206 protein-coding genes, 4 tRNA genes, 1 other RNA gene, 3 pseudogenes and 1 riboswitch (2 of these 215 running past the window's edge) are annotated in these 228,145 nt (G+C 71.8%); of the genes and pseudogenes, 118 read left to right on the top strand and 96 right to left on the bottom strand.

The window, feature by feature from the left end; translation table 11 throughout:
• Positions 1-454, bottom strand: partial view of a multidrug effflux MFS transporter gene (locus CPH93_RS24880; RefSeq protein ID WP_096215583.1) — the beginning only. It extends 863 nt beyond the left edge of the window; only the first 454 of its 1,317 coding nucleotides appear in the window; the start codon lies at positions 452-454; its stop codon lies beyond the left edge, outside the window.
• A gap of 431 nt (positions 455-885) precedes the next feature.
• Between CPH93_RS24880 and CPH93_RS24875 the strand changes: the two genes are divergently transcribed.
• The 3 genes from CPH93_RS24875 to CPH93_RS24860 all read left to right on the top strand — a co-directional run bounded on the left by CPH93_RS24875 (position 886) and on the right by CPH93_RS24860 (position 4,123).
• The gene (locus CPH93_RS24875; RefSeq protein ID WP_096214129.1) at positions 886-1,896 is read left to right on the top strand and encodes a DUF4429 domain-containing protein; all 1,011 of its coding nucleotides are present in this window, start codon (positions 886-888) and stop codon (positions 1,894-1,896) included.
• A 52-nt stretch (positions 1,897-1,948) separates the two neighbouring features.
• Positions 1,949-2,884: an SDR family oxidoreductase gene (locus tag CPH93_RS24865; RefSeq protein ID WP_231976951.1), complete on the top strand. Its 936-nt coding sequence runs from the start codon at positions 1,949-1,951 to the stop codon at positions 2,882-2,884.
• A gap of 210 nt (positions 2,885-3,094) precedes the next feature.
• Positions 3,095-4,123, top strand: coding sequence for a trypsin-like serine peptidase (locus CPH93_RS24860; RefSeq protein WP_231976950.1), 1,029 nt, complete (start codon positions 3,095-3,097; stop codon positions 4,121-4,123).
• A gap of 167 nt (positions 4,124-4,290) precedes the next feature.
• On the opposite strand, the gene CPH93_RS24855 is transcribed toward CPH93_RS24860, so the two are convergent.
• The 5 genes and pseudogenes from CPH93_RS24855 to CPH93_RS24830 form a co-directional block, all read right to left on the bottom strand.
• Positions 4,291-5,868 (bottom strand): S53 family peptidase, encoded by a 1,578-nt coding sequence (locus tag CPH93_RS24855; protein ID WP_096214126.1) that lies wholly within the window; start codon positions 5,866-5,868, stop codon positions 4,291-4,293.
• A gap of 553 nt (positions 5,869-6,421) precedes the next feature.
• Positions 6,422-6,901, bottom strand: a pseudogene (locus tag CPH93_RS24845) (DUF7873 family protein); the annotation flags it as partial.
• Between the two features lie 32 nt (positions 6,902-6,933).
• The gene (locus CPH93_RS24840) at positions 6,934-7,350 is read right to left on the bottom strand and encodes a CBS domain-containing protein (RefSeq protein ID WP_093482894.1); all 417 of its coding nucleotides are present in this window, start codon (positions 7,348-7,350) and stop codon (positions 6,934-6,936) included.
• 157 nt (positions 7,351-7,507) lie between these two features.
• Positions 7,508-7,918, bottom strand: a pseudogene (locus CPH93_RS24835) (CBS domain-containing protein); the annotation flags it as partial.
• A gap of 164 nt (positions 7,919-8,082) precedes the next feature.
• A complete protein-coding gene (locus CPH93_RS24830) occupies positions 8,083-8,409 on the bottom strand; it encodes a plasmid stabilization protein (protein WP_093482896.1) in 327 nt (108 codons plus the stop codon).
• A gap of 323 nt (positions 8,410-8,732) precedes the next feature.
• Between CPH93_RS24830 and CPH93_RS24825 the strand changes: the two genes are divergently transcribed.
• The 6 genes from CPH93_RS24825 (at position 8,733) to CPH93_RS24800 (ending at position 14,801) form a co-directional block, all read left to right on the top strand.
• Positions 8,733-9,407: a UdgX family uracil-DNA binding protein gene (locus CPH93_RS24825; RefSeq protein WP_096214125.1), complete on the top strand. Its 675-nt coding sequence runs from the start codon at positions 8,733-8,735 to the stop codon at positions 9,405-9,407.
• A gap of 304 nt (positions 9,408-9,711) precedes the next feature.
• A complete protein-coding gene (locus tag CPH93_RS24820) occupies positions 9,712-10,602 on the top strand; it encodes an SDR family oxidoreductase (protein ID WP_096214124.1) in 891 nt (296 codons plus the stop codon).
• Between the two features lie 140 nt (positions 10,603-10,742).
• Complete coding sequence (locus tag CPH93_RS24815; protein ID WP_231976949.1) at positions 10,743-11,057, top strand: DUF6479 family protein; 315 nt, start codon at positions 10,743-10,745, stop codon at positions 11,055-11,057.
• A 47-nt stretch (positions 11,058-11,104) separates the two neighbouring features.
• Positions 11,105-11,617 carry a DUF6328 family protein gene (locus CPH93_RS24810; protein ID WP_096214122.1) on the top strand — a complete coding sequence of 171 codons (513 nt, stop codon included), beginning with the start codon at positions 11,105-11,107 and terminating at the stop codon, positions 11,615-11,617.
• Positions 11,618-11,800: 183 nt separating this feature from the next.
• Positions 11,801-12,205, top strand: coding sequence for a hypothetical protein (locus CPH93_RS24805; protein WP_443031402.1), 405 nt, complete (start codon positions 11,801-11,803; stop codon positions 12,203-12,205).
• A gap of 148 nt (positions 12,206-12,353) precedes the next feature.
• Positions 12,354-14,801, top strand: a complete 2,448-nt coding sequence (locus CPH93_RS24800; protein ID WP_096214121.1) for a molybdopterin oxidoreductase family protein — start codon at positions 12,354-12,356, stop codon at positions 14,799-14,801.
• Between the two features lie 452 nt (positions 14,802-15,253).
• Here CPH93_RS24800 and CPH93_RS24795 read toward each other — a convergent pair whose 3' ends face one another.
• Positions 15,254-15,865 carry a DUF6879 family protein gene (locus CPH93_RS24795; protein WP_096214120.1) on the bottom strand — a complete coding sequence of 204 codons (612 nt, stop codon included), beginning with the start codon at positions 15,863-15,865 and terminating at the stop codon, positions 15,254-15,256.
• A complete protein-coding gene (locus CPH93_RS36935) occupies positions 15,858-16,127 on the bottom strand; it encodes a hypothetical protein (RefSeq protein WP_078568756.1) in 270 nt (89 codons plus the stop codon). The genes CPH93_RS24795 and CPH93_RS36935 overlap by 8 nt, the downstream gene beginning before the upstream one ends.
• 268 nt (positions 16,128-16,395) lie before the next feature.
• Here CPH93_RS36935 and CPH93_RS24785 point away from each other — a divergent pair, with 268 nt between their 5' ends.
• Entirely contained in the window at positions 16,396-16,800 is a 405-nt protein-coding gene (locus CPH93_RS24785) for a hypothetical protein (RefSeq protein ID WP_096214119.1), read from the top strand.
• Between the two features lie 8 nt (positions 16,801-16,808).
• Positions 16,809-18,935 (top strand): tetratricopeptide repeat protein, encoded by a 2,127-nt coding sequence (locus CPH93_RS24780; protein WP_096214118.1) that lies wholly within the window; start codon positions 16,809-16,811, stop codon positions 18,933-18,935.
• Positions 18,936-19,058: 123 nt separating this feature from the next.
• Here CPH93_RS24780 and CPH93_RS24775 read toward each other — a convergent pair whose 3' ends face one another.
• Together CPH93_RS24775 and CPH93_RS37330 are read right to left on the bottom strand one after the other, a co-directional pair.
• The gene (locus tag CPH93_RS24775) at positions 19,059-19,748 is read right to left on the bottom strand and encodes a DUF429 domain-containing protein (RefSeq protein ID WP_096214117.1); all 690 of its coding nucleotides are present in this window, start codon (positions 19,746-19,748) and stop codon (positions 19,059-19,061) included.
• A gap of 1 nt (position 19,749) precedes the next feature.
• Positions 19,750-19,881: a hypothetical protein gene (locus tag CPH93_RS37330; RefSeq protein ID WP_269460120.1), complete on the bottom strand. Its 132-nt coding sequence runs from the start codon at positions 19,879-19,881 to the stop codon at positions 19,750-19,752.
• A gap of 275 nt (positions 19,882-20,156) precedes the next feature.
• Between CPH93_RS37330 and CPH93_RS24765 the strand changes: the two genes are divergently transcribed.
• Positions 20,157-20,714 (top strand): TIR domain-containing protein, encoded by a 558-nt coding sequence (locus CPH93_RS24765; RefSeq protein WP_096214115.1) that lies wholly within the window; start codon positions 20,157-20,159, stop codon positions 20,712-20,714.
• Positions 20,715-20,806: 92 nt separating this feature from the next.
• Here CPH93_RS24765 and rnpB read toward each other — a convergent pair.
• Positions 20,807-21,207, bottom strand: an RNA gene (gene rnpB / locus CPH93_RS24760) — RNase P RNA component class A.
• Between the two features lie 133 nt (positions 21,208-21,340).
• Between rnpB and CPH93_RS24755 the strand changes: the two genes are divergently transcribed.
• Positions 21,341-22,153 (top strand): MerR family transcriptional regulator, encoded by an 813-nt coding sequence (locus CPH93_RS24755; protein WP_096214114.1) that lies wholly within the window; start codon positions 21,341-21,343, stop codon positions 22,151-22,153.
• Positions 22,150-22,803 (top strand): hypothetical protein, encoded by a 654-nt coding sequence (locus CPH93_RS24750; RefSeq protein ID WP_096214113.1) that lies wholly within the window; start codon positions 22,150-22,152, stop codon positions 22,801-22,803. Before CPH93_RS24755 ends, CPH93_RS24750 begins: the two co-directional genes overlap by 4 nt.
• Before the next feature lie 12 nt (positions 22,804-22,815).
• Here the strand turns inward: CPH93_RS24750 and CPH93_RS24745 are convergent, their stop codons facing one another.
• Positions 22,816-24,327, bottom strand: a complete 1,512-nt coding sequence (locus tag CPH93_RS24745; protein ID WP_159395050.1) for an RNB domain-containing ribonuclease — start codon at positions 24,325-24,327, stop codon at positions 22,816-22,818.
• A 180-nt stretch (positions 24,328-24,507) separates the two neighbouring features.
• On the opposite strand from CPH93_RS24745, the gene yaaA reads away from it, so the two are divergent.
• On the top strand, positions 24,508-25,305 hold the full coding sequence (gene yaaA / locus CPH93_RS24740) for a peroxide stress protein YaaA (protein WP_096214112.1): 798 nt from the start codon (positions 24,508-24,510) through the stop codon (positions 25,303-25,305).
• Between the two features lie 158 nt (positions 25,306-25,463).
• Positions 25,464-26,117, top strand: a complete 654-nt coding sequence (gene eda / locus CPH93_RS24735) for a bifunctional 4-hydroxy-2-oxoglutarate aldolase/2-dehydro-3-deoxy-phosphogluconate aldolase (RefSeq protein WP_096215579.1) — start codon at positions 25,464-25,466, stop codon at positions 26,115-26,117.
• A 188-nt stretch (positions 26,118-26,305) separates the two neighbouring features.
• Here eda and CPH93_RS24730 read toward each other — a convergent pair whose 3' ends face one another.
• Genes CPH93_RS24730 through CPH93_RS24720 form a run of 3 tightly spaced genes read right to left on the bottom strand, consistent with a single transcriptional unit; the run spans position 26,306 to position 29,106 of the window.
• The gene (locus CPH93_RS24730; protein ID WP_096214111.1) at positions 26,306-27,487 is read right to left on the bottom strand and encodes a bifunctional RNase H/acid phosphatase; all 1,182 of its coding nucleotides are present in this window, start codon (positions 27,485-27,487) and stop codon (positions 26,306-26,308) included.
• A 3-nt stretch (positions 27,488-27,490) separates the two neighbouring features.
• Positions 27,491-28,234, bottom strand: coding sequence for a zinc ribbon domain-containing protein (locus CPH93_RS24725; RefSeq protein WP_186831796.1), 744 nt, complete (start codon positions 28,232-28,234; stop codon positions 27,491-27,493).
• Positions 28,231-29,106, bottom strand: coding sequence for a Nif3-like dinuclear metal center hexameric protein (locus CPH93_RS24720; protein WP_173909876.1), 876 nt, complete (start codon positions 29,104-29,106; stop codon positions 28,231-28,233). The genes CPH93_RS24725 and CPH93_RS24720 overlap by 4 nt, the downstream gene beginning before the upstream one ends.
• 254 nt (positions 29,107-29,360) lie before the next feature.
• Here CPH93_RS24720 and CPH93_RS37630 point away from each other — a divergent pair, with 254 nt between their 5' ends.
• Together CPH93_RS37630 and CPH93_RS36275 are read left to right on the top strand one after the other, a co-directional pair.
• Positions 29,361-31,208 (top strand): hypothetical protein, encoded by a 1,848-nt coding sequence (locus CPH93_RS37630; RefSeq protein WP_096214110.1) that lies wholly within the window; start codon positions 29,361-29,363, stop codon positions 31,206-31,208.
• A gap of 159 nt (positions 31,209-31,367) precedes the next feature.
• Positions 31,368-31,535, top strand: coding sequence for a hypothetical protein (locus CPH93_RS36275; RefSeq protein ID WP_173909875.1), 168 nt, complete (start codon positions 31,368-31,370; stop codon positions 31,533-31,535).
• A 108-nt stretch (positions 31,536-31,643) separates the two neighbouring features.
• On the opposite strand, the gene CPH93_RS24710 is transcribed toward CPH93_RS36275, so the two are convergent.
• The 3 genes from CPH93_RS24710 to CPH93_RS24700 are packed head-to-tail and all read right to left on the bottom strand — an operon-like array spanning position 31,644 to position 34,605.
• Positions 31,644-32,585 carry a 3-oxoacyl-ACP reductase gene (locus CPH93_RS24710; RefSeq protein ID WP_096214109.1) on the bottom strand — a complete coding sequence of 314 codons (942 nt, stop codon included), beginning with the start codon at positions 32,583-32,585 and terminating at the stop codon, positions 31,644-31,646.
• 32 nt (positions 32,586-32,617) lie between these two features.
• On the bottom strand, positions 32,618-33,694 hold the full coding sequence (locus tag CPH93_RS24705; protein WP_096214108.1) for a Zn-dependent alcohol dehydrogenase: 1,077 nt from the start codon (positions 33,692-33,694) through the stop codon (positions 32,618-32,620).
• 35 nt (positions 33,695-33,729) lie between these two features.
• A complete protein-coding gene (locus tag CPH93_RS24700) occupies positions 33,730-34,605 on the bottom strand; it encodes a MaoC/PaaZ C-terminal domain-containing protein (RefSeq protein WP_096214107.1) in 876 nt (291 codons plus the stop codon).
• 411 nt (positions 34,606-35,016) lie between these two features.
• Between CPH93_RS24700 and CPH93_RS24695 the strand changes: the two genes are divergently transcribed.
• The 4 genes from CPH93_RS24695 (at position 35,017) to CPH93_RS24680 (ending at position 38,912) form a co-directional block, all read left to right on the top strand.
• Positions 35,017-36,024: an ABC transporter ATP-binding protein gene (locus CPH93_RS24695; protein ID WP_231976948.1), complete on the top strand. Its 1,008-nt coding sequence runs from the start codon at positions 35,017-35,019 to the stop codon at positions 36,022-36,024.
• Positions 36,024-36,752 carry an ABC transporter permease gene (locus CPH93_RS24690; RefSeq protein WP_093488619.1) on the top strand — a complete coding sequence of 243 codons (729 nt, stop codon included), beginning with the start codon at positions 36,024-36,026 and terminating at the stop codon, positions 36,750-36,752. The genes CPH93_RS24695 and CPH93_RS24690 overlap by 1 nt, the downstream gene beginning before the upstream one ends.
• 6 nt (positions 36,753-36,758) lie before the next feature.
• Positions 36,759-38,141 carry a sensor histidine kinase gene (locus CPH93_RS24685; RefSeq protein ID WP_096214105.1) on the top strand — a complete coding sequence of 461 codons (1,383 nt, stop codon included), beginning with the start codon at positions 36,759-36,761 and terminating at the stop codon, positions 38,139-38,141.
• A gap of 132 nt (positions 38,142-38,273) precedes the next feature.
• Positions 38,274-38,912 carry a response regulator transcription factor gene (locus CPH93_RS24680; protein WP_051006926.1) on the top strand — a complete coding sequence of 213 codons (639 nt, stop codon included), beginning with the start codon at positions 38,274-38,276 and terminating at the stop codon, positions 38,910-38,912.
• Positions 38,913-39,021: 109 nt separating this feature from the next.
• Here CPH93_RS24680 and CPH93_RS24675 read toward each other — a convergent pair whose 3' ends face one another.
• The 3 genes from CPH93_RS24675 to CPH93_RS24665 form a co-directional block, all read right to left on the bottom strand.
• Complete coding sequence (locus CPH93_RS24675) at positions 39,022-40,467, bottom strand: MFS transporter (RefSeq protein WP_096214104.1); 1,446 nt, start codon at positions 40,465-40,467, stop codon at positions 39,022-39,024.
• Positions 40,468-40,796: 329 nt separating this feature from the next.
• Positions 40,797-41,990 carry a lipid-transfer protein gene (locus CPH93_RS24670; protein WP_096214103.1) on the bottom strand — a complete coding sequence of 398 codons (1,194 nt, stop codon included), beginning with the start codon at positions 41,988-41,990 and terminating at the stop codon, positions 40,797-40,799.
• A 33-nt stretch (positions 41,991-42,023) separates the two neighbouring features.
• Entirely contained in the window at positions 42,024-44,207 is a 2,184-nt protein-coding gene (locus CPH93_RS24665; RefSeq protein WP_096214102.1) for an acyl-CoA dehydrogenase, read from the bottom strand.
• Between the two features lie 412 nt (positions 44,208-44,619).
• Here CPH93_RS24665 and CPH93_RS24660 point away from each other — a divergent pair, with 412 nt between their 5' ends.
• The 8 genes from CPH93_RS24660 to CPH93_RS24625 all read left to right on the top strand — a co-directional run bounded on the left by CPH93_RS24660 (position 44,620) and on the right by CPH93_RS24625 (position 52,138).
• Positions 44,620-44,793: a hypothetical protein gene (locus CPH93_RS24660; protein WP_197708712.1), complete on the top strand. Its 174-nt coding sequence runs from the start codon at positions 44,620-44,622 to the stop codon at positions 44,791-44,793.
• A 429-nt stretch (positions 44,794-45,222) separates the two neighbouring features.
• Positions 45,223-46,089: a helix-turn-helix transcriptional regulator gene (locus tag CPH93_RS24655; RefSeq protein WP_096214101.1), complete on the top strand. Its 867-nt coding sequence runs from the start codon at positions 45,223-45,225 to the stop codon at positions 46,087-46,089.
• 44 nt (positions 46,090-46,133) lie between these two features.
• Complete coding sequence (locus CPH93_RS24650; RefSeq protein WP_096214100.1) at positions 46,134-47,138, top strand: quinone oxidoreductase family protein; 1,005 nt, start codon at positions 46,134-46,136, stop codon at positions 47,136-47,138.
• 681 nt (positions 47,139-47,819) lie between these two features.
• A complete protein-coding gene (locus tag CPH93_RS24645; RefSeq protein WP_093482920.1) occupies positions 47,820-48,479 on the top strand; it encodes a class I SAM-dependent methyltransferase in 660 nt (219 codons plus the stop codon).
• 19 nt (positions 48,480-48,498) lie between these two features.
• Positions 48,499-49,416 carry an N-acetylmuramoyl-L-alanine amidase gene (locus CPH93_RS24640; protein WP_093648873.1) on the top strand — a complete coding sequence of 306 codons (918 nt, stop codon included), beginning with the start codon at positions 48,499-48,501 and terminating at the stop codon, positions 49,414-49,416.
• A gap of 197 nt (positions 49,417-49,613) precedes the next feature.
• Positions 49,614-50,429: a DUF5336 domain-containing protein gene (locus CPH93_RS24635; RefSeq protein ID WP_096214099.1), complete on the top strand. Its 816-nt coding sequence runs from the start codon at positions 49,614-49,616 to the stop codon at positions 50,427-50,429.
• Between the two features lie 210 nt (positions 50,430-50,639).
• Positions 50,640-50,945 carry a hypothetical protein gene (locus tag CPH93_RS24630; protein WP_159395049.1) on the top strand — a complete coding sequence of 102 codons (306 nt, stop codon included), beginning with the start codon at positions 50,640-50,642 and terminating at the stop codon, positions 50,943-50,945.
• A gap of 182 nt (positions 50,946-51,127) precedes the next feature.
• Positions 51,128-52,138, top strand: a complete 1,011-nt coding sequence (locus CPH93_RS24625; RefSeq protein ID WP_093482924.1) for an LLM class F420-dependent oxidoreductase — start codon at positions 51,128-51,130, stop codon at positions 52,136-52,138.
• A gap of 15 nt (positions 52,139-52,153) precedes the next feature.
• On the opposite strand, the gene CPH93_RS24620 is transcribed toward CPH93_RS24625, so the two are convergent.
• The 4 genes from CPH93_RS24620 to CPH93_RS24605 form a co-directional block, all read right to left on the bottom strand.
• Positions 52,154-52,957, bottom strand: coding sequence for a maleylpyruvate isomerase family mycothiol-dependent enzyme (locus tag CPH93_RS24620; RefSeq protein WP_096214098.1), 804 nt, complete (start codon positions 52,955-52,957; stop codon positions 52,154-52,156).
• 101 nt (positions 52,958-53,058) lie between these two features.
• Positions 53,059-54,129, bottom strand: a complete 1,071-nt coding sequence (locus CPH93_RS24615) for a prenyltransferase (protein WP_096214097.1) — start codon at positions 54,127-54,129, stop codon at positions 53,059-53,061.
• The gene (locus CPH93_RS24610; RefSeq protein WP_096214096.1) at positions 54,126-55,022 is read right to left on the bottom strand and encodes a class I SAM-dependent methyltransferase; all 897 of its coding nucleotides are present in this window, start codon (positions 55,020-55,022) and stop codon (positions 54,126-54,128) included. Before CPH93_RS24610 ends, CPH93_RS24615 begins: the two co-directional genes overlap by 4 nt.
• Positions 55,023-55,145: 123 nt before the next feature.
• Positions 55,146-56,555 (bottom strand): glycosyltransferase family 4 protein, encoded by a 1,410-nt coding sequence (locus tag CPH93_RS24605; RefSeq protein ID WP_096214095.1) that lies wholly within the window; start codon positions 56,553-56,555, stop codon positions 55,146-55,148.
• 239 nt (positions 56,556-56,794) lie between these two features.
• Between CPH93_RS24605 and CPH93_RS24600 the strand changes: the two genes are divergently transcribed.
• Positions 56,795-57,466, top strand: a complete 672-nt coding sequence (locus tag CPH93_RS24600; protein WP_096214094.1) for a TetR family transcriptional regulator — start codon at positions 56,795-56,797, stop codon at positions 57,464-57,466.
• Positions 57,467-57,523: 57 nt separating this feature from the next.
• Here the strand turns inward: CPH93_RS24600 and CPH93_RS24595 are convergent, their stop codons facing one another.
• The 4 genes from CPH93_RS24595 to CPH93_RS24580 all read right to left on the bottom strand — a co-directional run bounded on the left by CPH93_RS24595 (position 57,524) and on the right by CPH93_RS24580 (position 62,310).
• Complete coding sequence (locus tag CPH93_RS24595; RefSeq protein ID WP_096214093.1) at positions 57,524-59,122, bottom strand: Rieske 2Fe-2S domain-containing protein; 1,599 nt, start codon at positions 59,120-59,122, stop codon at positions 57,524-57,526.
• A 62-nt stretch (positions 59,123-59,184) separates the two neighbouring features.
• Positions 59,185-60,339: a UDP-N-acetylglucosamine--N-acetylmuramyl-(pentapeptide) pyrophosphoryl-undecaprenol N-acetylglucosamine transferase gene (locus CPH93_RS24590; protein WP_093648874.1), complete on the bottom strand. Its 1,155-nt coding sequence runs from the start codon at positions 60,337-60,339 to the stop codon at positions 59,185-59,187.
• Positions 60,340-60,625: 286 nt separating this feature from the next.
• Positions 60,626-60,859: a ferredoxin gene (locus CPH93_RS24585; protein ID WP_096214092.1), complete on the bottom strand. Its 234-nt coding sequence runs from the start codon at positions 60,857-60,859 to the stop codon at positions 60,626-60,628.
• Complete coding sequence (locus tag CPH93_RS24580; protein WP_096214091.1) at positions 60,859-62,310, bottom strand: aldehyde dehydrogenase; 1,452 nt, start codon at positions 62,308-62,310, stop codon at positions 60,859-60,861. The genes CPH93_RS24585 and CPH93_RS24580 overlap by 1 nt, the downstream gene beginning before the upstream one ends.
• Positions 62,311-62,510: 200 nt before the next feature.
• Between CPH93_RS24580 and CPH93_RS24575 the strand changes: the two genes are divergently transcribed.
• The 6 genes from CPH93_RS24575 to CPH93_RS24550 all read left to right on the top strand — a co-directional run bounded on the left by CPH93_RS24575 (position 62,511) and on the right by CPH93_RS24550 (position 69,691).
• Positions 62,511-63,572, top strand: a complete 1,062-nt coding sequence (locus CPH93_RS24575; protein WP_096214090.1) for an MBL fold metallo-hydrolase — start codon at positions 62,511-62,513, stop codon at positions 63,570-63,572.
• Positions 63,573-64,010: 438 nt separating this feature from the next.
• The gene (locus CPH93_RS24570; RefSeq protein WP_096214089.1) at positions 64,011-65,324 is read left to right on the top strand and encodes a prenyltransferase/squalene oxidase repeat-containing protein; all 1,314 of its coding nucleotides are present in this window, start codon (positions 64,011-64,013) and stop codon (positions 65,322-65,324) included.
• Positions 65,324-65,977, top strand: coding sequence for an SCO2322 family protein (locus tag CPH93_RS24565; protein WP_096214088.1), 654 nt, complete (start codon positions 65,324-65,326; stop codon positions 65,975-65,977). The genes CPH93_RS24570 and CPH93_RS24565 overlap by 1 nt, the downstream gene beginning before the upstream one ends.
• Positions 65,974-67,134: a CbiQ family ECF transporter T component gene (locus tag CPH93_RS24560; RefSeq protein WP_096215578.1), complete on the top strand. Its 1,161-nt coding sequence runs from the start codon at positions 65,974-65,976 to the stop codon at positions 67,132-67,134. The genes CPH93_RS24565 and CPH93_RS24560 overlap by 4 nt, the downstream gene beginning before the upstream one ends.
• Entirely contained in the window at positions 67,131-68,813 is a 1,683-nt protein-coding gene (locus CPH93_RS24555; RefSeq protein ID WP_096214087.1) for an ABC transporter ATP-binding protein, read from the top strand. The genes CPH93_RS24560 and CPH93_RS24555 overlap by 4 nt, the downstream gene beginning before the upstream one ends.
• Positions 68,810-69,691, top strand: coding sequence for an ECF transporter S component (locus CPH93_RS24550; protein ID WP_096214086.1), 882 nt, complete (start codon positions 68,810-68,812; stop codon positions 69,689-69,691). The genes CPH93_RS24555 and CPH93_RS24550 overlap by 4 nt, the downstream gene beginning before the upstream one ends.
• Before the next feature lie 41 nt (positions 69,692-69,732).
• Here the strand turns inward: CPH93_RS24550 and CPH93_RS24545 are convergent, their stop codons facing one another.
• Positions 69,733-70,902 carry a steroid 3-ketoacyl-CoA thiolase gene (locus tag CPH93_RS24545; RefSeq protein ID WP_093482939.1) on the bottom strand — a complete coding sequence of 390 codons (1,170 nt, stop codon included), beginning with the start codon at positions 70,900-70,902 and terminating at the stop codon, positions 69,733-69,735.
• Between the two features lie 240 nt (positions 70,903-71,142).
• Between CPH93_RS24545 and CPH93_RS24540 the strand changes: the two genes are divergently transcribed.
• From CPH93_RS24540 to CPH93_RS24525, 4 genes are all read left to right on the top strand, one after another.
• Positions 71,143-72,375 carry a cytochrome P450 gene (locus CPH93_RS24540; RefSeq protein ID WP_096215577.1) on the top strand — a complete coding sequence of 411 codons (1,233 nt, stop codon included), beginning with the start codon at positions 71,143-71,145 and terminating at the stop codon, positions 72,373-72,375.
• A 402-nt stretch (positions 72,376-72,777) separates the two neighbouring features.
• The gene (locus CPH93_RS24535) at positions 72,778-73,398 is read left to right on the top strand and encodes a DUF6230 family protein (RefSeq protein ID WP_093482940.1); all 621 of its coding nucleotides are present in this window, start codon (positions 72,778-72,780) and stop codon (positions 73,396-73,398) included.
• A complete protein-coding gene (locus CPH93_RS24530; RefSeq protein WP_096214085.1) occupies positions 73,389-73,817 on the top strand; it encodes a DUF6114 domain-containing protein in 429 nt (142 codons plus the stop codon). The genes CPH93_RS24535 and CPH93_RS24530 overlap by 10 nt, the downstream gene beginning before the upstream one ends.
• 152 nt (positions 73,818-73,969) lie before the next feature.
• Positions 73,970-74,668, top strand: coding sequence for a hypothetical protein (locus tag CPH93_RS24525; RefSeq protein ID WP_096214084.1), 699 nt, complete (start codon positions 73,970-73,972; stop codon positions 74,666-74,668).
• An 85-nt stretch (positions 74,669-74,753) separates the two neighbouring features.
• Here the strand turns inward: CPH93_RS24525 and CPH93_RS24520 are convergent, their stop codons facing one another.
• Entirely contained in the window at positions 74,754-75,107 is a 354-nt protein-coding gene (locus CPH93_RS24520; protein WP_093482943.1) for a hypothetical protein, read from the bottom strand.
• 98 nt (positions 75,108-75,205) lie between these two features.
• Positions 75,206-76,852 carry an aa3-type cytochrome oxidase subunit I gene (ctaD, locus tag CPH93_RS24515; RefSeq protein ID WP_093482944.1) on the bottom strand — a complete coding sequence of 549 codons (1,647 nt, stop codon included), beginning with the start codon at positions 76,850-76,852 and terminating at the stop codon, positions 75,206-75,208.
• Positions 76,853-76,977: 125 nt separating this feature from the next.
• On the opposite strand from ctaD, the gene CPH93_RS24510 reads away from it, so the two are divergent.
• From CPH93_RS24510 to CPH93_RS24485, 7 genes are all read left to right on the top strand, one after another.
• On the top strand, positions 76,978-77,634 hold the full coding sequence (locus tag CPH93_RS24510) for an RNA polymerase sigma factor (RefSeq protein WP_096214083.1): 657 nt from the start codon (positions 76,978-76,980) through the stop codon (positions 77,632-77,634).
• Complete coding sequence (locus tag CPH93_RS24505) at positions 77,627-78,658, top strand: CU044_5270 family protein (protein WP_096214082.1); 1,032 nt, start codon at positions 77,627-77,629, stop codon at positions 78,656-78,658. The genes CPH93_RS24510 and CPH93_RS24505 overlap by 8 nt, the downstream gene beginning before the upstream one ends.
• Positions 78,659-78,701: 43 nt before the next feature.
• Positions 78,702-79,961, top strand: coding sequence for a hypothetical protein (locus CPH93_RS24500; protein ID WP_159395048.1), 1,260 nt, complete (start codon positions 78,702-78,704; stop codon positions 79,959-79,961).
• A 176-nt stretch (positions 79,962-80,137) separates the two neighbouring features.
• Positions 80,138-80,272 carry a hypothetical protein gene (locus CPH93_RS37325; RefSeq protein ID WP_269460119.1) on the top strand — a complete coding sequence of 45 codons (135 nt, stop codon included), beginning with the start codon at positions 80,138-80,140 and terminating at the stop codon, positions 80,270-80,272.
• A 334-nt stretch (positions 80,273-80,606) separates the two neighbouring features.
• A complete protein-coding gene (proP, locus tag CPH93_RS24495; RefSeq protein ID WP_096214080.1) occupies positions 80,607-82,118 on the top strand; it encodes a glycine betaine/L-proline transporter ProP in 1,512 nt (503 codons plus the stop codon).
• Positions 82,119-82,339: 221 nt separating this feature from the next.
• Entirely contained in the window at positions 82,340-82,897 is a 558-nt protein-coding gene (locus tag CPH93_RS24490; RefSeq protein WP_096214079.1) for a hypothetical protein, read from the top strand.
• 262 nt (positions 82,898-83,159) lie between these two features.
• Positions 83,160-83,477, top strand: coding sequence for an antibiotic biosynthesis monooxygenase family protein (locus CPH93_RS24485; protein WP_093648879.1), 318 nt, complete (start codon positions 83,160-83,162; stop codon positions 83,475-83,477).
• 201 nt (positions 83,478-83,678) lie between these two features.
• Here the strand turns inward: CPH93_RS24485 and CPH93_RS24480 are convergent, their stop codons facing one another.
• From CPH93_RS24480 to CPH93_RS24470, 3 genes are read right to left on the bottom strand one after another with little or no spacing between them, the layout of a single operon-like run.
• Positions 83,679-84,116: a hypothetical protein gene (locus CPH93_RS24480; protein ID WP_231976946.1), complete on the bottom strand. Its 438-nt coding sequence runs from the start codon at positions 84,114-84,116 to the stop codon at positions 83,679-83,681.
• Entirely contained in the window at positions 84,098-87,919 is a 3,822-nt protein-coding gene (locus CPH93_RS24475) for a DUF6531 domain-containing protein (protein ID WP_096214078.1), read from the bottom strand. Before CPH93_RS24475 ends, CPH93_RS24480 begins: the two co-directional genes overlap by 19 nt.
• Positions 87,916-88,644, bottom strand: coding sequence for a WXG100-like domain-containing protein (locus CPH93_RS24470; RefSeq protein WP_096215576.1), 729 nt, complete (start codon positions 88,642-88,644; stop codon positions 87,916-87,918). The genes CPH93_RS24475 and CPH93_RS24470 overlap by 4 nt, the downstream gene beginning before the upstream one ends.
• A gap of 224 nt (positions 88,645-88,868) precedes the next feature.
• On the opposite strand from CPH93_RS24470, the gene CPH93_RS24465 reads away from it, so the two are divergent.
• Positions 88,869-89,432 (top strand): GNAT family N-acetyltransferase, encoded by a 564-nt coding sequence (locus tag CPH93_RS24465; RefSeq protein ID WP_093648882.1) that lies wholly within the window; start codon positions 88,869-88,871, stop codon positions 89,430-89,432.
• A gap of 97 nt (positions 89,433-89,529) precedes the next feature.
• Here the strand turns inward: CPH93_RS24465 and CPH93_RS24460 are convergent, their stop codons facing one another.
• Positions 89,530-91,713, bottom strand: a complete 2,184-nt coding sequence (locus tag CPH93_RS24460) for an MDR family MFS transporter (protein WP_269460165.1) — start codon at positions 91,711-91,713, stop codon at positions 89,530-89,532.
• A gap of 142 nt (positions 91,714-91,855) precedes the next feature.
• Between CPH93_RS24460 and CPH93_RS24455 the strand changes: the two genes are divergently transcribed.
• Both CPH93_RS24455 and CPH93_RS24450 read left to right on the top strand, forming a co-directional pair.
• Positions 91,856-92,947, top strand: coding sequence for a peptidoglycan-binding domain-containing protein (locus CPH93_RS24455; RefSeq protein ID WP_231976945.1), 1,092 nt, complete (start codon positions 91,856-91,858; stop codon positions 92,945-92,947).
• Between the two features lie 183 nt (positions 92,948-93,130).
• On the top strand, positions 93,131-93,793 hold the full coding sequence (locus CPH93_RS24450; protein ID WP_096214076.1) for an HAD-IA family hydrolase: 663 nt from the start codon (positions 93,131-93,133) through the stop codon (positions 93,791-93,793).
• 52 nt (positions 93,794-93,845) lie between these two features.
• Here CPH93_RS24450 and CPH93_RS24445 read toward each other — a convergent pair whose 3' ends face one another.
• Positions 93,846-94,427 (bottom strand): TMEM165/GDT1 family protein, encoded by a 582-nt coding sequence (locus CPH93_RS24445; RefSeq protein ID WP_093482952.1) that lies wholly within the window; start codon positions 94,425-94,427, stop codon positions 93,846-93,848.
• Positions 94,428-94,654: 227 nt separating this feature from the next.
• Entirely contained in the window at positions 94,655-95,413 is a 759-nt protein-coding gene (locus CPH93_RS24440; RefSeq protein ID WP_096215574.1) for an ABC transporter permease, read from the bottom strand.
• 206 nt (positions 95,414-95,619) lie between these two features.
• Between CPH93_RS24440 and CPH93_RS24435 the strand changes: the two genes are divergently transcribed.
• The 7 genes from CPH93_RS24435 to CPH93_RS24405 all read left to right on the top strand — a co-directional run bounded on the left by CPH93_RS24435 (position 95,620) and on the right by CPH93_RS24405 (position 104,055).
• Positions 95,620-96,264, top strand: coding sequence for an HNH endonuclease family protein (locus tag CPH93_RS24435; protein ID WP_093482953.1), 645 nt, complete (start codon positions 95,620-95,622; stop codon positions 96,262-96,264).
• A 113-nt stretch (positions 96,265-96,377) separates the two neighbouring features.
• Complete coding sequence (locus tag CPH93_RS24430) at positions 96,378-98,099, top strand: alkaline phosphatase D family protein (RefSeq protein WP_093648884.1); 1,722 nt, start codon at positions 96,378-96,380, stop codon at positions 98,097-98,099.
• Between the two features lie 194 nt (positions 98,100-98,293).
• Positions 98,294-100,264, top strand: a complete 1,971-nt coding sequence (locus tag CPH93_RS24425; protein WP_096214075.1) for an FAD/NAD(P)-binding protein — start codon at positions 98,294-98,296, stop codon at positions 100,262-100,264.
• 79 nt (positions 100,265-100,343) lie between these two features.
• Entirely contained in the window at positions 100,344-100,805 is a 462-nt protein-coding gene (locus CPH93_RS24420) for a DoxX family protein (RefSeq protein ID WP_096214074.1), read from the top strand.
• A gap of 218 nt (positions 100,806-101,023) precedes the next feature.
• Positions 101,024-101,677, top strand: coding sequence for a DedA family protein (locus tag CPH93_RS24415; protein WP_173909874.1), 654 nt, complete (start codon positions 101,024-101,026; stop codon positions 101,675-101,677).
• Positions 101,678-101,912: 235 nt separating this feature from the next.
• Positions 101,913-103,109 (top strand): methyltransferase, encoded by a 1,197-nt coding sequence (locus CPH93_RS24410; protein WP_096214073.1) that lies wholly within the window; start codon positions 101,913-101,915, stop codon positions 103,107-103,109.
• Between the two features lie 289 nt (positions 103,110-103,398).
• Positions 103,399-104,055, top strand: a complete 657-nt coding sequence (locus CPH93_RS24405) for a nucleoside/nucleotide kinase family protein (protein ID WP_096214072.1) — start codon at positions 103,399-103,401, stop codon at positions 104,053-104,055.
• Here the strand turns inward: CPH93_RS24405 and CPH93_RS24400 are convergent.
• Complete coding sequence (locus CPH93_RS24400; protein ID WP_096214071.1) at positions 104,018-104,479, bottom strand: hypothetical protein; 462 nt, start codon at positions 104,477-104,479, stop codon at positions 104,018-104,020. The genes CPH93_RS24405 and CPH93_RS24400 overlap by 38 nt on opposite strands.
• Positions 104,480-104,622: 143 nt before the next feature.
• Here CPH93_RS24400 and CPH93_RS24395 point away from each other — a divergent pair, with 143 nt between their 5' ends.
• The 3 genes from CPH93_RS24395 to CPH93_RS24385 all read left to right on the top strand — a co-directional run bounded on the left by CPH93_RS24395 (position 104,623) and on the right by CPH93_RS24385 (position 107,643).
• Positions 104,623-105,255, top strand: a complete 633-nt coding sequence (locus CPH93_RS24395) for a MarR family winged helix-turn-helix transcriptional regulator (RefSeq protein WP_231976944.1) — start codon at positions 104,623-104,625, stop codon at positions 105,253-105,255.
• On the top strand, positions 105,252-106,100 hold the full coding sequence (locus CPH93_RS24390; protein WP_096214070.1) for an alpha/beta fold hydrolase: 849 nt from the start codon (positions 105,252-105,254) through the stop codon (positions 106,098-106,100). Before CPH93_RS24395 ends, CPH93_RS24390 begins: the two co-directional genes overlap by 4 nt.
• Positions 106,101-106,179: 79 nt before the next feature.
• A riboswitch (cobalamin riboswitch) is annotated at positions 106,180-106,394 on the top strand.
• A 31-nt stretch (positions 106,395-106,425) separates the two neighbouring features.
• Positions 106,426-107,643, top strand: coding sequence for a HoxN/HupN/NixA family nickel/cobalt transporter (locus CPH93_RS24385; protein WP_231977473.1), 1,218 nt, complete (start codon positions 106,426-106,428; stop codon positions 107,641-107,643).
• Positions 107,644-107,667: 24 nt separating this feature from the next.
• Here CPH93_RS24385 and CPH93_RS24380 read toward each other — a convergent pair whose 3' ends face one another.
• From CPH93_RS24380 to CPH93_RS24350, 7 genes are all read right to left on the bottom strand, one after another.
• Complete coding sequence (locus tag CPH93_RS24380; RefSeq protein ID WP_093482963.1) at positions 107,668-108,168, bottom strand: VOC family protein; 501 nt, start codon at positions 108,166-108,168, stop codon at positions 107,668-107,670.
• Positions 108,169-108,398: 230 nt separating this feature from the next.
• The gene (locus tag CPH93_RS24375; protein ID WP_093648889.1) at positions 108,399-108,950 is read right to left on the bottom strand and encodes a DoxX family protein; all 552 of its coding nucleotides are present in this window, start codon (positions 108,948-108,950) and stop codon (positions 108,399-108,401) included.
• 162 nt (positions 108,951-109,112) lie between these two features.
• On the bottom strand, positions 109,113-109,898 hold the full coding sequence (locus tag CPH93_RS24370; protein ID WP_096214069.1) for an enoyl-CoA hydratase/isomerase family protein: 786 nt from the start codon (positions 109,896-109,898) through the stop codon (positions 109,113-109,115).
• Positions 109,895-111,121 (bottom strand): CaiB/BaiF CoA transferase family protein, encoded by a 1,227-nt coding sequence (locus tag CPH93_RS24365; protein WP_096214068.1) that lies wholly within the window; start codon positions 111,119-111,121, stop codon positions 109,895-109,897. The genes CPH93_RS24370 and CPH93_RS24365 overlap by 4 nt, the downstream gene beginning before the upstream one ends.
• A 6-nt stretch (positions 111,122-111,127) precedes the next feature.
• Complete coding sequence (locus CPH93_RS24360; RefSeq protein WP_093482967.1) at positions 111,128-112,540, bottom strand: M20/M25/M40 family metallo-hydrolase; 1,413 nt, start codon at positions 112,538-112,540, stop codon at positions 111,128-111,130.
• 102 nt (positions 112,541-112,642) lie between these two features.
• Positions 112,643-113,947 carry an MFS transporter gene (locus CPH93_RS24355; protein ID WP_231976943.1) on the bottom strand — a complete coding sequence of 435 codons (1,305 nt, stop codon included), beginning with the start codon at positions 113,945-113,947 and terminating at the stop codon, positions 112,643-112,645.
• 191 nt (positions 113,948-114,138) lie between these two features.
• Positions 114,139-114,585, bottom strand: a complete 447-nt coding sequence (locus CPH93_RS24350) for an ATP-binding protein (protein WP_331716958.1) — start codon at positions 114,583-114,585, stop codon at positions 114,139-114,141.
• Between the two features lie 239 nt (positions 114,586-114,824).
• On the opposite strand from CPH93_RS24350, the gene CPH93_RS24345 reads away from it, so the two are divergent.
• Positions 114,825-115,724, top strand: a complete 900-nt coding sequence (locus CPH93_RS24345) for a LysR family transcriptional regulator (protein ID WP_093482969.1) — start codon at positions 114,825-114,827, stop codon at positions 115,722-115,724.
• Positions 115,725-115,823: 99 nt separating this feature from the next.
• Here CPH93_RS24345 and CPH93_RS36455 read toward each other — a convergent pair whose 3' ends face one another.
• Positions 115,824-117,239, bottom strand: a complete 1,416-nt coding sequence (locus CPH93_RS36455; RefSeq protein WP_096214067.1) for a protein kinase domain-containing protein — start codon at positions 117,237-117,239, stop codon at positions 115,824-115,826.
• 231 nt (positions 117,240-117,470) lie between these two features.
• On the opposite strand from CPH93_RS36455, the gene CPH93_RS24335 reads away from it, so the two are divergent.
• Positions 117,471-118,262: a bestrophin-like domain gene (locus CPH93_RS24335; protein ID WP_231976942.1), complete on the top strand. Its 792-nt coding sequence runs from the start codon at positions 117,471-117,473 to the stop codon at positions 118,260-118,262.
• A gap of 179 nt (positions 118,263-118,441) precedes the next feature.
• On the opposite strand, the gene CPH93_RS24330 is transcribed toward CPH93_RS24335, so the two are convergent.
• Positions 118,442-118,513, bottom strand: a tRNA-Val gene (locus CPH93_RS24330).
• Positions 118,514-118,732: 219 nt separating this feature from the next.
• On the opposite strand from CPH93_RS24330, the gene CPH93_RS24325 reads away from it, so the two are divergent.
• The 8 genes from CPH93_RS24325 (at position 118,733) to CPH93_RS24290 (ending at position 125,766) form a co-directional block, all read left to right on the top strand.
• A complete protein-coding gene (locus CPH93_RS24325; protein ID WP_173910012.1) occupies positions 118,733-120,040 on the top strand; it encodes a hypothetical protein in 1,308 nt (435 codons plus the stop codon).
• A gap of 195 nt (positions 120,041-120,235) precedes the next feature.
• Positions 120,236-120,997: a DUF4383 domain-containing protein gene (locus CPH93_RS24320; protein ID WP_231976941.1), complete on the top strand. Its 762-nt coding sequence runs from the start codon at positions 120,236-120,238 to the stop codon at positions 120,995-120,997.
• 22 nt (positions 120,998-121,019) lie between these two features.
• Positions 121,020-121,724 (top strand): FadR/GntR family transcriptional regulator, encoded by a 705-nt coding sequence (locus CPH93_RS24315; RefSeq protein ID WP_096214065.1) that lies wholly within the window; start codon positions 121,020-121,022, stop codon positions 121,722-121,724.
• 176 nt (positions 121,725-121,900) lie between these two features.
• A complete protein-coding gene (gene dgoD / locus CPH93_RS24310; RefSeq protein WP_096214064.1) occupies positions 121,901-123,046 on the top strand; it encodes a galactonate dehydratase in 1,146 nt (381 codons plus the stop codon).
• A gap of 130 nt (positions 123,047-123,176) precedes the next feature.
• A complete protein-coding gene (locus CPH93_RS24305) occupies positions 123,177-123,797 on the top strand; it encodes a bifunctional 4-hydroxy-2-oxoglutarate aldolase/2-dehydro-3-deoxy-phosphogluconate aldolase (protein ID WP_096214063.1) in 621 nt (206 codons plus the stop codon).
• Positions 123,794-124,825: a sugar kinase gene (locus tag CPH93_RS24300; protein WP_096214062.1), complete on the top strand. Its 1,032-nt coding sequence runs from the start codon at positions 123,794-123,796 to the stop codon at positions 124,823-124,825. Before CPH93_RS24305 ends, CPH93_RS24300 begins: the two co-directional genes overlap by 4 nt.
• Before the next feature lie 25 nt (positions 124,826-124,850).
• Positions 124,851-125,072, top strand: a complete 222-nt coding sequence (locus CPH93_RS24295) for an FmdB family zinc ribbon protein (RefSeq protein ID WP_093482977.1) — start codon at positions 124,851-124,853, stop codon at positions 125,070-125,072.
• 160 nt (positions 125,073-125,232) lie between these two features.
• On the top strand, positions 125,233-125,766 hold the full coding sequence (locus tag CPH93_RS24290; RefSeq protein ID WP_331716957.1) for an SLATT domain-containing protein: 534 nt from the start codon (positions 125,233-125,235) through the stop codon (positions 125,764-125,766).
• A 63-nt stretch (positions 125,767-125,829) separates the two neighbouring features.
• On the opposite strand, the gene CPH93_RS24285 is transcribed toward CPH93_RS24290, so the two are convergent.
• From CPH93_RS24285 to CPH93_RS24270, 4 genes are all read right to left on the bottom strand, one after another.
• Complete coding sequence (locus CPH93_RS24285; RefSeq protein ID WP_173910010.1) at positions 125,830-126,453, bottom strand: O-methyltransferase; 624 nt, start codon at positions 126,451-126,453, stop codon at positions 125,830-125,832.
• 107 nt (positions 126,454-126,560) lie between these two features.
• Positions 126,561-127,400 carry an HAD family hydrolase gene (locus CPH93_RS24280; RefSeq protein ID WP_096214061.1) on the bottom strand — a complete coding sequence of 280 codons (840 nt, stop codon included), beginning with the start codon at positions 127,398-127,400 and terminating at the stop codon, positions 126,561-126,563.
• Positions 127,400-129,973, bottom strand: coding sequence for a phosphoribosyltransferase (locus tag CPH93_RS24275; RefSeq protein ID WP_096214060.1), 2,574 nt, complete (start codon positions 129,971-129,973; stop codon positions 127,400-127,402). The genes CPH93_RS24280 and CPH93_RS24275 overlap by 1 nt, the downstream gene beginning before the upstream one ends.
• Positions 129,970-131,142, bottom strand: a complete 1,173-nt coding sequence (locus tag CPH93_RS24270) for an HpcH/HpaI aldolase/citrate lyase family protein (protein ID WP_096214059.1) — start codon at positions 131,140-131,142, stop codon at positions 129,970-129,972. The genes CPH93_RS24275 and CPH93_RS24270 overlap by 4 nt, the downstream gene beginning before the upstream one ends.
• A 218-nt stretch (positions 131,143-131,360) precedes the next feature.
• Between CPH93_RS24270 and CPH93_RS24265 the strand changes: the two genes are divergently transcribed.
• A complete protein-coding gene (locus tag CPH93_RS24265) occupies positions 131,361-132,479 on the top strand; it encodes a TerD family protein (protein ID WP_096214058.1) in 1,119 nt (372 codons plus the stop codon).
• A 74-nt stretch (positions 132,480-132,553) separates the two neighbouring features.
• Here the strand turns inward: CPH93_RS24265 and CPH93_RS24260 are convergent, their stop codons facing one another.
• The 6 genes from CPH93_RS24260 to CPH93_RS24235 all read right to left on the bottom strand — a co-directional run bounded on the left by CPH93_RS24260 (position 132,554) and on the right by CPH93_RS24235 (position 137,124).
• On the bottom strand, positions 132,554-133,297 hold the full coding sequence (locus CPH93_RS24260) for a TerD family protein (protein WP_040900801.1): 744 nt from the start codon (positions 133,295-133,297) through the stop codon (positions 132,554-132,556).
• 97 nt (positions 133,298-133,394) lie between these two features.
• Positions 133,395-134,522, bottom strand: coding sequence for a DUF475 domain-containing protein (locus CPH93_RS24255; RefSeq protein ID WP_093482983.1), 1,128 nt, complete (start codon positions 134,520-134,522; stop codon positions 133,395-133,397).
• A 51-nt stretch (positions 134,523-134,573) separates the two neighbouring features.
• On the bottom strand, positions 134,574-135,149 hold the full coding sequence (locus CPH93_RS24250) for a TerD family protein (RefSeq protein ID WP_093482984.1): 576 nt from the start codon (positions 135,147-135,149) through the stop codon (positions 134,574-134,576).
• A 191-nt stretch (positions 135,150-135,340) separates the two neighbouring features.
• On the bottom strand, positions 135,341-135,916 hold the full coding sequence (locus CPH93_RS24245) for a TerD family protein (RefSeq protein WP_006605845.1): 576 nt from the start codon (positions 135,914-135,916) through the stop codon (positions 135,341-135,343).
• A gap of 168 nt (positions 135,917-136,084) precedes the next feature.
• The gene (locus CPH93_RS24240) at positions 136,085-136,543 is read right to left on the bottom strand and encodes a peroxiredoxin (RefSeq protein WP_006605844.1); all 459 of its coding nucleotides are present in this window, start codon (positions 136,541-136,543) and stop codon (positions 136,085-136,087) included.
• Between the two features lie 149 nt (positions 136,544-136,692).
• A complete protein-coding gene (locus CPH93_RS24235; protein ID WP_093482985.1) occupies positions 136,693-137,124 on the bottom strand; it encodes a DUF3052 domain-containing protein in 432 nt (143 codons plus the stop codon).
• Between the two features lie 514 nt (positions 137,125-137,638).
• On the opposite strand from CPH93_RS24235, the gene aceE reads away from it, so the two are divergent.
• On the top strand, positions 137,639-140,371 hold the full coding sequence (gene aceE / locus CPH93_RS24230) for a pyruvate dehydrogenase (acetyl-transferring), homodimeric type (RefSeq protein WP_093482986.1): 2,733 nt from the start codon (positions 137,639-137,641) through the stop codon (positions 140,369-140,371).
• Positions 140,372-140,505: 134 nt separating this feature from the next.
• Here aceE and CPH93_RS24225 read toward each other — a convergent pair whose 3' ends face one another.
• Positions 140,506-140,949, bottom strand: a complete 444-nt coding sequence (locus CPH93_RS24225) for a peptidase inhibitor family I36 protein (protein ID WP_096214057.1) — start codon at positions 140,947-140,949, stop codon at positions 140,506-140,508.
• A 609-nt stretch (positions 140,950-141,558) separates the two neighbouring features.
• On the bottom strand, positions 141,559-143,160 hold the full coding sequence (locus CPH93_RS24220; protein WP_096214056.1) for an MFS transporter: 1,602 nt from the start codon (positions 143,158-143,160) through the stop codon (positions 141,559-141,561).
• A 115-nt stretch (positions 143,161-143,275) separates the two neighbouring features.
• Here CPH93_RS24220 and CPH93_RS24215 point away from each other — a divergent pair, with 115 nt between their 5' ends.
• From CPH93_RS24215 to CPH93_RS24185, 7 genes are all read left to right on the top strand, one after another.
• Positions 143,276-143,938: a TetR family transcriptional regulator gene (locus CPH93_RS24215; RefSeq protein WP_096214055.1), complete on the top strand. Its 663-nt coding sequence runs from the start codon at positions 143,276-143,278 to the stop codon at positions 143,936-143,938.
• Between the two features lie 320 nt (positions 143,939-144,258).
• Positions 144,259-145,470: an alpha/beta hydrolase gene (locus CPH93_RS24210; RefSeq protein WP_093482990.1), complete on the top strand. Its 1,212-nt coding sequence runs from the start codon at positions 144,259-144,261 to the stop codon at positions 145,468-145,470.
• A gap of 207 nt (positions 145,471-145,677) precedes the next feature.
• The gene (locus CPH93_RS24205; protein WP_093482991.1) at positions 145,678-146,559 is read left to right on the top strand and encodes a DUF4429 domain-containing protein; all 882 of its coding nucleotides are present in this window, start codon (positions 145,678-145,680) and stop codon (positions 146,557-146,559) included.
• A 139-nt stretch (positions 146,560-146,698) separates the two neighbouring features.
• Positions 146,699-148,117, top strand: coding sequence for a sensor histidine kinase (locus tag CPH93_RS24200; protein WP_096214054.1), 1,419 nt, complete (start codon positions 146,699-146,701; stop codon positions 148,115-148,117).
• Positions 148,114-148,794, top strand: coding sequence for a response regulator (locus CPH93_RS24195; protein WP_096214053.1), 681 nt, complete (start codon positions 148,114-148,116; stop codon positions 148,792-148,794). The genes CPH93_RS24200 and CPH93_RS24195 overlap by 4 nt, the downstream gene beginning before the upstream one ends.
• Positions 148,795-148,949: 155 nt before the next feature.
• Positions 148,950-150,116, top strand: coding sequence for an alpha/beta hydrolase (locus CPH93_RS24190; RefSeq protein ID WP_096214052.1), 1,167 nt, complete (start codon positions 148,950-148,952; stop codon positions 150,114-150,116).
• 113 nt (positions 150,117-150,229) lie between these two features.
• The gene (locus CPH93_RS24185) at positions 150,230-151,468 is read left to right on the top strand and encodes an acyltransferase family protein (RefSeq protein ID WP_096214051.1); all 1,239 of its coding nucleotides are present in this window, start codon (positions 150,230-150,232) and stop codon (positions 151,466-151,468) included.
• A 48-nt stretch (positions 151,469-151,516) separates the two neighbouring features.
• On the opposite strand, the gene CPH93_RS24180 is transcribed toward CPH93_RS24185, so the two are convergent.
• Together CPH93_RS24180 and CPH93_RS24175 are read right to left on the bottom strand one after the other, a co-directional pair.
• Positions 151,517-152,533, bottom strand: a complete 1,017-nt coding sequence (locus CPH93_RS24180; protein ID WP_093482996.1) for an aldo/keto reductase — start codon at positions 152,531-152,533, stop codon at positions 151,517-151,519.
• Positions 152,534-152,540: 7 nt separating this feature from the next.
• Positions 152,541-153,029 (bottom strand): MerR family transcriptional regulator, encoded by a 489-nt coding sequence (locus CPH93_RS24175; protein WP_006605831.1) that lies wholly within the window; start codon positions 153,027-153,029, stop codon positions 152,541-152,543.
• A gap of 185 nt (positions 153,030-153,214) precedes the next feature.
• On the opposite strand from CPH93_RS24175, the gene CPH93_RS24170 reads away from it, so the two are divergent.
• Positions 153,215-154,036, top strand: a complete 822-nt coding sequence (locus CPH93_RS24170; RefSeq protein ID WP_096214050.1) for a serine hydrolase domain-containing protein — start codon at positions 153,215-153,217, stop codon at positions 154,034-154,036.
• A gap of 25 nt (positions 154,037-154,061) precedes the next feature.
• On the opposite strand, the gene CPH93_RS24165 is transcribed toward CPH93_RS24170, so the two are convergent.
• The gene (locus CPH93_RS24165; protein ID WP_006605829.1) at positions 154,062-154,733 is read right to left on the bottom strand and encodes a pirin family protein; all 672 of its coding nucleotides are present in this window, start codon (positions 154,731-154,733) and stop codon (positions 154,062-154,064) included.
• A 57-nt stretch (positions 154,734-154,790) separates the two neighbouring features.
• On the opposite strand from CPH93_RS24165, the gene CPH93_RS24160 reads away from it, so the two are divergent.
• The 5 genes from CPH93_RS24160 to fabF all read left to right on the top strand — a co-directional run bounded on the left by CPH93_RS24160 (position 154,791) and on the right by fabF (position 159,787).
• Positions 154,791-155,975, top strand: coding sequence for a PucR family transcriptional regulator (locus CPH93_RS24160; protein ID WP_093482999.1), 1,185 nt, complete (start codon positions 154,791-154,793; stop codon positions 155,973-155,975).
• Positions 155,976-156,064: 89 nt separating this feature from the next.
• A complete protein-coding gene (locus CPH93_RS24155) occupies positions 156,065-157,030 on the top strand; it encodes an ACP S-malonyltransferase (protein WP_093483000.1) in 966 nt (321 codons plus the stop codon).
• A 13-nt stretch (positions 157,031-157,043) separates the two neighbouring features.
• Positions 157,044-158,090, top strand: a complete 1,047-nt coding sequence (locus tag CPH93_RS24150) for a ketoacyl-ACP synthase III (protein WP_006605826.1) — start codon at positions 157,044-157,046, stop codon at positions 158,088-158,090.
• Positions 158,091-158,195: 105 nt separating this feature from the next.
• Positions 158,196-158,444: an acyl carrier protein gene (locus CPH93_RS24145; RefSeq protein ID WP_006605825.1), complete on the top strand. Its 249-nt coding sequence runs from the start codon at positions 158,196-158,198 to the stop codon at positions 158,442-158,444.
• 77 nt (positions 158,445-158,521) lie between these two features.
• Complete coding sequence (fabF, locus tag CPH93_RS24140; protein WP_096214049.1) at positions 158,522-159,787, top strand: beta-ketoacyl-ACP synthase II; 1,266 nt, start codon at positions 158,522-158,524, stop codon at positions 159,785-159,787.
• A 73-nt stretch (positions 159,788-159,860) separates the two neighbouring features.
• Here the strand turns inward: fabF and CPH93_RS24135 are convergent, their stop codons facing one another.
• Entirely contained in the window at positions 159,861-160,751 is an 891-nt protein-coding gene (locus tag CPH93_RS24135) for an NAD(P)-dependent oxidoreductase (protein ID WP_093483002.1), read from the bottom strand.
• Positions 160,752-160,853: 102 nt separating this feature from the next.
• Positions 160,854-161,348 carry a DUF3145 domain-containing protein gene (locus tag CPH93_RS24130; RefSeq protein ID WP_093483003.1) on the bottom strand — a complete coding sequence of 165 codons (495 nt, stop codon included), beginning with the start codon at positions 161,346-161,348 and terminating at the stop codon, positions 160,854-160,856.
• 321 nt (positions 161,349-161,669) lie between these two features.
• Here CPH93_RS24130 and CPH93_RS24125 point away from each other — a divergent pair, with 321 nt between their 5' ends.
• The 3 genes from CPH93_RS24125 (at position 161,670) to CPH93_RS24115 (ending at position 164,531) form a co-directional block, all read left to right on the top strand.
• Positions 161,670-162,596, top strand: a complete 927-nt coding sequence (locus CPH93_RS24125) for a GDSL-type esterase/lipase family protein (protein ID WP_096214048.1) — start codon at positions 161,670-161,672, stop codon at positions 162,594-162,596.
• A 57-nt stretch (positions 162,597-162,653) separates the two neighbouring features.
• Entirely contained in the window at positions 162,654-163,700 is a 1,047-nt protein-coding gene (locus CPH93_RS24120) for an aldose epimerase family protein (RefSeq protein WP_096214047.1), read from the top strand.
• 129 nt (positions 163,701-163,829) lie between these two features.
• A complete protein-coding gene (locus tag CPH93_RS24115) occupies positions 163,830-164,531 on the top strand; it encodes a DUF4097 family beta strand repeat-containing protein (RefSeq protein WP_096214046.1) in 702 nt (233 codons plus the stop codon).
• Between the two features lie 64 nt (positions 164,532-164,595).
• Here CPH93_RS24115 and CPH93_RS24110 read toward each other — a convergent pair whose 3' ends face one another.
• Positions 164,596-167,169, bottom strand: coding sequence for a beta-glucosidase family protein (locus CPH93_RS24110; protein WP_096214045.1), 2,574 nt, complete (start codon positions 167,167-167,169; stop codon positions 164,596-164,598).
• A gap of 187 nt (positions 167,170-167,356) precedes the next feature.
• On the opposite strand from CPH93_RS24110, the gene CPH93_RS24105 reads away from it, so the two are divergent.
• Entirely contained in the window at positions 167,357-168,043 is a 687-nt protein-coding gene (locus tag CPH93_RS24105; RefSeq protein ID WP_267895756.1) for a TetR/AcrR family transcriptional regulator, read from the top strand.
• A 65-nt stretch (positions 168,044-168,108) separates the two neighbouring features.
• Here the strand turns inward: CPH93_RS24105 and CPH93_RS24100 are convergent, their stop codons facing one another.
• The gene (locus CPH93_RS24100) at positions 168,109-168,546 is read right to left on the bottom strand and encodes a VOC family protein (protein ID WP_096214044.1); all 438 of its coding nucleotides are present in this window, start codon (positions 168,544-168,546) and stop codon (positions 168,109-168,111) included.
• Between the two features lie 261 nt (positions 168,547-168,807).
• On the opposite strand from CPH93_RS24100, the gene CPH93_RS24095 reads away from it, so the two are divergent.
• Positions 168,808-170,082, top strand: a complete 1,275-nt coding sequence (locus CPH93_RS24095; RefSeq protein ID WP_096214043.1) for a pyroglutamyl peptidase — start codon at positions 168,808-168,810, stop codon at positions 170,080-170,082.
• 73 nt (positions 170,083-170,155) lie between these two features.
• Positions 170,156-171,550, top strand: a complete 1,395-nt coding sequence (locus CPH93_RS24090; RefSeq protein WP_096214042.1) for a nitrilase-related carbon-nitrogen hydrolase — start codon at positions 170,156-170,158, stop codon at positions 171,548-171,550.
• Between the two features lie 103 nt (positions 171,551-171,653).
• Here CPH93_RS24090 and CPH93_RS24085 read toward each other — a convergent pair whose 3' ends face one another.
• From CPH93_RS24085 to CPH93_RS24055, 7 genes and pseudogenes are all read right to left on the bottom strand, one after another.
• Entirely contained in the window at positions 171,654-172,580 is a 927-nt protein-coding gene (locus CPH93_RS24085) for a ribokinase (protein WP_096214041.1), read from the bottom strand.
• Positions 172,581-172,664: 84 nt separating this feature from the next.
• Positions 172,665-174,553: pseudogene (locus CPH93_RS37625) on the bottom strand (ABC transporter permease/substrate-binding protein).
• Between the two features lie 127 nt (positions 174,554-174,680).
• On the bottom strand, positions 174,681-176,393 hold the full coding sequence (locus CPH93_RS24070; RefSeq protein WP_096215569.1) for a sugar ABC transporter ATP-binding protein: 1,713 nt from the start codon (positions 176,391-176,393) through the stop codon (positions 174,681-174,683).
• Between the two features lie 274 nt (positions 176,394-176,667).
• A complete protein-coding gene (locus tag CPH93_RS24065) occupies positions 176,668-177,669 on the bottom strand; it encodes a LacI family DNA-binding transcriptional regulator (RefSeq protein WP_096214039.1) in 1,002 nt (333 codons plus the stop codon).
• Positions 177,670-177,956: 287 nt separating this feature from the next.
• Positions 177,957-178,082 carry a hypothetical protein gene (locus CPH93_RS37320; protein ID WP_256331947.1) on the bottom strand — a complete coding sequence of 42 codons (126 nt, stop codon included), beginning with the start codon at positions 178,080-178,082 and terminating at the stop codon, positions 177,957-177,959.
• Positions 178,083-178,385: 303 nt separating this feature from the next.
• Positions 178,386-178,814, bottom strand: a complete 429-nt coding sequence (locus CPH93_RS24060) for an organic hydroperoxide resistance protein (RefSeq protein WP_093483015.1) — start codon at positions 178,812-178,814, stop codon at positions 178,386-178,388.
• Positions 178,815-179,179: 365 nt separating this feature from the next.
• The gene (locus CPH93_RS24055; RefSeq protein ID WP_096214038.1) at positions 179,180-180,199 is read right to left on the bottom strand and encodes an NADP-dependent oxidoreductase; all 1,020 of its coding nucleotides are present in this window, start codon (positions 180,197-180,199) and stop codon (positions 179,180-179,182) included.
• A gap of 88 nt (positions 180,200-180,287) precedes the next feature.
• Between CPH93_RS24055 and CPH93_RS24050 the strand changes: the two genes are divergently transcribed.
• Positions 180,288-180,719: a MarR family winged helix-turn-helix transcriptional regulator gene (locus CPH93_RS24050; protein ID WP_093488641.1), complete on the top strand. Its 432-nt coding sequence runs from the start codon at positions 180,288-180,290 to the stop codon at positions 180,717-180,719.
• A gap of 207 nt (positions 180,720-180,926) precedes the next feature.
• Here CPH93_RS24050 and CPH93_RS24045 read toward each other — a convergent pair whose 3' ends face one another.
• Positions 180,927-182,597 carry an MFS transporter gene (locus CPH93_RS24045; RefSeq protein ID WP_096214037.1) on the bottom strand — a complete coding sequence of 557 codons (1,671 nt, stop codon included), beginning with the start codon at positions 182,595-182,597 and terminating at the stop codon, positions 180,927-180,929.
• A 170-nt stretch (positions 182,598-182,767) separates the two neighbouring features.
• On the opposite strand from CPH93_RS24045, the gene CPH93_RS24040 reads away from it, so the two are divergent.
• The 3 genes from CPH93_RS24040 (at position 182,768) to CPH93_RS24030 (ending at position 185,735) form a co-directional block, all read left to right on the top strand.
• A complete protein-coding gene (locus CPH93_RS24040) occupies positions 182,768-183,727 on the top strand; it encodes a TetR/AcrR family transcriptional regulator C-terminal domain-containing protein (RefSeq protein WP_096214036.1) in 960 nt (319 codons plus the stop codon).
• A 179-nt stretch (positions 183,728-183,906) separates the two neighbouring features.
• The gene (locus CPH93_RS24035; protein ID WP_093483019.1) at positions 183,907-184,518 is read left to right on the top strand and encodes a hypothetical protein; all 612 of its coding nucleotides are present in this window, start codon (positions 183,907-183,909) and stop codon (positions 184,516-184,518) included.
• A gap of 185 nt (positions 184,519-184,703) precedes the next feature.
• Positions 184,704-185,735, top strand: a complete 1,032-nt coding sequence (locus tag CPH93_RS24030; RefSeq protein WP_006605802.1) for a rod shape-determining protein — start codon at positions 184,704-184,706, stop codon at positions 185,733-185,735.
• A gap of 82 nt (positions 185,736-185,817) precedes the next feature.
• On the opposite strand, the gene CPH93_RS24025 is transcribed toward CPH93_RS24030, so the two are convergent.
• From CPH93_RS24025 to CPH93_RS24015, 3 genes are all read right to left on the bottom strand, one after another.
• Positions 185,818-186,414, bottom strand: coding sequence for a histidine phosphatase family protein (locus CPH93_RS24025; RefSeq protein WP_093483020.1), 597 nt, complete (start codon positions 186,412-186,414; stop codon positions 185,818-185,820).
• Complete coding sequence (gene trxA, locus CPH93_RS24020) at positions 186,411-186,818, bottom strand: thioredoxin (protein WP_006605800.1); 408 nt, start codon at positions 186,816-186,818, stop codon at positions 186,411-186,413. Before trxA ends, CPH93_RS24025 begins: the two co-directional genes overlap by 4 nt.
• Before the next feature lie 328 nt (positions 186,819-187,146).
• Complete coding sequence (locus CPH93_RS24015) at positions 187,147-187,509, bottom strand: cupin domain-containing protein (protein WP_093488643.1); 363 nt, start codon at positions 187,507-187,509, stop codon at positions 187,147-187,149.
• Between the two features lie 220 nt (positions 187,510-187,729).
• Here CPH93_RS24015 and CPH93_RS24010 point away from each other — a divergent pair, with 220 nt between their 5' ends.
• The gene (locus CPH93_RS24010; protein WP_096214035.1) at positions 187,730-188,605 is read left to right on the top strand and encodes a glycosyltransferase family 2 protein; all 876 of its coding nucleotides are present in this window, start codon (positions 187,730-187,732) and stop codon (positions 188,603-188,605) included.
• 298 nt (positions 188,606-188,903) lie between these two features.
• Here the strand turns inward: CPH93_RS24010 and CPH93_RS24005 are convergent.
• The 3 genes from CPH93_RS24005 to CPH93_RS23995 form a co-directional block, all read right to left on the bottom strand.
• Positions 188,904-188,977, bottom strand: a tRNA-Ile gene (locus tag CPH93_RS24005).
• A 179-nt stretch (positions 188,978-189,156) separates the two neighbouring features.
• Positions 189,157-189,229: transfer RNA gene (locus CPH93_RS24000), tRNA-Asn, on the bottom strand.
• Between the two features lie 5 nt (positions 189,230-189,234).
• Positions 189,235-189,307, bottom strand: a tRNA-Asn gene (locus tag CPH93_RS23995).
• 223 nt (positions 189,308-189,530) lie between these two features.
• Between CPH93_RS23995 and CPH93_RS23990 the strand changes: the two genes are divergently transcribed.
• Complete coding sequence (locus CPH93_RS23990) at positions 189,531-189,830, top strand: hypothetical protein (RefSeq protein ID WP_006605790.1); 300 nt, start codon at positions 189,531-189,533, stop codon at positions 189,828-189,830.
• 88 nt (positions 189,831-189,918) lie between these two features.
• The gene (locus CPH93_RS23985) at positions 189,919-191,400 is read left to right on the top strand and encodes an FGGY family carbohydrate kinase (protein WP_173909873.1); all 1,482 of its coding nucleotides are present in this window, start codon (positions 189,919-189,921) and stop codon (positions 191,398-191,400) included.
• A gap of 62 nt (positions 191,401-191,462) precedes the next feature.
• Here the strand turns inward: CPH93_RS23985 and CPH93_RS23980 are convergent, their stop codons facing one another.
• From CPH93_RS23980 to CPH93_RS23945, 8 genes are all read right to left on the bottom strand, one after another.
• The gene (locus CPH93_RS23980; RefSeq protein ID WP_096214034.1) at positions 191,463-192,683 is read right to left on the bottom strand and encodes a sigma-70 family RNA polymerase sigma factor; all 1,221 of its coding nucleotides are present in this window, start codon (positions 192,681-192,683) and stop codon (positions 191,463-191,465) included.
• Positions 192,684-192,807: 124 nt separating this feature from the next.
• The gene (dnaG, locus tag CPH93_RS23975) at positions 192,808-194,724 is read right to left on the bottom strand and encodes a DNA primase (RefSeq protein ID WP_093483096.1); all 1,917 of its coding nucleotides are present in this window, start codon (positions 194,722-194,724) and stop codon (positions 192,808-192,810) included.
• Positions 194,725-194,847: 123 nt separating this feature from the next.
• Entirely contained in the window at positions 194,848-195,858 is a 1,011-nt protein-coding gene (locus CPH93_RS23970; RefSeq protein ID WP_096214033.1) for a threo-3-hydroxy-L-aspartate ammonia-lyase, read from the bottom strand.
• Positions 195,859-195,867: 9 nt separating this feature from the next.
• Complete coding sequence (locus CPH93_RS23965; RefSeq protein WP_093483098.1) at positions 195,868-197,142, bottom strand: NAD(P)/FAD-dependent oxidoreductase; 1,275 nt, start codon at positions 197,140-197,142, stop codon at positions 195,868-195,870.
• 250 nt (positions 197,143-197,392) lie between these two features.
• Positions 197,393-198,706, bottom strand: a complete 1,314-nt coding sequence (locus CPH93_RS23960) for a deoxyguanosinetriphosphate triphosphohydrolase (protein ID WP_006605784.1) — start codon at positions 198,704-198,706, stop codon at positions 197,393-197,395.
• Positions 198,703-199,674 (bottom strand): sirohydrochlorin chelatase, encoded by a 972-nt coding sequence (locus tag CPH93_RS23955; protein WP_231976939.1) that lies wholly within the window; start codon positions 199,672-199,674, stop codon positions 198,703-198,705. The genes CPH93_RS23960 and CPH93_RS23955 overlap by 4 nt, the downstream gene beginning before the upstream one ends.
• A gap of 159 nt (positions 199,675-199,833) precedes the next feature.
• Entirely contained in the window at positions 199,834-200,847 is a 1,014-nt protein-coding gene (locus CPH93_RS23950) for an adenosine deaminase (protein ID WP_093483099.1), read from the bottom strand.
• Between the two features lie 71 nt (positions 200,848-200,918).
• Positions 200,919-201,413 carry a gamma-glutamylcyclotransferase family protein gene (locus tag CPH93_RS23945; protein WP_093483100.1) on the bottom strand — a complete coding sequence of 165 codons (495 nt, stop codon included), beginning with the start codon at positions 201,411-201,413 and terminating at the stop codon, positions 200,919-200,921.
• 149 nt (positions 201,414-201,562) lie between these two features.
• On the opposite strand from CPH93_RS23945, the gene CPH93_RS23940 reads away from it, so the two are divergent.
• Positions 201,563-202,264: a SanA/YdcF family protein gene (locus CPH93_RS23940; RefSeq protein WP_093483101.1), complete on the top strand. Its 702-nt coding sequence runs from the start codon at positions 201,563-201,565 to the stop codon at positions 202,262-202,264.
• A 199-nt stretch (positions 202,265-202,463) separates the two neighbouring features.
• On the opposite strand, the gene CPH93_RS23935 is transcribed toward CPH93_RS23940, so the two are convergent.
• Positions 202,464-203,432, bottom strand: coding sequence for a trypsin-like serine peptidase (locus CPH93_RS23935; RefSeq protein ID WP_096214032.1), 969 nt, complete (start codon positions 203,430-203,432; stop codon positions 202,464-202,466).
• Positions 203,433-203,463: 31 nt separating this feature from the next.
• A complete protein-coding gene (gene cutA, locus CPH93_RS23930) occupies positions 203,464-203,829 on the bottom strand; it encodes a divalent-cation tolerance protein CutA (protein ID WP_006605778.1) in 366 nt (121 codons plus the stop codon).
• Positions 203,830-204,097: 268 nt separating this feature from the next.
• On the opposite strand from cutA, the gene CPH93_RS23925 reads away from it, so the two are divergent.
• Together CPH93_RS23925 and CPH93_RS23920 are read left to right on the top strand one after the other, a co-directional pair.
• A complete protein-coding gene (locus CPH93_RS23925) occupies positions 204,098-204,472 on the top strand; it encodes a cupin (RefSeq protein ID WP_096215568.1) in 375 nt (124 codons plus the stop codon).
• A gap of 82 nt (positions 204,473-204,554) precedes the next feature.
• The gene (locus CPH93_RS23920; RefSeq protein ID WP_096215567.1) at positions 204,555-205,373 is read left to right on the top strand and encodes a class I SAM-dependent methyltransferase; all 819 of its coding nucleotides are present in this window, start codon (positions 204,555-204,557) and stop codon (positions 205,371-205,373) included.
• Positions 205,374-205,410: 37 nt separating this feature from the next.
• On the opposite strand, the gene CPH93_RS23915 is transcribed toward CPH93_RS23920, so the two are convergent.
• Entirely contained in the window at positions 205,411-206,199 is a 789-nt protein-coding gene (locus CPH93_RS23915; RefSeq protein WP_093483103.1) for a sulfite exporter TauE/SafE family protein, read from the bottom strand.
• A 479-nt stretch (positions 206,200-206,678) separates the two neighbouring features.
• On the bottom strand, positions 206,679-207,440 hold the full coding sequence (locus CPH93_RS36925; protein WP_231976937.1) for an Ig-like domain repeat protein: 762 nt from the start codon (positions 207,438-207,440) through the stop codon (positions 206,679-206,681).
• Here CPH93_RS36925 and CPH93_RS36920 point away from each other — a divergent pair.
• From CPH93_RS36920 to CPH93_RS23905, 3 genes are all read left to right on the top strand, one after another.
• Positions 207,433-208,002 (top strand): hypothetical protein, encoded by a 570-nt coding sequence (locus CPH93_RS36920; RefSeq protein WP_231976936.1) that lies wholly within the window; start codon positions 207,433-207,435, stop codon positions 208,000-208,002. The genes CPH93_RS36925 and CPH93_RS36920 overlap by 8 nt on opposite strands.
• Positions 208,003-208,256: 254 nt before the next feature.
• Positions 208,257-208,415 (top strand): DUF7196 family protein, encoded by a 159-nt coding sequence (locus CPH93_RS36270; protein ID WP_173909872.1) that lies wholly within the window; start codon positions 208,257-208,259, stop codon positions 208,413-208,415.
• 148 nt (positions 208,416-208,563) lie between these two features.
• A complete protein-coding gene (locus tag CPH93_RS23905) occupies positions 208,564-208,851 on the top strand; it encodes a hypothetical protein (protein ID WP_088797547.1) in 288 nt (95 codons plus the stop codon).
• Here the strand turns inward: CPH93_RS23905 and CPH93_RS23900 are convergent.
• Positions 208,815-209,135, bottom strand: a complete 321-nt coding sequence (locus CPH93_RS23900) for a hypothetical protein (RefSeq protein WP_093483106.1) — start codon at positions 209,133-209,135, stop codon at positions 208,815-208,817. The genes CPH93_RS23905 and CPH93_RS23900 overlap by 37 nt on opposite strands.
• Before the next feature lie 149 nt (positions 209,136-209,284).
• Between CPH93_RS23900 and CPH93_RS23895 the strand changes: the two genes are divergently transcribed.
• The 3 genes from CPH93_RS23895 to CPH93_RS23885 all read left to right on the top strand — a co-directional run bounded on the left by CPH93_RS23895 (position 209,285) and on the right by CPH93_RS23885 (position 211,426).
• Positions 209,285-210,121 (top strand): helix-turn-helix domain-containing protein, encoded by an 837-nt coding sequence (locus CPH93_RS23895; RefSeq protein WP_093483107.1) that lies wholly within the window; start codon positions 209,285-209,287, stop codon positions 210,119-210,121.
• A complete protein-coding gene (locus CPH93_RS23890; RefSeq protein WP_096214030.1) occupies positions 210,118-210,405 on the top strand; it encodes a DUF397 domain-containing protein in 288 nt (95 codons plus the stop codon). Before CPH93_RS23895 ends, CPH93_RS23890 begins: the two co-directional genes overlap by 4 nt.
• 61 nt (positions 210,406-210,466) lie before the next feature.
• Positions 210,467-211,426 carry an NAD-dependent epimerase/dehydratase family protein gene (locus CPH93_RS23885; RefSeq protein ID WP_096214029.1) on the top strand — a complete coding sequence of 320 codons (960 nt, stop codon included), beginning with the start codon at positions 210,467-210,469 and terminating at the stop codon, positions 211,424-211,426.
• Between the two features lie 48 nt (positions 211,427-211,474).
• On the opposite strand, the gene CPH93_RS23880 is transcribed toward CPH93_RS23885, so the two are convergent.
• Complete coding sequence (locus tag CPH93_RS23880) at positions 211,475-212,494, bottom strand: SHOCT domain-containing protein (protein ID WP_096214028.1); 1,020 nt, start codon at positions 212,492-212,494, stop codon at positions 211,475-211,477.
• A 179-nt stretch (positions 212,495-212,673) separates the two neighbouring features.
• Here CPH93_RS23880 and CPH93_RS23875 point away from each other — a divergent pair, with 179 nt between their 5' ends.
• From CPH93_RS23875 to CPH93_RS23850, 6 genes are all read left to right on the top strand, one after another.
• Positions 212,674-214,683, top strand: a complete 2,010-nt coding sequence (locus CPH93_RS23875; protein ID WP_096214027.1) for a glycoside hydrolase — start codon at positions 212,674-212,676, stop codon at positions 214,681-214,683.
• 162 nt (positions 214,684-214,845) lie between these two features.
• Positions 214,846-217,497: a nitrite reductase large subunit NirB gene (gene nirB, locus CPH93_RS23870; protein WP_096214026.1), complete on the top strand. Its 2,652-nt coding sequence runs from the start codon at positions 214,846-214,848 to the stop codon at positions 217,495-217,497.
• Positions 217,497-217,916: a nitrite reductase small subunit NirD gene (gene nirD, locus CPH93_RS23865; protein ID WP_093483113.1), complete on the top strand. Its 420-nt coding sequence runs from the start codon at positions 217,497-217,499 to the stop codon at positions 217,914-217,916. Before nirB ends, nirD begins: the two co-directional genes overlap by 1 nt.
• Positions 217,917-218,170: 254 nt before the next feature.
• On the top strand, positions 218,171-218,668 hold the full coding sequence (locus CPH93_RS23860) for an SRPBCC family protein (protein WP_093483114.1): 498 nt from the start codon (positions 218,171-218,173) through the stop codon (positions 218,666-218,668).
• 179 nt (positions 218,669-218,847) lie between these two features.
• Positions 218,848-219,153, top strand: a complete 306-nt coding sequence (locus tag CPH93_RS23855) for an ArsR/SmtB family transcription factor (protein WP_093483115.1) — start codon at positions 218,848-218,850, stop codon at positions 219,151-219,153.
• A gap of 100 nt (positions 219,154-219,253) precedes the next feature.
• Positions 219,254-220,198: an oxidoreductase gene (locus CPH93_RS23850; protein ID WP_096214025.1), complete on the top strand. Its 945-nt coding sequence runs from the start codon at positions 219,254-219,256 to the stop codon at positions 220,196-220,198.
• A 67-nt stretch (positions 220,199-220,265) separates the two neighbouring features.
• On the opposite strand, the gene CPH93_RS23845 is transcribed toward CPH93_RS23850, so the two are convergent.
• Positions 220,266-220,664 carry a hypothetical protein gene (locus tag CPH93_RS23845; protein WP_096215566.1) on the bottom strand — a complete coding sequence of 133 codons (399 nt, stop codon included), beginning with the start codon at positions 220,662-220,664 and terminating at the stop codon, positions 220,266-220,268.
• 328 nt (positions 220,665-220,992) lie between these two features.
• Here CPH93_RS23845 and CPH93_RS23840 point away from each other — a divergent pair, with 328 nt between their 5' ends.
• From CPH93_RS23840 to CPH93_RS23825, 4 genes are all read left to right on the top strand, one after another.
• The gene (locus CPH93_RS23840) at positions 220,993-221,793 is read left to right on the top strand and encodes a maleylpyruvate isomerase family mycothiol-dependent enzyme (protein ID WP_173909871.1); all 801 of its coding nucleotides are present in this window, start codon (positions 220,993-220,995) and stop codon (positions 221,791-221,793) included.
• A gap of 128 nt (positions 221,794-221,921) precedes the next feature.
• The gene (locus CPH93_RS23835; protein WP_096214023.1) at positions 221,922-222,305 is read left to right on the top strand and encodes a hypothetical protein; all 384 of its coding nucleotides are present in this window, start codon (positions 221,922-221,924) and stop codon (positions 222,303-222,305) included.
• A 138-nt stretch (positions 222,306-222,443) separates the two neighbouring features.
• The gene (locus CPH93_RS23830; RefSeq protein WP_093488659.1) at positions 222,444-222,908 is read left to right on the top strand and encodes a hypothetical protein; all 465 of its coding nucleotides are present in this window, start codon (positions 222,444-222,446) and stop codon (positions 222,906-222,908) included.
• Between the two features lie 107 nt (positions 222,909-223,015).
• A protein-coding gene (locus CPH93_RS23825) for a toxin glutamine deamidase domain-containing protein (protein WP_096214022.1) crosses the window boundary here: on the top strand, positions 223,016-228,145 show its 5' portion. It continues 2,106 nt past the right edge of the window; 5,130 of the gene's 7,236 nt are visible here — the first part of the coding sequence; it begins with the start codon at positions 223,016-223,018; the stop codon falls past the right edge of the window.

The raw sequence follows: 228,145 nt of genomic DNA, 5'->3' as shown, positions 1-228,145 counted from the left end.
ACAGATCGCGGACCACGGCCCGGGCGATGACGATGCCCGCCGCGCCGGCCAGGCCCTGCAACAGGCGGAAGGCGATGAGGATTTCGGCGTTGGTGGCGAGGGCGCACAGGGCGGTCGCCAGGATGTAGATCACCATGCCGGCCAGCAACGGGCGGCGGCGTCCCCACTTGTCGCTCATCGGGCCGACGATCATCTGGCCCAGGGCCATGCCCGCCAGGCAGGTGGTGAGGGTGAGCTGGACGGTGGCGGCCGGGCTGTGCAGGGCGGCGGTCACCTGCGGCAGCGCCGGCAGATACATGTCCATGGAGAGCGGCGGGACCGCCGTGAGCCCGCCGAGAACGAGGGTGACGAGGAGGCTGGTGCGGCGGGCCGCGGCGGGTGCTGCCGGCGCGGCCCGCCCGGTTATTGCGGGCTGGTCTCTGGTCTCGGCCGTACCGGGGCCGGGCTCCGTCATGAAGGTCTCCACGGGTCATCGAGGGGCTGCACCATAGTGGCACGCACCGGAGTGCTCACGGCCGGTTCCAGGCCGGTCCCTTGGTCGGAACCCAGGCCGGTCCCTTGGTCGGAACGCGGCGTCCGGAGGTCCTAGGACCAGCGGCCTGGGTCAGGCGGCTTGGGGGCCCGTCGCCGCCTCTGGGAGCCGGTCGCCAAGCCGTCTCTGGAGGCCGGTCGCCAAGGTGAGCGTGGCGCAGTCCCGGGCGTCGGGCGCTCCCCCGCCCCCTCCCCCTCCTCCCCCTTCGGGGGAGGGGGCGGGGGTGGGTTCGGGGGTGGGGGGGGAGCCACACGACCGCCGGGGAGCCACACGACCACCGGCTGAGGACCCGCCCGCACCGGATTCCGTCGGACAACCGCGGCACCGGCCCGTGCCTCCATAGGATTCGGGACATGGCTGAACTGATGGTGCGCGACGGCACCTGGACCTTCGACGGCGAGGTCATACGGATCGTGCCGGGGAGCGAGCGCGGGGTGCACAAACTGCGCCAGTATCTCGGTGAGTTCACGGTGCCGCTGGCCGCCGTGGCCAAGATCGCCTACGAACCGGCCCGCAAGGGCGGTCGGCTGCGACTGCGGCTGCGGGACGGCGCGGACCCGCTGCTCCAAGCCACCGGCGGCAGCCTGCCGGACGACGCCAGCCCGTACCAGCTGGCGGTGGATCCCGGACGGGTCGACGTCGCCGAGTACTTCGTCGACGCCGTACGGCAGGCCCTGACGCTGGAGCAGATTCCCGACGGGCCCACCGACCGCTATCTGCTGCCGGGCCCGCCGGTACCGCTCACGGCGGCCGGGGTGGACGGCATCGCCACCTTCGACGGGGAGCGGGTGCATATCGAATGGCGCTGGAACACCAGTGAGACCAAGCGGCAGTGGGGTCCCCGGGACTTCACGCTGACCGGTCTGGAAGCGGTGGAGTGGCAGGCCCCCTCCGGCCTTGAATCGGGGTATCTCCGCTTCCGGCTGTACGGGGCGGCGGAGCAGCCGGCGCCGGATCGCGACCCCAACTCGCTTGAGCTGTGGGGATTCAAGAAGGAGAGCGGCACGACCGCGCTGCTGGCGGCCGCGGTCGCGGTACGGCTGCCGCATCCGTCGGCCGGCCTGCCGCAGGCCCGTACGGCCGGGACCCTGGCGGCGGCCCCGGCAACGGCAGCTCCCGCAGCGCTCGCCCCGCCTGCCGGCAACGCACCCGCCGGCAACGCGCCTACCGGGAACACACCCGCAGGGAACGCACCCGCCGCGACGACGCCCGCCGCGACCGCGTCCGGCGCCGCCGACGACCATGACGCGCTGCTGCGCCGGCTGCGCGAGCTCGGTGAGCTGCGCCGCGACGGCATCCTCACCGAGGAGGAGTTCACCGCGACGAAGGCCGCGGTCCTCGCACGCTTCCACACCGCGGGCTGAGTCGCCGCGGCGGCGGCCCGGTTGCCGCCGGTACGCCGTTTACGCTGCCGCCATGGCACAGAACACAGAGCGGGCAGGGGCAGCGCAGGCGACGCCGACGGCGCGGGCGGGGCAGGTCGGCGGGACGGCGACCGCGGAGCGGCCTACGCTGCCGGCCCCGTCCTCGCGGCCCGGACAGCGCGCACAGACGGCGTCGGTCGCCCGGGAGGCGCGGCGGGGCGGGGCCGCGCCCCGGAAGGTGGCGGTGGTCACCGGCGCCGGATCCGGCATCGGACGGGCGGTCGCCCTGGCGCTGTTCGACGCCGACTGGACGGTGGTGCTGGCCGGCCGGCGCGCCGAGGCCCTGGCGGAGACCGCCCGTCTGGCGGGCCTCACCACCCCCGAAAGCCCCGCCCTCATGGCGGTGCCGACCGATGTCACCCGCCCCGACCAGGTCGACGCCCTCTTCGCCGGCGTCCTGGAGCGGTTCAGCCGGGTCGATCTGCTCTTCAACAACGCGGGCACCTTCGGCAGGACGGCGCCGCTCGACGAGCTGACCTACGAGGACTGGCACACCGTGGTGGACACCAACCTCACCGGCGCCTTCCTGTGCGCGCAGGCCGCCTTCCGCGCGATGAAGACCCAGGACCCGCAGGGCGGCCGGATCATCAACAACGGCTCCGTCTCCGCCCACAGCCCGCGCCCGGACTCCATCGCCTACACCGCCACCAAGCACGCGGTGACCGGACTGACCAAGTCGCTCTCCCTGGACGGCCGTCCGTACCGCATCGCCTGCGGCCAGCTCGACATCGGCAACGCGGCGACCGAGATGACCGGCCGGATGCAGACCGGTATCCGGCAGGCCAACGGCCAGCTGGCGGTCGAGCCGGTGATGGACGCGGCGGACGTCGGCCGCACGGTCGTCCACATGGCGGCGCTGCCGCTGGAGGCCAATGTGCAGTTCGCGACGGTGATGGCGACGAACATGCCCTACATCGGGCGGGGTTGAGGCATCTTTCGGCCAGGACGGCGGGGTTCGGGCGAAGTTGCGCCACCGCGCCGGTCCGGGCGCCGAATCCTGGTACGACCCCTGCCCTCCTGCCGTCTCCAGTGGCACCCTTACCCCGGATCCGCACCGCTCCTGCCGGGCCGCCGTCGCGCGGCCCGTCCCCCACGGCCGCGCGCAGCTGCCGCGCGGCCCCCGCAGAAGGAGTTACGCGTGAGACGAACCGTACGTGGCACAGCGGAAGTTCACGCCATACCCGCGCCGCACCCCGTGCGCAGATCCCGGGCCGCCCTGGGCGCCTTGACGGCCGCCGGTACGCTGCTCGCCCTGCTGCTCCCCGCCACCCCGGCCGGCGCCGCCGGCGCGCACCACGGCCACCGCTCCCCCGCCCCGCAGACCGCCCTCGACGCCTTCTGGACGGCGGACCGGATGCGCGCCGCCGAGCCCCTGGACCTCGCCACCCCCGCACCGCGGTCCACCGCCGCGGTCCGGCACGGCGCCCCACTCACGGTGGCGCCCACCCTCCCCCGGCTCCCGAAGTCACCCGCCCGCCCCGGCGCCCTGCCCCAGGCCGGCGGGCCGTGGACCGGCGGCGGCGCGGTCACCAAGACCACCGGCCGGGTGTTCTTCACCTACCAGGGCCGCACGGCCGCCTGCTCCGGCGACGCGGTGACCAGCGGCAACAAGAGCACGGTGATCACCGCGGGGCACTGTGTGAAGCTGGGCGGCGTCTGGCACACCGACTGGGTCTTCGTCCCCGGCTACCACGACGGCCAGGCCCCGTACGGCAAGTGGGCGGCCACCAAGACGCTCTCCACTCCGCAGTGGACGGCGAGCGAGGACATCAACTACGACGTGGGCGCCGCGGTCGTCGCCCCGCTCGACGGCAAGAAGCTCACCGATGTCGTCGGCGGCCAGGGCCTGTCCTTCAACGCCGGCTACAACAAGGCGATGTACGCCTTCGGCTTCCCCGCGGCCGCCCCGTACGACGGCAGCAAGCTCATCTACTGCGGCGGCACCACCTTCAAGGACCCGCTGTTCTCCGGCGACCACGGTCTGGACTGCAACATGACCGGCGGCTCCAGCGGCGGCCCCTGGTTCGCCTCGTTCGACGAGAAGACCGGCAGCGGCCTGCAGACCTCGGTGAACAGCTTCGGCTACCAGTTCTGGCCGCACACCATGTTCGGCCCGTACTTCGGCGATGACGCGAAGAACCTCTACACGACGGCCCAGGGGACCTGACTGACACCTCCGGGGCCATACCCCCATTCGGGTGACCCAAGGGGCGGACCGGCGGGCGGACGCCCCCGGCCCGGCACCGCACGAGACCGCCCGGCACCAGGGCGCCGGGCGAAGGCCCGCCCGGCGCCCCTCGGACGCCGGGCGGGGCTCAGCCAGATCAGCCCCCCTCAGCGGGTCGACATCTCCCGCAAGGAGGCGAGCAGTTCGGTGCCGTTGGGGACCCCCAGACCGGTGCAGGCGTTCCAGCCGGGGGCGGCGCTGAAGTCACCGTTGGAGCCATCGATGATCTCGCGGAAGCCGCGTGCGGTGTGGCCCGGTGTGGCACCGGCGTACAGCAGGGGGTGGAGCATGCCCAGCGGGCGCCCGAGTGCCTGCACCAGCCGGCAGGTCAGGGCCGCCCAGAGGGGCGCCACGGCACTGGTGCCGCCGATCACCGAGCGGTGGCCGTCCACCAGCACCTGATAGCCGGTGGCCGGATCGGCGACGCCCGACACATCCGGTACGCCACGGCCCGGAGGGCTCCCGTTGTGCGGGACCCCGGCGGTGGTCTGCCACGACGGAAGGCCGAACGCCTCGCTGACACCGCCGCCGGTGGCCCCGCCGCTGGCGCTGCCGCCCCAGACCCGCTCATGGCGTACGTGGCCGGTGGCCGGGTCGGCGTCCAGCCGGGTGCCGCCGCAGGCCAGCGCATGCGGGCTGGAGGCCGGGAAGTCGGTGTGCGGCAGTCCGTCGCCGACCCCGTCCCCGCTGCCGTCGTCACCCGCCGCGGCACACACGGTCACGCCGAGCGCCGCGGCATCGGCGAGCGCCTCGTCGATGACCGCCCGGGCCTGGTCGGTCCAGAACGGCTCGGCGGCGCCCCAGCTGATGCTCAGCGCGGCCGGCGTCGGGGTGTCATGGACGGCCGCGCTCACCGCGTCGGCGAAACCCTGGTCGGTGTTGTGCGCGAAGTACACCTTCTGCTCCGCACCGGGCGCCAGCGCGCCCGCGACCTCGATGTCCAACAGCACCTCGCCGTCGGCGCCGTCGGGGTCCCGGCCCGGCACATTGTGGGCGGTCCCGACCTTCACCGCGGTCACCCGGGGGCTCTTCGGCAGGCCGAGCGAGGCGAAGTAGGTGTCGAGCTCGGACTGGTCGAAGCCGCCGCCGAGTTCGATGATCGCCAGGGTCTGGCCGCTGCCGTCGGTTCCGGGCGGGAAGTGGTAGACCTCGGCCAGCTGCGACGGCTTGTAGGAGATCCGGTGGGCCTTCTTCCTGGCCCGCCGCAGATGCGGACGGGCCTGCGGCCGGTCGTCCAGCCCGAGCACCGCGACGACCACGCCCTCCAGTGCGGCGGGCACCTCCAGCGGGCCCTCGCGGTGGCGGTGCTCGACGGGGTCGCCGCCGGTCGGGTCGGGGCTGGCGGCACGGACCAGCCGGGTCCGGAACGCCGCGGCCATCTCGTCCGCCGTGCCCGTCACCTTGGCCCGGCGGGACGCCAGATCGACGTCGGTCACCCGCACCCCGAGGCGGCCCAGCACCTCGCGGAGCAGCTCGGCGTCGGCCGGGTCCGCACCGTACTGCCGGGCCAGCTCGGCCTGCGGGATCGTCTCGGGCCCCGTGATCAGGTCATGGGGGACCTCCGCCTTGCGACGCAGTACGACGGTGGCCTCGACGGGCTTCGAGCCGTCGAGGGGGCCCGCCGGGCGCGCCCCGGGCGCGGCCGAGCGCTCGCTGCCAGGTACCGGGACAAATCGCTCGTTCATAGCACAAATTATCGACCCGATCGCGGCGGACCTGCACCCCGAGAAGCCCCGACAAGGCGCCCTGGCACCCCGGCGGGCCCCTCCCGAACCACCAGGTCATACGGCCCGGAACTGCGGGAACAGCGGCCCGTAACCACCGCTCGACGGGATCAAAAGGAGCGGGCCCGGGGGCGTAGCCTGCCCCCGAGCCCTGAGATGCCACCTCGTTGCGCACGCCGGCACGGTGCAGAGCGCGGGTCAATCTGATGTCGTCGTGTTCTGCCTTTGAACTACCGCGCATCGAAGAGCTGCGCGGGCCGGACTTGAACCGGCATCCGACGACCGGTGCCCGGCCCGGTCGTTCCGGCGATCGGTGGCGAATACTGAGTCTGGAGCAAGAGTCTGAGATTGAATGCGGTCCGCCTCTGCCGAGTTGGGCCACCGCGGCCCGTAAGTGCCGCGGGGAGGACTTGAACCTCCACTGGAAACCGCATGTCGTCACGACAAGCTTCAGCTTCAGCTCGCGCTCCTCGCGCACCCCGGCCGTAATGAGACGGCCGGGGAGTCATGGTGGCTACCCGAAGAGGTAGCCGAAGACGGCCTCACCCACCCGCTCGTCGGCGACCTCGATGCCGTTGGCCTCTTCACGGGCGAACTTCACCGCCTGCTGCAACTTCTCCACGCGGTCCAGCAGTTCGTTCACCCGCCGCGCGGGCAGCGCGCCGGAGAACTTCACGGTCGTCCAGTAGCCGACCGGAACGTCCTCGTAGTACACATCGACCTGCGCCGGGTGCTTGTCGGTGGCCTCCGCCTTCACGTGGTTACGGGGCACCTTCTTGGTGCGTACGGTCCGCACCGGCTCGGTCTTCCAGGCGTCCGTCGAGGGGTCCTGCGTCCAGGACTCGGACGCGTCCAGCACCGGCAGCTTCCGGATGAAGGTGTGGACGTCGGCGAGCTGCTTCTCCAGGAACAGCAGGTACGACACGGGTACCTGGGTGAGCAGCGTGCGCCCCCCGACCGTGACATCGGCCCGTGCCCTGCGGTTCGCCCAGTCCGGTTTTTCGAAGCGCTGCGGCGCACCCCACGTCAGTCGGTGGACAGGGCGGCAAGGAGGTCGCCGACCTGGGCGTCGGGCAGGTCACGGGCGACGTCGGCCAGCGCGACCATGCCGACGAGGTCGTTGCCGTCGATGACCGGCAGCCGGCGCACCTGGTGGGCGGTCATCGTGCGCAGGATGTGGTGGGTGTCGTCGTCCACGTCGATGGCCACCACCTCGCCCTGGGCCAGTTCCCCCGCCTTGGTGGCGGCGGGCTCCCGCTCCCTGGCCAGGACCTTGAGCACGATGTCGCGGTCGGTGAGCATGCCCCTGAGCTTGTTGTCGCCGCCGCAGATGGGCAACGCCCCCACCCCCAGCTCGGCCATCTTCTTGGCCGCCAGCACCACGCTCTCCTCCAGGCCGATGCACTCCACACCGGCCGTCATGATCTCTCTCGCGCTGGTCATACGCCGTCTCCCGTCTCGCGGAGCAGGGGCGCGTACCCGCGAAGCGGCCGAGGGGGCCCGCACGCGCGGGTACGCAGATACCACTTCACGTCGAAGCGCAGCCGAGCGCGACACAAGCAGGGCTGGCCGGGGCACACCGGTGCCCGGCGGGAGAGCTGTCCGCGGAGAGCGCTTCGAGCAGGCTGCCGGCGTGCAGGTTCGGCAGCGCGCGAGCCACATCGGCCAGCGCCACCATGCCCACCAGCCGGCGACCGTCGATGACCGGGAGGCGGCGGACCTTGTGGCTGGCCATCGTCCGGAAGATTTCGTCCGCGTCGTCGTCCGCGCCGATGGTGATCACGCCCTGCGCGAGTTCGCCGGCCTTCGTCTGCCGGGGGTCCTTGCCCTTGCCGAGAACCTTGATCACGATGTCCCGGTCCGTCAGCACGCCCGTGAGGCTGCCGTCACTGCCCCGAATCGGCAACGCCCCGACGGCCAGCCGGGTGAGCAGGCATGCCGCGTCCAGGACGCTGTCCTCGGCGCCGATGCACTCCACTCCTGGGGTCATGATGTCGCGTGCCACAGGCATAGCGTCCGCCTTGGTGAGGTGTCGGGGTTCAGCCGGGCGCAACGAACCGGAGCGCCGGAAGACGCCTCCCCCAGCCGGTGGGCACCGAACGGCAGGGGTGGGCCGAGCGGGCCGCCCCTGCCGGGGTGCACCGGCGATGCTGTGCTTCCCGCCGTCGGTTGCCGTCAGCGGCCGACGGCCCTGCGCAGCTGCTCCTTGGTCATGGTGGAGCGGCCGTCGATGTGCTTCTTCTTGGCCTCTGCGTAGAGCTGGTCCTTCGTGGGGCCCTGGGCGCCGCGGTGGGAGCGCTCGCCGCCGCGCTGGGAGGCGGACTTCGGGTCGCGGGTCGAGGTCCTGCTCGCGGACTTCGCCTCTCCCGCCCGGGCGCGTTCCTTGTTGACGGTGCGCGCGGCGATCTCCTTCGCGCGCGCCTGGGAGGTCCCGCGCTTTTCGGCGCCCTCCTTGATGTGCTCGTACTGCCGCTCACGCTTACTGCTGGATCCTGCCGGCATCACACACTCCTCATCTCGCGGCCGAGGCCTTCGTCTTCATGGGGCGGGTACCCGCATACCGGCACGAATGCGGGCGCGCCGCTACCAGTCCACGACGAAACGCCTCCCGACGCGACACGAAGGAGAGCGGCGGCGCCCGCACCGGTCCGGCCCGGTGCGTACGGCCTTGCAGGCGGAGAGGGGGCGCGCCCGTTGCTCCATCTCGGCGGCCACGCGGCCCACGGCGTCCTGCGGGGAACGTCTCCATGGGACCGAAGAAGGCGTCGCGGGGCAGGCAGCTCTGCGGCAGCCGCAGGACGCAGCGGTGAGCAGAGGTGACACCGATGGTTGAACGTCAAACAGAGCCCGCTGGGCAGGAGTACGACGCCACGCCGTTTCTTCCCCGGCGCGGCGGCCTGCCGGCCTACCGGCGGGCCGCGGCGCGCTGCCAGGGCTGCCCGCTGTTCCGGGAGGCATCCGGGACGGTCTTCGGGGCGGGTGACACCTCCGCGCGGATCATGTTCGTCGGAGAGCAGCCGGGGGACCAGGAGGACCGGGCGGGAGAGCCGTTCGTCGGGCCGGCCGGACGCCTGCTGCGGGAGGCGCTGCACGAGGCGGGGATCGTCGAGAGCCAGGCGTACTTCACCAATGCGGTCAAGCATTTCAAGTTCGAGGTGGCCGGGCGGGGCAAGCGGCGGATCCACAAGCCGCCGAGTCTGCGGGAGATGTCGGCCTGCCGCCCCTGGCTGACCGCCGAGTTGCGCCTCGTGGACCCCGAGCTCGTGGTCGCGCTCGGTGCGACCGCGGGCAAGGCACTCCTCGGGCCGTCGTTCCGGGTCACGAAGGACCGAGGTGCCCTCCTTCCGCTGCCCCAGGACGAGCGTCAACCGGCCGGCCGAGCAGGGGGGATGGTCGTCGCGACGCTGCATCCCTCGGCGGTTCTCCGGTCCGATGAGCGCGAAACGGCGTACGCGGGACTCGTATCGGACCTCCGGGTGGCCGCCGACGCGTTGGGCTGAGCGGGAGCGACGCCGGGCGCGCGGTGCTGAGCGACCCCCGTCCGCGACGGGGCCGACGTGCGGCTGAGGTGCATGTCCGTCAGCCTGGAGAGGTGTGGAGGGCCGGCCCGAGGCAAGACGGCAGGGAGCGGCGAGGCGGCGCCGGGCTGCGGTGCCGCGGAAGCCCTGGCAGCCGAGCACCCCGGAGACGACCGCGCGCCCGCCGCCCACGCCACCACCTCAGGGCTGCTTCTGCGGCCCCCGGCCCACGCACCTGCGGCCGCCGGGCCTGACGGCCCGCGCACTCGTACCCGGGAGGTCTGCCATGTCGGGTGAAGAACCGGCCCCGAGCAATCCGGTCACCAAGCACCCCCAGCCCGAATTCTCGCAGCAGGACCAGACCCACCCCGGCTGGACGGGGCCGATGGACCCCCCTCCTGATCACGGCGAGGAGTCCTACCGGGGCAGCGGCCTCCTCGCAGGGCGCAAGGCCGTGGTGACCGGGGGCGATTCCGGGATCGGCCGGGCCGTGGCCCTGGCGTTCGCACGTGAGGGGGCGGACGTGCTCTTCACCTTCCTGCCCGCGGAAGAGGAAGACGCTGCGGAAACCACCCGGCTCGTCACCGAGGCAGGGCGCACGGCCGTACCGGTCGCCTGCGACATCCGGGAGGAAGAGCAGTGCCGGCTGCTCATCGCACGCGCGGTGAAGGAGTTCGGCCGGATCGACATGCTGGTGAACAACGCGGCCTATCAGATGTCGCAGCCGGACGGCATCAGTGCCATCAGCACGGAACAGTTCGACCGGGTGATGCGTACGAACCTGTACGGCATGTTCTGGCTGTGCAAGAGCGCGCTGCCGCACATTCCCGAGGGCGGCTCCATCATCAATTCCGCCTCGGTGCAGGCCTACAAGCCCAGCCCGCACCTGCTCGACTACGCGACGACCAAGGGCGCCATCGTCACCTTCACCCAGGGCCTCGCGCAGATGCTGGCCTCCGACGGCATCCGGGTCAACGCCGTTGCGCCCGGCCCGGTCTGGACGCCGCTGATCCCGGCGACCTTGCCGGACACCGCCACGTTCGGCAAGCAGTCACCTCTCGGCCGGCCGGCCCAGCCCGCGGAAATGGCTCCGGCCTACGTCTTCCTCGCGTCCCCGCAGGCGAGCTACATCACCGCCGAGATCGTGAACGCGACCGGGGGGACTCCCTTGCCCTGAGGACCTGAGGGGCCCTGATGTCCTGAGGGGAGTGCGAGTGGGCAGGGGCCGCCGTCCGTCGCTCTCCGGGGTCAGCAAGGACTTCGGGACCGCCCGCCAGGGGCCCGGATAGCGCCTGCCCCGGCGGGTACCCGACCGAAATGGAGACCCTGCGCAACGAAGCATTGACAGTGCATCAGCAACTGGCCGCCGGGAACGGGGTGAGTGGCGCCCTGCTCGCCCTCGTGGGAGTTCTCGTCGTCGCCGTGCTCATCGCGGCCTTTGCCTGGGGGCGTCGTCTCAAGGCTCGTGAGCCGGGCCCACCCAGGCCCGAGGAGCAGCCACGTCTGCCGGCGGACGGCCCCGTGGGATATGCCGTGGAGGACCGCGAGCCGGACGAACTCGCTCCGCGCGACCAACGGCTCACCCCGCACGAGGTGAAGGGCAACGGCATCGAGTCCCGGCGCCACCGGTAGCCGGCCGCGCACGGCACTACGGGCGCCTCATGCAGGTGGGAGGACCTATGGAATCGACTGGCCCACGGCAGGCGGCCCCAGGGCGAGCGGAATCGCCCGAGGAACGGGCCGATCGGCGGTGGAACGAGCTGCTGCAGGAGGTGCGGGTGGTCCAGACCGGTGTGCAGATTCTCTTCGGGTTTCTGCTCACCGTGGTGTTCACTCCCCGGTTCGCCACGCTCCCGCCCGGCGACAAAACCCTCTACGTGGTCACCGTCCTGCTGGGCGCGGCGACCACCGGCACTCTCATCGCGCCGGTGACCTTCCACCGGTTTCTCACCGGGCACCGGCTGAAGCCCGAAACCGTGGTCTGGGCCTCGCGCCTGGCACTTGCCGGCATCGTCCTCCTCCTGGCCACGGTCACCTCTGCTCTCCTCCTCATTCTGCGGATCGCCATGGACAATGCCGCCGTCCCCTGGGTCGTCGCGGGTCTGGTGGCCTGGTTCCTGTTCAGCTGGTTCGCACTGCCCGCCTGGGCTCGCCACCGGCACTCGGCCACCGGCCGGCCGTCAGAAGGCTGAGCGCCGGTGGTGGTAGGGGGAGGGCGTTCGGGTAGCCGCTTCGGGAGGGGCGGGGCACGTCAGGGGGGACGGAGCACGTCGTTCCCGGCGGTTTCGTTTCGTCCCCTCGATGTCGTTTTCTCCGGCCGTATGAAGGGCCGGCCGACTGCGTAGCGACAAGTACCACGCGAGAGGGAGGCACAAGTGAACGTGAACGACGCGGAAGAGGCAGCACAGACCAATCAAGGTGCAGCCCAGGTCCAGGTGGCGGTGACCGATTGCCCGCCCGAAGACGCGCAGACGGTTTTCAGCGCGCTCAACGCGGTCTTCGTCTCCGACCGGGCGACGGACGATGCCCCTCCGGACCCGGCCGGAACCGGGGTGACGGTGTGGGCCGCGACCGTTGACGTGTCGGCGCCACCGGCCGAGGCAGCGCCTCGGCGGCTGACCGCGCCGGTGACGGCCACCGTCCAGGGCGGCTATTGGGCGGTCGACCGCCTGCGCGCCGGCCTGGCGTCGGTTTTCGCGCTCCAAGAGGTCGGTTCGACATCCGGCGACCAGGAGCAGGAGGCGCAGCTGCGTTTGGTGACCCGGCCGATCGCCGCGTAGCCACCTCATGGCGGGCCTGTCGCCCCATGACCTGACGGCCCATCAGCTTAAAGTGATCGATGCGCTCGCCACGTGAGCTGCATCCGGTCAGCGGTGAGCGCCGGGGCGAACCGGCGGTACGTAAGAGCGGTACGTAAGAGAGGCCGGGATGGAGACGTCGACGGACCGGATCGCGGAACCGTGGGGCAGCCGGAGCGCGTACGGCCCCGGTCAGCCCTGGCCGGTTCGCGTGGATGCGCATTTCGCACCGGGGGTCCGCCCGGCCGACGTGGAGCGATGGGTGCCGTCGGCGTCGCTGCTGCACTCCAACGGCGATGCGATGGACATCGCCGTGATCGGCGGCCGGATCGTCGGTGTGCGGGGGCGCGCCGTGGACCGGGTGAATCGTGGCCGTCTGGGGCCGAAGGACCTGTTCGGGTGGCAGGCCAACGCCTCGCCCGACCGGCTGACCCGGCCGCTGGTCCGCGAGGGCGGCCGGCTGGTGGAGTGCGACTGGCCCACGGCGATGGGCCGGGTGGTGTCCCGCTCCCAGCAGCTCCTGAAGGAGCGGGGGCCCGGGTCGGTCGGCTTCTACACCTCAGGTCAGCTGTTCCTGGAGGAGTACTACACCCTCACGGTCCTCGCCCGGGCCGGCATCGGCACCCACCACCTGGACGGCAACACGCGCTTGTGCACGGCCACCGCCGGTGAGGCGCTCAAGGAGAGCTTCGGTACGGACGGTCAGCCGGGCTCCTATACCGATATCGATCACGCCGACACCCTCGCACTCTTCGGCCACAACGTCGCCGAGACGCAAACCGTGCTGTGGATGCGCATCCTCGACCGCCTGGAAGGGCCGCAGCCGCCACGGCTGATCTGCGTGGACCCCCGCCCGACACCTGTCGCCCGCCGCGCGACGGTGCACCTGCCCCTGCGGGGCGGCACCAACGTCGCCCTCCTCAATGCCCTGCTCCACGAAATCCTGCGCACCGGCCGCATCGACCGCGACTTCCTGGCGGCGCACACCGTCGGCTTCGAGGGACTCCAGGCCCAGGTGGCCGCCTGCACCCCGCAGTGGGCTGCCGGAATCTGCGACGTCCCCGCCCGGCTGATCTGCGAAGCCGCCGAAATCCTGGGCAGCGCCGAGCGGTTGGTGTCCACCGTTCTGCAGGGCGTCTACCAGTCCCACCAGGCCACCGCCGCCGCCGTCCAGGTCAACAACCTGCACCTTGTCCGCGGCATGCTGGGGCGCCCAGGGGCCGGAGTCCTGCAGATGAACGGGCAGCCCACCGCGCAGAACACCCGCGAATGCGGAGCCAACGGCGATCTGCCGGGGTTCCGCAACTGGCAGAACGAGGAGCACATCGCCGACTTGGCGCGGGTGTGGAACGTGACGCCGGACCGCATCCCGCACGACCAGCCGCCCACCCCCGCGATGGAGATGTTCCGTTACGCCGAGCAGGGCTCGATCCGGATGCTGTGGATCAGCGGCACCAACCCGGCCGTCTCCCTGCCGGAGCTGCACCGGATCCGTGCCCTCCTCGCCCAGGACCGCCTCTTCGTCGTGGTGCAGGACCTGTATCTGACCGAGACCGCGCAGCTGGCCGACGTGGTCCTGCCGGCGGCCACCTGGGGCGAGAAGACGGGCACCTTCACCAACGCCGATCGCACGGTGCACCTGTCCGAGAAGGCCGTCGACCCGCCGGGCCAGGCCAGGTCCGATCTCGACATCTTCCTCGACTACGCGGCCCGCATGGACTTCCGCGACAAGGCCGGCGCACCCCTGGTGACCTGGCACGATGCGCCGTCGGCGTTCGAGGCCTGGCAGCGGTGCAGCGCCGGCCGGCCGTGTGACTACACCGGTCTGAGCTACGACCGGCTCCGCGAGGCGGGCGGCATCCAATGGCCCTGCAACGCCCAGGCCCCGCACGGCACCGAGCGCCTCTACACCGACGGCATCACCTGGGCCGACCCGGACCTGTGCGAGAGCTACGGCAAGGACCTGGAGACCGGAGCACCGGCCGATTCCACCGCATACCGCTCCCTCAACCCCCAGGGCAAAGCGGTCATCAGGTCCGCCGCCTACCTCCCACCGCCCGAGGACACCTCCCCGGACTTCCCGCTCCAGCTCAACACCGGCCGCACCCTCTACCACTTCCACACCCGCACAAAGACCGGGCGCGCCCCTCAACTCGACGCCGCGGCGCCTGACGTGTGGGCCGAACTGTCCGCCGCCGAGGCCGCGGCACACGCACTGGGCGAAGGCGACCTCATCGAGGTCGCCACGCCCCGCGGCGCCCTACGAGCCCGGCTGAGAATTACCGACATGCGGGACGGCATGGTCTTCGTGCCCTTCCACTACGGCTACTGGGACACCCCTGACGGCCCACCGCCGGCCGGTGCAGGCCGCGCCGCGAACGAAACGACCCCCACCGACTGGGACCCGGCCTCCAAACAACCCCTGTTCAAAACCGGCGCCGCCCGCGTCAGCCTCGTCACCCGCTCCGACGGCACACCCGCGCCCGCGCCGACCACGACCGCCTCCGCACCTGCGTCACCGGGCAGCCTGCCGCCCACCGCGGGCGGGGCGGAGGCGTACGCCACCTACGACGGCTGAGGCCGTCGGAACATTGCCGCAGCTCAGAGAGGACTCTGAGCTGCGGCTCCGAGCAACCCGGGTGGCTTGGCGCCCAGCGATGTGGAGTTCACTCTTGAGGAAGGAGACGACGGTCTGCCAGGACGGGTCGGCGGGGGTAGGCCGTGTGCACCGGCCACGGCGAAACCGTGCGGGTTGAGCTGGGCTGCGACCTTGTCGTCGTCCATGCGGCCGTTGTCGGCCATCCAGCCCGAGCCGTGCGTGAAGATCACCAGGGGGCCGGGCGGCGGGACTGCGGGACGTAGAGATCCAGCATGTGGCCCTGGGTGCCGGCGGGCTGGGCGGGCGAGGTGGGTGCCGACCGCTTCGCCGAGCGAGACACCGGCGTAGGCGCACCGTTCCACGCCGAGGTGGCCGGCGAGGGCAAGCACCACACGCCTTCGCTCAAGCGGATCCCCACCCCGGGGAATCACTCAATGAACGACCATCGGAGGATCGAGTGGCGCAATTTCCCGATTGAAGAACTCGGTGAAATCTTCCCCTCGACGGTAAAGCGCATCGAAGCCTGCGGAAGTTTCCTCAATCGCCCCTTGGTCCGCGATCCGGTTGGCTCCCGCCGCGTTCCCGTCGCCGTCGTAAACCACCTCGTACATGACCTCATCGCCAAGGATCACAACTTCTGGCACAAGGTGATCGACTTCGATATCCGAGATTTTGCGGGCATCCATCACTCGGATACTGTCACCCAATTCCACCCGTAGCCGAAGTACGAACAATTCCCACTGTACGTACGGAGTGACAGGGAACTGTACTACGCGAAGCCGACGCTCCAGAATGCCGAGCTCAGCAGCCTTCCGGAACTGACCAGCGTAGATTTCACGCTTCTCCTCAATCAAGGAGAGCGCTCTATTCCACTCGCCGGCGGCGAAGGCTTCCCAGCTGGGAAAACCTCGCTCCTTGAAATTCTGCCCACGTTCGAGCTTCTTCAGGAAGCGAATGCCACTCTCATAATGGCGACGAAAGTCCTCGTGGTAGCTCGGCCGATCCAAATACTCTGAGATAGTGCGCTGAAACGACTCAAACACTTGGGATATCCGGCTTCGCCGCGACCATCATGCTCCTCGGGATGACCACGAGTCGTTCGTCGTCGCCTACCGATACGCCCGGCGGAAGACTTTTCCCGAGCGAGTTCGTCAGATCCCTGCCAATGATGGCGACATCTCCATTCTCCAGCTCCCAGATGTCGGGGCAGTCGGGGTTATCCGTTGTATGCCCTAACTCCTGCGGGGATTTCCCTAGCCGCCTTTTGAACCGCGTTGTAGGGTCAGCTTCCCACGGCCTGGCCACACAACCACCCCTCTCCTTCGGACGTTCCAGAGCGTATTGAGGTTAGCGCCTGGAGCTCGATGCAGCTAGAGCAAACACTGGACTGGGCAGGAAAAACGGACACATGGCATATGCCATGGGAATACCCTATCGAGGCTCGCTTGCCCGTTCAGTTTGGTGGTGCAACGATGCTGACCTTGAGTGGCCGTAAGGCCCTCACGACTTCGACGGTCGAATTTATGGACTTATAGCAGGAGTCCAGAGCGGTAGCGATTCAACTGGGGGAGCTATGGATCCGGAATTAACATCGTTCACGCAGACCGCTGGAATCACCTTGGTCACTCTGATGGCAACTGACGCCTGGCAGCACACCCGCGACGGATTAACGCGGCTGTGGCAGCGGCTGCAGCCTGACAGAGCGCACATTGTTTCCGATGAATTGGACGCAAGTCGCGAAGAAGTGCTGCGCGCCCGCTCGGCAGCAGACCAAGAGATGCTGAGTGAATTGTGCTTGCAGTGGCAGGGGTATCTCCGCCGGCTGTTGCTCGCCCAGCCAGAGGCCGTTGAGGACCTTCGCAGGCTGCTTGACGACGTCGATCCGGAAGCCGCTGCACAGATCACGCAGAACGGATCTGCATCCGGGCGCGCACGGGTCTATCAAGCCGGCCGAGACATGCACATCAACGAACGATGAGAGGTGCGATGGACGGCCATGCCGAAGATGGCGGCCGCGTCTACCAATCGTCGCGTGACCAACACATCAGCGAGTACCACTATCACAGCAGCGATGACCCTGGCTTGGCCGGCCCGGACTCAGTTCGACGCCCGGCAGTGGGCCGAGCACCCGTGGTTCTGCGCGACCGCGCCGAAGTACTCAATCGCCTGCGGGCGAGTGTCGCGGAAGGAAATGGCGGTCAGGCCTTCGTTCTTCACGGCATGGGAGGCTGTGGCAAAACTGCTGTCGCGCACGCCTTCTTTCAATTCGCTACGGAGGTCAGCGGCCGTGTCGGCCTGTGGGTGAACGCCTCCGACCGTGCGAGCCTGCGCTCCGGCATGCTCGCCGTTGCCGCAGACCGTGGTGCCACGGACGGCGAGCTGTTGGCTGCTCGCAACGGCCTGCGTCCTGGGGCCGACCTCGTGTGGGAACACCTCGACCGATCCGCCGATCCGTGGCTGCTGGTACTGGACAACGCAGATGATCCCGAGATTTTGCGGGATGGAAGCTGGCTGCGTACCAGCCCTGGTGGCATCGTGGTGGTCACGACACGGCGTGCGGCTGCTCGCTGGTGGCCAGGAGCGGAGTTGCAGCACATTGGGGTACTGCCGCGGGAAGACGCCGCACGAGTGCTGTGCGACCTGGCCCCGCAGAGCGGCACGTTGAAGCAGGCTTCGGCGATCGCAGACAGACTCGGTCGACTGCCGCTCGCGCTGACGCTGGCCGGTGGCTTCCTGTCCCACCAAGTGCTCGACCCCTGGACGATGGACGCCTATGGCCGGCACCTCGAGGAAGGAGAGCGTGTCGAGCTCATCGACCAAGGAGCTGACCTCTTGTCGGATGCAGATCCACGTCACCTGGTAGGGCGTACTTGGCAACTCACGCTCGACGCCTTCGAAGCTCGCGGCCTGCCCGAGGCAGTGACACTGCTTCGCTTGCTCGCCCGTTTCGCTTCGGAGCCCCTGCCGCTGACCCTGCTGAATCGTCCTGAAATCAGTGGCGTCCTCCCTCGGGCTCGCACGGAAACGGCACTGCGAGCGTTGCTCGACCAATCGCTTACTGAACTGGTCAACGTTGGCGTGCGGTGTGTGCAAAGCCACGGTGTACTGCTCGACAGCGTCGCTTCCGCCACGCCATCGGATTCGCTGAGCACCCTCAACTCGACAGCTTGCCGACTGTTGGACGTCACGATTCCTCAACTGCCTGACGCCGGCCCGGAAGATCCGCATCTACGGTTGCTCAGCCCCCATGTCCTCGCCTTGTTGCAGCGTGGTGCGACTTCCTCGACACTGGCCGATCTGGTGGGTATCGCGACCCGCTTGGCCACTGCCCTGCACCGTACTGGGGACTACCTGTCTGCCTGGGAGACTGCCCATAGTGCGGTGGCGCTTTCGGAGCAAGTCCTCGGTTCGGAGCATCGCTTGGTTTTGGCTGCGCATTCCAGGGCCGGCCGAGCACTGTTCCGGCTGGGAAAGTATGCGGAGGCTGAGCCGCTACTGCGCCAGGTCCGAAGCAATCAGGAGCGGCTCTTCGGAGCCTGCGACCCGGACACTCTGGACAGTAGCCACGGGCTTCAACTAGTGCTTGGAAACCTTGGCAAGCAGGCGGAAGCTCTGTCCCTGCTCCGCGCCACGATTGCGGGCCGGCAATCGTCGCTCGGGCCTGCACATCCATTGACGATGCGGTCCCGTGCCAGCCTGCTGACGATGCTGTCGGCGGCCGAACTCGAAATGGAAGACAACTCTGCATTGCTTTCCTTGCCGTCGGAATGTGAGCGGCAGCTCGGCCCAGACCACACGGTCACGCTGGGAGCAAGACACAACCACGCATGGGCACTTTACGTACTCAGGCGCTTTGACGAGGCCGATGAGGAGATTCGGCTGGTCGCAGACACGTATGAACGTCGTTTTGGGTCCGACTACCCCATCGCACTTTCGGCGCAACAGCTATATGCTCGAATTCAGCATAAACTCGGCCACTTCGAGGCGGCAGTAAGTCTCATGAATGACGTCACGGAACGGCGGACGAACAGCCTCGGCGCCGACCATCCTTTTACCACTGCCAGCAGGAAGGTGCTGGCCGAGCTCAAGGAAAGTCGACGAAACGCGCCCTGATTCATACATCAGCGGCTCTTACGCGATGCGGCCAATGTGCTTCGAACTTGCGGCCAAGCCCTCCGCCAGGTCGTGCGTCGCCGCGCACCTGCACGCGGGCGGACACGGGGCGAACGATCAACATCAGTACCAGATGGCGACCGGGCGCCCGTCGGCATCGTGCTCGGGCGGGCCCGGGAGGGAGTGCGCGTGGCCGTGGGCGATCCGGTGGGCCGTCCACGCGGCCGCGGCCGCGTCCAGTACGTCGTCCGGCGGGGTGCGCCCCGCGGCCCCCAGGTCGTCCGGGAGGACGACGCCGGCCGCGGCGAGGAGCGAGCGCCGCGTCATCTGCCCCGCCCAGCTCTTCTTGCGGGCCAGCAGCGCCGTTCCCTCCGCCAGGGCCCGGAACGACAACTCCGGATGCACTTCGAAGAGCCGGTCGCCCCCAGGTTCCGTCAAGCAGGCGTTCGCCTCGCGGAGTTTGGACGCGAGTCCCCAGCTCTGGCGGCTCAGCCCGGCCCCGGTGAGTTCGCGGCACCGCCGCTGCGCATCTTCGTACGTCGCCTCCAGCCAAACCGCGCGGGGCGGCACCCGGAATACGCTCCCCCTGCGCGGCCCCAGCAGGGCCGCCGCTTCGGTGTCCGCCCGCCGCCACCCGGTTTCGAGAAGCCCCAGCGGCATGTCCACGGCCACGACCGCGACGCCGCCGGACGCAGCAACGGGCAGGAGGGAGCGCAGGGTCGTGACGGCCCGTGCCTCCGCGAAGCGGCCGTCGCGGAGCTCGACCGTCAGCCAACCACCCGGACAGGCGTCGGCACCGAGGACTGTCACCATGTCAGCCAGTTTCCTGGAACGGGCCCGTCGGGGAATACCCGTACTCGCCGTAGATGCGGACGAAATGAGCGAGGACGACGGTCCGGTTGCGCACGAGTCCCTGGTGTGTCCGCTCATACAGCTCGACGGCCATGCGCCACATGGTCGTACGCAGCTGGTGTGGCTGGGCGCGCACGATGCGGCAACACACACCAATCGACGTATCCCACATCTGAAAGCACTTGCCGCCCCGTAGCATTGGCGCTCGACGCATCACGTCGTTTCAGCGTACGGGTGTTCGCCTCGCGGGAGGGTTCGATGGTTCGTCCTTCACTCTTTGTCGGATCGTCATCCGAGGGATTGCGGATCGCGGAAGCCGTGCAGGTCGTTCTCGACGAGGTGTGCGAGGTGGAGCTCTGAACCCAGGGGATTTTCGGACTCACTCAGGGAACGCTTGAATCCCTCGTCACGGCTCTGCCGCTTTTCGATTTCGCCCTGCTCGTGCTCACCGCCGACGACTTGACGGTGTCCCGCAACGCGGAAAGGCCCACAGCCAGGGACAATGTACTTTTTGAACTTGGGCTGTTCATTGGGGCGTTGGGCCGCGATCGGACCTTCATGCTCTACGACCGCACGCATCCTCCCGCCCTGCCTTCCGATCTGGCTGGAATCACCGCTGCGACCTTCGCTCCTCAAGTCAGCGGAAACCTTGAGGCAGCACTAGGTGCTCCGTGCACGAAGGTTCGCCGGACGGTGGAACGACTGGGAGCCAGGGCAGACAAGCGATTTCGGGATCTGGAGAAGGCCACCAACAGCGTTGAGGACGTCGGCGCAACCATGCAATCGCTCCTCCGTCTCCTGGCCAGGTCTCGCAAGGTAGAGCTGGATATCATCGCGACGCAGTTCGGGCCCATGATCGACTCCCAGAAGCTTCAACAGATGAAACAAGACCTGGCTGATCTGGATCGGACTCTGGACCAGGATTGAACTCGCGGGAAACCGCAGGCCAGGGAGGGAAGCACGGCAGGGGTACGCAAAGGCCCTGACCAAGACGTTCGCCCAGGTCAGGGCCGTAGTGGCGGACGAGTCGGCCTGTACGCCGGGTTCTGTCGCCCCCGGTCCTTGCGGGCCGGGGGGAGACGGCCATCCATCTAGGGCTGTCGTTGCCGGCAGCCTCGTGCGGTCTACCCGCGGACTCGGGCGGGCAGCCCTCGGTCGTCCGCGCAGAGGCATCAGCCGATGCCTCCTCTTGACCTTGCTCCGGGTGGGGTTTACCTAGCCCTCCGAGTCACCTCGGAGGCTGGTGGTCTCTTACACCACCGTTTCACCCTTACCCGCGCCTTGCGGCACGGGCGGTTTGTTTTCTGTGGCACTGTCCCGCGGGTCACCCCGGGTGGGTGTTACCCACCACCCTGCCCTGTGGAGCCCGGACGTTCCTCGGGAGGATCGAAGATCCCCACGCGGCCGTCCGGCCGGCTCGTCCGCCGTGGCGACCATGGTACCCGCAGGCAGCGGCGCCACGGGCCGCGGCCGCGGCCGGTCCCCCGCGGCCGCCCTTGACCTTGTCGCAGCGGCAACGTTTCTACTGAGCGCATGAGAATCGGGGAAAGCTCATGAGAATCGGGGAACTCGCCGCGCTGGTCGGCGTCAGCACCCGTGCGGTGCGCCACTACCACCACCTCGGGCTGCTGCCCGAGCCCGCCCGCCGGGCCAACGGCTACCGGGAGTACGGGCTGCCGGACGCGGTCGCGCTCGCGCGGCTGCGGCGGCTGGTGGAGCTGGGGCTCGGGCTGGACGAGGTGCGCGACGTCCTGGCGGACGACTCCGGGCGGGAGCTGGCCGAGGTGCTGGCCGAGCTGGATGCGGACCTGGCCCGGCAGGAGGAGGAGATCCGGTCCCGGCGGGTCCGGCTGGCCGCGCTGCGGCGGCAGGCGGAGGAGCACAGCGGGCTGCCCGCCGAGGGGCCCGTCTCGGACGAGTTGGCCGCGGTCTTCGGGGAGATGGCCCGTACCTCGGCCGCCCGCCCCGGCCCGGAACCCGTCATGGCGGCGAAGGAGCGGGAGGTGCTGGCGCTGCTCGAATCGACGGGGCAGGAGGCCGGGCGCCGGCGGATGGCGGAACTGTTGGGACAGCTGACCGCGGAGCCGGGGGCGATGGAGCGGATGTACGAGGTGTACGGGCTGCTCGATGCGCTGGCGGAGGCCGCGCCGGACGACCCGCGGGTGGCGCAGGCCGCTCAGGCGCTCGCCGACTGCGTTCCGGACGCGGTGGCCGCGGAGCTCGCCGTACCGGGCCGAGAGGGGGCGGCCGGGCCGGGCGCGGCGGCGGAGGGCGGCTTTCTGGCGGCGGTCCACGCGCAGTTCACGCCCGCGCAGTCCGCGGCCGTACGCGAGGCGGTCCGGCTGATCACGGAGCGTGCGGGGTGAGCCGGGGCGGTGCGCTGCGGCGGCTGGCCGCGCACGAGGGGCGGTGGCTGGTGAGTCTGGTGTGGTGGGTGGCGCGGCGGCGGATCGGGGTGGCGTCCGGCGAGCGGGCTCTGGGATATGCGGCGGCGCAGGCGGCGTTCGTCTACGGGCTGGCGTTCGTGTGTGTGGTGGAGACGGTCGGGATGAGTGTGCTGTTCGCCGGCGAACCGGTGGTGCACGGGGTGCTGTTGGTGCTCGATGTGTACACCGTGCTGATGGTGCTGGGCTTACAGGCCGCGGCGGTCACCCGGCCGCATGTGCTGGGGGCCGGTGTCCTGTGGCTGCGTGACGGGGCGCGGCGGGAGCTTCGGATACCGGTCGGGCGGATCGCCTCGGTGCGTTACGACCTGCGGTTCAGCAGGCAGGAGGCCCGGGCCGGTGACGGGACGGCTGCGGGGGTGGCGGAGTTCGCCGTGGGCGGGCAGACCTCGGTCACCGTCGAGCTGGCCGAACCGGTCGTGGTGGTAGGGCTGTTGGGGCGGCGGGCGACGGTGGGCACGGTGCGGTTCCATGCGGATGATCCCCGGGCAGCGGTGCGAGCCGTACGGGAAGACATGGCGGGGGCGGATGACGGCCCGGTGGCTGGAGGGGCGGGCGGCACGCGGCCGTGAAGGGGGCGAGCGTCACGCCGCCGTGAAGCGGACCGGGCGGTGGCCCGGTTCGGCCTCGGTGAGACGGACCGGGATACGGCGGCCGAGCGGCAGCGCGGGGCCTTCCGGGGCGGCTTCGACGGGGCCGATGACGGCGGGGTCGACGAGGTGGACGGTCCCGTGGGTGGGGTCCGTCTCCTGGATCTCCACGACCAGGCCCTCGAAGACCTCCCCGATCCGGTCGCGCAGCAGCGCCGCCTCGACGAGGTCGACACAGGCCCGCTCGACCTGATTGGCGTGCTGGGTGCCCAGCTCCATCTCCCGGGGCAGCGCGGCCAGCGCCCCGCGGACCCAGGAGGGCGGGTCGGCGCCGGCCGAGGCGGCCAGGCACAGCTCGGAGGTGTAGCGGTCGACGAGCCGCCGCAGCGGCGCGGTGGCGTGCGCGTACGGGGCGGCGACCGCGGCGTGCAGGGCCTCGTGCGCCGGGGGTGCGGTGCCGTCGAAGGCGGTGTAGCCGGCGCCGCGCAGCAGCGCGGTGCACTCCTGGAGGAACGCGGCGTGGGCGGGGCGACGCGGGTCGAGGGCGCGGATCAGCGCCGCGTACGAGGTGTGGTGCGGCCAGTCGACGCCGAGCGCGCGGGCGGTCAGCCGCAGCCGGGCCACCGAGCCGTCCGGGGCGGTCGGCAGCGTACGGAGGATGCCGGTGCCGGAGGCCAGCATCAGCTCGGCCGCGGCCATGCCGGTGAGCAGCGAGATCTGCGCGTTCCAGCCGTAGGCCGGGAGCGGGGCGCGGTATTCGAGGCGGTAGCAGCCCTCCTCCTCGACGATCTCCTGCTCGGGGACGTTCAGGGAGATCGCGCCCCGGGCGACCTCCAGCTCCTCGCGCAGCAGCCCGATCTCGCGGAGCAGGGCGAGCGGCTCCTCGGCCGTACCGTCGTCGAGGATCCGCTGGACACCGGCGTAGTCGAGCCTGGCGCGGGAGCGGACCAGCGCGCGGCGGACCCGGACGCCGGCCAGGGCGCCGTCCGCGTCGAGGTCGAGCTGCCACAGGACGGCCGGGCGGTCCCGGTCGGGCAGCAGGCTGGCGGCGCCCTCGCTCAGCGCGTACGGATACAGCGGGACCCGCTCGTCGGGGAAGTAGAGGGTGGTCACCCGGTGGTGTGCCTCGGCGTCCAGGGCACCCCCGGGGGTTACGAACGAGGCGACGTCGGCGATGGCGTAGTGGACGCGGTAGCCTCCGCCGGTCTTCGCCCCGGAGGACCCGCGGCCGGGGCGGCGGGAGAGGAACATCGCCTGGTCGAGATCGAGGGAGCCGGGCGGGTCGAGGGTGAAGAGCGGGAGGTCGGTGGCGTCCTCCAGGGTGTGCTCGGTCGCCACCGCGCCGTCGGCGGCCGGGATCCGCGGGGCGCGGGCCGCGCTCTCCGCCTCGGCCTGTGCCGTGGGCGGGAAGTGATCCGGGATCTCCAGCCGTCCGCGCAGCTCGTGCAGCGCCACCCGCAGCGGGGCCTCGGCTGCGTCGGTCACGTGCATGTGGAGACGGGGCATGAAACCGAGCGTATGGCGGGTGGCCGCTCCCGGCGCGGCGTGCGGTGCGGCACCGGTCCCCCGGCGGGCGGTGCGGCACCGGTCCCCCGGCGGGCGCGCGGGTTCCGTACCGGCCCGCCGCAGGCCATACGCTTTCCCGGGGCCGCACCCCCGCCCGTACCGCCGCGAAGGAGAAACACCGTGCTCGTGCTGTTGCCGCCGTCCGAAGGGAAGGCCGCGGGAGGGAAGGGGGCGCCGCTGGACACCGGGGCGCTGTCGCTGCCGGGGCTGACCGCGGCGCGCGAGGAGGTGCTCGGGGAGCTCGTCGAGCTGTGTGCCGCGGACGAGACCAAGGCCCAGGAGGTGCTCGGGCTCAGCGAGGGCCTCAAGGGCGAGATCGCCAAGAACGCGGGGCTGCGGACGGCGCCGGCCCGGCCGGCCGGGGAGATCTACACCGGGGTGCTCTACGACGCGCTCGGCCTGGCGTCCCTGGACGCGGCGGCGCGCAAGCGGGCCGAGCGCTCGCTGCTGGTGTTCTCGGGGCTGTGGGGCGCCGTGGGGGTCGGCGACCGGATTCCGTCCTACCGCTGCTCGATGGGGGTGAAGCTGCCGGGCCTGGGCGCGCTGGGCGCGTACTGGCGGGCGCCGATGGCCGAGGTGCTGCCCGCGGCCGCCGTGGACGGGCTGGTGCTCGATCTGCGGTCGGCGGCCTATGCGACGGCGTGGAAGCCCAAGGGCGAGCTGGCCGGGCGGACCGCGACGGTGCGGGTCCTCCAGTCCAAGATCGTGGCCGGGGTGGAGAAGCGGACGGTGGTCAGCCACTTCAACAAGGCGACCAAGGGGCGGCTGGTGCGGGATCTGCTGTCGTCGGGGCGTGCGCCGGACGGCCCGGCCGAGCTGGTGGAGGCACTGCGGGAGCTGGGCTATGCGGTGGAGGCCCAGGCTCCGGCGAAGGGCGGGAAGGCCTGGGCGGTGGATGTGATCGTGACGGAGGTGTAGGCGGGGGCGGGGGACGGTACGGCGTGCCGGGGGCGGGAGCCGGTACGGCCTGGCGGGCACCGGCACCGGCTGCGACACGGCCCGGCGGCGGGCACCCGATGCTTGACGGTTGCAGCATGTGCAACGCTCGTTGCGGAGAGTGGGTGTGCCTGCGCACCATGGGCGGCGTGACCAGCAACGCCGCCGCGCCCGCTCCCCCGTCGGTGCTCGGGTTCGCGCCCGTCCTCCCCGTCGTGGTGGTCCATGACGCCGCGGACGCCGTGCCGCTCGCCCGGGCACTCGTCGCGGGCGGGCTGCCCGCGATCGAGGTGACGCTGCGGACGCCCGCCGCGCTGGACGCGCTCCGCGCCATCGCCGACGAGGTCCCGGACGCGGTGCCGGGCGCGGGCACCGTGCTGTCCCCCGCGCAGGCCGGGGCGGCCCGTGCGGCCGGCGCCCGGTTCCTGGTGAGTCCCGGGTGCACGCCCCGGCTGCTGGGGGCGATGAAGGACTCGGGGGTGCCGTTCCTGCCGGGCGTCTCGACGGCGTCGGAGGTGGTGACCCTGCTGGAGGAGGGCCTCACCGAGATGAAGTTCTTCCCGGCCGAGGCGGCGGGCGGCACCGCCTATCTGGCCTCGCTGGCCGCGCCGCTGCCGCAGGCCCGCTTCTGCCCGACCGGCGGGATCGGCCCGGCGTCGGCACCGGCCTACCTGGCCCTGCCGAACGTCGGCTGCGTCGGCGGCTCCTGGATGCTGCCGGCCGGGGCGACGGCCGCCAAGGACTGGGGCCGGGTGCGCCAACTCGCCCGGGGCGCGGCGGCGTTGGCGGTCTGACGGCCGCCGTACGGGAAAGGGCCCGGCACCCGGGTCTTCCGAGGCGGCGGGCCCCTGCACGTACGGAAACGGCGGTCTGGCCCGGGGCGTGCAGGACGTCCCCGGGTGTCGGGACGCCCCGACTGCCCTGCCGCCAGGGGCTGTCCAGCGGCTCCGGGCCAGTCCGGTGGTCCCCGGCGCCTCAGGCCCTACCGCAAATGCGCCGTCTCATTCAGCAGCCGCACCGAGGCATTGCCGTCGGAGTAGTAGGCGACGGCGGAGAGGGAGGCCGCGGAGAGCTCCATCCGGAACAGCGCCTCCGGTGGGGCGCCCAGGGCCAGCCGGACCAGGGTCTTGACCGGGGTGACATGGGTGACCAGCAGGACGGTGCGGCCCGCGTACCGGGCCAGGAGCTTGTCCCGGGCGACGGCGACCCGGCGGGCGACCGCGGCGAAGGACTCGCCGCCTCCGGTGGGCTCCGCTTTCGCGGAGGCGAGCCACGCGTCGAGATCCTCGGGGTAGCGCTCGCGCACCTCGGCGAAGGTGAGACCCTCCCACGCCCCGAAGTCCGTTTCCCGCAGGCCCTCCTCGATCCGGACCTCCAGACCGAGCCGGGCCGCGACGGCCTCGGCGGTCTCCCGGCAGCGTCGCAGCGGTGAGCTGACGACGGCCTGGATCGTGCCGCGGGCGGCGAGCGCGGTGGCGGTCGCCTCGGCCTGGCGGCGGCCGGCGGCGGAGAGTTCGGGGTCGGTGCCGCCGCTGCCGGAGAAGCGCTTCTCCGGCGTGAGCGCGGTCTCGCCGTGCCGCAGCAGGACGAAGGTGGCGGGCGGGCCGAGGTCGGGGCCCCAGCCGGCCGACGGCGCCTCCGCCGCCTCGTCGGCCGCCTCCGCGGAGGCGTCGGCGGCCCGGGCGGCGGCGCTGCGGGCGGGCGCCGCGGTGTCCAGCGCCGCCCGGGAGTCGCGCGGCTCCCACTGCTTGCCCGATTTCCCGGCGTCCATCGCCTCGTTGGCGAGCCGGTCGGCGTGCTTGTTCTGCGCGCGGGGGATCCACTCGTACGACACCCGGTCGGCCGGGAAGACCGACCGGGCCTCGGCCGCCAGCGGCTTCATGTCCGGGTGCTTGATCTTCCAGCGCCCCGACATCTGCTCGACGACGAGCTTGGAGTCCATCCGCACCCGGATGTCGGCCTCGGGATCCAGCGCGTGCGCCGCCCGCAGACCGGCCACCAGGCCCTTGTACTCGGCGACGTTGTTGGTCGCCGTACCGAGGAACTCGGCGGCCTCGGCGAGGGCTGCGCCGGTTTCCGGGTCGAGGACCACCGCGCCGTAGCCGGCCGGCCCCGGGTTGCCCCGGGAGCCGCCGTCCGCCTCGACGATCAGGGTGCGGGCCATGGCCTACAGGCCCGAGTCGGGCGTACGGACCAGGATGCGGCTGCAGTTCTCGCAGCGCAGGACGGTGTCGGCGGCGGCCGCGCGGACATCGTTGAGCTCGGTGATGTTCAGCTCCAGGCGGCAGCCCTCGCAGCGGCGCTGGTAGAGGCGGGCCGCGCCGACGCCGCCCTCCTTGGCGCGGATCTTGTCGTAGAGCTTGAGGAGATCGGCCGGGATGTCGGCGACGGTCAGCTCGCGCTCCTTGGCGACCGTCGCGCGCTCCGCCTCGATCTCGGCGAACGCGGCGTCCCGGCGCGCGGTGGCGTCGTCGACCTTGGCCTGGATGGCCTCGACCCGGGAGGTGAGCTCGGTGACCCGCTCCTGGGCGGACTCCCGGCGCTCCATGACCTCCAGGACGATGTCCTCCAGGTCGCCCTGGCGCTTGGCCAGCGAGGCGAGTTCGCGCTGGAGGTTCTCCAGGTCCTTGGGGGAGGTGACGGCGCCGGAGTCCAGCCGCTTCTGGTCGCGGGCGGCGCGCTGGCGCACCTGGTCCACGTCCTGTTCGGCCTTGGTCTGCTCGCGGCTGGTGTCGCTCTCCTCGGTCTGTGCGGCGACGAGCAGGTCGCGCTGCTGGAGGAGGTCGGCCTCCAGAGTCTGCAGCTCGGCCAGCTCGGGGAGGTTGTGGCCCCGGTGGGCGAGCTGGGTGAGCCGGACATCCAGGGCCTGGATGTCGAGAAGGCGGATCTGGTCGGCGGGCGCGGCGTTCAGCGTGGGGCTCCTGTGGTGTGCGTCGGGGTGAAGAGAGGGGTGGACGCCGCGTGGGCGGTCCAGGGGTCGGTGACCGTACGGGAGACATGCGTGCGCAGTCCCCAGTCGTGCCGGTCGGAGACCGCGTCGAGCTGGGCCGCGGCCTGCTCGCACCACGGCCACTCGGTGGCCCAGTGGGCGGCGTCGAGCAGCGCCGGCGGGCGGTCTCCGGTGGTCTGGACGGCCTCGGAGGCCGGGTGGTGGCGCAGGTCGGCAGTGAGGAAGGCATCCGCACCGGCCGCCCGTACGGCGCCGAAGAGGCTGTCCCCGGAGCCGCCGGAGACGGCGAGGGTCCGGATCTCGCGGTCCGGGTCGCCGGCCGCCCGGATGCCCTGCGCGGTGGCGGGCAGCCGGCCGGCCGCGTACGACGCGAGCTCGGCCAGCGTCATCGGATGCGGCAGCTCGCAGATCCGGCCCAGGCCGCGGCGGCCCGCCGGATCGTCCGGATCCGGCACCAGCGGGCCGAGGATGCGCAGATCCAGGGCACCGGCCAGGGCGTCGGAGACACCGGGGTCGGCGGTGTCGGCGTTGGTGTGCGCGACGTGCAGGGCGATGTCGTGCTTGATCAGGGTGTGCACGACCTTGCCCTTGAAGGTCGAGGCCGCGACCGTCGTCGTCCCGCGCAGATAGAGCGGATGGTGGGTGACGAGGAGGTCGGCGCCGAGCCGCACCGCCTCGTCGGCGATCTCCTGGACCGGGTCGACGGCGAACAGCACACGGCGGACCTCGCTGCCGGGATCACCGCAGACCGTGCCGACGGCGTCCCACCCTTCGGCCCGCTCGGGGGGCCAGAGGGCGTCGAGCGCGGAGAGGACTTCAGACAGTACGGGCACGGGTGGAAGGTTACCTCCCAGCTGCGACACCGCGCGGGTCGTCCTGCGCGGGGGCCCGCGGCCACGGTCGGGGGTGCGGCGGGACCGTCGTATCGGGCCTGCCACCCCGCGGTCGGCGGGCCGATGCACAACCGTTCCGTCTGGGACCGGCGAACCGGACAACTGCCATCCTTATGCGTGAAGTGCGGCAACTCGCCCTGTTCGGCCGGACGTGCGAAACCTACCTTCGGTTGCCGACTGGAGGTGACCGCCCGATGACGATCTGCGCCACCGAGGACGCCACGGCGCCGGCGCGCCCGCACCGCGCGACCCTGACGATCGCGGCCGACGGCTCGTACGCCGCCCGGCTCGCCCGTCACGACGACGCCGCCGGAAGCTGGTTTCCGGAGCGCTGGACGCTGAGCGGCCCCGAGCCGTACGCCGTGCCGCTGCAGGGCACCCAGCCCGAGGAGCCGGACAGCGCACTGCTGCCACTGGCGGACGGGCGGGTGCTCATCGCGCGCCGGGTCGCCGGCCGCTTCGCCGTCTCCCTGCTCTACCCGGCGGGCCCCGGAACCGGTGAACTCCTGCTGGGTGCGGTCGAGGCGCCCGAGCTGACCCTGCTGCCGCCCGCGCCGGACGGGACGCGCGGCTATGCCCTGGCGCCCGGGGCGCAGCGCACCACGCTGTGGCTGCTGCACGGTGGCGCGGGCGGGCCCGAGCCGGTCGCCGAGATCCCGGGGCGCTGCTCGGGCGGCGTCTGGCTGGACCGCGCCGGCCGGCTGCTGGCGCTGGACCGTCAGTGGGCGGGCCGGACGAAGGCGATCACGGTCGACCTGGAACGGGGCGGCGAGACCGGCCCGCTGCTACAGATCACCGAGGACAGCAACGACCGCCTGCTGCTTGCCGATCCGGACAGCGGACTGCTGCTGGTCCGCTCGGACGCACCGGGCCAGGACCGGCTCGGCTGGGGCGTACTGGGCAGCCGACTGCCGGTGCGCTTCCCGGAGTGCCTGCATCCCGTCGGCGCGACGGTCACCCCGTTCGCGATGCAGCCACGGCAGATGCTGGCCCCGGAGAGCTGCGCGGTGGCCTTCCGGATGGACGGCGCGCACGGCACCTGGCTGGGCGTCTGGCGCCCCTCGGTACGACAGCTGCGCCAATTCCCGGCGCCCCAGGGGTGGCTGACGGGGGCCGGGCTGTGGACGGCGCACGGTGAACTGCTGCTGCCGTACGCGACGGCGGCGGAGCCTTGCGGGGTGGCGCGGGTGGCGTCGCCCGTGGGGGTGGTGGAGACCCCGCGGGTGGTGGTGCCGGAGGGGCCGGTCCGGGCGGTCGCTCCCGAGCGGCCGGTTCGGAGGGCCGGGCCTGAGCGGGCCGTTGGGGCGGTCGCGGCCGAGGGGTCGGTTCGGACGGTCGCGCCCGAGAGGCAGGTTCGGGTCGCCGGGCCCGAGCGGGCCGTTGGGGCAGTCGCGCCCGAGCGGCCCGTCCGGATGGTGGCGCGCGAGCGGCCGGTTGGGGCGATGGAGCCCCCGCGGGTGGTGGTGCCGCCGCAGCCGGTTCGGGCGGTGGAGTCCCCGCAGCAGGTCCGGACGATGGAACCGCCACAACAGGCTTGGGCGGTGGAGCCCGCACGGGCGGTGGCGCCGCCGGTGGAACGGGTGCGGCTGGTACGACCGGTGGGGCCGATGCCGCCGATGGAGCCGGTGCGGCTGCCGGCTCCGCCAAGGAGTCCGTGGAAACTGGTCGGGCCCCTGCGGCCGGTGCAGGGCCCGCTTTCCGGCCCGCCTTCCGGGCTCCCTGGCGCGATGCCCGCTGAGGCGCCCTCCGGAGCGTACGCAGGAGCAGAGGCAGAAGCGGATGCCAGAACGGACACCGGACCGGATGCCGGGGCGGACATCGGGGCGGCCATCGCATCGGGCACCGCACCGGGTGCCCGATTGAGCACCGCATCGACCCCCGAAAATGACGGGGGGATTGTCCCGGATACGGGGGAAACCGACAACCGCTCCACATCATCTGCACAACCCTGCGCCGTGGCCGGGGAACCGCAGCCGATCACCGAACATCCCCCTTTGTGCAGGCCAGTTCCCTTGCAACAAGCACCTCTGGCGGCACGGTAGACCCGGTGGAGCGCCATTTCCCGCCCCGTTAGAATTTCGGGCGGGGGCAGCGCAGCCGGTTGACCGGCCACCAGCCGTGCCGTTCGGGGTCAGCCTTGGCGGTCGTCGGGCGAGGTCCCGACGCGTACAGCTGTAAGCGATCTGACGGAGACTCTTTTCATGTCCGAAGCCCGAACCGACACGACCCAGGCGCGCCCCCAGGAGGCATCCGCCCAGGCCGCCGAGGCCGCAAGCTCCGGCAGGCACCGTGGCCCGGCCGCCGCGGAGGAGTCCGGCTCCGCCGCCCATGGCCGGCACCGCCGGGACAAGCAGCCGCAGGACGCGTAAGGCCGGTCCGGCGGTCCCGACCGCCGACCACACACCACAGCCGTGGCCGCCACACCGCATTGCGCGGGTGGCGGCCGCAGCTCGTCCGTAGGTGCGGCGCGGCCGGCCTCAGCCGTGTTTGAGGCCCAGCACCTCGGCCGCCGCGAAGGTCTCGTTCGGCGGGCGCTGCGCGTAATACGGCGTCAGCAGCTCATCCAGCTCCGCGTAGCTGAAGACTTCCTTCGCGGTGTCGAACTTGGCGGCGATCCGCGGGCGTTCGGCGATGGCGACCATGCCGCCGTGCACGACCAGCAGCTGCCCGTTGACCCGGGTCGCGGCCGGCGAGGCGAGATAGCCGACGAGCGGGGCGACGTGTTCGGGGGCGAGCGGGTCCAGGGCGCCGTCCTCGGGCTCCTGGAAGCCGGCGAAGACGTCCTCGGTCATCCGGGTGCGGGCGCGCGGGCAGATCGCGTTGGCGGTCACGCCGTATTTGCCGAGCGCCAGCGCCGTGGAGGTCGTCAGGCCGACGATGCCGCCCTTGGCCGCCGCGTAGTTGGGCTGGCCCGCCGAGCCCGCGAGGAAGGCCTCGGAGGAGGTGTTGATGATCCGGCCGTGGACCGGGCCGCCGGCCGCTTTGGCCCGCTCGCGCCAGTGGACAGCGGCGAAGTGCGTGGTGTTGAAGTGGCCCTTGAGGTGGACGCGGATGACCGAGTCCCACTCGTCCTCGGTCATCGAGAACACCATCCGGTCGCGGAGAATGCCCGCGTTGTTGACCAGGATGTCGAGCTTTCCGTACGTCTCGACCGCCAGTTGCACCAGGGCGCCGGCCTGTGCGTGGTCGGCGACGTCACCGAGGTGGGCGACCGCCCGGCCGCCCGCCGCACGGATCTCGGCGGCGACGTCCTCGGCGGGCGCGGCACAGGCCTCGCCGGAGCCGTCGCGGCCCGGCTGTCCGTAGTCGTTGACCACGACCTGTGCGCCGAGGCGGGCGAGTTCCAGGGCTTCGGCGCGGCCCAGGCCGCGCCCGGCACCGGTGACGATCGCGGTCAGGCCCTCCAGTGGCTGTGCCATACCTGTCCCCTCCAGTCCTCTGGAACCGGCCGTCATATCTCGATGCAGGTGCGCAGTGCGGTGCCGGAGCGCATCTGGTCCAGGGCGTCGTTGATCTCGGCGAGTTGGACGCGGTGGGTGATCAGGCCTTCCAGGTCGATCCGGCCGGCCCGCCACAGGGCGATGGCCCGCTCGTAGGAGCGCAGTACGTCCGCGCCGCCGTACAGGGACGGCAGGATCCGCTTCTCGTCGAAGAACAGCTCGAACATGTTGACCTGGAAGGTGTCGTCCATGGCGCCCGCGCCGACCACGCACAGCGTGCCGCCGCGCCGGGTCATCTCGTAGGCGGTACGGGCGGTGGCGGACTTGCCGACCACCTCGAAGACGTAGTCGAAGCCCTCCCCCGCGGTGATCCGGGCCTTGGCGTCGGCGAACTCCTCGGGGGCGACGGCCTCGGTGGCGCCGAAGCGGAGCGCGGCCTCCCGACGGGCGGCCACCGGGTCGACGGCAATGATCTCGGCCGCCCCGCAGACCTTCGCCCCCTGGATGACGGAGATGCCGACACCGCCGCAGCCGATCACCGCGACCGAGGACGCGGCCGCCACCCGGGCGGTGTTGAGGGCGGCGCCGAGCCCGGTGGTGACACCGCAGCCGATCAGCGCGGCGATCTCGTACGGGACGTCGTCCGGGATCGGGACCGCGCAGTTGGCGGGGACCACGACCTCCTCGGCAAAGGTGCCGGTGCCGGCGAAGCCGAAGACGTCCCCGCCGGGGCGCCGGAAGTTGGGCGTGCCGGCGTTCATGAATCCGGCCAGGCACAGATGGGTCTGGCCACGCTTGCAGGACGGACAGCTGCCGCACGCGGGCAGCCAGCACATCAGCACCCGGTCGCCCTGGCCGAGCCCGGTGACGCCGTCGCCGACGTCGAGGATCTCGCCCGCGCCCTCGTGCCCCGGGACGAACGGGGCGGGCTGGGGCAGCACCCCGCTCATCGCCGAGAGGTCGGAGTGGCACAGCCCGGTCGCCCGGATCCGGATCCTGACTTTGCCGGGGCCGAACCCCACCGCCTCGATGTCGTCGAGGACTTCGAGCTTGTCCTGGCCTGTCTCGTGCTGTACGGCTGCGCGCATGTCACGGCTCCTCTCGGTTGACTGCCCTGGCTGCCCTAGTTGTGCGCCACCACGGTGTCCGCCAGAACGGGTGCGTCGTCCCGGTCGGCCGCCGTCACCGACACCTGCACCCGGCCGGGCTCCTGCCACATACGGAGGCGCAGCATCTCGCCCGGGAAGACGACGCCGGCGAACCGGGTGGCATACGACGTCACCCGGGAGACCTCGCCCCCGAGCACCGTGTCGACGACGGCCTTGAGGGTCACCCCGTAGGTGCACAGCCCGTGCAGAATCGGCCGGTCGAAGCCGGCGAGCGCGGCGAACTCCGGATCGGCGTGCAACGGGTTCCAGTCGCCGGAGAGGCGGTAGAGCAGCGCCTGGTCCTCGCGGATCCGGCGCTCGGTGTGCAGGTCCGGGGCGCGCTCGGGGAGTTCGAGGCGGGCGGACGGGCCGCGGTCGCCGCCGAAGCCGCCCTCACCGCGGACGAAGATCTGGGTGTCGCAGGTCCACAACGGGCCGTCCTCGTCGGCGATCTCGGAGCGCAGCACGATGACGGCGGCCTTGCCCTTGTCGTACACGGCGGGGACGGAGGAGGTCTGGGTGGCACGGCCGCGCACGGGGAGGGGGCGGTGCACGGTGACGGTCTGGCCGCCGTGCAGGACCGCGGCGAGGTCGACGTCGATACCGGGGGCGGAGAGTCCGCCGGCGAGGGCCATTCCCCCGCCGGCGACGGTGGCGAAGCTGGGCAGGACGTGCAGTGCGCTCTCCAGGGTGTAGCGCAGTTCGTCCGGGTCGGTAGCGGGGTGCGGCTTCTCCGGCGTGGCCGCACCGGCGCCGATACCGAGGTGGTAGAGCTGGACGTCCTTGTGGTCCCAGGCGAGTTCGGTGATCCGCGGCTCGGCGGAGGTGGCCTTGGCGGCGTCGATGGGCATGGGGCTGATGGCTCCTTCACCACGGCGGGAAGACCCCGGCCCGGCCGTCCGCACCGTCGACCGGACCGGGGTCGTATCTGGTCGGCCACGGCCGCGCTCCGACCGCGCACAGGGCACACTTCTAGAACGCGTTCTAGCCGATGGGTCTCATGTATAGCCGATCCGTCCGGGACCCGGAAGACCCTGACGCCTTGTCAGATTCGGGACGCGGGCCGGTCGCCGGGCGGGGCGTACGGCGGTGGGTACGGCGGCATGTACGGCGGTGCCGGCGCGCTGCCCCCGGCGCGAGCCCCTGACGGAAGACGCGCACGCCCATGACATTTGTCAGGGTCCAGCGCCCACATTCCCCCCTACCGCACGACGGCCACTCTCCGTAACGTCGAAGCCGAACAGAGGAAAGGCGGGGCGGGCATGGCAGGGACAACAGGACCAGGCGGCACGGCGCACACGGCAGAGGGCGTCGCGGCGGTGGAATTCTCCGGGGTGACGCGGAGTTATGGCGCGGTGCGGGCCGTGGACGACCTGGATCTGAAGATCGCGACGGGCGGGACGGTGGCGCTCCTCGGGCGCAACGGCGCGGGGAAATCCACCACGCTCACCATGCTGCTGGGGCTGCTGCCGCCCAGTGCGGGCACGGTGCGGCTGTTCGGCGGCACACCGGAGGCGGCGGTGCGGGCCGGCCGGGTGGGCGCCATGCTGCAGGACGGCAAGGCCGTACCGCGGGTCACCGTCCGCGAGCTGATCACCTTTGTCGCCGCCACCTACCCGCACCCCATGGACGTCGCCGAGGCCCTGGAGCTGGCCGGCCTCGGCGAGTTCGCCGGGCGGCGGGTGGACCGGCTGTCCGGCGGGCAGGCCCAGCGGGTCCGCTTCGCGGTGGCGCTGGCCGGCAACCCCGCGCTGCTGGTGCTGGACGAGCCGACCGCCGCGCTGGACGTGGAGGCGCGCCGTGCCTTCTGGCGCTCGATGCGGGCCTATGCCCGCCGCGGCCACACCATCGTGTTCTCCACCCACTATCTGGAGGAGGCGGACGAACACGCCGACCGGATCGTGGTGATGGACGGCGGCCGGGTGGTCGCCGACGGCAGCGGCGCGGCGATCAAGCGGCAGGCCGGCGGCACGCTGGTCTCCTTCGACCTCGCGGGCGCGCCGACCGGGCCGCTGCCCGGACTGCCCGGGGTGAGCGCCGTGGAGGTGCGCGGCGACCGCGCGCTGCTGCGGACGACGGACTCCGACGCGACGGTCGTGGCGCTGGCCTCGCTGGGGCTCGTCCGCGGGCTCCAGGTCGTCCCCGCCAGCCTGGAGGACGCCTTCCTCACGCTCACCTCCGCCGAGACCGCACCCCCTGCTGTCCCGGCTGCCGCTGCTGCCCCGGCGCGCGCCGCCGCCGGCGCCCCGTCCGTGAAGGAGCGCGCATGATGCTCGACTACATCCGGCTCGAAGTCCGCCGCACCCTGCGCGACCGAGGCTTCGTCGTGTTCGGCATCGGGATGCCGGTGTTGATGTATGTGCTGATGACCAACATCGGCGTGGGGGCGGGCGGCGCCGCCATGGAGTGGAAGATCGCGTCGATGGTCGGGATGGCCGCGTACGGCGCGCTGGGCGCGGCGATCGGCTCGGGCACCGGCGTCGCCGAGGACAAGCAGCTGGGCTGGCTGCGGCAGTTGCGCATCACCCCCCTGAGCCCCATACGGGTCGTGGTGGGCCGCGGGCTGACCGCCTCGGTGACGGTGCTGCCGGCCATCGCCGCCGTACTGCTGGTCGGCGCGCTGGTCAACGGCGTACGGATGCCCGCCTGGCAGTGGGCCGCGCTGGCCGGGGTGCTGTGGCTGGGCACCGCCCCCTTCACCCTGCTCGGCCTCGGCAACGGCTACCGCCTCTCCGCGCAGTCCACGGGCGTGGTCAATACGGGCTGCATGGTGCTGCTCTCGATCGTCGGCGGCCTGTGGTTCCCGACCGAGCTGTTCCCCGGGTGGCTGCGCGCGCTGTCCTCCTGGACACCGGGCAACCGGTTCGCCGAGCTCGGCCGGAGCGTGACGCAGGGCGGGGCACCGGGGCCGGGCACAGTGGCGACACTGGCCCTCTGGCTGGCACTCTTCGGCGGTTACGCGGTGTACGCGTACCGTCGGGCCGCACGGACGCCGTGACCGACGATGGCGCAGACCTGGGAAGCGACAGTGCAGCACACGAAGCAGCAGGACGCCTGCGCCGCGGATTCCGACGCCGCGGGCAGCACGGATTCCGGCCGGCGCCGGCCCAGGTGGGCGGAGCGGAAGGCGGACGGAGGTCCGGGGAAGTACGCCTTCCTGCCCTGGCTGCTGATGGGCATGGGCGCCTTCTCCAACGTCATCGAGGGCAAGACGGGCAACCCCTGGCTGGCCGGGCTCGGGCTGCTCGCCTTCAACTCCGTCTACATCACCGTCGTGTGGACCTCGTTCAACCCCCGGCTGCGCCATTCCCGGCAGCCGCTGTACGCCCTGGCGTTGCTGACCGCGATCACCTTCGCCATCGCCCTCGGTTTCGGCGGCGACTGGTTCCTGTTCTTCCCGCTGCTGTCGCTGGCCTCCGGCACGGTCCGCGCGCTACGCGGCAAGAAGCTCGCCGTGTGGCTGATCTCGCTCAGCGGTGCGGCCGGGTATCTGACCGGCTGGCACAACGGCGGCCCGGGCGCGTTCGGCGTCGGCTACGGCACCTTCCTGTCCGGCACGGTGACGGCCACGGTCCTGAGCCTGTTCGACACCATCCAGGAGCTCAACACCACCCGCCAGGAACTGGCCCGCAGCGCCGTCGAGAAGGAACGGCTGCGCTTCTCCCGCGATCTGCACGACCTGCTGGGCCACACCCTGTCCGTGGTGGTCGTCAAGGCCGAGGCGGTCCGCCGGCTGGCGCCGCGCAATCTGGACGCCGCGCTCGCCCAGGCCGCCGACATCGAGGCCGTCGGCCGGCAGGCGCTGACCGAGATCCGCGAGGCGGTCACCGGCTACCGCGAGGGCAGCCTGAGCACCGAACTCGACCGCGCCCGTTCGGTGCTGGAGGCGGCCGGCATCGAACCCGTCGTACGCCAGGCCGGGCCGCCGCTGCCCCCGCAGGCCGGCGCGCTGCTGGGCTGGGTGGTCCGCGAGGGCGTCACCAACACCGTCCGGCACAGCGGCGCCACCACCTGCGAGATCTCCGTCCACGCCGGCGAGGACCGGGTACGGCTGACGATCACGGACGACGGCCGCGGCCCCGACGGCGCCGGTGCCGCCGCGATATCCGTCCCGGGCCGGCTGCGCGGCCACGTCCCCGGCCGTGGCCCGGGCGACGCGGGGGCGGACGCCGCCGGCGGACCGGACCCCGCGGACGGCACCGGCGCTCCGCCGCCGCCCGGCCGTACGGGACCGGTGGGCGGCACCGGCCTGAAGGGACTGACCGAGCGCCTGGCCGCGGCGGGCGGCACCCTGCACAGCGGCCCGGACGGCCGGCGCGGCTTCCGGGTCACGGCCGAACTGCCGGTCGGGACGGGGGATATGGCGGGGGCGGAGGGGGCGCGTTGAAGCCGTCCACCAGGTCTGGCGCTGAAGAACAACTGACCTCCGCCGGACGCCGGACGCCGGCCCGGCAGCTGCTGCTGGCGTTGCCTGGGGCTGTCCGCTGCCCGGCGGTTGCGCGCTGGCTACTCTGGCGCCATGACTGACGCGCCCGGCGAGCCCCCCATGAGAAGCATCAAGGTCCTCCTCGCCGAGGACCAGGGCATGATGCGGGGCGCGCTGGCGCTGCTGCTCGACCTGGAAGCGGACATGCAGGTCGTGGCCCAGGTCGCGGCGGGCGACCAGATCGTCGCCACCGCCCTGGACACCCGCCCCGACATCGCCCTCCTGGACATCGAACTCCCCGGCCGCAGCGGCCTGGACGCCGCGGCCGACCTGCGCGCCCAGCTGCCCTCCTGCAAGGTGCTGATCGTGACGACCTTCGGCCGGCCCGGCTATCTGCGGCGCGCCATGGAGGCCGGGGCGTCCGGATTCCTGGTCAAGGACGGCCCGGTGGAGGACCTGGCGGCGGCGATCCGCCGGGTGCTGGCCGGCGAGCGGGTCATCGACCCCGGGCTCGCCGCGGCGGCCCTGAGCGCCGGCCCCAACCCGCTGACCCAGCGCGAGCGGGACGTCCTCACCGCCGCCGTGGACGGCGCCACGGTCGCCGATATCGCCGGCAAGCTCCACCTCTCACAGGCCACCGTCCGCAACTACCTCTCCGCGGCGATCGGCAAGACCGGCACCCGCAACCGTATGGAGGCGGTCCGGGCGGCGCGGCAGAACGGGTGGCTGTAGGCCATGTCCTAGCGGGGAGCGGGGGCGCGGCGGCCCGGGGCGGCGGCCCGGGGCGGCGAAACCGGCGGCCGTGGCCCGAACCCGTCGCGCCAGAGGGCCCGTTGCCGCCTCAGCCCTGCGCGGCGTCCGCCCGTCGTCGCGGCAGCGCCACGATCATCAGCACGAGACTGACCAGCAGGATCAGCGAGCCGACCTGGAAGGCCAGGCCGTAGCCGTCCGCCATGGCCTGCGGGCTGTTGTTCGCCTCCGTACGGGACGCCGCGACGGTGGACAGCACCGACAGGCCCAGCGCACCGCCCATCTGACGGGAGGTGTTGATCAGGCCGGAGACCAGTCCCTGGTCGGCGGGGTCGGCGCCGGAGGTGGCGATGGAGGCGATCGGGGTCGCGGTCAGGCCCGCCCCCAGCGCCATCAGGATGCCGGGGCCGAGGATCGTCCCGAGGTAGCTGCCGTGGACGTCCATCGTGCCCTGCCAGACCATGCCGGCCGCGGAGATCACCGCACCGATGATGGCCAGGGTCTTGGCACCCAGACGTTTCATCAGCCGCGGTGCGATCTTGGAACCCAGGACGATGGACAGCGAGTGCGGGATGAAGGAGAGCCCGGCCTGCAACGGCCGGTAGCCCAGCACGTTCTGCACATACAGCGACAGGAAGTACCACATCGAGAACATCGCGGCGCCGGCCAGCACCATCGCGGCGTTCGCCGACGAGACCGAGCGCAGCCGGAAGAGCCCCAGCGGCATCAGCGGGGCCTTCGCCCGCGCCTCGACCGCGAGGAACGCCGCGATCACGACCAGCCCGGCGGCCAGCGGCAGCAGCGCGGACGCCGAGGCCCAGCCGTCCGTCTCGGTCTGCACGATGCCGTACGCCACCAGCGCCAGCCCGCCGGTCACCAGCAGCGCACCGGGCACATCGAGCCGCCGTCCGGCGTCCTGCCGGCTCTCGGTGAGCCACAGCACCGCGCCCGCCAGCACCAGCGCCCCCACCGGCACATTGATCAGCAACACCCAGCGCCAGGACAGGGATTCGGTGAGCACCCCGCCGACCAGACCGCCCACCGCGCCACCGCCGGCGCCGACCGCCGTCCAGGTGCCGATGGCGCGGGTACGGGCCGGGCCGGTCGGGAACGACGTGGTCAGGATCGTGAGGGTGGCCGGCGAGAGCACGGCGGCGCCGACGCCCTGCACCGTACGCGCCGCGATCAGCTGCCAGGGCTGCTGCGCCAGCCCGCCACCCAGGCTCGCGACGGTGAACAGTGCCAGCCCCAGGACGAAGATGCGCTTGCGGCCGAACAGATCGGCGGCCCGCCCGCCGAGCAGCATGAAGCCGGCGAAGGTGATGACGTAGGCGTTGACGATCCACTGCAGGCCCAGCTCGCTCAGGCCCAGGCCGGTCCGCATGGCGGGCAGCGCCACATTCACCACGGAGACATCCAGCACCACCAGGAACTGCCCCGCGCACACCAGCACCATCACCAGCCAGGCCGGGGCGGTCGTACGGCGCGCGGTTTCGGGCAGCGTGGCGGGGGCGGTTATCGGCGGCATGGGGACCATGCTCGCATTCGGCGCTGGAACCCCGCATCGGGATTTCGACGCACCTGCCACCTGACCGGAGACGTAGGTCGCAGGACGGAGAAAGGCGGGGGTGGGGCCGTAGGGGGCGGGGGCGAGCCCGTACGGGGTGGGGGTGGCGGGCCCTTAGGGGGGTGGCGGGCCCTTAGGGGGTGGGGAGGCCCCTTGCAGACCAACTACCCGCTCGCGGGGGTGGATTACTCGCGAGGGGAGGAGGATTACTCGTCGGGCAGAGAGGATCGCCCCGCGGGCAAGCACTTCCCCGCGGGCGAGGGTTACCCCGCCGGGCGGCCTCACCGCCCTCACCCCCCTCACCGCCGCAACACCGTAACCACCGCCGCCCCGCCCAGCCCGATGTTGTGTGCCAGGCCCACCCGGGCGCCCGGGACCTGGCGCTCGCCCGCGGTGCCGCGGAGCTGCCAGACCAGCTCGGCGGCCTGCGCCAGCCCCGTCGCGCCCAGCGGGTGCCCCTTGGAGATCAGCCCGCCGGACGGGTTGACCACCCAGCGGCCGCCGTAGGTCGTGGCGCCGTCGGCGACCAGTTTTCCCGAGTCGCCTTCCGCGCACATCCCCAGCGCCTCGTACGTCAGCAGCTCATTGACCGAGAAGCAGTCGTGCAGCTCGATCACGTCCACGTCCTCGATGCCGAGGCCACCGGCCGCATACGCCTGCCGGGCCGCGGCCCGCGACATCGGCCGGCCGACGACGTCGATGCAGGAGCCCGAGGCGAAGCTGTCCCCGGTGTCCGTCGTCATGGCCTGTGCGGCGATCTCCACCGCCCGGTCGGCCAGCCCGTGTTCCCCGACGAACCGCTCGGAGACGACCACGGCCGCGGCCGCACCGTCCGAGGTCGGGGAGCACTGCAGCCTGGTCAGCGGCCGGTGGATGGTCTTGGCGGCGAGCACCTCCTCGACCGTGTACGCCTCCCGGAACTGGGCGTACGGGTTGTGTACGGAGTGCCGGTGGTTCTTGGCGCCGACCGCGGCGAGCTGCTCGGCGGTGGTGCCGTAGCGCGCCATGTGCTCGCGGGCCGCATTGCCGAAGAGCTGGGCGGTGGGCGGGGTCTGCTCGAAACCGTGCGCGGCGGCCATCACCCCGTAGTGGCGGGCCACCGGAGACGTCCGGAAATCGCCGCTGTCGGCGCCGCCGCCCAGGGCGCCGCGCTTCATCTTCTCGAAGCCGAGTGCCAGCACACAGTCGTTGAGGCCGCCCTCGACGAACTGGCGGGCCATCATCAGCGCGGTCGCGCCGGTCGCGCAGTTGTTGTTGACGTTGTAGACGGGAACACCGGTCAGGCCCAGTTCGTAGGCGGCGCGCTGGCCGGCCGTCGAGGCCTGGAAGCAGTAGCCCACCGGCACCTGCTCGACGGCCTCGTAACCGATCCCGGCGTCCGCGAGCGCCGCGGTGCCCGCCTCCTTCACCAGGTCCCAGTACTGCCGGTCCCCGGTCTCGGGCTTCTCGAACCGGGTCATCCCGACCCCGACGATGTACGCCTTGCCGGCCATGTGGGTACCTCCTGGGAAGCGGACGGGCGGGAGTCAGATCAGGGGGCGGGGCTCCGGGTCGCGCGGCAGGCCGAGCAGCCGCTCCGCGACGACGTTCAGCTGCACCTGGGTGGTGCCGCCGGCGATGGTCAGACAGCGGGACATCAAGAAGCCGTGCAGCGCCCGCTCACCGGCGCCTTCGCGCACCGCCCCGGCCGGGCCGAGCAGCTCCAGCGCCAGCTCGGCGGTCTTCTGCTGGTGCGGGGTCTGCAGCAGCTTGCGGATGCTGGCACCGGCCCCCGGCTCCAGCCCCGACACCTGCTGGAGCGTGGTGCGCAGCCCGATGCAGCCCAGCGCGTGCGCCTCGGCCGCCAGCGCGCCCAGCCGCACCCGCACCGTCGCGTCCAGCTCGTCGGCCCGGGCGAGGAGCTGCTCCAGACCGGTGTCGAAGGTCAACTGGTCGGCCATGTGGACGCGTTCGTTGTCCAGGGTGGTGCGGGCCACCTTCCAGCCGTCGTCGACCTCGCCGACCACCGCATCGGCGGGCAGCAGCACGTCGTCGAAGTAGACCTCGTTGAAGAGGGCGTCGCCGGTGATCTCCTTCAGCGGGCGGACGTCGATCCCGGGGGTCTTCATGTCGACGACGAAGAAGGTCAGCCCCTTGCGCTTGGGGACGTCGGGGTCGGTGCGGGCGAGCAGGATGCCGTGGCTCGACCACTGGGCGGCCGAGGTCCACACCTTCTGGCCGTTGATCCGCCAGCCACCGCCGTCCACCCGCTCGGCCCGGGTCCGCAGGGCGGCCAGGTCCGAACCGGCCTCGGGCTCGGAGAACAGCTGGCACCACAGCAGATCGCCGCGCAGCGTCGGCAGCAGATAGCGCTCCTGCTGCTCCCGGGTGCCGTGGGCGAGCAGCGCGGGGACCACCCAGGTGGCGATGCCCAGATCGCTGATCCTGACCTCAGCGGCCGCCAACTCCTGCTGGATGGCGAGCTGTTGCACCGGGCCGGCGCCCAGTCCGTAGGGCTTGGGCAGATGCGGCGCGGCGTAGCCGGTGGGGGCCAGGGCGCGGCGTACGGCCGCCGGGTCGAGGCCGCGTACGCCGTCGATGACCGCCCGGGCCCCGGCGCGGTACTCCGCCGCCTCGGCGGGGAGTTCCAGCCGCAGCGCGCGCCGGGCGCCGCCGGCGGCGAGGCGGGCGGCGCGCAGCCGGTGGGTGTCACCGCTGCCGAGCAGCGCGCGGGCCACCAGGGCCCGGCGCAGATGGAGATGGGCGTCGTGTTCCCAGGTGAAGCCGGTGCCGCCGAGGATCTGGATGCAGTCCTTGGCGCAGCCGACGGCGGCGTCCAGGGCGGTCGCGGTGGCCAGCGCCGCGACCAGTCCGCGGACCTCGGGCGGCTCGTCCAGGGCCCGGGCCGCGTCCCAGACCAGGGCACGGGCCTGTTCACAGCGGACGAGCATCTCGGCGCAGAGGTGTTTGACCGCCTGGAACTGGCCGATGGGGCGGCCGAACTGCTCGCGTACGGCGGCGTGCTGGGTGGCGGTGTGCAGCGCCCAGGCGGCCGTGCCGCAGCTCTCGGCGGCGAACAGCACCCCGGCCAGGTCGCGGACCAGGTCGCCGTCGACCGTCAGCAGCCGGCCGGCCGGCACCAGGGCCCCCTCGGCGCGCACCTCGGCGGTCGGCCGGGTCGGGTCGGCGCTCTCCTGCACCCGTACGGTCAGCGCCCCGGCATCGACGGCGAGCCGGACCGGGCCGGCTGGGGTCTGTGCGGCCAGCACGAGCAGATCCGCGTCGGCGCCGGCCAGGACCGGGGGCGCGGTGCCGTTCAGGACGTAGCCGCCGGCCTCCTCGACGGCGGTGAGCGAGCCCGCGCCGAGTGCGACGGCGCCGCTGCGGGCGCCGGTGGCGAGTTCCCGGACGAGGTGCCGTTGGCCGCCGCGGTGCAGCAGCTCGGCGGCGAGGACGGTGGGCAGATACGGGCCGGGGAACGCGGCGCGGCCCAACTCCTCCAGCACCACGGCGAGGTCGAGGAGGTCACCGCCACCGCCGCCGTCGGCCTCGGGGAGGTGCAGCCCGAGCAGGCCCTGCGCGGCGAGCCGGTCCCAGCAGGCGAGCTGTTCCTGCTGTCCCGGGGCGGCGTCGAGCAGCTTGTGCACTTCTTCGGGAGGCATGGCCCGCGCGGCCCAGCCCTCCACCGCCTCGGCCAGGTCACGTTGCTCTTGCGTGATTCCGATGCCCATGCGGGGCAGGCTAGAACACGTTTCATTCTGATGGAAGGTCAGGTACGGGTGGGGGGTGCCGGCGCCGCTCCTGGGCGGCTGTCCTGTGCGCGTGAACCCTGCATTCGGCAGCCCTACGTTGCACCTGACATTGCACTGGGCAGCTGACCGCTAGACGGGCATGGATCGCGAGTTACATGCCGTACGTGGTGGGGACGCCGTGCGGACGGCTCGGCGATCGTGATCGACTGCCGCCCAGCGAACCGTCGCAAACCGCGGGACCGGATGAAGTTCGAGGCGGCTCGGGCAGCCTGCGGCCTGCTGGAGTGGGAGTTCCGACTGGCCGGGGCGCCGGACCAGATCAGGGTGGCTAACGTGCGGTGGCTGGCGGGCTACCGGCATCCCCGGGCACGGCCTGGAGAGCGTCGCGATCGTGCTGCGAGAGGTGTTCGCGGAGCCTCGACCGCTGATGGACGGGGCCTTCCTGGCCGGGGATCCGATCACGGTACTTCCGGTGCTGTTCCATCTGCTCTGGCGGCACGAACTGGCGGTGGATGTGTCAATGCCGCTGCACGCCGCTTCCGAGGTGTCGCTGGAGGGGCAGTGACGGTCCGCAGACGCGACTCGGTGCTGCGGCCCGGCGGGCGGATAGCCGGTTGGTATGGCAGTTTCCCCCGGGTCGCATCTCCAGCGCATACCCGGAAGAACAGTTGAGTCTCCTGCTTCAGCACAGCCAATTCCGTGGGACACCGGGCGGATCACACTGAGAACGGCGTGCCCGCAAGGCCGTACCCCCTCAGACAGGGGCTCTACTGGCGTGACTCCGCGGCTCGATGACGCCTGCTCTCAGTCCGTATGAGCCACTGACACCGTCCGACGTCGCCGACCACCGGCGTTCTCCTGTCGCCCGCCATCGAAGAGGTCAGCGCATGGCGCCAACAGTTGCGTGTAGTGGCTGGTACAGGGCACGTACTGTGGTATCTCCGCAGCCGGCCGTCGGCCGGGCCGCCCGAAGGGGCTGCTCAGGGTGGATGCCATGACCAGTGATCGCTCTGCCGTGTCTCGTGACCGTCGTCGCGTCGAGCTTCGTGAGTTCCTGCGCAGCCGCCGGGCTCGGGTCTCGCCTGCGGATGTCGGTATGCCGGAGGGCGGGCGGCGGCGTACACCGGGGCTGCGGCGCGAGGAGGTCGCGGTGCTCGCCGGGGTCGGGGTGTCCTGGTACACGTGGTTGGAGCAGGGGCGCGACATCAAGGTCTCGGAGGAGGTTCTCGACGCGATCGCGCGGGTGCTGCTGCTGGATTCCACCGAGCACGCGCATCTGTACCGGCTGGCCGGGCTCAACCCACCGCAGGTCGCCTCGGCGCCATCGGTGCCTGCCCCGCCGCAGGTGCGGCGGCTGCTGGACGCCTGGTCGCCGCGGCCCGGGTACATCCGCGACCGCCACTGGAACTTCACCGACATCAACGACGCCGCCCGCATCGTGTTCGGCTACGGCGAGAGCGACCACAACTGTCTGGTGTCGTACTTCAGCAACGTCCGCTACCGGGTTCTGCACCGGCACTGGGTCGAGACCGCCCCGTACGTGGTCGCTGGTTTCCGTGCCGATGCCGCGCGCTACCCCGAGGACCCGGAGTTCGACCGCATCGCCGAGAAGCTGGCTCAGAGCAGCACGGAGTTCGCCGAGCTGTGGGAGCGCCACGACGTGGCCGAGCACACCAGCGCGGTCAAGGCGGTCGACCACCCGGAAGCCGGGACGCTGGTCTTCGACGCCACCCTGCTGCCGCTGCCCGAGCTTCCCGGCCACCACCTGATCCTGCACAACCCCCGTCCGGGCACCGACACCCAGGAACGGCTGGAGCAGCTCTTGGGTGCGCGCAGCCTGGTGGTGTCACACCCAGGATGAGCCGGCACTGCCGGACATCGTGATGCCCGAGGAGGATCACTGCCATGAACAGCAACAACACGCAAATGAAGGCAGTGACCATCCCTGAGTTCGGCGAGGCCGAGGTGCTCCGCGTCGAGCGGATGCCGATCCCCGAGCCAGGCCCCGGCCAGGTGGCCATCGACGTGGCCTATGCGGGCGCCAACTTCGCCGAGGTCCTCTACCGGCGCGGCGTGGTGGACGTGCCGTTGCCCTTCGTGCCCGGCATCGAGGTCTCCGGCCTCATCCGCGCCCTCGGCGAAGGCGTCACGGACCTGAGGGTCGGCCAGCCGGTGGCCGCACTGACGATCGTCGACAGCGGCGGATACGCCGAGGTGGCAGTCGCCTCCGCGGACCTGGTCGCCCCGCTGGACGGCCTGGACATCGGACTCGGCGTCGCCGCAGCGCTTCCCTCCAACAGCACCACCGCCTTCCTCGTCCTGGACCGGGTGGCGCGCATCGAGCCCGGAGACCGCGTCCTGGTCCATGCCGCGGCGGGCGGCGTGGGCAGCCAGCTCGGCCAGGCCGCCCGCCTGCTGGGCGCCGGCCGCGTGGTCGGAACGGTCGGCAGCCAAGCGAAGATCGAGACCGCCAAGCGCTTCGGCTACGACGAGGTGATCCTGCGCGACCAGATCGCCGAGGCAGGCGAGTTCGACATCGTCGTCGACATGGTCGGCGGCCCCTCCCGCACCGCCAGCCTGGACCGGCTGGCCCCCATGGGACGGCTGGTGGTGATGGGCAACGCCTCGGGCGCTGACGACGTCGGCATCCTGGCCAACCACCTGTGGTTCACCAACAAGACCGTCTCCGGCTTCAACCTCGCCGCCTTCTCCGCGGCCTTCCCCAGGGACGCCGGGCTGGCCCTGCGCCGCGCCGTACAGGCCGCGGCACAGGGAACCCTGCGGGTACAGGCCGAGGCCCTGCCGCTGGAACAGGCCGCAGAGGCACACCGCCGCATCGAATCCGGGCAGACCACCGGCAAGCTGGTCCTCACCGTCGCGACGCTCTCACACGGAGCCACCCACCCGTAGGCCCGTAGACATCGGTTCTTCCACGACGTGGCGACGGCTCGTCCGGAGGTGGTCGCCGAAGACGCAATGTTGAGCTGCCCAACCGAAACGCCGATGGTGCAGATCAACCTTTCACCTCGCTGGTCACGATCGCCTGGCGACGCAACTCCCCACGGGATCAGACAGCGGCCCAGAGGACGCCCAGGCCCTCGCCCGACCCCACGCGTGGACCACCCGCCCCCCGGCAAGCGCCGCCCGAGCGCCCGCAAGCACCCCCGGAGAACTCCACGGATTCACCGGGGAACGCTCCGGACGCCCGCAGGAAACGGTCCGATGAATTTCGCCCGCGTCACCATTCCCTCGCACTCTCCCCTCCCCCCGTCCCGCCCCTCCCTGCCACCACTCCCCCACACGCGAATTCGCCGCTTCCGGACATCCGGGAAACCGGAGGGCGATGCAAAACGAGGGGACCGAACGGAGAACGGAGAACGGAGAACGGAACGGAGAGTGGCCCGGTGGACCGAGAGCAGACGGGAACCGGCGAATTCCATCAACCAGGGGCGGGTTCCCGGGGCGGGAATTCCGAGCCGCCCAAGCCCCCGTTCCGATATCCGAATCTCCGGCCCAGGGAGACCCACACCCCACCCGCCCCACCCCCATACGGCACGATGACCCCCTGACCGCACCATCAGGAGGAAGCCCATGTCCGCTCCCACGGCTCCGACCGCTCCGCAGCCGGAGATACTCGCCGCGTTCCAGGCGGCGAAGGGCTTCATGCCCGTGGACGAGGGCCTGGCCCTGTACGCGGCGGCGACCGGGGCCGCGGCGCTCGGACTGCCGCTGGTGGAGGTCGGTACGTACTGCGGCCGGTCCACGATCCTGCTGGCGGACGCCGCGCGCACGGGCGGGGTCATGGCCGTCACCGTGGACCACCACCGGGGCAGCGAGGAGCAGCAGCCCGGCTGGGAGTACCACGATCCGAGTGTCGTCGACCCCGAGGTCGGCCGGATGGACACCCTGCCCACCTTCCGCCGCACCCTGCACGCCGCGGGCCTGGAGGACCAGGTGATCGCCCTGGTGGGCCGGTCGCCGCAGGCCGCGGCCGTCTGGCAGGCCCCGGTCGGCCTGGTCTTCATCGACGGCGGGCACACCGACGAGCACGCCACCGCCGACTACGAGGGCTGGGCGCCGCATCTCGCGCCCGGCGGACTGCTGGTCGTCCACGATGTGTTCGCGGACCCGGCGGACGGCGGCCAGGCCCCGTACCGGATCTACCGCAGGGCCCTTGCGTCCGGCGCCTTCACCGAGGTGTCCGCCCACCGTTCGCTGCGCGTTCTGCGGCGCACCGGGCCCGGCATCTGAGCGGGCTACCATCGCGGACGTGTCGAACGGCAGTACTTACCCACCGCGCCGCCGCCTGCGCGGCGCCCTCCTGGCCGTACTGACCACCCTTGTGGTCGCCGGCCTGGGGGGCTGGCTGTTCTGGCGGGCGTCGGGCGGCGACGGCGGCCCGACGCACGGAGCCGGGCCGCCCGCCGCGAGCCGGTCGCCCGGCAGCGGGGGCGCGAGCGGCACCGACCGCGGCCCGGACGGCAAGGGCTCCCCGGACAAGGGCGGTCCGCACGGCAGCCTCAAGGGCAAGGTCGTGGTCCTCGACCCGGGCCACAATCCGCACAACCGTGATCACGGGCGGGAGATCGCCCGGCAGGTGAACATCGGCAACGCCCACAAGGAGTGCGACACCACCGGCACCTCCACCAACGACGGCTACGCCGAGGCGTCGTTCTCGCTGGACCTCGCCCACCGCGTCCGCACCCTCCTCCAGCAGGAGGGCGCCAAGGTCGTGCTCACCCAGGACGGCGACCGCCGGTACGGGCCGTGTGTCGACGAGCGCGCCGCTCTCGGGAACAAGGCGCACGCCGATGCCGCGGTCTCCCTCCATGCCGACGGCTCGGCCCGTGGGAACCGCGGTTTCCACGTCATCCTCCCGGCGCGCGTCACGGCCGGCCCGGCCCACAACGCCGCGATCGTGGCGCCCTCGCGGCGACTGGGCGAACGGCTGGCCGGCCGGTTCCTCGCGGTCACCGGGAGCGCGCCGTCCAATTACGTCGGCCACGGCACCGGACTCGACGTACGTTCCGATCTCGGCGGCCTCAACCTCTCGACCGTGCCGAAGGTGTTCATCGAGTGCGGAAATATGCGTGACCCGAAGGACGCCGCGGAATTGACCGACGCACACTGGCGGCAGAAAGCGGCCCGTGGGATCACCGAGGGCATTACGGACTTCTTGGCGCACTGACCGGACCGCCGGCCACGACTTCGAAACCCTCCGAGACCGGGTCCGATACGAGCTGCCGTGCGCGCGGGGAAACGAAGACGACGGCCCGCCGGATTCGGCGGCAGGTTCCCCTTTACGATGGGTGGCCCGCCGTGCCTCGCACTGCGCGCACCGCGACAGCGACGACCGGACCCACGAAACCGACAAAGGACCCTTACGTGAACATCCGCTCCCTCACTCGAGGCGACGGCGTGGTGATCGGAGCAGCGGTGCTGCTGTTCATCGCCTCGTTCCTCAGTCTCGGCGCTTCGGAATACGCCAGCCTCAATGCCTGGGACGTGCTGGCCACGCTCATGAGCACGTACCTGGCCGGTGTGATCGGCGCGGCGATCGTCGTCCTCAGCCGCATGCTGCCGCAGCAGCGCAAGGTCGCCGGTCTCGATCTCGCCCAGTTCGGTGTCGCGTTGACCATCTTCGCGGCGTGGACCGCGTTCTGGACCATCATCGGCAGCCCCAGCGCCGGCGCGGGCCTGATCATCGGCCTGCTCGCCACCCTGATCCTGGCCGGCGGCGCCGTCGCCACGCCGCTGGTCCCGGCGCTCAAGGTCGCCCTGGTCGGCGCCCCCAAGCCGCAGCCCGCCGGGGCCCCCTACGGGGCGGGCCCCAACCCGGGTTACGGCTACCCCGGCGCCCAGCAGCAGGCAGGCCACGGCTACGGCTACCCGGGCGGCCAGCAGCAGCCCCAGGGCGGCCAGACCTACGGCCAGCAGGCGCCCGCCGCCGACGGGACGGCCGGCGGCCCGGCCGGCGCCACCCAGGCGGCCGGCAGTCCGGCGGACTTCGCGCCGTTCTGGTTCGCGGTGCCCGTCGCGCGGCCGCTGTACGGCGAGGACGGCTCGCCGGCGCCGATCGCCGAACTGGCGCCCGGCACCTGGTACCTCGCGGTGGAGCAGCGCGGCCAGGCCCTGATCGCGCAGACCCAGGACGGCCGCCGTGGCGTCCTGCAGGACACCACCGGCATCCAGCGCGGCTGACACCGGACACCCAGCGGTCCTTCGGCGCCTCGCCCCCCAGGGGGCGGGGCGCTTTGTCGTGCGTCGCGTCCGCGGGAAGGGGCCGGCCTCCGTACACCGCCGCGACGGCCGGCCGCAGGTCTGCCGTTACTCACTGGTCAATGGCAGAATCACCACTCCCCTTGGAGGGCCGATGCAGTGCAACAAGGATCTGTACGAGACGCGAGCGACGTGCGAGAAGTGTGGGCAGGAGATGACGACCACTCAGGACGGGTGGGCGATCTGCTACGGGTGCGGGACGAGCAAGCCTCAATAGCCGCTCCGCCGTGCCCACAGTGCGGCGTCCAGCTGGTCAGCTCGACGTCCGACTGGTGGCAGTGCGCGGCGGTCCACTGCCCGTACGAGATGCCCGACGAGGCGTATCGCCTCTACGTCTCCCTGTGCGCCCTGTTCGAGTCGGCCCCGGAGCGGTTCTTCGAAGTGGTACGGGGCCACCGTGACGAGGTGCTGGCGCTGGAGCCGGCCTGGCTCAGGTAGGGACCCCCGCCGAGCCCTCGCCAAGCCCCCGTTGCGCCGCCCGCGGCCCGGCCGCCGTGCGTTGCGCTGTCCGCGGCCCCGCCGTACAGTGCGCGGGCACGCATCGACCTGACGCACCGTCAGCATCCATCCACTCCGGAACCCCGGAACCCTCGGGCCACCGTCGAAGAGGGGCGATCAGCATGCGACTCGGTCTGCACCTGGGCTACTGGGGCCGCGGCCCGGACCCCCGGCACCTCGAACTGGCCCGTGAGGCGGAGCGCCTGGGCTATGACTCGGTATGGACCGCGGAGGCCTGGGGCTCGGACGCCTTCACCGCGCTGACCTGGATCGGCGCCCACACCTCTCGGATCAAACTGGGCACCGGCATCGTCCAGATGGCTGCCCGCACACCCACCGCCACCGCCATGCACGCCCTGACCCTCGACCATCTCTCCGGCGGCCGGCTGCTGCTGGGCCTGGGGCTGTCGGGGCCGCAGGTCGTCGAGGGGTGGTACGGGCGGCCGTTCCCCAAGAGCCCGCTGACCGCCACCCGGGAATACGTGGACGTGATCCGGCAAGTCCTGCGCCGGGAGGGACCGGTGACCTCGGACGGGCTCTTCCACCCGCACCCCTACCGCGGCCCGGACGGCACCGGCCTGGGCAAGCCGCTCAAGGCCATCACCCACCCGCTGCGCGCCCGGCTCCCCGTACTGCTGGGTGCGGAAGGGCCCAAGAACATCGCCCAGACGACCCGGATCGCGGACGGCTGGCTGCCGCTGTATTGGTCGCCGCAGCGCACCGACGTCTACCGGGCCTCGCTGGCCGGTGCCCCGGACGGCTTCCTCGTCGCGCCCATGGCACGCGCCCTGGTCTGTGACGACGTCGCCGAGGGGCTGCTGCCGGTCAAGGCGATGCTCGGCTTCTACATCGGCGGGATGGGGCCCGCCGCCCGGAACTTCCATGCCGATCTGATGGCGCGGATGGGCTTCGAGGAGGAGGCCCGGCACGTACAGCGGCTCTTCCTCGAAGGCCGCAAGGAGGAGGCCGTCCTGGCCGTGCCGGACGCCTTCGCCGACGAGATCTCGCTGGTCGGCCCGCGCGAACGGATCGCGGAACGACTGGAGTTGTGGCGGGCGGGCCCGGTCACCGATCTGCTGGTGACCGCCCCCGACCCGCACACCCTACGGGTCCTGGCCGAGCTCACCTCCTGACGGCCGCCGCTGCACTCACCCGAACTGCGCCCAGGTCAGCCACTGGTCGAGCAGCGCGCGCTCGCCCAGCACCTCGACCCGGTCGCTGTCGGCGGGCAGCCGGCGGTAGAGCACGGCCAGGATGTCGGTGAGGGGGCCGCGCAGGGCGACCGCCGCCTTTTCGTGGGTGTGGCGGTGGGTGGGCGCCTCGCCCGTGAGGTCGAGCAGCCACTCGGCGTTCAGGCCGGGCGGGGCGTCGGTGGCGTGGACGTGGATCGTCCGGCCGGGGCCGCATAGCTTCGTCCCGCGTTCGGCGAAGCGGGCCACCACCATCGGCAGTTCGCCGATCTGCAGCCACTCCTCCAGACAGTCCGCGGCGACCGGCGCCGGGACCTCGAAGGGGACAACGGCGGTGAGCGCGGCATCGGCCCGGTGGATGACCGTCTCATGGGTCATCCGGCGGGCCCAGAACCCCGTGTGCTGCGCCGGCGTCCAGCTCCACACCTCCGTATCGGGGCCGGCCTCCCGCAGCGCGGCCACGGTCTGCTCGACGCCCGCCGCCAGCCACGCGTCCAGCGCCGCGGCGTCCTCGCCCTCGGGCCCGGCCCCCTCGGGGACGTCCGCGGGGTCGACGCTCTCCGACGCGCGGGTGGCGACGATCGTGCCGACCCAGCGGTGCGCACCGCCCACATGCCGGGCGAGATCGGCCAGCGTCCAGTCGGGGCAGGTCGGTACGGTCGCCGAAAGATCGGCGCTGCGCACGATCTCCCGGAGCTTGTCGGTCTCGGCGAGGAGTTGGTCGCAGTATTCCTCGTGGGTGAGGGAGCCTTGGAGAGTCATGTGCCGCACATTAGTGCGGCCGCCCCGGCCCGTCCTCTCATTTCAGGGTGTCTCCGGCCGGGCTCCGCGCCGCCCCGGCACGCTGCGCCCCTTCCCGCCTCCTACCGGCAGCAGTCCGGGTCCAGCCCCGTCGGGAGCTGTTCGCCGCCGAAGACGGTGGTGGTGGCCTCGTCGCCGCCCAGGGCCGCGACCGCGAGCAGCAGCGAACCGGCGGTCCAGGAGGTGCGTTCGCGGGGCCAGATCGCGTCGTCGTCGAAGACGTAGCCGGTCCAGTACATGCCGTCGTCGGCGCGCAGATGCTGGATCCACTTGAGGATCTGCACGGCCCGCTCGGACTCCCCCATCGCCCACAGCGCCAGCGCCAGTTCCGCGCTCTCGCCGCCGGTGACCCAGGGGTTGGGCAGGACGCAGCGCACCCCCAGGCCGGGCACGACGAAGCGTTCCCAGTCGGCGTCGATCCGGTCCCTGGCCGACCGGCCGCGGACCGCGCCGCCCAGGACCGGGTAGTACCAGTCCATGGAGTAGCGGCCCTTGTCGAGGAACCGCTCGGGGTGGCTGCGTATCGCATGGCCGAGCCGGCCGGCCGCCAGCTCCCAGTCGGGCTGCGGCTCCTCGCGCTGGTCGGCGAGGGCCAGGGCGCAGCGCAGTGCCTGGTAGATGGAGGATGAGCCGGTCAGCAGCGCGTCGTTGACGGGGGTGCCGTCGTCCTCGCGCTTCCAGCCGATCTCCCCGCCGGGCTGCTGGAGTTCCAGCACGAAGCCGATCGACGAGTGGACCGCGGGCCACATGCGGTCGAGGAAGGCCTCGTCGCCGGTGGACAGGAAGTGGTGCCAGACGCCGACCGCGAGATAGGCGCAGAAGTTGGTCTCGCGGCCGCGGTCGGTGGGGGCCCCGGCGTCGCCGTCGGCGTAGGCCGCGTACCAGGACCCGTCCGGGTTCTGGTGCCGCAGCAGCCAGTCGTACGCGGCCTCGGCGCGCTCGTGTTCGCCGGCCGCGTCCAGGGCCATGGCGGCCTCGGTGTGGTCCCACGGGTCGAGGTGGTGGCCCCGGAACCAGGGGATGGCGCCGTCCGACCGCTGGGTCGCGAGGATGCCGGCGACCGTGCGGGCCGCCTGGTCGGCGGTGAGCACGCCCGGCAGGACGAGCCGTTCGGTACGCCCGGGACTCGTCACTTGGCGGCCCCGGCGGAGGGCTTGGCGGTGGACGAAGCGCCGCGCTTCGCCGGGGACTTGGCGGGTGCCTTGGCGGCGGGCCGCGCGGACTTGCGGGGCTTGCCGGCGGCCGGCCCGGCGGCCTTCGTGGCGGGTGCGGCGGCGGGCTCGTCCGCCTCGGCGGCGGCGGGCGCCGCGGGCAGGTGCGGCTTGGTGGCGTAGACGACGAAGCTCTTGCCGATGACGGGGTTGAGCGCCCGTTCGGCGAGCCGGGTGGCCAGCGGCTTCTTCATGATGTCCCAGACCAGCAGCTTGTGGTACGCCTGCACCGGCAGCGCCTTGTCGTTGTCCACCCCGAAGGCGCATTTGAGCCACCAGTAGGGGCTGTGCAGCCCATGCGCATGGTGCGTGCCGTACGGTTCCAGGCCCGCCTCCCGCATCTTGCCGAGCAGTTCGTCGCCGCGGTAGATGCGGATGTGGCCGCCCTCGACCTCGTGGTAGGCGTCACTGAGGGCCCAGCAGACCTTCTCGGGGCCGTAACGGGGCACGGTGACGGCGATCCGGCCGCCGGGGCGCAGCACCCGGACCATCTCGGCGAGCACGCCCTTGTCGTCCGGGATGTGCTCCATCACCTCGGAGATGATCACGACGTCGAAGCTGTCGTCGGGGAAGGGCAGGTTGAGCGCATCGCCTTCCATGGCGGTGGCGGAGGCGCCCGCCGGGGCCTCGCCCGCCTCCTTCATCGCGGCGAACCACTTGGCCACCTCGCGGATCTCCTCGCCGTTCTGGTCGAGGGCGACGACCTGCGCGCCGCGCCGGTAGCACTCGAAGGCGTGCCGGCCGGCGCCGCACCCCAGATCGAGCACGCGGTCGCCCGGGGCGAGCGGGAAGCGGGAAAAGTCGACGGTCAGCACGGCGTTCTGCTTTCGTCCGGCGGTGAGTGGGCGGTCGGCGCGTAGCGCCGTCTTCTGGGGGTGGAGGTCGGGCGACGGGCGGGCGGTGGTGGCTGCGGAAGGAACTACGGGCCGGGCGGGCCGCTAGAGGTGTCCGGCGGTGCGCGGCGCGGACGCGATGGCGGCGGCCCCGCCGGACGCCGCCCCGGCCAGGGCGCGGGCGGTGTCGCCGCCCTGGAGGGCGATGGCCTCGCGGTAGCGCTCGGCGGTGCCGAGGGCGGCCTGCCGCCAGGTGAAGCGGGCCAGCACCCGCTCCCGGCCGGCCGCGCCGAGCCGGCGGCGCAACGGGGCGTCGCCCAGGAGGCGGAGCAGCCCGCCGGCCAGCGCACCGGCGTCGCCCGGGGGGACCGCGAGACAGGTCTCGCCGTCCGGCCCGGCGACCTCGGGGATGGCGCCGCCGGTGGTGGCCAGCAGCGGGGTGCCGGTGGCCATCGCCTCGGCGGCGGGCAGCGAGAAGCCCTCGTAGAGGGAGGGCACGCAGGCGATCTGGGCGCTGCGGACGAGGTCGACGAGTTCGCCGTCGGTGATGCCCTTGACGAATTCGATGGCGCCGGACAGGCCGAGCCGTTCGATGGCGGCGGCGACCGGCCCGTCGTCGGCGCGCTTGCCGACGACCACCAGATGGGCGTCGGGCTGCTCGGTGCGTACCTTGGCGAGCGCCTCGACGAGGTGGATCAGCCCCTTGAGGGGCACGTCCGCACTGGAGGTGGTGACGATCCGTCCGGGCACCTCGGGGACGGCGGGATCCGGCGAGAACAGCTCGGTGTCGGCGCCGATGTGGACGACGTGCAGGCGGTCGGGGCGGACGCCGAGGTCGTCGACGATCTCCTGGCGGGAGGAGCCGGAGACGGTCAGCACGGACGGCAGCCGGCGGGCGACGCGCTTCTGCATCCGGGTGAAGCCGTACCAGCGGCGCACGGAGGCGCGGCGCTTCCAGCCGTCGGCCGCTGCCAGGTCGAGCCGCCGGTCGACGGTGATGGGGTGGTGGATGGTGGTGACCAGCGGGGCACCGAGCGCGCCGGGCCCGCCGAGCAGGCCGTAGCCGAGGGTCTGGTTGTCGTGGACGACGTCGAACTGGCCGCGGCGGGCGGCGAGATGGCGCCGGGCGCGCAGCGAGAAGGTCAGCGGCTCGGGGAAGCCGCCGGTCCACATCGTGCCGACTTCGAGGGCGTCGATCCAGTCGCGGTACTCGCCGCGCTTCGGCGTGCGGAACGGGTCCGGCTGGCGGTAGAGGTCCAGGCTGGGCAGCTCGGTCAGGGTCACCCCGTCGTCGACGACGGGGTAGGGCTGGGCGCCGATGACCTCGACGGTGTGGCCGAGGCGGGCCAGTTCGCGGGAGAGGTGGCGTACATAGACGCCCTGTCCGCCGCAGAACGGGTTCCCCTTATACGTGAGCATCGCGATCCGCAGGGGACGCTCGCCGTCAGTCGGGGCGGAGGCCGGGGAGGCCTCTGCGGGGCGAGGCGCGGCTGCCTGGACGGCCTCTGCGATCACGCTCGGCCCCCTTCTCACTGGACTTTCGCCGGAGCGTAACCGCTGGCGGTAATCTAGAACAAGTTTCAGAACTGATTGGCTACTGATCAGTTCACCGAGCTCCGAATGTACCGGCCGAGAACGATGCGAAAAGAGCCGCACCAGGTGATTCGCGCCACCACCCGCCCCCCTGCCATGCTGTGCCGATCACACCACCGGCACTCGCCGCATTGCGGACGGAATGCCACGGAATGGGAAATATGACTACGGAATCCAAGGCGGCCAGGCCGACGCTTCCCGCGAGTCCTCCCCTGACCGAGCGTCAGGAGGCCAGACGCCGCCGCATCCTGCACACCAGCGCCAAGCTGGCGTCCCGTGGCGGCTTCGACGCCGTGCAGATGCGCGAGGTCGCGGAGTCCTCGGGCGTCGCCCTCGGCACCCTCTACCGCTACTTCCCCTCCAAGGTGCATCTGCTGGTCGCCACCATGCAGGACCAGCTCCAGCACATGCACGAGACGCTGCGCAAGCGCCCGCCGTCGGAGCAGGACCCGGGCGCCCGGGTCGCCCAGACCCTGATGCGGGCCTTTCGCGCCCTGCAGCGCGAGCCGCATCTCGCGGACGCGATGGTGCGCGCGCTGACGTTCGCCGACCGCTCGGTGAGCCCCGAGGTGGACACCGTCTCCCGGCTGACCACCGCGATCATCCTCGATGCGATGGCCCCGCCCGCCGCCGCGCGCCAGCCCGGGCAGGAGCCGGCACCCCCCGCCGCGCCCACCCCCGAACAGCTCTCCGCGGTCCGGGTCATCGAGCACACCTGGCACTCCGCACTGATCACCTGGCTGTCGGGGCGGGCCTCGATCGCCCAGGTGAAGATCGACATCGAGACGGTGTGCCGGCTGATCGACCTCACGGCGCCGGATGCGGAACGCTGACCCGCCGGATTCGGAACGCTGGCCCCTCCCCCTAATGGTCGTTGGCCCTTAGGGACGTCATTCGGGCTGGGCGTCCGGGATGACCGGGTGCTGTGCCCTCTCGTCCTCCGGAGTGGCCGGGCGGGCGGCGAGTGTGCGGTCATCGCTGGTGAGGCAGCGGCCGGTGGCGAGCTCGAAGTCCCAGTTGTGCAGGGCACAGGTCAGCACGCCGTTCTTGACGCTGCCGAAGCGGGTCAGGTCGGCCTGGAGGTGCGGGCAGCGCCGCGGTACCACGTATCCGTCCGCGAGCGCGTAGTGCTGGTCCCCGTCGGCCTGCGCGTAGTAGTCCTCCACGAACGCCATGTGCTCCGGGGAGAAGGATTTGAAGAACGTGTACACGTAGTCGTTGTACGGACCCTTACGGGAGATCTCCAGGCGGCTGGACAGGAACAGCTCGTCCACCCAGTTCGCGCAGCGCCCCCGCACCAACTCCTCCACCAGCGGGCGGCGGACCCGGAAGACGTAGCGCGCCTCCTCGCCCGCGTACCGGTCCACCCGCCGGTCCAGGAAGTCGAACACGATGTTCTCGTCCGGGCCGCCGTCGACGGCCGCCACCTCCAGCAGGATCCGGCCGTTGATGCCCGCGCAGGTGTGGTCCGCTTCCTTCATCAGCGGCTCCACGTACTCCTTGAGCTGGGCGACCAGGTCGCTGCGGTCCTGTGGCAGCGCGCGGGTGATGGCGTCGATGGCGGGCTGTACCTTGCGCTGGTACTCGGCGAGATAGCCGCGCCGGTCGTCGCGTATGCGGGCCACCTCCTCCTCCGGGATCTGCGCCACCCGCGCCGTACCGTCGGGGTGCAGGTCGACTTCGGTGCCGGTGAGGAAGAGGTGTGCCCGGTCGAAGCCCTGCTCCTGCAGGAAATCGAGGAAAGCGAACTGGTCCGGGAACGGGTTCGCCGGGTCGCTGTCGAAGTCGTTGAGGTGCCACAGCTCGTCGTCGAGGAAGCAGGCGGGGCCGGCGAAGGGCAGCACATGCTCCGCGCCGAGCTGCTCGATGTACCGCAGCGCCCGTGCCATGCCGTTGCGCCGCTTGCGGGTACCGAGGGTCCTCTTCATCCGCTCGGGAAAGGTGTACGCGCCGGGAAACCAGATGGCGCCCGAATATTGCACGAGATGGGCGTGCAGCGGCCCGAACTCCTGGATCGGGCGCAGATCGATGGGCCGCGAATCGTTCTGGTTGAAGATACGGACCCGGCCGTCGTCCAGGGCAATTCCGGAATCGCCGAGCGGCCCGTCAAGTGGCGCGTCCACCGAGCTGATCTGTACCCGTAGTCCGGAGTCGAGGACCAGCGGCTGATTGTGCCGGGTCTGCACGAAATTCTTGAACCCCAGGCCCGCCAGCGCATGGTGCAGGTCGGGGACCGGAAAGTCGGGCAGCAGAACGGTGATGTCCTTGCGCATGTACCGGCTCAGCCACTGGGGGTCGTAGTGGTCGTGGTGCAGGTGCGAAATGTAGAGGTAGTCGGCCGCGGCCAGCCGGGCGGGGTCGACTCCGGTGTTGTCCGGGAACGGCACCCAGGAGCCGAAGTAGGCCGGGGTGAACCAGGGATCGCACACGATCGATCCGGCGGCCGACTCGATGAACAGTCCGGCATGGCCAATGGAGGTGATACGCATTGCTCTCTTCCTGAAATGCGGGAGATTCCTGAAACCTGGAATGCGGCGGATTCCCGAGGGGCTCAGACCGCCTCGGCCGTCGCCCTTCCCGCCAGGGCGAGGACCCGCTGGGCGAGCAGTTCCGCTGCCTGCGTGTGGCTGCCCGGGTCGGCGGCGCCGCTCATGGCCGCCAGCTGCTCGGGATCGGCCAGCAGCGGCTCGATCAAGGAGGCCAGGGACGTCGGACCGACCTGCCCGTTCGCCAGCAGGAGGGCCGCGCCCTGGTCCACCAGGACGCGCGCGTTGTGCGTCTGGTGGTCGCCCGGCGCGTGCGGCAGCGGGACCAGTACGGCGGGCAGCCCCACGCTCGCCAGCTCGGCGACGGTCGCGGAACCGGCCCGGCACACGGCCAGGTCGGCCGCCGCGTAGGCCAGATCCATCCGGTCCAGATACGCGACGGCCTCGGCCACCGCGGCGCCGCCCTCGGCGTGGAGCCGCTGCCGGGCGGCAGGCAGGGCATCCGGCCCCGTTTTGATCAGCAGCCGTACATCCGTCCGGTGCCGCCAGCGCCAGGCCAGGCCGAGCGCGGCGTCCGTCAGGCGCTTGGCACCCAGGCTTCCGCCGTTGACCAGGATCAGCCGCTGACTCGGGCGCAGCCCCGCCCAGGCGCGCGCCTCGTCGTACAGCCGCTGCCGGTTCAGCCGGGTCAGCGAGCCGGCCAACGGCATGCCGACCACGCCGGCGGTCCGGGCGCGGGATCGCGGCAGCCGGGCGCGGGACTGCTCGAAGGCGAGCGCAACGTGCGGAGTGAGCCGGGCGGAGAGGCGATTGGCCCGGCCCGGTACCGCGTTGGACTCGTGGATCAGGCTGGGCACGCCCGCCCGTCGCGCGCCGACGATCACCGGGGCGCTGGGGTAGCCACCCATCCCGACCGCAATATGCGCGCCCTGTTCCCACAGCACCGTGCGTGCTTGGGCCGAGGCACGCATCAGATAGGCCGGCAACAGATATCTGCGCAGGCCCAGTTCGCGTTCGAACGGGATCATGTCCACGGTGTGCAACGCGTAGCCCGCCTGCGGAATCAGCTTTCCTTCCAGGCCGCGTTCGGTACCGATGAAATGTATTCGGGCGTCCGGTACGGCCCGGCGCAGCGCGTCGGCCAGGGCAAGTCCGGGGTAGATGTGACCGCCGGTTCCGCCGGCACCGATGACTACCGAGAGCGCCGAGTCCGCATTCATGAGTCATCCCGCTTTCCGTGGGTCAGCCCTTGGCGCGAAGGGCGAGTCGCGAAGGGCGAGTGGCGAGTGGCGGGAAAAGGAGCGCCACCAGTGCTGGTTTTCTCTCTGCATGGACCCAGAGAATCAGCACAATCCGCCGACCCACGGCGTTGTCATTGCTTCATCACGGAACGGGAAAACGGCTATCACGTGCGGTGTCCCTGCGCGGGAGCGCCTCCGCGGAACACCACACAGCAATCCCGCACCAATCCCGCACTGTTCTTCATGAACACCCGGCGGGTGACGCTCACTCCTCCGGCGGGAATACCGCCTCACCGCTGCCGGCCAGGGTCAGGGTGATCGCCTCCACAGGGCACCCCTCGGCCGCCGCCAGGATGCGCTCGTCGGCGTCCGTCTCCGGTACCACCGGGTGCGACTGCCGGGCCGTATCCAGCCGGAAGCCGTCCGGTGCCGCGGCGGCGCACATCCCCGAGCCGATGCAGACGCCCCGGTCCACCGTCACCTGCCAGCGGTCCCCCATCAGGCACCCGCCGGCAGATGGATCATCTTGTGCTCCAGGTACTCGCCGAAGCCCTCGGGCCCGAACTCCCGCCCGATGCCGGAGTTCTTGTAGCCGCCGAACGGGCCGAGCATGTCGATGCTGAAGGTGTTCACCGAGTACGTACCGGTGCGCACCTGCCGGGCGAGTTCGATGCCGTGGTCGACGTCGGCCGTCCACACCGAGCCGGAGAGCCCGTAGTCGGAGTCGTTGGCGATCCGTATGGCCTCCGCCTCGTCGTCGTACGGCAGCAGGCAGATGACCGGGCCGAAGATCTCCTCGCGGGCGATCCGCATGGAGTTGGTGACCTCGCCGAAGAGGGTCGGCTCGACGTACCAGCCCGTCGGCTGCCCCGCGGGCCGGCCGCCGCCGGTCAGGACCTTGGCGCCTTCCTGCTGCCCGAGTGCGATGTAGTCCAGCGAGCGCTGCTGCTGGCGACGGGCGACCAGCGGGCCGAGCTCGGTGGCCGGATCCAGCGGGTCGCCGACGGTCAGCGCGCTCGCCGCCGCGGTGAACCGCTCGGCGATCTCGTCGTAGTGGCTGCGCGGGGCGAGGATCCGGGTCTGGGCCACGCACGCCTGGCCGTTGATCATCCAGGCGAACGGCACGATGCCGGCCACCGCCGCGTCCAGATCGGCGTCCGGCAGGATCACCGCGGCGGACTTGCCGCCCAGCTCCAGCGTGACCCGGCTGAGGTTGCGGGCCGCGACCTCCATGACCCGCTTGCCCGCCGCCACCGAGCCGGTGAACGACACCTTGTCCACGCCCGGGTGCCCGACCAGGTACTCACTCACCTCGCGGTCGGCCGGCAGGATCGACAGCACGCCCGGCGGCAGCCCGGCCTCCGTCGCGATCTCCGCGAGCAGGTACGCGTCCAGCGGGGTCTCCGGCGACACCTTCAGCACCACCGAGCAGCCGGCCAGCAGCGCGGGCGCGAGCTTGGCCGCGGCGGTGAACTGCGGGACGTTCCACGGCACCACGGCCGCGACCACCCCGACCGGCTCCCGCCGCACCAACAGCGGCCCCAGCACCCCGGCCCGCCGCTCCTCGAAGGGGAAGTCCCGGGCCACCGTGAGCGCGGCGTCCCACACCAGCATCGCGGCCAGCGACTGCACCATGACGCCGGAGGTGAACGGGGTGCCGTTCTCGGAGCTGATGACCCGGGCGAACTCCTCGCTGCGGGCCGCGAAGGCGTCCTTGATGCGGGTGACCACCGCGATCCGGTCCGCCAGCGGGGCGTTCGCCCACTCCCCGGACGCAAAGGACCTGCGGGCCGCGGCCACCGCCCGGTCGACGTCGGCCCGCGAGGCGTGCGGCACCCGGCCGATGACCCATTCGGTGTGGGGTGAGACGACCTCGATGGTGTCCCGGCCGGCCGGATCGGCCCACTCGCCGCCCAGGTAGAGCTTTCCGTGCTCGACGAGGTCGCTCATCGCTGCCGCCTCCCGACGGATCCTGACGCTGTATCAGAATCACTCAGCAGAACTGATACCAGTTCCACCGGGAGGAGTCCACGGCGGGCGGGCCGAATCCCCAAGGCGCACACCCGAGGGCCCGGTTCCGGCCGCATTGAAACTCGTTCTAGTTATAGTGAGTCGGGTGCGGGCGCACGGCGGACCGAGAGGGGACCGGGATGACGACGCAGGTGACCGACCACCGGGGCGGCGTGTGGAGCATCGCCGTCCCCATCCCGGACAACCCTCTCGGCCACACCCTCGTCCACCTCCTGGAGACCGACCGGGGGCCGGTGCTCATCGACACCGGCTGGGACGACCCGGACTCCTGGGACGCCCTCGTCGACGGCGTCACCGCCTGCGGTTTCGCCCTCACCGACCTCCACGGCGTGCTGATCACCCACCACCACCCGGACCACCACGGCCTCTCCGCCAAGGTGCGGGAGGCCTCCGGCGCCTGGCTCGCGATGCATGCCGCGGACACCGCCGTGGTCCGCCGCACCCGCGGGGCCACGCCGGAGCGGTGGCTGGACCACCTCATCGCCAAACTCGCGGCGGCGGGCGCACCGGACGACCATCTGGCGCCGCTGCGCACGGCCCGGGCCGGCGGGGGCGGCCGGCGGATGCCCGGTCTGCGGGCTGCACTTCCGGACCGCGAGATCGGCCCCGGCGAGCTGCTCGATCTGCCGGGGCGCCGGCTGCGCGCGATCTGGACACCGGGGCACACCCCGGGCCATGTGTGTCTGCATCTGGAGGAGGAGCACCCCGCCCAGCGGAACCGCGGCTTCGGCCGGCTCTTCTCCGGTGACCACCTGCTGCCGGGCATCACTCCGCACATCGGCCTGTACGAGGACCCGGCCGGGAGCTCGGGCGAGGTCGCCGACCCCCTGGGCGACTATCTCGACTCCCTCGAACGCATCGGCCGGCTCGCCCCCGCCGAGGTGCTGCCCGCGCATCAGCACGCCTTCACCGATGCCGGCGGCCGCGTCCGCACGCTCCTCGCCCACCACGAGGAGCGGCTCGCCCAGCTGCGGACGCTGCTGAGCGAACCCCGCACGGCCTGGCAGCTCGCCATGGCCATGGAGTGGAACCGCCCCTGGGAGCAGATCCCTTACGGCTCCCGCACCATCGCCGTCTCGGAGGCCGAGGCACATCTGCGCCGGCTGGTGAAGCTGGGCCATGCGGAGTGCGTGCCGGACTCCGGCCCCGTGCGGTATCAGGCGGTGGACGGGGTGCGGTAGCCCGGCGTAGGGGACGCGTACGGGGCGCGTACGGGATGGCTACGGGGGCCGTGCGGCGCGTACGGGGCGCGCACCCGGCTCGTACGGGCGAGCGAATGCCGGGGCGGGCGCCGGATAAGGTGTGCGGGACAACTTCATCCGTGCCCGATCGGGGGAAGCCGGTGGAAATCCGGCGCTGACCCGCAACCGTGAGGACGGCCCGTCCACGCCGCGCCCCAGGCCGGCGCGGAGCGGCCGTACGAGCCGGAACACCCGAGGGGCACGACCAAGGCTCCCGCCACCACAGCCGTCCGCCCGCGGACGGCCAGTGCGCGGCACCGTCGAGGTATACGGAGCTGAGCCCGGTGCCACCGCGCCCGATCCCCGGATCGGTCCGCGGGTGGGCGGCCGAGCGCGGCTGCGTGGCCGCCGCGACCCGACCCGAGAGGCACCGACCCGATGGCCCCCACGGCTTCCCTGGCCCAGCAGGCTCCCGCGCCGCACTCCGGCGCCCCCTTGGCGCGCCGCGCCGCCACGGCGCTGGCGGCCGCGCTGGTACTGGGCGCGGCCGCCGCCCCTGCCGCGTATGCCGCTGTGCCTGGTTCCCCGTCCGCCGCGGCCAAGAAGCTGCCCGCCGGTCTGTACGGCACCAAGGACCCGCAGTACGACGGGGTGTGGCGGCAGTCGCTCGCGCTGCTGGCGCAGCACACGGTGGGGGTGCGCCCGGCGGCGTCGGGTGTGCGGTGGCTGGTCGGGCAGCAGTGCGCGGACGGCGCGTTCACCGCCTTCCGTGCCGAGCCGGGCAAGCCCTGTGCCGCCAAGGCGATGCGGGACACCAACCAGACGGCCGCCGCGGTGCAGGCGCTGGCCGCGCTGGGCGGGCACGGCGATGCCGTGGACAAGGCGGTGGGCTGGCTGAAATCGGTGCAGAACGACGACGGCAGCTGGAGCTCGATGCCCGGCTCGCCCGGTGACGCCAACTCCACCTCCGTGGTCATCGGGGCACTCGCGGCGGCGGGACAGAAGCCGGCCTCGGTGACGTCGAAGAAGCACAGGACCCCCTACGACGGGCTGCTCACCTTCCGGCTGAGCTGTGCGGGCAAGGAGGAGGCGCACGGCGCGTTCACCTTCCAGCTCAAGGGCGCGGCCCCGAACGCCGATGCCACCGCGGCCGCCGCAACCGGCGTGCTCGGCAAGGGATTTGTCGTCGCGCCCGCAGGCCCCCGCGCCCACGCCCCGGTCACGCCGCCCGCCTGCAAGGACGGCAAGGACGGCAAGGACAAGAAGGCGGGCAAGGTCTCCGCGGCGCAGGCCGCCGACGGCGGCGCCGCCTATCTCGTCGCCCAACTCGACAAGAACGGCCAGCACCTGCTCTCCGCGATGCCGGGCGCCAAGCCGCAGCCCGACGTGGGCAACACCGCGGACGCCGTGGTGGCGCTGGCGGCCGGCGGGCACGGCGCCGAGGCCCGGCGGCCGCTGGCCTGGCTGCAGAAGAACGCGGCCAACTGGGCGCGGCAGAGCGGCCCCGCCGCGTACGCCCAGCTGGTGCTGGCCGCGCACGCCACCGGCAGCGACCCGCGCGCCTTCGGCGGCACCGACCTGGTGACCGCGCTCAACGCGACCGGCCCCGAGCCGGCCGCCGTATCGGGGGCTCACGTCCAGGACGCCAAGGACGACGACGGCGGCATTCCGTGGTGGATCATCGGCGTCGGCCTCGCCTTCGGCGCTGGCCTCGGCTTCCTGCTCAGCGGCCGCAAGAGGGACGGGCGCTGATGCGGCGCGCCACCCTCGCCGGCGCCGCGCTGCTGGCCGGCACGGTCACCGGTCTGGCCGCCGGGCCCGCCCAGGCGCAGGAGTACCGCTACTGGTCCTTCTGGGAGGGCAACGGCAGTTCCTGGACCTACGCCACCGAGGGGCCGGGCACCCAGCGGCCGGCCGACGGCACGGTCGCCGGCTTCCGCTTCACCGTCAGCGCCGATTCCGCCGCGGCCGGCAAGCCCCGTACGGCGCCCGGTTTCGACGCGATCTGCCATGACACCCCCACCAAGGACGGCCGCAAACGGATCGGCGTCGTCGTCGACTTCGGTACCGCGGCGGACGCGCCCGGCGGCGAGCGGCCGCCGGCGTCCCGGACGAAGTGCGCCCAGGTGCCCGAGGACGCCTCGGCGGGCGAGGCGCTGGCCGCGGTCGCCCGGCCGCTGCGCTATGACGCGAGCGCCCTGCTGTGTGCCGTCGCCGGCTACCCGAAGGCGGGGTGCGCGGAGCGGGTGAACGACTCGAAGGGGGCGCGGTCCGCGGCGTCGCCCGGCGCGGCGGCGGACGGCGGGGACGACGGCGGGCCGTCCGCCGGGCTGTTCGGCGGGATCGCGGTCCTTCTCGTCCTGGGTGCGGCGGCCGGGTGGCAGCTCCGCCGCCGGCGCGGATGAGCGCCCCGCGGGCGACCCGTACCACCGCGCTGCCCGCCGGCGCCTGGTGGCTGTGGGCGCTCGGGCTGGCCACCGCGGCCTCCCGTACCACCGATCCGCTGCTGCTGGGGCTGCTGGTGGGGGTGGCCGGTTATGTCGTCGCGGCCCGCCGTACGGAGGCGCCGTGGGCCCGTTCGTACGGGGCGTTCGTCAAGCTCGGCCTGGTCGTGATCGCCATCCGGCTGGTCTTCGCCTTCTTCCTGGGGTCGCCGATTCCCGGCACGCACACCCTGGTCACGCTGCCCGAAGTGCCGCTGCCCGACTGGGCGAAGGGCGTACGGATCGGCGGCCGGGTCACCGCGGAGGGCATGATGTTCGCCCTGTACGACGGGCTGAAGCTGGCCACCCTGCTCATCTGTGTGGGCGCCGCCAATGCGCTCGCCCATCCGGCGCGGCTGCTGAAGTCGCTGCCCGGCGCGCTCTACGAGGTGGGCGTCGCGGTCGTCGTCGCGATGACCTTCGCCCCGAACCTGGTCGCCGACGTCCAGCGGCTGCGCGCCGCCCGCCGGCTGCGCGGCCGTCCCGACCGCGGGGTGACGGCGCTCCTCCAGGTCGGCATGCCGGTGCTGGAGGGCGCGTTGGAGCGTTCGGTGGCGCTGGCCGCGGCCATGGACGCGCGGGGCTACGGCCGCAGCGCCGACGTGCCGCGGGCCGTACGGCACACCACCTCGGTCCTCACCCTCGGCGGGCTGCTCGGCGTCTGCGCCGGGACGTACGGGCTGCTGGGCGAGGCCGGCGGCTACGGTCTGCCGCTGCTGCTGGCCGGGCTGGCGGCGGCGCTCGGCGGGCTGTGGCTCGGCGGCCGGCGGTCGGTGCGCAGCCGCTACCGGCCCGAGCGGTGGGGCGTGCGCGCCTGGCTGGTCGCGGGCTCCGGCATCGCCGTCGCCGCCCTGATGATCTGGGCCAATTCCTATGCGCCCGGCGCCCTCCACCCGCCCGCCGTCCCGCTCACCGCCCCTGTCCTCCCCCTCTGGCCGGCCGCCTCCGTGCTCGTGGGACTGCTGCCCGCCTTCGTCGCTCCGCTCCCGTCGAGCGGGGACCGGGCGGACCGCACCGCGTCCCGTGGCCGGGGCCGTGCCGTCGATGTCGATCCGCGTGCGAAGGAGCCCACCCCGTGATCAGGTTCGAGCAGGTCTCGGTCACCTACGGCGACGCCACGGCGCCGGCCGTCCAGGACATCGACCTGACCGTCCCCGAGGGCGAACTGTGCCTGCTGGTCGGGCCCTCCGGCGTCGGCAAGTCCACCGTCCTGAACGCCGTCTGCGGTCTCGTCCCGCACTTCACCGGCGGCACCCTGCACGGCCGGGTCACCGTCGACGGCCGGGACACCCGCACCCACAAGCCGCGCGAACTGGCCGATGTCGTAGGCACGGTGGGCCAGGACCCGCTGGCGCACTTCGTCACCGACACCGTGGAGGACGAGCTCGCCTACGGCATGGAGTCGCTCGGCCTCGCCCCCGACGTGATGCGCCGCCGGGTCGAGGAGACGCTGGATCTGCTGGGCCTGGCCGAGCTGCGCGACCGCGCGCTGGCCACGCTGTCCGGCGGCCAGCGGCAGCGGGTGGCGATCGGGTCGGTGCTGACCACCCACCCCAAGGTCCTGGTCCTCGACGAGCCGACCTCGGCGCTCGACCCGGCCGCCGCCGAGGAGGTGCTGTCCGTACTACAGCGCCTGGTCCACGACCTGGGCACCACGGTCCTGCTGGCCGAACACCGCCTGGAACGCGTCGTCCAGTACGCCGACCAAGTCATCCTGCTGCCCTCACCCGGCGCGGCCCCGGTGATGGGCGCCCCCGCCGACGTCATGGCCGTCTCCCCCGTCCACCCACCGGTGGTGGCCCTCGGCCGCCTCGCGCACTGGTCCCCGCTGCCGCTGTCGGTACGCGACGCCCGCCGGAAGGCCGCCGGCCTGCGCGAGCGGCTGACGGGGGTGACGCCGACGGCGCCGGGGGCGGGGCGGGGAGTTGGGGCGACCGGCGCAGGGAAGGGAACGGTGCCGTCCGGCCCGGCGCCCGCGGCCGCTTCCGTCCCGGACGGGATCGCCGCGGCGGTCTCCGGGCTGGCCGTCCGGCGCGGGCGGACCGAGGTGCTGCACGGCGTGGAACTGACCGTACGGCGCGGCGAGACACTCGCGCTGATGGGCCGTAACGGGGCGGGCAAGTCGACCCTGCTGTCCACCCTGGTCGGGATGCACCAGCCGGCCGCCGGCTCGGTGCGGGTCGGCGGCGTCACCCCGCACCGCACCGGCCCCCGCGCGCTCCTGCGGCACGTCGGCCTGGTCCCCCAGGAGCCCCGTGACCTGCTCTACGCGGACACCGTCGCCGCCGAGTGCACCGCGGCCGACCAGGACGCGGGCGCCCCGGCCGGCAGTTGCCGGGCCCAGGTCACCCGGCTGCTGCCCGATGTCCCGGACTCCGTCCACCCCCGCGATCTGTCCGAGGGCCAGCGCCTGGCCCTGGCCCTGGCGGTCGTGCTGACCGCCCGTCCGCCGCTGCTCCTGCTCGACGAGCCCACCCGCGGCCTGGATTACGCCGCCAAGGCCCGGCTGATCGAGGTGCTGCGCGCCCTGGCCGCCGAGGGCCACGCCATCGTGCTGGCCACCCATGACGTGGAGCTGGCCGCCGAACTCGCGCACCGGGTAGTGATCCTCGCCGACGGCGAGATCGTCGCCGACGGACCCACCGACGAGGTCGTGGTCTCCTCACCGTCGTTCGCACCGCAGGTCGCCAAGGTCCTCGCGCCGCTGCCCTGGCTGACCGTGCCGCAGGTGGCCAACGCCCTGGAGGCCACCGCATGACCGCGCCTGCGCACCGCACCGAGGGCGCCGGGCCGCGCCCCGGCTCCGGCCCCGGGCGCCGGGCCCGTGCCATCCGGCTCGGCCCCCGCTCCGTCGCCGCACTGTGCCTGATCTCGGCCCTCGGTGTGATGGCCTTCGGGTGGCCGCTGCTCGCCGATTCCGCCTCCGGTCTCGCCCATTCCCGGGACGCGCCCTGGCTGTTCGCCGCGCTGCTGCCGATGCTGCTCGCCGTCGTCGTGGCGACCATCGCCGACACCGGCCTGGACGCGAAGGCCATCGCCATGCTCGGCGTACTGGCCGCGGCCGGCGCCGCGATGCGGCCGCTGGGCGCGGGCACGGCCGGCATCGAGCCGATGTTCTTCCTGATGGTGCTGGCGGGGCGGGTGCTCGGGCCGGGCTTCGGGTTCGTGCTGGGGTCCGTGGCGATGTTCGCGTCGGCCCTGCTGACCGGTGGTGTCGGGCCCTGGATGCCGTTCCAGATGCTGACGATGGGGTGGGTGTCGATGGGCGCCGGGCTGCTGCCCGGGCCCGACCGGCTGCGCGGCCGCCGTGAACTGGCCCTGCTCGCCGCCTACGGAGCCGTCTCCGCCGTCCTCTACGGCCTGGTCATGAACCTCCAGGGCTGGCCCTACATCGGCGGCATGGCCTCAGGGGTCTCCTTCGTCCCCGGCGATCCGCTCGGCCAGAACCTCACCCGCTTCCTCGCCTACTGCCTCGCCACCTCCCTGGGCTGGGACCTGCCCCGGGCCCTGGTCACGGTGGTCCTCACCTTCGCGCTGGGCGGCACCGTGCTGACGGCGCTGCGCCGCGCCACCCGCCGCGCCGCCTTCGAGGCCCCCGTCTCCTTCACACCCGGCCCGGGGGCCGGCGCTTCGTGAGCCGCCCCACTACAGCCGCGCCCCGCTGAAGCCGCGCCCCACTACAGCCGCTGGATGATCGTCCCCGTCGCCAGTGCCCCGCCGGCACACATGGTGATCAGGGCGAACTCCTTGTCCCGGCGTTCGAGTTCGTGCAACGCGGTGGTCAGGAGCCGGGCGCCGGTGGCGCCGACCGGGTGGCCCAGGGCGATGGCGCCGCCGTTCACGTTCACCTTCTCCAGGTCCTGGTCGAAGGTCTGCGCCCAGGAGAGCACCACGGAGGCGAAGGCCTCGTTGATCTCGACGAGGTCGATGTCCCGCAGGGACATCCCGGCCTTGCCGAGCACCGCGCGGGTGGCGTCGATGGGCCCGTCCAGATGGAAGTGCGGATCGGAGCCGACCAGTGCCTGCGCCACGATCCGGGCGCGCGGCTTGAGCTTGAGGGCGCGGGCCATCCGCTTGGAGGCCCACATCACCGCGGCGGCACCGTCGGAGATCTGCGAGGAGTTGCCCGCCGTGTGGACCGCGGTCGGCATCACGGGCTTGAGGCCGGCCAGCGCCTCCATGCTGGTGTCGCGCAGCCCCTCGTCCCGGTCGACCAGCCGCCACATGCCCTGGCCCGCGGCCTGCTCGTCCTCCGTGGTGGGCACCTGGACGGCGAAGGTCTCCCGTTTGAAGCGCTCCTCGGCCCAGGCGGCGGCCGCCCGCTCCTGGGAGATCAGCCCGAGCGAGTCGACGTTCTCGCGGGTCAGCCCGCGGTGCCGGGCGATGCGTTCGGCCGCCTCGAACTGGTTGGGCAGATCGACGTTCCACTCGTCCGGCCAGGGCTTGCCGGGGCCGTGCTTGGAGGCGCTGCCGAGCGGCACCCGGGACATCGCCTCGACCCCGCAGCCGATGCCGACGTCGATGACGCCGCTCGCGATCATGTTGGCGACCATGTGGTTAGCTTGCTGGGAAGATCCGCACTGGCAGTCCACGGTGGTCGCGGCGGTCTCGTACGGAAGGCCCATCGCCAGCCAGGCGTTGCGGGCCGGGTTCATGGCCTGTTCACCGGCGTGGGTGACGGTGCCGCTGACGATCTGTTCGATGCAGTCGGGCTGGATGCCCGTACGGGAGAGGAGTTCGCGGTAGGTCTCGCCCAGGAGGTAGGCGGGGTGAAGGTTGGCGAGGGCGCCCTGGCGCCTGCCGATCGGGGTGCGTACTGCTTCGACGATGACGGGTTCCGCGGCCATGACTGACTCGTCCTCTCCTCGCGTCCGCGGGTCCCGGCACCCACGGAAGAAGAACTAGTACGCGTTCTAGTTGTGCACACAGTCTTATGAGCCGCCCTGCGGGGCGCAAGGGGCGCGCAACACCCTTGTCCACAAAGGGAGTCGCCACGGCCCTTGCCACTTGCGGAACTCGTCACTACCTTCACCGCGATCCATGCCTGATGAACCGTCAGAAGATTTTGGATGGACCAGGAGTCGCCGATGCCATGCCCCGCGTTGCCCGACGGGTTCGACTTCACCGACCCCGACGTCTATCAGTCCCGCGTCCCGCTCCCCGAGTTCGCGCTGCTGCGGCAGACCGCTCCGGTGTGGTGGAACGCCCAGCCGCACGGCATCGCCGGCTTCGACGACGACGGCTACTGGGTCGTCACGCGCCACCAGGACGTCAAGGAGGTGTCCACCAAGCCGGACATCTTCTCCGCCAGCCGCAACACCTCGATCATCCGGTTCAACGCGTCCATGACCCGTGAGCAGATCGACGTACAGAAACTCATCATGCTGAACATGGACCCGCCCGAGCACACCCGGGTCCGGCAGATCGTGCAGCGCGGCTTCACCCCGCGCGCCATCCGCGGCCTGGAGGACGCCCTGCGCCGCCGGGCCACGCACATCGTCGACGAGGCGCGCCGCAACGGCACCGGGGACTTCGTCACCGACATCGCCTGCGAACTCCCCCTCCAGGCCATCGCGGAACTGATCGGCATCCCCCAGGACGACCGGGCCCGGATCTTCGACTGGTCGAACAAGATGGTCGCCTACGACGATCCCGAGCTGGCGATCACCGAAGAGGTCGGCAGCAACGCGGCCATGGAGCTGATCTCGTACGCGATGAACCTCGCCGCGGCGCGCAAGGAGTGCCCCGCCGAGGACATCGTCAGCCGGCTGGTGGCGGCGGAGCACGAGGGGAACCTCGGTTCCGACGAGTTCGGGTTCTTCGTGCTGCTGCTGGCGGTGGCCGGCAACGAGACCACCCGCAACGCCATCACCCACGGGATGCACGCCTTCCTCACCCACCCCGACCAGTGGGAACTCTTCAAGCGCGAGCGCCCGGCGACCGCGGCCGAGGAGATCGTGCGGTGGGCGACTCCGGTGGTCTCCTTCCAGCGCACCGCCACCCAGGACACCGAACTGGGCGGTGCGAAGATCAAGGAAGGGCAGCGGGTGGGGATCTTCTACTCCTCCGCCAACAACGACCCGGAGGTCTTCACCGACCCCGAGGTCTTCGACATCACCCGCGATCCCAACCCCCATCTGGGATTCGGCGGCGGCGGACCGCACTTCTGCCTCGGCAAGTCCCTCGCGGTGCTGGAGATCAACCTGATCTTCCAGGCCCTCGCGGACGCCCTGCCCGACATCTCCCTGGCGGGCGACCCGCGCCGGCTGCGCTCGGCCTGGCTCAACGGCGTCAAGGAACTCCGGGTTCATTACGGCTGACCCCCAGCACCACCGCGAAGACAGCAGGGCGCGCACCCGGAACCATGGGGTGGGCGCCTCGCCGCTGTCCGGGGCGTGCCGGGTACGGGGGCCCGAAAAAGCCGGACGCGCGGTATGTCCGAAACCGGTTCCTTCCGCAAGCTTGTCAGTTGTCATGCTCAGACTTACATTCAACTCGCGGGTAACACTTGGCAGTTCGGCATCTTCGCGCACAGCTCCGCAGCGCCGGCACCCGAACCGTACGTTCTTCCCCACGTCCGCACACGCCGGCTCCCCGCGCGTCGCCACACCCGCGCAGCACGCCGACCCACGCAGCACGCCCCACCACGCCCCACCACGCACAGGCACCCCCCACACGGTTCGACAGCGCGCTTCCTCGCTCTTCGAAGGGGACACACCGATATGAAGGACGCACACGGCAGACCCGTCACGGGACGCATCAGATGGCGCAGGTTCGCCGCGCTGTCCGTCCCGGCCCTCGTCGGCACGGCCGCCCTGGGCATCGCCCTGGCCAACGGGGCTCTGGCGGCGTCGTTCGCCGTCTCGGGACAGCAGTTCAAGGTTTCCGCCGACAGCCTCACCGGCGACGGCTTCGCCCAGTACGGCAGCGTGGACACGAACGCCAGGGGAGACCTCCTGCCGGTCGCCGTCACCGCCATCAAGACCGCCCGGATGAACCATCTGTGCCAGTCGGTCGTCACCCACCTGCCCGTCATCGGCGATATCTCGCTCAACCTCAGCGCCGGTACGGGCGGCAAGCCCGTCGAGGCGACCAATCTCTTCGTGGACGCCACCCAGCTCTCCGGCAATGCGGCCTTCCACGGCATCGAGATCGGCCGGGACGCCTCCACCCTTGACAAGGGACCGGACAGCGCCCAGGGCATGCAGGACCTCTTCGCCCAGCAGGCCGATGACGTCAACATCAGCAGCCTGCGGCAGACGGCCTGGGCCACCAACGCGGGGACCTTCAAGCTGTCCGGCCTGAACATGAAGATCTCCAAGGGCTCCAAGGAATGCTTCTGACCTGGCGGCGCTGGCGGAGGGCGCGGCCCTTCTGGGGCGGTCTGGCGGCCGTCCTCGCCGGCGCCGAGCTCTGCGCCATCCCCCTGGCGCCGCTGAAGATCATGCTCCAACAGGGCATCGCCGGCATCCCGTCCGTGCTGATGGGGCTGGTGATGATCGTGATGGGGCTCTCGGCGTGGTTCACCCCGCACTACCGGGGCCTCGCGGGGGTGCTCACCGTGCTGTGCGCGGCGGCCGCGCTGGTGATGTCCAACCTCGGCGGCTTTCTGCTCGGCACCATTCTCGGGATTCTCGGCGGCTCGATGATGTTCGCCTGGCAGCCGGCCCCGGACGCCGCACCGGCGGAACCCGGCGCCCCCGGGGCACCCGGGGCCGATGCCGAACCGGGTGACGGCGCGCCCGCGCCCAGCGCCCCGTAGGACCCCGCAGCCCGCTTCCGGCCACCCGGCCGCGCCCGTACACCCGTACCCCCAACCCCCCAGCGCCTTCGTCCGCGTACGGGACCGGACCGCTGCCCGCACCGCGGACCGACCGCTCCTGTGGCACCCACCCCCCTTGAAGGAGACCCACGATGACGATGACGCACCCCGCCCGCCGTACGCACCGCAGACGCGCGTTCCGTTCCGCCGGCACCGGGATCGTCGCGGCGCTCGCCCTGCCGCTCGCCGTACCGGGTTCCGCGGCGGCCCTGCCCGCCCCGTCGGCGCCGCTCGCCCCGTCCGCCACGACCGTGACTCCGGCAGGGCACGGCTTCACCGCCACGCTCAGCGGCAAGGCCACCTTCAAGGCCGGTGCGGTGACCGTGACCTGTACGACCTCGACCTCCAGCGGGCAGGTCCCGGCCGCGCCCGGCAACCAGAACCCGGCCGGACCGGTGAGCAATTCGACCACCCCGGCGACCTACGGCTCCTGCTCGACGAGCCTGCCGGGCGTCAGCGCGACCGTCACCACGACCGGCACCTGGGGCGTCGCCATGCAGAACGGAGCGCCGGTGACCGCCGGTCTGACCATCCCCACCGGCGGATTCGTCCTCAAGACCAGCGGGCTGGCGTCCTGCACGGTCACCGCGGCGCCCACCGCGCCGGCCACGGTGGGCGGCACCTGGACCAACGGCGCACCGTCGACGCTCACCTTCACCAACGCCGCGGTGCCGGTGAAGGTGGTGGGCGGGTTCGGCTGCCCGACCACGGCGACCAGCTCGACGTTCAATGCCAGTTACAAGGTCGCCGATACCACTGATCCTGGGTCTCAGATCACGGTTACGGGCTGAGCGGGGTACCGGCCGAGGCCAGGGGTGACGGCCGTGCCCCGCCCGGGCGCGGGCGTCGCCCTCGGCGCGCGGCCCGGGGGCGCCCTCAGCGCACGGCCATGCCGGCGACCGCCACGATCACCAGCGCCACGACGGCCACCGTGCCGCTCAGGAACGCGGTGATCAGCCGTCGCCGCAGGGCCCGGTAGACGCCTTCGTATTCGGTCCGCAGGGTGGCGCTGCGGACCGCGATGCGCTCCAGATACGCCCACGTGGCATCGCGCTGGTCGCGGCAGTAGTGCAGCTCCACTTCCCGCCGCTGGCTGTCGGTGAGCCAGGGCAGGCCGGCGCAGAAGGCCTGTGCGCGAATGCGTGCCCGGTCCTTCTCCGCCTCCCAGAGGAGAAATCCCTCGATCTCGTTGATGGCCCGGTCCATCGCCGTGCCGTCGGCCCCCGGCATTTCCCCTGCGTGCGGCAGGCCGCCTCCTTCGGGCATTCCTCCGCCCGTTTCCCTTCCCTCGCCCCTCCATCTTCCTTCGCCCATCTGCGTTCCCTCGTTCATCTGCGTGCCCCGATTCCGGTGGCAGGCGTGTCCTCGGCGTCCGCCAAGGCCTCGATTTCGCGTGCGATCTCCGGGTGGTGCAGATCGAAGGCCGGGGATTCGGAGCGAATACGCGGCAGCGTACGGAAGTTGTGCCGCGGCGGCGGGCAGGACGTCGCCCATTCCAGCGAACGGCCGTACCCCCAGGGATCGTCGGACGCGACCTTCTCGCCGTACTTCGCGGTCTTCCACACGTTGTAGAGGAACGGCAGGAGGGAGAGCCCGAGGAGGAAGGAGAAGATGCTGGAGACGGTGTTCAGGGTGGTGAAACCGTCGGCCGCGAGGTAGTCCGGGATACGCCGCAGCATGCCCTCGGCGCCCAGCCAGTGCTGGACGAGGAAGGTGCCGTGGAAGCCCACGAACAGCGTCCAGAAGGTGATCTTTCCGAGCCGCTCGTCCAGCATCTTTCCGGTGAATTTCGGCCACCAGAAGTGGAATCCGGCGAACATCGCGAAGACGACCGTGCCGAAGACCACGTAGTGGAAGTGCGCCACGACGAAGTACGAGTCGGAGACGTGGAAGTCCATCGGCGGCGAGGCCAGGATGACACCGGTCAGACCACCGAAGGTGAAGGTGATCAGGAAGCCGATCGCCCACAGCATCGGCGTCTCGAAGGACAGCGAGCCCTTCCACATCGTGCCGATCCAGTTGAAGAACTTCACACCCGTCGGCACCGCGATCAGGAACGTCATGAAGGAGAAGAACGGCAACAGCACGCCGCCCGTCACATACATGTGGTGCGCCCACACCGTGACCGAAAGACCGGCAATCGAAACCGTCGCCGCGATCAGACCGATGTAGCCGAACATCGGCTTCCGGGAGAACACCGGAATGACCTCGGAAATGATGCCGAAGAACGGCAGGGCGATGATGTACACCTCGGGATGGCCGAAGAACCAGAAGAGGTGCTGCCAGAGCAACGCGCCGCCGTTTGCCGCGTCGAAGACATGCGCACCGAATTTACGGTCCGCCTCCAGCGCGAACAGCGCCGCCGCCAGCACCGGGAAGGCCAGCAACACCAGTACGCCGGTCAGCAGCACGTTCCAACAGAAGATCGGCATCCGGAACATCGTCATGCCCGGCGCCCGCATGCAGATGATCGTGGTGATGAAGTTGACCGAACCGAGGATCGTGCCGAAGCCGGAGAAGGCCAAGCCCATGATCCACATATCGGCGCCGATTCCGGGGGAATGCACGGAATCGGAGAGCGGCGCATAGGCGAACCAGCCGAAGTCCGCCGCGCCCTGCGGCGTCAGAAATCCGCCCACCGCCATGAGCGAACCGAAGAGATAGAGCCAGTAGGCGAACATGTTCAGCCGGGGAAAGGCGACATCGGGCGCGCCGATCTGCAACGGCATGATCCAGTTCGCAAAACCGGCGAACAGCGGCGTCGCGAACATCAGCAGCATGATCGTGCCGTGCATCGTGAACGCCTGGTTGAACTGCTCGTTCGACAGGATCTGGTGGCCCGGCCGGGCCAGTTCGGCACGCATCACCAACGCCAGCAGTCCGCCCAGGCAGAAGAAGGCGAACGCGGTGACCAGGTAGAGCGTGCCGATCGTCTTGTGGTCGGTGGTCGTCAACCACTTCACGGGAAACCTCATGCCCGGTAGGTGTCCGGCACCGCCGCGTACCTCACCGCGCGCGGCGCCCGGGGCCCGTACGCGGGGGTGGGAAGTCCCACACGGCCAGGTGTGAAGATCTGAGCCATGCCGGACACCAAGGGTTCATGAGCACGGACGACGCCTTCGCCGAGGCCTATCGCGCGCACTACTGGGCGGTCAGCCGCTTCGTGGCGCGGCGGCTGGACGGACAGGCACACGAGGTCGAGGAAGTCGTGGCGGAGGTCTTCTCCACCGCCTGGAGACGCCGCGCGGAACTCCCCGGCGCGCCACTGCCCTGGCTGTACGGGGTGGCCCGGAACTGTCTGGCCAATACCGTGCGCGGGCGGGGCCGTTACCGTCGGCTGCTGCACCGGCTCGGCCACCACGAGGCGGCGCAGCGGCGGCAGACCGTCGACAGTCCGGACGCGGAGCGGCCCGGGTCCTGGGTGCACGAGGCGCTGGCCCGGCTCTCCCCCGCCGACCAGGAGGTGCTGCGACTGACCGCCTGGGAGGAACTGACCGTCGGGGAACTGGCGGTGACCCTCGGATGCGGGCAGAGCGCGGCCGCCATGCGCCTGCACCGGGCGCGCGGCCGGCTCCGTACGCAGATAGAGCGGATGCGGGAGAAGGACACCCTCCGGCCCACGGACGGCTCCCCGGCTGATGCGCCGCCACCCGCGGCGCCGTCCCCGCTGCCACCGGTCCCCCGTCCGGCCAGCCCCCTCCCCCTCTCCCCCCACCACCCTGTACCGACCCGCTCGGGAGGCCGCCGCCATGACTGACGAACTGGAGCTGCTGCGGCAGGCCGACCCCGCCCCGGCCGGCGAAGGGCCCTGGCGGGACCGCCCGCTGACCGCCCGGGCAACGGCCCGGCTGGCGGAGCTGACGACCGGACCCGCCCCCTCCGCCCGCCCGCGCCCCGTACGCCGGCGGCGTCTGGTGCTGGGCCTGACCGCCGCGTCGCTGGCCGCCGTCGCCGCCCTTGCGCCGACCTTCTCCGGCGCCGGCAGCAGCCCCGCCGTCGCCGCGCCCGCCGCCCTCACCCTGCACACCGGTGCACCGTCCGTGTCGCTGGACGCCCTCGCCCGCCGGGCGCAGGCCGCGGCACGGACGGCCGGCGCCGCGGATGGGCCGCGGCGCGGCAGCCATCTGCAGACCTGGTACATGAGCATGGAGTCGGGCCCGCGCGCGGCGCCGCCGGTCACCGTGCCCGAGGAGCGGATCACCCACTGGAACGCCGACGGCAGCGGCTCGGAACTCGTCGTGGCCACCGACCCGCGACACCCGGGCCGCCCGGTGATCCACGACAACGACGGCCACTGGCAGACCGTCAGCGACGGCAAGGTCCTGCACGACAAGACCTATCCGGCGGGCTCGGAGGCCCGGCACAGCGGCCTGGCCTCCCGTACGCGGCCGTCGACGGACCCCGCGGAGCTGCGCGAACAGCTGTCGTGGCTCTACGGCGGCCCGGACGACACCCGCACCACGGGGCAACTCCTCACGGCGCTCTCCTCGTTCCGCCAGGAGTGGACGCCGGGGCCGCGGGAAACGGCAGCCATCGTCCGGATGCTGGCCGACGCGGACGGGCTGCGCCCGGCAGGCGTGGTCACCGACCGGCTGGGCCGCCGCGGACAGGCGTACGTGTACGACGGCCCCGACGGCGCCGCGAACTCCACGCGCCAGATGGTGATCCTCGACCCGCGCACCGGCGAACTCCTGGGCCTGGAGGTCACCTTCACCAAGAACCAGCCGGATTTCCGGATCCGGTCCGGGGAGGTGATGTCGTACGAGGCGTGGATGCCGTGAGATGCCGGCTTGCAAGGGAACCGATATGGGCAGAGTCAGCCGCATGCGGATCCTGAGCAATGACGAACTGCTCCGCCACGAGGCAACGTCGTTGCGCGATGTCGCGTCGCGGACCCGGTGGTACACCCAGGCATTTCCCGATCTCGGCGACAGTGAGCGCCGTAAAGTCCAGATGGCTGTGCTGCACGCCTGGATCCGCAACCGCTACCCGGTCAACTTGCAGTTCATAAGCAACTACGTCGCCACCGTTGTGACAGCAGTCGGGATGGCCGCAGCCTCAGTCACTGCCGGCGTGGTAGCCGCACAATTCGCGACGGATACCGGCGGTTCCGCCCGTGCGCCCTGGTGGCTCTTTCCCACAGCCACCTGGGCCGCAGTCTGTCTCAGCGCGCTCATCGTGACCCGGAACGACATGCGCAAGCTCGTCTCTCTCTTCCGTCGGCTCGGCCTCCGAGGCACGATCTGGCGCGTCACCCATCCGCAGATTGCCTATTGGTTTGTACCGTGCATCGTGCTTTCCACTGTTGCCGTCACTGCTGCGGCTTCCTGGCTGACCATTGCGACTGCGCTGTCCGCCTCGAAAGGACAGCAATTGATCAGCGCTGCCACAGGGGTGTTCGGTGCGATCCTGGGCTTACAAGCGGGCCGCTGGGTCCGCGTGGTGGAAAGACTCCTGAGCCGCAGATTTCGGCAGCCTCATCGGCCGCGTCCCCTCGACGCCGTGCTGGTCGCCCTCATGGCGGCTACCGCGACGTGTTTCCAAAGGCAGGCACGGTGGTGGGATCCGCGCAGCATCAAGATCATCAGGAACCGGCTGACCGTCGCAATCGAAGCGGCCGGCGACACCGCGACCGTTCGACGCAGGACCTCCCTCATGGAAGTCGCGGCGAGACGCCAGGCGAGACAGTTCCACGCAGCTTTGGCGGAATTGATCCGACGCCACGACCGTGCGATCACTCAGGTACGCACGGCCCAGGAGTACGAAGCGATCACCGCCTCGCTGCGCATGGGGGTCCTCGCCCTCGCGGCAGGTGACGTGGCGGCCCTCATGCAACACAGTGCCGCTGAGCCGCCGACGTCCCGGGCCGCCCGGATCCTGCGCCGTACCGGCTCCAGCCTCGTCCTGGCGGCTTTCGCTGTGGTCATCCCGCTGCTGCCCGGAGTGGACGGCGCCACGGGCGGAGGCGTCCGCGTGCTGCTCCTCATGACGGCCGCACTGGCCCTCACCCCGGCCGGCGACAGCGCCTCCGGCTCCATCCGGTCCGCCCTTGAACGATCCCTGTTGACCAAGGGCGCCGCATGACCATGACCGTTCCAGCGAGGACCCCTACCAGAAACCCCGGGGGGGGCAGCCCCGACCCGCCTCGGCCCACCGTCCCGCCGTCCCGGCGGACGGGACGCCGACGAGGCACCCGCCGCGTTGCCGACGCGTCGCCTGCCGCGTTCGCCTGCCGCGCCCGAGTGGCGGGGCCGGCGATCATGGCTGATCCTGGAAAGAACGCGACGATCCATATCGGCGCGGCGGTGCAGAGTGCCGCCGCGCCGTTCGCATGCCTGCCCCGGCCCGGCGCCGTACGCCACCCGGCTCCGCGCCCCGCGCCGCGCGCCAGCTGACCTAGGCCCCCCGGCCGCCACGCCGGGCACCCGTGCGCGGGGGCGCCACCCCCACCACCCCTACGTGACCCACACCACAATGCCCCAATGGTTGCAACGGATCATCGCGATATGGATCACAGAGTCGCATGCCGGAAATTGCTCGGCGAAAGTGCGTTTCCCCAGCAAGGAGCGGGTATACGGCCGACTGCGCGGTCATCCGCACACTGTCCGTGATGAACCGGTCTGCCCCTATGGTCGACCTTTGCCCGTCGCTCCATGGCGGGCCTGGCCCGCCACCCCATGGCGGGCGGTCTCATGTCGTCGTCCAAAGAGAGCGCAGGCGAGCGAGCACGTGCCGACGCAGTCCCCCGTCGTCCCCGGGCCCCGTGAACCCGTCGGCAGCCGTGCCGATACCGCACCCGATCCGCAGCAGAACCAGGCGGCGGATCCGGCACAGCCGGCCTCGGGCGAGGTGACCGTCGTCGATCCCGCCATGGTCAAGCGCGCCGTATCGGCGGCCGCGCTCGGCAATGCGATGGAGTGGTTCGACTTCGGCGTGTACAGCTACATCGCGGTCACCCTCGGGCATGTCTTCTTCCCGTCCGGGAATCCGACCGCGCAGTTGCTGTCGACGTTCGGAGCGTTCGCGGCGGCCTTCCTCGTACGTCCCATCGGCGGCATGGTCTTCGGGCCGCTCGGTGACCGGATCGGCCGGCAGAAGATCCTCGCGATCACCATGATCATGATGGCGGCGGGCACCTTCGCCATCGGTCTGATCCCGTCCTACGCCTCCATCGGCGTCGGCGCGCCCATCCTGCTGCTCGTCGCCCGCCTGGTGCAGGGCTTCTCCACCGGCGGCGAGTACGGCGGCGCCTCCACCTTCATCGCCGAGTACGCGCCCGACAAGAAGCGCGGATTCCTCGGCAGCTGGCTGGAGTTCGGCACACTGGCCGGCTACGTCGGCGGTGCCGGCCTGGTCACGCTGATGACCGCGCTGCTGTCCACCGACGCCCTGAACTCCTGGGGCTGGCGCATCCCGTTCCTGATCGCCGGTCCGATGGGCATCATCGGCCTCTACCTGCGGATGCGGCTGGAGGAGACCCCGGCCTTCGCCCAGTTGGAGAAGGAGGCGCGGACCAAGGAGAAGGAGCGCCGCGAGGCGGAGAAGCGGATCGGCATCCGCGAGATGATCTTCGGTCAGTGGCGGTCGATGCTGCTGTGCGTCGGCCTGGTCCTGGTCTTCAACGTCACGGACTACATGCTGCTGTCGTACATGCCGAGCTATCTGACCTCGGAGCTGAAGTACGACGAGACGCACGGGCTGCTGGTCGTGCTCGCGGTGATGGTCCTGATGATGGGCGTCCAGCCGCTCGCGGGCCGGCTCACCGACCGCTTCGGCCGCCGCCCGGTGATCGGCGCGGGCTGTGTCGGCTTCCTGGTGCTGTCCGTGCCCGCCCTGCTGCTGATCCGTCAGGGGTCGCTGGCCGCCATCGCGCTGGGTATGGCCGCGCTCGGCCTGCTGCTGGTCACGTTCACCTCGGCGATGCCGTCCACGCTGCCCGCGCTGTTCCCGACCAAGGTGCGCTACGGCTCGCTGTCGATCGGCTTCAACGTCTCCGTGTCGCTCTTCGGCGGGACGACCCCGCTGGTGGTCACCGCCCTGATCGGTGCGACCGGCAACAAGATGATGCCCGCCTACTACATGATGGCGGCGGCCGTGATCGGCGGCATCGCTGTCCTGCTGATGTCGGAGAGCGCCCGCAAGCCGCTGCCCGGCTCGCCGCCGGCCGTCGAGACCGAGGCAGAGGCGCAGGAGCTCCGCGAAGCGGCCCGCCGCCCGGCCACGGCCGGTTCGGCGGCCTGACCGCAGACCGACCCGCCCCCGGAAGCACGCCGGGGGCCCGGCCGCAGCCATCGACGCTGCGGGTGCATCCGGGACCCACGCGCCAACGGCCTGTACGACCCCGCTGGGGTGGTGCAGGCCGTTGGCATGCGCGCGGCCTCCGCCCCGAACTGCACACGCGGAGGCCGCCGTTCTGGCAAGATCCCTCCGTGTCGAACATTTCATCGATTACGTCCACGCGGATGACGTACACCCGCATAGGCCCGCTCCTCCACGAGATCGGCATGGTCTCCAAGGAGAAGATGCACAGCGTCCTCGACGCCTTCGCCGACTTCGCACACCACGAGCTGGACCACTACGAGGCCGCCTGCGCCCTCGAACACTTCGGCGTGGCGGTCTCGGTCCACGCCGACGACATCGACTCCATCCACGACGACTACGCGAGCCTGCTGGCGGAGGCCGAAGAGATCGCCGGCGGCGCGGTCACCCTCACCAACGTCCGCCTCGTCGAGGGCGAGGGCAACCTCTCGGACGGCCGCTTCGACCGCCTTGAGTTCGAACGGAACGGCGAGCCCGTCTCCCTCTCCGCCGAACACTTCGCAGACGACTACTACGACCACGAGGCGGCCTGCGAGGCCATCGCCCTCACCGCCCATGACGACGACCCCCGCTCATGGCACTACGTCGACTTCCCCCGCAAGCCGAACGCCGGCTACGACAGCATCATGGTCCTCGCCACGCCCGAGCAGGCAGTGGCGCTGAGCGAGCAGTTGGGCTTCACGTTTCCGTTCGGGGCGTGAGCGGCGTCTGCGTGTGCCCGGCTCCACGGACGTGCCCTCGGCCCCATCGCGACCGGGGGGGCACGCCTGCGCACCGCTGCGCGCTCCCTCTCCGACTCCATTCCGGTGGGCGGCCCATCGGGCGGCGGCAGCACGGAGGCGGTGCGTCCAGTCGCTGGAGCGCTCGTCCGCGGTGTTCGAGTTGCTGCGCCCGCAACGGGCGCTCTGATGTACCACTGTTGCCGCTCGCTGCCGCTGATACCCCATGCGGCAAGATGGGCGCATGAGCGTAGTCAAGATCAACGTGCTGTCCGTCCCCGCTGAGCAGCGGGAAACCCTGGAGAAGCGCTTCGCCTCCCGCGCACACGCGGTCGAGAGTTCCGACGGCTTCGAGTGGTTCGAACTCCTCCGCCCCGTCGAAGGCACCGACAACTACCTGGTGTACACGCGTTGGCGTGACGAGGACTCGTTCCAGGCGTGGATGGAAGGACCCATGAAGGCGGCCCACCAGGGCGGCAGCGACAGGCCAAAGCCTGCCGCAAGCGGATCCACGGTGTGGTCGTTCGAGGTCGTGCAACAGGCAGCACCCAAGAGCGAATAAGTCCCGCAGCGGTAGCTCACCACAGAGACGACCCCTGTGCTCCGCACTTGGAGTGAGCCAGTGCGGAGCACAGTCGTTTCTTTATGGCATTGCCTAATCGTCGGCATCATCTCTCACCCGTTTTCGGTGAAGGAGAGCCAGAACTAGGGCAAGTGCTGCAGAACGCGGCTGGAGCGTTCGGTCCTAGGACGCCTACACGGCTCAAGAACGGAGCGGATCGTCGATGTCAACGGTGATCGAAACCCCGGACGTGGAGTGAAAAACGGCGGTATTCCCCGAAACTCGGATGTCGGTGAAAGGGTTGGAATCCTCAAAGAAGAGAGCCCAGACCAGGGTGTGATCGGCGTGGAGCCGTCCGCAGAAGCCGTATGACCCATGGGACACCCCCTCGCCTACCCAGAGGTATCCTCCGTCCGCCAGGGGAACCGATCGGTTCCTGCCAATGTCGGTCACCCAATCCGGGTCCTCCGCCAGCACCTCTTCGAGATCGAAGGCTTCCCCGAACCTCATACCGCTAGCTGCATGGGCATCAAGGAAGACCTCGTATGATCGCCCGTCAGGGAAATGCAGGCCGTCCAGGTCCGGCAACTGGTATTCCGCCCAGAGGCGCTCGATCGCACTCAATTCTTCTTCTTGCATCCGCTCTTCTTCTTACGCTTTGAGACGTGCGTATGTGGCGGCCGTTCCGTAAGTCCCGTAGGGGGAACGGGATTACCTTGGGCATCCCTGTTGAGCCCGGAGTTCATACGCTTTCGGAAGGCTTCTTTCCAGGTGACGCCGTTGGGCGAGGGCGGGTACGGATCATTGGGATTGACCCTGTGGATGGTAACAGGCTCACCTATTTCCCGGGCGGCATCGAGCCGCCGGTTGTCGTAGCTGACGAGCTGACCGTCGACTTCCATGACGGTGAGCCCCGCCCCTGGACGCTTCCAGTCCCATTCCCCGGCACGCATGCGGTCGGCATAGTCGTGCGGCGAAACCGTACGCTGAGAGAAATTGATATCCGCCGGATCGGCCCATTCGTGCTCGCCCTCCGGGGACAGTCCGAACGGGTCACTCCACGTGTGGGGGTTGATGACGTATGCCGCCGGATTGGGGGCAGGCCCGAGCCCGAGGGGGTCTGGAGTGAGGTAGCGAGCGGTTTCGGGGTCGTAAGTTCGGAAGTAGTTGTGGTGGAGCTGGGTTTCAGGGTCGAAGCACTGCCCGGGAAAGCGGAGAGGAGTGTGGGCGGTCGCGTCGGCGCTCCACGTTGTGGAGCCCCACAACGTGGTTCGGGTGCGGGCGGCTATGTGACCGTGCTCATCCAGGAGTTCGGTGGGCGTACCAATGAGGTCGGTGACGATCGCGAAGAAGCGTTCGTCGACCTGTGTGTCGGAAAGCTGTTTGCGTTCCCGCTGAACCAGCGGAGCGAACCCCTGGTGATCCCAGGTGAGGGTCAGCCCGCTTGTGGTGGTCTGTTCGCAGAGTGTGGCGCCGTCCCAAGTGAAGTCCACCCGCTCCACGACCGTTTGTTGGTCGTCGGCAAGACGCTGTTTTGACGAGCGGCGGCCGAGGGGGTCGTAGGTGTACTTCCAGCAGGTGCCGTCGGGGGTGATGCAGCCGATCAGGCGGTCGTTCGTGTCCCAGGTGTAGTGCCAGGTGTCGGCCTTGCGGGAGAGGCGGGTCTTCTGGCGCAGGATCGTGCGTCCGGCCGCGTCGTATTCGTAGCGGATGCCTCCCGCGCGGTCCAGCCGGGTACCGGTGTAGGTGCGCTCGCCCCGGGCCTCGGCGCCCGGATGGCGGTCGGGCCAGGCGGCGTGGGTCTGGTTTCCGGCCGCGTCGTAGGCGTAGGTCTCGGTCCAGTTGTGGGCGGAGACGGTGGTGACCCGGCCGGCGGCGTCGAGCTCGAAGCGGCGGCCACCGTTGAGGTGATCGTCGATGCGCGTGAGATTTCCGTCCGCACGGTAGGCGTACCTGCGGTGCTGGAGGGTGTCACTGCCCGAGGTGACGTGCTGGTCGATGAGCCGGCCGGCGGCGTCGAAGCTGTGGGCGAAGGTGACGTCGCCGAGGGTGCGGGAGAGTTCCTGGCCGAGAGCGTCGTGGGTGAAGGTCAGAGTACGGCCGGAGACGTCGAGTCCGGTGCGTTGTCCGGCTGCGTCGTAGGTCCATCGGCTCATCGCTCCGGTGGGGGTGGTGCGGGATATTCGATGACCCACGGCGTCGTACGTGAAGGTGGTGGTGCGGCCGTTCACCGTTTCGGCCACCACGTTCCCGAACTCATCGTGCTCGTAGGAGAGTTCGCCGTCCGGCGCAATGATCTCGGTCGTGCGCCCGGCAGCGTCGTAGTGGTAGGTGGTGACCTCGTCGTCGACGGCCTTGGTGGCGGTGCGGCCCAACGCGTCGTAGATGAAGTGGATCGTGTGACCGAGCGGTGTGGTGCGTGAGGTCAGCCGGTCTGCCGCGTCGTGGGAATAGGTATGGGTACGGGCATCGAAGTCCGTCTCGGATATCAAGCGGCCTGCTGCGTCGTATTCGTAGCGCCAGGTCAGGCCCTGAGGGTTGATGACCTCCCGCAGTTGCAGCGTGGTGTCGTGCACGAACTGGTGGCGTGCACCGTCCGGGTCGGTGCGCGTCTTCAGCTGGTCGAAGTGCCCGTACTCGTATGTGGTGATCTGACCCATGGGGTCGGTATGGGAAGTGCAGTTGCCCTCGCCGTCATAGGTCCAGGTTTCCTCGCCGGCGTCCGGGTGACGACGGTGTGCGAGGAGCCCTTCGGGTGTCCACCGATAGCGCGTGATGTGACCGAGCGGGTCGGTGACCGAGGTGGTGCGGCCGAAGCGGTCGCGGGCGAAATGTCTGACGGCGCCGAGCGGGTCGGTGACGGTGAGCGGGAGTCCCGCCGCGTCGCACTCGATATGGGTGACGCTGCCCAGCGGATCGGTGACCGAGGTGATGTGGCCGTAGCTGTCGTAAGTGAAGCGGGTGGTGTGGTCGGCCGGACCTGTGACGGCGATCCGGTTGCCCTTGGCGTCGTACTCCTGGCGGATGGTCTGACCGTCCGCGCCGGTGACCTCCGCCGGGAGGCCGAGGTCGGTGTAGGTAGCGGAAGTAGTCGAACCGTCCGGGCGGATGACAGAGAGGAGGTGCCCGCCCTCATCATGCGTCAGGTGCGTAATGCCGCCCAGCGGGTCGGTGATCTGTAGAGGGTTGTCGTGTGTGTCGTAGGTGGTGCGGGAGGTGTTGCCAAGCGGGTCGGTGATGGCGACGACCTGGAGGCGGTCATTGATGAGGTACCGGGTGACAGCGCCCTGCCCGTCGGTGAGTGTGGTGGTGCGGTGGCCGGTCTCCGCATCGGGCTCGCCGTAGGTGAACCGGTTCGCCACGTGCCCTTCGGCGCCGGACTGGGCGGTGCAGCGGTGGCGATGGTCGTAGGTGTACTCGTAGCGGGAGTCGTTGGAGTCCACCCAGGCGGTCATCCGGTGCTCGGTGTCGTACTCGAACCGGGTCATCGCACCAGTGGAGTTGGTGACAGTGCTGAGGTCGCCCGCATCGTCGTGGCCGTAGGACCTGATCAGCTGGTCCGAGCCGTCCTCGGCCGCGCCCGCCAGGTGCAGGGCCGACAGACGCCCCTCCTCATCACATGTCAGCTTCAGCTCGTAGCCGGCACTGTGCCGGATCGCGTACGGGATGCCGGTCTCGTCCGCGTAGTCGAACGTGATCCGGTGCCCGTTGCGGTCCGTGATCTCATCAGGCAGGGCTATGCCGGGGGCGTGGAGCGCGTCGCTGAAGTAGCGGGTCTGCCCCGTCTCCGGGTCGTTGACCGCCCAGTCGCCCTGGATCGTTCGCATAAGCGGCCAGCGCGGACCGTCCTTCGGCAGTACCCGCTCGCCGGTCTCCGGGGCCGGGTAGCGCAGCAGCATGCCGGTCTCGGTGACGAAGATGACGCCGTGGTCGTCGATCTCCAGGTGCTGGTCGACGGTGGAGGACCAGGAGGGGCCGATGTGGCGGCCGATACGGGTCGAGGACTCGTATTTGCGGGTGAAGGTCAGTGGCAGGGCGCCGGGCAGGGCGATGTCGGTCTGGGAAAGGAAGACCTTGCCCGAAGCCAGGTCGACGGGGTCGGTGCCGTCGGTGCACTTGCTGTCGTCGCGACGTGTCTTGTCGTTGGGATGGCCCGTTTCGGCTTCGTTACGGGCGCCACGGGAGGTTTCGGCCCCGCTGCGACGGCCGCCGCCGCTCGTGGTGTGCGGGGCATGCGGCATGTCGTGCTTGTTGCCCTTGAGGAGCTTGTCGAGTTCCGAGGCGTGTTTGGCGTCGTTCTCGGCGTGGTTGGTGGCGACCTTCTTCAAGCGGTCGCCTGCCCCGTGGTACAGATCCTGGACGGCCTTGCTCGCATCCTTGGCCAGGGTCTTGCCCAGCTTCTCCGCGCCGTCCTCAAGCGCCTTGACGATCCGGTTGCTCACTCGAAGCTCACCCCCGCCGCCTTCGACTCGAACTCAGCGGCATGCGACGCCACCGTCCGTGCATGCCCGCGCAGCAACTCGGCGCGCGTGTGCAACTCCTCCGGATGAATGGAGAAACTCTCCCCCACACCACCCGCGCCGGCGGAGACGCCGAGCGCGGACTCGGCAGCCTGGAAGACCATGCCGCTCACTGCCTTGCCCACCACCTCCACCAGGGGGTTGATGGCCGCCTCGATGACCTGGCCGATGATGTACTGCTCCAACTGCTGCTCAAGGAAGTTCACGAGCTTCTTGCCGGCCGCGATCACCAGCGCCTCGGCCGCCTCCGCGACCCCAAGGGTGGCGACCGCTGCCGCCTGGTCGGCCACAAAAGTGATGGCCAGCACGATGAGCTCAGCGATCGCCTCCATCTTCATCGCCACAATCGTGTCCGCCGCGACATCCAGCGCGGTGGCCACCGTGTGACAGGCGTTGACCAGCTCCGTCATGTGACCGTTCGACAGCTGCCCCCATTTGGCCAGCAGCGCCTCGTACGACGCCCCCTGATACACCTCGGCCAGCTGGTGGATCGTTGCAGTCGAGTCCTTGTGGGTGTCATCCAGCTTCTGCGCGAAGTCCCTGACGTGCGCCGCAAATTCGCGGACTTTGTCCTCGTTGACGTTCGGCCAGTTCACCCCGATGAACTGAAGGAACGACACCACCTCATCAGGCAGTTCAATCGCCATGATTCCCCCCTCGGCAATGCCCACGACAGCCCATCAGACTCTGCTCAAGAGGGTGCAAGAGGAAGGCAAACATGTGCCCTAAAAACGTCCAACAGTGTGCTTGTCAGTGAGGAGCCTCCTGTTCGAGGTGGTGCAGCAGGCCGGTCCCCGGCAGGGCTGAGCCGGCGGCGGCGTCACCCGAAATCCGTTGCGCGGCGTGCGGTTCCGGTCGTGACAATGGCTCCATGGGTGACGCCGCCGCTCTCCGTATCCCCTGGACTGTCCGTGCGGAGCCGGTCGGCTCGCCGGACGCCCGGGCGCTGTTGCGCGAGTACTACACCGAGGTGGCCGACCGTTACTTCGCGCTGCACGAGGGCCGTCGGTCGACACCGCAGGAGATCGAGGAGGGGCTGGCGGAGTACCCGAGTGCCGATCTGACGCCCCCGTATGGGGTGTTGCTGGTGGCTCGGGCGGGTGGGGTGGTGGCGGGCTGCGCCGGGGTGCGGCTGTTGGACGCGCGCACTGCGGAGCTCAAGCAGATGTTCGTGCGGGCCTCCTGGCGGGGGCGCGGTGGCGCGGGCCGGTTGCTGACGGCGGCCGAGTCGGCGGCGGCGCGGCTGGGGGCCGAGCGGATCCGGCTGGACACCCGGCGGGATCTGGTGGAGGCGGTCGCGCTCTACCGGCGGCACGGCTTCGCGGAGATCGAGCCGTATCACGACGACCCGTACGCGGAGGTCTTCTTCGAGAAGCGGCTGGCCGGCGCTCCGCGTTCGGCTGAGACCGCGGACCGGCGGCCATCGCCCCGCTGAGCGTGCGGACCGGTGCTCCTCGCCCGGCTGAGCGTGCCGACCGAGACGGACCGGCCCGAGCCCTTGCCCGGCGCCGTCAACTACCGTATGAAAACGGTCACTTCGCCCGGTCGGTCCGGTGCGGAGCAGGCGGATGAGTACGCGGCAACGGTTGCCGGGCGTCGCCGTTGTGTGGCTCCTCCGCGTCCGAGCCGCACAGTTCCGCCGTCAGCTCGCGGACGAGTTCGGTGAGGTCGGTGGGACGGTCCCTGGTCCACCAGTCGCCCAGCAACTCCGCGAGTGACTCCTGACGGGCCGTCGAGAGCCGGTCCGCGCCCTCCCGTCCGCGGTCGGTGAGTTGCAGCAACAGGCCCTGGCGGACGGCGAGTCCGCGCTCCTCGATCTGCCGGACGCCCTCGGAGATCACCCCGAGCGGCACGGTGCTGCGTTCGGCGAGCAGCCCCGGCTCCACCGAGCCGTAGCGGTGGATGCGCAGGATCAGCCAGCTGGCGGCCGGTTTGAGGTCGAGTCCGGCCCGGGCGGTGATCTTCTCGTAGATGTGTTTACGGCCCTCCAGGCTGCCGAGTTTGGACAGCGCGCGGGCGACCTCGTCGCGGGAGGACCGTTCGACGGGGTTGGAGGAGATCACCTCGCTGGTGTCGGGGGCGGTGACGCTCCTGCGCAGCGGCTCCTCCTTGAGGAACCAGGCCAGCACGAACGCCACCAGGACCAGCGGGACGGCGTAGAGGAAGACACCGGTGATGGAGACGGAGTAGGCGTTCAGGACACCGGCGAGCTGCCCGGCCGGCAGCCGTGCCACGGTCCGCGGATCCTCGGCGATCCGCGACGGGTCGACGCCCGGCGGCAGGGGGTGTCCGGCGAGGGCGTCGGCGATCCGCGGGCGGAGGTTGTTGGCGAAGACCGTGCCGAAGAGGGAGACGCCGAACGAGGCGCCGATGGAGCGGAAGAAGGTGGCGCCGGAGGTGGCGACGCCCAGGTCCCGGTAGGGGACGGCGTTCTGCGCGATGAGCACCAGCACCTGCATGACCAGGCCCAGCCCGAAGCCGAAGACGAAGAAGGACAAGCTCATCTGGGCGACGCCGCTGGACGGTTCGAGCCGGTGCAGCAACAGCAGGCCGAGCACGACGACGCCGGTGCCGGCGATCGGGAAGACCTTGTAGTGGCCGGTGCGGCTGACGATCTGACCGGAGCCGGTGGAGGCCAGCAGCATGCCGAGCACCATCGGCAGCATGTGGACACCGGACAAGGTCGGTGTCACGCCCTGCACGACCTGAAGAAACGTCGGCAGGAACGTCATCGAGCCGAACATCGCGAAGCCGATGACGAAGCCGATGACGGCGGTGAGCGTGAAGGTGCGCAGCCGGAACAGCCGCAGCGGCAGTACGGGCTCGGCGGCCCGGCGCTCGATGACCACGAACGCCGCCAGCAGTACGGCGCCGAGGACACCGAACCCGATGATCTGCCAGGAGCCCCAGGGGTAGCTGACGCCGCCGAGCGAGGCCATCAGCACGAAGCAGGCGGCGGCCGCGGCGATGGTGAGGGTGCCCAGGTAGTCGATCCGGTGCGAGGCGCGGCTGCGCGGGATGTGCAGCACGGCGGCGATGACGGCGAGCGCGACGATGCCGACGGGCACGTTGATGTAGAACACCCAGCGCCAGCTGAGGTGGTCCACGAACAGTCCGCCGAGCAGCGGACCGAGCACGCTCGCACCGCCGAAGACGAAGCCGAACAGGCCCTGGTACTTCCCGCGTTCGCGGGGCGGCACGATGTCCCCGACGATCGCCATCGACAGCACGATCAGGCCGCCGCCGCCCAGTCCCTGAAGGGCCCGGAAGGCGATCAGCTCCCCGATGTTCTGCGCGATCCCGCACAGCACCGAGCCGATCAGAAAGAGCACGATGGCGGTCTGGAACAGCTTCTTGCGGCCGTACTGGTCACCGAGCTTGCCCCACAGGGGCGTCGCTGCCGTGGAGGCCAGGAGATAGGCGGTGACCACCCAGGACAGATGGTCGAGGCCGCCGAGTTCACTGACGATGGTGGGCAGTGCGGTGGCCACGATGGTCTGGTCGAGCGCCGCGAGGAGCATGCCGAGCAACAGCGCGCCGATCGCGACGAGGATCGTCCGACGGGACCGGTCCTCGCCGGGGACGGCAGGAGCGCTGGTGTCCTGCGCCATGAACCTCTCCCTCTGTGCCGGGGTGCCGGGATGCCGGGGTGTCCATTCCTTCCCGTGGGAACCGGCCGTCGGACTTCTTCCATCCTGGGCGGTGGTGCCGGATATGGCCCGCCGAGCGGTGTCCGGTATCCGGGGCCGTACGGGGGACGGCCGGGGCGGGCCTTGCGGATGTCGTCGAGCGCCTGCGCGGGGCGGGTGACGTCTGGATAATCGCTGCCGGTTCGAGGCGTCGAGGGAGGGACCACTCGTGACGGCACGGAACTGCCCGCACTGCTCTGCCCCGGAACGCGGCGACGGCCGGCCGGCCTGTCTGTGCGCGGCGGTCGGCGCGGACGACTTCGACCCGCTGCGCGTTCGGCCGTACGTGTCACTGCCCGACGGGGAGGAGGGCGCGGGCGAGGACGCCGGGAGGGGATCCGGAGGGGATGACAGGAGGGGCGACGGCGGGGACGTCGGTGGGGTGGGCGGTGCCGGTCCCGTTGGCATGGCCGGTCCGGGTGCCGCCGGGGCAGGCGGGGCCGCTGCCGGAGCGGGCGACCAGCTGGACGACTTACCCGGGGTGGATGCGGCGGTGTACCGCGCCGATGCCTCCGCCTCCACCACGTTCTCCGCCCCCTCGGCTCTCTCCTCTTCCGTCCCCCTGGTCCCCCAAGCACGGCGCCGCTCCGGCCCGACCTCCCGGACGTTCACCGCGGCCGATGGGGAACCGTCCGCCGGCCCCGCGGATCCCGCCCGCCCCGTGCCGCGCCGGACCCGCCCCCGGCCCGCCGCCCTGGTGGCCACCGGCGCAGCGGCCGCCGTCGCAGCCGCCCTGATCGGTACCGATGCGCTGTCCGGCGGCGTCCGGGACCGGGCGGCGCCGCCCGACCGGAGCACCGCCTCTCCCAGCGCCGCCCTCCCCACCGGCGACGCCCCCGCACCGAGCGCGGCCGCCTCCTCCCCCACCCCGGGCCGCTCCCCGTCACCCGACGCGACCGCCACCGGCCCGCCCCCGGCCACCGTGCGGCGCTACCGGACCCGGCCTCCGCGTCCCCCCGCCCCCACCAGGGCGTCCGGCAGCGTCGCCGACTCCCCCGGCAGCCCGTCCCCGGCCTCCAGTGCCCCACCCACCGGGCCGCTGGCGCTGCGCGAGGGCGCCTCTGGGCCGGAGGTGGCGGAACTCCAGCAGCGGCTGCAGCAGCTCGGCCTGTACCCGGGCGCGGCAGACGGCCGCTATGACGCGGAGGTACGGGCCGCGGTCTCGCGCTACCAGCGGCAATACGGGGTGACCGGCGACCCGGACGGCGTCTACGGCGCCGGAACACGGGCGTCCCTGGAGTCCCGTACCAGCGCGCCGTAGCCCCGGCACGGCGACCGGCCGCCGGTGCACTGACCGGGGCCGGTTGTCGACACCCGCAAACGTTTTGTATCGTGTGAGAACAAAGTGGTTCCGCCCGCACTCCCTGACCGGCGGGCGGAACCGCTTGACCTCCTGCACGGCCGGTCCGCCGTCCGCAGGCCCGTAGCGCCGAGGAGCCCGCCGATGACGGCCACCACCACGCTCACCGCCCGCGCCCTGCTGCTGGACATGGACAGCACGATCGTGAACTCCGAGGCCGTCGTCGAGCGCTGCTGGCGGCGCTGGGCGGCCGAGCAGGGGCTGGACGCCGACGAGGTCCTGACGGTCGTCCACGGGCGGCAGGGCTGGGCCACCATGGCCGCGCTGCTCCCGGACCGCCCGATGGAGCGCAACCTGGCGGACAACCGCCGGATGCTGGCCCAGGAGACCTCCGACATGGACGGCGTGGTGCCGGTTCCCGGCGCACCCGCCTTCATGGCCGCCCTGGCCGGCCTTCCGCACGCCCTGGTGACCTCCGCCGATATCGCGCTCTCCGACGCCCGGATGGGCGCGGCGGGGCTGCCCATGCCTGCCGTGCGGATCACGGCGGAGAGCGTGAGCGCCAGCAAGCCCGATCCGGAGGGCTTCCTCAAGGGCGCCGCCGAACTGGGCTTCGCCCCCGAGGACTGCCTGGTCTTCGAGGACTCCGAGGCGGGCATCGAGGCGGGCCGGGCGGCCGGTATGCGGGTGATCGGTGTCGGCGACCGCGCCGCCGCGCTCGCGCCCACCGCGCAGGTACGCGACCTCACCCAGGTCCGCGTCGAGGCGCGGGTGGACGGCGTGATCGCCCTCCACCTCACGGACTGAGCAACCGGCAGCGCGCGAGCAGCCCCCGGCCGCGCCGCCCGCGGCCGCCCCCTCAGCCCGCAATCGCCTCGTACAAGCTCAGCCCCGCCAACACGAGCATCACGCACGCGGCGACCTTGGTGATGAGCCGGAGCGGGACGTACTTCATGAGCGTGCGGCCGCCGAGGATGCCCAGGGCCGCCACCGACCACAGGGCCAGGACGGCGCCGACGCCGACCGAGAGCGGGGCGTCGTAGCGGGCCGCGAGGTTGGCGGTCATGATCTGGGTCAGATCGCCGAACTCGGCGACCAGGATCATCATGAAGCCCGCCCCGGAGACCTTCCAGAAGCTCTGGTCGGCGGGCTTCTTCACCTCTTCCTCGTCGTCGCCCTTACGGAAGAGCAGCACGGCGGCGCCCGCCAGGAAGAGCACACCGACCACGCCCTGTACCCAGCGGTGCGGAAGCAGCGTCAGCACACTGCCCGCGGCGATGGCGAGCGCGACATGCACCAGGAAGGCGGCGGCCACGCCGGCGAAGACGTAGGAGGCGCGGTAGCGGGTGCCGAGCATCAGGCCGGCGAGGGCGGTCTTGTCGGGCAGTTCGGCGAGGAAGACGACGCCGAAGACGACGGCGGCGATGGTGAAGCTGAACACGGGGTGGCATACCTCGATCGGTCGGGCCGCACCAAAGAGGCCCGGGAAAGGGGTCGCTTCGGCACGGCAGCGTCAAACACTGCGGCCGAAGGTCTCGCTGGCGCCGTACGGCTACGTACCGCGCTCCGGGCGCCGGCTCGCCACGTCGTCACAGCGCGCGAGGCGCGCTCCACCAGGGGTGGTGGTCGGGCGACGGGAGGGCATTATGTCGACGGTCCGGCAGAGAGCTACTCCCCTTCTGCTGCCCCCGAGGGTACGCGGTGCAGCCGTCCGCGCGCGACCAGCTCCAGCACCACCGCACAGGCCGCCGCCTGCACCGCCAGCAGCGCGACCAGCACGAACAGCTGCACCGCACCGGCCTGTACGGGCGAGGCGCCGCCCAGCAGCATGCCGACGAACGCGCCGGGGAGTGTGACCAGCCCCACCGTCCGGGTCTGGTCGAGCCCCGGCAGCAGGGCGTCCGACGCGGCCGGGCGGGCGACCTCCATCCGCGCCTCCCGGTCCAGCAGCCCCAGCGCGAGCCCCGCCTCGAACTCGCCGTGCCGGGTCTCCAGCTCGTCCAGCGCCCGCCGCCCGCCCAGCACGGTGGCGGTCAGCGCGCCGCCGATCAGGATGCCGGTGACGGGGATCAGGCTCAGCCCGCGCGGCGGGACCAGACCGGTGAGCAGCAGCAGGGCGACGACCGGGACGACGGCGGCGGCGATCGGCGCGGCGGCCCACCACCAGGTGCGGTTCTGGGTGATCCGGCGGCCGGCGGTCCGTACCGCCACCGTGAACATCAGCAGCAGGAAGCACAGCAGCCACGGGAGCGCATGCACCACCCAGCCGATGAGGTAGGAGACGGCGGCGAGTTGGGCGGCGGCGCGCAGTCCGGCGACGGCGATGGCGCGGGCGTGGCCGAGGCGTGCCGCGGCGGCGAGGGCCACGGCGGCGATGAGCAGGACGGCGAGGACGACCCCGAGGGTGGCGTTGACCGGCAGCAGCACGCGCTCACTGTAGGGGCGCGGCAGCGGGCGCATGCGCGGGAGCGGTTCAACCGGAGTGCGGTTATGCGCTTATGGCCTCCCGTCAGCTCTTGAACTGACGTGGGCATGTCGCCAGGCTGTTACCTGGTGCCCGTCCCATGGAAACCCCACTTCGTCACCATGGGCCGCACCACATGGCAACTTCCCCCCACATACAGGGAGTTTCGATGGCAAAGGTCTACGCGCGTCGAGTTTCCATCGCCGCGGGTGCGGCCGCCGCCCTGGTCGGCACGCTGGTGTTCAGCGGCCAGTCCGCCCAGGCAGCGCCGCCCAGCCCCCCGGACGCGGCCACCGCACGGACGTATCTCGCCGACATCAAGGAGCAGACCGAGGGCTCGCTGGACGGCTACAGCCGCGCCAAGTTCCCGCACTGGATCGACCAGGGCAAGAACTGCAACACCCGCGAGGTGGTCCTCAAGCGGGACGGCACGGACGTGCAGCAGAACAGCAGCTGTGCGGCCGTGAGCGGGAAGTGGGTCTCGCCGTACGACGGGGCGACCTGGACCAAGGCGTCCGACCTCGACATCGACCACGTCGTACCGCTGGCCGAGGCATGGAAGTCGGGCGCCGCGAAGTGGACCACCGCGCGCCGCCAGCAGCTGGCCAACGACCTCACGCACTCCCAGCTGATCGCCGTCACCGACAACGTCAATCAGGAGAAGGGGGACAAGGACCCGGCGAAGTGGCTGCCGCCGAAGGCCTCGTATCACTGCGAGTACGCCCGGATGTGGGTGTGGGTCAAGCATGTGTACGGCATGAGCGCGGACTCCGCTGAGAAGGCCGCACTGAAGAAGATCCTGGACGGCTGCTGAGCCCTCGACCCCGCGCCCGCCGGCCGGACACCACCGGCCGGCGGGCCCGCCGTCCCCCGTCTTCCGCGACACCCGGTGTGCTTATCCTCTGACGACGACATGGGGAGGCACCGATGGCCGGACTGCGCGTGGGACCGCTGCTGCGGTACGTCGATGCCACCAGCGCGACGGTATGGGTGGAGACCGACCGGCCGTGCGAGGTGCAGATCCGCTGCGACGGCGGGGCACACGGCGCGGAGCGCACCTTTCAGGTGGCCGGGCACCACTACGCGCTGGTGCCGGTGACCGGTCTGGCGCCCGGCAGCGAGACGCCCTACCGGGTCCTGCTGGACGAGGGGACGGTCTGGCCGCCGCCCGACAGCCCCTTCCCGGCGAGCACGATCCGTACCCTCCCCGCCTCCCCGGACCGGCCGCTGCACTTCGCCTTCGGCTCCTGCCGCTGGTCGGCGACGCCGTCGGACGCCTCGCACGACCCGGTCGGCCCGGACGCCCTGGACGCGCTCGCCGCCACCCTCGCCGCCGATCCCGGCCGGCAACGCCCGGACGTCCTGCTGCTGTTGGGCGACCAGGTCTACGCCGACCAGACCTCCGAGGCGACCGCCCGTGCGCTGGCCGGTCGCCGCGACCTCAGCGAGCCGCCGTGGCAGCAGGTCGCCGACTACGAGGAATACACCCACCTCTACTACGAGTCCTGGCTCGGCCCGGAGGTGCGCTGGCTGCTGTCCACGGTCCCCAGCTGCATGATCTTCGACGATCACGATGTGATCGACGACTGGAACACCTCGGCGGCCTGGCTGTCCCGGATGCGGGCGACCCCGTGGTGGCGCGAGCGGATCCTCGGCGGTCTGATGTCGTACTGGGTGCACCAGCACCTGGGCAATCTCTCTCCCGCGGAACTGGCCGCCGACGAGCTGTACGCCCAAGTACGGGCCGCCGAGGACGGGACGGACCTGGTACGGGAGTTCGCGGCCGCCGCGGACGCCGATCCGGCGGGCGTCCGCTGGAGCTACCGCCGGGACTTCGGCCGGGTACGCCTGGTCATGATCGACACCCGGGCCGGCCGGATCCTGGACGAGGGCAGCCGCGCCATGCTCGACAAGGCCGAGGGCGAATGGCTGCGGCAGGCGGTGCTGGAGGAGCGCGGCGGCTACGACCATCTGCTGCTCGGCAGTTCGCTGCCCTGGCTGCTGCCGCATCTCGTCCATGCCGCCGAGGGCTGGAACGCCGCGCTGTGCGCCGGTGAACGCGGTCCCCGCTGGGCCCGGCACAGCGAGTCCCTGCGCCAGCGCGCCGACCTGGAGCACTGGGCGGCCTTCCCCGATTCGTTCACCGCGCTCACCGAGCTGATCACCGAGGCGGGCTCCGGCAGGGACGCCCCGGCGACGGTCTGCGTACTGTCCGGTGACGTGCACCACGCCTATGTGGCGGAGCCGCGCCGTCGTGGCGCCGGCCCGCACCCCGCCAGCCGGATTCTCCAGTTGACCTGCTCGCCCGTCCACAACAGCATCCCCGGCATACTCCAGGCCGGATTCCGGTTCGGCTGGAGCCGGCCCGGCCGGTGGCTGGGCAAGCTGCTGGCCCGGCACGGTCGGCTCCCCCGGCCGCCGGTGAAGTGGCGGCGTACGGGCGGGCCGTGGTTCGGCAACCAGCTGATGACGCTGACGCTGGCGGGCCGTGCGGCGCGGCTCGCCCTGGACCAGGCCCGCCGGGAGAAACAGGGCGGCGTCCGGCTCGTGACGGTCTGGCGCACCGAAGTGGCCGATGCCCGCCTTGCCGGGGAATCCGCCGCTGCGGATGGTCCCGTACCGGGAACGGACCGGCCTAAGAACGGATGAGGCGGGCGGCCCGGTGTCCGTGAGCGGCCGGCGGTGCCCCGGGCCGGCCAGAGGGGGCGTCGCTCTTTGCCGTACCCGGGTGCCGCGCCCGGATACGGGGCGGTGATGATGGGGCGCACGTTTGCCCGTCGCCCGTACCCGGGCGGCCGCGCCCTCCACGCGCCGGCCGTCCGCCGCACCAGGGAGCGCCCCTCTTGGCCGCCGAACGTCTCGCCGACCGCCACCCCCGGCCCGCCCTCGCCCTCGTGGGCGCCGGACCGCGCGGCACGAGCGTTCTGGAGCGGCTGTGCGCCTCGGCCGCCGAACTGGCCGCGGGCACCGGGCTGACCGTCCATGTCATCGACCCGGCCCCGCCCGGTGCCGGGCAGGTGTGGCGCACCGCCCAGCCGCCCGAGCTGCTGATGAACACGGTGGCGTCGCAGGTCACGCTGTTCACCGACGACAGCGTCGAGTGCGCAGGGCCGATACGTCCCGGGCCGAGCCTGTACGACTGGGAGGGCTGCGAGGTCGGCCCGGACGACTACCCGGGGCGGGCGCTGTACGGCCGCTATCTGGAGTGGGTCTTCCGCCGCACGGTGCGCACCGCTCCCCCGGAGGTGACGGTCGTGACGCACCCGGCCCGGGCGGTGCGGCTGACCGAGGCGCCCGACGGTTCGCAGTCGCTGGCCCTCGACGACGGCCGGACACTGCACGGTCTGGGGGCGGTGATCCTGGCGCAGGGCCACCTGCCGACCGCGCCGGACGCCGAGCAGCAGCGGCTGGCCGAGTACGCCGCCGGGCACGGCCTGCACTATCTGCCGCCCGCCAACCCCGCCGATCTCTCCGCCGAGCTGGAGTCGCTGGCCCCGGGCCGCCCGGTGCTGCTGCGCGGACTGGGCCTCAACTTCTTCGACCACATGGCGCTGCTGACGACGGCCCGCGGCGGCCGGTTCGTCCGCGGCACGGACGGTGCACTGGTGTATCTGCCGTCCGGCCGTGAGCCGCGGCTGTACGCGGGCTCCCGGCGCGGCATCCCGTACCACGCACGGGGCGACAACGCGAAGGGCGCCCACGGCCGCCATCTGCCGCTGCTGCTCACCCCGGAGGTGCGCGCGGCCTTCCGCCGGCGCGCCGACTCCGGCGACCTGCCCGACTTCCTGACGGAGGTCTGGCCCCTGGTGGCCAAGGAGGTGGAGGCGGTCTACTACGAGGCGCTGCTGACGCGGCGCGGCGCGGGCGGCGAGGCGGTGCTCCGCTTCCGGGAGCGGTTCCTGGCCGGCGCGCACCACAGCCCCGAAGAGGGCGACGTCCTGGACGCCTTCGGGATCGCGCCGGACGCCCGCTGGGACTGGGACCGCCTCGCCCGGCCGCACACGGAGCAGTCGTTCGCCGGCCCCGCGGCCTTCCGGGAGTGGCTGCTGGGCCATCTGCGCACGGACGTCGCGCACGCCCGGCAGAACAATGTGTCCGGCCCGGTCAAGGCGGCCCTCGACGTACTGCGGGATCTGCGCAACGAGCTGCGGCAGATCGTCGACCACGGCGGGCTGGCCGGGGTGTCCCGCCGCGACCATCTGGACCGCTGGTACACCCCGCTCAACGCCTTCCTGTCCATCGGGCCGCCGCGGCGCCGGATAGAGGAGATGGCGGCGCTGATCGAGGCGGGGGTGCTGGAGGTCGTCGGCCCGCGGATGGCGGTCCGGCTGGGCGCCGCCGACGGCCGCGGGCCCGGTTTCACGGCCCATTCCCCGGAGGTGACGGGGTCCCAGGTGACGGCGGCGGCGCTGATCGAGGCGCGGCTGCCGGAGCCGGATCTGCGGCGCACCGGGGATGCGCTGCTGGCCCGGCTGCTGGCCGACGGCGGCTGCCGCCCGCACACCGTGGACGGCTACGAGACCGGCGGGCTCGATGTGTCGCCGAGCCCGTACCACCTGATCGAGGCCGACGGCCGGCGCCATCCGCGGCGTTTCGCGGTGGGGGTGCCGACGGAGGGGGTGCACTGGGTGACGGCGGCCGGGGCCCGCCCCGGGGTGGGGTCGGTCACCCTCGCCGATACGGATGCGGTGGCACGGGCGGCGCTGCGGGCGGCGGTTGCGGGGGTACATACAGGTGCCGGGGCGGGCGGAGGCACGGTTCCGGCAGCACGATCGGCCGCTTCGAGCCAAAGGTCCCATATGGCCAGAGGTTGAAGTTGCAAGTATTGATTAGGTTTCCCTAACCTGTGCCTCCAGCGGTTACCCCGTCCCCAGAAACCGTAGGAGCCCCCACATGTCTGCACCCCTGGACTCGTTCGTTCAGAGAGCCACCCCGCACGTCCTCGCGCTCTTCCGCGTCGTCATCGGACTGCTCTTCGCCTGCCACGGCGCGTCCTCGCTCTTCGGTGTCCTCGGCGGCGCCATGGGGCAGGGCGGCACCGTCCCGACCGGCAGCTGGCCGGGCTGGTACGCCGCCGTGATCCAGCTGGCCGGCGGCCTGCTGGTGATCCTCGGCCTGGGCACCCGCCCCGCGGCCCTGCTCAGCTCCGGCTCGATGGCGTACGCCTACTTCTCCACGCACCAGGGCACCGCGCTGTGGCCGATCCAGAACGGCGGTGAGGCGTCCGTGCTGTTCTGCTGGGCCTTCCTGCTGCTCTTCTTCACCGGCCCCGGCTCCTGGGCGCTCGACCGGATCTTCTTCGGCGCGCGCACGGAGCCGACGGCGGCCGCTCAGCAGGAGCCGTCCGCCGCCTGAGGCACCGGCTCCACCCGGCCCCGGCACCTCCGCGGCCCCGCACTTCCCGGCCCGTACGGCATCCCGCCGTACGGGCCGTTCCGCGTTCCCGGGCCGGCCTACCACCCGGCCACCCGGCCGGATGGGGCCCGAGCGCACAGGCGTACGCTGTATGGCTGAAGGGCCGCCCCTGCCGCACCGAGCGACGTCGCGGCGGGGTTCGGACCGGGAGTAGCACGTTGCTGGAAAGCCTGGGGTCCCTCAGTGGCACCCCGTGGGTGTATGTGGTCGTCAGCTGCTCGATCGTGCTCGATGTCTTCGTCCCAATCCTGCCCAGCGGGATCCTGGTGATCGCCGCGGCCACCACCTCCGCCGGCGCCGGGAGCGCCGTGGATGCGGTCGGCCGGGCCGATGTCGCCGCCTCCGTCCACGGCGGTGCCTCTCTGGCCCCGGTGTTCTCGCTGCTGCTGTGTGCCGCCACCGCCTCGGTGCTCGGCGACATGGTCGCCTACCGGCTCGCCTGGCGCGGCGGCGACCGCTTCGACCGCGCCATCGGCCGCTCCCGCCGGCTGACCGCGGCGCAGCGGCGACTCGGTACGGCGCTGACCCGGGGCGGCGGCATCGTCGTCGTCCTGGCCCGCTTCGCACCCGCCGGACGCTCCGTGGTCAGCCTGGGCGCCGGTGTCGCCCACCGCACGGTCCGCGAGTTCCTCCCCTGGTCCGCACTGTCCGGCCTCGCCTGGGCCGCCTACAGCGTGAGCCTCGGCTACTTCGGCGGGCAGTGGCTCGGGACGTCCTGGGTGAGCACCGCCATTTCGGCCGTCGCCCTCTTCGGCGCGGGATCGGCTGCCGCCTTTTTGATGCGGCGGCCGGAGCGGGGTACGGCGGGCTGAGGGGCGGCGGGGCGGCCGGGGCCGCTCGGACGGTGCCGTACGGCGGCGTCGCGGCGTACGGACGGCCCACCGCCGGTACGGGGCAGGCGCCTCCCCGATCCGGAGTAAAATCGGCCGTCACACCACGCCCCCCGTCTCCTGTGAGCCTTCGCGCTCCCCGGACGCCGGACCGGGACCGCCCCCCTGGGCGGCACCCCTCGGCGAGGTCCGAACCACACACGCGAGGCACACTTCGGTGAACCAACCGCCGGTCGTCGAATGGACCGAGGCCGACGAGGCCCGTTCCGCCCGTTGGCGCTCCGAGAACGGCGCTCCGCCACCCCACCGCATCGTCATCGCGGACGACCGGACGAAGGCCGACGACGCCTACAAACTCGCCTGTGAGGGCACCGCGCTGTTGTGGCGCGGCGATTTCCACAACGCCCGCCAGCTGCTGACCGCGATGGCCCGCCGGATCGACCGCCGCCCCCGCAAGGCACCGCCCGCCGACGTCACCCAGGCGTTCCACCTGCACCGCGCCGCGCAGAACCAACGCGCCCGCATCCTGGGCATGCTGCTGGTCCCGCTCGATGCGTCGCTCGCCGTCCCGCTGCACCGCGCCCCGGACGTCCGCGAGGCCTGCGCCAGGGCGTACGGCCCCGCCGAGCCCGCCGGCGACGAGGCGTCCGGGACCGCCGAGGGCGTGGATCCGACCGCCTCCCTGGTCTCGCTGCGCGAGCTGCTCGGCCTCATCGGCGCCAACGAATGGCGCAGGAAGGGCGTGGAGGTCCCGGCGCTCGGCGGCGACCGCATCCATCCGCACTACGGCGTCTTCTCCCCGGCCCGCGGCGAGTACGTCGATCTGGTGGCCGAGGCACCGCTGCCCTCCCAGGAGCTGGCGTTCGACATCGGCACCGGCACCGGCGTACTGGCCACGGTGCTCGCCCGGCGCGGAGTACGCCGGATCGTGGCCACCGACCAGGACCCGCGGGCGCTGGCCTGCGCCCGCGAGAACACCCAACGGCTGGGCGTCGCCGGGCAGGTGGAGGTGGTCGAGGCCGATCTGTTCCCGGCCGGCCGCGCCCCGCTGGTCGTCTGCAACCCCCCGTGGGTGCCCGCGAAACCGACCTCCCCCGTGGAGCATGCGGTGTACGACCCGGGCAACCGGATGCTGCACGGGTTCCTGGGCGGCCTCGGGGACCATCTGACACCGGACGGCGAGGGCTGGCTGATCCTCTCCGACTTCGCGGAACACCTCGGGCTGCGTCCGCACGCCGCGCTCCTCGACGCCTTCGCCGCCGCCGGCCTGACCGTCCTCGGACGGCTCGACATCACCCCCCGCCATCCGCGCGCCCGCGACACCTCCGACCCGCTCCATGTGGCCCGCGCCGCCGAGGTCACGTCCCTGTGGCGGCTGGGCCTCGCGGGCGGGGGCGCGGCCGACTCCCGCTGAGGCCGGGCGGGTTGGCGCCGGGCCGGGACGGTGTGGACCGGGAGGCACGGCCGACGGGCCCGGCCCGTAGGGACCGGAAGTCGCAGCCGCCGGGCCGGGCCCGTAGGGACCGGGAGATGCAGCCGCCGCGCCGGGCCCGTAGGGACCGGGAGATGCAGCCGCCGCGCCGGGCCCGTAGGGACCGGGAGATGCAGCCGCCGCGCCGGGCCCGTAGGGACCGGGAGATGCAGCTGCCAACCCGGCGCGCAGCCGCCCGATGTGGCTCCCGGTCAGGCACGATGGAGACATCATGGATCTCCGGTACCTCCTCTCCCGCGCCCATGGCCTCGCCGCCTCCGCGACGCCCGGCCGGCGCCGGCTGCTCGGGATCACCGGCCCGCCGGGCGCCGGGAAGTCCACCCTCGCCGCCCATCTCGTGGCCGGACTGGCCGGGCAGGCGGCGCTGGTGCCGATGGACGGCTTCCATCTCGCCGAGGCGGAGTTGCGCCGCCTGGGCCGCGGGGACCGCAAGGGCGCACCGGACACCTTCGACCCCGGCGGCTACGCGGCACTCCTGGCCCGTCTGCGCTCCCCCGAACCGGACACCTCCGTCTACGCCCCGGCCTTCGACCGCCGTATCGAGGAGCCGGTCGCCGGCAGCATCCCCGTCGCACCCCACATCCCGCTCATCGTCACCGAGGGCAACTACCTCCTGCTCGACTCCGCCCCCTGGTCGCGGGTGCGCGCACTGCTCGACGAGGTCTGGTACGTGGAGCTGGACGGCGCGGAGCGGATCCGGCGGCTGATCGACCGCCATGAGCGCTTCGGACGCCCGCGTGCCGATGCCGAGCGGTTCGTGCACGCCTCGGACGAGGCCAACGCCCGTGTCGTGGCGGCCACCCGCGAGCGCGCCGACCTCGTCATCCGCTTCACACCCGAAGAGGCCCCGTCCCCCGAGGGCACATAGTTCCCTTCCCCGGCCTCCTTGACCCGGCCCGTCGGCGAACAGCCCGGCCCCCTGACCGCTGCCCCTCGGCGAGCAGCCCGGCCACCGACAGGGCGCCCCAGCCCACGGAGACCGCCACCGCCACCGCCCGGCGGCCGCGCCCCGGCAGCGTCGCACCGAGCAGCACGGCATCCCCCAAGTCGGCGGCGATCCGCACATATGCGGCGGTGCGCAGCGCCGGCCCTTCCGGAGCCAGCGCCAGCGCCAGCCCGCTCACCGCGTCCCGCCAGGCCAGTGGACGCAGCGAGGTCCGGGTCGCCGGGGCGGTGCGCCCCGCGGCATCGGCCAGCCCGGAGGGCCGGGCCAGCAGACCGGGCGCCGCGGCCACCGCCACCCCGTACGCCGCCGTGGCCACTCCGACCGCACGCAGCAAAGAGACCTTCATCCACCGTCCGCCTTCCTCATCCACCGGTCACACGAGTCCCGTCAGGCTCGTTTTCCTCTTCAACCCCTTTCCGCGGCAGCCCCCTTCCCAAACGACATCACGAGTGTCACCATGACACTATGAGTGTCATTGAGGGGGAATCAGTGAGGCGATTCAGCGTCATCGAGGGGGAGTCCACGTCCATGAGCACCATCGAGCGCGACGGCGACGGCGAGGGAGCACCGACGCCGGCGCCCGACGAAGACCTGCTGTACGGCGTCATCCGGCGCCTGTGGCCCCTGCACCGCACGGTCGTGCGCGCGGTGGAACGCGAACTGTCCGGTACGGGCCTGACCGCCGGCGAACACGCACTGCTGGACGCGCTGCATGCCGAAGGCCCGCGGACCGTGCCGCAGTTGGCGCGCGCGATGGACCTGGACCGGCAGCCGGTGCAGCGCTGGGTGAACCACGCCGTCGAACTGGGCCTGGCGGTGACGGCGCCCAACCCCGCCCACCGCCGCTCGTCGCTGATCCAGCTCACGGCCGAGGGCGCGGAGGCGATACGCGGAATCCAGAAGGCCGAGACGGCGCAGCTGCGGCAGCGGCTGGCCGATCTGCCCGCCGAGGACCTCCGCACCGCGCTGCACGTGCTCGACCGACTCGGTGCGGAATTCCGGCACCTCGGGAACGGCTCACACGTTCCACCGGAGGAACCCGACAGTCACGGCAATACCGACGCCCGTCGCATCCAGCCCAGCCCACCGCATCCGACGCACAAAGGACGGCCCAGAGAATGACCCGCAGAATCACCGCCTGGTCCGAGATCGACAACGGCATCGTGCCGGTCGAGGAGGGCGAACTCTTCTACGAGACGGCGGGCTCGGGCCCCGCGGTGGTACTGCTGCACGGCGCGATGCTCGACCAGCACATGTGGGACGAGCAGTTCTCCTGGCTGGTGAACTCCGGCCTGCGCGCGATCCGTTACGACCTCCGCGGCCACGGTCTGTCCTCCACGGTGGCCGGTGACTTCGCCCACCACGAGGACCTGTGCGCGCTTCTCGACGCCCTCGGCGTCCCCCACGCCGTCCTCGTCGGCCTCTCCCACGGCGCCCGGGTCGCGCTGGACACCGCCCTCGCCCACCCGGACCGGGTGTCGGCTCTCGCCCTCGCCTCCCCCGGGATCAGCGGCCGCGCCTTCACCGACCCCTTCCTCCTGGAGCACATCAAGGAGCAGGTGGCGGCGATCGGCGCACCGGACGGCGTGGAGCGCTATATCGAGCACTTCCTGCGGATGTGGGTGGACGGGCCGCACCGCGAACCGTCCGCCGTGCACCCGGGATTCCGTGAGCGGATGCGCGCCTCGGCCGAGGCCAATGTGGAGGTGCATGGCGAGGGGACGGCGGCCGGGATGCCCCTGGAGGTCGGAGCCGCCGGGCGGCTGGGGGAGATCCGGGTGCCGACGGTCGTATTCGACGGCGACCTCGACGGCCGCGACATCTCCGCCAACGCCCATGCGATAGCGCTGTCCGTCCCCGGCGCCCGCAGGATCCGGATACCGGGCGCGGCCCATATGGTCAATCTGGAGAACACCGCGCTCTTCGACCAGGAACTCCATGCCTTTCTCTGCTCCCTTGACCTGTGACGGACGAGCCTCACCCGCCGACGGCGCTCCCGCCCGTCGCCGGATCCGCCCCACGGACCGCACCCCTCCCCCGTGGCGGCTAGAGTGGCCGGGCCGTGGTGTTCGGGAAGACCGGTGACGGACCGTGAGGTCCCAGACCGGAGCGGCCCTCGCCACTGTGATCGGGGAGTTTCCACCCCTTCCGCAGACGCATGACGCCTCTGCGGCGCCACTGACCGCAGCCCGCGGCCGGGAAGGCGGGGGCGGACGCGTGCACCTGTAAGCCAGGAGACCGGCCACGGCATCTCACGAACTGATCCACGAGGTGCTGGAGCGTGACCGCCGGATGGCCCTGTCCACCGATACCCCGACCACCCCTGCCTCCGGCGCCTTTCGCTGGCGACGGCAGGACACCGTCCGTACCGCGGGCCTGATGGCCGTCATAGCCGGACTGCATGTCGTCGCCTTCGGCGTGCTCTTCCTGCTGGTGGTCCCGCACCACTACACCGTCGGCAGCCGGGTCTTCGGCGTCGGGCTGGGCATCACCGCGTACACCCTCGGCATGCGGCACGCCTTCGATGCCGACCACATCGCCGCCATCGACAACACCACCCGCAAGCTGATGGCCGACGGCAAGCGGCCGGTCTCGGTCGGCTTCTGGTTCGCCCTCGGCCACTCCAGCGTGGTCGTCGTGATGGCGGCCCTCGTGGCGGGCGGCGCGCAGCTCGCCGGCATCCTGCTCAACGACGAATCCCGCATGCACCAGATCCTGGGCACGGTCGGGACCACCGTCTCGGGGTCGTTCCTCTACCTCATCGCCGCCCTCAACCTCATCGCGCTGTCCGGGATGTGGCGGGTCTTCCGCGAGATGCGCAGCGGCCGCTACGACGAGGTCGAGCTGGAGCGGCAACTCGACTCACGCGGCTTCATGAACCGCTTCCTGGGGCGGTTCACCCGCTCCGTCTCCCGCCCCGGCCAGATGTTCCCGCTCGGCTTCCTCTTCGGGCTCGGCTTCGACACCGCGACCGAAGTGACCCTGATGGTGATGGCCGGCAGCGGCGCCGCGGCCGGTCTGCCCTGGTACGCGGTGCTGTGTCTGCCGCTGCTCTTCGCCGCCGGAATGAGCCTGTTCGACACCCTCGACGGCACCTTCATGAACTTCGCCTACCAGTGGGCGTTCTCCAACCCGGTGCGCAAGGTCTACTACAACCTCGCGATCACCGGCCTCTCGATCGCCGTCGCCTTCTTCATCGGCACGATCGAGCTGGTGACGGTGCTGCACGACAAGCTCGCCCTCACCGACCCGCTGACCGGCTGGATATCCGGCCTCGACCTCGACAACGTCGGCTTCATCATCGTCGGCCTGTTCGTGGTCGTGTGGGCCGCGGCGCTGGCGTACTGGCGGCTGTCCGGCGTCGAGAAGCGCTGGACGGAGCGGGCCGGGCGAGCGCAGCCGACGAAGCCGGAGGGTACGGCAGGTCCGGCAGGCACGGCAGGTCCGGAGGAAGAGGCGCAGCCGGCGGGGCGGAGCGGACAGGAGGAGCGGGCGGCGTCGGACGCCTGAGGACCACCCCGCCCCGGCCTCCCCTCAGGTGGCCGACCCCGCCGCCGCCCCCGTCATCAGGTCCGGCCCCCAGCGCTCCAGTGCCGCTGCCAGATCGAGCGGGAGCACGCGGTCCGGCTGGTCCGGGCCGGGCCAGTCCTCGCGCGGGACCCGCCACATCACCTCGAACTCGTTGCCGTCCGGGTCCTTGGCGTACAGCGACTTGGCGACGAGGTGATCGCTGGCCCCCAGCAGGGCGCCCCGCTCGACGAGCCGGTCACGCGCCGCGACGAGTTCGCCGAGCGTGCCGACCTCCCAGGCGAGGTGGTACAGCCCGACCCGTCCCGCTTCGGGCCCGGGAGCCCCGGGACCCACGGCGAACAGCCCCAGGTCGTGATCGTTGAGCGAGCCGGGAGCGCTGAGAAACGCGGCGCGTCCCGGCACCTCGACATCCACCGTGAGCCCGAGGGCCTCGGTGTAGAAGGCGACGGCCCGCGCCACCTCACGTACGTAGAGCACCGCGTGATTGAGACGTCGTACCGGCATGGCCCTGCTCTCCGCTCTTCCGCCGCGACACCACCATGGTGCCGCCGCACTCCCCGTTTCCGGCTCCGCTGTTCCTGCCTGCCCCCGGGCCGGCGTGAATTCCTGCCCGCCCCGGGCCGGCATCCATTCCTGCCCCCGCCGGGCTGGCATCCGTTCCTGCCCGGACCGGGCCGGCGTCTGTTCCTGCCCGTCCCGGGCCGGCGTCCGTTCCTGCCCCGCCCGGCCCGGCGTCACTTCCGGACCAGCAGCATCACGCCCGCCACGACCACCCCCAGCACCAGTGCGGCCACACCGCGGACCGGCCGGTGGACCCGCAGGCCGGGCAGGAAGCGGTCAACGGCCAAGCGGCCGGGCCCGGTCAGTGCCAGGGCCGCCGCACCGGCGGTCAGCAGCAGCTCGTACTCCACGCCCTTGGGCGCGAAGAAGCCCCCGCCCCACTTCACGGCCAGGGCGTTGATCATCGTGCCGACGACCGCCGCGGCGGCGAGCGGGGTGAGCAGTCCGGCCACCAGCCCGAGCCCGCCGAGCGTCTCGCTCAGACCGGCGACGACGGCCATCGTCCGGCCGGCCGGATAGCCGCTCATCGTGAAGAACTGCCCGGTCCCGTCGAGCCCCGGCCCGCCGAACCAGCCGAACAGCTTCTGGGCACCGTGGGCCGCCATGGTCAGTCCGAGCGCGAGCCGCAGTACGAGCAGCCCGGTGTCGTAGCCGTACGGAGCGGGCTTGTCGCGCATCGATACGCCGAGGCGGGAGGGCTCAAGAGTGCTGAGGGGGGACGTCATGAGGAGCGCTCTTTCACAGGTCGAGGTCCGGCCCGCGATCCCACGGGCCAGTTACTTGAAACTTCAAGTCACTCTCGACGATACACAGCACCCCCCACGGCGAACAACAGCGCGCGGCGACCCCGGACGACCCGCCGCGCACCCACCCCACGCCGTCCCTGCTCAGGACGGGTCCGGCGGTACCGCCGCGGGCCGCCCGAGGAACGCAGCGATCGCACGGTCGAAGTGGGGCCGGGCCACCACCGGCCGTTGTGGGGCGGCAGTCGCCGTGCGCTGCGGTGCCAGGGCGGCGGCGACGGCCCGTTTGGCGGCCCGGATCGCCGCCGGCGGATGGTCGGCGATCCCGGCGGCGAGGCGGCCGACGTGCTCGGCGAGCCGGTCGTCGGGCACGCAGTGGTCGGCGAGTCCGAGGGCCACCGCCGTGCGGGCCTCGACCAGCCGGCCGGTGTAGAGCAACTCCCGTGCCGTGCCCGGTCCGGCCAGGGCGACCAGCCGTGCCGCGAAGACCGGGCTGGCGAGGATGCCGAGCCGGGCGATCGGCATCCCGATCCGTGCGCTGTCCGCCATGAGCCGCAGATCGCAGGCGAGGGCGAGCTGGCACCCCGCCCCCGCGGCGACACCGCGGACCTCGGCGATCACCGGCACCGGACAGTCCTCGATCGCCGTGAACGCCGCTTCCATGTGGGCGAAGGACTCCTCGACATGGCCCGGATCCGCCGCCACCCAGTCGGTCATGTCCGACCCGGCGCAGAAGGTGTCGCCCTGCCCGCGGAGCACCAGCACCCGCAGCGACCGGCGCGCCCCGAGCTCCCTGACCTGCCGGCCCAGGGACTCCCAGGCGGCGGCGGGAAGAGCGTTGCGCCGGCCGCCGTCACCGATCCGGATCTCGCCGACGGCGCCGGAGCGGGTGATCGCGACGGCGGGCTCGGGGCCGGGTGACGGGGTCACTTCGCGGCCTTCCGTGCGCGGAGTCCGGCCAGTTGCCCGGGGCCGGCCCCGAGGGCGGTCAGGACCTGTGCGGTGTGCTCACCGTGCCGGGGCGGCGGGGTGCGTACGGCCGCCGGGTGCTCGGACAGCTTGATGGGTGACGTGAGGGTACGGAGGGTGCCGGCGTCGGGGTGCTCGATCTCGGTGACCATGCCGCGGGCGATGACCTGGGGGTGCCGCAGGGCCTGGTCGACGGTGTTGATCGGACCGACCGGTATCCCCTCCTCGGTGAGCCGTGCGGCCCACTCCTGGGCGCCGCGGGCAGCCAGCGCGCCTTCGATCAGCGGAAGCAGCTCCCCGCGGTGGCGGACCCGGTCGGGGTTGGTCGCGAACCGTGGGTCGTCGACGAGCGCGGCGAGTCCGATCGCGGTGGCGAAACGGCGCCAGAGCCCGTCGTTCCCGGCGGCCACCATGAGATGCCCGTCGGCGGTGGGGAACGCCTGGTAGGGCACGATCGCCGGATGGGCCGAGCCGTAGCGCTGCGGGACGTCGCCGGAGGCGAAGTAGCCGGCGGCCACATAACTCAGCCAGGCCACCTGGCCGTCCAGCAGCGAGACATCGACCCACTCGCCCCGGCCCGTGCGCTCACGACTGCGGAGGGCGGCGAGGATGCCGAGGGCGGCCCACATGCCGGCGGCGAGGTCGGCCGGGGACACCCCGAAGCGCACCGGCGGTCCCCCGGGTTCGCCGGTCACGCTCATGACCCCGCTCACCGCCTGCGCGATCGCGTCATAGCCGGGCTCCTGCCGGTACGGCCCGGTCTGCCCGTAGCCGCTGATCGAGGCGTAGACGACGCCGGGGTTGCCGGCCCGGACGTCCTCGTAGCCCAGACCGAGGCGGGCCGCGGTGCCCGGCCGGAAGTTCTCCACGATCACATCGGCGCCGGCCGCCAGCTCGTGGATCAGGCCGCGGCACTCCGGGTCCTTGAGGTCGACGGCGATACCGCGCTTGTTGCGGTTGACGCTGTGGAAGTACGCCGCGTCCTCGCCCTGGAAGGGGGGACCCCAGACCCGGGTGTCATCTCCGGAGACGGGGTCCTCGACCTTGATCACATCGGCGCCCAGGTCGGCCAGCATCATGGTGCAGAACGGCCCGGACAGGATGCGGGACAGATCGAGGACCTTCAGACCGGTCAGCGTTCCCTCGTGGACGAGCCAGGGCCCGGGGTGTGGTGCGGGGTGCATCGGGTCTCACGCCTCCGTTGCGGTGGGACGCGCCAACGGGCCGTCGGACGAGCCCAGTTCGAGCAGGAGCTCCATGCAGATGGCGGTGGCGTCGAGGAAGTAGTCGACGCGCAGGTTCTCGTTCGGCGCGTGGTTGGCCTGGTCGGCGTTGGCCAGCGGCAGGCCGATGCTGGGCAGCCCGAGGACGTCGGTGAAGACCCAGTCCGGAAGGGTGCCGCCGTAGGCGGGTATCAGCAGCGGGGGCCGCCCGGTGACCCGCGAGATGGCCGCTGCCACCTGCGGCGTGTAGGGATTGTCGATCGTGGTCCGGGAGGCCGGTGTGCCGCCGGTCTTGACGACCGTCACCTCGGGGGCGTGGGCCCGCAGATGGGCGGCCACCCGCTCGAAGACGGCCTGCGGATCCTGGCCCGGCGTCAGCCGGATGTCGACGCCCGCCTCCGCGGTGTCGGGGATGATCGTCCGGGCCACGTCACCCGTGCTGATCCCGTTGATCGTCAGCGTGGGGCGGTCCGCCAGACGCTCGTAGAAGGACAGCCCGTCGAAGGCGGGGTCCATCCCGCTCAGCCCGATGTCCCCGAGGACCTGCGGCAGATCGAGCGGGAGCGCGGCGAACGCGGCGCGGTCGGCGTCGGGCAGCGGTTCGCGGCCGTCGTCGAAGCCCTCGACGAGGACCCGGCCGGCCGGGTCCTTGAGGCAGGCCAGCGCCTGGACCAGCTGCCAGGCCGGATTGGTCGCGACATTGCCGAAGTTGCCGGAGTGCAGGGGGCGGCTCGGACCGGTCGCCCGCAGCCGGAGCCGGAGCATGCCGCGCACCCCGTGCGAGACACACCATTCACCGGACTCGTGCACCGACCGGTCGCTCCAGACGACCAGATCGCCGTCGAACAGTTCCCGGTGCGCCCGCAGGGTGGTCGCCAGCGTGGGGCTGCCGATCTCCTCCTCGCCGTCCAGCAGCACCGTGACCGAGCAGGGCAGTTGGCCGGCGTACTCGTCGAACAGGCGCAGCGCCTGCAGATGCGCATAGTGCTGGCCCTTGTTGTCGCCGGTGCCGCGCCCCCAGATCCGCCCGTCCCGCAGGACCGGGGTGAAGGGGTCGGAGTCCCACTGTTCGCGCGGTCCGGCCGGCTGGACGTCGTAGTGGCCGTAGAGGAGGACGTGCGGCGACCCGGCCGGCCCGGCGCGGTGGCCGACCACCAGCGGCCGGCCACCGTCGCTGGCCAGCACCGACGGCGTCAGGCCGGCCCGCTTGACCTCGTCGAGCGCACGGTCGGTCGCGGCGGGGAACCCCTCGCCGGTCGCGCTCACGCCGGGTTGGCTGACGTAGTCCATCAGTCCGGCGATGAGTGCGTCCTGGCGCTCGTGCACCAGATCACGCGGGGTGCCGGGGAGCTGAGCGCGGATCGTCGCAGCGTCCGTCATGGAAGTGACCTCGTTCTCTCGTGGGGGGCCGGCGGGCAGGGGCCCGTCCGGCAGCAGCCGTTGGCGGCTGGTCGGAAGTGCGTACGGGATACGGCCGGCGGGTCAGCGCAGGGCGAGGAAGCGCCGGGCGGCCAGCAGGGCGGCGATGCTCAGGGCGCCGGCCGCCATGATGTAGAAGCCGGGCGAGAGGTGGTTGCCGGTGCTGGCGATCATCCAGGTGATGATCGCCGGGGCGAAGCCGCCGAAGGACAGCACGCCGAGGTTGTAGCTCAGGGACAGGCCGGTGCTGCGGGTGGCCGTCGGGAACGCCTCGGACATCAGGGCCGGCAGCGCACCGAAGTAGCAGGCCTTCAACAGCCCGAGTGCCCCCATCACCACGCCCATGACCAGCAGCGACGGGCTGCCCGACAGCAGCAGGAACAGCGGGCAGATGAGGAGCACCATCGCGGTCCCGGCGATGAGCATGATCTTGGTGCGGCCGATCCGGTCCGAGAGATGGCCGATCAGGGGCGTCACGGTCGTCAGCATCACCCCGGAGACCGCCGCACCGATGTATCCCGCGGAGGACGGCAGCCCCAGGACCTTCTGGGCATAGGTCGGCATATAGACGATCACATACGTCACCGCGGTGGACATCACCATGGCGCCGACCATGAGCAGCACCCGCAGCTTCTGCCGTCCGAGCACCTGCCGTATCGGTGTCGTCGTGGCTTCTCCCGCCTCGACGGCCTCGGCGAATTCGGGGGTCTCCGGGAGCTGCCGGCGGATCACATAGCCCACCGGGCCGATCAGCAGGCCGACGAGGAACGGAATGCGCCAGCCCCACGAATCCAGCTGCGCAGCGGAGAGATTCATGCTGAGCACGGTGCCGAAGGTCGCGGCCAGCAGCGTCGCCAGGCCCTGCGAGGCGAACTGCCAGCTCGCCATGTAGCCGCGCCGGTCCGACGACTGCTCGGACAGGAATGCGGTCGCACTGCCGAATTCACCGCCCGCCGAGAATCCCTGCAACAGCCGGGCCAGCAGAATCATGACCGGTGCGGCAATGCCGATGGAGGCATAGGTGGGCATCACGGCGATCAGCAACGTGCCGATCATCATCAGCCGGATCGTCAACAGCAGACCGGCCTTGCGTCCGGCGCGGTCCGCGTACGGCCCCAGAACGAGTGCGCCCAACGGCCGGACCAGATACGAGATCCCGAATGTGCCGAAGGCGAGCATCAGGGACACCGTTGCGTCACCGGTGGGAAAGAACGCCTTGGAGATCGAAACCGCGAAGAACCCATAAGTGGTCAGGTCGTACCACTCAAGCGTGTTTCCGGCCGTGGCCGCGAGCACGGCACGCCTCGCCCGATTCCGGCTCAGGGGTTTCTCGGCAATCATCTGACCTGTCTCTCCAGCGGTCGTCATGAGTGTTACTCCCTCGAATCGAGCAGGCGAACTGTCGCGCAGGGTGGAAACGCCGATGAGTGAGTCCGAAGCAGCGGAAAAAGACCTCGGGAGCTCGTTGAGCGATGACGCTAGAGCCCACCGACCGTTCGCACAATCGCAACTTTTAGAACACCTGGTTGCCGAATGGGCAACGCCACGGTGAACGCCGCTCAGGCCGCCGGGAGGTCCGCCCAGCGCGTGATTCCGTCGCGGTGGGCGCGGGCGCCGTACCGGAGGGACAAGGCAGTGACGATGCCGCTCCCCCGGCCGTGCTCGGCCGGCTGCCCCCCGTCGGCCGGCCAGCGGACGCAGGACGCCGGCCCCGCATCGGAGACCTCGATGCGCAGCGCGCAGCGCGCGTCACCCCCGGGCCGGGACAGGTGCAGCACGGCCGGCGGAAGGGCGTGGGTGACCGCGTTGGTGACCAGTTCGGAGATCACCAACACCGCGTCCTCAATGGTCGTCGCGGGAAGATTCCAGGAGGTCAGTACGGTGTGCGCGCGGCGGCGCGCCGGGGCGACCGCCTCCGGGAGATGCGGCAGCGGACAGCGGAAGGACATGTCCCCGTCCGGTGTCGCCCAGGATCCGGTGTCGTCGCCGGTGACCGTCGCATTCATGATCATCCCTGCCTCGGCTGCCTGCGGGGAGGATGCACACCGGGTGAGGGGAGCCCTATCGGCCGGCCGCCGGTCGACGGGGCCGCCGGTAAAAGGCGCCGCCGATTCGCTCGGCCCGCCCGTTCCGGATGAGCCCGCAGGGCGTATTGCCGACGTTAGGCACGGCCGGACCATTCACGCAATCGCAATTTATAGAACAAATCGTTGCCCGAAGAGCAATAGCTTTCTATGCTGAGCGCATGCTGAACAGTCCGGCTCTTGAGTACTTCCTCGAAGTGGTTCGCACCGGCTCGGTCAATGAGGCATCCAGGCGACTCCTGGTCGCGGGCTCGGCCATCAGCCGGCAGATCGGCAAACTTGAGCAGGAAATCGGCGTCCCGCTGTTCGAGCGCCGGCCACGCGGAATGGTACCCAGTGAGGCCGGTGCCCTTTTGGCGGCCTATGCGCGCCGAGCCACCCTGGAAACCGATCAGGTACTCGCGGAGATCCGCGGCCGCGGCCGGCTGGGGGCCACCGTCCGGGTGGCGAGTTCACAGGGCGCCTCGCAGGAATTCCTGCCGCACGCCATGGCCACATTCCGCAAGGAGAATCCGGGCACCACCTTCCAACTGCCCGTGGTGAGCCCGTCATCGGCTACACAAATGGTCAAGGACGGCTCGGTCGACCTGGCCGTCACCTTCAGCCTCGCGCCCGCTCCCGACGTCCGCGTCATCCATGCCCAACGGGCCCCGATCCAGGCCGTGGTCAGATCGGATCACCCGCTCGCGCAGCGGGACGAAATCCATCTGCACGATCTGCTTCCCTATCCGGTCGCCCTCACCGAAGAAGGCACCACGAACCGGCGCCTCTTCGACCTCTGCTGCTCGATCGAGGGCATCAGCTTCGAACCCCTGCTGGTCAGTTCCAGCGCCAGCGCCCTGTCCACCTTCGTCAAAGAGGCGAATGCCGTTTCACTGAACAGCCACATCACCGTGCATGAACGGCTGCGCAACGAGGGGCTGAAGGCCATCGCCATCCTCAACCCGGAAATGCATCTGCGCACCATCCAGATCCAGGCCATGGCAGGCCGTCAACTCCCGGCCGTCGTGGACGCATTCGCCGACCACCTGATCCGCCGGCTCGCGGAAATCGAGGTGTAGGAACCGGTCGAGGTGCAGGAACCACGGGGCACGACCGCGCTCCCCGCGGCACACCCTCCGGAGGAGGACTCGACTCCGCTCCCCGCCGCCGCGCGAGCCCTACCCGACGGCCGCCGCCGCCCGGACCATACGGGTCACCTTCCGCTCCGCCAGGAACGTGCCCAGCGGAAGCCCGGCCGCCAGCACCATCAGGATCTTCGTCCCTCTGGACGGCCTGATCCGGAGGAAAAGCAGGACCACGGCGATCAGGTACAGGACCGCGAAGAGACTGTTGAGCACAGGGATGAGGGCCAGCTCGTCCGTACCGGACGCCATGACCAGGTACGTCAGAAGGGTCAGCACACCGCTGGCATGGGCCACGGCCCGGAACACCAGCAGCGCGACCCGCCCGACCGGCGATCCGCCCGCCCGCGGTACGGCGTCCGCCCGCGGTACAGCACTCTCCTGGGTGGATTGCGCGCGCACCGCACTCGCGCGGGCCCGACCCGGCCGCCGGGAGGCGGATGCCGTCGCGGCCTCGGTGGCACCGGGCCCGCCCGAGCCGGAGGCGAGCACGGTCCCTCCCGGCCCACCCACCGGCGCTGCCACCCGGCCCGGATCGCCCACCGGGCCGGTGGCTTCAACCGAACCCTGAGGGTCCACCACACCCGGAGCTTCCACCGCACCCGGCCCCTCGACCAGGCCCGGAACTGCTTCCACCGGGACCGACCCCAGCGCCGTGGCCGTAATGTCCACGGCCCGGAGCCGATCCCCCGGTTCCTTGGACATACATGCCGCGATCAACGGCCGAACACCCGACGGCACGCCGCTCAGCACCGGCTGCTCGTGCACCACGCGGAAGAGCAGCGCATGCGTCGACCCGTCGCCGAACGGCCCCCGCCCCGTCGCGGCGAACGTCAGCACCGAACCGAGCGAGAAGATGTCCGACGGCTCCCCCACCTCCCGCCCCATGGCCTGCTCGGGGGACATGAAGGCGGGGGTGCCCAGCACCGTGCCGGTCACCGTCAGCGCCGTACCGCTGTCGTCCTCCAGGGCCTTGGAGATCCCGAAGTCGATGACCCGCGGCCCGTCGTCCAGGAGCAGCACATTCGACGGCTTCAGATCGCGGTGCACCAGCCCGATCCGGTGGAACGCCTGCAGCGCTTCGGCCAGTCCCGCGGCCAGCTGCCGCAACGCCGCCTCGTCCAGCGGCCCGTGCGCCGCCACCTGCTCCGCCAGCGAGGGACCCGGGACGTACTGACTGGCCACCCAGGGCGTCGGCGCGTCCGGATCGGCGTCCACCACGGGAGCCGTCCAGAAGCCGCCCGCCTTCATCGCCAGCTCGACCTCCCGCCGGAACCGCCGGCGAAAGCCCGGGTCCTTGGCGATCTCGGCCCGTACGACCTTCACGGCGACCCGCCGCCCCGAACCGGACTCGCCCAGGTACACCTGCCCCATACCGCCGGCCCCGAGCCGGGCCCTCAATCGGTACGGACCGACCACGGCCGGGTCTCCGGCATCCAGTGGCTGTGGCATCGCTCGCTCCCCTAAACGTGGTACGCGCGGCGCACTCTACCCAGGCCGTTCTCCGCGCCCTCCCGGCGGGGAGAGGGGCCCCGGTCCCACGGGAGAACCACCAACACCGGACAAACACCCGGGCCCGGACAGAACGGGCCCCCTCACACCACGGCGTGTCCGCAGGCCGGTGCATTCGTTGGCCACCGCGCCGGTGGTGGCGGGTGTGGGGTACGTCAGGAGCGTGGAGCAGTGGCCCGTTGGATCATGATGAACCTCCCGCCCGGGTTGCTGCTGGCAGCGCTCGTCGTCGGGATCGCCGGCGGGACAGCAGTCGTCCAGGCGTTCGTCCGGCACAGTTTCCCCCGCCTCAGGCAGGGCAGGCACAACGAGGTCGCACAATTCATCTTTCCCGTTGTCGGTCTCGTCTACGGGTTCCTCATCGGCTTCATGGTCCTCTCGCTCTGGGGGCAAGTGAACTCGGCAGACCAGATGACGCGGGCCGAGGGCGCCGCGGCGGTGCAGCTGGCCAGGGGACTCCATGGGTTCGGCACGGCCGAGAGCGCACGGATCCGGCAGAGCCTGCTGGAGTACGGCCGCGCGGCGACGGCCGAGTGGCCCCGCGCCGCGGTCGGCCGCACCACGCCCGAGGCCGAGAACGCGCTGAACCGCCTGTACGGCACGTACGAGGAGATCAAGCCGCGCAACGACATCCAACGAGCCGTCCTCACCGGCTCGCTCGCGTCCCTGAGGGACTTGACCGGCGCACGAACGCAACGGCTGCTTGCGGCACGCTCCAACACCGGCCCGCCCGCGTCGCTGTGGATGGTGATCTTCCTGAACACCGGACTGGTCCTCGGGTTCTCCATCATCTTCGGCACCGAGCAGGCCCGGATGCACTACGGGATGGTCGCGGCGGTGAGCGTCCTCGTCGCCGCCAACCTGTTCCTCGTCACAGAACTGGCATATCCCTTCCTCGGCGAACTCTCTTCGTCCCCGGAGCCCCTGAACGCGGTGATCCAGGTCCTGTCGTCGCCTCAGTAGCGGGGGGGGGAGATGCCGGCGACCGTCCCGCTGCCGAGCGGTCCAGGAAGACCGGCCGGGCCCTCCGGCAGGCACACGGCACGAACTCCGTCGCGCGGCGTCCGGAGCATAAAACGATCAAGGCCCAGGAATCCGAATTCACACCGGATGACCTGGGCCTTTGTCGTTTGCGTGGTAAGTGGGCACAGACGGATTTGAACCGCCGACATCTGCTTTGTAAGAGCAGCGCTCTACCGCTGAGCTATGCGCCCTGGCCGAGCCGACAGACTACCTTGCCTTCTGGGCTGGACTGCAAACCAGCGTGCGGAGGACGAACTTACCGGTCGGGGTGTTCGTTCCGGTGAGTGGGACAATGACATTCGGCCTGGGGCGATGCGATCGATCGGGAGAGGGAAGTGACGGCGAGAGAAACGCAGCCGCATGAGCAGCGAGAACGCCGTCGCGCCCGTGGGGGGCCGGTCCGGGATGTGGTGGCGCTCGCGCTGTTGCCGCTGCCGTTGCTGGCCGCGCTGGCGCCGATGGCGTTCGCGGGCGGGGGGACCCGTCGCTGGTTCGGGCGCGGGGAGGGTCAGCGGGCCGATGCGCAGGCCGCGAAGGATGCCGCGGCGGAGGCGTTCTACGAGCTGGACACCGCGCAGCGGGATCTGCGGATCTCCATAGAGACGATCACCGCCGTGGACAGTTCGCCGGCCGCGCGGAAGATCGCGGAGGATTACGCGGGCTTCGGCCGGCGGATCGATGAGGTGAGCCAGGGATACATCACCGCGGTCGACTCGCACGATCTGGACCGTGACGATCTGGACGGCGCCGCCATGGCGCGGGCGCGGGCCGATCTGACGCGGGCCAAGGAGGAACTGAACCGCGTCAAGGGCGAGCTCGACCGGTTCGCGCAGGGGCTCGGGCCGCTGCTGCAGACCGCCGAGACGCAGCTGGCCCGGCTGGCCCCGGCCGTGGAGCGGGCCCGGCAGGCGCTGCTCGCGGCGAGCAATGGGCTGGATGCGGTGCGTGCCCAGGGGCTGCGGGCGGACGATCTGGCGGGCCGGCTGGCGGCGCTCGGGCCGGAGCTGACCAAGCTCAATCAGGGCGCCGGGCAGCACGGCGTCCAGGAGACGATCCGGCGGGCCGACGACGTGCTGCGCAAGGCCGAGGCCGTACGGGCCGAGGCCGAGCGGCTGCCGGGCAAAGCCGCGGAGATCGACAAGCGGCTGGTGTCGTTGCGGACCCGGGCGCAGGCGATCACCACGCGTGCGGGGAAGGTCGACCCGGTCCTCAGCGAGCTGCGGCGGCGGTACAGCGCGGCGTGCTGGCAGGACCTCCAGCAGGTGCCGGAGCAGGCCGCGCAGTCCGTCCGGCAGGCCGAGACCAAGCTGCGGGAGGCGCAGCAGGCGCGTGACGAGCAGCGCTGGGCGGATGCCACGAGCCTGCTGGCGACCGTACGGGCGCTGCTGGACACCGTCGACGAGGCGGTGTCGGCGGCCGGCGAGCGGCTGCAGCGGCTCGATGCGGTGTCGTTCGACCGGCAGAAGGAGATCGACCGGACGCGCTTCGCGATCCGCGACGCGCAGCGGCTGGCGATGGCCGGGCGCAGCACCCCCGACCCGCGGCACGCCGGCCCCCTGGACGACGCGGTGGCGCGGCTGGACCGCGCGATCGCGGGCCTGGAGGGCCGGCATCCGGACTGGTGGCACTTCCTGACCGAGACCGACGCCGTCCGGCAGACGGTGGCCCGGGTGGTGCAGGAGATCAGGGACGCGAGGGGCGGGGCGGGGGCCGGCTGACATGGACCGGGGCGTCGCGGGGCGGGGCCGGGGCGCGGCCCGGGGCTCCGGTGGCGCTGAGGGCGGCCTCCGACGGCTTTCCTCCGGCGGGTGAACGGTCCGCGCCGCCCGGGCGCGATGGCGTGATGTGCGGCGTGGGCGGATCCTGGAGAGAGGTACGGCTCAGACGGCACCTCTGCGCGAAGGAGGCCGGACATGGCTACTGGGGTTACCGGCCAGCCCCTCCACGGGCCCAATCCGCTCCACCGGGTGAAGGCGCGGCACACCCGCCTCGATGAGCATCTGCCCGTGGACCATCGGCTCAGCCAGGTCTACCGCGTCGGCGCGGGACTCATGGGCCTGGTGCTGATCGCCTTCGGCATCCTCGGACTCACCCACCACATCGGTTACTTCGACACCGGCGGCGACACCGTGGCCGGGCTGAACACCAACGGCACCCTGAGCGTCCTGTCGATCGTCGTCGGCGCGATCCTCTTCCTCGGCATGGTGATCGGCGGGAACCTCGCCTCGACCCTCAACATCGTGTTCGGCGGGCTGTTCCTGCTGAGCGGGTTCGTGAACCTGGCGCTGCTGCAGACCGATGCGAACTTCCTCGCCTTCCGGCTCCAGAACGTCCTCTTCAGCTTCCTGGTGGGGTTGATGCTGCTGGTCTTCGGGATGTACGGACGGGTCAGCGGCGGCCTCCCGCACGACAATCCGTATTGGCGGGCCCGGCACCCGGAGGAAGCGGAACGGTTCGACCGCGGACAGCTGGTACCCGTCTCCGGTATGACGGCCGCGCGGCAGGCGGCGCGGGTCAGGATGCAGGGCGCCTCCCATGCGGGACGCGGTTCGTTCGGCGCCGGCACCAGCGGGAGCAGACGGCGCAGCCGTACGTCCGCGCTCGGCAGCGGCCAGGACACCGGCACCGGCGCGGACTCGGGCACGGGACCCGGCACCGGCCGTAAGAAGTCCTGAGCCGGGGCAGGAAAGCAGCACGATGAGCCGTCACGGGCACGCCACGCCCGTCACCGGGCACGGGGTGCACAACGTGGCGGTCGAAGCGCTCGCCACGCGGATCCTCAAGGGCACCTACGGGGAGGGCGACAGCCTGGTCCTGCCGGAGGTGATGGCGGAGCTGGAGGTGAGCCAGACCGTCCTGCGCGAGGCGATCAAGGTGCTGACCATCAAGGGGATCCTCGGCACCGAGACGAAGCGCGGCACGTTCGTGCGTCCCAGGGAGGACTGGAATCTCCTGGACGCGGACGTGCTGCGGTGGAAGCTCGCGGCCGGGGTCTCCTCCGATTTCTTCGCCGATGTGCTCGAACTGCGCCGTTCCATCGAGCCCGCGGCGGCCGCGCTCGCCGCGGAGCGCCGTACCGATGACGATCTGGCGGCACTGGACGCCGCGCTGAGCGCGATGGCCGCCAGCGCGGGCGACCCGGTGATGCTCGTACGCGCCGACGCGTCCTTCCACACGGCCATGCTGGTCGCGTCGAACAACCGCTTCTATGCGCAGATGCACCGGGTGATCGTGCCGGTCCTCGTCCAGCGCGACCGGGAGGTGCTCGCCGCGGCCGGGGCGCTCGCGCCGCCGCATGCCGTCCATGCCGCGGTCGTCGGGGCCGTACGGGACAGGGACATCGACGGCGCCTATATGGCGATGCTCGAACTGCTCGATATGTCGGCGCGGGAGCATCCGTAGCGCGGCGGGGAATTGCCGGGCGGCAGCCGTTACGGCGGGGACGCCGGTGGGCAGGACACCGCGAGGCACCGCGCAGGAGCGGCAGACGCCGCACGCACCCGACGCCGTCCGCGGCACGGGCGCCGCGCGGGAGGCCGCACGCCAGGTGCCGACGCCGAAAGGACGGGCCGGTCCGCATGAAGATCAGCCGTATCGAGACCTTCCTCGCCCCGCCGCGCTGGCTGTTCGTACGGGTGGAGACCGATGAGGGCGTCGTCGGCTGGGGCGAGCCGGTGGTCGAGGGGCGGGCCGAGCCGGTCCGGGCGGCCGTGGACGTGCTGGCCGAATATCTCCTGGGCCAGGATCCGGCACGTATCGAGGACCACTGGCAGGTCATGACCAAGGGCGGCTTCTACCGGGGCGGGCCCGTCCTCTCGTCCGCCGTCGCCGGCCTGGACCAGGCGCTGTGGGACATCAAGGGGAAGCGGCACGGGGTCCCCGTCCATCAGCTGCTGGGCGGGCCGGTCCGCGAGAAGATCCGCGCCTACGCCTGGGTCGGCGGCGATGAGCCACATGCCCTGCGCGATGCGGTCACCGCACAGACCGAGGCCGGTTTCACCGCCGTCAAGATGAACGGCTGCGGCCGGATGACGCCGGTGGCGACCCGCGCCGAGATACGGGCATGCCTGCGGCGCGCCGAGACCGCCCGCGAAGTCCTCGGCGACGAAAGGGACTTCGGCCTCGACTTCCACGGGCGGGTCTCGCCCGCCAACGCCCGCCGGCTGCTCCCGCTGCTGGCCGACTACACGCCGATGTTCGTCGAGGAGCCCGTGCTCTGCGACCATCTGCATGCCCTCCCCGACCTCGTCAACGCCTCCGGTATCCCCCTGGCACTCGGTGAACGCCTCTTCACCAGAAGGGAGTTCCTGGCTCCGCTTCAGGCCGGCGTGGCGATCGTCCAGCCCGACGTCTCGCATGCGGGCGGCATCTCCGAGCTGCGCCGGATCGCCGCCCTCGCGGAGGTCTACGGGGCGCAGCTCGCCCCGCACTGCCCGCTGGGGCCGGTCGCCCTGGCCGCCAGCCTCCAAGTCGCCTTCACCACCCCGAATTTCCTCATCCAGGAGCAATCCGTCGGGATCCACTACCACCGGGGCACCGAGCTGCTGGACTATGTCGTGGATCCGGAGCCGTTCCGCTTCCACGGCGGGTCGCTGCTGCGGACCGACCGTCCGGGGCTCGGGGTGGAGGTGGACGAGGCCGCCGTACGGGCGGCGGATGTGCGGGGGCACGCCTGGCGGAATCCGGTGTGGCGCCATGAGGACGGCGCGTTCGCCGAATGGTGACGGGCGGGCTGTGGTGACTGGCCCCGCCGCCCTTCCCCGAAGGGAAATAATCGAAGGTGTCACCCGCGCGCCTGCGCGACCCGTCGCGCAGCACACCCGCGGCGGGGTGCAGGAGAAAGCAGGAAACGCTATGGACCTCAGCACGGCGCTCCGGACCGAGCGGCTGGTGGCCGTCATCCGGGGCAGGGATGCGGAAGCGTCCTTCCGCACGGTCATGGCGCTTGCGGAGGCAGGCGTATTGCTGGTCGAGATCTCGCTCAGCGGGCAGGACGCCCTCACCGTCATCCGACGGGCGCGCGCCGAGCTCGGCGACGCGGCCTGGCTCGGCGCCGGCACCGTCCAGACCGCCGCCGACGCCCGGCGGGCCGCCGAAGCCGGGGCGAACCTCATCGTCACGCCCGGTCTCGGGGCCGGCCTGGAGGAGTCCGTACGCCAGGGACTGCCGACGCTCGCCGGGGTGCTGACGCCGTCCGAGGTGATCGCGGCCGAGGCGCTGGGCGTCTCCGCACTGAAGCTGTTCCCGGCGTCGGTGGGCGGGCCTTCCTATCTGGCGGCGCTCCGCGGGCCCTTCCCCGAGCCGGCCTTCGTGCCGGTCGGCGGGGTGGATCTGACCACCGCGCAGGAGTATTTCGACGCGGGGGCGGTGGCGGTGGGCGTCGGTTCACCGCTGATCGGGAACGCGGCGGACGGGGGTGATCTGGACGAGCTGCGCAAGCGCGTGGCGGAGTTCCAGGCGGCGTGCGCGCAATGACGGGGCGGCCGGCGCCCGAGGCCGGCGCCGTCCGACCGCGGCTTCCCGGCCAACCGGGCCGCCCGGACGTCTTCACCTTCGGCGAGACCATGGTCGCCCTGCGCGGCAGCGGCCCGCTGAAGCTCGGCGGCACGCTCCAGGTCTCCGTCGCCGGAGCGGAGAGCAATGTCGCCATCGGCCTGGCCCGGCTCGGGCACGACGTCCGCTGGGCGGGCGCGGTCGGCGCGGACGAGGCCGGGCAGCTGGTGCTGCGTACGCTGCGCGCCGAGGGCGTCGACGTCTCCGGCACCTCGACCGATCCCCAGGCCCCCACCGGGCTGCTGTGGAGCGAACCGCGGCTGCCCGACGTCACGCGGGTGCACTACTACCGCGCGGGATCGGCCGGCTCCCGGCTCACGGCGGACCTCATCCGGGGCGCGTTCTCCGCCGCCCCGCCCCGCGTCCTGCATCTGACGGGCATCACCCCGGCCCTGAGCCCCACGGCCCGGAAGGCGGCCCGTCAGATCCTCCCCCTCGCCCGGGAATGCGGCTCGCTGGTCTGCCTCGATGTCAACTTCCGCGCCCGGCTGTGGACCGCCGCGGAAGCCGCCGCTGTCCTGCGCACCTGGGTCCCGTTCGTGGACGTCCTGATCGCCTCCGAGGACGAGCTGCCGCTGTGCCTGCCCGAAGGTACGGAAACGGAGGGCGAGCGGCCGTCGCTCGCCGCGCAGGCCGGACTCCTACTGGACCTGGGCGTCGGCGAGGTCGTGGTCAAACTCGGCGCCGAGGGGGCGACGGCCTTCACCCGCGGCGGCCGTCTGGACCGGCCCGCCCCCTCGGTACGGGCCGTGGACGCCGTGGGCGCCGGCGATGCCTTCGTGGCGGGCTATCTGTCGGCGCTGCTGGACGGCGAGGAGCCGGCCGGGCGGCTGGCCCGGGGCGTCACCACCGGCGCGTTCGCGGTCGCCTCCGCCGGCGACTGGGAAGGCGCGCCGACCCGCGCGGAGCTGGCCATGCTGGACGCGCCGCCCGGCACCGTCGTGCGCTGAGCGGCGCCACGGCTAATCTGTGCTCATGCCTCGTTATGAATACCGGTGCCGCCCCTGTGACACCACCTTCGAGCTGAACCGGCCGATGGCCGAGTCCTCCGCCCCGGCGGTCTGCCCGCACGGCCACGAGGACACCGTGAAGCTCCTCTCCACGGTCGCCGTCGGCGGCTCCGCCGCGGCCCCCGCACCCGCCCCCGCCCCGCGCGGTGCGGGCGGCGGCTGTTGCGGAGGGGGCGGCTGCGGCTAGAGGGCCGCTGCGGCCGGCCAGGCCCCATCGGGCCACGTGCGTCCTCCGTCTTGCCGTCCACGCACCTGGGGGACGTGACGCACACCGACGCACCCCATGACGAGACGGCGACCTACGGGTGCCCTCTTGACGGTCACTTCACCGTCGGGCGAGATGGTGGGTGCGCGCTGGGCGCGGCTGTCGAGTGTCGGGGGTGCACGTGAGGGCAGAGGGCGGCGCTCCGGACCACGTCGAGATTCTGGAGCGTTGGACCCGGGGCTTACAGCTGCTCCATGTGGCTCACAACATCGCCTCGGAGCGCTTCAACTACTGGAACCGCGTCACCGGGATCACCACAGCCATGCTGTCCGCGGTCGTCGGTACCACGCTCTTCGCCTCACTCTCGGCCTCCGGCCTCACCGCAGTGCGCGTGGTGGCCGGCGCCGCCAGCCTGCTGACGGCCGCGCTCAGTACCGGGCAACTGGTCTGGAACTATCCCGAACTCGCCGCGCGCCACCGAGCAGCCGCGGTGCGCTACGCGACTCTCCGTCGCCAGGTGGAACTGCGGCTGGCGAACCGGGGCCAAGTGAGCGCGACAGACGTCGACGTCACGTCGTCCGAGTGGGAAGAGATCGAGCAGGCGGCCCCACAGCTGCCGATCGGAGTCCGTAGCCGTGCCAGGAGAGCGATCGCCGGCGTCCCGCTGCGCGCCTGAACACGGCACCAGGGGCCCGGCCCCGGCCTGCGGCGGCCGGGACAAGGCCAGGCCCGGCGCCCCCTACCGCTTGCGCGCCAGCGTCAAGCCGTCCGCCACGGTGAGCAGCACCGATTCCATCCGCTGGTCCGCCGCGACGTGGTCGTTGAACGCCCGGATCGCCAGGGCCGAACCGGTGGCCGCGGGGTCGATGACATCGCCTTGGTAAAGGACGTTGTCCGCGACGATCAGACCGCCCGGGCGCAGGCGGGGCACCAGTTCCTCCCAGTAGGAGATGTAGCCGCCCTTGTCCGCGTCGAGGTAGGCGAGATCGATCCGCGGCTCGGCCGGCAGCGCGCGCAGGGTCTCCAGCGCGGGCGCGATCCGCAGCTGGATGCGGTCCGCGACGCCGGCCCGCTCCCAGGCCTCCTGGGCGTACGCCGTCCACTCCTCCGACACGTCACAGGCGAGCAGGGTGCCGTCCTTGGGCAGTGCCTGGGCCATGGACAGGGCCGAAAAGCCGGTGAAGGTGCCCACTTCGACGATCTGCCGGGCCCCGATCAGCCGCACCAGGAACGCCAGCAGCGGCCCCTGTTCCTGCGCCGACTGCATCACCGCCGCCTCGGGGAACACGCGATGGGTGAGCTCGACGATGTCCCGCTGTGCGTCGTTCAGCGGCGGGTTGTGGGCGAGGACGTAGTCGTACATCTCCGCGGTGATCTGCGTGCTCTTGGACTCAGCCACTGGTCTCCTCTTGATCAAGGATTGCGGTCCCGGCCGGCCACCGGACGGTGCAGCCGACCGCCCCGGCGAGACTAGCCGAGGCCGCGCTCCCCCACCGCCCGGTCCGGGAAAGCGGCACCGCGGAGGAAGGCGCGGACGATCTCCTCGCCCGCGGCGACGCCCCGTGCGGCCAGCGCCGTGACGTGGGGGGCGGACCAGCCGGCCACCGCCAGTTCGCCGTGTCCGGGCCGCCATCCGCGGTCGGCGGCCAGCAGCAGATCGGCGTCGAGCAGGGAGTCACCGGCCGCGAGGATCTCGGTGGCGCCCGTGCGGCGGGCCACCTCCGCCACGGCGGCACTCTTGGTCAGCGGCTGCGGTACGGCGTAGATCTTGCGGCCCTGGAGGGACACCGTCCAGCCGCGCTCCGCCGCCCAGCCGGTGAGGTCCTTCACCCAGGTGTCCGGCAGCAGCGGCCGCTCCACGACGAGATAGGCGAAGAGGTCCTCGGCGACCCGCTCCTTGCGCAGCCAGGCCGGGTCGGCGGTGCGGACGAGATGGGCGCGGATCTCGGCCAGCGGCGCGCAGTGCGCGGCGATCCGCTCGTCGACGGTGCGCCGCCAGTCCGGGTCCGGCTCGCCCCGTACGAGCAGCTGCCCGCCGTTGGCGCAGATGGCGAACTCCGGTGCCGGTCCGGGGAGATGGATGCGGCCGTACTGGGCGCGGGTGCGGGTGGTGGTGGGCACGAAGGTGGTGCGGGCGGCGAGTTCGGCGAGCAGAGCGGCGGCCGTCTCGGTCAGGTAGGACAGCGGCTTGCGCTCGTACGTCTCGACGCACAGCAGCCGGGGGGCTTCGGCGTCGGGCACGGCGAGGTCCAGCGCGGCGGCCGAATAGATCAGGGTGCGGTCGAGGTCGCTGGCGACGAGGGTGCTCATCAGGAGGCCACCGCCTTGCCGTCGGCCCCGGTGGCCCCGCGGGTGAAGCGCGGGTGGATCAACCCCACGCAGGTGTAGGGCAGCTGGTCGACCTCTTCGACGGGGACGCCGCGCTGTTCCGCCAGGAGGCGCACGTGCGCGAGGTCGGCCCCGGCGCCCCGCCGGGCCAGGATCTTCCAGGGGACCCGGCGCAGCAGGACGCGGGTGGTCTCCCCGACACCGGGTTTGACCAGATTGACGTCGTGGATGCCGTACTCCTCGCTGATGCGCTGGACGGCCGCCCAGCCCTCCCAGGTGGGTGTCCGGTCCGCGGCGGCCAGCTCCTTCACCTCGGCGGCGACCTCCTCGGCGACCTCGTCGAAGCGCGCGGCGACCGCGTCCAGGAACGTCCCGGACACATCGGCCGCGGCCAGTTCGCGGTAGAACTTCGCGCCGTGGAAGTCGTCCGGGCCCACCAGGTCCGCGCGCAGGACGGTGCGCGATATGAGGCCGGAGACGGTGGAGTTGAGGCAGGCGGACGGGATGAGGAAGTCGTCGCGGGTGCCGTAGGTCTCGACGCAGCCGCCGGGGTCGGCGAGCACGACCATCCGCGGGTCGAAGCCCGGGAAGTCCGCGAGCGCCTGGGCAAGTTCGCGGGTGATGGCGCCCTTGCCGGTCCAGCCGTCCACGAAGACGACGTCCGCCGGATCGTGCCGGGCGGCCAGCCAGCGCAGCGCCGTGGTGTCGATGCCCCGGCCGCGGACGATCGAGACCGCGTAGTGCGGCAGCTCCAGCCCGTGGACGTGCCGGGCCCAGCGGCGCATCAGCACCCCGACGGGGGTGCCGGCCCGGGCCAGCGAGACCAGCACGGGGCGTGGGCCGCGTTCGGCGAGCACGGTCTCGGTGACGGTCCCGACGGCCCGCGCGATCCGGCTCGCCGAGGAGTCGAGCGCGCTGTGGAACAGCGCCTGGTACTCCTGGCTCGGCTGGAATTCGACGGGCAGCGACTCCGCGTAGTGGGCGCCGCCGCGCTGGATCGCCTCCTCGCGTTCCTCGGTCGGCGCTTCCAGGGAGACACCGGAGAGGTCCTGGAGCAGCCAGCCGACCTCGTCGGCCGCATAGGAGGAGAAGGCGGGGCCGCGCAGCGGCTCGGGGAGGGGCATGGGTCCGGCCTCTGGTGGCGGCGTGTACGAGGGGAGAACGGCGAGCAGCAGCCGGTCGGTGTGCGCGGCGAGGCGGTGCAGCAGACCGCCGGCGGCGTGCAGCTCGGGGCGGTCGCCGGGCGCGTCCACGACGGCCACGATCGCATCGAAGCGGCGTTCCGGGGCGGAGCCGGGCGCGACGTTGTAGGCGTAGCGCTCCCCCGGCCCGTCGGCCGGGCGGTCGTGGGCGGGGAAGGACAGCCGGGTGCGGATCGCGTATCCGGGGTCGTCCACGGCGAGCACCGGCGAGCGGGTGGTGGTGGAGAAGAAGACGCCCGCGCCGGTGCCGTCGGCGGATGCCGCGGCGTCGCCGTGCTCCGCGGTGACCAGCGCGTCCAGTGACCCGGCGAGCCGCAGCGGCGCGTACATCAATTCCTCGTTGCCCAGGACGAGGATGCGGCGCGCGCCGTCCAGTTGCTGCGCGAGCCGGTCCGCCATGGCGGGAAGGTGGGCCTCCAGCCGCTCGCGGTGCGCGGGGGTGAAGCCGTGCCGCCCGCCGTCCGGCAGACCGGCGGGCCAGCCGAGGTCGATCCGTACGGCGTGCGCACCATCGGCGCCGGGTGCGGCCGAAGCGTCCGCCGGCCGGGGCCCGTCCTGGTCCTGGGACGCTCCGTTCGGGCCGGGCGTCGGCGTCCCTGCCGCGCGGGCCTCGTGCCGGGCGACGAGGTCCTGGCCGCGGGCGAGCACATCGTCGGGGAGGCGGACGCCGCCCGCGGCCAGCGCCACGAGATCGACCCGGGTGCCCAACTCGGCCGCGAACTTCTCCAGACGGCTGCGGTCCTCGTCGGAGCGCATGTCCACCAGGGCGACGACGACGTACCGCTCGCGCGGGAAGTGCGCATGCAGCGCCCGGATGGTGTTCAGCACGGTCCGGCCGGTGGAGAACTCGTCGTCGACGAGCACCAGCGGCCCGTCCCCGGCCAGGAGTTCGCGGTCCTGCGGGAGCAGCAGATGCGAGGTGGCGTGGCTGTGCTCCTCCTCGAACCCGCCCACCTGCGCCACGCCCGGCACCGGCCGGCGGGTGGAGTGCAGATACGGCGCCAGCGCCAGGCCGTCGGCCACCGAATGTCCCAGGCCGGTGGCGGTCTCGGCGTAGCCCAGGACGACGGAGCGGGCGGCGGCCTCCTCACCGAGCAGCTGCCGCACCCGGCGTCCCAGCCCGAGGCCGGCGCCATGGACCACGTCCGGCCGCTGCGGCACATGCTTGCCGAGCACGTTCGACACGAGCAGATGGGCCCGCTTGGGGTTGCGCCGCAGCGCCAGCCCGAGCAGTTCCGGCAGCTCGTCCCCGCCGCTCAGCGAGACCCCGAGCCGACCGGCGACCCATTCTCCCGTCCAGACCACGCGCTGTGTCTCCTTCGTCGTACCGTCATGTCGTGCACCGCCGGTCATGTCGCCGGCACGCTCGCCGTCAGCAGCTCCACGAACCCGATGCCCTCCCCGGCGACGCCGAACGCCTCGGCGCGCAGCAGGGTCCGCTCGGCCCAGGCCCGGTGCGGTTTCACCTCGTTCATCTTGTTCGTGTACGCGGAGCGCAGGACTCCGCCGGCGCCCCGTTCGGGCCGCAGGATGTCGACCGCGTCGCTGAACTCCTCATGGCTGACGACCGAGAGGGCGTGCACCGGTGCGACGTGCGAGGGGTGGATGCAGGTCTTGCCCTGCAGACCGTTGGCACGGTCGAGTTCGATCTCCCTCAGCAGACCGTCCATGTCGTGCTCGATCAGGGCCGTCCGCAGCTCCTCGGCCCGCCCGAGGAACGGGCTGCGCCGCAGCTGCGGCTTGAACATCCGCTCCTGCAGCCGGAAGTACTCCCACACCGGGCCGGTGACCGTGAAGCCGGTACCGTCCGCCCGTCCCAGCACATTGACCACGTCGGATATCACGGACGCGACGATCCGGACGTCGTACGCCGTCATGTCGGGAGCCCGGCGCAGTCCGTAGGCCGAGCAGAAGTCGGTGACGCCGAGGCGCAGGGCGAGCACCCGGTCGCGGTATTTGTCGACGGACCTGGCGATGCCGTGCAGGGTCTCGGCGCGGCTCTCCAGATGCAGCAGCTGCGGGGATTCCAGCACCGGCATCGCGAACAGCCGCCGGTCGCTTGCGGACTCGGCCGCGGTCAGCGCCTCCAGGAACGGGATGCCGCTTTCCTCGGTGAATTTCGGAAGTACAAAACCAGACAGCCTGTGCACGGCGGGCCCCATCCGCCGCACCAGGTCCGGTATCTGGCCGGGGGCACGCACCCGGATGAACAGCAGCGGAAGGGAGGTTCCCGCGGCGGCCGCCTCATCGAGCAGGGCGAGCTGGCGCACCAGATTCTCCTCGCCGGCCTCGACGTCCCCGTCCCCTATGGAGTCCTCCAGGCACAGCACCATGGACAGCACGCCGCGCCCGGCCTGCTTGAGGACGTCGGCGGCGAGCTGCGGGCGGGTGGCGGGGCTGTAGAGCGTGGCGCCCAGGGCGACCGCGAGCGTGCGGGCCGGGGAATCGGCGGTGAACTCCACCGGCTCCTGGTGGAACAGTGCCTTCCGAACGTCGGGCGCAAGGTGCCCAAAATGCTGCATATAACTCCCCGTATACCTGCGGGATCCGGGCCCCCCGCGGCGGCTCGCTGTCTGGATCCAGCCGGTAATCGTACGTGTGTGGGGGTGTGATTGGTTCCCGCGTGCGTGAAAATCACGTAACCCACGCGAGGCGCCCGGGTGTCCGCCGCCCGGGCCCGTTCGCACCTCACGGGGCCCCCGCGTTGTCCCTGCGACCTGAGGGAAGGCAGGATTACGGCATGACGCACGCGATGCTGAAAGGGTCGAACGTACCCCTCGATGCCACGGCTGTCCGGGCCGTCCTGCGCTGGACGCCCGGCGCCGGTGCGCCCGATGTCGACGCCTCGGCCCTGCTGGTGGGGCCCGGGGGACGCGTGCGCTCCGACGAGGACTTCGTGTTCTACAACCAGCCCCGCCACCCCAGCGGCCTGGTGCGGCATCTGCCCAAGACACAGGTCGACGAGGCACTGACCGACACCATCGAGGCGGATCTGGCGGCGCTGGACCCCTCGGTGGACCGGGTCGTCCTGGCCGCGTCCTCGGACGGCGGGCCGTTCGCGGGCGTGACGGATCTGCGGGTCCTGCTCTACGACGCGGCGGCGAGCGACGGCGAGCCGATCGCGGTCTTCGACGTGGTGCCCGAGACGGGCGACGAGACGGCCCTGATCTGCGGGGAGTTGTACCGCCGCGCCGACACCTGGAAGTTCCGCGCACTGGGGCAGGGGTACGCCAGCGGTCTGGTCGGCCTGGCGACCGAGTTCGGCATCTCGGTGGACGAGAACGAACCGGCCACGGCGGCCACCGATGCGCCGGAGTCGACGGCAGCGGAAGCGGAGAAGCCCGGCACGGAGCCCGCGGCTGCCGACGGCCCGTCCCCCCGCAGCGAGCCCGACCCGTCCGCGCCCGGCCCGTCGGCGCGTGCTGTCGCCTCCCCCGCGACCCCGCCGCCCAGCACCTGGCCCGAGGAGGCCTCCGGCCCGCCGTCCGCGGCGGATCCGCAGACCGCTGCGGCGTCGGACCCTGATGCGGTCACCCAGCATGTGCCGGAGGGGATGCCGGAGCCGTTCTCGTCCGCACCGCTGCCGCCGGCCGGCGCGCCGCCGGCCGCTCCCGCGCCCACGGGCGGCGGCTACGGCTACCCGCAGAACGTGCCGCCCCCGCCGACGCAGCCCCCGGCCCAGCCCGCATACGGCTACCCGGGACCGCCGCCCCAGTACCAGCCCCAGCCGGCGCCCGCCTACGGCTACCCGGGGCCGCCGTCGGCCGGAACCTACGGCTATCAGGCGCCGCAGCAGGCCTTCGTGCCGGACCCGTCCTTCGTGCTGCCGCCCCAGGGACCGCAGTTCCAGCGGCGTTAGGGACGGTCCGACGGCCCGGGGCGGGACCGCTGCCCCGGGGGTAGGCCCGCCGGACGGGGCACCACCCCGGCGGCTCACACCTTCGACTTGTAGCCCCGCCCCCACTGCAGACCCCAGCCGTAGAGCCGGTCGAGCTCCGCCTGGAAGCCGTAGACGTACTTCACCTCGCGGCGCACCACCAGCTCGCCCTTGACGTTCTCCAGCATGAAGACGGCGCAGGAGCGGGCCTGTGGCGCCCGCTCGTCCAGCTTGACCTCCACCCGCGGGCCGCTGCTCGGGTAGAGCGTCACGACCGCATGCGTACGGTCGAACGCCGGCGTGCCGTCGTAGATGTAGACGAAGATCAGCAACCGCTTGATCTCATCGCGGTGGTCCAGGTTGATGTAGAGCGTCTCGCCGGACCCCGAACCGAAGCGGTCGTCGCCGCTGAGCTTCACGAAGGGCGGACCGTTGAGGTCGCCGAGGAAGTCGCCCAGCGGCTGCACCACGCCCTTGGTGCCGTCCGTGAGCTCGTACAGACCGGCCAGGTCCAGGTCGACATTGACCACGGCCGGGCCCTGCGCCTGCACGATCTCGGGCTTGAACAGCTTGCCCGGATGCCGCAGCAGTCCGCCCGTGGTGCGCCCGGTCCGTTCATGAAGGTCGGACGTCCGCATCTGCCAGTGCAGATTGACCCGCAGATGCCCGCTGGCCGCCCCCTGCTTGGTCAGTGAGACGACCGGATTCCGCTTCGTCAGCTCGACCACGTACGACGCGCCGCCGCTGTCGAAGTCGAATTTCGCAGCGCCACCGCGCCACAGATTCCCCAGGAACGACACGTTGCCCACCCCATTCTCGGCCCCAATACGCACGGGGCGGCCCGAGGTCTGCACCCCAGGGCCGCCCCGCAGAGAGCGTTCCTCAATCAGCGCCGTGTCACACTCCGGAGGCGACTTCCGTCGTCTCTCCCGAGCTCTCCCCCGACTTTCCCTCGCGCCGGTTCCGGGCCACGGACGAGCCGAAGGAGAGGGCGATCAGCACGATGCCCACCAGGCCGGTGATGACCTCGTGAATCTCGTACTCGATCGTGAGGAGCAGGATGACGGCCAGCGCGCCGATCGCGTAGTGCGCGCCGTGCTCCAGGTAGACGTAGTCGTCCAGGGTCCCCTTGCGGACCAGGAAGACGGTCAGCGAGCGGATGTACATCGCGCCGATGCCCAGGCCCAGCGCCATCATGAAGATGTCGTTGGTGATGGCGAAGGCACCGATGACGCCGTCGAAGGAGAAGGACGCGTCGATGACCTCGAGGTAGAGGAACATGAAGAACGCGGCCTTGCCGGCCAGGCCCACGGCCGCACCGGTGCCCTTCTTCGCGGGCGCCGCCGCGGGCTCGTCGCCCTCTTCTTCCTCCTCCTCCAGCTTGTCCTCGAAGTAGCCGGAGATGCCGCCGACGACGAGATACGTCAGGAGGCCCGCGACACCGGCCAGCAGCACCGTGGCGCTCTTGTCACCGGCGCCGTGTGCCGCAGCGGTGGCCACCGTCATCGAGGTCACCAGCAGGACGACCAGCGCGATCATGACGGACAGCATGTCGAGCTTGCCCATCTTGGCCATGGGCTTTTCGATCCAGGACAGCCACTTGTAATCGCGCTCCTCGAAGATGAAGTCGAGGAAGATCATCAACAGGAAGATCCCGCCGAAGGCCGCGATGGCCGGGTGGGCACTGGTGACCAGTTCCTGGTAACGCGCCTTGTCATTGATGGCCAGGCTGACCGCCTCGATCGGCCCCAGCTTCGCGGTGATCGCGACAACGACGACCGGGAACACCAGCCGCATGCCGAACACCGCAACGAGAATGCCGACGGTGAGGAAGATCTTCTGCCAGAATGCGTTCATCTTGCGCAGAATGCCCGCGTTGATGACGGCATTGTCGAACGAGAGCGAGATCTCCAGGACGGACAGGATCCCGACAATCGCCAGCCCCTGCCACCCCCAGAGCACGCCGGCCAAGGCGAGGCCGAGCACCGTAATGGCGAACGACCAGCCAAAGGTTTTCAGGAGCACTGCTACCCAATCCTTCGCTGTGTGGGTCCCCCGCGCGCAGCGCGCGGCGCTTTACGAAACGTTGACCCCGAAGTCTAGAGCGATGCCCCGCAGACCCGACGCGTACCCCTGTCCGACGGCTCGGAACTTCCATTCGCCGTTGTAGCGATACACCTCGCCGAAGATCATCGCGGTTTCCCCGGAGGCGTCCTCACTGAGGTCGTACCGGGCGAGTTCGCTGCCGTCGGTCTGGTTGATGATGCGAATGAAAGCGTTGCTGACCTGGCCGAAGCTCTGGCCGCGCACCTCGGCCTCATGAATCGAGACCGGAAAGACGATCTTGTCGACCAGCTCGGGCACCTGCGAGAGATCGATCAGAATCGACTCGTCGTCGCCCTCCCCCTCACCGGTGAGGTTGTCCCCGGTGTGTTCGACGGAGCCCTCAGGGCTCGTGAGGTTGTTGTAGAAGACGAAGTACTCGTCCCCCAGCACCCGTCCCGACTGGCACAGCAGTGCGCTGGCGTCGAGATCGAAGGGCGCTCCGGTCGTGGACCGCGCGTCCCAGCCGAGGCCGACCATGATCTGTGTGAGATCCGGAGCGGCCTTGGACAGAGAGACATTGCCCCCCTTGGCAAGCGTGACGCTCATCGTGCGCTTCCTCCCCGATGTCGGTGCGGGCCGTGCCCGGGCACGGCCCCGTCCCTTCCCTTCAAGCGCGTCCGGCGCCGCACTCCCCCGGTTCGGGGCGTACGGCGCCGGACGCGGTCATTCCTGGACCGGGCAGCCGCTGCGCGCGCTGCCCGGCCGGTCGTCGACGATCAGATCGCAGCCGCTGCCGATCAGACGTTGACGCCGAAGTCCTGCGCGATGCCGCGCAGACCCGAGGCATACCCCTGCCCGATGGCCCGGAACTTCCACTCCGCGCCGTTGCGGTACAGCTCGCCGAAGACCATGGCGGTCTCGGTCGAGGCGTCCTCGCTCAGGTCGTAGCGCGCCAGCTCGTTGTTGTCGGCCTGGTTGACCACCCGGATGAAGGCGTTGCGGACCTGGCCGAAGCTCTGCTGCCGGGTCTCGGCGTCGTAGATCGACACCGGGAAGACGATCTTGTCGACATCGGCCGGCACGGCGGCCAGATTCACCTTGATCTGCTCGTCGTCGCCCTCACCCTCACCGGTGATGTTGTCGCCGGTGTGCTCGACCGAACCGTCCGGGCTCTTCAGGTTGTTGAAGAACACGAAGTTCTGGTCGTTGGCCACCTTGCCCTGGTCGTTCGTCAGCAGGGCGCTGGCGTCCAGGTCGAAGTCCGTACCGGTGGTGGTACGCGCATCCCAGCCCAGACCGACGACGACGGCGGTCAGATTGGGGGCTTCCTTCGTCAGCGAGACGTTGCCGCCCTTGCTGAGGCTGACTCCCACGAGTCCTCCCAAAGATTCGAGGGGTACGTAAAGATTTGCGCCCCCATCGTGCATGGCATCGGATCAACGAATTGATCCTAGTGACCGGTTCCCACCGATTGCAGATATCGCACCTGGATCGGTGCATGTCGGCCCGGTGGGCGCACCGGCGGCGTGGGAGAGCGCGGCTCAGAGGCTGCCGAGCGCCTTGAGGTAGTCGTTGAGGTCGCGGGCGTCGGGCAGGCCGTTGACGACCGTCCAGCGCACCACGCCCTCCTTGTCGATGATGAACGTGCCGCGCACCGCGCAGCCCTTCTCCTCGTCGAAGACGCCGTACGCCCGCGATGCCTCGCCGTGCGGCCAGAAGTCCGACAGCAGCGGGTACTCCAGCCCCTCCTGCTCCGCGAAGACGCGCAGCGAGAACGGGGAGTCGTTGGAGACGGCCAGCAGCTGGACGTCGTCGTTGACGAACTTCGGCAGCTCGTCACGGAGCGCGCACAGCTCACCGGTGCACACACCGGTGAAGGCGAAGGGGTAGAAGAGGAGGACGACGGACTTCTCGCCGCGGAAGTCGGAGAGCCTGACCAGCTCACCGTGCTGGTTCTTCAGCTCGATGTCCGGAGCCTTCGTGCCGACCTCGATCGCCATGGGGTGCTTCCCTTCCGCTCACTGCCAACAGAACGCGACCAACCCTACGCGCCGGGGTGCGCGAGGGGGGAACGCGTCCTGAACAGGGCCGAGCCCCCTCCGGAACATGCGCGAAGGGGGCTCGGGGACGAACGTCGGGGCGGTGCGGCTCAGCGCTTGCCGGACTTGGGTGTGACCAGTCGGCTGCCGGCCCAGTCCTTGCCCGCGTTGATGCTCTTGGTCTGGGACAGACCCGCGGTCTGCGCGGCCTCATTGATGTCGCTCGGCTCGACGTACCCGTCGCGGCCGGTCTTCGGGGTCAGCAGCCAGATCTGCCCGCCCTCGTCGATCAGCCCGATGGCGTCCACCAGCGCGTCCGTGAGGTCGCCGTCCTCGTCGCGGAACCACAGCAGTACGACGTCGCAGACGTCGTCGTAGTCCTCGTCGACGAGATCCTGGCCGATCACGGTCTCAATGCCTTCGCGGAGATCCTGATCGACGTCGTCGTCGTAGCCGATCTCCTGGACCACCTGTCCGGGCTCGAACCCCAGCCTGGCGGCAGGGTTGGTCCGCTCCTCCGCGTGGTCCGCGGTCGCGCTCACGGATTGCCTCCTGTCATGTTTCGGAAATGCTCGGGGACCCCGCGCGTGCGCGGAGCATTGGGCGTAGTCCACACGGGCCGGGCGGATCGCGCAAGTACCCGGCGATCCAGACCGCCGAAACGGTGACGTTTGGCGGCGTCTCGCCGCAACCACGACCCTGGCGGGACAAGCAGAAGTGATTCACACCACAGCATTCTGCCGGGTTTGTCGGGTACTCGCGCGAGACTGGTCCCTTCGGGGGGCACCGGCCCGTTCCGGATCTCATTTCGGGGCCCGGACGTCCGTACGCGAACCACTTTCGACATGAGCGTATGGTTGCGATTTGGCCGACCCGAGAAATCGGCCTTTTCAGCGCCATCTCTCTACGGATGGGTTACCCATCGGTAGAGGTGACGTATCCCTGTGGCTCGGTACACGATGGAGACGGCGCGACACCAAGGCAGAGACAGCATTCGTCCGTGCACAGCATCCATAACCTGCAGAGCACGACACGAACCGAACACGAAGGAACAGCGTGGCTTCCGGATCCGATCGAAACCCGATCATCATTGGCGGCCTTCCCAGCCAGGTCCCGGACTTCGATCCCGAAGAGACCCAGGAATGGCTCGACTCGCTCGACGCAGCCGTCGACGAGCGCGGCCGGGAACGTGCCCGCTACCTCATGCTCCGCCTGATCGAGCGCGCCCGCGAGAAGCGTGTGGCCGTGCCCGAGATGCGCAGCACGGACTACGTGAACACCATCGCGACCAAGGACGAGCCGTTCTTCCCCGGCAACGAGGAGATCGAGCGCAAGGTCCTGAACGCGACCCGGTGGAACGCCGCCGTCATGGTCTCGCGTGCGCAGCGGCCGGGTATCGGCGTCGGCGGCCACATCGCCACCTTCGCCTCCTCCGCCTCCCTCTACGACGTGGGCTTCAACCACTTCTTCCGGGGCAAGGACGAGGGCGACGGCGGCGACCAGATCTTCTTCCAGGGCCATGCCTCGCCCGGTGTCTACGCCCGCGCGTACCTCCTGGACCGGCTGTCCGAGGGCCAGCTCGACGCCTTCCGGCAGGAGAAGTCCAAGGCCCCCAACGGTCTGTCCAGCTACCCGCACCCGCGGCTGATGCCGGACTTCTGGGAGTTCCCGACCGTCTCGATGGGCCTCGGCCCGCTCGGCGCGATCTACCAGGCGCGGATGAACCGCTACATGGAGGCGCGCGGTATCGCCGACACCTCCAAGTCGCACGTATGGGCCTACCTCGGCGACGGCGAGATGGACGAGCCCGAGTCGCTCGGCCAGCTGTCCATCGCCGCCCGTGAGGGCCTGGACAACCTGACCTTCGTCGTCAACTGCAACCTCCAGCGCCTCGACGGCCCGGTCCGCGGCAACGGCAAGATCATGCAGGAGCTGGAGTCGCAGTTCCGCGGCGCCGGCTGGAACGTCATCAAGCTGGTGTGGGACCGCAGCTGGGACCCGCTGCTCGCGCAGGACCGCGACGGCATCCTGGTCAACAAGCTCAACAGCACGCCCGACGGTCAGTTCCAGACGTACGCCACCGAGACCGGTGCCTACATCCGTGAGCACTTCTTCGGCGACGACCAGCGGCTGCGCGCCATGGTCGAGAACATGACCGACGACCAGATCCTGCACCTGGGCCGCGGCGGTCACGACCACAAGAAGATCTACGCGGCGTATGCGGCGGCCAAGGCCCACAAGGGCCAGCCGACGGTGATCCTCGCGCAGACCGTCAAGGGCTGGACGCTCGGCCCGAACTTCGAGGGCCGCAATGCGACCCACCAGATGAAGAAGCTGACGGTCGCGGACCTCAAGGGCTTCCGTGACCGGCTGCACCTGCCGATCCCGGACAAGGACCTGGAGGACGGCCTGCCGCCGTACTACCACCCGGGCCGGAACTCCGAAGAGATCCAGTACATGCACGACCGCCGCAAGGGTCTGGGCGGATATGTGCCCACCCGGATCGTGCGCGCCAAGCCGCTGGCGCTGCCGGACGACAAGGCCTACGCGCCTGCCAAGAAGGGCTCGGGCCAGCAGAAGATCGCCACGACGATGGCGTTCGTGCGGGTCCTGAAGGACCTGATGCGGGACAAGGAGATCGGCAAGCGCTTCGTGCCGATCGCGCCCGACGAGTACCGCACCTTCGGTATGGACGCGTTCTTCCCGTCGGCCAAGATCTACAACCCGCTGGGCCAGCAGTACGAGTCGGTCGACCGCGAACTTCTCCTTGCGTACAAGGAGTCGCCGACCGGCCAGATGCTGCACGACGGCATCACCGAGGCGGGCTGCACGGCCTCGCTGATCGCGGCGGGCTCCGCCTATGCCACGCACGGCGAGCCGCTGATCCCGGTCTACGTCTTCTACTCGATGTTCGGGTTCCAGCGCACCGGTGACCAGTTCTGGCAGATGGCCGACCAGCTCGCGCGCGGCTTCGTGCTCGGCGCCACCGCCGGCCGTACGACGCTGACCGGCGAGGGTCTGCAGCACGCCGACGGCCACTCCCAGCTGCTGGCCTCGACGAACCCGGCCTGTGTCGCCTACGACCCGGCCTACGGCTACGAGATCGCGCACATCGTCAAGGACGGTCTGCGGAGGATGTACGGCGAGAACTCCGAGGACATCTTCTACTACCTGACCGTCTACAACGAGCCGATCCAGCACCCGGCGGAGCCGGCCGACGTCGATGTCGAGGGCATCCTCAAGGGCCTGCACCGCATCAAGCCCGGCGAGAAGGGCGAGCACGCCGCCCAGATCCTCGCCTCGGGTGTCGCGGTGCCGTGGGCGATCGAGGCCCAGCAGATCCTCGCGGACGAGTGGAACGTCAAGGCCGATGTCTGGTCGGCGACGTCCTGGAACGAGCTGCGCCGCGACGCGGTGGAGACCGAGGAGCACAACCTTCTGCACCCGGAGGAGGAGCAGCGCGTCCCGTACGTGACGCAGAAGCTCCAGGGCGCCGAGGGCCCCGCGCTCGCGGTCTCGGACTGGATGCGTGCGGTTCCCGACCAGATCGCGCGCTGGGTTCCCGGCACGTACCAGTCGCTGGGCGCCGACGGCTTCGGCTTCGCGGACACCCGTGGCGCGGCCCGTCGCTTCTTCCACATCGACGCGCAGTCCATCGTCCTTGGCGTGCTCACCGAGCTCGCCAAGGAGGGCAAGGTCGACCGGTCGCTGCTGAAGCAGGCGATCGACCGCTACCAGCTCCTGGACGTCTCGGCCGCCGACGCGGGTGAGGCCGGCGGCGACGCCTGACCTCTCCGCGGCCGACCGCCGCAGCTTCCGTACCGCGCCCCTCGACCCGCGTCCTTCGCCGGTCGGGGGGCGCGGTGCTGTGCGGTGGAAGAGGTGGCAGGCGAGGGGGCGCAGGCGGCCCGCGGGCGGCCGGTTCAGCGCTCCCATACCTTGAACGCCCTTACCTGGTAGGGGGATCGGGGCACCCAGGTGCCGCCGCCCGGATAGGTGTCGAACTCGGCGGTCTCGGCGCACTCCGCGCTCTGGTAGGTGGTGACCGGCCGGCCGGTGCGGTTGGCGAGCGCCGCGGCGGTGCCGCCCTTGGGCAGCGGGATGCAGCTCTCGATGTCGGTGTCGGACAGCTCGTGGGTCCGCCGCTCGCCGCCGAAGCCGGCCGTCGGCCAGAAGCAGAGCTGGCCGGTGGCGCAGTCCCCCGAGGTGGCGCCCCGGACGCCGGTGGCCGCCTGCGCGGCCGGGGTGCCGGTGGCCGCTTGCGCTGCCGGGGTGCCGGTGGCGGGCGGTACGGCGAGCGCGGCGGCCAGTGCGGTGAGGCCGGTCAGGAGCGCGGTGGTGTGGGGCGTACGCAGACGCAGTTGCATGGGAATCTCCCCCGTGGAGTACGGCGATGGCGTCCCGCGGCGGGCCGGCTGCCCGCGGCGGGTTCTTCGGCTTCGAGCTTCGCGAGGGTGCGGCGCGGCTGCCAAGGCCGTGGCGGCGGTCCCACCCGGATCAGGTATGTGGACGAGCGGAACGGTCCGGAGCGGGGCGGTGGTGCACGGTGTTGACGCGGGACGGGCGGCGGCAGCGGAAGGCAGAAACCGTTCTTCCCAGGGCATGCGGAGGGGCCGTGCGAGCGAGCGGCCCCGGAGGGCCGTAGGCGGGGCGAGGGTTCCCGTGACGGCTCATCCGGATGAGGGATTCGCCGCTCCGGGCGGGGCCAACTGCCGCGGGGCGTAAGGAGGGTGGGGCGGGCGGCGGCCGCGGGCAGCGGGTTGACGCGGCCTGCTGACGCCCGGCTCAGGCTGCCGCGCCCGGGACAGGACACGACGGCGCGCGACCGGCCGAGGATTCCTCGGGCCGGCCGCGCGCCGGTGGGGTGTGGTGCTGGGTCGCGATGGCGAGAGCAAGGGCGATGGGGCGCCAGGACCGTACGGCTGCGCCGCAGGGCCGGGCCGTACAGCTCCCGACCGCCGACCCAGCCCCGCCCCTCAGATGTGACCGACGCCCGCCCCCGCCTCGGCGTTCGCGCCGCGCTTGGTGAAGACGGCGACGACGGCCGCGACGACCGCCACGCCGCAGGCGACCGTGAAGGCCAGGCCCATGCCGGACACAAAGGTCTCGTGGGCGACGGAGGTGATCTTCTCGGCCAGCTGGGGCGGGGTGCCCTTGGGGACCGGCGCAATGCCGGCCGACACCGCGTCGGACAGCTGGGACGCCTTGGCGGGCGGGACCGACGGAAGGCCCGCCTCCGCCCACTTGCCGGGGAGCTTCTCATCGACGCGGGAGGCCATCACCGCGCCGAGCACGGCCGTGCCGAGGCTGCCGCCGACCTGCATCGCGGCCTGCTGGAGACCGCCGGCGACACCGGAGAGCTCCAGCGGGGCGTTGCCGACGATGACCTCGGTGGCGCCGACCATGACGGGCGCGAGGCCCAGGCCGAGCAGCGCGAACCAGAGGGACATCGGGCCGGTGCCGCTGCCGGTGTCCAGGCCGGACATGCCGTACGTGGCGACGGCGGTGAGGACCATGCCGCCGACCAGCGGGATCCGCGGGCCGAACTTGGTGATCAGGGCGCCCGCGAGCGGCGAGCCGACGATCATCATGCCGGTGAGCGGCAGCAGGTGCAGTCCGCTGTCCACGGGGGTCATGCCGTGCACGTTCTGCAGGTAGAACGTCACGAAGAACAGGCCACCCATGAAGGCGAAGGCCATCAGCACCATCAGGATCGTGCCGGCGGTCAACGGCACCGAGCGGAACATCCGCAGCGGGATGAGCGGTTCGCGGACCTTGGACTCCAGGACGGCGAACAGGGCGAAGAGGACCACGGCGCCGATCAGGAAGCCCCAGGTCTTGGCGTCGCCCCAGCCCCATTCGGATGCCTTGATCAGCGGCCAGATCAGGCAGAACATCGCTCCGGAGAGCAGCACGATGCCCGGGACGTCGAACGAGCGGGGGGCGTTCTCCGCGCGGTGGTCCTTGAGGATCACCAGGCCGAGCACCAGGGCCAGCACGCCGACCGGGACGTTGATGAAGAACACGGACTGCCAGCTGACGTGCTCGACCAGCAGTCCGCCGACTATCGGGCCGCCGGCGGTGGAGGCGCCGATGACCATGCCCCAGATGCCGATCGCCATATTGAGCTTCTCGGCCGGGAACGTGGCGCGCAGCAGGCCCAGCGCGGCGGGCATCAGCAGTGCGCCGAACAGGCCTTGCAGGACACGGAAGATGATGACCAGCGCGACCTCGTGGGAGAACCCGATGGCGCCGGAGGCGGCGGCGAAGCCGAGGATGCCGATGAGGAAGGTCTGGCGGTGGCCGAAGCGGTCACCGAGCTTGCCCGCCGTGATCAGCGCGACGGCCAGGGCGAGCATGTAGCCGTTGGTGATCCACTGCACGTCGGCGAGCGAGGCGCCGAGGTCCTGCTTGATGGCCGGGTTGGCGATGGCGACGATCGTGCCGTCCAGGGCGACCATCATGACGCCGATGGCGACGGAGAAGAGGGTCAGCCACGGATGGCCTCGCAGCCCCTTGGGGGGCTCCGGTACGGGAAGTTCCGGCGCGGCGTGGGCAACCGGGGTCTGAGAGCTCATACGGCGAGGCTAATGACAGCCACTGACAGTTGACAAAGCAATTCATGAGTCGGTGACTGTCACGTCGCTCACAGGTAATCTGAGCAGCGAGAACACCAGGGAAAGGCGGCGCAGGATGGCCACCCCGACGCCGCACTCGGCACCCGCAGGCGGCCTGCGGGAACGCAAGAAACAGCGCACCCACGACGCCCTGATCCGGGCGGCGCTCGAACTGTTCACGGAGCAGGGGTACGAGGCGACGACCGTCGACGAGATCGCGGAGGCGGTGGACGTCTCCCAGCGGACGTTCTTCCGCTACTTCGCGAACAAGGAGGACGTCACCTTCGCGGTCCAGGAGATGGTCGAGGCCCGCTTCCTCGACGAGCTGAGCGCCCGGCCCGCGACGGAGGCCCCGCTGACCGCCCTGCGCAGCGCCGTGACGGTGGCCTGGGACGACGTCGGCAGCGCCATCGCGTCGGTGATCCCGGTGGAGCTGTACATGCGCACGTACCGGATGATCGAGTCGACGCCCGCGCTGGTCGCCGTCCATCTGCGGCGCTCCGTCGAGCTGGAGGCGCAGCTCGCGCGGCTGATCGCCCGGCGCGAGCGGCTCGACGTGGACGCCGACCCGCGGCCGCGGGTGCTGGTGGCCGCGTTCAGCGGGGTGATGCGGGCCGCGGGCCAGGTCTGGAGCGAGGGCGAGGACCACACCGTGTCGTCGATCCGCGAACTGACCATGTCCTACCTGGACCACATCGGGCCGGCGATCGAGGACGACTGGCAGACGCGGTCGCGGTGAACGCACCGCCGGCGGCGGGGGTGGCCGGAGCGGCATTCCCCACTTCCTCGTAGCGACCCTCCGGACTTCCTCGTAGCGACCCTCCGGCGCGGCATCCTCCACTTCCCCGTCACGGCCGTCCGGCACGGCAGCCCCCACTCCCCGTAACCGCCTTCCGGCGCTGCGCGTTCGACCCCCGTGGCCCCCTGAGACCACCTCTGCACGCCTGAGCGCCGGAAACAGACCACTCGTGTCCGGTTTGGTCGAAATACCCACTGTGAAACGTGAGATCACTCACGGCCACCACAGGCATGCTTCCGCTTCTCCTAGGGTGGCTCGCGGTGACTTCCTTCCCGGGCCTTGGCCCCTCCTCCGGTTTTCTGCAGTCCACCGCCTGGCGCGCCTCGCTCGCCCTGGTGGTGGTGTTCGTGATGCTTGCGATGACCGGCTGGACCGCCATCAGAGGTACCAAGGACGACGCCAACCCGCTGGCCACCGCCAAGGTCGCCTGGAAGCACGCCACCTTCCTCGGACGCCCGCTGCCCGACCCCAACGCGCAGCCGTCCGCGGTCCGGGCCTTCTTCGCGCCCCTCAGCCGCGCCGAGAAGCAGCAGCTCGCCACCCGCTATCCGCTGGTCGTCGGCAATCTGGGCGGCGCCCCCGCGCAGCTGCGCTACGACGCCAACCGGAAGGCCATCGACGACGCCCGCCGCGTCGAGAAGCGCCGGATGAGCGACCCCCGGCTCACCCCCGTCGGCCGCCAGACGGCGGGCCAGCTGATGCACCGCCTCGAATCGCTGATGAGCCCCGGCCGGCAGATCCTCGCCTTCGACCCGGCCGACGGCGGACGGGCCGCCGAGGTCTTCGGGAATCTCACGAAGGCGGACCGGGTCTCCGTCGTGGTGCCCGGTGTGGACACCAATCTGTCGACTTTCGAGCGCACCGCACGGGCCACCACGGCCCCCGTCGGCATGGGCCGCGCCCTCTACGGCGCCGAGCGGGAGGCCCGCCCGAGCGCCCGTACGGCCGTGATCGCCTGGGCCGACTTCACCTCGCCGTCGGGCGTCGGCGTCGAGGCCGCCACCGGGCAGCTGGCCGCGGCCGGCGCCGTGCGGCTGCGCGCCCTGGTGAACGCGCTGCCGTCGTCCGACTCGGTCTCGCTGTTCTGCCACAGCTACGGCTCCGTGGTGTGCGGCGTCGCGGCCCGCACCCTGCCGTCGAACGTCAAGGACATCGCGGTGGCCGGCAGCCCGGGCATGCGGGCCGGGAGCCTCAAGGGGTTGGGCACCCACGCCCGGGTCTGGGCGATGCGGGACTCCGACGACTGGATCCAGGACGTGCCGAATCTGGAGGTCGGCGGGCTCGGCCACGGTGCGGACCCGGTCGATCCGTCCTTCGGTGCGCGGATCCTGTCGGCCGACGGCGCCGTGGGGCACGCCGGCTACTTCGAGCCCGGCACCCGCAGCCTGCAGAACTTCGCGCGGGTCGGCGTCGGCGACACCGGCACCGTCGACTGCGCCTCCGCCGACCCGCAGTGCGGTGCCACGGTCTGAGGGCCGCACCGCCGTACGACCAGCGGCCGCAGGTACGGCCCGGCGCCCGGGGACGGGCCGTACCTGCGGGAACCGCGCCCGGTACGGGTGACGTCCATGTGGCAGGGAAGGAGCGGGTGGCCGGAGTGACGCGCGTAGCTTCGGCGGGCCCCCTTGAGGTGTCAGGAAGGGGGACGGGCGGGCAACCGCCCGCATACGATGAGCCACATGGGTGATGTGCTGGCCGGTTTTCACGCCGTCTGGGAGTTCGACACCGACTCCGTACTCATCCGCTTCGAACGGGGGATCCGCAGGCCGAAGCTGTTCCAGGCGCTCGGCGAGCGACGCATTCCGTACGAGGCGCTGAGCGCTGTCGAGGTGACCGAGGGCAGACGCGGCACGGTGGTGCTGCACGCCGTGCCGCGGCACGGCGCCGATCCGTTGATGGAGGCGGCGAACGGGCAGCTCAAGGACGACTCCGATCCGTATCGGCTGGTGCTGCCGGCCGAGCGCGAGACCTTGGCCGAGTATTACGCCGACGAGCTGCGCACGGCGCTCGGCCCCGATGCGAAAGAGCCCGCCGACCGCCATCTGGTGGCCGCGCCGGAGCCCCCGCTGCACTTCAAGGCGTATGACGGCAAGGCCTCCTTCGACGGCCGGTCGGTCGCCTTCCGCTGGTTCTGGACCGGCGCGTCCTCGGCGAAGTGGAAATGCGGCGACCAGACCTTCCCCGTAGGCGAGTTGGCCGGGATCGAGTGGCGGTCGCCGGAGATCCTCAACGGCTATCTGCGGCTGCTGGCACGCGGTGCCCGCGACGGCGGGGCCGACGAGGCGGACCAGGATCCGGCCGCCGTGGTGTTCGGGCTGGGATACGGCCCCGTGCATGAGTCGCTGCCGTTCGCGGCCGCGGTGCTGCAGGCCGTCCGCGCCGCCGAGCCGGCGCAGGAGACGCCGGACGGCGAACCGGTGCGCCGCCGGACCGGGGACGCGCGCCGGGACCCGGCGGACATCGCGGACCGCATCCGGCACCTCGGCGAACTGCACGTCGCCGGTCTGCTGACCGACGACGAGTTCAGCATGAAGAAGGCCGAGCTGCTGGCGGAGCTGTAGGGCGGGTCCGCAACGTCCCGCCTTGCCCGCGACGCGCGGACGGCAGCCTTCCGGCGCTCGGCTCCTCCCTGGGTTCCGCCCAACCCCGGCCCCAGGGAGGACGCCGCGGCCGTCGCGGTCCGCTTACATTGAGGGCGTCATGACCGGACACCCTCCCCCTTCCACACCCGAGCCCGCCCACGACGCCGCGCACGAGCCGGCCCGGCACCGGGCGCTGCGCGCCGTACGGCAGGCGCTGCGCCTGCTCGCCGTCGAGCTGGGCACCCCGACCGAGCCCGGCACCCCGCTGTTCGCCGCGGTCCAGAATCGCTGGCTGCGCCGGCTGCCGTACCTCCTTGCCTTCGGGTTCGCGGTGTCGCTGCTGCCCACGACCGTCACCGTGCTCGCCAACGACTACGGCATGGCCGGCGCACTGGCCGGTGCGCTGGCCACCGCACAGAGCGTCTCCCTGCTGCTCGCGGTCGCCCGGCCGCTGCAGGCCTGGTGGGTGATCTTCGCGGCGGACGTGGTCTGTGCCCTGGCGCTCACCATGGTCGACGGCGTCGCGGGTCGCGCCTGGCCCTGGCCGCCCCCGGTGATCGTCGGCTATCTCGCACTGATGCTGGCGCTGTCGCTGCGCGAGCGCCGCCGCACCCTGATCGCCGTCTGGCTGACGACCGGTGCGGCGGGAATCCTCTTCGAGCTTGCCGCCCCCGCGCACGTCCAGAACACCTGGGTGCTGCTGTTCGTCCTCTCCGGTGTGATGCTGATGATGGGCGCCACCCTGCGCGAACGGGGCGACGCCCAGCGGAAGTTGATCGAGCAGGAGACCATCAGCGAGGCCGAGCGGGCCCGTCGGACCCTGCTGGAGGAACGCACCCGGATCGCCCGTGAGCTGCACGATGTCGTCGCCCACCACATGTCGGTGATCACGGTCCAGGCCGACAGCGCGCCGTACCGCATCAGCGGGATCCCGAAGGCGGCCGAGGACGAGTTCGGGGCGATCGCGGCGACCGCCCGCGAGTCGCTGGCCGAGATGCGCCGGCTGCTCGGGGTGCTGCGCAGCGAGGAGACGGAGCGGCAGGGCGGCCCGGAGAAGGCCCCGCAGCCCGGGATCGGCATGCTGCCGAAGCTGGTCGAGGGGACCGTACGGGCCGGTGTGCCGGTCGAGTTGGCGCTGCCCGAGGAGAGTGCGGTGCTCGAACCGGCGGTGGATCTGTCGGCGTACCGCATCGTCCAGGAGGCGCTGGCCAACGTCGTACGGCACGCGCCGGGCGCCCCGACCCGGGTGTCGCTGCGGACGACGGCGGACGGTGCCCGGCTGACCGTCCTGGTCGTCAACTCCGCGCCGCCCGCGCCCGCCACGCCGTCCGCACCCCTGGAGACCGGCGGCACCGGCCACGGCCTGGTGGGGATGCGGGAGCGGGTGCGGCTGGTGGACGGGTCGCTCGACACCGGCCCGCTGCCCGACGGCGGCTTCCGGGTCGCCGCCCAGCTTCCGCTCGCGCCGCCGGCCGCCCCGGCGTCGTCCCTCCCCACGAAGCCCACAAACCCCACGAAGGATGCCGGTTCCCTGTGACCACGCGCGTGATCATCGTCGACGACCAGGCCATGGTGCGGGCGGGCTTCGCCGCGCTGCTCGCCGCGCAGAGCGATATCGAGGTGGTGGGTGATGCGCCGGACGGGGTACAGGGCGTGGCGCTGAGCCGCCGGGCGCACCCCGACGTCGTGCTGATGGACGTCCGGATGCCGGAGATGGACGGGCTGGAGGCGGCCCGTCAGCTGCTCGATCCGCCGGTCGGGGTCACGCACCGGCCGAAGGTACTGATGCTGACCACCTTCGATGTCGACGATTACGTCTACGAGGCGCTGCGTGCGGGGGCGTCCGGGTTCCTGCTCAAGGATGCGCCGCCGGCCGATCTGATTTCCGCGGTCCGGGTGGTGGCGGCCGGTGAGGCGCTGCTGGCACCGTCCGTGACCCGGCGGCTGATCGCCGATTTCGCCCGGCAGCGGCCGGCGCCCCGCACGGACCGCGCCGCGCTGCGGCTGAACGGTCTGACCCCACGCGAGACGGAGGTCCTGGAGCTGATCGCCCGCGGGCTGTCGAACCAGGAGATCGCCGAGGCGCTGATCCTCGCGGAGCAGACCGTGAAGACCCATATCGGCCGGGTGCTCGCCAAGTTGGCGCTGCGGGACCGCGCGCAGGCCGTGATCTTCGCGTACGAGTCGGGGCTGGTCGCGCCCGGCGAGCGGTAGCGGCCGCCGCGGGGGCGCGCTCCTCCTCCTTTCGGACGAGGGGCGGCCCGGACCCCCTACCCCGGTATCACCCGGGAGTTGGCTCCGCGGTGTGACGCCGCGTCACCCACCCCCTTCCTACGTTTCCCTCCGCCACCAACGGGAGGGAGACCCACATGTCCAGGCTGCGCAGCGCCGCCCGACGCAGCAGGCGCGCGCTCATCGGTGCCGCGCTCGCGGTGGCCGTGGCCGCCGGCACCGGCGGCTGGGCGGCCGGCACCGCACAGACCGCGGTCACCGGTCCGGCGCCCGGCGCGGCCGCCTGGCGGGCCGACCACTCGCTCGGCGTCCGGCTGCCGGACCCGGCGACCGCGGCCCCCGCCGAGGTCGCCCGCTTCTTCGCCACGCTGGCCGACCGCCAGCGGCAGACGCTGGTGGCCCGGCATCCGCTCACCGTCGGCAATCTCGACGGTGCGCCCCTCGCGCTGCGGTACGAGGCCAACTCCCGTGCCCTGAGGGCGGAACGGGACCGCCGACTGGCCCGCGCCGGCGACCCGGCCGGCACCCTCCAGGACCACCGGCAGGACCGGGCCGTGGCCCGCCGCTACACCGCGCTGCTCGCCCCCGGCCGCCAGATCCTCGCCTTCGACCCGCGCGGCCGGGGCCAAGTCGCCGAAGTACACGGTGACTTGGCCACCGCCGAGCACACCGCCGTGATCGTGCCGGGCTCGGACATCGACCTGATGTCCTTCGACCGGGCGAAGGACCCGTACGGCACGCCGAGCGGCATGGCCAGGTCGCTGCGCGCCCAGCTGGCCGCCGATGCGCCCGGGAGCCGTACCGCGGTCATCGCCTGGGCGGGCTACACCACACCGGTCGGGCTCGGTCCGGACGCCGCGACCGGGCGGCTCGCCGAGGCCGCCGCGCCGCGGCTGGCCCGTCTGCTGTCCGGGCTGACCGCGGTCGGCGCCCGGCCCCCGGCGGTGCTGTGCCACAGCTACGGCTCGGTGGTCTGCGGGCTGGCCGTGCCGCGGCTGGGCGGTGGCGGCCTCGCCGATCTGATCGTCCTCGGCTCCCCCGGTATGCGCCGGGACAGCGTGGCGGAGCTGCGCACGTCGGCCCGGGTCTGGGCGGGGCGGGACGCCTCCGACTGGATCGGTGACCTCCCGCACGTACAACTGCTGGGCCTGGGCCATGGCACCGACCCCACCGATCCCGCCTTCGGGGCCCGCCGGATCCCCGCCCAGCGGGCCGTAGGACACACCGGCTATCTCGCCCCCGATACGGACTCCCTCCACAACGTCGCGGCCATCGTGCTGGGCCGCTACGGGGCGGTGCACTGACGCTCGCCGCCAACGGGCGCCGACCGTAACGCCGTTCACCGCACCACACCCGCACCTGCCCCAAGGACTGAACCACCCGACGATTCCGCGACGGAAGAACCCAAGGACGCCTCATGGACACCGCCACTCCCGCCCCTCTCAGATCCGCCGCCCGGCGGACGGCCCGCAGGATCGAGGACCGCACGCCCGCGGACCGCGACCGGGCGATCGACGGGCTGCGCGCGCTGGCGCTGCTCGCCGTGCCCACCGGCCACTGGCTGCTGGGCGGCTTCACCCTGGACGCCGGCGGCGCGCTGCACAACGCCAGTCCGCTGACCGCCTTCGGGCTGCTCGCGCCCGCCAGTTGGGTGCTGCAGATGCTCGGCATCTTCTTCCTGGTCGGCGGCCATGCGTCGGTGCTCTCCTACGGGCGCGCCCTGGGGCGGGGCACCTCCACCGGCACTTGGCTGCGCGGCCGGCTCGTCCGGCTGGGCCGCCCGGTCGTCGGAGTGACCGCCGTATGGGCGACGCTGCTCCTGCTCCTGTACGGGCTGGGGGTGCCGGAGGCGACGCTGCGGACCGGGGCGACGCTGGTGATCCAGCCGCTGTGGTTCGTCGCGGTGTACGCGGGGACCACCGCGCTGACGCCGTACTGCGTGCGCGCGGCGCGGCGGCTGGGCGCCTGGGCGGCGGCACCGCTGGCGGTGGCCGTGGCCGGGGTGGACTTCCTGCGCTACGGGCCGTTCGCCGACGCCATGCCGTCGTGGCTGAGCCTGCTCAACCTCCTGCCCGGCTGGCTGTTCGCCTACCAGCTCGGGGTCTGCTGGGGCGAGCGGCGGCTCGGCCGGCGCACCGCCGGGGCGCTGCTGCTCGGCGGTGCCGCGCTGTTCGCCGCGCTGCTGCTGTTCTTCCACTACCCGGCGAGCATGGTCGGCGTCCCCGGCCAGGACCGTACGAACTCCCACCCGCCGTCGCTGCTGGTCCTGGCGCTGGCCGCGGCCCAGTCCGGCGCCGCGGTCCTGCTGCGGGACCGGCTCGCCCGGCTCCTGCGCCGGCCCGCCCTGTGGGCGCCGGTCGTGGTCGTCAACCTCTCCGCGATGACGATCCTGTGCTGGCACCAGACGGCGATGCTGACGGCGGCGGTGCCCGCGTCGTTCCTGGGCCCGGTGCCCGGGCTGACCGTGGCGCCCGACACCGTCGGCTGGCTGCTCGCCCGGCTCGCCTGGCTGCCGGTCTTCGCCGCCGTACTGCTCCTGATCGCCCGCACCACCCGCCGCTTCGAGGCCCCCTGGACCGGGGTCACCCGGGCCCGCCGCACCGCGGCGGCGCTTCTGGCCGCCGGGTTCGCGGCCTTCGCACTGGGGCTCGCATAGGTCCGCGCCCGGGGGGCCGTAGAGCTGTTCCGGCCCCCCGGGGAGTACCTACTCCCGCCCCGCCGAGGTGGACGACATGTCCGCGTACCGCGCCCCCGCGACCTTCCCGGCGATCGGCTCCAGCAGCGCCAGATCCTGCGCGGTCAGCCGGATCCCGGTCGCCGCGGCGTTCTCCTCGATGCGGCTGCGCTTACGGGTGCCGGGGATCGGTACGACGGCCAGACCGCGCGCCGTGGCCTGCTGCTGCAGCCAGGCCAGGGCGATCTGGCCGGGCGTGGCGCCGTGCGCCTCGGCGATGCTGCGGACCGGCTCCAGCAGCGCGGCGTTGGCGGCCGCGTTGTCGCCGGTGAAGCGGGGCTGCGTGCGGCGGAAGTCGTCCGCGGTCAGCTCCTTGTCGGCGCGGACGAACGCGCCGGTGAGGAAGCCCCGGCCGAGCGGGGAGTACGGGACGACGCCGACGCCGAGCTCGGCGGCGGCCGGCACCACGCCCTGCTCGATGTCCCGGCTGAACAGCGACCACTCGGACTGCAGCGCCGCGATCGGATGGACGGCCTGCGCCGCGCGCAGCTCGGGGCCGGTCACCTCGCTCAGCCCCAGGTGCTTGACCTTGCCCTCGGCCACCAGCTCGGCCATGGCGCCGACCGACTCCTCGATCGGGACGTCGGGGTTGCGCCGGTGCATGTAGTACAGGTCGATCTCGTCCACGCCCAGGCGCCGCAGGCTGCCCTCGACGGACTCGCGGATGTAGGCCGGGTCGTTGCGGATGATCCGCTTCGTCGGGTCCTGCGGGTCGAGGGTTATCGCGAACTTGGTGGCGAGCACGACCTCGTCGCGGTGCGCCCGGAGGAACGGGGCGAGGAACTTCTCGTTCTCCCCCATCCCGTACATGTCGGCGGTGTCGTAGAGCGTGACGCCCAGCTCCAGCGCCCGCTCCAGCGTGGCCCGCGCCTCGCCTGCGTCCGTCGGACCGTAGGCGAAGCTCATGCCCATACAGCCCAGGCCCTGCACCCCGACGCGCGGGCCGCCGGTGCCCAGCTCGACCGTTTCGATCTTCTTGCTGCTCATACGGACCTCAGAACCTCTCGGACGCCCGCCGGGCGTCGGCATAGATGTCGATCTTGTAGTCGAGAACGTCCAGCGTGCTCTGCAGCTCGGCGATCCGTTGGCGTACGTCCTCGCGGTGCGCGGTCAGCAGCCGCTCCCGCTCGGCGAAGGTGCCCGCGCCCGCCCGCACCAGCTCGGCGTAACGGACCATGTCCGCCACCGGCATCCCGGTCAGCCGCAGCCTGGCCACCAGGTTCAGCCAGTCCAGATCGCGGTTGCTGAAGCGCCGCTGCCCGGTGTGGGTGCGGTCCACGTGCGGCATCAGGCCGATCCGCTCGTACCAGCGCAGGGTGTGTGCGGTCAGGCCGGTGTGCTCGGCCACCTCGCTGATCGTGTACCGGTCGTGGCCGGTGGGCCGTGGGTGCGGGGGTGTGGTGCCGCAGCCGCGCTCCGTCGCCGGCCGCTCGGCGGCGGTTCTTGCGCCGCTCGCGACCGTTTCGCCCTGCATGACCGTCATGGCCCCGTCTCCCCTGTTCGCCGGATGTCTCCCGGCGTTTTCGCCGGGCGCCTCTCGACGTCTCCAACGCTAGAGAGTTCGAGCGCACTCCAAGCAAGCACGATCTTGACCGGGATTTGGGGCGGCACGGGCCGGCCGGGCGGGCGGACGGCCGGGCCTTGCGGCCACCGCCTAGGCTCGGGGGCATGCAGAGCCTGCGGATGATCGAGAACTGGCCGGTGCCCACCGCTGCGGCCGCCGTCGTACGAGCCGACGGCTCGGTGGCCGGAGCGTACGGCCCCCTGGAGCGGCGCTTCCCGCTGGCGTCCGTGACCAAGCCACTGGCCGCGTACGCCGCGCTGGTGGCCGTCGAGGAGGGCGCGGTCGAGCTGGACGAGCCGGCCGGCCCGCCGGGGTCCACGGTGCGTCATCTGCTCGCCCACACCTCGGGGCTGGCCTTCGACGAGCCGCGCACGATGGCCGAGCCGGGCACCCGCCGGCTCTACTCCAACGCCGGCTTCGAGGCGCTCGGCGACCACCTGGCCAAGGCGACCGACATCCCCTTCCCGCAGTATCTGCACGAGGCGGTGCTCGCACCGCTCGGGATGACCTCCACCGACCTGGCCGGCTCGCCCGCCAAGGACGCCGTCTCCACGGTCGCCGACCTGATCCACTTCGCCGCCGAGCTCCAGGCACCGCGGCTGCTCGCCCGGGAGACGCTCACGGCGGCGACCCAGGTGGTCTTCCCCGGTCTGCCGGGTGTGCTGCCGGGCTTCGGCCACCACAGGCCCAACGACTGGGGGCTGGGCTTCGAGATCCGCGGAGGCAAGTCGCCGCACTGGACGGGCGCCGCGTCCTCACCACGTACGTTCGGGCACTTCGGGCAGTCCGGGACGTTCCTGTGGGTGGACCCCGACGCCCGCGCGGCCGGTATCGCGCTGACCGACCGGGCCTTCGGACCGTGGGCGATGGAGGTCTGGCCGCAGCTGACCGACGCGGTGCTGGCCGAACTGGCGCGGCCGGCCTGACGTGCTACCGGGCGGAGCCGCGGTCTCACACGTACCCCGGCTCCGCCCCCATCTCCCACACCAGGCACTCCGCGGCCGCCAGCCCCTGCAGCTCCAGCCCCGCACCGTCGGTGATCCGCGCCGCGTCACCGGCGGCCAGGCGCTCCTCGCCGAGCCGTACGGCGCCGCGCACCACATGCACATAGGCCCGTGCGGCATCCGGGACCGCGGTGCGCTCCCCGTCGGCGAGGCGGCGCAGATGCAGCAGCGCGCCGGCCTGCGGCACTGCGTACGGGGTGCCGTCGGCGATGCCGCGTACCACCTCGTACGCGGGCTCGCCGCCGAATTCCAGCGGCGCCAGCCACATCTGGACGAAGCACAGCGGCCCGGCGCCGTCGTTGCGCTCCACATGCCGCACGCCGCCGGCCGAGCTGAGCCGCTGGAGATCGCCCGGGCGTACGGTGGTCTCGTGGCCGGCCGAGTCACGGTGGGTCAGCTCGCCCTCCACCACCCAGGTCACGATCTCCGTGTCGCGGTGCGGGTGCTCGTCGAAGCCGGCGCCCGCGGCCAGCCGCTCCTCGTTACAGGCGATCAGCGCCCCGAAGCGCAGATTGTCCGGGTCGAAATGGGGGCCGAAGGAGAACGCGTGCCGTGACTCGATCCCGGCCTCCGGCTCGCCGCCGCGGTAGCGTTCCTCGGCCCTGCGCACCTGAATCATGGGCCCACCGTAGCCCCGCCCCCTCACCTCTCCGCCCCGATAGTGCAGGCTTGTCCCGTGTCTGAACCCGCATCGCGCGACGCGCACCCGCACTCGGCGACCCTTAGGCGTCTGGAGAATTCGTCCGGCAAACTGGCGGCCGCCGCCATCGCCCGCATGGACGCCACCCTGCCGTGGTACCGCGCGATGCCTCCGGAGAACCGCTCCTGGATCGGCCTGGTCGCCCAGGCCGGTATCGCCGCGTTCACCGAATGGTTCCGGCATCCGGAGACCCCGCAGGCGATCAGTACCGACGTCTTCGGCACGGCGCCGCGCGAGCTGACCCGGGCGATCACGCTGCGGCAGACCGTGGAGATGGTCCGCACCACCATCGAGGTCATGGAGTCCGCGATCGACGAGGTCGCGGCGCCGGGCGATGAGTCCGTCCTGCGCGAGGCGCTGCTGGTCTACGCCCGGGAGATCGCCTTCGCCACCGCCCAGGTCTACGCCCAGGCCGCCGAGGCCCGCGGCGCCTGGGACGCCCGGCTGGAGTCGCTGGTGGTCAACGCGGTGCTGTCGGGCGAGGCCGACGAGGGCGCGCTCTCGCGCGCGGCGGCGCTGGGCTGGAACTCCCCCGAGCACGTGTGTGTCGTGCTGGGCACCGCCCCGGACGGGGACAGCGAACTGACCGTGGAGGCGATCCGGCGGGCCGCGCGGCACGCCAAGCTCCAGGTGCTGACCGGGGTCCTGGGCTCCCGTCTGGTGGTGATCGCGGGCGGCTCGGACAATCCGCTGAAGGCCGCGAAGGCGCTGATCGGCCCGTATGCAGCCGGTCCCGTGGTGGCCGGTCCGGTGGTCTCCGATCTGCTGGCCGCAACCCGCTCGGCCCAGGCCGCGGCGGCCGGGCTGCGGGCCTGTGCCGCCTGGCCGGACGCCCCGCGGCCGGTGCTCGCGGACGATCTGCTGCCGGAGCGCGCGATGGCCTCGGACCCGGTGGCCAGGGACCAGCTGGTGGAGGAGATCTACAGACCGCTGGAGGAAGCGGGGTCGGCGCTGCTGGAGACACTGAGCGTCTATCTGGAGCAGGCGAGCAGTCTGGAGGGCGCGGCCCGGATGCTCTTCGTGCACCCCAACACCGTGCGCTATCGGCTTCGACGTGTGACCGACGTCACCGGCTGGTCACCCTCCGATGTGCGGTCGGCGTTCACCCTCCGTATCGCGTTGATTCTGGGGCGCCTGGCTGACGGTGAGGCGCAACTCTAGACTTTTGTCGGACACCAACAATTACCCCGATGGTTCTTGGTCCCTGTCCCCACGGGCGGCCGGAACCACCCACAAGAGAGAGTGTGAGGGTGCTCGTACTCGTCGCTCCCGGCCAAGGCGCTCAGACGCCCGGCTTCCTGACCCCCTGGCTCGACCTTCCCGGTGTCGAGGACCGGCTCCGTGCCTGGTCGGACGCCATCGACCTGGACCTGGTCCACTACGGCACGAAGGCGGACGAGGAGGAGATCCGCGACACCGCGGTGGCGCAGCCGCTGCTGGTGGCCTCCGCCCTGCTCTCCGCCCGGCAGCTCTTCGCGACGGCCGACGCCGTCACCGCGCAGGTCGGCGCGACGGCCGGCCACAGCGTCGGTGAACTGGCCGCCGCGGCGCTGGCGAACACGATCTCCGACGAGGCCGCGATGACGCTGGTGCGCCGCCGCGGCCAGGCGATGGCCGAGGCTGCCGCCGTCACCGAGACCGGCATGGCCGCGCTGCTCGGCGGCGACGAGGCCGTCGTCCTCCCGCATTTGGAGCAGCTGGGCCTGACCCCGGCGAACGTGAACGGCGCGGGCCAGATCGTGGCCGCGGGCACCGCCGAGCAGATCGCCGCGCTGGTCGAGAACAAGCCGGAAGGCACTCGCCGGGTCGTACCGCTGAAGGTGGCCGGCGCGTTCCATACTCACCACATGGCACCTGCTGTCTCGGCCCTGGAAACCGCGACCGCCCAGCTGGCGGTCGCCGATCCGCAGACCCGTTACGTCTCCAACAAGGACGGGCAGCTGGTCTCCTCCGGTCAGGAGCTGGTGCGACGGCTGGTGGGCCAGGTGGCCAACCCCGTGCGCTGGGACCTGTGCATGGAGACCTTCAAGGAGCTCGGCGTGACCGCGCTCATCGAAGCGGCTCCCGGTGGCACCCTCACCGGCCTGGCCAAGCGCGCACTGCCCGGCGTGCGGACCCTCGCTCTCAAGACGCCCGACGACCTCGACGCGGCCCGCACGCTGATCGCCGAAACGACGTCAGCCGCAGCCGCGGCGGGCTCCGCACCGGCCGAATAGGAGTCCGAAGCGCATGACCTCGAAGATCAAGCCCTCGCAGGGCACCCCGTACGCGCGGATCATGGGTGTCGGCGGCTACCGCCCGACCCGTGTCGTGCCCAACGAGGAGATCCTCAAGTACATCGAGTCGTCCGACGAGTGGATCCGCTCGCGGTCCGGTATCGCGACCCGCCACTGGGCGGGCCCCGAGGAGACCGTGGCGCAGATGTCGGTCGAGGCGTCCGGCAAGGCGATCGCCGACGCCGGCATCACGCCCGAGCAGATCGGCGCCGTGATCGTCTCCACGGTCTCGCACTTCAAGCAGACCCCGGCGATCGCGACCGAGATCGCGCACCGTATCGGCGCCGGCAAGCCGGCCGCGTTCGACATCTCGGCGGGCTGTGCGGGCTTCGGCTACGGACTGACCCTGGCCAAGGGCCTGGTGACCGAGGGCTCGGCGGAGTACGTCCTGGTCATCGGCGTCGAGCGGCTCTCGGACCTGACCGATCTGGAGGACCGTGCGACGGCCTTCCTCTTCGGCGACGGCGCCGGCGCGGTGATCGTCGGCCCGGCCAAGGAGCCGGCGATCGGCCCGACGGTCTGGGGCTCGGAGGGCGACAAGGCCGAGACCATCAAGCAGACCCTCGGCTGGGACGTCTACCGCACCACCCCGGTCCCCGGAGGGGATGCCCCCGAGGGCCGGCCGGCCCCGGAGGAGATCCGCTACCCCGCCATCACCCAGGAGGGCCAGGCGGTCTTCCGGTGGGCGGTGTTCGAGATGGCGAAGGTCGCCCAGCAGGCGCTGGACGCGGCCGGCGTCAGCCCGGACGACTTGGACGTCTTCATTCCGCACCAGGCCAACATGCGGATCATCGACTCGATGGTGAAGACTCTGAAGCTGCCGGAGAGCGTGACGGTCGCCCGCGACGTGGAGACCACCGGCAACACCTCGGCCGCCTCCATCCCGCTCGCCATGGAGCGGCTGTTGGCGACCGGACAGGCCAAGAGCGGCGACACCGCGCTGGTCATCGGCTTCGGGGCGGGTCTCGTCTACGCCGCGACGGTCGTTACCCTCCCCTAGGCAAGATCTGCGCAACGCCGGATGTCCTCGGATGTACCGGCCGCCGCTCGGATCTTCACCGCAAGTAACGCAGTTTCCCCATAAAATGACCGAAGGAGCGCCATCATGGCCGCCACTCAGGAAGAGATCGTTGCCGGTCTCGCCGAGATCGTGAACGAGATCGCCGGGATCCCCACCGAGGACGTCCAGGTGGACAAGTCCTTCACCGACGACCTGGACGTCGACTCGCTGTCCATGGTCGAGGTCGTCGTCGCCGCCGAAGAGCGCTTCGACGTGAAGATCCCGGACGACGACGTCAAGAACCTCAAGACGGTCGGCGACGCGACCGACTACATCCTCAAGCACCAGAGCTGATCCAGCTCCCGCGCATGTCGCCACCCCGCGGTGGCGCCGTCGATTCAGACCCCTCTACCCGTGGAGTAAGAATTCCCGTGAACGCGACCAATCGCACCGTGGTCGTCACCGGTATCGGCGCAACCACACCGCTGGGTGGCGACAGCGCTTCGACCTGGGAGGCCCTGCTCGCCGGACGCTCCGGCATCAGCACCCTTGAACAGGACTGGGCCACCGACCTGCCGGTTCGTATCGCCGGCCAGATCGCCGTTGAACCGTCCGAGATCATTCCGCGTCCGCAGGCCCGGAAGCTGGACCGCTCGGCGCAGTTCGCGCTGATCGCGGCCCAGGAGGCCTGGAAGGACGCGGGCTTCACCGCCAAGGCGGGCGAGGACACGTCGGTCAACCCCGACCGTCTGGGCGCCGTCATCGCCTCCGGCATCGGCGGTGTGACGACCCTGCTCGACCAGTACGACGTGCTCAAGGAGAAGGGCGTACGCCGCGTCTCCCCGCACACCGTGCCGATGCTGATGCCGAACTCGCCGTCCGCGAACGTCGGCATCGAGTTCAACGCCCGCGCCGGTGTGCACACGCCGGTTTCGGCGTGCGCGTCGGGCGCCGAGGCCATCGGCTACGCGATCGAGATGATCCGCTCCGGCCGCGCCGACGTCGTCGTCGCGGGTGGCACGGAGGCCGCCATCCACCCGCTGCCGATCGTCGCCTTCGGCAACATGATGGCGATGTCCAAGAACAACGACGACCCGCAGGGCGCCTCCCGCCCCTGGGACGTCGACCGCAACGGCTTCGTGCTCGGCGAGGGCGCGGGCGTGATCATCCTGGAGTCCGAGGAGCACGCCAAGGCCCGCGGCGCCAAGATCTACGCGGAGGCCGTCGGCCAGGGCATCTCGGCCGACGCGCACCACATCACGCAGCCCGAGCCCTCCGGCAACGGCATCGCTGCGGCGCTGCAGAACCTCCTCGACAACACCGGCCTCCAGCCCGCCGAGATCGTGCATGTCAACGCGCACGCGACCTCGACGCCGGCCGGTGACGTCGGCGAGCTCCGGGCGCTGCGCAAGGCGTTCGGTGACGACGTCGACCACATGGCCATCACCAGCACGAAGTCGATGACCGGCCACCTCCTGGGCGGCGCGGGCGGTATCGAGACGGTGGCCACGGTCCTCGCGCTCAAGAACCGCATCGCCCCGCCGACGATCAACATCGACCAGCTCGACCCGGAGGCCGACGCGGACATCGTCCGCGGCGAGCCCCGCAAGCTGCCGGCCGAGGGCCGGATCGCGGCCCTGAACGACTCGTTCGGCTTCGGCGGCCACAACGTGGTCCTGGCCTTCCGCTCGGCCTGAGGCACCCTCAGCACCCGTAACGGGCCCGCCCGGTGACATGTCACCGGGCGGGCCCGTTGCCATGTCAGCCGTCTCAGCCGTCGAATCCGGCGTAGTACGCGGCCGCGGCGTCCTCGTCGCCGTGGCCCTGCTGCTCGGCCCGGCGGAAGCGCTCCGCGGCCGCCGCCACCAGGTCCATGTGGACGCCGGCGTCCCGGGCCGCCTCGGTGATGAGCCGGGTGTCCTTGCGGGCGGCGGACACGGTGAAGCTCGCGGGGAAGTTCTCGGACAGGATCAGCTCGGATTTCAGCCGGAGGTACGGCAGATCGAGCGCCCCGCCGGCGATCGCCGCGAGGAAGTCGCGCGCGTCCACCCCGAGCCCCTCGGCCAGCGCGAGAGTCTCACCCGTACCGCTGATGACCGTCAGCACCCAGGTGTTGACGACGAGCTTGAGACGACTGGCGGCACCGTCGGCGGCGTCCTCACCGACCCACTGGGTACGGCTCCCGACGACGTCGAAGATCCGCCCGGCGCGCTCCCGTACGTCCTGCGGACCGGCCGCCAGGATCGTCAATTGCCCCTTCTCCGCAGGGTCCTTGGTGCCCAGTACGGGGGCGTCCACGAACCGCAGCCCGTGTTCGCCGGCGAACCGGGCGAGCGGGGCGAGCCCTTCGGGTCCCACCGTGCTCATCTGGAGCCACAGGGCGCCGGGCGGCAGGGCGGGGGCGGCCCGGTGCAGTGCGTCGAGGACGGCGGGCCCGTCGAGCAGCATCGTGAGGACCACGTCGGCGCCGTCCACCGCCTCGGCGGGGGTGCCGGTGACGCGGATCCCGTCGGCGGCCAGCGGCTCGGCCCTGGCCCGGGTGCGGTTCCAGGCACGGACGTCCAGCCCGGCCCTGGCGAGGTTGCGGGCCATCGCCGCGCCCATGATTCCGGTGCCGAGCACCGCGACGGAGAGGGTGTCGGAAGCGTTGTTGTCGGCCATGACGGCACGCTAGAACCTGGAGCGCACTCCAGGGCAAGCGCCGCCGCGTGTCGGGGAGCAGCCGTGTGGAGCGGCCTCGCTCCGGGGGTGATCCGGCAGGCCCTAGACGACCTGGTGCAGCCAGCGGACCGGGGCGCCCTCGCCCGCGTACCGGAACGGCTCCAGTTCGTCGTCCCAGGGCTTGCCGAGGAGCTTGTCGACCTCGGCGGCCAGCTCCGTCTCGCCGCGCGCCGAGCGGGCGACCGCGGCCCGCAGCCGGTCCTCGGGGATGAGGATGTCGCCGTGGATGCCCGTGACGGCATGGAAGATGCCCAGGTCGGGGGTGGAGCTGTAGCGCTCGCCCTCGGCGGTGGCGCAGGGTTCCGCCGTCACCTCGAAGCGCAGCAGATGCCAGCCGCGCAGCGCGGAGGCCAGCTTGGAGGCCGTACCGGCCTCGCCCTGCCAGGAGAACTCGGCTCTCCACGTGCCCGGGGACGCCGGCTGGCGGATCCAGTCGAGATTGACGCGCACGCCGAGGACGCCCGCCACGGCCCATTCGACATGCGGGCACAGCGCGCGCGGTGCGGAGTGGACGTACAGAACTCCACGGGTCGTCACCGGGACCTCCAGTGCGGTTCGAGGTTCGCCTTCCCCAGCGGCCTCGTGCCCGTTCCGGTTGCGGCCGGGACAGTTGTCATTCTGCCCCAGTGATCACTTCGGCACCAGCGTGCTGGTGACCTACAGTAAACACCATTAGGCGGAATTTGCCGCAAAAGGGACAGGAAATGACGTGATGTAATTTGTCTGTGCCGACTGCACTTGCCACTTTGGGTCACCGCCCGGAAGGCACGGCGCAAAGCTACCGCGCGGCTCCGGTCGGGTGGTGACGTACCGTCGGTACCCGAAGAGATATCACTCGCACGCCGGAGGGGACAGGGGATGACGCAGATCAATCGGCCCTTTCGCCCCCTCAGTCGACCCTTCCGCCCCCGCCGTCACCGCTTCCGACGGTACCCCTCACGCACGGTCGCCGCCGCCTCCGCACTCCTGATCGCCCTCACTGGCTGTAGTTCTGACGGGACTGCACACTCCGGCGCGTCGGGCAAGCGGCACGGCCCGCCCGCGCCCGTCTGGCGCACCGACCCCGGCTCGATCGCGGCGCTCGGCGACTCGATCACCGCCGGCTTCGACGCCTGTACGGTGCTCGCCGACTGCCCGCGGGTCTCCTGGGCCACCGGCACCGATCCCGCGGTCGACAGCCTCGCCCGACGGCTGGTCGAACAGCCCGCCACACACAGCTGGAACTTCGCCCGGACCGGGGCGCTGATGAGCGATCTGCCGGAGCAGGTCGCCTCGGCCACCCGCCGTAAGCCCGAGCTGGTCACGGTCCTGATCGGCGCCAATGACGCCTGCCGGAACGACGTGGCGGCGATGACGCCGGAGGCCTCCTTCCGGGAGGACTTCGCGCGGTCCATGCGGCAACTGCGGCGCGCCCTGCCGCACACCCAGGTGTATGTCGCGGCGGTGCCGGACCTGCTGCGGCTGTGGTCCGAGGGGCGCAAGAACCCGCTGGGCAAGCAGGTGTGGAAGCTGGGCCTGTGCGGGTCGATGCTGCGCGATCCGGACGATCTGACGAAGCCGGCCCAGGACCGCCGGGCGAGCGTGCAGAACCGGGTACGGGCGTACAACTCCGCGCTGGCGGAGGTGTGCGGCAAGGATCCGCTGTGCCGCTTCGACCGGTCGGTCTTCGACTACCGCTTCACCGGACGGCAGTTGAGCACCTGGGACTGGTTCCACCCCGGCGCCCGTGGCCAGAAGGAGCTGGCGGAGCTGGCGTTCAAGGTGGTCACCCGAGCGGGGCGGTAGCGCCCGCACCCGGGAACCGGGCGCCCGCGGGCGGTCCGCGGGCATAGGCTCAACGGCATGAAGACGCAGGTCAGCAGGGAAATATTCGGCGCGTTGGACGACGGCACGCCCGTCGAGCGCTGGACCCTGGAGTCGGGTCCGGGCGGGCTGCGGGTCCGCATCCTGACGTACGGCGGGATCGTCCAGAGCCTGGAGGCCCCGGACCGGGACGGGACCCGGGGGCAGCTGGCGCTGGGCTTCGCGGATCTGGCCTCGTACGTCGCCCACGGCGGGTCGCACTTCGGCGCGCTGGTCGGGCGGTACGCGAACCGGATCGCCGGGGCGTCCTTCCCGCTGGACGGCCGGACGCACCGGCTGACCGCGAACGACGGGCGGCACAGCCTGCACGGCGGGCCGGGCAACTTCTCCCGGGTGGTGTGGGGCGCCCGGGAGACCGACGGCGGCGTGGAGCTGCACCGGGTCAGCCCGGACGGCGAGGAGGGCTTCCCCGGCGCCCTGGACGTGCGGGTGACCTACACCCTCTCCCCCGACGGCGCGCTGCACCTCGTCTCGCGCGCCCGGACCGACGCCCCGACCGTCGTCAATCTCACCAACCACACCTATCTCCACCTGGGCGGTGCCGGCAGCGGCTCCGTCACGGGCCATGAGCTGCGGCTGGCGGCGTCCCGGTACACGCCCGTCGACGACACCGGCATTCCGCTGCCCGGTGCGCCGGCCGACGTCGCCGGGACCCGCTTCGACTTCCGTACGGCGCGGGCGGTGGGCGGCGGCTACGACCACAACTTCGTGCTCGACGGCGGGGTCGCACCGGTGCCGCGCACGGTCGCGGAGCTCCACGACCCGCGGTCGGGCCGGGTGCTGGAGCTGGCCACCACCGAGCCCGGTCTGCAGCTCTACACCGCGGACCACCTCGACGGATCCCTGACCGGCAGCTCTGGCGTCCCCTACGGCCCACGGGCCGGACTCGCCCTGGAAACCCAGCACTTCCCGGACTCCCCCAATCGGCCGGACTTCCCCGGGACGGTGCTGCGGCCCGGCGAGCACTACTGCTCGCAGACCGTGTACCGCTTCTCGGTGCGGCCGCGGGCTGCGGGAAACCCTTAAGGGCGCGGCCGGGCGAAGGTCATCCTGTGCGCTGACGCGGCCGGGCGGCGGTGACGGCACGATGAGCAGCGACCGGCTTTCCGGTCCGCTGCGATCCGTTCCGTTGCCTGCCCAGGGAGAACCGTCACCATGGCCCGCCTCCGCGCTCCTCATCTGCTCCTGTCCGGTGCGGCGTTGGCCGTCCTGGTGGTGGCAGGCTGCTCGCTGCCGGACTACGGCCCGACGAAGACGGCGCAGCGCACGTACGCCGTGCCGGGCACGGTCGGCGCGCTGGCGGCGACCACGCACGGCGGGAACATCGAGATCGTGCCGGTCGACGGCGGCGGCCCGGTCCGGGTGACGGAGAAGTACCGCTACAACGACCGCAAGCCGACTCCCGCCCACGCGGTCAAGGACGGCCGGCTGACGCTGAAGGCCGCGGAGTGCGGCATGGGGCGCCGGTGCGAGGTGGAGTACCGGGTGCTGCTGCCGCGCACCGCCTCGGTCGATCTGCACACCAGCGGCGGGGACATCCTCATCCGGGGCACCAAGGGCGCCATCGCCGCGGAGACCAGCGGCGGCAACGTCACCGTCACGGATTCCGCGGCCCGCACCATACGGGCGAAGACCAGCGGCGGCAATGTGGACCTCGCGCTGGCCGCGGCGCCCGACGAGGTCTCGGGCCGGACCAGCGGAGGCAATGTCACCATCCGCCTCCCGAAGGGGGCGTATGCGGTCGACGCCGCCACAAGCGGCGGCCACCGCAAGGTGTCCGTCCCGACGGACGGGCGCTCCGCGCACAAGGTGACCGCGCGGACGAGCGGCGGTGATGTGTCGGTGGTGACCTCATGAGGGGCCGGCCATGAGGGACCGTCGGGGGCACCGCCGGCGCACGATGCCCCCGTTCCCGGGCCGGTCAGCCGACGGTGACCTCCGCCGTCAGCCGGCGGTCCTCGGCGCTGCGCGCGGCCTCGACGCGGTAGACGCCCTTGACCCGGCGCCAGCCGTCGTCCGCCTCGCTCCACTGCGCTCCGCCTCCGCTCACTGCCGAGCCTTCGGAAGTGGAGCCCCAGACCGCGAAGGCCCGGTCCGGCAGCGGGATCTCGGCCTCGGCGCTCTCGCCCGGGCCGGCCTCGACGACGGCGAAGCCGGCCAGCCAGCGGTCCGGGCGCTCCGGAGCGTTCGGGGCGGCGTCCGCGGTGGGCGCCAGATAGATCTGGATGACCTCGCGCCCGGGCCGGTCACCGGCGTTGCGGACGCGCACCCGCACCGAGTCGGGGGTCGTGTCCAGCGACTCGTACTCCCAGTCGGTGTAGCCCAGGCCGTGCCCGAAGGGGTAGGCGGGCGCGACGGCGGACCGCTGCCAGGCGCGGTAGCCGATGAACACCCCCTCGGAGTAAGCGAGTTGACCGTCGGTCGGGGTGACGGTGGTGACCGGGGCGTCGGCCAGCCGGGCCGGCCAGGTGGTGGGGAGCCGGCCGCCCGGCTCATGGGCACCGAGCAGGACATCGGCCAGCGCCGCACCGGCCTCCTGGCCGGGGAACCAGCTCAGCAGCACGGCCGGAACCTGCTCGCGCCACGGCAGCTCCACCGGAGCGCCGGCGTTGACGACCACGACGGTGTGCGGGTTGGCGGCGGCGACCCGGGCGACCAACTCGTCCTGGCGGCCCGGCAGTCGCAGGTCGCGGCGGTCGAAGCCCTCGGACTCGACCTCTTCGGTGGTGGCGACGACGACGATCGCGACATCCGCGCCGGCCGCAGCGCGGACCGCCTCCTCGATCCGCTCCTCCGCATCGGGCCGCGGCAGGTCGTGGCCGAGGGAGAAGTACAGCCCGCCCAGCCCCTCGCCCAGCTTCGGGCCACCCGGCACGAACCGCAAGGTCACCTCGGTGCGCTCACCGGCCGTCAGCTCTGCCGTCACCCGCCGCTCGACGGGGTTCAGGAACGCCTCGAAGGGGTCGTCGCTCTCCGGCGCGCACCGCCCGTCGAAGAGGACCGCACCTCCGACGGTCAGCCGCAGTTCACCGGTGCCGGAGACGGCGAAGGTGTGGCTGCCGCCGGACTGCGGGAGGTAGCTGCCGGTCAGCTCGACGGCGTGCAGATTCTGCCGGGTGACGCCCCGCGGGAGGCGGCTCATCGCCTGCACCTTGCCGTCCACCTGCGGTGTTTCGGCGAGCAGTTGGCCGTCGGCGGCGAGGTAGCGGGCGCAGAGCGTGAAGCCGTCGCGGGCGGACGGCACCCGGGTGCGCGCCTCGGCGCCGGCCGCGAAGGTGACCTCGACCCCGTCGGGCAGCGCGGCACGCAGCCCCTCCAGCGGAGAGACCACCGCCTCGGGGAAGACGGTCGCGGACCCGCCGCCGAGCACCCTGGCGTCCCGCGCGGCCGCCCCGATGACCGCGACCCTGCGCAGCCCCGGGACATCGAGCGGCAGCGCCGGCCGCGCCCCGCCCACGGGCTCGTTGCGCAGCAGGACGCAGCCCCGCCGGGCGAGGTCGCGGGCCACCGCCCGGCCGTCGATCCCCTGGGGGACCGCGGACGGATCCACCGCGGCCGGCACCCCGTCAAGACACCCCGTCCGGGCCGCGAGCAGCAGCACCCGGCGCACCGCGTCGTCCACCTCCGACTCCGCCACCTCACCCGCACGGACGGCCTCGGCCAGCGGCGCGCCGTAGACCGTACGGGGTCCGGGCATCGCCACATCGAGGCCGCCGTGCAGGGCACGCACGGTGTCGCGGGCGGCCGTCCAGTCGGAGACGTTGCAGCCGTCGAAGCCCCATTCGCCGCGCAGTACGCCCTGCACCAGCGCGCGGTGTTCGGTCATGGTCGAGCCGTTGACCTGGTTGTAGGCGGTCATGACGGCCCAGGGGCGGGCGTTTTCGACGAGGTGCTCGAAGGGCGCGAGGTAGAGCTCGCGCAGCGGGCGCGGGGCGATCCGGTTGTCGACGGTGAGGCGTTCGGTCTCGGCGTCGTTGCCGACGAAGTGCTTGACCGTCGCGCCGACGCCGCCCTCCTGCACCCCGCGGACGTATCCGGCGCCGATCACGCCGGTGAGCAGCGGGTCCTCCGAATAGCACTCGAAGTGGCGGCCGCCCAGCGGGGAGCGGTGCAGATTGACGGTCGGCGCCAGGAGGACATGCACGCCCTTGCGGCGGGCCTCCTGCGCGAGCAGGTGGCCGGCCCGGCGGGCGAGTTCGGGATCCCAGGTGGCGGCCAGTGCCGTGGGGCCGGGCAGCGCCACCGAGGGGTCCTCGGCGTTCCACTCCTGGCCCCGCACGCCGACCGGGCCGTCCGACATCACCAGCGACCGCAGCCCGATCGCCGGCACGGCCGGCAGCGTCCACATGTCCTGGCCGGACAGCAGTCTGACCTTCGTGTCGAGGTCGAGCGCGGCGAGCGCCCGCTCCACCGCCGCGGTGTGGTCGGGTGCGCGGTCACGGGCCAGAAGGCCGGCGTCGGCACCGGCGGGCCCGTGGGTCTGGTCATCGGTCATGCGGTTCTCCGGTGTTCCCTGGGTGGTCGTGCGTTCCCCTGTCCGGATTCTGACCCGTCCACCATGCACGCGGTAAGGACCGTTACTTTCCCGATACATCAGCCGTACGGGATCTCCACGCGAGGGATACGCTCGGCCGGTGACTGCACGACATCAGGACGGCTCCCGGGACGGCGGACCGGGCGCGATACGGACCGGTGGCGGCGGCCGGGAGGCCCGTCGCGCGGAGCGGCGGGAGGCCATCCTGCAGGCCGCGATGGAGCTCATCGCGGAACGCGGCTACCGCCGCACCTCGCTCGCCGCCGTCGCCGAGCGCGCCGGACTCACCCAGCAGGGGCTGCTGCACCACTTCCCGACGAAGGAACTGCTGCTGGTCGGCGTGCTGGAGGCGCGCGACCGCTGGGACCTGGCCTCGGCCGCCGCGGCGTCCGGCAGCCGGCGCACCGGCACCCTGGCCGCGCTCGTCGACTACAACGCCACCCGCCCCGGCATCGTCCGTACCTACACCGTGCTGTCCGCCGACAGCGTCACCGAGGACCACCCCGCCCGCGCCTTCTTCGAATCCCGGTTCCACGCCGTACGCGCCTACCTGGCCGAGGCGCTGCGGGCGGAGTGCGGCGACACCCTCCCCGGCGGCCTGACGCCCGAACGGGCGGCGCCGCTGCTGGTCGCCGTGATGGACGGCCTCCAGCTGCAATGGCTGCTGGATCCGCAGGAGGTGGACATGCCGGCTGCGTTCCGGGACTTCCTTGCGCTGATCGGGTGTGGGGAGGAGCTGGGCGGTGGAGCGAGTGGGGAACAGGGCCCCGGCGGGCGGGGTGGCAAGCAGGCTGACGGGCCGGGTGGGGAAGAGGGTGACGGGCCCGGTAGCTAGTGGGGCTGTCCCTGGCAAGGAGCACGCCAGGGACCTGCGTCGCCTTCACCGGTCTCGGGCCGGGCTCACCCGGGGTGCTGGTCGTCCTGCACGTCGTGCAAGGACGGGGCGTAGGAGATCCCGACGATCAACCCCTCCGCGGTGAGAAGTCTGGTCACCGTCTGGCCCCACGGCTCGGTGCGGGCCTGGTGCACCAGCTCGAAGCCCGCGCGTTGAAGCTCGGCGCCGGCGGCTGTGACGGCTTCCGCGTTCGCCACCTCGAACTCGATCGATGCCTGCGGGACCACCCGGTCGGCGGGCCACTGAGCCGTGCCGAAGCATGCCTGGGCTGCCTGCGAGAGCGGCCACAGGCCGAAGTGCTTGCTGCCGGGGACGCTCCCGCTGGAGTAGTAGCCGTTGCCTTCCCCCTCCAGGGGGAGACCAAGAACCTCGATGAACAGCTTGCGGCTCAGCGGCGGGTCGGCGACGACCACCGCCACGCTCGTGAGGAAGAGAACGTCCATGCCGGTGGTTTCACCCTCCTGCTGCGACGGGACTGCGAGGGCCGGAGATCCGGCCTCGTCGGCACCGCTTCGAGCGCCCGGATCCCGCTCAACCTATCCGCCTGCTCCCCAAGGGCCGAGACACCCGCGCCCACACCGCCTTGAGTCACCCGATCGGGCCGGCGGCGGGCCGGAACGGGGCCGACGGAGCCGCGCCGCTTCCGGCCGTCGCGCACCGAGGGCCTCTACCGCCCCGCCCCGGGCACCGCTTTACTCACCCCCATGAGACGCATACGTACCAGGATGGGCGCGCTCGGTGTCGCGCTGCTGGCCGCCGTCCCGCTGTCGCTGACGGCACCGGCCCGCGCGGCCACCGCGCCGGACAGCACGGTCGAGGAGGGCCGGCTGACACAGGCCGCGCCGCAGGAGATCCTGCGGCGCAGCGGATTCGACGCCTGGGCGGGGGAGTTCGGGGCCGGGCTGGCGCGGGTGACGACGTACCCGGAGGCCAGGCGCTATGTCGCGGACGAGGGGCGGGCGCTGTGGCGGCGGGCCGTGGACCGGGCGCAGGGACGCGGGCCGGACGGCGGCGATCTGAGCCGGGACGACGACCGGCCGCTGTACTGGGCGCGGCTGGGGATGACCAGCCAACTGCGGGCGTGGCGGCCGGACTTCCCGCTGTCGGGGGCCCGGCGCGCCGCTCTCCTCGACGCGCTGGAGCGGGGCTCGCGCGGACAGGACTCGATCGACCTGCCGGCCGGACCGCACGTGCTGCGGATCGTGGTGACCGGATTCGACCCCTTCCAGCTGGACGACGACGCCCGCCGGAGCAATCCGTCGGGGGCGGCGGCGCTGGCCCTGGACGGGACCACCGTACGGACCGCCTCGGGTGAACCGGCCCGGATCGAGACCGCGGTCTTCCCAGTGCGCTGGGCCGACTTCGCGCAGGGCACGGTGGAGCGCACCCTGCTGCCGCACTTCCGCAGCGGGCCGCGGCAGGCCGATCTGTTCACCACGATCAGCCAGGGACGGCCCGGGCGGTTCGACGTCGAGCGGACCAACGGGGCCTGGCGGGGCGGCTATCCGGACAATGCGCAAGCAGAGCGCACCGGGACCGTGCCGATTCCGGCGGGGGTGCCGACCGTACTGCCGCAGCCGCAGTGGACGGTCACCAGCCTGCCGTACGCACGGATCGTGGCGGCCGGCACGGGTCCGTATCCGGTGGTCGACCACACCGCCGTCACGGAGATCCCGGCGGGCGGCACCACGCCCGTGGAGCGGCCGGACGGGCCGACCGCGGGGTCCACGGCCCGTGCGGGCGGCGGCGGGGACTACCTGTCCAACGAGATCGCCTACCGGGCGACGCTGCTGCGGGACGCGGTGCGGCCGGAGCTGCCGGGCGGGCATCTGCACACCCCGGTGCTGGAGTTCGGCGCCGCCAACACGGACCCGTCCGGGCCGGTCACCGACCCGGACTTCGTCCGCAATCGGATCGCGATCACCGGGCAGGTGCGGGCGATCCTGACGGTGGCGGCGTCCGGGGCCGCGCGCAGATAGCCGCGAAGGGCGCGGGCGGGCCGGTTATCCACAGGCCCGCCCGCTCCGCGCCGTCGCCGGGCATCATGGACGAATGATCATTGCTGCCGCACAATTCCCCTCCGTCCCGGGCGACATCGAGGCCAATGCCGCTCGGATGGCCGCGCTCGTCGGCGAGGCCGCCGACCGCGGCGCCGGTCTGGTGGCGTTCTCCGAACTCGCGCTGACGCACTACGACCTGCGCCTGATAGCTGCCGATCCGGTGGGGATGACGGTCACCGAGGAGGACGCCCGGCTGGCGCCCGTACGCGAGGCCTGCCGGACGGCCGGGATCGCGGCGGTGGTGAATGCGGCGGGCCGGGCCCGCGAGGGCGCGGCCGGACCGACCATCTCCTCGTTCGTCCTGGGGCCGGACGGTGCGCTGCTCACCCGCTACGACAAGCGCCATCTGTCCGGGGAGGAGCGCAAGCTCTTCACACCGGGCGGCGCGGACGGCCGCTTCATGCTGGGCGGGGTCCGGTTCGCGCTCGCCACCTGCCTGGACAGCAGCTTCCCCGAGGTGCCGGCGCGGGCCGCGGCGGACGGCTGCGGGGTGTATCTGGCCAGCGCCTTCCACGACTCGGCGGAGCGCGTGGAGCGGTATGCGGAGCTGGCGCGGGACAGCGGGCTGCAGGTGCTGCTGGCCAACGGCACCGGCATCGGCAGCTGCGGCCCGGCGTGCGGCCTCAGCGGCGGCTGGCTGCCGACCGGCGAGCGGGTGGCGGCGGCCGCGGAGTGGAGCGGTCCGGCCCCGGGCGACGGTGCGGAGCTGGTGCTGAGCGATGTCCGCGACCGCATCACGCTGATGGCGGACCCGGCGATCGCCGCGATACCCGTCAAGGAGTGCGGCGAGCCGCTGGTGGACATCCGGACCGCGGCGCCCGCGCTGCTGGTGGCCAAGGACCGGCACGACACCCGGGGGGACTTCGCGCACCTGCGCCAGGGCGTGCTGCAACGGCTGCTGGCGGCCCAGGAGTTGCTGCCGGACGGGCTGCGGCTGCAGATAGTCGAGGGCTACCGTCCTCCGGCACTGCAGCGCCGCTACTTCGAGGAGTACGTGGAGGAACTGCGCGCCGCCTTCCCGGAACGGCAGGAGCAGCGCCTCCACCAGGACGCCAGCCGGTATGTGTCGCCCCCTGAGATAGCCCCGCACAGTGCGGGCGGGGCGGTGGATCTCACCCTGGTCACCACGGACGGCGACGAGGTCGACATGGGGACACCGATCAATGCCTCCCCCGAGGAGAGCAACGGCGCCTGCTACACGGGCGCACCGGACCTGCCCCCGGCCGCCCGCACCCACCGCCGGGTACTGACCGCCGCCCTCACCGCAGCGCGCCTGGTCAACTACCCGACGGAGTGGTGGCACTGGTCCTACGGCGACCGCTACTGGGCACTGGCGACGGGCGCGGACCATGCGCTGTACGGGCCGATGGAGCTGGACGGGGAGTGAGACCCGGCCGGGGCGGCGCCGCCCGGGTACGACTGAGTGAGTTGGACGGGGAAGGAGGTTCCGCCGGGCCGGCGCCGGTACGGCCGCCGGCCCCGCACCGGTGTCACCCCTGCGACGCCTCCTCGGGCACCGTCGCCGCCAGCTCCGCCAGGGTCGGATAGGACGGCTGGGCGCCCGGCTTGGTGACGGCGGCGGCGCCGACGCGTACGGCGAAGCGGGCCGCCTCGGGGAGGGCGTCGCCGCGGGCCAGGCGGGTGGCGAGGGCACCGGTGAAGGCGTCGCCGGCGCCGGTGGTGTCCACCGCCTTGACCCGTACCCCGGGGATGTCCTCGCTGCCCGAGGCGTCCAGGACCAGCGCACCGTCGCCGCCGAGGGTGACCACGACGGAGCGGGCGCCCTGCTCACGGAGCGCCTGCGCCCACTCGGCGGGGCTGCCGTCGGCGCGCCCGGACAGCTGCCGCGCCTCGTGCTCGTTGACGACCAACGGGTCGGCCACTGCCAGGAGTTCGGGGGCGAGGGCCGTCTCGGGCGCCGGTGAAGGGTTGAGGACGACGCGGGTGCCGGCCCGCTCCGCGGCCACGGCGGCGGCCCGTACCGACTCCATGGGGATCTCCAGCTGGAGGGAGACCACCGAGGCGGCGGCGATGGTCTCCTGTGCGGCGGCCACGTCCGCCGGGGAGAGGGCGGCATTGGCGCCGGGCGAGACCACGATGCTGTTGTCGCCGTCCGGGTCGACGATGATCATCGCGGTGCCGCTGCGGGCCGCGTCGTCCACGATGACGGGGGCGACATCGGTGCCCGCCGCGCGCTGCGCGGCCAGCAGCATCTCGCCGAAGGCATCGCCGCCGACCCGCGCCAGCAGTGCGGTGCGCCCGCCGATCCGGGCCGCGGCGGCCGCCTGGTTGGCGCCCTTCCCCCCGGCCGATTCGACCAGGTCCGTACCGAGCACGGTCTCCCCCGCGCCGGGCCGCCGCTCGACCCGTACCGTCAGATCCGCGTTGGCCGAGCCGACCACCAGGACGTCATACATGCACCGCTCTCCCACTTCTTCTCCTCTGTCGTTGTCGGCGACCCGCCTCTGTCGGTCTCGGCCGCCCGCCGCCGGGCCGCGGGCTCAGCCGCCGAACTTCGCGGCGTTCTTCCCCGTCACCAGCACCACCGGCACCCTGACCGACCGCGGCAGCTTCTCACCGCGGGCGGCCTTCAGCGCCCAGTCCACGGCCTGTTTGCCGAGGAGTTCGGGCTGCTGGGCGACGGTCGCGGTCAGCGCGCCGGCGCGGACCGCCTTGACGCCGTCCGGAGTGCCGTCGAACGCCACCACCTTGACGTCCTTGCCGGAGCGGCCGCCCAGCGCCTTGGACGCACCCAGCGCCATCTCGTCGTTGGCGGCGAACACCCCGCCGATGTCGTGGTGCGCCTGGAGCATGTTGGACATCACGTCCATGCCCTTGGTGCGGTCGAAGTCCGCGGGCTGCCGGGCTACGACCTGGATCCCGGGGTACTTCTTGATGCCTTCCTCGAAACCCTGGCTGCGCTCCCGGGCGGCGGAGGTACCGGCCTGGCCCTCCAGGAAGGCCACCTTCCCCTTGCCGCCGAGCGAGTCGGCCAGCGTCTTCGCGGCGAGCCGGCCGCCCGCGACGTTGTCGGAGGCGATGGTCGAGCCGACCGTGCCGCCGTTGACGCCGCGGTCGATGGAGATCACCGGCACCTTCGCCCGGTTGGCGACGCCGACGGCCGGGACGGCGGCGTCGGAGTCGACCGGGTTGATGATGGCCGCCTTGACGTTCTGGCTGGTGAACGTCTCCATCTGGTTGATCTGCTGGGTGGGGTCGTTCTGGGCGTCGGTGATGTTGAGGTGCAGACCGCGGGCGTCCGCCTCGGCCTGGGCGCCCTCCTTGATGCCGACGAAGAACGGGTTGTTCATCGTGGACAGCGCCAGCCCCAGGTCGGTGTTGCCCCCGCGGTCGCAGCCGGTCAGAGCCAGGGCGGCGACCGCGGCCAGCGCGGCCACCAGCGACACCGACGTACGCGCCGTCGTACGGGCCGAGAGCCGGGCATCCGTACGGGCCGTGGGCCGTGCGCCCGTAAGGGAGTTCATCCGGGCCGCCGTCGTCCGCGCCGTCCTCCCCGCCCTCATCGCGCGCTCCGGCGGCGCAGCGTGTCCAGGAGCACCGCCAGCGCGATGACCAGCCCGGTGGCCACCTGCTGCCAGAACGCCGAGACGCTCAGCAGATTGAGCCCGTTGCGCAGGACGGCCAGGATCAGGGCGCCGATCAGCGTGCCGGAAGCCTTGCCGGAGCCGCCGGAGAGGCTGGCCCCGCCGATCACCACGGCGGCGATGGCGTCCAGCTCATAGCCGGTGGCCGCCTGCGGCTGGGCGGAGGTGAGCCGGGCCGCGAGCACGATGCCGGCGACCGCCGCGAACAGGCCGGACAGCGCATAGATCACGAGCTTGCGGCGCTTGACGTGGATACCGGAGAGCCGGGCCGCCTCCTCGTTGCCGCCGATCGCGAACATCGCACGGCCGGAGTACGTACGGGCCAGGATCAGTGCGGCAATCAGCCCCATCGCAATCATGACGAGGACCGGCACCGGCAGCCAGCCGCCGAGGGTGTCACCGAGCGCGGCGACCGCACCGGGGAAGGCGATCGGCGAACCTCCGGAGATGACCAGGGCCAGGCCCCGCCCGACCGAGAGCATCGCCAACGTCGCGATGAAGGCGGGCAGTTTGCCGTACGCGACCAGCGCCCCGGAGACCAGACCGGAGGCCGCACCGACCGCCAGGCCGAGGAGCACGGCCATCCAGACCGGCAGGCCCTCGCCGGTGGCCGCCCAGGCCACCACCGTGGCGGAGAGCGCGGCGACCGACCCGACCGACAGATCGATACCGGCCGAGACGATCACGAAGGTGACGCCGAACGCGAGGATCGCGGTGACCGACGCCTGGACGCCGACATTGAGCAGGTTCTGCCCGTTGAGGAAGTCCCTGGACAGCACGGCCATCACCACGACCAGCGCGAGCAGACCGCCGAGCGGACCGTTCCTGAGGACCGCCCGGTTCAGCCAGTTCGCCAGGCCGTCCCGGTCCGGTGCCCGTCCCACCGCCTCGGCGGCGGCTCCTGTCTTCACCTCAGTGGACATCGGAGCCCTCCATCGCGCTCTCGTCGTTGTGCTTCGTGCTCGGGTGATCCGGCGCCTGGAGCGCCAGCTCCATCACGGCGTCCTGCGTGGCCGCTTCGACCGGCAGCTCACCGGCCAGCCGGCCCTGTGACATCACCAGCACCCGGTCGCTCATACCGAGCACCTCGGGCAGATCACTGGAGATCATCAGCACCGCCCGGCCGGACGCCGTCAGTTCATTGATGAGCTGGTAGATCTCGACCTTCGCGCCGACGTCGATACCGCGGGTCGGCTCGTCGAGGATCAGCAGCCTGGCGTCCGTCAGCAGCCATTTGCCGATGACGATCTTCTGCTGGTTGCCGCCGGAGAGTGTGCGCGCATGCTGCCCCAGACCGCTCATCCGGACCTGCAACCGCTCGGCGACGGCGGCCGCTTCGCGCCGCTGGGTGCCCCGGTCCACCAGCCCGCCGCGGGTGTCGCGGTCGAGCCGGGCGAGGGTGAGGTTGTCCTGGAGGGACGCATCGAGGACCAGGCCCTGGCCCTTGCGGTCCTCCGGTACGAGGCCGAGCCCGGCGCGCATCGCGGCGCGTACATCGCCGCGGGCCAGCTCCTTGCCGTCGATCTCGACCGTGCCGGCGTCGTAGCGGTCCACGCCGAAGATCGCCCGTACGACCTCGGTCCGGCCCGCGCCGACCAGCCCGGCCAGGCCCACGACCTCACCGGCCCGCACCTCGAAGTCGATGCCCTCGAAGACCGGCCCGGCCGCGGCGCCGTGCCGGGTCAGCCCGCGGACCCGCAGCAGGGGCGCGCCGGGCTCGTCCGGGCGCTGCCTCGGGTACTGCTCGGCGATGTCCCGGCCCACCATCAGCCGGATCAGCTCGTCCTGATCGGTGGCGGCCGGCACCTCCTGCACCGAGCGGCCGTCGCGCAGGACGGTGACCCGGTCGCCGAGGACGCCGATCTCCTCCAGGTGGTGGGTGATGAAGATGATGCCGACGCCGGCGGCGCGCAGCTCACGGACGATCTCGAAGAGGGTCTCGACCTCCTCGGAGGTCAGCACCGCGGTCGGCTCGTCCATGATCAGAACACGGGCGTCCAGGCTGAGCGCCTTGGCAATCTCGACCATCTGGAGGCGGGCGATGCCCAGTTCGGAGACCGGGGTGTCCGGGGACACGTCCAGCCGGACGCGGCGCAGCAGCTCGGCGGCGCGCGCCCGCATCGTCCTCCTGTCGACCAGCCCGAGCCGGGTGCGCGGCTGGCGGCCCAGGAAGATGTTCTCGGCGACGGTCATCCCCGGGACGAGGTTGAACTCCTGGTAGATGGTGGCGATGCCGAGCCGCTCGGCGTCCTGCGCGGAGCGGATGTGTACCTCTTGCAGGCCGTCGTGCACACCATCGCGCAGGCCCACGCGCGTGCCGTCCCGCCCGGTGCCTTGCCCGCCGGCCTGCCCGGTCGCCTGCCCGCCGTCTTGCCCGCTGCCCTGCCCGGTGGCCTGCCCGGTGGCCGCGAGGATGCGGCCCGCGTCGGGGCGGTGGGCGCCGGAGAGCATCTTGATGAGGGTGCTCTTGCCCGCGCCGTTCTCGCCGAGCAGGACATGCACCTCACCGGCGCGCAGGGTCAGGTCCACGCCGTCCAGCGCGCGCACGCCCGGGAACGACTTCGTCACCCCCTCCACGCGCAGCAGTTGGCGGCCGCCCGGTACGTCGTCATTGACGCCGGTCATGCGCTGCACCTCTCTTCCTGGGTGGCTTGCTTGGTGTGGTGGGGGGTGGGCCATGGGTTGGTGGGGGCTTGATGCGGGGGCCGGCGTGGGGTGGTTGGCCTGGGGTGTTGGCTTTGGGTGCCTGGACCGGTCGTTGACTTCGGGTGACTGGACTGGTCGTTGACTTCGGGTGACTGGACTGGTCGTTGGCTACGGGTGGCTGGGCTGTCGTTGCCTACAGGTCGCGTGCGTGGCCGGTCCCGGATCGTGGGGCCCGGCAGCGCACCGGCTCGGCTCAGGGGCTGGGCGGCTCGCCGCAGGAGCGACGGGTGACCAGCCGGGCCGGCAGTAGTACCGAATCGGCGGGCTGTCCCTCGATCCGGGCCAGCAGGGTGTGCACGGCGGCCCGGCCCAGTTCGCGGGTGGGCTGGGCGATGGCGGTCAGCGGCGGATCGGTGTGGGTGAACCACGGCACGTCGTCGTAGACCACCAGCGCCACGTCGTCCGGGACCCGCAGCCCACGCGCGCGCAGTTCGTCCATCGCGCCCAGCGCCATCAGGTTGTCCGTGGCCAGCACCGCGTCCGGCGGCTCGGCAAGGTCGAGGAAAGCACTCATCACCCGCCGGCCGCCGGTGTGCTGGAGGTCAGGGGTGCTGCCGACCCGCTCATCGGGCAGCGCGAGGCCGTGTTCGGCCAGCGCGGCGCGGAAGAGTTCGAGCCGCTCCTCGCCGGTCGGGGTGCCGGCCGGCGCGACGATGATCGCGGGACGGCAGCGGCCGAGGGCGGCGAGATGGCCGGCGAGCTCGGTGAGCGCGGTGCGGCCGTCGGCGCGTACGCAGGGAGCGTCGATGCCGGGCACCGAGCGGTCCAGCAGGACCAGCGGGGTGCCGGAGGCGACGACCTCGCTGAGCATCGCCGAGCCGGTGCCCGCGGAGCTGACCAGCAGGCCGTCGATCCGGCGGTCGAGCAGGGTGCGGATGTAGTCGTCCTGCTGCGCGGGGCGCTCGCCGGCGTTGCCGATGACCAGGCTGTAGCCGAGGCTGCGGGCCTCGTCCTCGACGGCGTCGGCCAGCTCGGTGAAGAACGGGTTGGTGAGATCGCTGATGATCAGGCCGAGCGCGCCGGTCCGTGCGGTGCGCAGTGCGCGGGCGACGTTGTTGGGGCGGTAGCCCAGCTCCTCTACGGCGGCGAGCACCCGCTCGCGGGTCTCGGCAACCGGGCTGCGGCCGTTGAGGACCCGGGAGACCGTGGCGACGGAGACCCCTGCCCGCTCTGCCACATCCTTGATGTTCGCCATGGCGCCGTTGCCATTCTGTCCGTGCGATCGCTCACCGGCCCAGGGACCGGCTTCGCATGATCGGGATGTAATCGATTTCGTAGGAATGCGCGAGGGCCTACGAAATCGATTACATGACGGGTGCGTCAAGACGGCTTCCGTGTTGCCTGTGTCACATCAGAGGGTGCCCGTGGCGTACTGGGCCGGGAGCGCTGCAGGACCTGCCGAGCCCGGGCACTCCCCCGTTGACCGCCCCGCCCCGACGGCGGGCACCGGCCGTGTCCGGACCCTCTGGGGCGACCCGGCACTCAGCGGGTGAACTGCCCCACACACGCGACGATCGCCACAAACAGGCCCAGCACGCCGATGACGACCTGCCATCTGTCAGACGGCGCCCACCGGTCGCTCTCCTGCTCCGTGTCCTGATCGTCCATCGCTCCTCCTCGCTCCTCCGGACAGGCCCCGGAGGCCAGGGCCCCCACCGGCCGGCCGCCGGCGGAGCTGTGGGGAGGAACGCGGTGAAGCCCCGCAAGAATAGCGCGAGTTGACGAATCTCCGACCGGAACCAGGCACGCACTCCAGGGCGGCCATGCCTCGCCGCCCACTGCGCCGTGGCCGACCTCGCCACCCCAGTACGTACGCGAGAACCCACCCCCGAACCCGACACCAACCCGAGGAGGCCGCACCCCATAGCGGGATGCGGCCCCTGGTGTGGCATCGCCGGGCGGCGCCGGCTGTCAGGCGACGGTCAGCTTGACCTCGATGTTGCCGCGGGTGGCGCGGGAGTACGGGCACACCTGGTGCGCCTTCTCCACGAGGTCCTGGGCGGTGGCCGCGTCGACGTTCGGGATCTTGGCGGAGATCTCGACGGTGAGGCCGAAGCCGCCGTCGGGGGTCTTGCCGATGCCGACCTGGGCGGTCACCCGGGAGCCGGAGACATCGACGTTCTCCCGGCGGGCGACGACGCTGAGCGCGCCCTGGAAGCAGGCGCTGTAGCCGGCCGCGAAGAGCTGCTCCGGGTTGGTGCCGGCGCCGCTGCCGCCCTGCTCCTTGGGCGGGTTGACGACCACGTCGAGCTTGCCGTCGTCGCTGGCGACGCGGCCGTCACGGCCGTTCTCAGCGGTGGCGACGGCGGTGTAGACGACGTCGACGGTCTGGATGGACATACCGAATCCTCCTGTGGTTCGCCGCGACTCGCGCCCACGGATCGCGACGGCGTGCCGCCGAGCCTAACGGGCCGGGGTGCGGGGTGGGAGGGAGGGAAAGAGGCGCACGGTTTCTACGGCTTCCCCGCCCCTCCCCCTCCCCACCCCGCCCCACCTCAACCGGCGCCCCCACCTCAACAAGCGCTCCCGCCGCAACCCGGCGCCTCCACCTCAGCTTCCGCCTCCGCCACCCCGGCTCCGCCGGTGCGGCGGCACGACAGCCTGGCAGCCCGGCAGCCCGCCGGCCCGCCGGCGCGGAGGCGCGGAGGCGCGGAGGCCCGCCGGCGGGACTGCAGGGCTGCGGGCCGCGCCGGCCCGGCCAACCCTCAGTCGCTGAGGCTCACGATCATCTTTCCGGTGTTCTCACCGCGCAGCAGGCCCAGGAATGCCTCGACGCCGTTTTCGATGCCGGCCACCTTGGTCTCGCTGTACTTCAGCTCGCCGGAGCGGATCCAGGCGGAGACCTCCTCGACGAACTGCGGCTGCAGCGCGGCGTGATCGCTGACCAGCAGGCCCTGCAGGCGCAGCCGCTTGCCGATCACCATCGCGAGGTTGCGCGGCGCCGGGGTCGGCTCGGTGGAGTTGTACATCGAGATCATGCCGCAGATGGCGGCGCGGCCATGGACGTTGAGGGAGCTGATGGCCGCTTCGAGGTGGTCACCGCCGACATTGTCGAAGTAGACGTCGATGCCGTCCGGCGCGGCCTCCTTGAGCTGCTTGCCGACATCGCCGTTCTTGTAGTTGAAGGCGGCGTCGAAGCCGTACTCCTCGACCAGCAGCTTGACCTTCTCGTCGGAGCCGGCCGAGCCGATGACCCGGGAGGCGCCCTTGAGCTTGGCTATCTGGCCGACCTCGCTGCCCACGGCACCGGCCGCACCGGACACGAAGACGGCGTCACCCTCCTTGAAGGAGGCGACCTCCAGCAGCCCCGCGTATGCGGTCAGGCCCGGCATGCCGAGCACGCCGAGGTAGGCGGTGAGCGGCGCCAGCGACGGGTCCACCTTGGCGGCGCGCTTGGCGTCCAGGACCGCGTACTCGCGCCAGCCGGAGCCGTGCAGCACATGGTCGCCGACGGCCAAGGAGTCATCGCGCGAGGCGATGACCTCGCCGACCGCGCCGCCGTCCATCGGCTGGTCGAGCTGGAAGGGCGGGACGTAGGACTTCACATCGTTCATCCGGCCGCGCATGTACGGGTCGACGGAGAAGTGCTTCGTGCGGACGAGGATCTGGCCCTCGCCGACCTCGGGCACCGCGGCCTCGCGCAGTGCGAAGTCCTCAGGGGTGGGCCAGCCGTGGGGGCGGGCGACGAGGTGCCATTCGCGACCGGTCGTGGGCAGTGCAGACATAGCGCGGATCCTCCTAATGCTTCAGGTGATGAAACAATGATGCTCCTCGATATTTCATGTTGTCAAGCAATTGGGTATCCTGCTGTGCATGACACCGCGCGCAGACACCTTGACCGTCGAGGTCGTCGATCTCATCGGCACCGTCGTCTCCCGTTACTACGAGGAGTACGAGCACGCCGCGGCCGAGCACTCCCTCACCGGCGCCCAGGCCCGGGTGCTCAGGCTGCTCTCCCTCGAACCGCTGCCGATGCGCAAGATCGCCCAGTGCCTGAAGTGCGAGCCGTCGAACATCACCGGCATCGTGGACCGCCTGGAGTCCCGCGGCCTGGTCGAGCGCCGCCCCGATCCGGCCGACCGCCGCGTCAAGCTCGCCGCCCCGACCGACGAGGGCGCGCGCACGGCCGAGGCGCTGCGTACGTCACTCAGCTTCGCGCGCGAGCCCCTCGGCCGGCTGACGGTCGCCGAGCGGACGCTGCTCAAGGAGCTGCTCCAGCGGATGCTGGGCGTCGCACCGGAGTGAACCGGAGTCCCGGGCGGGGGGAGGCCCCCGTCACCTAGGGCCTGTCGTTTGGATCAGGTCGGGCTCGCGGGGCCTGGCACGCGCATCTGCGGCGTTGTCGTCAATCAGCAACGCTCCGCGTTGCCTCAATCCTCCGCCTTGCAGCTGCACGCACCAGACCCCGCTCCCTGATCCAACCTGATCCAAACGACAGGCCCTAAGGGCCACTCACCGGGCACCGCCACCCGCTCCACCGACCGGCTCCACGCCACCCGTCACCACGTCGTCCCGCAAACCGCCGACGGCCCCGGCATCGCCCGCCGCCCCGATCCGGCCGACCGCCTCCCCACCGCGGTCCGCCTCCCCCACAACTCCCCCCACCCGAACCCCCCGCAGCAGGGTCAGCGCCAGTACCGCGGCGCAGGCCATCACGCTCGCGGCGACCAGCACCGCCGTCTGGAGCCCGTCGGTGAACGCCGCACGGGCCGCGGTGAGCAGGGATTCGCCGGCCCGGCCCGGGAGTTCGGCGGCCACCGCGAGGGCGCCGGCCAGCGTCTCGCGGGCCGCGTCGGACGCCGCCGGGGGAAGGCCGGCGGGCAGAGCGTCGCCGATGCCGCTCCGGTAGACGGCGCTTCCGATGCTGCCCAGGAGGGCCATGCCCAGCGCGCCGCCCAGTTCGGTGCCGGACTCCAGTACGGCCGAGGCGGAACCGGCCCGCTCGGGCGGTGCGAGGCCGATGGCCATTTCGTTGCCGAGCGACATCACCATCACCAGGCCGGAGGCGTAGACCGACGAGCCGACCAGGACGAACCACAGGGCCGAGCCCGGCTCCAGCCAGGACAGCCAGACGAAGCCGCCGGCCGCGATGGCGAATCCCATGGCGATGATGCAGGCCCGGTCGATCCGCTGGGCGAGCGCCGTGGCCGCCGGCGCCATCCCGCCCACCGCCAGGGTGGGCAGCAGGTTCCACAGCGCCGCTTCCATGGGGCTCATCCCCCGTACGGACTGCAGGTATTGGGTGAAGAAAACCGCGCAGCCGACGATGGCGAACATAGCCAGCAGGTTCAGCAGCACCGAGACGCTGAATCCGCGGTTGCGGAACAGTGCCAGGTCCAGCATCGGATGGCGGGCGGTGCGCTGGCGGTGGACGAAGGCCGCGGCGGCCAGCAGGCCGGCGACCAGGGCGAGGACGGGCAGCACCGCCAGGCCGTCGCGGGCGATCTCCTTGATGCCGTAGACCGCCGGCAGCATCGCGAGCAGCGACAGCAGCGAGCCGGTCAGATCGAAGCGGCCGGCAGCCGGGTTCTTGAACTCCGGGAGCAGCAACGGCCCGCAGACCAGCAGCAGCACCATCGCCGGTGCGTTCATCAAGAACACCGACCCCCACCAGAAGTGCTCCAGGAGCACCCCGCTGAGCACCGGACCGATCGCGATGCCGCCGGTCACCGCGGCCGACCAGATCGCGACCGCCTTGCCGCGCTGCTTGGCGTCATGGAAGAGGTTGCGGATCAGGGCGAGCGTGGACGGCATCAGGGTCGCGCCGCCGACGCCGAGCAACGCCCGTGCGGCGATGAGCATCTCGGCGCTCTGCGCATAGGCGGCGAGCCCGGAGGCGAGGCCGAAGAGGAGCGCGCCGGACAGCAGCAGCTTGCGGCGGCCGATGCGGTCGCCCAGGGCGCCCATGGTGATCAGCAGGCCGGCCAGTACGAAGCCGTAGACGTCCAGGATCCACAGTTGCTGGACGCTGCTGGGCTCCAGTTCGGCGGTCAGGAACGGCACGGCGAAGTAGAGCACCGAGACGTCCATCGAGACGAGAAGGCAGGGCAGCAGAAGGACGCCCAGGGCGGTCCACTCCCGGCGGCCGGCCCGCGATGGCGATGTGTACGAGGTAAACGACATGGATGACACGGTAAACAGGCTGCGCTTACGGCGCAAACAGTAGGCCCGGTAAGGGAATTGGAGGTGCATCACACTAGTGCACCAGGGCGAGACAACGCCCGGTTGGGCCGCCCACTGTTACCCTCGATGCCAGCGAAACCGCCCTAGTGCACTAGTACGGAGGCCGTCCCGTGGCACAGCCCGCCCCGCCGCCCTACCTCCGGATCACCGACGAGATCCGGCGCCGTATCGACACCGGTGAGCTGGCGCCGGGTGACCGGGTGCCCTCGACCCGGCGGATCACCCAGGAGTGGGGCGTGGCGATGGCGACCGCCACCAAGGTGCTCACCACGCTGCGTCAGGAGGGCCTGGTCCGGGCCGTACCGGGGGTGGGCACGGTGGTGGCCGAGCCGCCGTCGCCGCGGGCCGCGGGAGCTGCGGCCCCACGTGAGCGGCGCCCGCGCGAGACGGACCGCGGGCTGAGCCGCGAGAGCGTCGTACGGGCCGCGGTCCGGGTCGCCGATGCCGAGGGGCTGCGGGCGCTGTCGATGCGCCGGGTCGCCGCCGAGTTCGGGGTGTCGTCGATGGCGCTCTACCGTCATGTGGCCGGCAAGGACGAGCTGGTGCTGCTGATGGCGGACGCTGCGTTCGCCGGCATCGAGCTGCCCGAGCCCGCGCCGGACGGCTGGCGCGCGCGGATGGAGGCGGGTGCCCGGCTGCAATGGGAGCTCTACCGGCGCCACCCCTGGCTGGCGCAGTACCTGTCGATCACCCGGCCGCAGCCGATGCCGCGGGCGATGGCACTGATCGAGTGGACCATGGCGCGGGTGACCGGCATCGACCCGGTGACGCTGATCCACATGGCCATCACGCTGCTGAACCACGTGCTCGCCACCGCCGCCGGCTTCGAGGACGATCTGGAGGCCGAGCAGGAGACCGGCCTGGACCAGAACCAGTGGATGGCGGCCATGGAGCCGGTGTTCGAGGGCATTCTCACCTCGGGCTCGTACCCCATGTACGCGGGGATCTCGGGGGCCGACGAGGGCGCGGTGAACCTGGAGTCGATCTTCGAGTTCGGGCTGGCCCGCCTCCTGGACGGGATGGCGACACTGATCGACGGGCAGGCCGCGGGGGCCGACGGTGTCGGGTGAACTTCCGCCGGGGGACGGTGACTTGGGGCGGCTGACTTCCCGGCGGGGTCCGGCCGACCGGCTTCCCCGCGGGGCCCGGCCGGCCGGCTGCACCCCGCGGGCCCGGCTCGACCGGCCGATCCTCCACGACGCGACCGCCCCCGGCCCGCCAACCCCCGCCGTCCACCACCATGTCCCTCATGAACCGCACCCCTGACCACGACCCGCCCGCCGGCCCCGGGCCCTCCTCCGGACTGCCGGGCCCCGTCGCCTTCCAGCTCGTCCTGCTGCGCCGGATGGCCGACCACCACCCGGACCTGGTCGAGGACGCGCTGCGCACCCTGGAGGTCTCCCGCGCGGACCTGCGCGAAGCCAACCGCCGCTGGCAGGCACGGATGCACGCCCCGCGGGCGCCCGGCGGCATCCAGCCTTATCGTGCGCTGCTCGGCACCCCCGAGGCCGTCGCCCCCCGCCGGATCGGCGATCTCACCTGCGAGGCCGTGACCTGGCCCGTCCCGCTCTGGCCCGGCCTGCGGTTCGAGGTCCTCACCGCCGGCCGGGGCACCGTCTGGAACGCCTGGCTGGTCCGGGCACCCGGCGCCACCGCCCCTGACCTGCGTACGACCGCGGATCTGCGGCCCTGGTCCTGCACGGTCGACGAGGTCGCCCGCGCCTTCGCCCCGGCCCGCCCGATGGAGGGCAGCGCCCCCACCCGCTGGCGCCTGGCCTGTACCGCCCCCGGCCCCGACGGCACCCCGCAGGACATCGTCCCCGAATTCACCTGGGGTCTGTACCAGCGGCTGACCGGCTGAGCGCCCGCCGCAGCGGTTCGCCCCGCCGCTCACTCCGCTGCCGCAACCCCCCGCCACCCGTCCCCCGAGCGGACCTCCCGACAGGCGGCCGGCCGCCCGCGACCGGAGGATGACGCACAGCGGCTCCTCGCGAACGGGCCGCCCGAGCGCTCCGTCCACACCGGCCCGTCGGGGAGGAATCACCCATGAACATCAGCCTCGCCCAATTGCGCCGCTGCTCGGCCGCCATCGACGTCGGCGCCGCCCGGACCAGGGTGTATGTGAAGAACCAGGGGCTGGTCGTGGACGAACCGACCGTCGCCGCCATCAACACCCGTACCGGGGCGCTGCTGGCCGTCGGCGCCCAGGCGGAGGTGATGGACGGCCGCACCCCGGACTACATCCGGGTGGTGCGCCCGGTCTCGAACGGCACCATCGTCGATATCGACATGGCGCAACGGCTGCTGCGCACCCTGGTCGGCGACAAGCTGCGCAAGACCTGGCGGCGGCGTCCCTCGACGCGCGCCGCGGTCTGCCTCCCGCACGGCAGTGAGCCGCTGGCGCAGCGGGCCGCCGTGGAGACGCTGACCGGGCTGGGGGCGCGGCGGGTGGAGCTGGTCGACACCCTGGTCGCCGCGGCGGTGGGGACGGGGCTGCCGGTGGAGCAGCCCGAAGCCACCATGATCATGGTGTGCGGCGCGGGAACCACGCAGGTCGCGGTGCTCTCCCTCGGTTCGATCGTGGCCGCGGAGACCGTGCCGGTGGGGGGCAACGCCATCGACCATGCGGTCATCCAGCATCTGCGGCTGCACCACGAGCTGATGCTGGCGGGCCAGGCCGTCCGTCCGCTGCAGATGGTGCTCTCCGGCGGTGACGGTCTCACCCCCGGCTCCACCGAGGTGCACGGCCGGGACCTGGTCAGCGGCATGGCGCGCTCCGTACATGTCGACACCGAGCGGGTACGGGATGCCATCACCACCCCGCTGACCGCGATCCTCGACGCCATCGGGGCCGTGCTGCGGCGCTGCCCGCCGGACCTGGTGGCCGACCTCGGGGAGCGCGGCATCGTGCTCGCGGGCGGCAGCGCACTGATCCCCGGCCTGGAGCCGATGATCCATCAGGCGACGACCATGCCGGTGCACACCGCGGACCGCCCCGACATCTGCGCCGTCATGGGGCTCGGAGCCATGATCGAGGGCAAAGTACAGCCCCTGCACCTCGATCCGATGGCGCCCTAGGGAACCGGCCCCGGCCCGCCCCCATCCCTCCCCGCCCTCACAGACGTCGCCCCCACAGACCTCGGCCCCAAAGACTGCGCCCTTACAGACTTCGCGCGTTCCAGGCCATCACCGCGGGGCGGTCGTGCTCGGTCCCCAGCACGCCCACCGTCCCGGTCTCGAAGGTGAAGAGCCCGCCGGCGGCGGCCGGCAGCCCAAGACGGCGGGCGGCCAGCACCCGCAGGAAGTGCGCATGCGCCACCAGCACCACATCGCCCTCCTCGGCGGCGAGCTGGGGCGCGATCCGCGCCAGCACCCGGTCGGCGCGCGCCCCGACCTGCTCGGGCGACTCCCCCGGATGTGCCGCGGGCCCCTCGGCGACACCGTCGGAGAACAGATACCAGCCGGGCCGGCTGCGGTGGATCTCGGCGGTGGTGACGCCCTCGTAGCCGCCGTAGTCCCATTCCCGCAGGTCGGCGTCGATCTGTGGACGGGCGAGGCCCGCCAGCTCGGCGGTGCGCAGCGCCCGCTGCATCGGGCTGGCGTACACCGGCCCGATCTTCCGGTCCGACAGCAGCGGCCGCAGTGCGCGGGCCTGCTCCGCACCGTCCACGGTCAGCGGCAGATCGGTCCAGCTGGTGTGCCGGCCGTCCCTGCTCCACTCGGTCTCGCCGTGCCGGACCAGAAGGAGGTCGCTCACGAGCTCTGCGCCTGCTGTCCCTGTTCGCCCTGCGCCTGCTCGGCCTGCTGGGCCTCGGCGACCGACGCCCGGACCTCGTCCATGTCCAGTGCGCGGGCCTGGCCGATGACGTCCTCCAGGGCCTCCGCGGGCAGCGCGCCCGGCTGGGCGAAGACGGCGATGTTCTCCCGGACGATCATCACCGTCGGGATGGACTGGATCTGGAGGGCCTGCGCCAGCTCGGGCTGCGCCTCCGTGTCGACCTTGGCGAAGACCAGGTCGTCGTGCGTCTCCGACGACTTCTCGAAGACCGGGCCGAACTGCTTGCACGGCCCGCACCACTCGGCCCAGAAGTCGATCAGAACGAAATCGTTGCCGGAGACGATTTCGTCGAAGTTTTCCTTGGTGAGCTCGATGGTGCTCATGCGAATTTCCCTGCTTCCGGTCTGTCGACGATTACCAGTCGGTCTCCGGCTGCCGTAACGGGAACATCCCGTGACGTATTCCGCGCGCCGGACCGTCCCGCACCCCTGCCCACCGATCACGTTCCTAGACATCCCGATTCACGTGGGGCTCGCCACGCCGTCCACCGCCCTCCCGGCGCGGCGCCCACCACGCCTCCGCCGCCCACTGCGAGGGGGCGCCGGCCCGGCTTCCCGCCGCGCACAGCGCCCCTCAGCGGCCGGTGCGGCAACCGACGGCTGCCGCGCCCCGGCCGTACTCCGGCCTCCACGCCGCGCAGGGCGCAGCCGGCTACCCCTTGGCCTTTCCGTACTCGGTCGCCATACCGCCCGCGAAGTCGTACACGACGACCTGCTCGTCCCCGACGACCCAGGCGTCGTGACCGGGCGGGCAGACGAAGACGTCGCCGGGTCCCACTTCGGACTCCGCGCCGTCGTTCATCCGGATCCGCATACGGCCCTGAACCATGAAGCCGTTGTGGTGGATCTCGCAGCTGTCGGTCCCGGCGAGCGGGCCCACCGACTCCGACCAGCGCCATCCGGGCTCGAAGGTGGCCACGGCGAAGTCCAGTCCGGTGAGGTGCAGGGCTTCGAGGTGACCCCGGGGAAAGTCGCGCCGCTCATCCGGCTTGTCGACCGTCTTGACTTCCAACAACATGAGGGCTCCCTCCTGCCCCCCTCGTCGTGCATGCCTGCCCCCTGGCCCTTCCATCTGGTCCTTCCATGGTGCGCCGCGACCTGGCACCCGGCCACCGGTGAGGCCGCCCCCACCGGGGCCGCCCGGCCGGGATGTCGCCGTGGAGGTGCGATGGCACGCAACCGCCTCCCCCGGCGGCTAGCATCCCGAAAGGACCGCAAGAACGGAGCACTCTTCTGTGCGTCATCTGCGCGTAGGCGTCGCCATCTTGACCATGGGGAACCGCCCCGCCGAACTACAGGCCCTGCTGGATTCCATCGCCAAGCAGGACCTCCAGCCGGCGCACATCGTGGTCATCGGAAACGGCTCGCCGCTCCCCCCGCTGCCGCACGGCGCGAAGGGCGTCGAGCTGACCGACAACCTCGGCGTCTCCGGCGGCCGGAACGTCGCCCTGGACGAGCTGCGCAAGCTCGGGGACCTCGACCTGGTCGTCGACCTGGACGACGACGGCCTGCTGATCAGCCCCGACGTCTTCAGCCGACTGGCCGAACTGCACAGCCGTGAGCCGGAGTTGGGGATCGTGAGCTTCCGCATCGCCGACGAACTGGGCCGCACCCAGCGCCGCCACGTCCCCCGCCTGCGGGTCGGCGACCCGGCACGCGGCGGCCTGGTCACCACCTTCCTCGGTGGCGGGCACTCGCTGTCCGTGCCGATGCTGGACAGAATCGGCGGCTGGCCCGAGGAATTCTTCTACGCCCACGAGGAAACCGACCTCGCCTGGCGGGCCTTGGACGACGGCTGGACCATCCGCTACGCACCGGAGCTCGTACTCCAGCACCCCTACACCTCCCCCACCCGGCACGCCGTCTTCCACCGCATGGTCGCCCGCAACCGCGTCTGGCTGGCCAAGCGCCACCTGCCCGCCCTCCTGGTACCGCTCTACCTGGGCGTATGGGCAATACTGACGGCCGCCCGCACCCGCTCCGTGCCCGGCATCCGCGCATGGGCCGCAGGCTTCGCCGAGGGCGTACGCACCCCCTGCGGCCGCCGCCGCCCGATGCACTGGCGCACGGTATGGCGCATGACGAAACTGGGCCGCCCACCGGTCATCTGACGCCCGACGCCCACGCTGCCGGCAGCGGCTCGCCCGCCGCGAGGGCGCGTGCGGCCCGCGGCCACCGCCGATATGACGGCCCGGCACGTTCTCCGGCCCTCGATCGGCGCAACGCCCCCAGGACCGCACCTCAGCGAGTACGCCCCAATGAGTACCCCTCAACGAGAGGGACGGGCGTACCGCCGACCGGACGGCCGGCTGGAGTGCTGGCACGATACGAGGGCCCCCACGCGATGCGTGAGGGCCCTCGATTCCGTGCCTTCCCAGGCCGGAACGATCTTGTCGTACGCCTGGGCGGTGGGGCGGGTGGGACTCGAACCCACGGCCGACGGATTATGAGTCCGCTGCTCTAACCGGCTGAGCTACCGCCCCCCACGGCGCGTCGCGCACATTTGTGCGCGCCGTCTGCCGCAGCATAGCCGCTCATACGATCTGCTGCCCGTGAGGGCTGCCGTCGGGCGACCACGCACGCCCAAGAGGACCGCGATCACCGGGGGTTCGGTTCCATGGCACAAGAAAAAGGACCCCTCGCGGGGTCCTCGTTCTCTCTGCTCCCCCGACTGGACTCGAACCAGTAACCCTCCGGTTAACAGCCGAATGCTCTGCCAATTGAGCTACAGGGGACCGAGCTCCCCCGACTGGACTCGAACCAGTAACCTGCCGGTTAACAGCCGGCTGCTCTGCCAATTGAGCTACAGGGGATTGCTCTGTGTGCCTCGAATGCGCTGCTGTCCGGGGGAACCGGACGGCGCGCGCTCGCTGCGACACATACATTAGCGCAAGCAGGGGGGTGCTCCGCCAATCGGTATCGCCTCAGGTCACCTCGGGTGATCTCCGGCCCCGGAGGGTAGGCGCGCGGCACAGCCCGGCACTCCGGTGGCGTATCGGCACCGGACGGGAACCGACGAGAGGGAAGGGTGGAGCAATGCGCTACCGGCTCACGTTCATCGCGGGACTGGCCACCGGGTACGTGCTCGGCACACGAGCCGGCCGGGAGCGGTATGAGCAGCTCCGCAAGGCCGCCCAGCGGGTCTCGCAGAATCCGGCGGTCCGGAACACCGCCGAGTCCGCCGCGCTGACCGGCCGGGACGCGGCCTCGAAGGCGTTCGGGACGGTGTCGGCCAAGGTCGGGGAACGGATGCCGCACGCCGTCAGCGACCGGGTCCGTTCGCTGCGCGTGCAGCGCGGCTCCGATGAGGACGAGTGGGGTACGAGCAATACCTGAGCCGGGGGAACGAGCTCGGCCGGGCCGACCCCGGCCGGGTAAACCCTGACTCTGTCCTTATGGCTCTCATGCGGCATCATCTGGAGTCATGGGGATAGTCGCCGGATTGGACAGTTCGTCCGAAAGCACACGGATCGTCGTCTGCGATGCGGACACAGGCGCCGTTATCAGGCAGGGGTATGCGCCCCACCCTGTCGAGAAGGGGCCCGAGGCCGATCCGCAGGCGTGGCTGATTTCCCTCGGTGAGGCGGCGGGCCAGGGGCTGCTCGAAGGGGTGCAGGCGATCGGCGTCTCGGCGCAGGCGCACGGCCTGGTGCCGCTGGACGTCGAGGGCAACCTCGTCCGGCCCGCGCTGGTGGGCAATGACAAGCGGGCGCAGAGCGCGGCCGCGGATCTGATCGACTCGCTCGGCGGGCGCAGCGCCTGGGCGCAGGCCGTCGGGGCGGTGCCGCAGGCGACGCATCCGGTGACGAAGATGCGCTGGCTGGCGCGTACGGAGCCGGCGCATGCGGCCCGGATCGCGGAGATCATGCAGCCGCAGGACTGGCTGGCGTGGCAGCTGCTGGGGCGGCCCGCCCGGCGTACGACGGACCGTGGCGGGGCCTCGGCGACCGGCTTCTGGTCGGCGGCGACCGCGACGTACCGGCCGGATCTGGTGGAGCTGGCGCTGGGCCATCAGGTGCGGCTGCCGGAGGTACTGAGCCCGTCGGGGACGGCCGGGTTCACCCCGGAGGGGCTGCTGATCTCGGCCGGTACGGGCGAGACGATGGCGGCGGCCTTCGGGCTCGGGGTCGGGGAGGGCGACGCCGTGGTGTCGCTGGGCGCCTCGGGGTCGGTGTTCGGGATCCATCACGAGGCGCTGGCCGACCCGACCGGGACGATCACCTCGTTCGCGGACGCGACCGGCCGGCATCTGCCGGTGGTGCACACCAGCAATGCGGTGCGGGTGCTGCGCGGTGCGGCGGAGATGCTGGGGACGGACCTGGAAGGGCTGTCCGAGCTGGCGCTGAAGTCGTCGCCCGGTGCGTACGGCATGGTGATGCTGCCGTATCTGGAGGGTGAGCGGACGCCGCATCTGCCGCACACCGCCGGGTCGTTGCACGGGATGCGGCGGGAGAGCATGCGGCCGGAGCATCTGGCGCGGGCGGCCGTGGAGGGCATGCTCTGCGGGCTCGCGGACGCGCTGGATGTGCTGCGCGGGCGGGGTGTGGCGGTGCGCCGGGTGTTCCTGCTGGGCGCGGCGGCGGACCTGGGCGCGGTGCAGGCGGCGGCTCCGGGGCTGTTCGGGGTGTCGGTCGTGGTGCCGCAGCCGGGCGACTACGCGGCGCTGGGTGCGGCGCGGCAGGCGGCCTGGGCGTGGGGGGTGGCGCACGGCACGCTCACGCCGGCCCCCGGCGCGGAGGCCGGGCCGGGCGGCCAGAGCGCCTGGGTCGATCCGCCGCAGTGGCCGGCCGCGGCCAGCCAGGTCTTCGAGCCGGGCGAGGACCTGCCGGTCGGCCGGGCCGTGCGCCAGCAGTACATGGCGGTGCGGGACGAGGCCCATCCGGGGGCGTTCCAGCGGGAGGCGTGAGGCGTGGCGTGCCGGGCCTCCCGGCGGGTGATGCCGCGTACCGGGGCGGGGCCCTACGGGTGTCAGTCCAGGTAGCCGCGGAGCTGGTCGGCGAAGGCGTGGTCGCGGAGCTTGCCGAGGGTCTTGGACTCGATCTGCCGTATGCGTTCGCGGGTGACGCCGAAGATCCGGCCGATCTCCTCCAGGGTGCGCGGGCGGCCGTCGGCGAGGCCGTAGCGGAGCTGGACGACCTTGCGCTCGCGCTCGCCGAGGGTGGACAGGACCGCGTCGAGGTGCTCGCGGAGCAGCAGGAACGCGGCGGATTCGACGGGTGAGGCGGCGTCACCGTCCTCGATGAGGTCGCCGAGCGCGACGTCCTCCTCCCCCACGGGGGCGTGCAGCGAGACCGGCTCCTGGGCCAGCCGCAGCACCTCGGTGACGCGTTCCCCGGTCAGGCCGAGGTGGGCGGCGACCTCCTCGGGGGTGGGTTCGTAGCCGCGTTCCTGGAGCATCCGGCGCTGGACGCGCACCACGCGGTTGATCAGCTCGACGACATGGACCGGGACGCGGATGGTCCGGGCCTGGTCGGCCAGTGCGCGGGACATCGCCTGGCGGATCCACCAGGTGGCGTACGTGGAGAACTTGTAGCCGCGGGCGTAGTCGAACTTCTCGACGGCGCGGATCAGGCCGAGGTTGCCCTCCTGGACGAGGTCGAGCATGGTCAGCCCGCGGCCGACGTAGCGCTTGGCGACGGAGACCACCAGGCGCAGGTTGGACTCGATCAGGCGGCGCTTGGCCATCCGGCCCAGGACCACCAGCCGGTCGAGGTCGACGGCGAGCCGGGTGGAGAGGTCGGGGGTGTTGGTGAGCTTTTCCTCGGCGAAGAGACCGGCCTCGACGCGGCGGGCGAGCTCGACCTCCTCGGCGGCGGTGAGCAGCGGGATCCGGCCGATCTCGCGGAGGTACTGGCGGAAGAGGTCGGAGGACGGGCTGCCCGCCTCGGGGCGCGGCACCGGCTCCGGGGTGATCTCCTCGATGAGCATCTCGGCGGCGGGGGGTTCGGCCTGCTGCGGCACGGTGAGCGGTTCCTCGGCCGGATCCGTGAGCGGGTCTTCGGCGGCCGGCGCGTCGGCGAGGGTCTGGGTCTGCACGGGGGCGACCTCCAGGGTGATCGCTGCTGAGGCGGCAGAAAGGTCGGGCACGGTTGCGGCCGAGCCGCCGTCCGTCCCGTACATCAAGAGCGGTTCCGCGGGGGTTTCCGGTGGGGGACGTCCGGGACCGCCGCGCTCCGAGGACTCAGGCACCGCTTCTCAGTGTGGAGTACGACACACGCCTGCCACGAGGGGCGTGCGAGCACTTTTTGAGTCCGTTCTGTGACCGGACGGCTACCGCGGGGTGGGTGCGGGGGTGCTTAGGGGCGGGCCGGGGCTACAGGGCGGCGGCGCCGCGCTCCCGCAGGGTCTTGCCGTACTGCTGGAGGACCCACAGCTCCTGGAGCATGGCGGCGGAGCCCGCGTGGTCGCCCTGGGCCTCGCAGCGGCGGGCGGCGCCCTCCAGATCGGCGATCCGGGCGTCGACGGCGGCGATGCGGACGGTGGCCAACTGGACACCGGCATAGGCCTCGTCGGGATCCCGGCGGGTCAGCAGCGGTTCGACGGCGAGCTCGGTGACCAGGGCGCGGACGGCGTCGTCGGGGGCGGCCTCGCGCACCCTGGGGACGTAGGACTGGTCGGCGGCGCCGGCCGTGGCGCCGCCGGCCTCCTCGATGCACTGGCGGACCACGGCATAGGGCGGGGCGGTGAACTCATCGGCCCCGTAGGCGTCGAAGGCCGGGGAGACCAGGTCGGGGCGTTGCAGCGCGAGCTTGAGGAGCTCTCGCTCGACGCGGCGGGCGGGGCTGCGGAGGTTGAGCGCCGGGCCGCGCGGGGCGGCGGGGCGGGCCGGCTCGGGGGGTGCCGCCTGACCGCGGCGCTGCGGGCGGCCCTGGTCGGGGCTGCCGCCCTCGCGGCCGCGTTCGCGGGCCCAGCGGGCGAGCTGGCTGACCCGGCGGACGACGAACTGGGTGTCCAGGATGCCGAGCATGCCGGCGAGCTGGACGGCGGATTCGTGCTGGATGGAGCTGTTCTTGATGCGGGCGACGATGGGGGCGGCCTCGTCGAGGGCGGCGGCCCGGCCGACGGTGGTGTCGAGGTTGTGCCGGGACGCCACATGGCGCAGCGCGAACTCGAAGAGCGGGGTGCGGGACTCGACGAGGTCGGCGACGGCTTGATCGCCCTGGGCCAGCCGCAGATCGCAGGGGTCCATCCCGCCGGGGGTGATGGCGATGGAGGTCTCGGCGGCGAACTTCTGGTCGTCCTCGAAGGCGCGCAGGGCGGCCTTCTGGCCTGCGGCGTCGCCGTCGAAGGTGAAGACCACCTCGGAGCCGGAGTGGTCCATCAGCAGCCGGCGGAGGATCTTGATGTGGCCCTCGCCGAAGGACGTACCGCAGGTGGCGATGGCGGTGGTGACACCGGAGAGATGGCAGGCCATCACGTCCGTGTAGCCCTCGACGACCACCGCGCGGCTGGTCTTGGCGATCTCCTTCTTGGCGAGGTCGATGCCGTAGAGGACCTGGGACTTGCGGTAGATGGGGGTCTCGGGGGTGTTGAGGTACTTGGGGCCGTTGTCGTCGTCGCGGAGCTTGCGGGCGCCGAAGCCGACGACCTCGCCGGCGATATCGCGGATCGGCCACATCAGGCGGCCGCGGAAGCGGTCGATGGGGCCGCGGCGGCCCTCCTGGGAGAGGCCGGAGAGGACGAGCTCCTGGTCGCTGAAGCCGCGGCCGCGCAGGAAGCGGGTGAGGTGGTCCCAGCCGGCCGGGCTGTAGCCGACGCCGAAATGCTGGGCGGCGGACTGGTCGAAGCCGCGCCCGGCAAGGAACTTGCGGGCGATCTCGGCCTCGGTGCCGTCCAACTGGTCGACGTAGAACTGCGCGGCGGCCTTGTGCGCCTCGACCAGGCGGGTGCGCTCGCCCTGCTGGCGGCCGGGGGTGTAGCCGCCCTCCTCGTAGCGCAGGGTGATGCCGGCCTGGGAGGCGAGCCGCTCGATGGTCTCGGCGAAGGAGAGGTGGTCGATCTTCATGATGAAGTCGACGGTGTCGCCGCCCTCCTGGCAGCCGAAGCAGTGGTAGAGGCCCTTGGCCGGGCTGACGTGGAAGGACGGGGACTTTTCGTCGTGGAAGGGGCACAGGCCCTTGAGGTTGCCGCCGCCGGCGTTGCGGAGCTGGAGATACTCGGACACGACGGCGTCGATCGGGACCGCGTCCCGTACCGCCTTCACATCGTCATCGTTGATCCTGCCTGCCACGCGTGAATTCTACGGCCGGGGTCGGACAGTCCGGGCCGGGAGTCGTCCGGGAGCGGCGGGGGCGGGATCGGCGGGTGGCTATGGCGGGCGACTACGGCTCGGGCGGCGGGCGAAGCCGCCCCCTCACCCCAGTAGCTCCAGAAACCGCTCCACCCCCACGTTGCCGCCCGAGATGATCACGCCGACGCGGGGTGGCAGCGGGTCGATGCGGCCGGCGAGCAGGGCGGCCAGGGCGCTGGCGCCGCTGGGCTCGGTGACGATCTTCAGTCGTTCGAAGGCCAGCTTCATGGCCGCGCGGATCTCGTCGTCGCTGACCAGGACGACCGAGTCGAGCAGCCGCCGGTTGACGGCGAAGGTCAGCTCGCCGGGGCTCTCGACGGCCTGGCCGTCGGCGATGGTGCGCGGGACGGGGATGGTGACGGGGTGGCCGGCGGCCAGGGAGCGCCGGGTGTCGTCGCCGGCCGCCGGCTCCACGCCGATCATGCGGATGCCGGGGGCCAGGGCGGTGGCGGCGAGGGCCGAGCCGGCCATCAGCCCGCCGCCGCCGACCGGTGCGAGCAGCGCGTCCAGCGGGCCGGTCTCCTCGATCAGCTCCAGGGCGGCCGTGCCCTGGCCGGCGATGACGTGCGGATGGTCGTAGGGCGGGATCAGCGTGAGCCCGCGCTCCTCGGCGAGCTGCCGGCAGAGGACGTTGCGGTCGCCCGTGTAGCGGTCGTAGCGGACGATCTCGGCGCCGTATCCGGCGGTGGCGGCCACCTTCGACGCCGGCGCGTCCTCGGGCATCACGATGACGGCATGGCTGCCCAGCTCCCGGGCGGCCAGGGCGACGGCCTGGGCGTGGTTGCCGGAGGAGTAGGCGGCGACCCCACGGGCGAGCTGCTGCGCGGACAGCCGGGAGAGGGCGTTGTAGGCGCCGCGGAACTTGAAGGCGCCGACCCGCTGGAAGTTCTCGCACTTGAGGTGGATCTCGGCGCCGACCAGCGCGTCGAGGGTCCGGGAGCGCAGCACGGGCGTGCGGTGTGCCACGCCGGACAGCCGCCGCGCGGCGTCCCGGACGTCGTCGAACGTGACGACCGGGACGTCGGTGCTGCCGGGGCCGGTGGGACCGGTGGGGCCGTCGGGACTCGGTGTCATGGCCGCACGCTACGGGAGCAGCGCGGCCAGCGGAACCTCCGGATCGGCCAGTGCGCCGGGCGCCAACGGCGCGCCGGAACGGATCAGTTGCTGGATGGGCTCGGCGACGTCCCAGACGTTGACGTTCATCCCCGCCAGCAGCCGGCCGTCCGCGCCGAGCCAGAAGGCGATGAACTCCCGCTTGGCGACGTCCCCGCGGCAGACGACCTGGGCGTACGAGCCGGGCGGGGCGTAGCCGGAGTACTCCATGCCGACGTCGTACTGATCGGAGAAGAAGTACGGGATGCGGTCGTAGCTGACGTCCTGGCCGAGCATGGCGCGGGCCGCGGCCGGGCCGCCGTTGAGGGCGTTGGCCCAGTGTTCGACCCGCAGGCGGGTGTCCAGGAGCGGGGTGCCCTGGAGGGGGGCGGCGGCGACGTCGCCGGCGGCGTAGATGTACGGGTCGGAGGTGCGCAGGGCGGAGTCCACCGCGATGCCGCCGCCGGCGGCGCGGTCGACCAGGTCGAGCCCGGCCTGGTCGGCGAGGGCGGTGCGCGGGGCGGCGCCGATCGCGGCGAGCACGTCGTGGGCGGGGTGTTCCTCGCCGTCGTCGGTGCGGACGGCGAGGACCATGCCGTCCTGTCCGACGATCTCGGTGAGGCGGGCGCCGAAGTGGAAGCGGACGCCGTGTTCGCGGTGCAGATCGGCGAACAGGCCGCCGAGTTCGGGGCCCAGGACGCCGTGCAGCGGGGTCGGGGCGGCCTCGACGATGGTCACCTCGGCGCCGTACGAGCGGGCGGCGGCGGCGACCTCCAGGCCGATCCAGCCGGCGCCGGCGATCACGAGGTGGCCGTTGTCGCGGCCGAGGGAGGCCAGCACGCCGCGCAGCCGCTCGGCGTGGGCGAGACGGCGCAGGTGGTGCACGCCGGCCAGGCCGGTGCCGGGGATGTCCAGGCGGCGCGGTTCGGCGCCGGTGGCCAGCAGCAGCCGGTCGTAGACGATCAGGGTGCCGTCGCCGAGGCGCACCGTTTTGGCCTCGGGGTCCAGATGGACGGCGGGCTGGCCCAGGTGGAGCTCGATCTGTGCCTGGGCGTACCAGGCGGGTTCATGGACGAAGACGCTGTCGCGCTCCTCCTTGCCGAGCAGGTACCCCTTGGAGAGCGGGGGGCGCTCGTACGGGTGGTCGCGCTCGTCACAGATGAGGATCACCCGGCCGGTGAAGCCCTCCGAGCGGAGCGTCTCCGCGGCCTTCGCTCCGGCCAGGCCACCCCCGACGATGACGAACGTCTGGTGTGCGTCGACCACTTGCTTCCTCCTCGTTGCGGTGCCGTACGTCCGCGTCCGCGTCCGTAAACGCCCCCGATATACCCCCGGATTCCTCTCCCCCGTTGATGTACGGGGCGCCGCCGGGGTTCCCGTTCGCCGCCGATCGGGCGCTCCCGTGTGCCGTGGCCTGGGTTCGCTGTGCGCTGTTGTCAGGGTGCTCCGTTCGAAAACGGCCGGGTTCGAGCGTCCCGCACGGAGCGTGAGGGGGGAAGAGGGGCTTCCCCCAGGGTCACCCCCCGTTGCCCCTCCGGTAACCAGGCGGCCGGGTGAGACGGGCGTGCAGGGAGCGGGCCGAGGTGTCGGTCAGGGCCGCGATCTGGTCGATGACGGCACGCATCCGCGCGGTGTCGTCGGGGGCCGTGTCGAACAGTGAACGGAACTGGGGATCAAGGCCGTCGGGGGCGCGGGCGAGCAGCGCCTCGGCCAGTTCGGCGAGGACGACGCGCTGGTCGGCGCGGAGCACTTCCTGGTCCGGGCGCTGCATGACGAACCGGTCGGCGACCGCTTTCAAAACGGCGCATTCCAGCCGGGTTTCGTCCGGAACCACCAGCTCGGCGCCGTAACGGGTGAGCCGCCCGCTCCCCCACTGGGCCCGGGTGGCGGCCTCGGCCGCGAGGCAGAAGCGGCCGATCAGCTGGCTGGTGGCGTCCTTGAGGCGGGCCTGGGCGAGGGCGGAGCCGTCGTAGCCGTGCGGCCACCACTCCTGGTCCAGCAGGCGGTCCAGCGCCGCGGCCAGTTCCTCGGGGCCGGCGCCGGGCGCATAGCGCTCCCCGGCGACCGCGAAGATCTCGGCGCGCTCGGCGTCCGCGAGCAGGAGGTTGGGGTCCAGATGCCCGGCGTGCAGCCCGTCCTCGACGTCGTGCACGGAGTACGCCACGTCGTCGGACCAGTCCATGACCTGTGCCTCGAAGCTCTGTGCTCCGTCGGGGGCGCCCTGCCGGAACCACTCGAAGACCGGCACGTCGTCCGCGTAGACCCCGAACTTCCGGGACGCGGGGTCACCGGGGTGGGCGCCGCGCGGCCACGGGTACTTGGTGGCCGCGTCCAGGGCGGCGCGGCTGAGGTTCAGCCCGACGCTGACCGCCGTGCCGTCCGCGGCGGGCACGAACCGCTTGGGCTCCAGACGGGCCAGCAGCCGCAGCGACTGGGCGTTGCCCTCGAAGCCGCCGCAGGGACCGGCGACTTCGTTGAGGATCTGCTCGCCGTTGTGGCCGAAGGGCGGGTGGCCGAGGTCGTGCGCCAGACAGGCGGTCTCGACCAGGTCCGGGTCGCAGCCGAGGGCGGCGCCGAGTTCCCGGCCGACCTGGGCGCACTCCAGGGAGTGGGTCAGCCGGGTGCGCGGGGTGGCGTCCCAGGCGGGGGTGTGCCCGCCGGGGGTGACGACCTGGGTCTTGCCGGCCAGCCGGCGCAGCGCGGCGGAGTGCAGCACCCGGGCGCGGTCGCGCTGGAAGGCGGTGCGCCCCGGCCGTTTGTCGGGCTCGGTGACCCAGCGCTCGATATCGGCCGTGGTGTAGCCGGGGATGGTCGGTCGTGTGCCCGTCATACAGCGACGGTAGCCGCCCGGGTGCGCTCGGAGTCGGATCCGGTGCGTGCGAGCAGCGCCTGGTCGTAGCGGTGCAGTACGAGACGGGCGAGCGCGGGGTGGTCCCCCAGAGGTGCGGCGGCGATGCCGGGGGCGGCGTCGGCGCACCGGGTGGCGAAGCGGCCGGGGGCGGTGAAGCAGGCGGCCACGGCGAGGTCGTCGTGGCCGCGGGCGGTCAGCGCCCGGACCGCGTCGGCGACGGTGGGCGGGGTGCCGTCCGAAGCCGGCGCGGAGTGCGCGAAAGCGGGCTGGACGGGGAGGCCGCCGAGCCGGGCCGAGAGCAGCTGCGCGATGCGCGCCGTGTCCTGGGCGGACTGCGGGGACCGGGAGCCGGCCGCGGCCAGGACGACGGCGGTGCGCGGGCCGGGGTCCGGGGGGAAGCCGGCCTCCAGGAGGCGGCCGTGGAGCGCCTCGGCAAGGAGGGGGTGCGGCCCGAGGGGGGTGGCGATCCGGCCGGTCAGGTGGGGGGCGGCCGCCAGCGCGGCGGGCAGGTCGTGGGTGACGTGGTAGCCGCGGCCGAAGAGCAGCGGGACGAGGACGGCCTCGCCGCGCAGCTCGGCCAGGGTGTCGCTGAGCAGCGGCCGGTTCAGCTCGACGTGTCCGAGCCGTACGGGCAGGCCGGGACGGAGCGCCCGGACCCGGTCGAGCAGCGCCCGGACGGCGGGCAGGGCGCGGGGGTCACGGCTGCCGTGGGCGACGGCGACGAGGGTGGGGGCGGGCGGCTGCGGGCGGAAGCCGTGCAGCCGCACCCTGCTGAGCCGCCTGCTGAGCTGCACGGTGATCTCGGCGGCGAGCTCCCCCGTACCGAGGGGCACGGCGGAGCCGCAAGACACCGGCCGCCCCTCGGGGCGGTCGTCCGGGGCGGCCCGCTCCGGGCCGGGGGTGGCGGGGGCGGGACGGGAGGCGGAGTGCGGTATCGGCGCCGTCATACCGGGAGCCTGGCAGCGGGGCGTTGCGGCCTCGTTTCCCGGCCGCGACGTTCGTGTTCCGTCGGGCTGTCACCGGCCACGGCCCACCGGCCCGGGCGGGCGGCAGGGGCGTCCCGCGCCCTACCGCCCGCCCGCCGCCCGTCCCGCCACGGGGGCGCGTTACACCTGGTGCGCGTCCACTTCCCCCAGATAACGCTCACGGACCGCCTCATCGAGGAAGGAGGCGCGGAAGGAGTTGCGGGCCAGGGTGCGCAGGGTCTCCTGGTCGAGGCCGAGGGCGTCGCGTACGGCGCGGAAGTTGTCGTCCACGTAGCCGCCGAAGTAGGACGGGTCGTCGGAGTTGACGGTCACCAGCAGTCCGGCGTCCAGCATCGCGGGCAGCGGGTGGTCGGCGAGGTCGTCGATGACCCGCAGCCGGACGTTGGACAGCGGGCAGACGGTCAGCGGCACCTGGTCCGCCACCAGGCGGGCCACCAGCTGCGGGTCCTCCATGGAGCGCACCCCGTGGTCGATCCGGTCCACGCCGAGGACGTCCAGGGCCTCCCACACGTAGGCCGGCGGCCCCTCCTCCCCCGCGTGCGCCACGCACTTGAGCCCGGCCTCCCGCGCCCGCGCGAAAACCTCCCGGAACTTCGACGGCGGGTGCCCGACCTCGGCCGAGTCCAGGCCGACGGCGGTGATCCGGTGCAGGTACGGGCGGGCCGCCTCGAAGGTCGCCAGGGCCGACTCGGCGCTCTCGTCGCGCAGGAAGCACATGATCAGGCGGGTGCTGATGCCGTACGTCTCCTCGGCGGCGTCCAGCGCACGGGCCAGGCCGTCGATGACGGTGCCGATCGGGACGCCGCGGGCGGTGTGCGCCTGCGGGTCGAAGAAGATCTCGGCGTGGCGTACGCCCTGCTCCTCGGCGCGGGCCAGGTAGGCGTGCGCGAGGTCGGCGAAGTCGTCCTCGGTGCGCAGCACGGCCATCAGGGCGTAGTAGAGGTTCAGGAAGGACTGCAGGTCGGCGAAGGAGTAGGCGCGGCGCAGCGCGTCCTCGTCGGCGTAGGGCAGCTCGATGCCGTTGCGCCGGGCGAGCGCGAAGGCCAGCCCGGGCTCCAGAGTGCCCTCGATGTGCAGATGCAGCTCCGCCTTGGGCAGCGGCGCGGAGGAGGGAGCGGACGGGGAGGAAGGCACGCGGGTCACACCTGTTCTGCGGTACGGGAAGGGGCCTTTGGCCGGGAAAGCCGGGGAAGGAGTCGTCCAGGTTAGCCGGGGTCCGGCCGGTGGCCGTGGCGGCGCCCCGGGCCGGGCGGGTGCCGGGGATGTTCGGGCGGCCCCTCGCCCCGCCAGTCGCCGCCCGCCAGGGGGGTCGCGGTGGCGCGCAGCCGGGCGGCGAGCGGGGCGGCGGCCAGGTAGACCCAGGCGCTTACGGTGCGGCCGTCGGCGCGGACCGCTTCGGTGCGCACCCGCTCGTAGAGGTTGCCTCGGTCGCCGGGGACGTAGCCCTCCAGCCGGTCCAGGTCCGCGCACACCTCCTCGTAGTCGCCCTCGCGGGGCAGGACCAGGGCGCCGTGCACCACCGCATCGGCGGGCCCGGCCGTCGCGTACGGGAATCCGGGACCGTCGTAGAGCAGGGCGCCGCGGATGTGGGCCGGTTCCTCGGCCGCGGTCCGGCCGCGCAGGGTCCGGGCGTAGTTGGCCTCGCCGGGGCGCAGCGTTCCGTAGACGAAGAACGGCAGCCGCTCGGGCTCGGTGGTCATGGTGGTGGCTTCCTCTCCGGGACTACGGGATCCCCCGGCCACGATGCCAGGCCGCCGGTGCAACCACCGCCGCGCGCCCGGCGTCGCAGCCTGCAAGGCCGATCACGAACAGACATGCGAGCAACCACGCGAGCAGGGACGGGGCGCAGATGCGAGTACCGGAGCCGGTACGGCGGATACGGCAGGGGGTGCGGCGCCTGCGGCTGCCGCGGACCCGGCGGGGCCAACGCCGGACGTTCCAGGCCGTGGTGGCGCTGACGGTGCTCGCGCTGGCGCCGGCGACCTGGATGAACGCGACCGCGGGGCCGCGGGTGCACAGTGTGGCCGACGCGCCCGCCGCACCGGTCGCCATCGTCTTCGGCGCGGGCCTGTGGAAGGGCGAGCCGTCGCCGTATCTCGCACACCGGCTGGACGCGGCCGCCGCGCTGTACGAGCGGGGCACGGTCCGCGCGGTGCTGGTCACCGGCGACAACAGCCGGCGCGACTACGACGAGCCGGACGCGATGCGCGGCTATCTGCTGCGGCACGGCGTCCCGGCCCACCGGATCGTCAGTGACTATGCGGGCTTCGACACCTGGGACTCCTGCAGCCGCGCGCACCGGATCTTCGGTGTGGACCGGGCGGTGCTGGTCAGCCAGGGTTTCCACATCCGGCGGGCGCTGGCGCTGTGCGGGGCAGCCGGGGTCGACTCCTACGGGGTCGCCGTCGCCGCGAAGCACGATGTGACCTGGGCGTACGGCGGTGTCCGGGAGATCTTCGCGGCCGGGAAGGCGTCGGCGGAGGCGTTGCTGCGGCCCGATCCGCACTTCCTCGGGCCGCGCGAGAAGGGGGTGACGGAGGCGCTGCGGTAGCGCCTCCGTCACCCCCTGGACGAGTAAGTCCTATCTCCCTTCGTCCGCCCGTAGGGCGGGGCCCGCGGCGTCTGGTGCGTGCGATCGCAAGGCGGAGGGTCTTCCCGGTACTGGGTGTACCGGGAAGATCCCGACAACGCAGCGAGCGTGCGTGCCAGACGCCGCGGGCCAGAAGGGAGATAGGACTTACTCGTCTAGCTCACCCCTGGGTCGCCCGGGCGTAGAGGCTGAGGATCTTCGTCCCGAAGTACGGGCTGTAGCTGGTCCTGTCGTTGTCCGGGCCCTTGGGACCACCGCCGTTGAGCCCGCCGATCAGGCCGATGACCCGGCCGGTGTGGCTCTGCTCGTCGTAGTCGGTCAGCCAGGGGCTGCCGGAGGTGCCGCCGTAGAACCCGCCGCACGACATGCGCAGTTCGCGGGTTCCGGTCAGCCGCTCGGTGCGGGTGGCGCAGCGCACCGCCCGGTCCGCGGGGTCGTTGCGGACGTTCGGGTAGCCGATGACGGTGACGTCGTTGCCGTAACCGGGTGTCGGGGTGAGGGTGTTGCCGCCGGTGACGTCCTCGATGCGGCGGCCGTCGTCGTCGGCCGCGACGGTGGCGAAGGCGAAGTCGAGGTCCGCCCCGTCGCCGGTGGTCCCGCGGCCGGGGTAGGCGAAGGTGTCGTCTATCGCCCACACGCCGTACGGCTGGGTGGTCGCGCCGGAACGATACTGCGGGACGAAAGCGGCACGGCTGCCCGGATTGCAGTGCCCGGCGGTGAGGATCAGATTGCCGTGCGGGCTGTGCACCACGCTGGCGGTGCAGTGGTGCGCGCGGGCGTCCCCGTCGACGGAGAACAGCACGCCGACGGACGGGATGCCGTCGAAGTGCCGTGCGGTAGCGGCGCGTTGGCCGGCGGCCGGGGCCGACCGGGCCGTCATGGCGGAGCCCTGGGAATTGGGCCCGGCGGGCGCCGCGGCCGCCATGCGCTCGGCCGTCCAGTAGGCGGCGGCGTCCCGGCTGGTCCAGCCGGCGTCCGTGGCGGGGCTCTTGGCCTTCGGCGCCTCGTGCCGGGCGCCGTCGACCGCATGACCGAAGGGAGCGGCGGCCAGGCACACCGCGAGGCCGAGTGCGGCCGTCGCGCCCCTGCGCCACCGGCGGTTGCGCCGCCGCTGCTCGGCTCGCGTCATCTCGTGGTTCCCCGTGTGGTCTCTTTGCACGTCAGCTCGTCTCCTTGGTGACCCACGACAGATAGCCGGCGCCACCGCGGGTGACGGGGGTGGCGATGATCTCCGGGGTGTCGTAGTCGTGGGCGTCGAGGAGATAGGCCTCCAGCGCGTCGTAGCGCGCCTCGGCCGTCTTGAAGAGCACCTGCCACTCCTGGCCGGTCTCGACCGCGTTGTCCCAGCGGAACACCGAGGTCACCGGGGCGCTGATCTGTGCGCAGGCGGCGAGCCTGCCCTCGATGGCGCCGCGGGCCAGTTGCGCGGCCTTGGCTTCGCTGTCGATGGTGGTCATGACGGTCAGGAACCGGGCCTGCCGCCCGGTGGGGTCGGGCACGTCGTTCAGGGCACTCGGGTCGGCCACGTTGCGCATCCTTCGCGGTGGGGGGACGGGACGGTGGGGCCGCATCGGACAAGCACGCCTGTCCGATGGCGCTGGACCGCAATGCATCGTACGGACCGAGATGATCATCCCGTAAGTGACTTGGCCCGCTCGGCTCGGGTATGCACCCGGACGCCCGCCCCGCGGAGGTCCGGCCCGCCCCGCGAACTCCCCGGTTGCGCGGCCCCGTGCACCGGCAACGATGGAAGGGGAGCCCGGCCCGCCGGTCCGCACGCGAAAGGCCCGCATCATGGACGACCTCAGCGCACTCGCCCGTCAGCAGCTCGACGACGCCAGGGCCTCCGCCCACGGGCGCAGCGGCCATCTCTTCCTGCACGACGGCCCGCTGCGGCAGAGCGTGATCGCGATCATCGCCGGCACCGCACTCGACGAGCACAACACCCCTCCGGCCGCCAGCCTTCAGGTACTTCACGGGCGGGTCCGGGTGACCGGGTCCGGCGGCGGCCAGGAACTGACGGCTGGTCAGGTCGCGATGAGCCCGCGCGAGCGGAACGGCCTGCTGGCCCTCGACGACGCGGCGGTGCTGCTGACGGCCGTCACGGAGATACCGGACCGGGACCACCGGAGGGGGGCGACGGCGACGGTGGGGGCGGCCCGGAAGTAGCGGAACGGATGCCCAGGCCCGGGCCCGGAGCTTCCCAGTCTTCACGTTTTTCTGAATGTTATGTACTCTCGCGAGTATGACCATGACCAGCCCGCGTGCGAAGGTGCAGCTGACCGGCGAGAAGGAAACCCTCCTCGCCACGCTCTACGGCCGCGCGGTCGACAGCCGTGCGAAGGACCCGATCCTCGGGGACCCGACGGCCGCCGACACCGTGCGACGGCTCGACTACGACTTCACGAAGATGCGGATCGGCCCCGCCGATGCCGCCGGAATCGCCCTGCGCGCCCGGCAGTTGGACGTCTGGACGGCGGACTTCCTCGCCCGGCACGAGGAGGCGACGGTGGTCCACCTGGGCTGCGGCCTCGACAGCCGCGTCCACCGGCTCGACCCGGGTCCGGGGGTGCGGTGGTACGACATCGACTACCCCGAGGTCATCGCGCTGCGGCGGGAGCTCTATCCGGAGCGCGCGGGCTACACGGCCCTCGCCTCGTCGGTGACCGACCCGGAATGGCCGGCGCGGATTCCGGCGGACCGGCCGACGATGGTCGTGGCCGAGGGCCTGTTGATGTATCTGACCGAGGCGGACGGCAGTGCGCTGCTGCGCCGGCTGATCGCCCACGCACCGCGCGGTGAGCTGGCCTTCGACGCCTTCAGCCGGTTCGCGATCCGCAGCCAGCGGATCAACCGCGTCGTCGTGGCGGCCGGTGCGCGGCTGTACTGGGGCACGGACGCGGCGGGCCTCGCGCGGCTGAGCCCGGAGCTGACGATCGTCGAGAGCGTCAGCGCCCTGGAGCTCCCGGGGACCGGGAAACTGCCGGCCCGCTACCGCCTGGCGGCCCGGGCGCTGGCGAAGGTGCCCGCGGTGCGGGACATGGCGCGGCTCTACCACTGCCGGTTCTGAGCGGGGCGACCCGCGGCGGGACCGGCCGGCGGCCGGTTCAGCCCGCCAGCCACTGGTCGTAGACCAGCTTGCACAGCAGGGCGACGACCACGACCACCAGCACCCCGCGGACGAAGCCCGCCCCGCGCTTGAGCGCCATCCGGGCACCCACCATCCCGCCGGCGAGGTTGAACAGTGCGAGCACGGCGCCGAGTTGCCACAGCACGGTGCCCTGGAGCGAGAACATCGTCAGCGCGCCGATGTTGGTGCAGACGTTGATGACCTTGGCGGTGGCCGAGGCGGTGACCAGGTCCATGTGCAGCAGCGCGGCGAGCGCGAGGATCAGGAACGCCCCGGTCCCGGGCCCGATCAGGCCGTCGTAGAAACCGATGCCCAGGCCCGCGACGAGGACGGCCGCCAGCACGCGCCGGGCGGAGACCGGGCCCGAGGGCGCGGGCGCGGTGCCGAAGGCCGGGCGGAGGAGGACGAAGACGAGCACCGCGAGCAGCACGGCCATGATCAGTGGGCGCAGCACCGCGCTGTTGATGCCCGCCGCGAAGAACGCCCCGCCCAGCGAACCGGCCATCGCCGCCAGTCCGATCCGCAGCGCCGTCCGGACGTCGATCGGGGCCTTGCGGACGTAGGTGACCGCGGCCGCGGTGGTGCCGACGATGGCGGTGGACTTGTTGGTGGCGAGCACGTAGGCGGCCGGCGTGTGCGGGAGGCCGACCAGCAGCGCCGGGAGCAGCAGCAGTCCACCGCCGCCCACGACGGCATCGATCCAGCCCGCCGCGAGGGCGGCCAGCGCGAGCAGGGTCAGGGTGAACAGCGATATATCAGCGGGCACCAGGTGATCTTAAGGACCGCGCCCGCCCGCGCCGGGGGCATTTTCGGCCGTCGGACCGCGGAAGCATGCCGCCAATTACCGGGCGGACCAGCGGCGTTGCGGCCGGGGGCTGGTACCCGCAACCGAAGTGCGCTGCGCCAATCGGGCGAATTGGCGCGCCAACTGTGGTGCGTCGTCCGGCCGGTCACTTCAATCGGTGCTACCGACGGTGGGGTGCCCATCCCCTGTCGGGGGACCAGGGACGACTGCCGTCATGCGGCAATTCCGTCCTGTTCTTCAGGGCACCCCCGACAGGTGAGCATGTGCGGAGGTTTCCTTTTCTCTGGCGTGCCGCAGCCCCCACCTCCTTCGTGGAGCCTTCGAAAGGGGCTGTCCAACATGGCACTCACCCTCACCCTCACCCCCTCAACCGTTGCGGCAGGCGGGTCTTTCACAGCAACGGCTGCCGGTGCCACATCGGGAGAGTTGATCACCTTCACCTACGACGCGGCAGTGCCAGTAGTAGTGGCCGCTGACGGCGCGGGTAATGCGTCCGCCACCTTCACGGCGACCACCACGGGACCGGTGGCTGCCGTCGGTCCGCTCAGTGGGGCAGCTGTAGCGACGCTGACCGTCAGCGCGGGACCGAGCTGCGTGGTCACGCTGACCTCCGCGCCCGCCAGCCCGGTCGCCGCCGGCACGCCGGTGACCTTCACCGCCACCGTCACCTGCAGCGGCGCCCCCGTCGTGGGCGCGACAGTCCTCTTCACCACCCCAAGCGGCCCGATCGGAGTCGGCGTCACCGGGGCCACCGGCACCGCCACCACGACCACCAGCCTGCTGCCCCCCGGCACCACCACCGTCACGGCCACGGTTGCTGCTGCCACCACCACCTGCTCGTGCATCGGCGTGAGCGCGACCACGACCGTGACCGTCACCGCGCCGCCGAGCTGCGTGGTCACGCTGACCTCCGCGCCCGCCAGCCCGGTCGCCGCCGGCACGCCGGTGACCTTCACCGCCACCGTCACCTGCAGCGGCGCCCCCGTCGTGGGCGCGACAGTCCTCTTCACCACCCCAAGCGGCCCGATCGGAGTCGGCGTCACCGGGGCCACCGGCACCGCCACCACGACCACCAGCCTGCTGCCCCCCGGCACCACCACCGTCACGGCCACGGTTGCTGCTGCCACCACCACCTGCTCGTGCATCGGCGTGAGCGCGACCACGACCGTGACCGTCACCGCGCCGCCGAGTTGCGTGGTCACGCTGACCTCCGCGCCCCCCAGCCCGGTCGCCGCCGGCACGCCGGTGACCTTCACCGCCACCGTCACCTGCAGCGGCGCCCCCGTCGTGGGCGCGCTGGTCCTGTTCACCACCCCAAGCGGCCCGATCGGAGTCGGCGTCACCGGGGCCACCGGCACCGCCACCACGACCACCAGCCTGCTGCCCCCCGGCACCACCACCGTCACGGCCACCGTGATCGCCGCCACCACCCCCTGCACCTGCATCGGCGTCTCCGCGACCACGACCGTGACCGTGGGCTCGGCGGCGGTGCTCACGGCGCAGCCGGCCTGCTACCGGCTGGACCTCACCACACTGACCGCCCAGGCCACGTTCACTGCGACGGGCGCGACGCCGGGTTCGACGGTCACGTTCCACCTGGGCACCGGGCCCAACGGACCCGTGGCGTGCACCGCCGTGGCCAACGCGAGCGGCGTCGCCACCTGCACGGCCACCCTCAGCCTCTTCCAGCTGATCTTCGTCACCTACACCGCGACCAGCGGGTCGCAGTCCTCCACCAGCACCCTGGGGCCCTGCCTCTCCTGACCCCCCCGGCGCGCATGCGGCACAGCCAACAGCGTGCCGTCGCCCGCCTGAACCCGTAAAACCGGCCCAGGGCTGCTGAGCGGCTCGGCAACACAGCCGTCCCCCGTAACGCAACTACGGGGGACGGCTGTAGGGCCACAAGGATAGGCCCTGCGGCACGGTGGCACGCCGGGTTGAGCCCGGGACGCGCCTCGGGCCCACAGGTCACGCGACGAGGGACCCCTCGCAAAAGAGAGACACAGAAGGAGTGCGACATGGGCTGCAATTGCGGCGGCGGCGCCCGTCCGACAGTCACCGTCTACCAGTTGAACCTGCCCGACGGCACCGCGCGCCAGTTCTACACCTGGCAAGAGGCCGAGGCCGCCAACCAGCGAGCGGGCGGCGTCGGCAGCATCATCGTCATCAATCAGTAGCGGAATTCGCCTACCGAGGCCGCCGTCTTCCCCCCCCAGCGGATCGGAAAAACGGCCGGCCTCGGCACTCAATGAACGCCACGCGCCGACCCGAGAGACGACCACCACTCCTTCTCGGACCACTCACGGTGAGAGGACGCACTCCCCCATGAGCCTTTTGGAGTTTCTGCTTTCCCTCGGCGCCACGTGCCGCCTCACCCGATTCATCACCAAGGACACTCTCGCCGGGGGTTTCCGCTCCTGGATCGCCGACCGTTTCGGCGATGACTCCAAACCGTCCTATCTGGTCAGTTGCAGCTGGTGTACGAGCATCTGGGTGGCCGCCGCCATGACCGCCCTTACGCAATGGGCCGGCGGCACCGTCGCCCTGCAGCTCACCACCACCGCCCTGTCGCTCTCCTACCTCGCCGGGCTCGCTTCGCGCTGGCTCGACTGATCGTCACAGCAGCACAGGCGCGCACCCCGGCTCGTCGCGACCCGGTGCACCTCGACCAGCGCCTCGGTCAGCTCGACGGCCAGCAGCTGAAGCTCCCCGGACGTCCACCCGCGTGCCGCGAAGAGGCACTGCGCTTCGGCGATGAGATCGAGGGCCGAGGCGAGCTGTTCCGCCTCGACGGCGTCGGCGACACGGGCCACGTACCCGGTCCCGTCGCTCACCAGAAAGCACGGCTTCCCGTCCGGACTCGACCACGGCAGCAGCCGCGCGACAGGGTCGGTCATCCCCTCAACTCCCTTACCGATGGACACCTGGTGTAGTCAATTCGTCACTGAAACAACGCAACGGGCAATAGAATCGGGGTGCTTGAGGCAGTAGGACTCAAGCCTGCGACCTGCTGCGCCCTGGGCGCGCGCTCACATCACAAGAGGTCATGGCGTTGGACGAGACGACCCCACCCGAGCACTTGAATCCGCTCCAGCGATTCGGTCGCGATGTCAGACAGGTACGTCTGGCCCGCAAGCTCACCCAGAAGCATCTGGGCACGGCCACGGGCTACTCCGAGGGTTACGTCAGCAAGGTCGAATCCGGCACGATGCTGCCCAGACCGAGCCAGAAGTTCGCCAAGGGCTGCGACACCGTCTTCGGCACGGGCGAGCTGTTCGCCGGCCTGCTGCGCCGGATCGACGAAGGGGACCACCCGAGTTGGTTCGTTCCGTACCTGAATTTGGAGCGGAAGGCTGCGCGGGTACTGGCCTACTCGGCAAGCGTTGTGTTGGGCCTCCTCCAGACAGACGACTATGCGCGAGCCATCTTCCAGGGGTACTTCTCACGCGGAAACGAGGAGGCCATCGAAGCCAAGGTGGCCGCCCGTCTGCGGCGCCGTGACGTGTTCGACCTGGAAACCCCGCCGTTCCTGTGGACCATCCTTGACGAGGCGTCACTGCGAACTGTCGTGGGAGGCCGGGAGGTCATGGCCGGGCAGCTTGAGTACCTGTTGACAGTGGCAGCGTCACCGAACGTCAAGCTTCAGATCATGCCCTTTTCGGCGGGTGCTCCGGCGGCATCCACAAAGCCGTTCATTGTGCTGCGTTTCACGGACGCCCCCACGGTGCTCTACACCGAGACGCGGGTAGGTGGCAGGATGCACGACTCCGCACAAACGGTCGACGCAGCCTTGGACGATTATGATCTGCTCAGGGCGCACGCGTTGTCCCCGGACCGGTCAGTCACCCTGATCAAGACTCTGTTGAAGGAGTACCGCGCATGAGAGCCGACCTGGATCTCGTCGGAGCCGTGTGGGTCAAGTCGTCCTACAGCGATGGCGATGGCGGCCAATGCATTGAGTTCTCACGCGGCTTCACGTGGATCAAGTCGTCCTACAGCGACGCCAACGGCGGCGAATGTGTCGAGTTCTCCCCCGCCCTCATCCAGGTCCACGGCGTCGTCCCCGTCCGCGACTCCAAGAACCCCGACGGCCCGGCGCTCGTCTTCCCAGCCGGTGGCTGGTCGTCGTTCATAGCTGCCGTGAGGGGCGGGGAGTTCTCCGCCTGACCCCGGGCGGTGGCGGAAAACCTGTGCCATCCCGCAGGCCCCGCCGATAGCGTCAACTCCCATGCGGATTCTCGTTCTTGGCGGTACATCCTTCGTGGGCCGCGCCATCGTGGAAGATGCCCTGCGCAGCGGGGTCGAGGTCACCTTGTTCGGCCGGGGCCGGACCGGGGTGGAGCTGTTTCCGGAGCTGACCCGGCTGATCGGTGACCGGGACACCGGTGACTACGGGGCGCTGAGTGAGGGCAGTTGGGACGCGGTCGTGGACGTCAGCGGCTATGTGCCGCGGCATGTCGGGCAGGCGATGGACGCACTGGGTGACCGGGTCGGCCGGTATCTGTTCCTCTCCAGCCATGCGGTCTACCAGCGGGAGGGGGTGGGGCCGGGTTCCGACGAGGACACCCCGCGGCGGCCGCCCGTACGGGACACCGAGGAGCTGACCGAAGCCACCTACGGTCCGTGCAAGGTGGCCTGTGAGGACGATGTGCTGGCGCGGTACGGCGCGCGGGCGACGATCGTGCGGGCCGGGAAGGTGGCCGGGCCGCACGATACGGCGGACACCTTCACGTACTGGGTGCGCCGGGCCGCCCGGGGCGGACGCGTGGCGCTGCCCGCCGATCCCGGGCAGCCGGTGCAGATCATCGACTCGCGGGATCTGGCCCGTCTCGTCGTGCAACTGCTCGTCGACGACCGTCCGGGCGCCTTCCACGCGGTGGGACCGGCCGAGCCGGTCACGCTCGGCGGGCTGATCGAGACCTGTGCGCGGGTGGCCGGCAGTCGGGTCGAGCTCGTACGGGTGCCGGACGACGACCTGCCGATGTTCTTTCCGCTGGTCCGGGACGACTGGGCGACCCAGCAGCGCAGCCCGGCCCGCGCGCGGGCGGCGGGGCTGCCCGCGACCCCGCTGGAGGTGACCGCGGCCGATGTCCTGGCCTGGGACCGGGCGCGCGGTGAGCCGCCGCTGACTGCGGGGTTCACACCCGAGGAGGAGCGGGCGCGGCTGGCGCGGCGGGACGGTTCTTAGAACTCGGCGGTTCTTGGAACTCGGCGGCTCGTAGCGCGGAGGTCCCCGTCACAGCCGGTCGAGCAGCTGCCGCTTCTTCTGCTCGAACTCGGCGGTGGTGAGGACGCCGGCCGCGTGCAGCTCGCCGAGCTTGGCTATCTGGTCAAGGACGTCCTGGGACGGGGCCGGGGGCCCGGCCGGGGCAGCGGACGGAGCTGTGGCGGTCCGCCCGAGGGAGCCCACGGCCAGGCGCAACGCCTCGTCGAGCCGTGCCAGGTCCTCCCCCTTGAGGCCGCCGAACTCGACGACGAGACCCCGCAGGGTCTCCACCCGCAGGACGCCCTGGGTCACCTTCTGGGTACCCGCCACCGCCCTGATCTCCCCTAGGTGGAGCGCGGACAGCTCTGACCCGGAGAACTTCTCATGGACGAACATCAGCCGCTGGTTCGTGAGGACGACCGTGCCCAGGTCGTTGCCCAGGAAGCACTCGGCCACGACGAAGACCTGCTCCCCGCCGAGGAGGAGGCCGGGCAGGTGCTTGAGGACCAACCAGCAGCGGTCGCCCGTGGCCGAGGCGAGCCCGGCGGCCATGATGTCCTCGCGGGCGGCGGCCTCCGGGCCGATCTTGCGCGCGAATCGTCCGATGTGCTGCTGCTCCGCGGCGCGTTCGCGTAAGACCCGGTCCTCCGCGGCCCGTTCCTGGGCGCGTTCCCGGTCGGCCAGCCAGGCGACCAGGGGGTCGTTCGCGGCCTCATAGGCGGCGGCCACGTCGATGTCCAGGACCTCGTTCGTCCGCACGACGTTCCACAAATACTCGTGGAGGCCGCGGAACGCCTCCCGCTGCCCGTACGTGAAACCGATCGTGTTGGGGTCCTCGTCGGACCCCACCGGGACCAGGACGCCCCCGCCGAACCACAGGTGGAGGTATCCGCGCCGCAGCCTCGTCGCGTCCTTGAGCTCCACGCCGGACAGCGCCTGGAAGGGCAGTTCGCGCGCAGGGAGGGGGCTCGGCCGCTGGTCCGTCCGGCAGACGGTGAGCGACGCCGCACCGATCTCGACCCAGCCGCCCGCACCCTCGTACCTGACCATCGCGCAGCCCCCCGCCGGTTCGATTGTGATGCCGGACAGTCTACGGGCGCCGTGGCGGCGAGGGCCGCTGAGCGGTACCCAGGGGCGTCGACGTACGACGTGCAACTCGGCACGTGAACCTCGGTACTTGGGATGCGGTTCTTAGAACTCTCTTAGAGCTGATGCGTAATCAGTTCTGCATGAACTCCCACCCCCACAAGACCGCGGGACACCGCCGTCCCACCCGCGTGCTGGCAGCCTCGCTCGCGCTGACCGCGACCACCCTCGGCGTCGTCGGATGTGACCGCGCGGCCGCCGGCACGCTGGAGGGCAGCCGGCTCCAACTCCCCGTCTCCGGCGGCACCACCGTCGTCGACACCGACTCACTCGCGGTGACCGCGCACACCAGCGGCGGGCGGCAGCTGGTGCTGTCCGACGGGGCCGCGGGCGGGCTGGGCAAGCCCGGTGCGGTGACGCAGACGGCCGACGGGGCGCGCTGGAGCTACCCCGACAAGGGCCTTCAGGTGACGGCGAGTTCGGCGCGCGGGCGGCTGCGGATCAAGCTGCGGTCGGACCGCGACGGGGCGGTCAACTGGCCGGTGACCGGCACCGACCGGGCCGCCTCCAGCGTCCAGGTGCCGCGCGGCGAGGGGCTGGACATCCCGGTGCGGGATGCGTTCTGGAACGCCGGCCCCGAGAAGGGCGGGCTGGCCGGCAGCACCGTCGACATGGGCGAGGCCCTCTCACTGCCCCTGTGGGGCTACTCCATGGGCGGGGCGGGCGGTAAGGGCAGCGGGAGCGGCGTCAGCTACCTCACCCCGACCGACCTCGGGACCTCGCTGCGGTTCGCCTCCACGGGCGGCCGGCTGCGCACCACGGCCACGCATACCTTCGACGCCGGTGAGGGCACCCGTGACTACGAGGTGTCCTTCGCTCTCACCGACGGCAACCCGGTCGCCCCCGCCGCCGATTACCGCTCCTACCTCTCGCAGCGCGGCCAGCTGGGCAGCCTGCGCAAGAAGATCCGGCAGAACCCGGCCACCGAAAAGCTACTGGGTGCGTTCCACGCCTATGTGTGGGGCGATGCGCGGACCGCCCCCGGGGTCGAGGAGCTGAAGAAGCTGGGCGTGGACCGGATGTGGCTGGGCTACGACTCCGGGCCCGACCCGATGAAGGCGCCGGCGGTGCAGGCCGCCAAGAAGGCGGGCTACCTCGTCGGCCCGTACGACACCTTCGCCAACGGCCAGGACCCCAAGAAGGCCGACAGCCCCACCTCCGTCTGGCCGGGCCGGGTCTATCCCGACTTCTGCATCCGCCGGGCCGACGGAACCCCGCAGCCGGGCTTCGGCAAGCGCGGCTGCTACCTCAGCTCGCGCGCCTTCGAGAAGGCCGAGCCGGACCGGCACTACCTTGCCGACCGCACCCGCAAGATGGTCGCCAACGGCGCGGACAGCTACTTCCTCGATGTGGATGCGACGGGAGAGCTGTTCCGCGATCACGGCGAGGGCCATGAGATGACCAAGGCCGGCGACCGCGCGAGCCGGCTGGCCCGGATGGTGCGGCTGTCGAAGAACCTCGTCCTTGGTTCGGAGGGCGCCCAGGCGTGGGCCAACAAGGTGCTGGCCTACAACCACGGCTCGGGCACCCCGGTCGACGACGGCCTGTGGGACCTGGAGCGGGACAAGAAGACGTGGGGCGGCTACGCGCCGGAGAAGGCCCCTGGCGCCTTCTTCAAGCCGGTCCAGCTGCCCGCCCGGATGGCCACCGCCATGTACGACCCCAAGTACCGCGCGCCGCTCTACGAGACCGCACTGCACGGCTCGCTGGTGAATGTGGAGCGTTGGGAGCTCTCGTACCAGAAGCTGCCGGCCCAGAAGACCACCCGGGCGCTGCTGGCGATGCTCTACAACACCCCGCTGAACTTCGTTCTCGACGGCCCGACCTTGAAGAAGGACGGGCCGGAGCTCGCCGCGCTGCAGAAGTTCTTCTCGCCGCTGCACCGCGCCGCCGGCACGCAGCAGATGACCTCGTTCCGGTGGCTGACCGGTGATCGCAGCGTCCAGCGCACGGTCTTCGGCAAGGGCGCGCTGACCGTCACCGCCAACTTCGGCAGCAAGGCCCACGGCGGCCTGCCGGGCGGCTGTGTGGATGCCAAGCTGGCCACCGACCAGCAGCCCCGGCGGCTCTGCCCGGCGCAGCTGAACGGCTGACCGGCCGGCCGGTACCCCGGCTGACCTGCTGATCTGTCGGAGGGCGGCGGCCCGCGCGGCGGCCGCCCTCACACGGCGGCCGCCGTGCCACTGAGGGCAGCGTTCCGCCCGGGAAACAGAGCAGATGCGGGCGGGTAACAGCCACGCCCCAGTGTGAAGGGCATGACCTCGATGCCGCCGCACCCGGATGCCACCACAGATGCCGCGCCCGGCACCACACCCACCCTCGTCCTGATCGGCCACGGCATGGTCGGCCAGCGCTTCCTGGAGGAGCTGGCCGACCGCGGTGTCACCGAGCGGACGCGGGTGGTCGTGCTGTGCGAGGAGCCCCGCCCGGCCTACGACCGCGTCCAGCTGACGTCGTACTTCGCCGGCCGGACCCCGGACGACCTGAGTCTGGCCGACCCGGTATTCCTGGCCCGGCACGGCATCGAACTGCACCTCGGCGACCCGGCCACCGCCGTCGACCGCACCACCCGCACCGTCACCGCCCGCTCCGGGCTGACCGTCCGCTACGACACCCTGGTGCTGGCCACCGGCTCGTATCCGTTCGTGCCGCCGGTGCCCGGCAAGGACAGCGCGGGCTGCTTCGTCTACCGCACGATCGACGACCTGCTGGCCATCGAGGAGTACGCCAAGAACGCCCGCACCGGCGTGGTGGTGGGCGGCGGGCTGCTCGGCCTGGAGGCGGCCGGTGCGCTCAAGGGGCTCGGGCTGCAGACCCACGTCGTGGAGTTCGCTCCGCGGCTGATGGCCCTCCAGGTCGACGAGGGCGGCGGCCGCGCGCTGCGCCGCACCATCGAGGAGATGGGCCTGGAGGTGCACACCGGTGTCGGCGGCAAGGAGATCGTCGCGGACGACAGCGGCGCGGTGGCCGCCATGGGACTCTCCGACGACTCCCGGATCGAGACCGACCTGGTCGTCTTCTCGGCCGGGGTGCGCCCCCGCGACCAGCTCGCCCGGGACTGCGGGCTGCCGGTCGGCGAGCGCGGCGGCATCGTCGTCGACGAGCAGTGCCGCACCGAGGACCCGGCCGTGTATGCGATCGGCGAGTGCGCGCTGGCCTCCGACGGCCGGGTCTACGGCCTGGTCGCCCCGGGCTACGACATGGCGCGGGTGACGGCCGGCGACATCGCGGCCCGGCTCGGTGACGACACCGGGCAGCCCGACGGCTTCACCGGTGCCGATCTGTCCACCAAGCTCAAGCTGCTCGGGGTGGACGTCGCGTCCTTCGGGGATGCGCACGGCACGACGGACGGCGCGCTGGACGTGGTCTACGCCGACTCCCGCAGCGGCGTCTACAAGAAGCTGGTGATCGGCTCCGGGGGCGAGCTGCTGGGCGGGGTGCTGGTCGGCGACGCCGAGTCGTACGGCATGCTGCGGCCGCTGACCGGCACCGTTCCGCCGCTGGCGCCCGAGCAGCTGGTCCTGCCCGCGGGGGCCGAGGGCGGCGGCGGGCTCGGCCCGTCCGCGCTGCCGGACGACGCGGTGCTGTGCAACTGCCACAACGTGACCAAGGGGACGGTCCGGGCCGCGGTCACCGAGCACTCCTGCACCACCCTGCCCGAGGTCAAGAAGTGCACCAAGGCCGGTACCGGCTGCGGCAGTTGCGTCAAGTCGCTGACCGCGGTGATGAACGACGAGCTGGCCGCGTCCGGCGCCGTCGTCGACACCGGGCTGTGCGGCTGCTTCCCGCACACCCGCGCCGAGCTCTACGAGATCGTGCGCACCCTGCGGCTGACGTCCTTCGCCGAGCTGCTGGACTCGCACGGCCGCCCGGAGGCCAGGAACGGCGACGGCTGCGAGATCTGCAAGCCCACCGTCGGCTCGATCATCGCCTCCCTCGCGCCCAGCGTCGGCGCCGGCGGCTATGTCCTCGACGGGGAGCAGGCCGCCCTCCAGGACACCAACGACCACTTCCTCGCCAACCTCCAGCGCAACGGCTCGTACTCGATCGTGCCGCGGATCCCCGGCGGTGAGATCACCCCGGAGAAGCTGATCGTGATCGGCGAGGTGGCCCGCGACTTCGGCCTCTACACCAAGATCACCGGCGGCCAGCGGATCGACCTGTTCGGCGCCCGGGTCGACCAACTCCCGGAAGTATGGGCCCGGTTGGTGGACGCCGGCTTCGAGTCGGGGCATGCGTACGGCAAGGCGCTGCGCACCGTGAAGTCGTGCGTGGGGCAGACCTGGTGCCGCTACGGCGTCCAGGACTCGGTCCGGATGGCCATCGAACTGGAGCTGCGCTACCGGGGACTGCGCTCCCCGCACAAGCTGAAGTCCGCGGTCTCCGGGTGTGCCCGCGAGTGCGCGGAGGCCCGCGGCAAGGACTTCGGCGTCATCGCCACCTCCAACGGCTGGAATCTCTACGTCGGCGGCAACGGCGGCGCCGACCCGCGCCACGCCGATCTGCTCGCCCAGGACCTGAGCGACGCCGAACTGATCCGGCTGATCGACCGGTTCCTGATGTTCTACATCCGCACGGCGGACCGGCTGGAGCGCACCTCCGCCTGGCTGGAGCGGATCGAGGGCGGCCTCGACCACGTCCGGGACGTCGTCGTCCATGACTCCCTGGGGCTGTGCGACGAGCTGGAGGCCCTGATGGCCGCCCATGTCACCCACTACCGCGACGAGTGGGCCGAGACCCTCGCCGATCCCGAGCGGCTGGCCCGGTTCGTCTCGTTCGTCAACGCACCCGATGTGCCGGACCCGTCCGTCCGCTTCGTACCGGAGCGCGACCAGGTCAAGCCGGACCTGACGCTGCTGGCCGGCCCGACCCTGCCCGTTCGGACCCTGGAAGGAACCTCTGTCTGATGACCACCCTCACTGCCGAACAGCACGCCTCCGCTTCCCGCACCACCGACGCGACGGCGGCGGGCACGGCCGCGGTCGAGATCCACTGCCCCGAGGGCAGCTGGGTCCCGGTATGCGGGCCGGACGACCTGCTCCCCGGGCGCGGCGTCGCCGCCCTGCTGCCGGACGGCGCCCAGGCCGCGCTGTTCCTGGACCGCGGCGGCCGGATCCATGCGATCGGCAACCGCGACCCGTTCACCGGCGCCCAGGTCCTCTCCCGCGGCCTGACCGGCTCCGCTGGCGGCCGCCCGTTCGTGGCCTCACCGCTGCTCAAGCAGCGCTTCGACCTGCTCACCGGGGACTGCCTGGACGATCCGGCGGAGTCGATTCCGGTGTATCGGGTGCGGGTGCGGGACGGGGTGGGGGGCGCGGGGCGCTGAGTCCGTGGGGCTGGGTCCGTAGGGCTGGGTCCGTAGGGCTGGGTCCGCGCCGCCGGGCTCGCACCGCCGGGCCAGTGCCGCCGGGCCAGTGCCGCCGGGCCCGTCCGCTGAGTCCGGGCCGCCGGGCGGAGTCGCAGCTCGTGGCCGGCCCTTCGCCCTTCGCAATGCGCAACCGTGGGGTTGCACCTCCTACCGCCCACGTGCAACCATTGGGTAGCACGTAAGCGGAATCAGCGCGGCAGGAGGAGCCACCCATGAGCACTCAGAGCGCCAACGACACCGGCAAGGGAGCCGGTGAGGACCGCAACCGCATCGAGCGGGAGATCAGCATCGACGCGCCCGTCGAACGGGTCTGGGCGGTGCTGACCGAGCCCGAGCACGTCGGCTCGTGGTTCGGCCAGGGCGCGCCGACCCCGGTCGACCTGCGGCCGGGCGGCATCATGCAGCTCGACCACGGCCAGTACGGCCAGTTCCCGACCACGATCGTGACGGTGGACCCGCCGCGCCGCTTCTCGTACCGCTGGGCCAGCGCCCACCCGGGCGAGGTGGCGGTCGAGGGCAACTCCACCCTCGTCGAGTTCACCCTCACACCGGAGGGCGACGGCACCCGACTGCGCGTGGTCGAGACCGGATTCGAGGAGATCGCCATCCCGGAGGAGCGGCAGTCGACCGCCGGCTACGACAGCCACTCCGAGGGCTGGACCGGCCAGATGAAGAACGTCAAGCAGTACGCGGAGCAGCTCGCGGCATGACGACCGGCGAAGGAACGGGAAGGGGCGCCGGCCGGGGTCCCGTAGGGGACGCGGGCCGGGGCTCCGGGGCGGGCGAGGCCCGCGATTCCGTAGGGGATGCGGGCCGGGGTTCGGGGGCAAGCGGGGGCCGGGACTCCGTAGGGAATGCGGGCCGGGATTCCGGGGCGGGCGGGGACGCCGTGGCGGAGGTGTTCTCCGCGCTGGCGGACCCGACCCGCCGCCGGATACTCGACGCCCTCGCCGCACACGGCGAGGCGACCGCCACGGTCCTGGCGGCCGAACTGCCGGTCAGCCGCCAGGCCGTCGTCAAGCACCTGGGGGTCCTGGACCGAGCCGGCCTGGTCGCCGGCCACCGGGAGGGCAGAGAGGCGCGCTACCGGGTCATACCGGAGCGGCTGGGGGTCACCGCCCGGTGGATGGACCGGGTGGCCGCCGCCTGGGACAGCCGCCTGTCGGCGATCAAGCGCCTCGCCGAGGGCGAGTGACCGGGCGCGGGGCGGACGTCTCTGTTGACTTCCGCCCCACCAGCCCCAGCCGTACCGGCCCACGACGTACTCTTGTTGCCCCCTACGGAGGAGTGCAGGCGTGACCCGGTGGAACACCAGCCACATCCCCGACCAGACCGGCCGCTCGGCGGTTATCACGGGTGCGAACAGCGGCATCGGCTATGTCACCGCACGTGAACTGGCCCGCCGCGGCGCCCGGGTGCTGCTGGCCTGCCGCAGTGAGTCGCGCGGCCTCGCCGCACTGGACCGGCTGCGGTCCGAGGTCCCCACCGCGGAGGCCGAGTTCCGGCCCCTGGACCTGGCCGATCTGACCTCCGTACGGGACTTCGCCGCCACCCTCGACGACTTCGACGGCGACCGCCTCGACCTGCTCATCAACAACGCGGGCGTGATGGCGCTGCCGTACCGCACCACCGCCGACGGCTTCGAGATGCAGTTCGGCACCAACCACCTCGGCCACTTCGCGCTGACCGGTCTGCTGCTGCCCAAGCTCCTCGCCACCCCCGGCGCCCGGGTCGTCACCGTCTCCAGCATGCTGCACGTGCTCGCCGACCTCGACCACGGCGACCTCAACAGCGCGCGCTCCTACCGCCGCTGGATCGCCTACGCCCGTTCCAAGAGCGCCAATCTGCTCTTCGTCCACGAGCTGTCCCGGCGGCTGGCCGCGGCCGGCTCGCAGGTCGTCGCGGCCGCCGCGCACCCCGGATACGCCGCCACCAACCTCGCGACCGCGGGCGTCCGGATGGAGGGCCGCACCTCCACCGAGCGGGCGGTCGAGCTGGTCAACCGCGCGGTCGCACAGTCCCCGGACGGCGGCGCCCTGGGCACCCTCTGCGCGGCCACCGCCCCGCACATGCGGCCGGACTCCTTCATCGGCCCGCGCAGCGGACTGCGGGGCGCCCCCGCCCAGTCCTTCCGCGCCCCGTGGACCACGAAGGACGCCAACGGTGCGCGCCTGTGGGCCGCGTCCGAGCAACTCACCGACGTGCACTACGACTTCTCCCGGGCGGGCGCGGCGCGCTGACTCGCGTGGGAGGCCCCGGCCGCAGAGTGCGGCCGGGGCCTCCGGTGTCCGGAACGGCCAGCTGTGGTCAGCCGGGGCCATGGGGGAGGGCGAAGGTCTTCACCGTTTTGCCGTCGTGCTTGTAGACGACCTTGGGCGTGGCATCGGCCTGGGCCGCCGGCTTCGGGAAGGTCAGCGTGTACGTTCCGTTCGTGTCCATCCGGCTCGGCACCGGACCGGGCTTGTGCTTGTTCAGCACACCCGTGACACCGTGCTCGGGATCCTTGACGGTGACGGTGTCGGTGTTGCCGTCCAGGGTGAGGGTGTCGCCACTGTCGGCCTTGACCTGCTTGACGTAGTCCGTGGGCATGGCGACCGCAGCGTCGACCGGTATGGCGAGGGCGGCACCGGTCACCGCGACGGCAAGGGCGGCGTGCAGCCCGAGGCGCTTGGGGCGCCGGGCATATGGCATGGCTTGGTTGGACAAGGCTGCTCCTTCACGGACGTGCGTGCTGGTGCTGTAGTACAGGGCGCCGAAAAGCACCCATGTCCGACACGGTAGGCAGCTCCTGTTTCGGCCGTCCCGAGGTCGCACCTCAGGCACGTCACGATCCTTTGATGGGCCTGTGACACTCGTAATGCGCCGTGACACTCGCCGGACTCCGCCTCTGCCCGGTGTGCTTCTGATGTGCTTCCGATGCACTTCCGGTGTGTACCCGAGCGGCCGGCCGTCGTGGACGTCCTCAGCCGGCAACGCCACAGACGCACGCCTGCGGTGACGCCGGATTGTCAGTGCCGCGCCCTACCGTGAGGTCATGAACTCGACCATGGCGTACGACGGTCATTGCGGCGAGATCGTCACGCAGACCGGCCTGCTCGCAGCCTGTCTCCGGGAGGAGGGCGCCGACCTCACGGCAACGGTGCCGTCCTGCCCGGACTGGAACCTCGCCCAGCTGCTCCATCACCTGGGCGAGGCCCACCGCTGGGTCGAGGAGATCGTCCGCACCCGCGCGGACCGGCCGCCGCCCGACACGGCCCTGCGCGTCCTGCCCCGCGACACCACCGAGTCCCCCGCCGAAGTCGCCGACTGGCTTACCAGCGGCGCCGAACGCCTCGCCGCAACCCTGCGTGCCACGAACCCGGACAGCCGGCTCTGGACCCCGCTCCCCTCCGGAAGCCCGCGTTTCTTCGCCCGCCGGATGGCCCACGAGACGGTCATCCACCGCGCCGACGCCACCCTCGCCCTCGGTGCGGACTTCACCGTCGGACAGCCGGTCGCCCTCGACGCCCTCGACGAGTGGATGACACTGGGCTCGCTGCCCGAGATGTTCGACTTCCACCCCGACCGGCGTGAACTCCTCGGCCCCGGCCGCACCCTCCACTTCCACGCCACGGACACCCCGCCGGATGCGGCCGCGGACTGGCTGGTCGACCTCACCGGCGACACCCTCGCCTGGCGCCGCGCCCAGGAGCCGGCCGCCGTCTCCGTCCACGGCCCCCTCACCGACCTCCTGCTCCTCATCTACGGCCGCGTCCCCGCCGACCGCGACACCTTCGAGATCACCGGCGATGCGGAGCTGCTGGAGTTCTGGCTGGCGCGGGTGCTGTTCGGCTGAGCACCGTGACGGACGGTTGCCTGCGCGGGGCGAACGGTTGGCTGCACGGGGCGAACCGTTCAGGCCACTGCGGCGTGCGTATCGTTGACCACCGGCGACACGATCAGTCCTCACGGGAGCCCCTCACCATGGCCGATTCCGACCGTACGGAGCGCCCCTCCGGCCTGCCTCCCACGCCTCCCCCCATCCCGCCGCATGCCGGGGGCGGGGACGGCACCCCGCAGCCCGTCCCGACGACCGCGGACGAGGCGCTGGCGATCGGCCGGCAGCACTTCCCCGAGGTCGGCTCACCCGGCGGCCCCGCCGAGCTGTTCGTCCACGAATTCGGCCTCGGCTACCTGATCCGTGCGGGCTGGCCACCGCCCGCGGACCCCACCGCCCCTCCCGCGGAGCCCGGAGGGAGCAACGTCGTCGTGTCCAAGTCCGACGGCGAGGTGTCCTTCCTGCCCAACTTCCCCCCGGAGGCGGCCGTGGAGCTCTATCACCGCTCCTACCGCCCGAAAAGCGCCTGAATCCGGCGGATTTGCCCGTCGGGGGACTCCTGGCAGGGCGCCAGGAACGCCCGTTAAACTTTGGCTTGAAGAACTCATGAGGCAACCATTACGAACCCGGGGGACGTTGTGGCAGGTGCCGGTGGTTTCCAGACGGATGTGGAGAGCCTCAAAGCCGAGGGGGCGAACTTCGTCAAGCTGGGCGAGGATTTCTATTCCTCGGTCGCGCGGCTGATGGACGGCCTGCATGCGCTGGGGGCGGGGCCGCCCAGCAATGGGCAGGAGGCTGCGCCGCCGGAGAAGTCGTTCGGCCAGCAGTTCATGAGCGGCCTGACGACGTTCGACAGCAAGGACGGCGCCCCGCCCTGGGGGGATGACGACCTCGGCGAGAAGTTCGGTGTCGTCTACGAGGGCGTGCGGGACGGCATGAACGAGTCGATGGGCCATCTCTCCTCGAAGCTCCAGGAAATCGGCAAGGCGCTGACGTCGATGTCCAGGAACCATGCGGAGAACGAGGACTTCAACGACTCGCTGATGAAGCAGCACGTCGAGAACAAGCAGGCGTGGCGGGACCCCACGGCCGACCCCAACGTCCAGGTTTCGTTCCGGTCCGTCCAGCACTGAGACCGCTGACCGGTTCCGGATTCTGACCCGGCCGCCTTCTCACACCACCTGCGTCTGCCGCACGCCTCATTGCACGTTTTTCACGGGGGAGCTCCATCGTGTCTGTCATGCTGCCGGATCCTCTTGAGTGGGTCCTGGAGATGCTCGGCTTCAACTGGCCGACCGCAGATGAAGACAAACTCATCGAATGCGCCCAGGTCTGGAGGCAGTTCGCGGCGGAGGTCGAGGGACATCAGTCTCGCGGCAACACCTACGCGAGCAATGTCCTCGGGGAGAACTCCGGCGATGCCATCGAGGGCTTCAGCAAGGCCTGGGAGAAGTTCTCGGGCAGCTCGGGGTATCTGCACGACGCCCGTGAGGCGGCCGAGGTCCTCGCCTTCACCTTCGAGGCCGCCGCCGCGCTGGTCATCGGCATGAAAATCGCCGTGATCGTCCAATTGGCAATTCTGGCCGCCGAAATCATCGCGGCACAGGCGGCGGCCCCCTTCACCCTGGGCCTCTCCGAAATCGGCGGTGCGGCCGCCACCTTGGCCACCCGTGAAATGGTCCGCAAGATCCTCAAGGAAGTGGCCAAGCAGGTCCTTGACGCGATCATGGAGGCCGCCAAGGAACCGGTGATCTCCGCACTGGAGGCCATGGCCTCCGACCTCATCGCCCAGACCGTCAACCAGAACTTCGGCGCCCAGAACGGCTACAACGTCGGCCGGACCCTCAAGGAGGGCCAGAGCGCCGCCACCGACGCCATCAAGAACACCGGCGAGTCCCTCGGTGAGAGCCTCCGCGACGGCGCCGGCCACCGCGCGGGCCACCGCGCCCGCGGCGGACTGGACCACGCGGCCGGCCGCGGCGGCGAACACGGGGACAGCGGCGGGGACGGCGGGGACAGCGAGTCGAGCGACTCGGGGCGCAGCGGCTCCAGCAGCAACAGCGGGGACAGCGGCGGCTCCAGCGGGTCGCGCAGCGGGGACGGCAGCGGCTCGGGGTCCGGCAGTGGGGCTGGTTCCGACGGCGGTTCCGGGAGCGGCTCGGACGGCGGCGGTTCCTCCCGTACCTCCAACGACTCCAGCGGCACCGGGGGCAACCGCGGCGGCTCGGACGGCGGCGGTTCCACCACCCACAGCCCCCGTGCGTCGGACCACACCGGAGCGGCGGACGGAACGGACAACGGCGGAGGCGCGGGCCACGACCCGTCCTCCTCCGACACCCCCTCCCGCGGCTCGGATCCTGCGCACCGCGTCCCCGACGCACAGCCCCTGCCGCCCCCGGCGCAACGCTCCCCCTTCGACGAGGGCTTCCAGGGCGGCAATGACAGCCCCTACGGGGGATCCCACACCCCTGACTCGGGCACCACCCCTGACTCGGGCTCCGCCCCGGATACTTCCCGTCCGGACTCGGGCGCAGCCGGCCCCCACCTCACCCCCGACAACACCCCGGACGCCGCACGCCCGGACGGGGACTCGACCAGCACCCAGCCGACACCCGACCACACCCCCGACTCGGCACGCCCGGATTCGGCACGCCCCGACTCCGACCAGGTCAGCACCCACCCAACGCCCGATCACACCCCCGACGGCGCCCGCCCGGACTCCGATCCGGTCAGCACCCAGCCCGTACGGGACACCACCCCGGACTCCGCACGCCCGGACCCGGACGGCATCAGCACCCAGCCGGCGCACGACAACACCCCTGACGGAGCGCGCCCCGCCCCCGCCCCGGACCCGATCAGCACCCAACCCGCGCCGGACCACTCCCCGGACGGCGCCCGCCCGGACGCTCCCGAGTCGCCATCGCCGTCGCCCTCACCGTCGCCGACCCCCGACCCGGTGGCCGGCAATCCGCCCTCCTACAACGGTGACTCCCACGACTCGGGCGGCGACGGGACCCACAACGGAGCCGGCAACGGGGACAACTCCGCCGCCGGCGGCGGCCGCCCGTCGATGCCGCACGTCGGCCCGGCGCCCCAGGGCGCCCCCATCCAGCACACCCCGTCGACCGGCCAGCCCATCCAGCAGCGGGACCCGGCCCCCGGCGACCCCATGCCCACCGTCGACGGCACCGACGACACCACGGTCACCACCCAGTCCGCCGACACCCTCACTGCTCCCCCGCCCACCCCGCACACCGCCGACGCTGGGACCAGCACCCCCTCCGCCCCGCACCAGGCCCAGCCCAACTCCCCCCAGGCCAACGGCCCGATGATGGGCGCGATCCCGCCCCAGGGCGGCCCCGCACCCTCCGCCCCACCCCGCGGCGGCACTCCGTCCAACAGCCCCCAAACGGGCCCCGGCGGTAACCGCCGTCCGGACGGCTCCCAGGCCATCCACGACGCCACCGACCGGCCCCGCCCCGAGCGCCCCGCCTACAACCCGCGCCTCGACGGCCCGCGCCGGGAAGAGACGTCCCGGCCCTACAACCCACGCCTCGACGGCCCCCGCCGGGACACCCCCACCACGCCTCCCGGCACCAACCGCCGCCCCGACGGCTCCCAGATCGTCCACGACCACACCCAGCACCCCACCCCCGAACGCCCACCGCACAACCCCCGCCTCGATGGCCCCCTCCCCCGCGACGCCCGTCCCGACGACTCCCGGCCTGACGGCACCGGCCCCGAGGGGAGGCACCCGGACGGGACCCGGCCTGACGGTGCACGCCCTGACGGCTCCCGCCCCGACGGCAACGACCCCCAAGGGACGCACCCGGACGGCACCCGGCCCGATGGGACCCACCCGGACGGCACCCACCCCGACACCAACCGGCCCGATGGGACGCCGTCGGACGGCCCCCACACCGACCCCTCGGGGCCGGACGGCCCCCGCCCGCGCAACGACGCCACCACCACCGACCAGGCCTCGGCACCGCACCAGGACACGCCGCCGCACCCTGCCGACCCCGGTTACCAGCCACACCCCAACCAGCAGCCCCAGCACCCGAATTACCAGCAGCAGCCGTACGCGCAGCAGCCGGCACCACAGAACCCGTACGCGCAGCAACCGGCACCGCAGAACCCGTACGCGCAACCGCCCCAACAGCAGGCCCAGACGCCGTACACACAACCGCAACACGCTCCGCAGCAGACGCCGCAGCAACCCCACAATCAGCAGCCGCAGCAGCACGCCCAGCAGCCGGTGCAACAGCAACACCAGCAGCCCCAGCACGCTCAGAACCAGCAGCACCCTCAGCAGGCCCAGCACCAGCAGGCTCCGCCGCCACACGTTTCTCAGCAGCAGTCCAACGGGCTCCCGGCCGACGCACCGCACTCCCTCCACCAGATCCGCAACGACCTTCAGGGCGGCCCCCAGGGCCTGCTTCCGGCCCGCGCCATCGACCAGCAACTTCTGGCCGACGCCGTACCACGCCACCCCGACGGCACGCCGGTTCGTCACCCGGACCCCTTCCAGCCCTGGGCACAGCTCCAGAACGACGGCGGCCTCGTCATCCCCGGCCGCTCCAACAACTGCGTCGACTGCAGCCGTTCCTTCCTGGAGACCTGGTTCGGCAATCCGCAGGTGTCCGCCCCACGCACCTGGGACACCAACCCCGACGGCAGCCTCGACCGCCGTACGGGCGAGCGCGGCGGAATCCACAACATCAACCGCTGGGCCAACACGCCCTTGCGCCACTCCGGGAACACGGCCGAGGGCTACGCCCGCGTCGCCCAGGACCTGCACAACGCCGGGCCCGGCGCCGGAGCCATCATCGTCGTGGCGTGGAAGGACGGCTCTTCCCACGCCTTCAACGCCGTCAACCACAACGGCAAGGTGGTCTGGGTCGACGCGCAGTCCGGTCAGGTCAGCGACCAGCCCATCCACACTCAGGGCGTAAACGTCTGGCACCTCACCCTCGACGCCAACCGCCAGCCCTACGTCCCCCAGGCCCAGCCCCAGCAACACCCGCAGAACCAGCAGCAGAACCAGCAGAACCAGCAGCACCCGCAGAACCAGCAACAGAACCCGCAGACGCAGCACGCCCAGCAGCAGCAAAACCCGTACGCCCAGCAGCAACAACACTCGCAGTACCAGCAGGCACCCCACCAGCAGCCCCAGCCCACACCGCACCAGCAGCAACCCCCGCAGCAGCCCACGCCGTACCAACAGGTTCCCCACCAGCAGCAGCCGTACCAGCAGGCGCCGCATCAGCCCTCGCCGTACCAGCAGCAGCACCCACAGCAGGCTCAGCACCAGCAGCAGCCCGGGCCGTACCAACAGCCCCACCCACACCAGCCGAGCCCGTACAACCAGCAGCACCAGCAACAGCCCTCGCCGTACCAGCAGCACCCGCAGCAGTACCAGCAGGCGCAACAGCACGCCCAGCAGCAACCTCACCAGCAGGCGCCGCAGCAGCCCCACCCACAGCAGAACCCATACGCCCAGCAGCAGCCCGGGCCGTATCAGCAACCCCACCAACAGCAGAACCCGTACACCCAGCCGCCGCACCAGCAGCCAGGTCCGTACGCGCAGTCACAGCAGCCGGGCCCCTACGCCCAGCCCCACCAGCAACAGCCGGGTCCCTACACCCAGCAGCAGTCCCAGCCGAACCCGTACGCCCAGCCCCAGCAACCGCACCAACAGCCACAGCAGCAAACCCCCTACACCCAGCAGCCGCCGCAGCAGCAGCCCGGCCCGTTCCCCCAGCCCCACCAGCAGCAAAACCCGTACACCCAACAGCCCCAGCCCACGCCCCAGCCGCAGCCGCAGCCGCAGCAGCCGAGCCCGCAGCAGCAGGCGCAGCAGCAGGCACCCCACGCTCAGCAGCAGGCACCCCACACCCAGCAGCAGCCGCCACAGCAACAGGCAGTACCCCAACAACAGCAGGCACCCCAGCAGCAACCACAACAGCAACAGCAAGCGCCCCAGCAACCGACCCCCAACACTCAGCCACAGCCCCACCACCCGCCGCAGCCGTCCCCCAACCTGCCGTCCCAGGACCTGCCTTCCCAGGACGAGCCGTCCGCCGGGGAGGAAGGCGCGGCAACCCCGCAGAACAAACAGCAGGACCCCAACAGCCTCGGTGCTATCCGGGACGACCTCGATCAGGACACCGGCGGCCTCCTACCTCCGCACCCCGACGATCAGGAACTGTTGGAGAACGCGCACCCGCGCAACCCCGACGGCACGCCACAGCAGTTCGCCAACCCCTTCGATCCCTGGGGTCAGCTGCAGAACGACGGTGGCAACACCGTCCCCGGACGCAGCAACAACTGCGCCGACTGCTCCCGTTCCTTTCTGGAGACCTGGTAC

The sequence above is a fragment of the Streptomyces sp. 2323.1 genome, assembly GCF_900221035.1.
In the GTDB taxonomy this organism is placed as follows: Bacteria; Actinomycetota; Actinomycetes; order Streptomycetales; family Streptomycetaceae; genus Streptomyces; species Streptomyces sioyaensis.
The sequence above is the reverse complement of the archived record's forward strand: the minus strand, read 5'-3'. Positions and strand labels throughout refer to the sequence as shown.

Bases quoted from the DNA above. Each gene is read 5' to 3' on its own strand.
- CPH93_RS24875 (WP_096214129.1), top strand. From the start codon at position 886: ATGGCTGAACTGATGGTGCGCGACGGCACCTGGACCTTCGACGGCGAG.
- CPH93_RS24865 (WP_231976951.1), top strand. From the start codon at position 1,949: ATGGCACAGAACACAGAGCGGGCAGGGGCAGCGCAGGCGACGCCGACG.
- CPH93_RS24855 (WP_096214126.1), bottom strand. From the start codon at position 5,868: ATGAACGAGCGATTTGTCCCGGTACCTGGCAGCGAGCGCTCGGCCGCG.
- CPH93_RS24840 (WP_093482894.1), bottom strand. From the start codon at position 7,350: ATGACCAGCGCGAGAGAGATCATGACGGCCGGTGTGGAGTGCATCGGC.
- CPH93_RS24830 (WP_093482896.1), bottom strand. From the start codon at position 8,409: ATGCCGGCAGGATCCAGCAGTAAGCGTGAGCGGCAGTACGAGCACATC.
- CPH93_RS24825 (WP_096214125.1), top strand. From the start codon at position 8,733: ATGGTTGAACGTCAAACAGAGCCCGCTGGGCAGGAGTACGACGCCACG.
- CPH93_RS24820 (WP_096214124.1), top strand. From the start codon at position 9,712: ATGTCGGGTGAAGAACCGGCCCCGAGCAATCCGGTCACCAAGCACCCC.
- CPH93_RS24815 (WP_231976949.1), top strand. From the start codon at position 10,743: ATGGAGACCCTGCGCAACGAAGCATTGACAGTGCATCAGCAACTGGCC.
- CPH93_RS24810 (WP_096214122.1), top strand. From the start codon at position 11,105: ATGGAATCGACTGGCCCACGGCAGGCGGCCCCAGGGCGAGCGGAATCG.
- CPH93_RS24800 (WP_096214121.1), top strand. From the start codon at position 12,354: ATGGAGACGTCGACGGACCGGATCGCGGAACCGTGGGGCAGCCGGAGC.
- CPH93_RS24785 (WP_096214119.1), top strand. From the start codon at position 16,396: ATGGATCCGGAATTAACATCGTTCACGCAGACCGCTGGAATCACCTTG.
- CPH93_RS24780 (WP_096214118.1), top strand. From the start codon at position 16,809: ATGGACGGCCATGCCGAAGATGGCGGCCGCGTCTACCAATCGTCGCGT.
- CPH93_RS24775 (WP_096214117.1), bottom strand. From the start codon at position 19,748: ATGGTGACAGTCCTCGGTGCCGACGCCTGTCCGGGTGGTTGGCTGACG.
- CPH93_RS37330 (WP_269460120.1), bottom strand. From the start codon at position 19,881: ATGGCCGTCGAGCTGTATGAGCGGACACACCAGGGACTCGTGCGCAAC.
- CPH93_RS24755 (WP_096214114.1), top strand. From the start codon at position 21,341: ATGAGAATCGGGGAACTCGCCGCGCTGGTCGGCGTCAGCACCCGTGCG.
- CPH93_RS24745 (WP_159395050.1), bottom strand. From the start codon at position 24,327: ATGCCCCGTCTCCACATGCACGTGACCGACGCAGCCGAGGCCCCGCTG.
- eda (WP_096215579.1), top strand. From the start codon at position 25,464: ATGGGCGGCGTGACCAGCAACGCCGCCGCGCCCGCTCCCCCGTCGGTG.
- CPH93_RS24730 (WP_096214111.1), bottom strand. From the start codon at position 27,487: ATGGCCCGCACCCTGATCGTCGAGGCGGACGGCGGCTCCCGGGGCAAC.
- CPH93_RS37630 (WP_096214110.1), top strand. From the start codon at position 29,361: ATGACGATCTGCGCCACCGAGGACGCCACGGCGCCGGCGCGCCCGCAC.
- CPH93_RS36275 (WP_173909875.1), top strand. From the start codon at position 31,368: ATGTCCGAAGCCCGAACCGACACGACCCAGGCGCGCCCCCAGGAGGCA.
- CPH93_RS24710 (WP_096214109.1), bottom strand. From the start codon at position 32,585: ATGGCACAGCCACTGGAGGGCCTGACCGCGATCGTCACCGGTGCCGGG.
- CPH93_RS24705 (WP_096214108.1), bottom strand. From the start codon at position 33,694: ATGCGCGCAGCCGTACAGCACGAGACAGGCCAGGACAAGCTCGAAGTC.
- CPH93_RS24700 (WP_096214107.1), bottom strand. From the start codon at position 34,605: ATGCCCATCGACGCCGCCAAGGCCACCTCCGCCGAGCCGCGGATCACC.
- CPH93_RS24695 (WP_231976948.1), top strand. From the start codon at position 35,017: ATGGCAGGGACAACAGGACCAGGCGGCACGGCGCACACGGCAGAGGGC.
- CPH93_RS24690 (WP_093488619.1), top strand. From the start codon at position 36,024: ATGCTCGACTACATCCGGCTCGAAGTCCGCCGCACCCTGCGCGACCGA.
- CPH93_RS24685 (WP_096214105.1), top strand. From the start codon at position 36,759: ATGGCGCAGACCTGGGAAGCGACAGTGCAGCACACGAAGCAGCAGGAC.
- CPH93_RS24680 (WP_051006926.1), top strand. From the start codon at position 38,274: ATGACTGACGCGCCCGGCGAGCCCCCCATGAGAAGCATCAAGGTCCTC.
- CPH93_RS24675 (WP_096214104.1), bottom strand. From the start codon at position 40,467: ATGGTCCCCATGCCGCCGATAACCGCCCCCGCCACGCTGCCCGAAACC.
- CPH93_RS24670 (WP_096214103.1), bottom strand. From the start codon at position 41,990: ATGGCCGGCAAGGCGTACATCGTCGGGGTCGGGATGACCCGGTTCGAG.
- CPH93_RS24665 (WP_096214102.1), bottom strand. From the start codon at position 44,207: ATGGGCATCGGAATCACGCAAGAGCAACGTGACCTGGCCGAGGCGGTG.
- CPH93_RS24655 (WP_096214101.1), top strand. From the start codon at position 45,223: ATGACCAGTGATCGCTCTGCCGTGTCTCGTGACCGTCGTCGCGTCGAG.
- CPH93_RS24650 (WP_096214100.1), top strand. From the start codon at position 46,134: ATGAACAGCAACAACACGCAAATGAAGGCAGTGACCATCCCTGAGTTC.
- CPH93_RS24645 (WP_093482920.1), top strand. From the start codon at position 47,820: ATGTCCGCTCCCACGGCTCCGACCGCTCCGCAGCCGGAGATACTCGCC.
- CPH93_RS24625 (WP_093482924.1), top strand. From the start codon at position 51,128: ATGCGACTCGGTCTGCACCTGGGCTACTGGGGCCGCGGCCCGGACCCC.
- CPH93_RS24620 (WP_096214098.1), bottom strand. From the start codon at position 52,957: ATGACTCTCCAAGGCTCCCTCACCCACGAGGAATACTGCGACCAACTC.
- CPH93_RS24600 (WP_096214094.1), top strand. From the start codon at position 56,795: ATGACTACGGAATCCAAGGCGGCCAGGCCGACGCTTCCCGCGAGTCCT.
- CPH93_RS24595 (WP_096214093.1), bottom strand. From the start codon at position 59,122: ATGCGTATCACCTCCATTGGCCATGCCGGACTGTTCATCGAGTCGGCC.
- CPH93_RS24590 (WP_093648874.1), bottom strand. From the start codon at position 60,339: ATGAATGCGGACTCGGCGCTCTCGGTAGTCATCGGTGCCGGCGGAACC.
- CPH93_RS24585 (WP_096214092.1), bottom strand. From the start codon at position 60,859: ATGGGGGACCGCTGGCAGGTGACGGTGGACCGGGGCGTCTGCATCGGC.
- CPH93_RS24580 (WP_096214091.1), bottom strand. From the start codon at position 62,310: ATGAGCGACCTCGTCGAGCACGGAAAGCTCTACCTGGGCGGCGAGTGG.
- CPH93_RS24575 (WP_096214090.1), top strand. From the start codon at position 62,511: ATGACGACGCAGGTGACCGACCACCGGGGCGGCGTGTGGAGCATCGCC.
- CPH93_RS24570 (WP_096214089.1), top strand. From the start codon at position 64,011: ATGGCCCCCACGGCTTCCCTGGCCCAGCAGGCTCCCGCGCCGCACTCC.
- CPH93_RS24565 (WP_096214088.1), top strand. From the start codon at position 65,324: ATGCGGCGCGCCACCCTCGCCGGCGCCGCGCTGCTGGCCGGCACGGTC.
- CPH93_RS24560 (WP_096215578.1), top strand. From the start codon at position 65,974: ATGAGCGCCCCGCGGGCGACCCGTACCACCGCGCTGCCCGCCGGCGCC.
- CPH93_RS24550 (WP_096214086.1), top strand. From the start codon at position 68,810: ATGACCGCGCCTGCGCACCGCACCGAGGGCGCCGGGCCGCGCCCCGGC.
- CPH93_RS24545 (WP_093482939.1), bottom strand. From the start codon at position 70,902: ATGGCCGCGGAACCCGTCATCGTCGAAGCAGTACGCACCCCGATCGGC.
- CPH93_RS24540 (WP_096215577.1), top strand. From the start codon at position 71,143: ATGCCATGCCCCGCGTTGCCCGACGGGTTCGACTTCACCGACCCCGAC.
- CPH93_RS24535 (WP_093482940.1), top strand. From the start codon at position 72,778: ATGAAGGACGCACACGGCAGACCCGTCACGGGACGCATCAGATGGCGC.
- CPH93_RS24530 (WP_096214085.1), top strand. From the start codon at position 73,389: ATGCTTCTGACCTGGCGGCGCTGGCGGAGGGCGCGGCCCTTCTGGGGC.
- CPH93_RS24525 (WP_096214084.1), top strand. From the start codon at position 73,970: ATGACGATGACGCACCCCGCCCGCCGTACGCACCGCAGACGCGCGTTC.
- CPH93_RS24520 (WP_093482943.1), bottom strand. From the start codon at position 75,107: ATGCCGGGGGCCGACGGCACGGCGATGGACCGGGCCATCAACGAGATC.
- ctaD (WP_093482944.1), bottom strand. From the start codon at position 76,852: ATGAGGTTTCCCGTGAAGTGGTTGACGACCACCGACCACAAGACGATC.
- CPH93_RS24510 (WP_096214083.1), top strand. From the start codon at position 76,978: ATGAGCACGGACGACGCCTTCGCCGAGGCCTATCGCGCGCACTACTGG.
- CPH93_RS24505 (WP_096214082.1), top strand. From the start codon at position 77,627: ATGACTGACGAACTGGAGCTGCTGCGGCAGGCCGACCCCGCCCCGGCC.
- CPH93_RS24500 (WP_159395048.1), top strand. From the start codon at position 78,702: ATGCGGATCCTGAGCAATGACGAACTGCTCCGCCACGAGGCAACGTCG.
- CPH93_RS37325 (WP_269460119.1), top strand. From the start codon at position 80,138: ATGGCTGATCCTGGAAAGAACGCGACGATCCATATCGGCGCGGCGGTG.
- CPH93_RS24490 (WP_096214079.1), top strand. From the start codon at position 82,340: ATGACGTACACCCGCATAGGCCCGCTCCTCCACGAGATCGGCATGGTC.
- CPH93_RS24485 (WP_093648879.1), top strand. From the start codon at position 83,160: ATGAGCGTAGTCAAGATCAACGTGCTGTCCGTCCCCGCTGAGCAGCGG.
- CPH93_RS24480 (WP_231976946.1), bottom strand. From the start codon at position 84,116: ATGCAAGAAGAAGAATTGAGTGCGATCGAGCGCCTCTGGGCGGAATAC.
- CPH93_RS24470 (WP_096215576.1), bottom strand. From the start codon at position 88,644: ATGGCGATTGAACTGCCTGATGAGGTGGTGTCGTTCCTTCAGTTCATC.
- CPH93_RS24465 (WP_093648882.1), top strand. From the start codon at position 88,869: ATGGGTGACGCCGCCGCTCTCCGTATCCCCTGGACTGTCCGTGCGGAG.
- CPH93_RS24450 (WP_096214076.1), top strand. From the start codon at position 93,131: ATGACGGCCACCACCACGCTCACCGCCCGCGCCCTGCTGCTGGACATG.
- CPH93_RS24435 (WP_093482953.1), top strand. From the start codon at position 95,620: ATGGCAAAGGTCTACGCGCGTCGAGTTTCCATCGCCGCGGGTGCGGCC.
- CPH93_RS24430 (WP_093648884.1), top strand. From the start codon at position 96,378: ATGGCCGGACTGCGCGTGGGACCGCTGCTGCGGTACGTCGATGCCACC.
- CPH93_RS24420 (WP_096214074.1), top strand. From the start codon at position 100,344: ATGTCTGCACCCCTGGACTCGTTCGTTCAGAGAGCCACCCCGCACGTC.
- CPH93_RS24405 (WP_096214072.1), top strand. From the start codon at position 103,399: ATGGATCTCCGGTACCTCCTCTCCCGCGCCCATGGCCTCGCCGCCTCC.
- CPH93_RS24400 (WP_096214071.1), bottom strand. From the start codon at position 104,479: ATGAAGGTCTCTTTGCTGCGTGCGGTCGGAGTGGCCACGGCGGCGTAC.
- CPH93_RS24390 (WP_096214070.1), top strand. From the start codon at position 105,252: ATGACCCGCAGAATCACCGCCTGGTCCGAGATCGACAACGGCATCGTG.
- CPH93_RS24385 (WP_231977473.1), top strand. From the start codon at position 106,426: ATGGCCCTGTCCACCGATACCCCGACCACCCCTGCCTCCGGCGCCTTT.
- CPH93_RS24380 (WP_093482963.1), bottom strand. From the start codon at position 108,168: ATGCCGGTACGACGTCTCAATCACGCGGTGCTCTACGTACGTGAGGTG.
- CPH93_RS24375 (WP_093648889.1), bottom strand. From the start codon at position 108,950: ATGACGTCCCCCCTCAGCACTCTTGAGCCCTCCCGCCTCGGCGTATCG.
- CPH93_RS24365 (WP_096214068.1), bottom strand. From the start codon at position 111,121: ATGCACCCCGCACCACACCCCGGGCCCTGGCTCGTCCACGAGGGAACG.
- CPH93_RS24360 (WP_093482967.1), bottom strand. From the start codon at position 112,540: ATGACGGACGCTGCGACGATCCGCGCTCAGCTCCCCGGCACCCCGCGT.
- CPH93_RS24355 (WP_231976943.1), bottom strand. From the start codon at position 113,947: ATGACGACCGCTGGAGAGACAGGTCAGATGATTGCCGAGAAACCCCTG.
- CPH93_RS24350 (WP_331716958.1), bottom strand. From the start codon at position 114,585: ATGAATGCGACGGTCACCGGCGACGACACCGGATCCTGGGCGACACCG.
- CPH93_RS24345 (WP_093482969.1), top strand. From the start codon at position 114,825: ATGCTGAACAGTCCGGCTCTTGAGTACTTCCTCGAAGTGGTTCGCACC.
- CPH93_RS36455 (WP_096214067.1), bottom strand. From the start codon at position 117,239: ATGCCACAGCCACTGGATGCCGGAGACCCGGCCGTGGTCGGTCCGTAC.
- CPH93_RS24320 (WP_231976941.1), top strand. From the start codon at position 120,236: ATGGCTACTGGGGTTACCGGCCAGCCCCTCCACGGGCCCAATCCGCTC.
- CPH93_RS24315 (WP_096214065.1), top strand. From the start codon at position 121,020: ATGAGCCGTCACGGGCACGCCACGCCCGTCACCGGGCACGGGGTGCAC.
- dgoD (WP_096214064.1), top strand. From the start codon at position 121,901: ATGAAGATCAGCCGTATCGAGACCTTCCTCGCCCCGCCGCGCTGGCTG.
- CPH93_RS24305 (WP_096214063.1), top strand. From the start codon at position 123,177: ATGGACCTCAGCACGGCGCTCCGGACCGAGCGGCTGGTGGCCGTCATC.
- CPH93_RS24300 (WP_096214062.1), top strand. From the start codon at position 123,794: ATGACGGGGCGGCCGGCGCCCGAGGCCGGCGCCGTCCGACCGCGGCTT.
- CPH93_RS24295 (WP_093482977.1), top strand. From the start codon at position 124,851: ATGCCTCGTTATGAATACCGGTGCCGCCCCTGTGACACCACCTTCGAG.
- CPH93_RS24285 (WP_173910010.1), bottom strand. From the start codon at position 126,453: ATGTACGACTACGTCCTCGCCCACAACCCGCCGCTGAACGACGCACAG.
- CPH93_RS24280 (WP_096214061.1), bottom strand. From the start codon at position 127,400: ATGAGCACCCTCGTCGCCAGCGACCTCGACCGCACCCTGATCTATTCG.
- CPH93_RS24275 (WP_096214060.1), bottom strand. From the start codon at position 129,973: ATGACCGGCGGTGCACGACATGACGGTACGACGAAGGAGACACAGCGC.
- CPH93_RS24270 (WP_096214059.1), bottom strand. From the start codon at position 131,142: ATGCAGCATTTTGGGCACCTTGCGCCCGACGTTCGGAAGGCACTGTTC.
- CPH93_RS24265 (WP_096214058.1), top strand. From the start codon at position 131,361: ATGACGCACGCGATGCTGAAAGGGTCGAACGTACCCCTCGATGCCACG.
- CPH93_RS24250 (WP_093482984.1), bottom strand. From the start codon at position 135,149: ATGAGCGTCACGCTTGCCAAGGGGGGCAATGTCTCTCTGTCCAAGGCC.
- CPH93_RS24240 (WP_006605844.1), bottom strand. From the start codon at position 136,543: ATGGCGATCGAGGTCGGCACGAAGGCTCCGGACATCGAGCTGAAGAAC.
- CPH93_RS24225 (WP_096214057.1), bottom strand. From the start codon at position 140,949: ATGCAACTGCGTCTGCGTACGCCCCACACCACCGCGCTCCTGACCGGC.
- CPH93_RS24220 (WP_096214056.1), bottom strand. From the start codon at position 143,160: ATGAGCTCTCAGACCCCGGTTGCCCACGCCGCGCCGGAACTTCCCGTA.
- CPH93_RS24215 (WP_096214055.1), top strand. From the start codon at position 143,276: ATGGCCACCCCGACGCCGCACTCGGCACCCGCAGGCGGCCTGCGGGAA.
- CPH93_RS24205 (WP_093482991.1), top strand. From the start codon at position 145,678: ATGGGTGATGTGCTGGCCGGTTTTCACGCCGTCTGGGAGTTCGACACC.
- CPH93_RS24200 (WP_096214054.1), top strand. From the start codon at position 146,699: ATGACCGGACACCCTCCCCCTTCCACACCCGAGCCCGCCCACGACGCC.
- CPH93_RS24190 (WP_096214052.1), top strand. From the start codon at position 148,950: ATGTCCAGGCTGCGCAGCGCCGCCCGACGCAGCAGGCGCGCGCTCATC.
- CPH93_RS24185 (WP_096214051.1), top strand. From the start codon at position 150,230: ATGGACACCGCCACTCCCGCCCCTCTCAGATCCGCCGCCCGGCGGACG.
- CPH93_RS24180 (WP_093482996.1), bottom strand. From the start codon at position 152,533: ATGAGCAGCAAGAAGATCGAAACGGTCGAGCTGGGCACCGGCGGCCCG.
- CPH93_RS24175 (WP_006605831.1), bottom strand. From the start codon at position 153,029: ATGACGGTCATGCAGGGCGAAACGGTCGCGAGCGGCGCAAGAACCGCC.
- CPH93_RS24170 (WP_096214050.1), top strand. From the start codon at position 153,215: ATGCAGAGCCTGCGGATGATCGAGAACTGGCCGGTGCCCACCGCTGCG.
- CPH93_RS24165 (WP_006605829.1), bottom strand. From the start codon at position 154,733: ATGATTCAGGTGCGCAGGGCCGAGGAACGCTACCGCGGCGGCGAGCCG.
- CPH93_RS24150 (WP_006605826.1), top strand. From the start codon at position 157,044: ATGACCTCGAAGATCAAGCCCTCGCAGGGCACCCCGTACGCGCGGATC.
- CPH93_RS24145 (WP_006605825.1), top strand. From the start codon at position 158,196: ATGGCCGCCACTCAGGAAGAGATCGTTGCCGGTCTCGCCGAGATCGTG.
- CPH93_RS24135 (WP_093483002.1), bottom strand. From the start codon at position 160,751: ATGGCCGACAACAACGCTTCCGACACCCTCTCCGTCGCGGTGCTCGGC.
- CPH93_RS24125 (WP_096214048.1), top strand. From the start codon at position 161,670: ATGACGCAGATCAATCGGCCCTTTCGCCCCCTCAGTCGACCCTTCCGC.
- CPH93_RS24120 (WP_096214047.1), top strand. From the start codon at position 162,654: ATGAAGACGCAGGTCAGCAGGGAAATATTCGGCGCGTTGGACGACGGC.
- CPH93_RS24115 (WP_096214046.1), top strand. From the start codon at position 163,830: ATGGCCCGCCTCCGCGCTCCTCATCTGCTCCTGTCCGGTGCGGCGTTG.
- CPH93_RS24110 (WP_096214045.1), bottom strand. From the start codon at position 167,169: ATGACCGATGACCAGACCCACGGGCCCGCCGGTGCCGACGCCGGCCTT.
- CPH93_RS24100 (WP_096214044.1), bottom strand. From the start codon at position 168,546: ATGGACGTTCTCTTCCTCACGAGCGTGGCGGTGGTCGTCGCCGACCCG.
- CPH93_RS24095 (WP_096214043.1), top strand. From the start codon at position 168,808: ATGAGACGCATACGTACCAGGATGGGCGCGCTCGGTGTCGCGCTGCTG.
- CPH93_RS24090 (WP_096214042.1), top strand. From the start codon at position 170,156: ATGATCATTGCTGCCGCACAATTCCCCTCCGTCCCGGGCGACATCGAG.
- CPH93_RS24085 (WP_096214041.1), bottom strand. From the start codon at position 172,580: ATGTATGACGTCCTGGTGGTCGGCTCGGCCAACGCGGATCTGACGGTA.
- CPH93_RS24070 (WP_096215569.1), bottom strand. From the start codon at position 176,393: ATGACCGGCGTCAATGACGACGTACCGGGCGGCCGCCAACTGCTGCGC.
- CPH93_RS24065 (WP_096214039.1), bottom strand. From the start codon at position 177,669: ATGGCGAACATCAAGGATGTGGCAGAGCGGGCAGGGGTCTCCGTCGCC.
- CPH93_RS37320 (WP_256331947.1), bottom strand. From the start codon at position 178,082: ATGGACGATCAGGACACGGAGCAGGAGAGCGACCGGTGGGCGCCGTCT.
- CPH93_RS24060 (WP_093483015.1), bottom strand. From the start codon at position 178,814: ATGTCCATCCAGACCGTCGACGTCGTCTACACCGCCGTCGCCACCGCT.
- CPH93_RS24055 (WP_096214038.1), bottom strand. From the start codon at position 180,199: ATGTCTGCACTGCCCACGACCGGTCGCGAATGGCACCTCGTCGCCCGC.
- CPH93_RS24050 (WP_093488641.1), top strand. From the start codon at position 180,288: ATGACACCGCGCGCAGACACCTTGACCGTCGAGGTCGTCGATCTCATC.
- CPH93_RS24045 (WP_096214037.1), bottom strand. From the start codon at position 182,597: ATGTCGTTTACCTCGTACACATCGCCATCGCGGGCCGGCCGCCGGGAG.
- CPH93_RS24035 (WP_093483019.1), top strand. From the start codon at position 183,907: ATGAACCGCACCCCTGACCACGACCCGCCCGCCGGCCCCGGGCCCTCC.
- CPH93_RS24030 (WP_006605802.1), top strand. From the start codon at position 184,704: ATGAACATCAGCCTCGCCCAATTGCGCCGCTGCTCGGCCGCCATCGAC.
- trxA (WP_006605800.1), bottom strand. From the start codon at position 186,818: ATGAGCACCATCGAGCTCACCAAGGAAAACTTCGACGAAATCGTCTCC.
- CPH93_RS23990 (WP_006605790.1), top strand. From the start codon at position 189,531: ATGCGCTACCGGCTCACGTTCATCGCGGGACTGGCCACCGGGTACGTG.
- CPH93_RS23985 (WP_173909873.1), top strand. From the start codon at position 189,919: ATGGGGATAGTCGCCGGATTGGACAGTTCGTCCGAAAGCACACGGATC.
- CPH93_RS23970 (WP_096214033.1), bottom strand. From the start codon at position 195,858: ATGACACCGAGTCCCGACGGCCCCACCGGTCCCACCGGCCCCGGCAGC.
- CPH93_RS23960 (WP_006605784.1), bottom strand. From the start codon at position 198,706: ATGACGGGCACACGACCGACCATCCCCGGCTACACCACGGCCGATATC.
- CPH93_RS23955 (WP_231976939.1), bottom strand. From the start codon at position 199,674: ATGACGGCGCCGATACCGCACTCCGCCTCCCGTCCCGCCCCCGCCACC.
- CPH93_RS23945 (WP_093483100.1), bottom strand. From the start codon at position 201,413: ATGACCACCGAGCCCGAGCGGCTGCCGTTCTTCGTCTACGGAACGCTG.
- CPH93_RS23940 (WP_093483101.1), top strand. From the start codon at position 201,563: ATGCGAGTACCGGAGCCGGTACGGCGGATACGGCAGGGGGTGCGGCGC.
- CPH93_RS23935 (WP_096214032.1), bottom strand. From the start codon at position 203,432: ATGACGCGAGCCGAGCAGCGGCGGCGCAACCGCCGGTGGCGCAGGGGC.
- CPH93_RS23925 (WP_096215568.1), top strand. From the start codon at position 204,098: ATGGACGACCTCAGCGCACTCGCCCGTCAGCAGCTCGACGACGCCAGG.
- CPH93_RS23920 (WP_096215567.1), top strand. From the start codon at position 204,555: ATGACCAGCCCGCGTGCGAAGGTGCAGCTGACCGGCGAGAAGGAAACC.
- CPH93_RS36270 (WP_173909872.1), top strand. From the start codon at position 208,257: ATGGGCTGCAATTGCGGCGGCGGCGCCCGTCCGACAGTCACCGTCTAC.
- CPH93_RS23905 (WP_088797547.1), top strand. From the start codon at position 208,564: ATGAGCCTTTTGGAGTTTCTGCTTTCCCTCGGCGCCACGTGCCGCCTC.
- CPH93_RS23900 (WP_093483106.1), bottom strand. From the start codon at position 209,135: ATGACCGACCCTGTCGCGCGGCTGCTGCCGTGGTCGAGTCCGGACGGG.
- CPH93_RS23895 (WP_093483107.1), top strand. From the start codon at position 209,285: ATGGCGTTGGACGAGACGACCCCACCCGAGCACTTGAATCCGCTCCAG.
- CPH93_RS23890 (WP_096214030.1), top strand. From the start codon at position 210,118: ATGAGAGCCGACCTGGATCTCGTCGGAGCCGTGTGGGTCAAGTCGTCC.
- CPH93_RS23885 (WP_096214029.1), top strand. From the start codon at position 210,467: ATGCGGATTCTCGTTCTTGGCGGTACATCCTTCGTGGGCCGCGCCATC.
- CPH93_RS23880 (WP_096214028.1), bottom strand. From the start codon at position 212,494: ATGGTCAGGTACGAGGGTGCGGGCGGCTGGGTCGAGATCGGTGCGGCG.
- CPH93_RS23875 (WP_096214027.1), top strand. From the start codon at position 212,674: ATGAACTCCCACCCCCACAAGACCGCGGGACACCGCCGTCCCACCCGC.
- nirB (WP_096214026.1), top strand. From the start codon at position 214,846: ATGACCTCGATGCCGCCGCACCCGGATGCCACCACAGATGCCGCGCCC.
- nirD (WP_093483113.1), top strand. From the start codon at position 217,497: ATGACCACCCTCACTGCCGAACAGCACGCCTCCGCTTCCCGCACCACC.
- CPH93_RS23860 (WP_093483114.1), top strand. From the start codon at position 218,171: ATGAGCACTCAGAGCGCCAACGACACCGGCAAGGGAGCCGGTGAGGAC.
- CPH93_RS23840 (WP_173909871.1), top strand. From the start codon at position 220,993: ATGAACTCGACCATGGCGTACGACGGTCATTGCGGCGAGATCGTCACG.
- CPH93_RS23835 (WP_096214023.1), top strand. From the start codon at position 221,922: ATGGCCGATTCCGACCGTACGGAGCGCCCCTCCGGCCTGCCTCCCACG.